209 protein-coding genes, 1 tRNA gene and 2 pseudogenes (2 of these 212 running past the window's edge) are annotated in these 230,686 nt (G+C 66.2%); 111 read left to right on the top strand and 101 right to left on the bottom strand.

Annotation, left to right across the window (positions count from 1 at the left end; all coding sequences use genetic code 11):
• Positions 1-727 carry the 3' portion of a protein translocase subunit SecF gene (gene secF / locus NIBR502770_RS08460; RefSeq protein ID WP_141181658.1) on the top strand. The gene continues 290 nt to the left of window position 1, outside the view, so 727 of the gene's 1,017 nt are visible here — the last part of the coding sequence; its start codon lies off the left edge, out of view; it ends in the stop codon at positions 725-727.
• Positions 728-875: 148 nt separating this feature from the next.
• Positions 876-3,266 (top strand): bifunctional (p)ppGpp synthetase/guanosine-3',5'-bis(diphosphate) 3'-pyrophosphohydrolase, encoded by a 2,391-nt coding sequence (locus NIBR502770_RS08455; RefSeq protein ID WP_141160330.1) that lies wholly within the window; start codon positions 876-878, stop codon positions 3,264-3,266.
• Here the strand turns inward: NIBR502770_RS08455 and NIBR502770_RS08450 are convergent.
• From NIBR502770_RS08450 to NIBR502770_RS08440, 3 genes are all read right to left on the bottom strand, one after another.
• Complete coding sequence (locus NIBR502770_RS08450) at positions 3,147-3,920, bottom strand: type IV toxin-antitoxin system AbiEi family antitoxin (RefSeq protein ID WP_141160331.1); 774 nt, start codon at positions 3,918-3,920, stop codon at positions 3,147-3,149. The two genes, NIBR502770_RS08455 and NIBR502770_RS08450, sit on opposite strands and share 120 nt — an antisense overlap.
• Before the next feature lie 100 nt (positions 3,921-4,020).
• Positions 4,021-5,610, bottom strand: coding sequence for a DUF349 domain-containing protein (locus NIBR502770_RS08445; protein WP_141181657.1), 1,590 nt, complete (start codon positions 5,608-5,610; stop codon positions 4,021-4,023).
• 64 nt (positions 5,611-5,674) lie between these two features.
• Entirely contained in the window at positions 5,675-6,493 is an 819-nt protein-coding gene (locus tag NIBR502770_RS08440) for a peptidylprolyl isomerase (protein ID WP_141160333.1), read from the bottom strand.
• A gap of 228 nt (positions 6,494-6,721) precedes the next feature.
• Here NIBR502770_RS08440 and hisS point away from each other — a divergent pair, with 228 nt between their 5' ends.
• Positions 6,722-8,092 (top strand): histidine--tRNA ligase, encoded by a 1,371-nt coding sequence (gene hisS / locus NIBR502770_RS08435; RefSeq protein ID WP_141181656.1) that lies wholly within the window; start codon positions 6,722-6,724, stop codon positions 8,090-8,092.
• On the opposite strand, the gene NIBR502770_RS08430 is transcribed toward hisS, so the two are convergent.
• Entirely contained in the window at positions 8,089-9,369 is a 1,281-nt protein-coding gene (locus NIBR502770_RS08430; RefSeq protein WP_141181655.1) for an APC family permease, read from the bottom strand. The two genes, hisS and NIBR502770_RS08430, sit on opposite strands and share 4 nt — an antisense overlap.
• A gap of 97 nt (positions 9,370-9,466) precedes the next feature.
• Here NIBR502770_RS08430 and aspS point away from each other — a divergent pair, with 97 nt between their 5' ends.
• Together aspS and NIBR502770_RS08420 are read left to right on the top strand one after the other, a co-directional pair.
• Positions 9,467-11,263: an aspartate--tRNA ligase gene (gene aspS, locus NIBR502770_RS08425; RefSeq protein ID WP_141181654.1), complete on the top strand. Its 1,797-nt coding sequence runs from the start codon at positions 9,467-9,469 to the stop codon at positions 11,261-11,263.
• Between the two features lie 138 nt (positions 11,264-11,401).
• Positions 11,402-12,166 carry an N-acetyltransferase gene (locus NIBR502770_RS08420; RefSeq protein WP_141183368.1) on the top strand — a complete coding sequence of 255 codons (765 nt, stop codon included), beginning with the start codon at positions 11,402-11,404 and terminating at the stop codon, positions 12,164-12,166.
• 17 nt (positions 12,167-12,183) lie between these two features.
• On the opposite strand, the gene NIBR502770_RS08415 is transcribed toward NIBR502770_RS08420, so the two are convergent.
• Positions 12,184-12,852: an acVLRF1 family peptidyl-tRNA hydrolase gene (locus NIBR502770_RS08415; protein ID WP_141181653.1), complete on the bottom strand. Its 669-nt coding sequence runs from the start codon at positions 12,850-12,852 to the stop codon at positions 12,184-12,186.
• A 63-nt stretch (positions 12,853-12,915) separates the two neighbouring features.
• On the opposite strand from NIBR502770_RS08415, the gene NIBR502770_RS08410 reads away from it, so the two are divergent.
• From NIBR502770_RS08410 to nusB, 14 genes are all read left to right on the top strand, one after another.
• Positions 12,916-14,370: a replication-associated recombination protein A gene (locus tag NIBR502770_RS08410; protein WP_141160338.1), complete on the top strand. Its 1,455-nt coding sequence runs from the start codon at positions 12,916-12,918 to the stop codon at positions 14,368-14,370.
• Positions 14,371-14,539: 169 nt separating this feature from the next.
• A complete protein-coding gene (rpsD, locus tag NIBR502770_RS08405; protein WP_009357431.1) occupies positions 14,540-15,166 on the top strand; it encodes a 30S ribosomal protein S4 in 627 nt (208 codons plus the stop codon).
• A gap of 146 nt (positions 15,167-15,312) precedes the next feature.
• On the top strand, positions 15,313-15,687 hold the full coding sequence (locus tag NIBR502770_RS08400) for a DUF948 domain-containing protein (RefSeq protein WP_141160339.1): 375 nt from the start codon (positions 15,313-15,315) through the stop codon (positions 15,685-15,687).
• Between the two features lie 17 nt (positions 15,688-15,704).
• On the top strand, positions 15,705-15,935 hold the full coding sequence (locus NIBR502770_RS08395) for a DUF6167 family protein (protein ID WP_246839678.1): 231 nt from the start codon (positions 15,705-15,707) through the stop codon (positions 15,933-15,935).
• Between the two features lie 125 nt (positions 15,936-16,060).
• Positions 16,061-18,739 (top strand): alanine--tRNA ligase, encoded by a 2,679-nt coding sequence (gene alaS / locus NIBR502770_RS08390; protein WP_141181652.1) that lies wholly within the window; start codon positions 16,061-16,063, stop codon positions 18,737-18,739.
• 7 nt (positions 18,740-18,746) lie between these two features.
• Complete coding sequence (ruvX, locus tag NIBR502770_RS08385) at positions 18,747-19,346, top strand: Holliday junction resolvase RuvX (RefSeq protein WP_141160341.1); 600 nt, start codon at positions 18,747-18,749, stop codon at positions 19,344-19,346.
• Entirely contained in the window at positions 19,343-21,052 is a 1,710-nt protein-coding gene (gene mltG / locus NIBR502770_RS08380) for an endolytic transglycosylase MltG (RefSeq protein WP_141181651.1), read from the top strand. The genes ruvX and mltG overlap by 4 nt, the downstream gene beginning before the upstream one ends.
• Entirely contained in the window at positions 21,049-21,909 is an 861-nt protein-coding gene (locus NIBR502770_RS08375) for a shikimate dehydrogenase (protein WP_141181650.1), read from the top strand. The genes mltG and NIBR502770_RS08375 overlap by 4 nt, the downstream gene beginning before the upstream one ends.
• Before the next feature lie 23 nt (positions 21,910-21,932).
• Positions 21,933-23,132, top strand: a complete 1,200-nt coding sequence (gene aroC / locus NIBR502770_RS08370) for a chorismate synthase (protein WP_141183367.1) — start codon at positions 21,933-21,935, stop codon at positions 23,130-23,132.
• Positions 23,132-23,701, top strand: a complete 570-nt coding sequence (locus NIBR502770_RS08365) for a shikimate kinase (protein ID WP_141160344.1) — start codon at positions 23,132-23,134, stop codon at positions 23,699-23,701. The genes aroC and NIBR502770_RS08365 overlap by 1 nt, the downstream gene beginning before the upstream one ends.
• Entirely contained in the window at positions 23,698-24,789 is a 1,092-nt protein-coding gene (gene aroB, locus NIBR502770_RS08360; RefSeq protein ID WP_141160345.1) for a 3-dehydroquinate synthase, read from the top strand. Before NIBR502770_RS08365 ends, aroB begins: the two co-directional genes overlap by 4 nt.
• Positions 24,789-25,307, top strand: a complete 519-nt coding sequence (locus tag NIBR502770_RS08355) for a tetratricopeptide repeat protein (RefSeq protein ID WP_141160346.1) — start codon at positions 24,789-24,791, stop codon at positions 25,305-25,307. Before aroB ends, NIBR502770_RS08355 begins: the two co-directional genes overlap by 1 nt.
• A 171-nt stretch (positions 25,308-25,478) precedes the next feature.
• Positions 25,479-26,042 (top strand): elongation factor P, encoded by a 564-nt coding sequence (gene efp, locus NIBR502770_RS08350; protein WP_141160347.1) that lies wholly within the window; start codon positions 25,479-25,481, stop codon positions 26,040-26,042.
• The gene (gene nusB / locus NIBR502770_RS08345) at positions 26,042-26,452 is read left to right on the top strand and encodes a transcription antitermination factor NusB (RefSeq protein WP_141160348.1); all 411 of its coding nucleotides are present in this window, start codon (positions 26,042-26,044) and stop codon (positions 26,450-26,452) included. Before efp ends, nusB begins: the two co-directional genes overlap by 1 nt.
• 71 nt (positions 26,453-26,523) lie before the next feature.
• Here the strand turns inward: nusB and NIBR502770_RS08340 are convergent, their stop codons facing one another.
• A complete protein-coding gene (locus NIBR502770_RS08340) occupies positions 26,524-27,786 on the bottom strand; it encodes a PrsW family intramembrane metalloprotease (RefSeq protein ID WP_141181649.1) in 1,263 nt (420 codons plus the stop codon).
• A gap of 178 nt (positions 27,787-27,964) precedes the next feature.
• On the opposite strand from NIBR502770_RS08340, the gene pyrR reads away from it, so the two are divergent.
• From pyrR to NIBR502770_RS08275, 13 genes are all read left to right on the top strand, one after another.
• On the top strand, positions 27,965-28,552 hold the full coding sequence (pyrR, locus tag NIBR502770_RS08335) for a bifunctional pyr operon transcriptional regulator/uracil phosphoribosyltransferase PyrR (RefSeq protein ID WP_141160350.1): 588 nt from the start codon (positions 27,965-27,967) through the stop codon (positions 28,550-28,552).
• Positions 28,549-29,574 (top strand): aspartate carbamoyltransferase catalytic subunit, encoded by a 1,026-nt coding sequence (locus tag NIBR502770_RS08330; RefSeq protein ID WP_141181648.1) that lies wholly within the window; start codon positions 28,549-28,551, stop codon positions 29,572-29,574. Before pyrR ends, NIBR502770_RS08330 begins: the two co-directional genes overlap by 4 nt.
• Positions 29,574-30,914: a dihydroorotase gene (locus NIBR502770_RS08325; protein ID WP_141181647.1), complete on the top strand. Its 1,341-nt coding sequence runs from the start codon at positions 29,574-29,576 to the stop codon at positions 30,912-30,914. Before NIBR502770_RS08330 ends, NIBR502770_RS08325 begins: the two co-directional genes overlap by 1 nt.
• A complete protein-coding gene (locus NIBR502770_RS08320; protein WP_141181646.1) occupies positions 30,914-31,432 on the top strand; it encodes a hypothetical protein in 519 nt (172 codons plus the stop codon). The genes NIBR502770_RS08325 and NIBR502770_RS08320 overlap by 1 nt, the downstream gene beginning before the upstream one ends.
• Positions 31,413-32,639, top strand: coding sequence for a glutamine-hydrolyzing carbamoyl-phosphate synthase small subunit (gene carA / locus NIBR502770_RS08315; protein WP_371416502.1), 1,227 nt, complete (start codon positions 31,413-31,415; stop codon positions 32,637-32,639). Before NIBR502770_RS08320 ends, carA begins: the two co-directional genes overlap by 20 nt.
• Positions 32,639-35,953: a carbamoyl-phosphate synthase large subunit gene (gene carB, locus NIBR502770_RS08310; protein ID WP_141181645.1), complete on the top strand. Its 3,315-nt coding sequence runs from the start codon at positions 32,639-32,641 to the stop codon at positions 35,951-35,953. The genes carA and carB overlap by 1 nt, the downstream gene beginning before the upstream one ends.
• Entirely contained in the window at positions 35,946-36,824 is an 879-nt protein-coding gene (gene pyrF, locus NIBR502770_RS08305) for an orotidine-5'-phosphate decarboxylase (RefSeq protein ID WP_141181644.1), read from the top strand. The genes carB and pyrF overlap by 8 nt, the downstream gene beginning before the upstream one ends.
• 111 nt (positions 36,825-36,935) lie before the next feature.
• Positions 36,936-37,253: an integration host factor, actinobacterial type gene (gene mihF, locus NIBR502770_RS08300; protein ID WP_210411227.1), complete on the top strand. Its 318-nt coding sequence runs from the start codon at positions 36,936-36,938 to the stop codon at positions 37,251-37,253.
• 47 nt (positions 37,254-37,300) lie between these two features.
• Positions 37,301-37,894, top strand: a complete 594-nt coding sequence (gene gmk / locus NIBR502770_RS08295) for a guanylate kinase (RefSeq protein WP_141160358.1) — start codon at positions 37,301-37,303, stop codon at positions 37,892-37,894.
• A gap of 16 nt (positions 37,895-37,910) precedes the next feature.
• The gene (gene rpoZ, locus NIBR502770_RS08290; protein ID WP_026264487.1) at positions 37,911-38,171 is read left to right on the top strand and encodes a DNA-directed RNA polymerase subunit omega; all 261 of its coding nucleotides are present in this window, start codon (positions 37,911-37,913) and stop codon (positions 38,169-38,171) included.
• A gap of 33 nt (positions 38,172-38,204) precedes the next feature.
• A complete protein-coding gene (gene coaBC, locus NIBR502770_RS08285; protein ID WP_141181643.1) occupies positions 38,205-39,443 on the top strand; it encodes a bifunctional phosphopantothenoylcysteine decarboxylase/phosphopantothenate--cysteine ligase CoaBC in 1,239 nt (412 codons plus the stop codon).
• A gap of 76 nt (positions 39,444-39,519) precedes the next feature.
• Complete coding sequence (gene metK / locus NIBR502770_RS08280) at positions 39,520-40,755, top strand: methionine adenosyltransferase (protein ID WP_141160360.1); 1,236 nt, start codon at positions 39,520-39,522, stop codon at positions 40,753-40,755.
• Positions 40,756-40,866: 111 nt separating this feature from the next.
• Entirely contained in the window at positions 40,867-43,002 is a 2,136-nt protein-coding gene (locus tag NIBR502770_RS08275) for a primosomal protein N' (protein WP_141181642.1), read from the top strand.
• A 24-nt stretch (positions 43,003-43,026) separates the two neighbouring features.
• Here NIBR502770_RS08275 and NIBR502770_RS08270 read toward each other — a convergent pair whose 3' ends face one another.
• Genes NIBR502770_RS08270 through NIBR502770_RS08255 form a run of 4 tightly spaced genes read right to left on the bottom strand, consistent with a single transcriptional unit; the run spans position 43,027 to position 46,895 of the window.
• The gene (locus tag NIBR502770_RS08270) at positions 43,027-44,106 is read right to left on the bottom strand and encodes a glycosyltransferase family 1 protein (protein ID WP_141181641.1); all 1,080 of its coding nucleotides are present in this window, start codon (positions 44,104-44,106) and stop codon (positions 43,027-43,029) included.
• Entirely contained in the window at positions 44,103-45,032 is a 930-nt protein-coding gene (locus NIBR502770_RS08265) for an alpha/beta fold hydrolase (protein ID WP_141181640.1), read from the bottom strand. Before NIBR502770_RS08265 ends, NIBR502770_RS08270 begins: the two co-directional genes overlap by 4 nt.
• A gap of 8 nt (positions 45,033-45,040) precedes the next feature.
• Positions 45,041-45,910 (bottom strand): aldo/keto reductase, encoded by an 870-nt coding sequence (locus NIBR502770_RS08260; protein ID WP_141181639.1) that lies wholly within the window; start codon positions 45,908-45,910, stop codon positions 45,041-45,043.
• 19 nt (positions 45,911-45,929) lie between these two features.
• The gene (locus tag NIBR502770_RS08255) at positions 45,930-46,895 is read right to left on the bottom strand and encodes a sugar-binding transcriptional regulator (RefSeq protein WP_141181638.1); all 966 of its coding nucleotides are present in this window, start codon (positions 46,893-46,895) and stop codon (positions 45,930-45,932) included.
• 125 nt (positions 46,896-47,020) lie between these two features.
• Between NIBR502770_RS08255 and NIBR502770_RS08250 the strand changes: the two genes are divergently transcribed.
• From NIBR502770_RS08250 to glpK, 3 genes are all read left to right on the top strand, one after another.
• A complete protein-coding gene (locus NIBR502770_RS08250; RefSeq protein ID WP_141181637.1) occupies positions 47,021-48,835 on the top strand; it encodes a glycerol-3-phosphate dehydrogenase/oxidase in 1,815 nt (604 codons plus the stop codon).
• A 91-nt stretch (positions 48,836-48,926) separates the two neighbouring features.
• Positions 48,927-49,676, top strand: coding sequence for an MIP/aquaporin family protein (locus NIBR502770_RS08245; protein ID WP_141160368.1), 750 nt, complete (start codon positions 48,927-48,929; stop codon positions 49,674-49,676).
• 42 nt (positions 49,677-49,718) lie between these two features.
• Entirely contained in the window at positions 49,719-51,233 is a 1,515-nt protein-coding gene (gene glpK / locus NIBR502770_RS08240) for a glycerol kinase GlpK (RefSeq protein ID WP_141181636.1), read from the top strand.
• A gap of 86 nt (positions 51,234-51,319) precedes the next feature.
• Here the strand turns inward: glpK and NIBR502770_RS08235 are convergent, their stop codons facing one another.
• Positions 51,320-52,831, bottom strand: a complete 1,512-nt coding sequence (locus tag NIBR502770_RS08235; RefSeq protein ID WP_141181635.1) for an FAD-dependent oxidoreductase — start codon at positions 52,829-52,831, stop codon at positions 51,320-51,322.
• 288 nt (positions 52,832-53,119) lie between these two features.
• Between NIBR502770_RS08235 and leuS the strand changes: the two genes are divergently transcribed.
• The 5 genes from leuS to holA all read left to right on the top strand — a co-directional run bounded on the left by leuS (position 53,120) and on the right by holA (position 60,899).
• Complete coding sequence (gene leuS / locus NIBR502770_RS08230) at positions 53,120-55,645, top strand: leucine--tRNA ligase (protein WP_141181634.1); 2,526 nt, start codon at positions 53,120-53,122, stop codon at positions 55,643-55,645.
• Positions 55,646-55,732: 87 nt separating this feature from the next.
• A complete protein-coding gene (locus NIBR502770_RS08225; RefSeq protein WP_141181633.1) occupies positions 55,733-56,728 on the top strand; it encodes a DegV family protein in 996 nt (331 codons plus the stop codon).
• A 288-nt stretch (positions 56,729-57,016) separates the two neighbouring features.
• Positions 57,017-57,826: a helix-hairpin-helix domain-containing protein gene (locus NIBR502770_RS08220; protein WP_246857448.1), complete on the top strand. Its 810-nt coding sequence runs from the start codon at positions 57,017-57,019 to the stop codon at positions 57,824-57,826.
• Between the two features lie 311 nt (positions 57,827-58,137).
• Entirely contained in the window at positions 58,138-59,949 is a 1,812-nt protein-coding gene (locus tag NIBR502770_RS08215; RefSeq protein WP_246857447.1) for a ComEC/Rec2 family competence protein, read from the top strand.
• On the top strand, positions 59,883-60,899 hold the full coding sequence (gene holA / locus NIBR502770_RS08210) for a DNA polymerase III subunit delta (RefSeq protein ID WP_141181630.1): 1,017 nt from the start codon (positions 59,883-59,885) through the stop codon (positions 60,897-60,899). Before NIBR502770_RS08215 ends, holA begins: the two co-directional genes overlap by 67 nt.
• 154 nt (positions 60,900-61,053) lie before the next feature.
• Here holA and rpsT read toward each other — a convergent pair whose 3' ends face one another.
• Together rpsT and NIBR502770_RS08200 are read right to left on the bottom strand one after the other, a co-directional pair.
• A complete protein-coding gene (gene rpsT, locus NIBR502770_RS08205; protein ID WP_018761400.1) occupies positions 61,054-61,314 on the bottom strand; it encodes a 30S ribosomal protein S20 in 261 nt (86 codons plus the stop codon).
• A gap of 170 nt (positions 61,315-61,484) precedes the next feature.
• Positions 61,485-62,036, bottom strand: coding sequence for a type II toxin-antitoxin system PemK/MazF family toxin (locus NIBR502770_RS08200; RefSeq protein ID WP_141181629.1), 552 nt, complete (start codon positions 62,034-62,036; stop codon positions 61,485-61,487).
• A gap of 174 nt (positions 62,037-62,210) precedes the next feature.
• Between NIBR502770_RS08200 and lepA the strand changes: the two genes are divergently transcribed.
• Both lepA and hemW read left to right on the top strand, forming a co-directional pair.
• A complete protein-coding gene (gene lepA, locus NIBR502770_RS08195) occupies positions 62,211-64,067 on the top strand; it encodes a translation elongation factor 4 (protein WP_141181628.1) in 1,857 nt (618 codons plus the stop codon).
• Between the two features lie 25 nt (positions 64,068-64,092).
• A complete protein-coding gene (gene hemW, locus NIBR502770_RS08190) occupies positions 64,093-65,322 on the top strand; it encodes a radical SAM family heme chaperone HemW (protein WP_141181627.1) in 1,230 nt (409 codons plus the stop codon).
• 36 nt (positions 65,323-65,358) lie between these two features.
• Here hemW and NIBR502770_RS08185 read toward each other — a convergent pair whose 3' ends face one another.
• Positions 65,359-65,769: a DUF4870 domain-containing protein gene (locus tag NIBR502770_RS08185; RefSeq protein WP_141160379.1), complete on the bottom strand. Its 411-nt coding sequence runs from the start codon at positions 65,767-65,769 to the stop codon at positions 65,359-65,361.
• 121 nt (positions 65,770-65,890) lie between these two features.
• The gene (locus tag NIBR502770_RS08180) at positions 65,891-66,742 is read right to left on the bottom strand and encodes a DUF3097 domain-containing protein (RefSeq protein WP_141181626.1); all 852 of its coding nucleotides are present in this window, start codon (positions 66,740-66,742) and stop codon (positions 65,891-65,893) included.
• A 170-nt stretch (positions 66,743-66,912) separates the two neighbouring features.
• Between NIBR502770_RS08180 and hrcA the strand changes: the two genes are divergently transcribed.
• The 3 genes from hrcA to NIBR502770_RS08165 all read left to right on the top strand — a co-directional run bounded on the left by hrcA (position 66,913) and on the right by NIBR502770_RS08165 (position 69,916).
• Positions 66,913-67,926 carry a heat-inducible transcriptional repressor HrcA gene (gene hrcA, locus NIBR502770_RS08175; RefSeq protein ID WP_141181625.1) on the top strand — a complete coding sequence of 338 codons (1,014 nt, stop codon included), beginning with the start codon at positions 66,913-66,915 and terminating at the stop codon, positions 67,924-67,926.
• Between the two features lie 86 nt (positions 67,927-68,012).
• Positions 68,013-69,140 (top strand): molecular chaperone DnaJ, encoded by a 1,128-nt coding sequence (gene dnaJ, locus NIBR502770_RS08170; RefSeq protein WP_141160382.1) that lies wholly within the window; start codon positions 68,013-68,015, stop codon positions 69,138-69,140.
• Positions 69,141-69,142: 2 nt separating this feature from the next.
• Positions 69,143-69,916: a 16S rRNA (uracil(1498)-N(3))-methyltransferase gene (locus NIBR502770_RS08165; protein ID WP_141181624.1), complete on the top strand. Its 774-nt coding sequence runs from the start codon at positions 69,143-69,145 to the stop codon at positions 69,914-69,916.
• Here NIBR502770_RS08165 and NIBR502770_RS08160 read toward each other — a convergent pair.
• Complete coding sequence (locus tag NIBR502770_RS08160) at positions 69,909-70,826, bottom strand: GerMN domain-containing protein (RefSeq protein ID WP_141160384.1); 918 nt, start codon at positions 70,824-70,826, stop codon at positions 69,909-69,911. The two genes, NIBR502770_RS08165 and NIBR502770_RS08160, sit on opposite strands and share 8 nt — an antisense overlap.
• Before the next feature lie 411 nt (positions 70,827-71,237).
• Between NIBR502770_RS08160 and NIBR502770_RS08155 the strand changes: the two genes are divergently transcribed.
• The 5 genes from NIBR502770_RS08155 to NIBR502770_RS08135 all read left to right on the top strand — a co-directional run bounded on the left by NIBR502770_RS08155 (position 71,238) and on the right by NIBR502770_RS08135 (position 76,754).
• Positions 71,238-72,326, top strand: coding sequence for a PhoH family protein (locus NIBR502770_RS08155; protein ID WP_141181623.1), 1,089 nt, complete (start codon positions 71,238-71,240; stop codon positions 72,324-72,326).
• Positions 72,323-72,796 (top strand): rRNA maturation RNase YbeY, encoded by a 474-nt coding sequence (gene ybeY / locus NIBR502770_RS08150; RefSeq protein WP_141160386.1) that lies wholly within the window; start codon positions 72,323-72,325, stop codon positions 72,794-72,796. Before NIBR502770_RS08155 ends, ybeY begins: the two co-directional genes overlap by 4 nt.
• Positions 72,793-74,124, top strand: coding sequence for a hemolysin family protein (locus NIBR502770_RS08145; RefSeq protein WP_141181622.1), 1,332 nt, complete (start codon positions 72,793-72,795; stop codon positions 74,122-74,124). Before ybeY ends, NIBR502770_RS08145 begins: the two co-directional genes overlap by 4 nt.
• Entirely contained in the window at positions 74,108-75,067 is a 960-nt protein-coding gene (gene era, locus NIBR502770_RS08140; protein WP_141160388.1) for a GTPase Era, read from the top strand. The genes NIBR502770_RS08145 and era overlap by 17 nt, the downstream gene beginning before the upstream one ends.
• A 97-nt stretch (positions 75,068-75,164) precedes the next feature.
• On the top strand, positions 75,165-76,754 hold the full coding sequence (locus NIBR502770_RS08135; protein WP_141160389.1) for an LCP family protein: 1,590 nt from the start codon (positions 75,165-75,167) through the stop codon (positions 76,752-76,754).
• 87 nt (positions 76,755-76,841) lie between these two features.
• On the opposite strand, the gene NIBR502770_RS08130 is transcribed toward NIBR502770_RS08135, so the two are convergent.
• Positions 76,842-78,794 carry a M13 family metallopeptidase gene (locus NIBR502770_RS08130; protein WP_141160390.1) on the bottom strand — a complete coding sequence of 651 codons (1,953 nt, stop codon included), beginning with the start codon at positions 78,792-78,794 and terminating at the stop codon, positions 76,842-76,844.
• A 253-nt stretch (positions 78,795-79,047) separates the two neighbouring features.
• Between NIBR502770_RS08130 and leuA the strand changes: the two genes are divergently transcribed.
• The 3 genes from leuA to NIBR502770_RS08115 all read left to right on the top strand — a co-directional run bounded on the left by leuA (position 79,048) and on the right by NIBR502770_RS08115 (position 82,467).
• The gene (gene leuA, locus NIBR502770_RS08125) at positions 79,048-80,787 is read left to right on the top strand and encodes a 2-isopropylmalate synthase (RefSeq protein ID WP_141160391.1); all 1,740 of its coding nucleotides are present in this window, start codon (positions 79,048-79,050) and stop codon (positions 80,785-80,787) included.
• A gap of 85 nt (positions 80,788-80,872) precedes the next feature.
• A complete protein-coding gene (recO, locus tag NIBR502770_RS08120) occupies positions 80,873-81,625 on the top strand; it encodes a DNA repair protein RecO (protein ID WP_141160392.1) in 753 nt (250 codons plus the stop codon).
• A gap of 2 nt (positions 81,626-81,627) precedes the next feature.
• Positions 81,628-82,467 (top strand): isoprenyl transferase, encoded by an 840-nt coding sequence (locus NIBR502770_RS08115; RefSeq protein WP_141181621.1) that lies wholly within the window; start codon positions 81,628-81,630, stop codon positions 82,465-82,467.
• On the opposite strand, the gene NIBR502770_RS08110 is transcribed toward NIBR502770_RS08115, so the two are convergent.
• Positions 82,464-83,429, bottom strand: a complete 966-nt coding sequence (locus NIBR502770_RS08110) for an alpha/beta hydrolase (RefSeq protein ID WP_141181620.1) — start codon at positions 83,427-83,429, stop codon at positions 82,464-82,466. The genes NIBR502770_RS08115 and NIBR502770_RS08110 overlap by 4 nt on opposite strands.
• A 94-nt stretch (positions 83,430-83,523) precedes the next feature.
• Here NIBR502770_RS08110 and NIBR502770_RS08105 point away from each other — a divergent pair, with 94 nt between their 5' ends.
• A complete protein-coding gene (locus tag NIBR502770_RS08105; protein WP_141181619.1) occupies positions 83,524-84,594 on the top strand; it encodes a quinone-dependent dihydroorotate dehydrogenase in 1,071 nt (356 codons plus the stop codon).
• A gap of 103 nt (positions 84,595-84,697) precedes the next feature.
• Here NIBR502770_RS08105 and NIBR502770_RS08100 read toward each other — a convergent pair whose 3' ends face one another.
• Positions 84,698-85,300 (bottom strand): DUF3043 domain-containing protein, encoded by a 603-nt coding sequence (locus tag NIBR502770_RS08100; RefSeq protein ID WP_141181618.1) that lies wholly within the window; start codon positions 85,298-85,300, stop codon positions 84,698-84,700.
• Between the two features lie 92 nt (positions 85,301-85,392).
• Here NIBR502770_RS08100 and NIBR502770_RS08095 point away from each other — a divergent pair, with 92 nt between their 5' ends.
• The 5 genes from NIBR502770_RS08095 to NIBR502770_RS08075 all read left to right on the top strand — a co-directional run bounded on the left by NIBR502770_RS08095 (position 85,393) and on the right by NIBR502770_RS08075 (position 90,612).
• Positions 85,393-86,847, top strand: coding sequence for a dipeptidase (locus NIBR502770_RS08095; RefSeq protein WP_141181617.1), 1,455 nt, complete (start codon positions 85,393-85,395; stop codon positions 86,845-86,847).
• Between the two features lie 183 nt (positions 86,848-87,030).
• Complete coding sequence (locus NIBR502770_RS08090) at positions 87,031-87,417, top strand: iron-sulfur cluster assembly accessory protein (protein ID WP_109044573.1); 387 nt, start codon at positions 87,031-87,033, stop codon at positions 87,415-87,417.
• A 186-nt stretch (positions 87,418-87,603) separates the two neighbouring features.
• Positions 87,604-88,476, top strand: a complete 873-nt coding sequence (gene coxB, locus NIBR502770_RS08085) for a cytochrome c oxidase subunit II (RefSeq protein WP_141181616.1) — start codon at positions 87,604-87,606, stop codon at positions 88,474-88,476.
• Positions 88,477-88,486: 10 nt separating this feature from the next.
• Positions 88,487-90,214, top strand: coding sequence for a cytochrome c oxidase subunit I (gene ctaD / locus NIBR502770_RS08080; RefSeq protein ID WP_141181615.1), 1,728 nt, complete (start codon positions 88,487-88,489; stop codon positions 90,212-90,214).
• Complete coding sequence (locus tag NIBR502770_RS08075) at positions 90,211-90,612, top strand: cytochrome c oxidase subunit 4 (protein ID WP_141181614.1); 402 nt, start codon at positions 90,211-90,213, stop codon at positions 90,610-90,612. Before ctaD ends, NIBR502770_RS08075 begins: the two co-directional genes overlap by 4 nt.
• A gap of 76 nt (positions 90,613-90,688) precedes the next feature.
• On the opposite strand, the gene NIBR502770_RS08070 is transcribed toward NIBR502770_RS08075, so the two are convergent.
• The gene (locus tag NIBR502770_RS08070) at positions 90,689-90,982 is read right to left on the bottom strand and encodes an HPr family phosphocarrier protein (RefSeq protein WP_210418931.1); all 294 of its coding nucleotides are present in this window, start codon (positions 90,980-90,982) and stop codon (positions 90,689-90,691) included.
• 157 nt (positions 90,983-91,139) lie between these two features.
• On the opposite strand from NIBR502770_RS08070, the gene NIBR502770_RS08065 reads away from it, so the two are divergent.
• Positions 91,140-91,910: a GntR family transcriptional regulator gene (locus NIBR502770_RS08065; protein ID WP_141181612.1), complete on the top strand. Its 771-nt coding sequence runs from the start codon at positions 91,140-91,142 to the stop codon at positions 91,908-91,910.
• Between the two features lie 132 nt (positions 91,911-92,042).
• On the opposite strand, the gene NIBR502770_RS08060 is transcribed toward NIBR502770_RS08065, so the two are convergent.
• The 4 genes from NIBR502770_RS08060 to NIBR502770_RS08045 all read right to left on the bottom strand — a co-directional run bounded on the left by NIBR502770_RS08060 (position 92,043) and on the right by NIBR502770_RS08045 (position 96,409).
• The gene (locus tag NIBR502770_RS08060) at positions 92,043-93,713 is read right to left on the bottom strand and encodes a ubiquinol-cytochrome c reductase cytochrome b subunit (RefSeq protein ID WP_141181611.1); all 1,671 of its coding nucleotides are present in this window, start codon (positions 93,711-93,713) and stop codon (positions 92,043-92,045) included.
• Entirely contained in the window at positions 93,691-94,761 is a 1,071-nt protein-coding gene (locus NIBR502770_RS08055; protein WP_141181610.1) for a ubiquinol-cytochrome c reductase iron-sulfur subunit, read from the bottom strand. The genes NIBR502770_RS08060 and NIBR502770_RS08055 overlap by 23 nt, the downstream gene beginning before the upstream one ends.
• A 98-nt stretch (positions 94,762-94,859) precedes the next feature.
• Positions 94,860-95,648: a cytochrome c gene (locus NIBR502770_RS08050; protein ID WP_141181609.1), complete on the bottom strand. Its 789-nt coding sequence runs from the start codon at positions 95,646-95,648 to the stop codon at positions 94,860-94,862.
• Positions 95,649-95,734: 86 nt separating this feature from the next.
• Positions 95,735-96,409, bottom strand: coding sequence for a heme-copper oxidase subunit III (locus NIBR502770_RS08045; RefSeq protein ID WP_217509392.1), 675 nt, complete (start codon positions 96,407-96,409; stop codon positions 95,735-95,737).
• Positions 96,410-96,521: 112 nt separating this feature from the next.
• Here NIBR502770_RS08045 and trpD point away from each other — a divergent pair, with 112 nt between their 5' ends.
• Positions 96,522-97,577: an anthranilate phosphoribosyltransferase gene (trpD, locus tag NIBR502770_RS08040; protein ID WP_141160401.1), complete on the top strand. Its 1,056-nt coding sequence runs from the start codon at positions 96,522-96,524 to the stop codon at positions 97,575-97,577.
• A gap of 7 nt (positions 97,578-97,584) precedes the next feature.
• Here the strand turns inward: trpD and NIBR502770_RS08035 are convergent, their stop codons facing one another.
• Together NIBR502770_RS08035 and NIBR502770_RS08030 are read right to left on the bottom strand one after the other, a co-directional pair.
• On the bottom strand, positions 97,585-97,866 hold the full coding sequence (locus NIBR502770_RS08035) for an Lrp/AsnC family transcriptional regulator (RefSeq protein WP_141160402.1): 282 nt from the start codon (positions 97,864-97,866) through the stop codon (positions 97,585-97,587).
• A gap of 110 nt (positions 97,867-97,976) precedes the next feature.
• Positions 97,977-98,387, bottom strand: a complete 411-nt coding sequence (locus tag NIBR502770_RS08030; RefSeq protein ID WP_141181608.1) for a DUF3054 domain-containing protein — start codon at positions 98,385-98,387, stop codon at positions 97,977-97,979.
• A 543-nt stretch (positions 98,388-98,930) separates the two neighbouring features.
• Between NIBR502770_RS08030 and NIBR502770_RS08025 the strand changes: the two genes are divergently transcribed.
• From NIBR502770_RS08025 to NIBR502770_RS08015, 3 genes are read left to right on the top strand one after another with little or no spacing between them, the layout of a single operon-like run.
• Entirely contained in the window at positions 98,931-100,163 is a 1,233-nt protein-coding gene (locus tag NIBR502770_RS08025) for a type III polyketide synthase (protein ID WP_246857446.1), read from the top strand.
• A gap of 55 nt (positions 100,164-100,218) precedes the next feature.
• Positions 100,219-100,869: a methyltransferase domain-containing protein gene (locus NIBR502770_RS08020; protein WP_246857481.1), complete on the top strand. Its 651-nt coding sequence runs from the start codon at positions 100,219-100,221 to the stop codon at positions 100,867-100,869.
• Position 100,870: 1 nt separating this feature from the next.
• A complete protein-coding gene (locus tag NIBR502770_RS08015) occupies positions 100,871-102,022 on the top strand; it encodes an NAD(P)/FAD-dependent oxidoreductase (RefSeq protein ID WP_141181607.1) in 1,152 nt (383 codons plus the stop codon).
• 23 nt (positions 102,023-102,045) lie between these two features.
• Here the strand turns inward: NIBR502770_RS08015 and NIBR502770_RS08010 are convergent, their stop codons facing one another.
• Entirely contained in the window at positions 102,046-102,459 is a 414-nt protein-coding gene (locus tag NIBR502770_RS08010; RefSeq protein ID WP_141181606.1) for a nuclear transport factor 2 family protein, read from the bottom strand.
• Positions 102,460-102,513: 54 nt separating this feature from the next.
• On the opposite strand from NIBR502770_RS08010, the gene NIBR502770_RS08005 reads away from it, so the two are divergent.
• The 6 genes from NIBR502770_RS08005 (at position 102,514) to NIBR502770_RS07980 (ending at position 107,342) form a co-directional block, all read left to right on the top strand.
• Positions 102,514-103,194, top strand: coding sequence for a peptide deformylase (locus NIBR502770_RS08005; protein ID WP_141160409.1), 681 nt, complete (start codon positions 102,514-102,516; stop codon positions 103,192-103,194).
• Positions 103,195-103,262: 68 nt separating this feature from the next.
• Positions 103,263-104,144 (top strand): methyltransferase domain-containing protein, encoded by an 882-nt coding sequence (locus NIBR502770_RS08000; protein WP_141181605.1) that lies wholly within the window; start codon positions 103,263-103,265, stop codon positions 104,142-104,144.
• 129 nt (positions 104,145-104,273) lie between these two features.
• Positions 104,274-104,747: an NfeD family protein gene (locus tag NIBR502770_RS07995; protein WP_141160411.1), complete on the top strand. Its 474-nt coding sequence runs from the start codon at positions 104,274-104,276 to the stop codon at positions 104,745-104,747.
• Positions 104,748-104,769: 22 nt separating this feature from the next.
• Entirely contained in the window at positions 104,770-105,708 is a 939-nt protein-coding gene (locus NIBR502770_RS07990) for an SPFH domain-containing protein (RefSeq protein ID WP_141160412.1), read from the top strand.
• A 239-nt stretch (positions 105,709-105,947) separates the two neighbouring features.
• Entirely contained in the window at positions 105,948-106,295 is a 348-nt protein-coding gene (locus NIBR502770_RS07985; protein WP_026266052.1) for an RNA polymerase-binding protein RbpA, read from the top strand.
• Positions 106,296-106,444: 149 nt separating this feature from the next.
• Positions 106,445-107,342 (top strand): IS5 family transposase gene (locus NIBR502770_RS07980; RefSeq protein WP_141181604.1). Its coding sequence is split into 2 segments (ribosomal slippage): positions 106,445-106,795 and positions 106,797-107,342, totalling 897 coding nucleotides; the frame shifts between segments, so codons are not numbered across the junction.
• Here the strand turns inward: NIBR502770_RS07980 and NIBR502770_RS07975 are convergent.
• The 18 genes from NIBR502770_RS07975 to NIBR502770_RS07890 all read right to left on the bottom strand — a co-directional run bounded on the left by NIBR502770_RS07975 (position 107,339) and on the right by NIBR502770_RS07890 (position 127,787).
• Positions 107,339-108,082 carry a polyprenol monophosphomannose synthase gene (locus NIBR502770_RS07975; protein WP_141160413.1) on the bottom strand — a complete coding sequence of 248 codons (744 nt, stop codon included), beginning with the start codon at positions 108,080-108,082 and terminating at the stop codon, positions 107,339-107,341. The two genes, NIBR502770_RS07980 and NIBR502770_RS07975, sit on opposite strands and share 4 nt — an antisense overlap.
• Before the next feature lie 95 nt (positions 108,083-108,177).
• A complete protein-coding gene (locus NIBR502770_RS07970; RefSeq protein ID WP_141181603.1) occupies positions 108,178-109,839 on the bottom strand; it encodes an amidohydrolase in 1,662 nt (553 codons plus the stop codon).
• Positions 109,840-109,899: 60 nt separating this feature from the next.
• Positions 109,900-112,815 (bottom strand): RNA helicase, encoded by a 2,916-nt coding sequence (locus tag NIBR502770_RS07965; RefSeq protein WP_141181602.1) that lies wholly within the window; start codon positions 112,813-112,815, stop codon positions 109,900-109,902.
• Positions 112,816-112,835: 20 nt separating this feature from the next.
• Positions 112,836-113,630, bottom strand: a complete 795-nt coding sequence (tatC, locus tag NIBR502770_RS07960) for a twin-arginine translocase subunit TatC (protein ID WP_141181601.1) — start codon at positions 113,628-113,630, stop codon at positions 112,836-112,838.
• 48 nt (positions 113,631-113,678) lie between these two features.
• Positions 113,679-113,954 carry a Sec-independent protein translocase subunit TatA gene (gene tatA, locus NIBR502770_RS07955; RefSeq protein ID WP_141160417.1) on the bottom strand — a complete coding sequence of 92 codons (276 nt, stop codon included), beginning with the start codon at positions 113,952-113,954 and terminating at the stop codon, positions 113,679-113,681.
• Positions 113,955-113,986: 32 nt separating this feature from the next.
• Entirely contained in the window at positions 113,987-114,331 is a 345-nt protein-coding gene (locus tag NIBR502770_RS07950; protein ID WP_141181600.1) for a hypothetical protein, read from the bottom strand.
• 10 nt (positions 114,332-114,341) lie between these two features.
• Complete coding sequence (locus NIBR502770_RS07945) at positions 114,342-116,327, bottom strand: YafY family protein (RefSeq protein ID WP_141181599.1); 1,986 nt, start codon at positions 116,325-116,327, stop codon at positions 114,342-114,344.
• A 113-nt stretch (positions 116,328-116,440) separates the two neighbouring features.
• Positions 116,441-116,836, bottom strand: a complete 396-nt coding sequence (locus tag NIBR502770_RS07940) for an FKBP-type peptidyl-prolyl cis-trans isomerase (protein ID WP_141160420.1) — start codon at positions 116,834-116,836, stop codon at positions 116,441-116,443.
• Positions 116,837-116,900: 64 nt separating this feature from the next.
• Positions 116,901-117,869 (bottom strand): FKBP-type peptidyl-prolyl cis-trans isomerase, encoded by a 969-nt coding sequence (locus tag NIBR502770_RS07935; RefSeq protein WP_141160421.1) that lies wholly within the window; start codon positions 117,867-117,869, stop codon positions 116,901-116,903.
• A gap of 114 nt (positions 117,870-117,983) precedes the next feature.
• Positions 117,984-119,348 carry a Pup--protein ligase gene (gene pafA, locus NIBR502770_RS07930; RefSeq protein ID WP_141160422.1) on the bottom strand — a complete coding sequence of 455 codons (1,365 nt, stop codon included), beginning with the start codon at positions 119,346-119,348 and terminating at the stop codon, positions 117,984-117,986.
• Positions 119,349-119,357: 9 nt separating this feature from the next.
• Positions 119,358-120,068, bottom strand: coding sequence for a proteasome subunit alpha (prcA, locus tag NIBR502770_RS07925; protein WP_141181598.1), 711 nt, complete (start codon positions 120,066-120,068; stop codon positions 119,358-119,360).
• A 1-nt stretch (position 120,069) separates the two neighbouring features.
• Entirely contained in the window at positions 120,070-120,891 is an 822-nt protein-coding gene (gene prcB, locus NIBR502770_RS07920) for a proteasome subunit beta (protein ID WP_141181597.1), read from the bottom strand.
• An 80-nt stretch (positions 120,892-120,971) separates the two neighbouring features.
• Complete coding sequence (locus NIBR502770_RS07915; protein ID WP_141160425.1) at positions 120,972-121,175, bottom strand: ubiquitin-like protein Pup; 204 nt, start codon at positions 121,173-121,175, stop codon at positions 120,972-120,974.
• Positions 121,176-121,259: 84 nt separating this feature from the next.
• Complete coding sequence (gene dop, locus NIBR502770_RS07910) at positions 121,260-122,879, bottom strand: depupylase/deamidase Dop (RefSeq protein WP_168223221.1); 1,620 nt, start codon at positions 122,877-122,879, stop codon at positions 121,260-121,262.
• A 50-nt stretch (positions 122,880-122,929) separates the two neighbouring features.
• Positions 122,930-124,681 (bottom strand): proteasome ATPase, encoded by a 1,752-nt coding sequence (gene arc, locus NIBR502770_RS07905; protein ID WP_141160427.1) that lies wholly within the window; start codon positions 124,679-124,681, stop codon positions 122,930-122,932.
• Between the two features lie 82 nt (positions 124,682-124,763).
• Positions 124,764-125,828, bottom strand: coding sequence for a tRNA (adenine-N1)-methyltransferase (locus tag NIBR502770_RS07900; protein WP_141181595.1), 1,065 nt, complete (start codon positions 125,826-125,828; stop codon positions 124,764-124,766).
• Between the two features lie 95 nt (positions 125,829-125,923).
• Positions 125,924-127,114, bottom strand: coding sequence for a site-2 protease family protein (locus NIBR502770_RS07895; RefSeq protein WP_141181594.1), 1,191 nt, complete (start codon positions 127,112-127,114; stop codon positions 125,924-125,926).
• Positions 127,107-127,787 (bottom strand): HAD family hydrolase, encoded by a 681-nt coding sequence (locus NIBR502770_RS07890; protein WP_371416517.1) that lies wholly within the window; start codon positions 127,785-127,787, stop codon positions 127,107-127,109. Before NIBR502770_RS07890 ends, NIBR502770_RS07895 begins: the two co-directional genes overlap by 8 nt.
• Before the next feature lie 199 nt (positions 127,788-127,986).
• On the opposite strand from NIBR502770_RS07890, the gene NIBR502770_RS07885 reads away from it, so the two are divergent.
• Entirely contained in the window at positions 127,987-128,892 is a 906-nt protein-coding gene (locus NIBR502770_RS07885; RefSeq protein WP_141160431.1) for a PAC2 family protein, read from the top strand.
• A gap of 87 nt (positions 128,893-128,979) precedes the next feature.
• Here NIBR502770_RS07885 and mshC read toward each other — a convergent pair whose 3' ends face one another.
• Together mshC and NIBR502770_RS07875 are read right to left on the bottom strand one after the other, a co-directional pair.
• Entirely contained in the window at positions 128,980-130,257 is a 1,278-nt protein-coding gene (mshC, locus tag NIBR502770_RS07880) for a cysteine--1-D-myo-inosityl 2-amino-2-deoxy-alpha-D-glucopyranoside ligase (RefSeq protein WP_141181592.1), read from the bottom strand.
• Positions 130,258-130,272: 15 nt separating this feature from the next.
• Positions 130,273-131,106 (bottom strand): undecaprenyl-diphosphate phosphatase, encoded by an 834-nt coding sequence (locus tag NIBR502770_RS07875; protein WP_141181591.1) that lies wholly within the window; start codon positions 131,104-131,106, stop codon positions 130,273-130,275.
• A 51-nt stretch (positions 131,107-131,157) separates the two neighbouring features.
• On the opposite strand from NIBR502770_RS07875, the pseudogene NIBR502770_RS07870 reads away from it, so the two are divergent.
• A pseudogene (locus NIBR502770_RS07870) lies at positions 131,158-132,014 on the top strand (aldo/keto reductase); the annotation flags it as partial.
• A gap of 114 nt (positions 132,015-132,128) precedes the next feature.
• On the opposite strand, the gene NIBR502770_RS07865 reads toward NIBR502770_RS07870, so the two are convergent.
• Positions 132,129-132,395 carry a hypothetical protein gene (locus NIBR502770_RS07865; protein ID WP_141181590.1) on the bottom strand — a complete coding sequence of 89 codons (267 nt, stop codon included), beginning with the start codon at positions 132,393-132,395 and terminating at the stop codon, positions 132,129-132,131.
• Positions 132,396-132,435: 40 nt separating this feature from the next.
• On the opposite strand from NIBR502770_RS07865, the gene NIBR502770_RS07860 reads away from it, so the two are divergent.
• The gene (locus NIBR502770_RS07860) at positions 132,436-132,669 is read left to right on the top strand and encodes a DUF5703 family protein (protein WP_141181589.1); all 234 of its coding nucleotides are present in this window, start codon (positions 132,436-132,438) and stop codon (positions 132,667-132,669) included.
• A gap of 23 nt (positions 132,670-132,692) precedes the next feature.
• Here NIBR502770_RS07860 and NIBR502770_RS07855 read toward each other — a convergent pair whose 3' ends face one another.
• Positions 132,693-133,853: an acyl-CoA dehydrogenase family protein gene (locus tag NIBR502770_RS07855; RefSeq protein WP_141181588.1), complete on the bottom strand. Its 1,161-nt coding sequence runs from the start codon at positions 133,851-133,853 to the stop codon at positions 132,693-132,695.
• Positions 133,854-133,865: 12 nt separating this feature from the next.
• Entirely contained in the window at positions 133,866-135,170 is a 1,305-nt protein-coding gene (locus NIBR502770_RS07850) for a M20/M25/M40 family metallo-hydrolase (protein WP_141181587.1), read from the bottom strand.
• A gap of 170 nt (positions 135,171-135,340) precedes the next feature.
• On the opposite strand from NIBR502770_RS07850, the gene NIBR502770_RS07845 reads away from it, so the two are divergent.
• Positions 135,341-135,423: transfer RNA gene (locus tag NIBR502770_RS07845), tRNA-Leu, on the top strand.
• Between the two features lie 694 nt (positions 135,424-136,117).
• Here NIBR502770_RS07845 and NIBR502770_RS07835 read toward each other — a convergent pair.
• Complete coding sequence (locus tag NIBR502770_RS07835) at positions 136,118-136,579, bottom strand: GatB/YqeY domain-containing protein (protein ID WP_141181586.1); 462 nt, start codon at positions 136,577-136,579, stop codon at positions 136,118-136,120.
• 178 nt (positions 136,580-136,757) lie between these two features.
• Here NIBR502770_RS07835 and NIBR502770_RS07830 point away from each other — a divergent pair, with 178 nt between their 5' ends.
• From NIBR502770_RS07830 to NIBR502770_RS07820, 3 genes and pseudogenes are all read left to right on the top strand, one after another.
• Entirely contained in the window at positions 136,758-138,365 is a 1,608-nt protein-coding gene (locus NIBR502770_RS07830; RefSeq protein ID WP_141181585.1) for a phospholipase D-like domain-containing protein, read from the top strand.
• 100 nt (positions 138,366-138,465) lie between these two features.
• The gene (locus NIBR502770_RS07825; protein ID WP_141160443.1) at positions 138,466-138,639 is read left to right on the top strand and encodes a CsbD family protein; all 174 of its coding nucleotides are present in this window, start codon (positions 138,466-138,468) and stop codon (positions 138,637-138,639) included.
• Positions 138,640-138,754: 115 nt separating this feature from the next.
• Positions 138,755-139,781: pseudogene (locus tag NIBR502770_RS07820) on the top strand (NADPH:quinone reductase).
• 4 nt (positions 139,782-139,785) lie between these two features.
• Here NIBR502770_RS07820 and NIBR502770_RS07815 read toward each other — a convergent pair.
• The 4 genes from NIBR502770_RS07815 to NIBR502770_RS07800 all read right to left on the bottom strand — a co-directional run bounded on the left by NIBR502770_RS07815 (position 139,786) and on the right by NIBR502770_RS07800 (position 142,569).
• A complete protein-coding gene (locus tag NIBR502770_RS07815) occupies positions 139,786-139,977 on the bottom strand; it encodes a three-helix bundle dimerization domain-containing protein (protein WP_141160444.1) in 192 nt (63 codons plus the stop codon).
• Positions 139,978-140,153: 176 nt separating this feature from the next.
• On the bottom strand, positions 140,154-140,384 hold the full coding sequence (locus tag NIBR502770_RS07810) for a hypothetical protein (RefSeq protein WP_141160445.1): 231 nt from the start codon (positions 140,382-140,384) through the stop codon (positions 140,154-140,156).
• Between the two features lie 77 nt (positions 140,385-140,461).
• Positions 140,462-141,424 carry a glycosyltransferase family 9 protein gene (locus NIBR502770_RS07805; RefSeq protein ID WP_141181584.1) on the bottom strand — a complete coding sequence of 321 codons (963 nt, stop codon included), beginning with the start codon at positions 141,422-141,424 and terminating at the stop codon, positions 140,462-140,464.
• A gap of 5 nt (positions 141,425-141,429) precedes the next feature.
• On the bottom strand, positions 141,430-142,569 hold the full coding sequence (locus NIBR502770_RS07800) for a glycosyltransferase family 9 protein (protein WP_141181583.1): 1,140 nt from the start codon (positions 142,567-142,569) through the stop codon (positions 141,430-141,432).
• Between the two features lie 205 nt (positions 142,570-142,774).
• On the opposite strand from NIBR502770_RS07800, the gene NIBR502770_RS07795 reads away from it, so the two are divergent.
• From NIBR502770_RS07795 to NIBR502770_RS07775, 5 genes are all read left to right on the top strand, one after another.
• Positions 142,775-143,077, top strand: a complete 303-nt coding sequence (locus NIBR502770_RS07795; RefSeq protein ID WP_018761323.1) for a DUF4193 domain-containing protein — start codon at positions 142,775-142,777, stop codon at positions 143,075-143,077.
• Positions 143,078-143,244: 167 nt separating this feature from the next.
• A complete protein-coding gene (locus tag NIBR502770_RS07790; protein WP_141181582.1) occupies positions 143,245-143,985 on the top strand; it encodes a M50 family metallopeptidase in 741 nt (246 codons plus the stop codon).
• A gap of 29 nt (positions 143,986-144,014) precedes the next feature.
• On the top strand, positions 144,015-145,097 hold the full coding sequence (locus NIBR502770_RS07785; RefSeq protein WP_141181581.1) for a glutathione S-transferase family protein: 1,083 nt from the start codon (positions 144,015-144,017) through the stop codon (positions 145,095-145,097).
• 43 nt (positions 145,098-145,140) lie between these two features.
• On the top strand, positions 145,141-146,250 hold the full coding sequence (locus NIBR502770_RS07780; RefSeq protein WP_141181580.1) for a serine hydrolase domain-containing protein: 1,110 nt from the start codon (positions 145,141-145,143) through the stop codon (positions 146,248-146,250).
• Between the two features lie 93 nt (positions 146,251-146,343).
• Positions 146,344-147,417 (top strand): aromatic acid exporter family protein, encoded by a 1,074-nt coding sequence (locus tag NIBR502770_RS07775; RefSeq protein WP_141181579.1) that lies wholly within the window; start codon positions 146,344-146,346, stop codon positions 147,415-147,417.
• A gap of 12 nt (positions 147,418-147,429) precedes the next feature.
• Here NIBR502770_RS07775 and NIBR502770_RS07770 read toward each other — a convergent pair whose 3' ends face one another.
• From NIBR502770_RS07770 to NIBR502770_RS07760, 3 genes are read right to left on the bottom strand one after another with little or no spacing between them, the layout of a single operon-like run.
• On the bottom strand, positions 147,430-148,341 hold the full coding sequence (locus NIBR502770_RS07770) for a MaoC/PaaZ C-terminal domain-containing protein (RefSeq protein ID WP_141160453.1): 912 nt from the start codon (positions 148,339-148,341) through the stop codon (positions 147,430-147,432).
• A complete protein-coding gene (locus tag NIBR502770_RS07765; protein ID WP_141181578.1) occupies positions 148,338-149,678 on the bottom strand; it encodes a 3-oxoacyl-ACP reductase in 1,341 nt (446 codons plus the stop codon). Before NIBR502770_RS07765 ends, NIBR502770_RS07770 begins: the two co-directional genes overlap by 4 nt.
• A 9-nt stretch (positions 149,679-149,687) precedes the next feature.
• A complete protein-coding gene (locus NIBR502770_RS07760) occupies positions 149,688-151,040 on the bottom strand; it encodes an acetyl-CoA C-acetyltransferase (protein WP_141181577.1) in 1,353 nt (450 codons plus the stop codon).
• A 61-nt stretch (positions 151,041-151,101) separates the two neighbouring features.
• Between NIBR502770_RS07760 and NIBR502770_RS07755 the strand changes: the two genes are divergently transcribed.
• On the top strand, positions 151,102-151,830 hold the full coding sequence (locus NIBR502770_RS07755) for a TetR/AcrR family transcriptional regulator (protein WP_246857445.1): 729 nt from the start codon (positions 151,102-151,104) through the stop codon (positions 151,828-151,830).
• Position 151,831: 1 nt separating this feature from the next.
• On the top strand, positions 151,832-153,943 hold the full coding sequence (locus NIBR502770_RS07750; protein ID WP_141181575.1) for an acyl-CoA dehydrogenase: 2,112 nt from the start codon (positions 151,832-151,834) through the stop codon (positions 153,941-153,943).
• Positions 153,944-154,036: 93 nt separating this feature from the next.
• On the opposite strand, the gene glgA is transcribed toward NIBR502770_RS07750, so the two are convergent.
• Positions 154,037-155,242 (bottom strand): glycogen synthase, encoded by a 1,206-nt coding sequence (gene glgA, locus NIBR502770_RS07745; protein WP_141181574.1) that lies wholly within the window; start codon positions 155,240-155,242, stop codon positions 154,037-154,039.
• A 102-nt stretch (positions 155,243-155,344) separates the two neighbouring features.
• Between glgA and glgC the strand changes: the two genes are divergently transcribed.
• The 3 genes from glgC to NIBR502770_RS07730 all read left to right on the top strand — a co-directional run bounded on the left by glgC (position 155,345) and on the right by NIBR502770_RS07730 (position 158,786).
• Positions 155,345-156,754, top strand: a complete 1,410-nt coding sequence (gene glgC / locus NIBR502770_RS07740; protein WP_141160458.1) for a glucose-1-phosphate adenylyltransferase — start codon at positions 155,345-155,347, stop codon at positions 156,752-156,754.
• Positions 156,755-156,844: 90 nt separating this feature from the next.
• Positions 156,845-158,296: an SDR family NAD(P)-dependent oxidoreductase gene (locus tag NIBR502770_RS07735; protein ID WP_141181573.1), complete on the top strand. Its 1,452-nt coding sequence runs from the start codon at positions 156,845-156,847 to the stop codon at positions 158,294-158,296.
• A 19-nt stretch (positions 158,297-158,315) separates the two neighbouring features.
• Positions 158,316-158,786 carry a pyridoxamine 5'-phosphate oxidase family protein gene (locus NIBR502770_RS07730; protein WP_168223141.1) on the top strand — a complete coding sequence of 157 codons (471 nt, stop codon included), beginning with the start codon at positions 158,316-158,318 and terminating at the stop codon, positions 158,784-158,786.
• A 45-nt stretch (positions 158,787-158,831) separates the two neighbouring features.
• On the opposite strand, the gene NIBR502770_RS07725 is transcribed toward NIBR502770_RS07730, so the two are convergent.
• The 3 genes from NIBR502770_RS07725 to NIBR502770_RS07715 all read right to left on the bottom strand — a co-directional run bounded on the left by NIBR502770_RS07725 (position 158,832) and on the right by NIBR502770_RS07715 (position 162,238).
• The gene (locus NIBR502770_RS07725) at positions 158,832-159,683 is read right to left on the bottom strand and encodes a transglutaminase family protein (RefSeq protein ID WP_141160460.1); all 852 of its coding nucleotides are present in this window, start codon (positions 159,681-159,683) and stop codon (positions 158,832-158,834) included.
• On the bottom strand, positions 159,680-160,606 hold the full coding sequence (locus NIBR502770_RS07720; RefSeq protein WP_141160461.1) for an alpha-E domain-containing protein: 927 nt from the start codon (positions 160,604-160,606) through the stop codon (positions 159,680-159,682). Before NIBR502770_RS07720 ends, NIBR502770_RS07725 begins: the two co-directional genes overlap by 4 nt.
• A 75-nt stretch (positions 160,607-160,681) precedes the next feature.
• A complete protein-coding gene (locus tag NIBR502770_RS07715) occupies positions 160,682-162,238 on the bottom strand; it encodes a circularly permuted type 2 ATP-grasp protein (RefSeq protein ID WP_141181572.1) in 1,557 nt (518 codons plus the stop codon).
• Positions 162,239-162,351: 113 nt separating this feature from the next.
• Here NIBR502770_RS07715 and NIBR502770_RS07710 point away from each other — a divergent pair, with 113 nt between their 5' ends.
• A complete protein-coding gene (locus tag NIBR502770_RS07710; RefSeq protein ID WP_141181571.1) occupies positions 162,352-163,410 on the top strand; it encodes a YeiH family protein in 1,059 nt (352 codons plus the stop codon).
• Positions 163,411-163,443: 33 nt separating this feature from the next.
• Entirely contained in the window at positions 163,444-166,098 is a 2,655-nt protein-coding gene (pepN, locus tag NIBR502770_RS07705) for an aminopeptidase N (protein WP_141181570.1), read from the top strand.
• An 82-nt stretch (positions 166,099-166,180) separates the two neighbouring features.
• On the opposite strand, the gene NIBR502770_RS07700 is transcribed toward pepN, so the two are convergent.
• The 5 genes from NIBR502770_RS07700 to NIBR502770_RS07680 all read right to left on the bottom strand — a co-directional run bounded on the left by NIBR502770_RS07700 (position 166,181) and on the right by NIBR502770_RS07680 (position 170,219).
• Positions 166,181-167,278: a biotin/lipoate A/B protein ligase family protein gene (locus NIBR502770_RS07700; RefSeq protein ID WP_210418930.1), complete on the bottom strand. Its 1,098-nt coding sequence runs from the start codon at positions 167,276-167,278 to the stop codon at positions 166,181-166,183.
• A 99-nt stretch (positions 167,279-167,377) separates the two neighbouring features.
• Positions 167,378-167,635: a type B 50S ribosomal protein L31 gene (locus NIBR502770_RS07695; protein WP_018771158.1), complete on the bottom strand. Its 258-nt coding sequence runs from the start codon at positions 167,633-167,635 to the stop codon at positions 167,378-167,380.
• 175 nt (positions 167,636-167,810) lie between these two features.
• A complete protein-coding gene (locus tag NIBR502770_RS07690; RefSeq protein WP_141181568.1) occupies positions 167,811-168,620 on the bottom strand; it encodes an RNA methyltransferase in 810 nt (269 codons plus the stop codon).
• Positions 168,621-168,627: 7 nt separating this feature from the next.
• Complete coding sequence (locus tag NIBR502770_RS07685) at positions 168,628-169,413, bottom strand: sulfite exporter TauE/SafE family protein (protein WP_141160467.1); 786 nt, start codon at positions 169,411-169,413, stop codon at positions 168,628-168,630.
• A 20-nt stretch (positions 169,414-169,433) separates the two neighbouring features.
• A complete protein-coding gene (locus NIBR502770_RS07680; protein ID WP_141181567.1) occupies positions 169,434-170,219 on the bottom strand; it encodes an ABC transporter ATP-binding protein in 786 nt (261 codons plus the stop codon).
• A gap of 126 nt (positions 170,220-170,345) precedes the next feature.
• Here NIBR502770_RS07680 and serB point away from each other — a divergent pair, with 126 nt between their 5' ends.
• Positions 170,346-171,239, top strand: a complete 894-nt coding sequence (gene serB / locus NIBR502770_RS07675; protein ID WP_141181566.1) for a phosphoserine phosphatase SerB — start codon at positions 170,346-170,348, stop codon at positions 171,237-171,239.
• An 84-nt stretch (positions 171,240-171,323) separates the two neighbouring features.
• Here serB and NIBR502770_RS07670 read toward each other — a convergent pair whose 3' ends face one another.
• Entirely contained in the window at positions 171,324-172,085 is a 762-nt protein-coding gene (locus NIBR502770_RS07670) for an SDR family oxidoreductase (RefSeq protein ID WP_141181565.1), read from the bottom strand.
• Positions 172,086-172,225: 140 nt separating this feature from the next.
• Positions 172,226-172,951, bottom strand: a complete 726-nt coding sequence (locus NIBR502770_RS07665) for a beta-ketoacyl-ACP reductase (protein WP_141160471.1) — start codon at positions 172,949-172,951, stop codon at positions 172,226-172,228.
• Positions 172,952-173,102: 151 nt separating this feature from the next.
• Between NIBR502770_RS07665 and NIBR502770_RS07660 the strand changes: the two genes are divergently transcribed.
• From NIBR502770_RS07660 to NIBR502770_RS07645, 4 genes are read left to right on the top strand one after another with little or no spacing between them, the layout of a single operon-like run.
• Positions 173,103-173,534 (top strand): DUF3099 domain-containing protein, encoded by a 432-nt coding sequence (locus NIBR502770_RS07660; protein ID WP_141160472.1) that lies wholly within the window; start codon positions 173,103-173,105, stop codon positions 173,532-173,534.
• Entirely contained in the window at positions 173,531-173,794 is a 264-nt protein-coding gene (locus NIBR502770_RS07655) for a hypothetical protein (RefSeq protein WP_141160473.1), read from the top strand. The genes NIBR502770_RS07660 and NIBR502770_RS07655 overlap by 4 nt, the downstream gene beginning before the upstream one ends.
• Entirely contained in the window at positions 173,795-174,673 is an 879-nt protein-coding gene (locus tag NIBR502770_RS07650) for an SURF1 family protein (protein WP_141181564.1), read from the top strand. It begins immediately after the preceding gene.
• A gap of 3 nt (positions 174,674-174,676) precedes the next feature.
• Positions 174,677-175,153: a YbaK/EbsC family protein gene (locus NIBR502770_RS07645; protein WP_141181563.1), complete on the top strand. Its 477-nt coding sequence runs from the start codon at positions 174,677-174,679 to the stop codon at positions 175,151-175,153.
• Here the strand turns inward: NIBR502770_RS07645 and NIBR502770_RS07640 are convergent.
• A complete protein-coding gene (locus NIBR502770_RS07640; RefSeq protein ID WP_141181562.1) occupies positions 175,150-176,748 on the bottom strand; it encodes an ABC-F family ATP-binding cassette domain-containing protein in 1,599 nt (532 codons plus the stop codon). The two genes, NIBR502770_RS07645 and NIBR502770_RS07640, sit on opposite strands and share 4 nt — an antisense overlap.
• Before the next feature lie 210 nt (positions 176,749-176,958).
• Here NIBR502770_RS07640 and NIBR502770_RS07635 point away from each other — a divergent pair, with 210 nt between their 5' ends.
• Positions 176,959-178,023: a spore photoproduct lyase family protein gene (locus NIBR502770_RS07635; protein ID WP_141181561.1), complete on the top strand. Its 1,065-nt coding sequence runs from the start codon at positions 176,959-176,961 to the stop codon at positions 178,021-178,023.
• A gap of 24 nt (positions 178,024-178,047) precedes the next feature.
• On the opposite strand, the gene NIBR502770_RS07630 is transcribed toward NIBR502770_RS07635, so the two are convergent.
• The 3 genes from NIBR502770_RS07630 to NIBR502770_RS07620 form a co-directional block, all read right to left on the bottom strand.
• Positions 178,048-179,055, bottom strand: coding sequence for a DUF808 domain-containing protein (locus NIBR502770_RS07630; RefSeq protein ID WP_141160478.1), 1,008 nt, complete (start codon positions 179,053-179,055; stop codon positions 178,048-178,050).
• 96 nt (positions 179,056-179,151) lie between these two features.
• On the bottom strand, positions 179,152-179,589 hold the full coding sequence (locus NIBR502770_RS07625) for a VOC family protein (protein ID WP_141181560.1): 438 nt from the start codon (positions 179,587-179,589) through the stop codon (positions 179,152-179,154).
• Between the two features lie 48 nt (positions 179,590-179,637).
• Positions 179,638-180,201 (bottom strand): dihydrofolate reductase family protein, encoded by a 564-nt coding sequence (locus tag NIBR502770_RS07620; protein ID WP_141181559.1) that lies wholly within the window; start codon positions 180,199-180,201, stop codon positions 179,638-179,640.
• A 188-nt stretch (positions 180,202-180,389) separates the two neighbouring features.
• Between NIBR502770_RS07620 and NIBR502770_RS07615 the strand changes: the two genes are divergently transcribed.
• From NIBR502770_RS07615 to NIBR502770_RS07605, 3 genes are read left to right on the top strand one after another with little or no spacing between them, the layout of a single operon-like run.
• Positions 180,390-181,034 carry a biotin transporter BioY gene (locus tag NIBR502770_RS07615; protein ID WP_141181558.1) on the top strand — a complete coding sequence of 215 codons (645 nt, stop codon included), beginning with the start codon at positions 180,390-180,392 and terminating at the stop codon, positions 181,032-181,034.
• A 9-nt stretch (positions 181,035-181,043) separates the two neighbouring features.
• Positions 181,044-181,775, top strand: coding sequence for an energy-coupling factor ABC transporter ATP-binding protein (locus tag NIBR502770_RS07610; RefSeq protein WP_141181557.1), 732 nt, complete (start codon positions 181,044-181,046; stop codon positions 181,773-181,775).
• Positions 181,772-182,395 (top strand): energy-coupling factor transporter transmembrane protein EcfT, encoded by a 624-nt coding sequence (locus tag NIBR502770_RS07605; protein WP_141181556.1) that lies wholly within the window; start codon positions 181,772-181,774, stop codon positions 182,393-182,395. Before NIBR502770_RS07610 ends, NIBR502770_RS07605 begins: the two co-directional genes overlap by 4 nt.
• A gap of 22 nt (positions 182,396-182,417) precedes the next feature.
• Here the strand turns inward: NIBR502770_RS07605 and NIBR502770_RS07600 are convergent, their stop codons facing one another.
• On the bottom strand, positions 182,418-183,635 hold the full coding sequence (locus NIBR502770_RS07600) for a thiolase family protein (protein ID WP_141181555.1): 1,218 nt from the start codon (positions 183,633-183,635) through the stop codon (positions 182,418-182,420).
• Positions 183,598-185,004 carry a class I adenylate-forming enzyme family protein gene (locus NIBR502770_RS07595; protein WP_141181554.1) on the bottom strand — a complete coding sequence of 469 codons (1,407 nt, stop codon included), beginning with the start codon at positions 185,002-185,004 and terminating at the stop codon, positions 183,598-183,600. Before NIBR502770_RS07595 ends, NIBR502770_RS07600 begins: the two co-directional genes overlap by 38 nt.
• 57 nt (positions 185,005-185,061) lie before the next feature.
• Here NIBR502770_RS07595 and NIBR502770_RS07590 point away from each other — a divergent pair, with 57 nt between their 5' ends.
• Complete coding sequence (locus NIBR502770_RS07590; RefSeq protein WP_141160486.1) at positions 185,062-185,943, top strand: neutral zinc metallopeptidase; 882 nt, start codon at positions 185,062-185,064, stop codon at positions 185,941-185,943.
• A gap of 92 nt (positions 185,944-186,035) precedes the next feature.
• On the opposite strand, the gene NIBR502770_RS07585 is transcribed toward NIBR502770_RS07590, so the two are convergent.
• From NIBR502770_RS07585 to NIBR502770_RS07560, 6 genes are read right to left on the bottom strand one after another with little or no spacing between them, the layout of a single operon-like run.
• Positions 186,036-186,368 carry a metal-sulfur cluster assembly factor gene (locus NIBR502770_RS07585; RefSeq protein ID WP_018761278.1) on the bottom strand — a complete coding sequence of 111 codons (333 nt, stop codon included), beginning with the start codon at positions 186,366-186,368 and terminating at the stop codon, positions 186,036-186,038.
• Between the two features lie 12 nt (positions 186,369-186,380).
• Entirely contained in the window at positions 186,381-187,175 is a 795-nt protein-coding gene (gene sufC, locus NIBR502770_RS07580) for a Fe-S cluster assembly ATPase SufC (RefSeq protein ID WP_141160487.1), read from the bottom strand.
• A 42-nt stretch (positions 187,176-187,217) separates the two neighbouring features.
• Positions 187,218-187,574 carry a non-heme iron oxygenase ferredoxin subunit gene (locus NIBR502770_RS07575; RefSeq protein WP_141160488.1) on the bottom strand — a complete coding sequence of 119 codons (357 nt, stop codon included), beginning with the start codon at positions 187,572-187,574 and terminating at the stop codon, positions 187,218-187,220.
• 20 nt (positions 187,575-187,594) lie between these two features.
• Positions 187,595-188,836 (bottom strand): Fe-S cluster assembly protein SufD, encoded by a 1,242-nt coding sequence (sufD, locus tag NIBR502770_RS07570; RefSeq protein WP_141181553.1) that lies wholly within the window; start codon positions 188,834-188,836, stop codon positions 187,595-187,597.
• Positions 188,836-190,299 carry a Fe-S cluster assembly protein SufB gene (gene sufB / locus NIBR502770_RS07565; RefSeq protein WP_141181552.1) on the bottom strand — a complete coding sequence of 488 codons (1,464 nt, stop codon included), beginning with the start codon at positions 190,297-190,299 and terminating at the stop codon, positions 188,836-188,838. The genes sufD and sufB overlap by 1 nt, the downstream gene beginning before the upstream one ends.
• Positions 190,299-191,105, bottom strand: coding sequence for a metalloregulator ArsR/SmtB family transcription factor (locus NIBR502770_RS07560; protein ID WP_246857444.1), 807 nt, complete (start codon positions 191,103-191,105; stop codon positions 190,299-190,301). The genes sufB and NIBR502770_RS07560 overlap by 1 nt, the downstream gene beginning before the upstream one ends.
• Positions 191,106-191,261: 156 nt before the next feature.
• On the opposite strand from NIBR502770_RS07560, the gene NIBR502770_RS07555 reads away from it, so the two are divergent.
• From NIBR502770_RS07555 to NIBR502770_RS07545, 3 genes are read left to right on the top strand one after another with little or no spacing between them, the layout of a single operon-like run.
• Positions 191,262-192,230 (top strand): ABC transporter ATP-binding protein, encoded by a 969-nt coding sequence (locus NIBR502770_RS07555; protein ID WP_141181550.1) that lies wholly within the window; start codon positions 191,262-191,264, stop codon positions 192,228-192,230.
• A complete protein-coding gene (locus NIBR502770_RS07550) occupies positions 192,227-192,994 on the top strand; it encodes an ABC transporter permease (RefSeq protein ID WP_141181549.1) in 768 nt (255 codons plus the stop codon). Before NIBR502770_RS07555 ends, NIBR502770_RS07550 begins: the two co-directional genes overlap by 4 nt.
• A 7-nt stretch (positions 192,995-193,001) precedes the next feature.
• Positions 193,002-193,946: a heme A synthase gene (locus NIBR502770_RS07545; protein WP_141181548.1), complete on the top strand. Its 945-nt coding sequence runs from the start codon at positions 193,002-193,004 to the stop codon at positions 193,944-193,946.
• 94 nt (positions 193,947-194,040) lie between these two features.
• Here NIBR502770_RS07545 and NIBR502770_RS07540 read toward each other — a convergent pair whose 3' ends face one another.
• Complete coding sequence (locus NIBR502770_RS07540) at positions 194,041-196,308, bottom strand: bifunctional SulP family inorganic anion transporter/carbonic anhydrase (protein ID WP_141181547.1); 2,268 nt, start codon at positions 196,306-196,308, stop codon at positions 194,041-194,043.
• Between the two features lie 211 nt (positions 196,309-196,519).
• Entirely contained in the window at positions 196,520-197,479 is a 960-nt protein-coding gene (locus NIBR502770_RS07535) for a heme o synthase (RefSeq protein ID WP_141160496.1), read from the bottom strand.
• 519 nt (positions 197,480-197,998) lie between these two features.
• Between NIBR502770_RS07535 and tkt the strand changes: the two genes are divergently transcribed.
• The 6 genes from tkt to pgl are packed head-to-tail and all read left to right on the top strand — an operon-like array spanning position 197,999 to position 206,216.
• Positions 197,999-200,116, top strand: a complete 2,118-nt coding sequence (gene tkt, locus NIBR502770_RS07530) for a transketolase (protein ID WP_141183365.1) — start codon at positions 197,999-198,001, stop codon at positions 200,114-200,116.
• Between the two features lie 26 nt (positions 200,117-200,142).
• Complete coding sequence (gene tal / locus NIBR502770_RS07525; RefSeq protein ID WP_141181546.1) at positions 200,143-201,258, top strand: transaldolase; 1,116 nt, start codon at positions 200,143-200,145, stop codon at positions 201,256-201,258.
• A 5-nt stretch (positions 201,259-201,263) separates the two neighbouring features.
• A complete protein-coding gene (locus tag NIBR502770_RS07520; protein WP_141181545.1) occupies positions 201,264-202,895 on the top strand; it encodes a glucose-6-phosphate isomerase in 1,632 nt (543 codons plus the stop codon).
• 15 nt (positions 202,896-202,910) lie between these two features.
• A complete protein-coding gene (gene zwf, locus NIBR502770_RS07515; protein WP_141160500.1) occupies positions 202,911-204,470 on the top strand; it encodes a glucose-6-phosphate dehydrogenase in 1,560 nt (519 codons plus the stop codon).
• Positions 204,467-205,408, top strand: coding sequence for a glucose-6-phosphate dehydrogenase assembly protein OpcA (locus NIBR502770_RS07510; RefSeq protein WP_141160501.1), 942 nt, complete (start codon positions 204,467-204,469; stop codon positions 205,406-205,408). The genes zwf and NIBR502770_RS07510 overlap by 4 nt, the downstream gene beginning before the upstream one ends.
• Entirely contained in the window at positions 205,398-206,216 is an 819-nt protein-coding gene (pgl, locus tag NIBR502770_RS07505; RefSeq protein WP_141160502.1) for a 6-phosphogluconolactonase, read from the top strand. Before NIBR502770_RS07510 ends, pgl begins: the two co-directional genes overlap by 11 nt.
• On the opposite strand, the gene NIBR502770_RS07500 is transcribed toward pgl, so the two are convergent.
• The 17 genes from NIBR502770_RS07500 to NIBR502770_RS07420 all read right to left on the bottom strand — a co-directional run bounded on the left by NIBR502770_RS07500 (position 206,169) and on the right by NIBR502770_RS07420 (position 225,515).
• Entirely contained in the window at positions 206,169-206,561 is a 393-nt protein-coding gene (locus tag NIBR502770_RS07500) for an RNA polymerase-binding protein RbpA (protein WP_141181544.1), read from the bottom strand. The genes pgl and NIBR502770_RS07500 overlap by 48 nt on opposite strands.
• Before the next feature lie 140 nt (positions 206,562-206,701).
• The gene (gene secG / locus NIBR502770_RS07495; RefSeq protein ID WP_141160504.1) at positions 206,702-206,959 is read right to left on the bottom strand and encodes a preprotein translocase subunit SecG; all 258 of its coding nucleotides are present in this window, start codon (positions 206,957-206,959) and stop codon (positions 206,702-206,704) included.
• 48 nt (positions 206,960-207,007) lie between these two features.
• Positions 207,008-207,823 (bottom strand): triose-phosphate isomerase, encoded by an 816-nt coding sequence (gene tpiA, locus NIBR502770_RS07490; protein WP_141181543.1) that lies wholly within the window; start codon positions 207,821-207,823, stop codon positions 207,008-207,010.
• Positions 207,824-207,929: 106 nt separating this feature from the next.
• The gene (gene pgk / locus NIBR502770_RS07485) at positions 207,930-209,156 is read right to left on the bottom strand and encodes a phosphoglycerate kinase (protein WP_141160506.1); all 1,227 of its coding nucleotides are present in this window, start codon (positions 209,154-209,156) and stop codon (positions 207,930-207,932) included.
• Between the two features lie 10 nt (positions 209,157-209,166).
• Positions 209,167-210,177: a type I glyceraldehyde-3-phosphate dehydrogenase gene (gene gap / locus NIBR502770_RS07480; protein WP_141160507.1), complete on the bottom strand. Its 1,011-nt coding sequence runs from the start codon at positions 210,175-210,177 to the stop codon at positions 209,167-209,169.
• 259 nt (positions 210,178-210,436) lie between these two features.
• Positions 210,437-211,063 carry a superoxide dismutase gene (locus NIBR502770_RS07475; protein ID WP_141181542.1) on the bottom strand — a complete coding sequence of 209 codons (627 nt, stop codon included), beginning with the start codon at positions 211,061-211,063 and terminating at the stop codon, positions 210,437-210,439.
• Positions 211,064-211,165: 102 nt separating this feature from the next.
• The gene (whiA, locus tag NIBR502770_RS07470; protein WP_043454785.1) at positions 211,166-212,146 is read right to left on the bottom strand and encodes a DNA-binding protein WhiA; all 981 of its coding nucleotides are present in this window, start codon (positions 212,144-212,146) and stop codon (positions 211,166-211,168) included.
• A gap of 9 nt (positions 212,147-212,155) precedes the next feature.
• Complete coding sequence (yvcK, locus tag NIBR502770_RS07465) at positions 212,156-213,175, bottom strand: uridine diphosphate-N-acetylglucosamine-binding protein YvcK (protein ID WP_141160509.1); 1,020 nt, start codon at positions 213,173-213,175, stop codon at positions 212,156-212,158.
• On the bottom strand, positions 213,175-214,095 hold the full coding sequence (gene rapZ / locus NIBR502770_RS07460; protein WP_141181541.1) for an RNase adapter RapZ: 921 nt from the start codon (positions 214,093-214,095) through the stop codon (positions 213,175-213,177). The genes yvcK and rapZ overlap by 1 nt, the downstream gene beginning before the upstream one ends.
• 67 nt (positions 214,096-214,162) lie before the next feature.
• Positions 214,163-216,163, bottom strand: coding sequence for an excinuclease ABC subunit UvrC (gene uvrC / locus NIBR502770_RS07455; RefSeq protein WP_141181540.1), 2,001 nt, complete (start codon positions 216,161-216,163; stop codon positions 214,163-214,165).
• A gap of 79 nt (positions 216,164-216,242) precedes the next feature.
• Positions 216,243-216,911: a 1-acyl-sn-glycerol-3-phosphate acyltransferase gene (locus NIBR502770_RS07450; RefSeq protein WP_141160512.1), complete on the bottom strand. Its 669-nt coding sequence runs from the start codon at positions 216,909-216,911 to the stop codon at positions 216,243-216,245.
• Complete coding sequence (locus tag NIBR502770_RS07445; protein ID WP_141181539.1) at positions 216,898-217,614, bottom strand: HAD hydrolase-like protein; 717 nt, start codon at positions 217,612-217,614, stop codon at positions 216,898-216,900. Before NIBR502770_RS07445 ends, NIBR502770_RS07450 begins: the two co-directional genes overlap by 14 nt.
• A gap of 79 nt (positions 217,615-217,693) precedes the next feature.
• Positions 217,694-220,615: an excinuclease ABC subunit UvrA gene (gene uvrA / locus NIBR502770_RS07440; RefSeq protein WP_141160514.1), complete on the bottom strand. Its 2,922-nt coding sequence runs from the start codon at positions 220,613-220,615 to the stop codon at positions 217,694-217,696.
• A 47-nt stretch (positions 220,616-220,662) separates the two neighbouring features.
• A complete protein-coding gene (locus NIBR502770_RS07435) occupies positions 220,663-221,043 on the bottom strand; it encodes a GntR family transcriptional regulator (protein ID WP_141181538.1) in 381 nt (126 codons plus the stop codon).
• Positions 221,040-222,854, bottom strand: coding sequence for an ABC transporter ATP-binding protein (locus NIBR502770_RS07430; protein WP_141181537.1), 1,815 nt, complete (start codon positions 222,852-222,854; stop codon positions 221,040-221,042). The genes NIBR502770_RS07435 and NIBR502770_RS07430 overlap by 4 nt, the downstream gene beginning before the upstream one ends.
• The gene (locus tag NIBR502770_RS07425; protein WP_210418929.1) at positions 222,851-224,581 is read right to left on the bottom strand and encodes an ABC transporter ATP-binding protein; all 1,731 of its coding nucleotides are present in this window, start codon (positions 224,579-224,581) and stop codon (positions 222,851-222,853) included. Before NIBR502770_RS07425 ends, NIBR502770_RS07430 begins: the two co-directional genes overlap by 4 nt.
• Before the next feature lie 154 nt (positions 224,582-224,735).
• The gene (locus NIBR502770_RS07420; RefSeq protein ID WP_141181535.1) at positions 224,736-225,515 is read right to left on the bottom strand and encodes a trans-aconitate 2-methyltransferase; all 780 of its coding nucleotides are present in this window, start codon (positions 225,513-225,515) and stop codon (positions 224,736-224,738) included.
• A gap of 96 nt (positions 225,516-225,611) precedes the next feature.
• On the opposite strand from NIBR502770_RS07420, the gene NIBR502770_RS07415 reads away from it, so the two are divergent.
• From NIBR502770_RS07415 to NIBR502770_RS07405, 3 genes are all read left to right on the top strand, one after another.
• On the top strand, positions 225,612-228,149 hold the full coding sequence (locus NIBR502770_RS07415; protein WP_141181534.1) for an RNA helicase: 2,538 nt from the start codon (positions 225,612-225,614) through the stop codon (positions 228,147-228,149).
• Positions 228,150-228,213: 64 nt separating this feature from the next.
• Complete coding sequence (locus tag NIBR502770_RS07410; protein ID WP_141181533.1) at positions 228,214-228,720, top strand: GNAT family N-acetyltransferase; 507 nt, start codon at positions 228,214-228,216, stop codon at positions 228,718-228,720.
• Positions 228,713-230,062, top strand: coding sequence for an alpha/beta fold hydrolase (locus NIBR502770_RS07405; RefSeq protein ID WP_141181532.1), 1,350 nt, complete (start codon positions 228,713-228,715; stop codon positions 230,060-230,062). The genes NIBR502770_RS07410 and NIBR502770_RS07405 overlap by 8 nt, the downstream gene beginning before the upstream one ends.
• Here the strand turns inward: NIBR502770_RS07405 and NIBR502770_RS07400 are convergent.
• Positions 230,036-230,686: the final stretch of an MFS transporter gene (locus tag NIBR502770_RS07400; RefSeq protein WP_141181531.1), read on the bottom strand. It continues 693 nt past the right edge of the window; the window shows 651 of its 1,344 coding nt (coding positions 694-1,344); the start codon falls outside the window, past its right edge; its stop codon occupies positions 230,036-230,038. The two genes, NIBR502770_RS07405 and NIBR502770_RS07400, sit on opposite strands and share 27 nt — an antisense overlap.

The following is a 230,686-nucleotide window of genomic DNA, read 5'->3' as shown; positions in this document are numbered from 1 at the left end:
CATCCAGACGGACAAGCTGACCGACGACGAAACCCTCCGGATCAAGCAGGGCCTCACCGGCGCCTACGGGGTGACTGACAACGAGGTAACCTCAACGTTCGTTGGCCCCACCTGGGGCGCCGACGTGACCAAGCAGGCGCTCATTGGCCTGGTGGTTTTTGTCCTCCTCGCGGCGCTGCTCATGGCCCTGTACTTCCGCACCTGGAAGATGTCCCTCTCGGCGCTTGCCGGCATGGCCGTGACCATGTTCATCACGGCTGGCGTTTATGCCCTCAGCGATTTTGAGGTCACGCCGTCAGCCATCATCGGGTTCCTCACGGTTCTCAGCTACTCTCTGTACGACACTGTGGTGGTCTTCGACAAGATCCGGGAAAACACCTCCGGCATTGATGCCTCCACCCGCCGGACATTCGGTGAGGAGGTCAACCTCGCCGTCAACCAGACCCTGGTGCGCTCCATCAACACCATGATGGTGGCAATCCTCCCCGTGGGTGCCATCCTGTTCATCGGCGCCGGGCTCCTCGGCGCCGGAACCCTCCGCGACCTGTCCCTGGCCCTGTTCGTCGGGATCCTGATCGGCACCGCTGCGACAATCTTCGTCGCAGCCCCGCTGTACGCCTGGCTCCGCCAGGGCGAACCGGACCTGGTCAAGCAGGCACGGCGCGTCGAACAACGGCGCGCAGGCGCGGCGGAACGCGCAGTTCCCGCCTCGCCTGCCAAGGCCTGACCCGCCCCCGACGGCGCCGGCTGCTCCCTCCAGGACCGGGCAACGCAGACTCTGCGTTGCCCGGTCCCCGCGTATGCGGGACCGGTTATAAAAGTCGCTGCCTTGGGGAATAGACTGGGGTAATTAAATGGTGGTGAGGGGTGCTTCATTGGAAGAACGATCGGCGTCGGTGCCTACGGCGGAGGATGAAAAGAATCCTGCCGGTGTACAGGCCGGTATGGCATCCCCGGCGCGCCCTGGATCGTTGGTTCCCGTGGACAACTCTGGTTCACGCGCCACGTTTCCCGGCCGCAGGGAGCGCACCCGGTCCCGGCTTGCCCGCCTGACCGGCCGCGGAACGGCCACGTATTCGCCCATCCTTGAGCCATTGCTGCGGACGGTCCGGGCCAACAATCCCAAAGAGGACTTCGACCTCATCCAGCGCGCCTTCGACGTTGCCGAGCGCAGCCACCGCGGGCAGAAGCGCAAGAGCGGCGACCCGTACATCACCCACCCGGTGGCGGTGGCCACCATCCTGGCCGAGCTCGGCCTCAGCGGCACCACCCTGGCTGCGGCACTGCTGCACGACACTGTCGAGGACACCCCCTATACCCTTGCTGACCTGAAGCGGGACTTTGGCCCGGAAGTGGCAATGCTGGTGGACGGCGTGACCAAACTGGACAAGGTCAGCTTCGGCGAGGCTGCCCAGTCGGAGACTGTCCGCAAAATGGTCGTGGCCATGGCCAAGGACATCCGCGTCCTGATGATCAAGCTCGCGGACCGGTTGCACAACGCCCGCACCTGGCGCTTCGTGTCCGCAGAATCGTCCGCCCGCAAAGCCCGCGAAACCCTGGAAATCTTCGCTCCGCTGGCGCACCGCCTCGGCATGAACACCATCAAGTGGGAGCTGGAGGACCTGTCCTTCGCTGCGCTCTATCCCAAGGTGTACGAGGAAATCGTCAGGATGGTGGGGGACCGGACCCCCGAGCGGGAAAAGAGCCTGGGCGTCATCCGTGACCAGATCACCGAGGATCTGCGCGGCGCCAAAATCAAAGCCACCATTACCGGCCGGCCCAAGCACTACTACTCCATCTACCAAAAGATGATTGTCCGGGACAAGGACTTCGACGACATCAACGACCTCATGGGCGTCCGTGTGCTGGTCGATTCCGTCCGGGACTGTTACGCCGCCCTGGGCATCATGCATTCGCGCTGGAACCCCCTGCCCGGCAGGTTCAAGGACTACATCGCGATGCCCAAATTCAACATGTACCAGTCCCTGCACACCACCGTGATCGGCCCTGGCGGCAAACCGGTGGAGATCCAGATCCGCACCCATGAGATGCACCGCCGGGCCGAGTACGGCGTGGCGGCCCACTGGAAGTACAAGGACCAGCCCAACCGCACCGCGGTGGGCCCCGGAAGCCCCCGCGACGGCGACATGGGATGGCTGCGCTCCCTGGTGGACTGGCAGCAGGAAACGTCCGATCCAGGGGAGTTCCTGGATTCGCTGCGGTTTGAGATCAACGCCCGCGAAGTGTTCGTCTTCACCCCCAAGGGCGAGGTCATGGCGCTGCCCGCCGGTTCAACCCCGGTGGACTTCGCCTACGCCGTGCACACCGAGGTGGGCCACCGCACCATTGGTGCACGGGTCAACGGCAAGCTGGTCCCGCTCAACAGCGAACTGAACCACGGCGACTGGGTGGAAATTTTCACCTCCAAGGCAGAAGGGGCAGGACCAAGCCAGGACTGGCAGCACTTCGTCAAGAGCGCCCGTGCCCGCAACAAGATCCGCCAGTGGTTCAGCAAGGAACGCCGCGAAGAAGCGATTGACCGCGGCAAGGAACTGTTGACCCGCGCCATGCGGAAACAGAACCTGCCGCTGCAGCGGTTGATGACCCATGAGGCCCTGGCCGTAGTGGCCGAGGAATTCAAATATGCGGACATCTCCGGCCTGTACGCCGGCGTCGGCGACGGGCATACATCTGCCCAGTCCGTCATGGAAAAGCTCATCGAAAGCCTGGGAGGCAACGAGAGTGCCGATGATGACGTCGAAGAGGTCAGCATCCCCACCCAGGTCACCAAGGCCCGCTTCTCCGACTCCGGTGTGGTGGTCCGCGGCGTTGGTGACGTGTGGGTGAAGCTGGCACGCTGCTGCACGCCCGTTCCCCCCGACCCGATTCTTGGCTTCGTGACCAGGGGTTCAGGTGTCTCCGTGCACCGCACCGACTGCACCAACATCTCGGACCTGAAGGACCAGCCGGACCGGATCGTGGATGTGGACTGGGCGCCCACCCAGTCCAGCGTCTTCCTGGTGGAAATCCAGGTGGAGGCGCTGGACCGCAAGTCATTGCTCTCGGATGTCACACGCGTCCTCTCGGACAACCACGTCAATATCCTTGCTGCCAGCGTCCACACCTCGACGGACCGGGTGGCCATCTCAAAGTTCGCTTTCGAGATGGGCGACCCCAAGTACCTCAGCCACGTCCTCAGCGCCGTCCGCAGGATCGACGGGGTGTTCGACGTCTACCGTACTACCGGAAACAAGCGCCGGAGCTAGCAAAGCCAGCTTCTCCAAGGCAGCCCGCTTGTGCGGAACCCGCGGTGTTGCCTCGATCGCGAGCACCAGGAGCCGCAGCCGCACGTCCTGCTGCGGCCTGGCCAGCAAACCGGTGAGGGCGGGCACGGCACGCTCCGTTTCCACGTGGAGGGCGATGTCGAGGGCAGTCCGCAGGGGGCTGGAAACCATCAGTCCGCCCAGGCTGACCACATCGAACGGTCCGAGCTTCACTTCGTGCAGCGTGCAGCCGCGGGTATTCCGCAGGCTGGAGACGCGCCGCTTGGCATCCACCAGCAGCGCCAGCCTGTCCGGCTCCGCCGCGCAGCCGTAGATCCAGGCGGCCGTCATCCGGCCCGCCACCACACGCTGGCGTATTGCCGCCGGAACAGCCCCTGCCGCAGCCCGTGCCCTCAGCTGCGGGGACGGGGGAAGCCCGGGCAGGGTGTAGCCGTTGTGGTGGAAGCGCGCCAGCAGTCCGTCGGCCGCCAATGATTGGAGTTCGGGGCCGGCGAAGGGCTTCCCTGGTGCATAGAGTTCGGGAAACCGTGGCGGGGCAGCCCCTTCCGTCCCGCCGGTCGGGCATCCCTGCCGCGGGGGCGCAGCGGACACTTCCCGGCCCGGGCCGGCGGAGGATGAACCTGGAGGTGTGGCCATGGCTCCATCCTGCCCGGACCACGATTAACGGGAACAGGCCCGGTCCGGGTTATGTGGATAACGGGGACCGGGCCTGTGGCCTCACCTCAGGGCTGGAAGGTCAGGACAGCTCGCTTGCTGAACGCTGGATCTGGTCAAGCCAGGCCTGGCGGGCTTCGAGCGCCTCCTGTGCGGCCTTGATCTTGCGCTGGTCGCCGGTCTTCTCGGCATTGGCGAGGTCTTCCTGGAGCCCGGCAATGGCCGATTCCAGCTGCGAGAGCGCGCTGTTGGTGCGTGCCTTCCGCTCCGGGTTGGACCGCTGCCACTGTTCTTCCTCGGCGTGGCGGACGGCATCCTCCACCTTGCGGAGTCCGGCCTCGATCCGGCCCATGTCAGCACGGGGCACCTTGCCGGCGTCTTCCCAGCGGTCGCGGACGGACTGGAGTGCCTTCTTGGCTGCCGCCAGGTCCTTCACCGGCAGGATGCTGTTGGCCTCCGCCAGCAGCTCCTCCTTTACCGTAAGGTTTGCCGCGTACTCCTGGTCGATCTCGTCGTTGGCAGCCTGCCGGGAGGTGAAGAACACGTCCTGTGCGGCGCGGAACCGGGCCCAGAGCGCGTCATCGTCCTTCCGGCTGGCGCGCGGCGATGCCTTCCACTGGTCCATCAGCCGGCGGTATTCGCCGGCGGCGAAGCCCCAGTCCGTTGAGGTGGACAGCGCCTCAGCCTCGGCGATCAGCTTCTCCTTGGCGGCCTTGGCCGCCGAGTTGTTGCTGTCCAGCTGGGAGAAGTAGGCCCGGCGGTGCCTGTCAAAGACGGTACGTGCAGCCCTGAACCGCTTCCACAGCGCATCCTCGTTGCTCCGGCCCAGCCGCACACCGCTCTTCTGGGCAGTTTTCCAGTTCTCAAACAACTCGTTCATCCGGGCGCTGGAGGTCTTCCACTGGGTCTGCGCGGGGTCCTGGCCGGAAATCTGTTCTGCTTCGGCAACAATGGCTTCGCGGGCTGCGAGCTCGGAGGCGCGGACGGCATCGTGTTCGGCCTTCTCCGCTTTCTCCAGCTCGGTGATCTGCCCGGACAGCTGGTCCAGGCGGGCCTCGGCGGCCCGCAGGTCGCCCACCATGTTGCGTTCGGCGAGCTGTTCACGCAGGTGCGCCACCGTCTTCTGCATGTCGGTGCTGGAAGCCTTGGAACTGACTCGCTGTTCCAGGAGCACAATCTGCGCCACGACGTCGTCGTATTTCCGGGCGAAGTAGATCAGCGCCTCATCGCCGCTCACGCCGGGGTACTGGCCCACGGGGTGTTCGCCGCCGTCGATGGTCAGGTAAACGTGGCCGTCGCCTTCCACGCGGCCCCACTTGGAGGCCTCGGCGACGGACGTGCTGGGTGCGGCGGGGGCCGGTGCGGCAGCGGGGGCAGCGGCGGCCGGCTTGGGGCGCGAAGCAAAGGCAGCGGGTGACGGTGCGGACGGCCGGGGCCCGGGAGCCGGCGCGGCCGCGCCAGCGACGGTGCCCGTGCCGGCCTGGTCTTCGGGCTTTGCAGGACCGTCCGCGGCGGCCTCAACTTCAGCGGTGCCTTCCTCCGAAGCTGTGGCTTCAGGTGTCACGAGTGCCTGCTCGGCATCTGCAGCAGGAAGGGTAGCGTCGTCGGCGGCCGGTGCCGTGGTGTCGCTTGCGCCTGTTGCTGTTTCGTCGGATTTCTGACTGTCTGTCACCGCTAAAAGTCTTTCGCTTGGAGGGAAATACTCACGTACTGCACCGTAGCCCTGCGGGCCCGGCCTACTTCAGAGAAAACGAGTCTATCGTGACTGGTTGTTTTGGCGCTCCGTCCGTGTCGCTGGCACCCGGCGTGATGCCGGCGGCAGCGATGCCGGACACCACATCCAGGCCCGACGTCACCTTGCCCACCACGGTGTAGCCGCCCGCGGCATCTGCCGGAATGGCGGTGTCCTTGTAGACGATGAAGAACTGCGTCCCGTTGCCGTAGGCGTTGTTGCCGGTACGGGCAACGGCAATGGTCCCGGCGGGATACATGTTGTCCGCGGGGGTGTTTTCCAGTGGGCCCCACGTGTAGTTGGGATCGCCCTGGCCGTCGCCGTTGGGCGAACCGCACTGCAGCACGCCGAACTGGTCTGCGGTGGTGAGCCGGTGGCACGTCTTGCCGTTGAAGTAGCCTTCGTCGCTGAGGGACTTGAAGACGGCGGCGGCCTGCGGAGCTTTGGTTCCGTCAACCTCCACGCCCAGGGGACTGCCGTTCAGCATCAATTGCCCGGTGAACGTCTTTCCGGCCGCCGTGTCTGCCGCCGGAATGTTCGGACCGTTGGTTGCCGGAGCCGACGGAGTGGCGGACGCGCTGGCGGAAGCGGACGGCTCTGTCAGCCCCGCCTTGGCTGCCGCATATTCGTCCTCGGTGGGGTTCCCGGCGAACGCGGTGAGTTGAAGGACGACGGCGAGCACCACAGCGGCGGTTCCGGCACCGGCGGCCACGAGGTTGTCCCGTTTCCGCCGCTTCTCCTGGTCGCGCCGGAGCTCACGCTTGGCTTCCATTTGCTGGATGCGCCGTTTCGTTTCGCGGGCACTGCGTGAACTGGCCGCCAAGGGTCCTCCTCATCGTCGGGCTCCTGCATTCCGCGGGCAGCCGCGGGGCGCAGGAAGTAAAGGGGCCAGGCTGTACGCGTCCGCTGCATTAGAGATGCACACGGATGACGCATAAACTGGCTGCCGCACATAGTTTATGCATGGCTGGCTGTGCTGCCGCCGTACGCCGCCTGGGCGGTGTGGCCGCCGGTGCCGCCGCGCCTTCCATCCCTAAGGAGAACCTTCCCCATGGCACGCACCGCCTCCCTGTCCGGATTCCCCGAGTGGCTTCCAGAGGAGCGGCTGGTGGAGCTGCATGTGCTCGATACCCTGCGCAGGGTCTTTGAGCTCCATGGTTTTGCCTCAATTGAAACCCGCGCCGTGGAGACGGTGGGCCAGCTCCTGCGCAAGGGGGAGATCGACAAGGAAGTCTATGGACTGAGCCGGCTCCAGGAGGACGAGGGCGACAATCCGGTCAAGGGCGGCAAGGCCGACCCCAACGCGCTTGCCCTGCACTTTGACCTGACGGTGCCGTTTGCCCGCTACGTCGTCGAAAACGCCGGTTACCTTGCCTTCCCGTTCCGCCGCTACCAGATCCAGAAGGTGTGGCGCGGTGAGCGGCCCCAGGAGGGCCGGGCCCGTGAATTCACGCAGGCGGATATCGACGTGGTGGGCGACGGCGAGCTTCCGTTCCGTTACGACGTCGAAATTGCGCTGGTCATCGCCGAGGCACTGAGCGCGCTGCCCATCCCGGACTTCCGCCTCCGTATCAACAACCGCAAGCTGGCCGAAGGCTTCTACCGCGGCATCGGCCTTGATGACACCGCTGGGGTGCTGCGCAGCATCGACAAGCTTGAAAAGATCGGTCCCGCCAAGGTGACGGAACTGCTGAAGGCCGAACTGGGCGCAACCGAAGACCAGGCCACCAAGGCACTCCAGCTCGCCGCCATCCGCACGGAAGACACGTCCTTCGTGGCGCAGGTCCGTGCCCTCGGTGTCAGCAACGAGCTCCTGGATGAAGGCCTGGACGAACTGGAGCAGGTCATCGATGCCGCCGTGCAGCGGGCTCCCGGCAAGGTACTGGCAGACCTCAGCATCGCCCGCGGCCTGGACTACTACACCGGCACCGTGGTGGAAACGGTGCTGGTGGGCCACGAGCAGCTGGGTTCCATCTGCTCCGGCGGCCGGTACGACGCCCTGGCGTCCAAGGGCAACCGCAAGTTCCCGGGCGTGGGGTTGTCCATCGGCGTGACCCGCCTGGTGTCGCGCATCCTCAGCCAGGACCTGGCCAAAGCCTCCCGTTCGGTTCCCACCGCCGTGCTGGTGGCCCTGAATCACGACGACAGCTGGGGCGCGGCCCAGGATGTCGCCGCCCTGCTGCGCAGCCGCGGAATTCCCACCGAGGTGGCGGCCAGGGCCGAGAAGTTCGGCAAGCAGATCAAGTTCGCGGACCGCCGGGGGATCCCCTTCGTCTGGTTCACCGACGAGGACGGCACCCACCAGGTCAAGGACATCCGCACCGGTGAACAGGTGCTGGCCGCTCCCGAAACCTGGATGCCGCCCGTCGGGGACCTCACGGTGCAGGTTGAAACCACCTCGCCGGCAGCTGCCTCCGTTTAGTCAGGACCTCGGGGCCCGGGACGCTGGCGCTGGCGCTGAGGCTGCCGGAAACGCAGCACCAGCGCGCGCCCGGCCACACCCGCGGCCAGGACCGCTGCCATAGCCAGGACCGAAGCCCGGGGCAGGGTGAAGGCCAGGACGGCGCAGCCGAGGAAGCCGAGGACATTCAGCCAGCGGGGGGCGTACCCGGGGTGCGTTGCCAGCGTGAAGGCGGAGGCGTTGGCAACGGCGTAATAGACCAGCACGCCGAAGCTTGAAAAGCCCACCACGGTCATCACGTCGGTGGTCACCAGGAGCAGGATCACGACGGCGGCCACGGCGAGTTCGGCCACATACGGAACGGTATGGCTGCCACCCACTTTTGCCAGCGGGCCCGGAAGATCGCGTTCCCGTGCCATGGCCAGGGTGGTCCGGCCCACGCCGGTAATCAGTGCGAGGAGGGCGCCCAGGCACGCGGCGGCAGCGCCGGCCTGCACCAGCGGCGCGGCAGGGGCAAGACGGGAATCGAGGACGGCGTCCAGCAGCGGTGTCGCGGATGTCCCGAGCCGCTCTCCGAGGTGGGCAAGCAGGAGCAATGCCAGCAGCAGGTAGATGGCGAAGGCGGCCGCCAGGGCTGCCAGGATGGCCCGGGGGATGGCCCGGGCGGGGTCCTTGACTTCTTCGCCCAGCGTGGCGATCCGGGCGTAGCCGGCAAAGGCGAAAAACACCAGGCCTGCCGCCGGCAGCACCCCCGCCGGGTTGTCCGACGGCGCCCCGGCGGGTCCGGCCCCGGCGTGCGGGCCCAGCCACGCAGCAACCGCGACGAACACCAGCGTCGCGAGGACCATGCACAGCAGGATGCGCGTCAGCAGGGCGGTCCGGGTTATGCCGAGCAGGTTGACTCCGGTGAGCGCCACGACAGCGGCCACCGCCACCGGGACCGCGTAATCCCGTGCCACGTAGTTGCCGAACGTCAGAGCCATGGCCGCGCAGGAGGCTGTCTTGCCAGTGACGAAACCCCAGCCGGCCAGGAAGCCCGGCCATTCGCCGAGCTGGTTCCTGCCGTACACGTAGGTCCCGCCGCTGGTGGGGTAAATGGCCGCAAGGGCGGCAGACGCGACGGCGTTGCAGTACGCCACCACACCCGCGACGAGCACGGAGAGGACCAGCAGGTTTCCGGCCAGCGCGGCGGCCGGAGCGAAGACCACGAATACCCCGGCGCCCAGCATGGACCCGAGTCCGATCGCGGTGGCGTCAAAGGTCCCGAGCCTGCGCTGCAGCTGCTGCGGTTCGCTCATGCGGTGGCATCGCCCTTCCAGCGGGTAAACTCGGACGGGATCGTTCCCGCAACGATCATATTGAACTTCCCACTGTTTTCCCGCAGAAAGGCGTGCTGTGCTGCGCACACATGACCTCGGATCCCTTCGTTCCGAGCACATTGGACAAACCGTAACCCTGGCCGGCTGGGTGGGCCGCCGTCGTGACCACGGTGGTGTGGCATTCGTCGACCTGCGTGACGCTTCCGGCGTGGCCCAGGTGGTGGTCCGCGAGGAGGAAGTGTTCCACGGACTGCGCAACGAATACGTCCTGCAGGTCACGGGCACCGTGTCCAAGCGCCCCGAAGGTAATGAGAACCCGGCGCTGGCCACTGGTGGGATCGAGGTCATCGCCGAGGACGTCACCATCCTCAACACCTCCGACCCCCTGCCGTTCCAGATTGACGAACACGTGGAAGTCGGCGAGGAAGCCCGCCTCAAGCACCGCTACCTGGACCTGCGCCGCCCCGGCCCCAGCCGCAACCTGCGGCTCCGTTCCGAGGCCAACCGGGTGGCGCGCGACCTGCTCCACCAGGAGGGCTTCGTGGAGATCGAGACGCCCACCCTCACGCGTTCGACGCCGGAGGGCGCCCGTGACTTCCTGGTTCCGGCACGCCTGGCTCCGGGTTCCTGGTACGCGCTTCCGCAGTCCCCGCAGCTGTTCAAGCAGCTGCTGCAGGTGGGCGGGTTCGAAAAGTACTACCAAATCGCCCGCTGCTACCGCGACGAGGACTTCCGCGCGGACCGGCAGCCGGAATTCACCCAGCTGGACATCGAGGCGAGCTTCGTTGACCAGGACGACATCATCCGGCTGGGCGAGAACATCGTCAAGGCTGTGTGGCAACTCATCGGGGTGGAGATTCCCACGCCCATCCAGCGCATCACGTACGCGGACGCGATGGGCCGGTACGGCTCCGACAAGCCGGACCTTCGCTTCGGGCTGGAGCTGACCGAGCTCACCGAATTCTTCAAGGACACCAACTTCGGCGTGTTCAAGGCTCCCTACGTGGGCGCCGTCGTCATGCCCGGCGGTGCTTCGCAGGCGCGCCGCGCCCTGGACGCCTGGCAGGAATGGGCCAAGCAGCGCGGGGCCAAGGGCCTTGCGTACGTCCTGTACAAGGAAGACGGCGAGCTCGCGGGACCGGTGGCGAAGAACCTCACCGAGTTTGAGCGTGCCGGCCTGGCCGACGCCGTGGGCGCGAAGCCCGGCGACTGCATCTTCTTCGCCGCTGGTGAAAAGACCCCCTCGCGCGCCCTGCTGGGTGCCGCCCGCGTGGAAATCGGCCACCGCACCGGCCTGATCGATCCCACAGACTGGGCCTTCTGCTGGGTGGTGGATGCACCCATGTTCGAACCCGCCGCCGCTGCCGTCGCCTCCGGCGATGTTGCTGTCGGCGGAGGCCAGTGGACTGCCGTGCACCACGCCTTCACCTCGCCCAAGCCGGAATTCCTTGACACATTCGACAAGGATCCCGAGTCGGCGCTCTCCTACGCCTACGACATTGTCTGCAACGGCAACGAAATCGGTGGCGGCTCCATCCGTATCCACCAGCGCGAAGTGCAGGAACGCGTCTTCGAACTGATGGGCCTGGACAAGGAAGACGCCCAGACCAAGTTCGGGTTCCTGCTGGAAGGCTTCAAGTACGGCGCGCCCCCGCACGGTGGCATTGCCTTCGGCTGGGACCGCGTGGTGTCGCTGCTGGCGGGCGTCGAGTCCATCCGCGACGTCATCGCCTTCCCGAAGTCCGGCGGCGGCCATGACCCCCTCACCGAGGCCCCGGCCCCGATCACGCCGCAGCAGCGCAAGGAAGCGGGCGTGGACTTCAAGCCGGAGGCCAAAAAGCCGGAAGCGAAGAAGCCAGAAGACAAGCAGTAGTGCACGGTTAGTGGCCCCAGGCCGCAATCATTGGAGGTTCCCCGGTCCGCCCGGGGGACCTCCTGCCGTTAAGGAAGGAACAGCCCCGTGACCACACCGAGCCAGGTCCAACCCGCACCCCTGGGCCTTGAAGCCGCCATGGACGCAGCGTGGCCAGCGCCGGACCGCCATGAGGCCGGCGGCTGGATGCTTCGGGCGGCCGCAGGCGTCACCCAGCGGGCCAACTCCATCTGGCCACGCAGTGAACAGTTCGGTGGCGACCAGTGCAGCGACGACCTCCCGGGCCTGCTCAGGGAGGCCAGGGCCTGGTACCGCAGCCGCCGCCTCCCGGTCATCTTCCAGCTCTTCGACACCCCGGCAGCGTCCGCGCTTCACCGGCTGCTGGACGCGGAGTGCTTCACCCGCCAGTCCGAGACCCTGGTCATGACCCGCAGCGCAATGGACGCCCGGATTCCCGCAGGCGCCGCGGCAGCGGTGGAACTCTCCACAGAGCCGTCAGGGGAGTGGCTGCGGGTCTGGTGGGACGTGGACGGCCGGGGAGGGGAGGACCCTCTGGCCGTCGCCGAAACCATCCTCAAGGGCTGTCCCTCCGTGTATGCCCTGGCGCGTGACGGCGACGGGCGGCCAGCCGCCGTCGGGCGCCTTGCCCTCCCGGACGGCAGTGGGCAGGGCGGCCTGTACTGCATGGCCACCCTTCCGGAAGCGCGCCGCAAGGGTTTCGCCGCAGCCATCCTGCAGGGCCTGCTTCACGCCGGCAAAGCGCGCGGCGTGCACGGCTTCTGGCTGCTGGTCACGGCAGCGAACCACGGCGCGCAGGAGCTGTACGCGAAGTCAGGCTTCCGCGAAGCCGGCCGCTACCTGTACCGTCAGGAGCGCCCCCGGCGCGCCCCCACCGGCTGCTGACAATCAAGGACGGCCGGCTAACCCGCCGGATCCGTCACCGTGACCCGCACCGAGCAGGCATCCGCCGCGGCCTTCTTCAACACGGCGGTCCGGGGCTCGGCAACGTCCAGGTAGGCAAGGCGCGGCAAGCGTGCGTACCCGCGCAGCAGCGGCTCGGCAAGGACGAGGTCCGCCAGGGTCCTGTCGCCGCCGGGCACCACATACTCGAAGGCGGCCCCGCGGAACACCTCCACGGCCTGCTGCGCCACGGCACCCACCAGGGCATCGGCCTGGTTGGAACGGCGGCGGGCAAAGCGCTGCTGGGACTGGCCGCCCGCCGCGGTGCGGGACTGGACGTACCGGGTGCCTGCCTTGGATGCGAGCAGGATGCCTTCACTTGCCACCCCGATGCCGTATCCGCCCCGCCTCACCAGCAGCAGTCCCAGCCGGCGCGGCTGGGAAGCAAGTGCCGCGAGCCGCTCCAGCGGTCCGGTGCCGCGGCCCGGACGACCATCGGCCGGCCACGGAGCCTGCAGGAGCGCCTCCGCGCCGTCGGCCGCCACAAGGAGCAGGCCGTCGTCGCCGTCCTGCAACTGGTAACCGCCGTGGGAGGTGCCGAAGCGTTCCGCCCAGCCCGGCAGCCGCGGGCCGGACACGAATGCTGTCCTCACGGAAGACTGGGCGCCGGAGTGGCCGGGGGCGTGCATGGCGGTTCCTTGCGGTCAGGGGGAGGGGAAAAGCAGGTGCCGGACTGGAAGTAGCCTATCTATGTGGATGATCTCTTCGGGAACGGGCCAGAAAACGACGACGACGACCGGCCCGCCGCCAGGGAGAGCGCCGGTTCCCGGGGCAACGGTTCGCCGCGCAGCCCGCTTGCCGTTCGCATGCGGCCCCGCACCCTGGACGAGGTGGTGGGCCAGCAGCACCTGCTCGGCCAAGGCTCGCCGCTGCGCCAGCTGGCGGCCGGTGCAGGCGCGGACGCCGCCGGTCCGGCCGGACCCAGCTCCCTGATCCTGTGGGGCCCTCCGGGCACCGGCAAGACCACGCTGGCGCACGTCATTGCGCGGGGGCCGGGCCGGAAGTTCGTCGAGCTGTCCGCCATCACTGCCGGCGTCAAGGATGTCCGGCGGGTCATGGACGACGCCCTGACCGCCCGCGACCTCTACAAGACCACCACGGTGCTGTTCCTGGACGAGATCCACCGCTTCAACAAGGCCCAGCAGGACGCCCTGCTCCCCGGCGTCGAAAACCGGTGGGTGGTCCTCGTGGCTGCCACCACGGAAAACCCCTCTTTCTCGGTGGTCTCGCCGTTGCTCTCCCGCTCCCTGCTCCTCACGCTCAAGCCCTTGACGGATGCGGACATCGAGGGCCTCCTGGTGCGGGCCGTGGAGGATCCGCGCGGGCTGGGCGGCAAGGTCCGGCTCAGCGAGGAAGCCCTGGAGCACCTGGTCCGGCTGTCCGGCGGCGACGCCCGCAGGGCGCTTACCGCCCTGGAAGCCGCTGCGGGCGTCGCTTTCGGTGACGCGGACGACGTCGAACGTCCAGCGGGGGAGGACGGCGCACCTTCCGAACCTGTCGCCGAAGAGCCGGTCACCGTGGAGCTGCGCCACACCGAGCGCGCCCTGGATGCGGCCGCCGTCCGCTACGACCGTGCCGGGGACCAGCACTACGACGTGGCCAGCGCGTTCATTAAGTCCATCAGGGGATCCGACGTGGACGCGGCCCTGCACTACCTTGCCCGGATGCTCGAGGCGGGGGAGGACCCCCGGTTCGTGGCCCGGCGGATCGTCATCTCCGCGGCCGAGGACGTGGGCATGGCAGATCCCACCGCGCTGCAGACCGCCGTCGCAGCAGCACAGGCCGTGCAGCTTATTGGCATGCCCGAGGGCCGGATCATCCTGGCGGAGGCTGTGGTCCACCTCGCCACCGCCCCCAAGTCGAACGCCGCCTACATGGGCATCAACAAAGCCATCGCAGATGTCCGGGCCGGCCTCGGCGTCGGAATTCCCGCCCACCTGCGCGATGCCCATTACCCGGGCTCCAAGCAGCTGGGCCACGGTGTTGGCTATAAGTACGCCCACGACGCGCCGCACGCAGTGGCCACCCAGCAGTATCCGCCCGATGACCTGGTGGGCCGCGACTACTACCAGCCCACCGGCAACGGTGCTGAACGGGACATCGCCCAACGGCTGGAGCGCCTGCGGAGGATTGTCCGGGGCACGTGATGGCGTGGTAAGCTGAATCTTTGTCTGGCAAGGCGCGGACGCACAATCTCCCCAATTCACTTTGGCAAGGTTATGCCCTGTGCCCAGTAGCAAAAGGCAGCGGTTGGCCGATGCTCTCCATCGTGGAGGCCAGTAACCCTGACACACCGCAGATATTGGAAGGACACAAGTGGCTAACAACACTCGTGCTCGCCGTCAGGCCCGCCTCTCGCGGTCCCTCGGCATTGCCCTGACCCCCAAGGCCGCCAAGTACATGGAGCGCCGTCCGTACGGCCCCGGTGAGCATGGCCGCGCCCGCAAGAAGCAGGACTCCGACTACGCCGTACGTCTGCGCGAAAAGCAGCGCCTGCGTGCACAGTACGGCATCCGCGAAGCACAGATGACCCGTGCCTTCGAAGAAGCCCGCCGCACCAAGGGCCTGACCGGTGAGAACCTCATCGAACTGCTCGAAATGCGCCTTGACGCCCTGGTGCTGCGTGCCGGTTTTGCCCGCACCATCGCCCAGGCCCGCCAGCTGGTTGTGCACCGCCACATCATGGTTGACGGCGTCCGCGTTGACCGTCCGTCGTTCCGTGTCGGCGAGGGCCAGCTGGTCCACGTCCACAGCCGCAGCGAAACCATGGTTCCGCTCCAGGTTGCCGCAGCCGGCGCCCACCGCGACGTCCTGCCTGCCGTTCCGGCCTACCTGGACGTCAAGCTGGAAGCCCTGCAGGCCCGCCTGGTCCGCCGCCCCAAGCGTTCCGAGATCCCGGTGACCTGCGAAGAGCAGCTCGTCGTCGAATTCTACGCACGCTAAATCCCAGCAGCGTACCCAAAGAAGCCCGTGGCAAGCGCCGCGGGCTTCTTTGTATGTAAGGTACTTGGGGGACATCTGCGCGGCGCCCCTTTGCGGTCGCGGGCAGGCTGGAACCCAACCACGGAATTTCGAGGAGATGAACGTCTATGTCTGGTGGCGATATTGCCGGCCTGATCGCTGCCGGGGTGTTCGCGCTCCTGGTCCTGCTGCTTGCGGTCCCCATCCTGAAGCTGGGAAAAGTCTTCGATGAGGTGCGGACCACCATCAGGTCCCTGAGCGACGGCGCCACGCCCCTCATGGACGAGGTCACGGCCACCGTCTCCACGACCAACCAGCAGCTGAAGAAGGTGGACGGCATCTCGTCCAACGTCTCGGATGCCTCGGCCAACATTTCCGCGCTGTCCTCGCTGGTCGCCGCAACGGTCGGCTCCCCGCTGATCAAGGTTGCCGCCTTCAGCTACGGCGTCCGCAGCGCCTTCGCCAACCGACGGAAGCCCGCCGCCGGGCGCCGCAGCCGCTAGATCCGAAAAGAATAAACATGAAGAGAATTGTCTGGATGGGAATCGGCGTGGCCATCGGCGTCATTGCCTTCCGAAAAGTGAGCCAAGCCCAGGCCAGCCTGGGGCCGGAAGGGCTGAACCGCTCCGTGGGCCGGCTGGCCGACGGGGTCTACGACTTCGCCGACGCCGTCCGCGCCGGGATGCGGGAACGGGAAACAGACCTGAGGTCCGCCCTGGGCATCGAGTCCGCTGAAGTGGTCCGCCGCTAGGCCCGGCAGGGCTCAACACCGGCAGCCAGCCAACAACCGGCAGGACCCCCTATCCGGGGCCAGGCCACCTGAACGAAAGACCCGTGCCCCATCGGCGCGGACCAAGAAGGGTAAGAAAACAGCTCATGAAGTCGCAGGAGATCACAAAGCGCTGGGTGGACTTTTTTGTCAGCAAGGGCCACACCGCGGTTCCCTCCGCATCGCTGGTCTCCAGCGACCCCTCGCTGCTGTTCACGGTGGCCGGCATGGTCCCGTTCATTCCCTACCTCACCGCGCGCGAGGAAGCACCATACTCCCGCGCCACCAGTGTCCAGAAGTGCATCCGCACCGGCGACATCGAGGAAGTGGGCAAGACCGCCCGGCACGGCACCTTCTTCCAGATGTGCGGCAACTTCTCCTTTGGCGACTACTTCAAGGAAGACGCCATCAAGTTCGCCTGGGAGCTGCTCACCACGGGCGTTGACGACGGCGGCTACGGCCTTCCGCCCGAGAAGCTGTGGGTGACCGTCTATGAGGAGGACGACGAGGCCGAGGAGCTGTGGCTGAAGAACACCGGCGTCCCCGCCGAACGCATCCAGCGCATGGGCAAGTCGGACAACTACTGGTCAACTGGCCAGCCCGGCCCGGCAGGACCCTGCTCCGAGATCTACTACGACCGCGGACCGGCCTACGGCATCGAAGGCGGACCGCTGGCTGACGAGACCCGCTACATCGAGATCTGGAACCTCGTGTTCATGCAGTACCAGATCGAGAACGTCCGCTCCAAGGTCGACTTTGACATCGTTGGAGAGCTGCCGAAGAAGAACATCGATACCGGCCTGGGCATGGAACGCCTCGCGATGATCCTGCAGGGCGTCGAGAACATGTACGAGACCGACCAGGTCCGCCCCGTGATCGACAAGGCCGCCGAACTCTCCGGCAAGGAGTACACCTCCGCGGAAACCGAGGACGATCCGCACCACACCGACGACGTCCGCATGCGCGTGGTGGCAGACCACGTCCGGTCGGCCCTCATGCTGATCTCCGACGGGGTCACACCGTCCAACGAAGGACGTGGCTACGTTTTGCGCCGCCTCATCCGCCGCGCCGTGCGTTCCATGCGCCTCCTCGGCGTCGAGCAGGCCTGCCTGCCCGACCTGCTGCCGGCTTCACGCGACGCCATGAAGGGCGTCTACCCCGTAGTGGCGACCGATTTCGACCGGATCAGCCGCATCGCCTACGCCGAGGAGAAGGCATTCCTGCGCACCATCGCCTCCGGCACCGCCCGGCTCGAGGACGCGGTCAAGGAGTCGAAGGCGGCCAACAAGCCCCTGTCAGGCGAGGATGCCTTCACCCTGCACGACACCTACGGCTTCCCGATCGACCTCACCCTTGAGATGGCCGAAGAGGCCGGCCTGAAGGTTGATGAGGCGGCGTTCCGCAGCCTCATGCAGGAACAGCGCCAGCGCGCCCAGGCCGACGCCAAGGGCAAGAAGGGCGGCCACGCCGACGTCAGCGTCTTCCAGGAAATCCTGGGCCAGGGCGAGACAGTCTTCACCGGGTACTCCGAACTCGAAGGCGAATCCCGCGTCCGCGGACTGCTCAGCGCGGGCCGGCAGGTCCAGCAGGCGTCCACCGGTGACGAGATCGAACTCGTGCTTGCCGAGACGCCGTTCTACGCCGAAGCCGGCGGCCAGGCCGCAGACACGGGCCTGATCACCGGTGACGGGTTCGTCGTCGAGGTCCTGGACGTCCAGCGCCCTGTGAAGGGACTGAGCGTACACAAGGCGGTTGTCCGCGAAGGTGAAATCGGCGCAGACTCCCTGGTGCGCGCCGCCGTCGACCGTGAACGCCGCCATGCCGCCGAGCAGGCGCACACCGGCACGCACATCGTGCACGCCGCCCTGCACCAGATCCTGGGCCCGGAAGCCACCCAGCGCGGATCCTTCAACAAGGCCGGCTACCTGCGCTTCGATTTTGCCTGGGGCGAGGGGCTGAGCACTGCTACGCGGTCCGAGATCGAAGAGGTCTCCAACCTTGCCATCCGCAACAACTACGCGGTGGAAACGAAGATCATGGGGCTGGCCGAGGCTAAGGCCCTCGGTGCCATGGCGCTCTTCGGCGAGAACTATGGCAGCGAAGTGCGGGTGGTGGAAATCGACGGCGCCTGGTCCCGCGAGCTCTGCGGCGGCACCCACGTCGCCAACACCTCGCTGATCGGCAGCCTGTCCCTGCTGGGCGAACAGTCCGTAGGTTCAGGGAACCGCCGCGTGGAGGCGTTTGTCGGCATGGAGGCCTTCCGCCACCTTGCGGCCGAACGCGCGCTGGTGACTGAGCTGACTGATCTGCTCAAGGTTCCGTCCGGCCAGCTTGCCGACAGGATTTCCGCAACCCTGGCCAAGCTCAAGGCCACGGAGAAGGAATTGGACCGGCTCCGCAAGGAACAGCTTGCTGCGTCGGCCGCCCAGCTGGTCAGCACCGCCCGCGACGCCGGTGGAGTGCAGGTGCTGGCCCATGACGCCGGCACCGTCAGTGGCGCGGACGACCTCCGCGGGCTGGCCCTCGACCTCCGCAACCGCCTGGGTTCCGGTGCGGCGGCCGTTGCCGTCGCCGGCGTCGCCAATGACCGTCCCCTGATCCTGGTGGCCACCAACGAGGCCGCCAGGGAGGCAGGCGTTAAGGCCGGTGCCCTGGTCCGGGTCGCCGCCGGTGTCCTCGGTGGTGGCGGCGGCGGCAAGGACGACGTCGCCCAGGGCGGCGGAACCGACGCCGGAAAGGTCGGCGCTGCCCTGGCAGCCGTCGTCGACGCCATCTCAAGGCGATAACCGGGCCATGACCAGTGCTGTTGCTGACGGCGGCTACCCCCAGGGCGTGAAGCTGGGGGTGGACGTCGGCACCGTCCGCGTAGGGGTGGCCATCTGCGACCGCGATTCGATTCTTGCCACGCCCTATAAGACCCTCGACCGGAACGCTAAAAAGAATTCGGACGTGCGCGTGATCGCCAAGCTCGCGGAAGAGCTTGGAGCCGTTCAGGTCATCGTCGGCCTCCCCAAAACCATGAAGGGCGAGGAACACGCGTCTGCCCGGATGGCGGCCGACTATGCACTGCTTTTGGCAACCGAGCTTGCCGGCCGCGGCCTGGCAGTTCCGGTTAACCTCGTGGACGAACGCCTCAGCAGTGTCTCGGCCCACCGGAACCTGCATGAAGCTGGCATGAGCAGCAGGGACCACCGTAAAGTAGTTGATCAGGTCGCGGCGGCGGGTATTCTTCAGCACGCCATCGACATGCAGAAAGCCAGGGGAGCGGATGTCGGCTCACGCGTGACAGCGCCATCCCCGTCCGTGGACCTGGGGGCCGGTGGGGCGGACCAGCCCGTCCGCGCCATCCCCGCGGACACGAACCAATCTTCAGATAATGGAAGGCAACAGTGAGCCCTGCCAACATTGACGACACCTCCAGTCCGCTGGACCCCGGGGCCGGGAGGCCACTGACCCGCAAGGAACTGCGGGCCCGGGAGAAAAGCCTCAACACCGGAGGCCACGACGCCGTGCCCGAGCAGGCCTACGAAACCGGTGACGTCCCGCCGCCACCGGCGGCACCTCCTGCCGCCGCGGCGGCCGCGCCCACCTTTGCCCCGCATCCCGTTACTGGAGATGTCCCGGCAGCACCGCAAACGCCACCGTCCATCCAGGACGACCATGCCGGGCACGGCACCTCCGATGAAGGTGCCGCCGGCACCCCGCCGCCCCTCGGCCACCCCGACGACGTACCGCACCATGGGGAAGCGGCGCACCATGACGACGCCGCCCACCAGGACGAGGTGCACTACGCCGACGCGCACCATGGGGAAGCGGCGCACCACGACGACGTCCCGCACCACGGGGACGAGGTGCACTACGCCGACGCACACCACCACGACGTCCCGCACCAGGACACCCACCTCCACCATGAGGAGGACGTGCACGGCCACTACGGGTCGACGGATTACCACCACGGCGACACCCACCCGGAGTCGGCGCATGCGGACCCGGTGGCCGGAATCCTCCCGGCAGCGTCCGCTGAAGTGGTGAAGCGGCCGTCCAAGAAGGTCCGGCGCCGCCGCAGGCTGCTGGCCCTGTTCCTGACCCTTGCTGTCTTTGTGACGGCGGTCGCCGTAGGCGCCCAGTTCCTCAAACCTTTGCTGGGCGACGGGAAGCCATCGGACTTTCCCGGTCCCGGAACCGGCGAGGTGCACGTGACCGTTGCCAGCGGCGAGGGGACGCGCTCCGTCGCCACCGAGCTGGAAAACCAGCGTGTCGTAGCCAACGCGGACACTTTCATGCAGGCGTTCCATGCCTCCGGGGCAACCTTGTCGCCCGGCGACTACGTCTTCAAGAACGAAATGAAGAACGCCGATGCCGTCAATGTCCTGGCCGGCAAGGACAAGACCAAAGTCATCTACTTTGCGCTGAGTGCGGGCCTGCGGATCAGCGAGTCCCTGCAGGCGATCTCCGATGGCTCGGGAGCGTCCATGCAGCAACTGCAGGCGCTCAGCAACCAACCGGCCCAGTTCGGCCTGCCGGCCAACGCCAAGAACCTCGAAGGCTACCTCGCTCCCGGCGAGTACCGCTTTCCGTTGGGCACCCCTGTCAAGGACATCCTGCAGGCCTTGGTGAAGTCCACCACCGACGAACTGGTATCCCAGGGCATCACCGATCCGGCCAAGCAGTACGAGGCCGTCATTGTGGCAAGCATCGTCCAGGCCGAAGGCGGGCAGGCCGACTACGGCGACGTGGCCGGTGCCATCTACAACCGGCTCAAGCCCAACGACCAGACCGGCGGGTTCCTGCAGGTTGACTCGGCCGTCACCTACGGCCTCGGCACCCGGAGCTTCAACTTCACTGATGAGCAGCGGAAGGACAAGTCCAACCCGTACAACACCTACGCCAATCCGGGACTGCCGCCCGGGCCCATCGGCTCACCGGGCAAGACCGCCATCGACGCTGCCGCCCGGCCCAAGGCCAACGACTACCTCTACTGGGTGACCGTGAACCTGGACACCAAGGAGACCAAGTTCGCCAAGACGCTGGCCGAACACAACACCTACGTTGAGCAGTACAACGCGTGGTGCCAGGCCAACGCGGGCCGCTGCACATGAGCCTGCGGGCTGCCGTCCTTGGCCACCCGATCAGCCACTCGAAGTCCCCGGCGCTGCACCTCTCTGCCTACGGGCAGCTCGGGGCCGGCATCAGTTACACGGCCATCGACGTCACGGAGGCGCTGCTCCCCGCGTTCATGCGTCAGATCCGGGACCAGCCGGGCTGGCGGGGCCTCTCGGTGACCATGCCCCTGAAGACGGCCATGCTGGATGAGGTGGACGAGGTACGTGGGGTGGCGGGGACCCTCGGCGTGGTCAACACCGTCACGTTCGAGGAATCGGCGGGCAGCCTGAAGGCTGTGGGCTCGAATACGGACGTCACAGGCATCGTCAATGCCCTGCGGCACGCCGGCACCAAGGCGGCCCCGTCGGCCGTCATCCTCGGCGGCGGCGGAACAGCGGCATCGGCCATCGCTGCCCTGCAGGAGCTGGGCACCGGCACCGTGCAGGTCTTTGTCCGTGATGCGTCCCGGACGTCGGAGGTCCGCTCCGCCGCCGACAGCCTGGGCGTGGCCCTCGAAATCCGTCCGCTGGCTGCGGCCGCCCGTCCCACTGCGGAGGCCGACGTCGTCATTTCCACCCTGCCGCCCCGCGCGGCAGATGGACTCGCCGCGGAAATTGCGGCGTTGAAGACCAGGACCCCCGGCGTCCTGCTGGACGTTGCCTACGATCCGTGGCCCAGCCTGGTTGCTTCCGTGTGGCAGGCCGGCGGGGGTGCCGTAGTGCCCGGCCTGGAAATGCTGCTGTACCAGGCCGTGGAACAGGTGCGGCTCTTCACCCGGCGCGGGGAAGACGTTAATGCAGCTGTCATAGATGTGATGTGTGACGCAGTCGGCCTTGCCCGGCGGGCGTTCTGACCGCCCTACGTGGCAGGATGGAAATTATGCGTTGGTTGACTGCCGGTGAATCCCATGGCCCGGCTCTGATGGGAATTATTGAAGGCGTCCCCGCCGGGGTGGAAATCACCGGTGGCCACATCGCAGACTCCCTGGCCCGCCGCCGGCTTGGCTACGGGCGGGGGGCCCGGATGAAGTTCGAGCAGGACGTGGTCACTATCCTCGGCGGTGTCCGGCACGGCCTGACCCAGGGCGGTCCCGTCGCCATCCAGGTGGCGAACACCGAATGGCCCAAGTGGGAGCAGATCATGTCCGCCGACCCGGTGGAACCCGGACTCCTCGCCGACCAGGCGCGCAATGCGCCCCTGACGCGGCCGCGCCCGGGGCACGCAGACTTCACGGGCATGCAGAAGTACGGCTTCGACGAAGCCCGCCCGGTGCTGGAGCGCGCCAGCGCACGGGAGACCGCCACCCGCGTGGCACTGGGGACCGTGGCGGCCCAGTTCCTCAAGCACCTCGGCATTGAACTTGTCAGCCATACCGTGTCCATCGCCAGCGTGACGGTACCCGAAGGCCGCCCGCTGCCCGTGCCCGGTGACGTCATCGCCCTGGACGCGGACCCCCTGCGCTGCTTCGACCGCGAAACTTCGGACGCCATGGTGGCCGAAGTGGATGCTGCGCACAAGGAAGGCGAAACCCTGGGCGGCGTGGTGGAAGTCCTGGCGTACGGGCTACCGCCCGGACTGGGCAGCTACGTGCACTGGGACCGCCGCCTGGACGCCAGGCTGGCGGCCGCCCTCATGGGCATCCAGGCCATCAAGGGGGTTGAGGTCGGCGACGGCTTCCTGACCGCTGCACGCCGTGGCTCCGCTGCCCACGACGAAATCGTCCGGGACGGCGACGGCCGCATTGTCCGCGCCAGCAACCGCGCCGGCGGCATCGAAGGCGGCATGAGCATCGGCGATGTCCTCCGGGTCCGCGCAGCCATGAAGCCCATCGCAACCGTTCCGCGCGCCCTGCGGACCATCGACGTCAGCACCGGGGAGCCGGCCAAGGCACACCACCAGCGCTCGGATGTCTGCGCAGTTCCGGCTGCCGGCGTGGTGGCCGAGGCCATGGTGGCCCTGGTCCTCGCTGAAGCCGTCATTGAAAAGTTCGGCGGTGACTCCGTGGCGGAAACCGCGCGCAACATCAAGGGTTACCTGGACAGCATCCCGGCATCCCTGGACTCGATCGGCCAGTAGTGCTCCACCGCAGCAGTCCCGGACCTCTCGGCGACCGGCCGATAGTGCTCATCGGCCCGATGGCCGTAGGAAAATCGGCCATCGGACAGCAGCTCGCCCAGCAGGTGGGCGCCAGGTTCATCGACACGGACGCGGTGATCGTGGCCGGCCACGGGTCCATCGCGGACATCTTCGCAGGACGCGGCGAGCACGCGTTCCGGGAGATCGAGGCCCGGACCGTCGCCGACGCCGTCGAGGAAGCCGAAGGCACACCCACGATAATTTCGCTGGGCGGCGGGGCTGTACTCGACTCGGGAACGCAGCAACTGATCAGCCGCTGCACCGTTGTGTACCTGGAGTGCGACGCCGATACCGTGGCGGACCGGATAGCCCGGAACTCCGGCCGTCCCCTCCTCGCCGGCGATGCCATGGGCCGCTGGACGGCAATGTTCGCCACCCGCAGGCCGGTCTACGAGAGGCTGGCCGACATCACCCTGGACGTCCGCCACGGCTCAATACCTGAGCTCGGCGGCCGGCTGGAAGCAGCACTGCGGAACCACGCAGCTGCCAAACAGGAAGTTGAAAAGTGAACACGCAATCAACAGTCATCAACGTCACCGGCGAAGGTGCCGGCAACAACTACGGCGTCGTCGTCGGGCGCGGCCTGCTTGGTGACCTTCCCGGGCTGCTCGGGGAGCGCGTCCGGCGGGTCCTGGTGATCCACCCCCGTGCCCTGCGCCTCACCGGAGACACTGTCCGGGACGAACTCGCCGCTGCCGGCTTCACCTCCCTCACCGCCGAAATCCCGGACGCGGAAGAAGGCAAGCACATCCAGGTGGCCGCTTTCTGCTGGCAGGTCCTCGGCCAGAATGATTTCACCCGCTCCGATGCCATTGTTGCCGTGGGCGGGGGCGCGGTGACCGACCTCGCCGGCTTCGTCGCCGCCACCTGGCTGCGCGGGGTCAAGGTCATCCACATGCCCACCAGCCTGCTGGGCATGGTGGATGCGTCCGTGGGCGGCAAGACCGGCATCAACACCGCTGAGGGAAAGAACCTGGTGGGTGCCTTCCACCCGCCCGCTGCCGTCCTGGCGGACCTGGACACGCTGGACACGCTGCCGAAAAACGAGATGATTTCCGGCCTCGCCGAGGTCATCAAGTGCGGCTTCATCGCCGATCCCGCCATCCTTGACCTGGTCGAAACGGACCCCGCCGCGGTGGTGGACCCCCGCTCCGAAGCGCTCCGCGAACTCGTTGAACGGGCCATTGCGGTCAAGGCGAAGGTGGTCTCCGAGGACCTCAAGGAATCCGGCCTCCGGGAGATCCTGAACTACGGCCACACCCTGGGCCACGCCATCGAACTGGTGGAACGCTACTCCTGGCGGCACGGGGCCGCCGTGTCCGTCGGGATGATGTTCGCCGCGGAACTCGCCCGCAGCGTCGGGCGGCTCAGCGATGCCGACGCCGACCGGCACCGGAGCATCCTTGACGGGCTTGGGCTTCCTGTCACCTACCGGCGGGACCGGTGGCAGGGCCTGCTCGACGGCATGCGCCGTGACAAGAAATCCCGGGGGGACCTGCTGCGCTTCGTCGTCCTGGACGGCATCGCCAAGCCCGGAATCCTCGACGTCCCGGACACGTCGCTGCTGTTTGCCGCCTACCAGGAGATTGCTTCCTGATGCAGGGCGATATGAGTGGGACCGCTGACTGGCCAGAGGCCGGCTTCCCGGGGATCAGGATCAACCCGGATACCCTGCGCGCGCAGATCATCAACGAGGACGCGGTCAGGGAGGCCCTGGCTGCCTCCACCGACCCTGCCGACCCGATCTTCGTGCTGCTCGTGGAGGGCCATGCCTCCGACGCCGCCGAACTGCTTGCCGAAGCCCGGTTCAAGGACCCGGAATCATTCCGGCTGCGCCTTTTCGAGGCCGAGGTGCTGAGTGTCTCGCACCGGATGGACCGCGCCATCGAGTTGTTCCGCCAGCTCGTCGCCGAGGTGCACGGGACACCCCGCGAAGCGCCCGCATTGCAATACCTGGGACGCACGCAATACGCGGCCGGCCAGACCTCGGCCGCCGTTGAGTCCTTCTCCAAGGCCCTGGACCTCCGGGTGGCACAGTCAGCGGATGCGGCCCAGATCTACTCCTCCACCGTGGCCTTGCAGCGGGCCCGGGACGTCCTGGACCTGGCCTGCTGAGCCCCGTCCCGCAGCACCGGAAAGGCTTCCCGGTATTTACCGGTAGAATGGTTGTGGAATTTTTGCATCCACGCGATTTTTGACAAACACGTGCAGGCGGGCCGTTGCGGCGTGCCCGCCCGGCATACAGCATCTGACCACGCGGCCAGACAAAGAAACCAGAGGAAACCAGTGGCAACCACTAACGACATTAAGAACGGAACGGTCCTGAAGCTCGAGGGCCAGCTCTGGAACGTCATCGAATTCCAGCACGTCAAGCCCGGCAAGGGCGGCGCCTTTGTGCGGACCAAGATGCGCAACGTGATGTCCGGCAAGGTTGTTGACAAGACGTTCAACGCCGGGCTCAAGATCGAGACGGCCACAGTGGACCGCCGTGACTACCAGTACCTGTACCAGGACGGTGCGGATTTCGTCTTCATGGACACCTCCGACTACGACCAGATCACCGTCTCCGGCGCCACGGTTGGCGATGCCACCAACTTCATGCTTGAAAACCAGATGGTCAACATCGCCATCCATGACGGCAACCCCCTCTACATCGAACTGCCGCCGAGCGTCGTCCTCGAAATCACCTACACGGAGCCGGGCCTGCAGGGCGACCGCTCCTCCGCAGGCACCAAGCCGGCCACCCTGGAGACCGGCTACGAAATCCAGGTCCCGCTGTTCATCGAGAACAACACCAAGGTCAAGGTGGACACCCGGGACGGCAGCTACCTGGGCCGGGTTTCTGAGTAGTGAGCGCCCGCGGTAAAGCCCGCAGCAGGGCACTGGATGTTCTTTTCGAAGCGGAGCAGCGCTCTGTTTCGGCGTTCGACGTGCTTCGCGCACGCCGCGAAAAGACCGACCAGGTGGTCAATCCCTACACCCTGGAAATCGTCGAAGGCGTAGTCTCCCAGCAGGCGGCCATCGACGAGTTCCTGGAGACTTACTCGCAGGGCTGGACCCTGGAGCGCATGCCCTCCGTGGACCGAATCATCCTGCGCATTGGCACCTGGGAGCTCCTTTACAACGACGACGTCCCTGACGGGGTGGCGGTCAGCGAGGCAGTTGCGCTGGCCAAGACGTTGTCCACCGACGAGTCTCCGCAGTTCATCAACGGCCTGCTGGGCCGGCTGCAGCAGCTGAAGCCGTCACTGCTCGCCTGACCCAAGGACAATGCACCGTGACAGCAGAAGGCCCCGCCACCGGCGGGGCCTTCTGCGTTGACGGCCGGTCGTCAGCCGGCCACCGCCGCGCGCAGGGAGAGGATGTGCTGGAGTTGCTGCCTTTCTTCGGCCTGGTGCAGCGGCACGTCGCGTCCACTGAGGATGCGCTGCCGGGTGTTGGCCAGCTGGGTGGCTGCCTTCAGGAATTGCTTCATCTGTCGTTTCCGTCCCGACCTTGCAGCCCACGCCAGGGCCGTGCGCCGGCCACCCACCGTAGCCAGCAACTGGACTTCGGCCGGGGTGAACCAGCCCGCGGCCGAGTACTCCAGCAGGCGCTGGCGGGTCAGGCGTTTCTCCGCCACCCGCAGGAAGATGATGCCGGCCACCGCGAGCAGGAAGATCGGTACCTGGACCACGATGTAATCCAGCAGGAACCCCTGGCCCATGCTGTTCCACCTGTTATGCAGGAACATGGCCGGCAGCAGTCCCACGAAGAATGCACCTATTGATGCGCCCGTATGCCAGCGCCGGGCGGCGAAACCCATCACCAGGCCCGTGGTGCCGGTGAAGATCGCATGGGCGAACGGGGACATGACGCCGCGGAGGAAGAAGACCTGGGCGAGGCCGCCGGCAGGGGATGCGGACTCTGCAATGGCACGGCCAAAGTAGAGGATGTTCTCGGTGAACGCGAATCCGCCGGCGATGGTGAAGGCGAACACCACGCCGTCCACGGGGCCGTCGAATTGCCGGCGCGCCGCGAGGAGGAGGATCAACAATCCAAGCGATTTGGCGAATTCCTCAACGATGGGCGCCTGCACCGTTGCCATGTAGGTCCGCAGGTCCGGTTCTCCGGTGAACTGGAACGCGAAGACGAAGAACGGCTGGATCAACAGCGTCACGGCAACGGACACCGCCGCACCCCACGTGAAAGCGAAGAACAGCAGGCGCTTGGGCTCCGGCTCCCACCTGTCGATGATGTGGACGGCGGCCAGGACCACGGCCAGGGGGACCAGGGACGCCAGGAAGCCGATCAGGAAGCCTCCGGCCCCGGTGTTGGACAGCAGGAACGGCACCACCAGGAACAGGCTGAGGAAGGCCAGTATGCCGCCGGCGACCGACAGGCCTGCCAGGCCGCCGCGGGTCCGCGGCGCCGTTGCCCGGGCAGGGGCCATCACGGCCAGCGGCTGGCCCTGGTGGCCCGGGGCGGTCCGGTAGTGCTCCGGGTGTACGTGGCCCATCCAGCTGGGATTGGCCTGCTGCGGCAGGGGGCCGGGCGTGCCGCGGTAGGGGTCGTCGGGAAGCCCGGAAGGGGGTTGCTGCGGGTACATCGCCATATCCGAAAGCCTAGGCGCGTACCTCCGCACCACAAAGAACCCCGGCATCGGACCGCTGGAATGTGATCAGCGCCGCGTTCCCACGGCACCGGACCGGGAAAGTCCGTGTGGTAATTTTGAACAGCAAACATTCCTTTTTTAATTCCGTCCTGTGAGGCGGGGAAAGGGGAGACGAGCGTTGACATCTGTCACCAGCGCACCGGTTCCAGCCAGGGTTGTCCTCAGCCAGGCGGACATTGACCGGGCCCTCACTCGTATCGCCCATGAGATCCTCGAAGCCAACAAGGGGTCCCGGGACCTGGTCCTGTTGGGCATTCCCCGCCGCGGCTACCCGCTGGCCGTGCGGCTCGCCGAAAAGATTGCTGCCGCAGACAACACCGTTGATGCCGCCGCCATCGTGGGCCAGCTCGACGTCACCATGTTCCGGGACGACCTCTCCCACCAGGGCACGCGGCCGCCGTACCCCACCAGGCTTCCCCGGACCGGCATCGACAACAAAGTCGTGGTGCTGATCGACGACGTCCTTTATTCGGGCCGCACCATCCGCGCCGCGCTGGACGCCCTCGTTGACCTCGGCCGCCCCCGGATCGTCCGGCTCGCGGTCCTGATCGACCGGGGCCACCGCGAACTCCCCATCCGCGCCGACCATGTAGGCAAGAACCTGCCGACCTCGTCCGCGGAAAAGGTCAGGGTCCGGCTGGAAGAAACGGACACCTCCGACGCCGGAGCGCCGGTCAACGAAGTCGTCATTGAGGGCGGCGCATGAAACACCTCCTGTCTACCGGGGACCTGAGCCTTTCGAACGCCATCCGCATCCTTGACACTGCCGAGGAAATGTCGGCCGTGGGCGAGCGGGAAGTGAAGAAGCTTCCGGCGCTGCGCGGCCGCACCGTGGTCAACCTGTTCTTCGAGGACTCCACCCGCACCCGCATTTCCTTCGAAGCCGCGGCCAAGCGGCTCTCTGCCGACGTCATCAACTTCGCCGCCAAGGGATCCTCCGTCTCCAAGGGCGAGTCCCTCAAGGACACGGCCCAGACCCTGTCCGCCATGGGGGCTGACGCCGTCGTGATCCGTCACTGGGCGTCGGGCGCACCCCACCGCCTGGCCGCCACGGACTGGATCGATGCAGCCGTGATCAACGCCGGTGACGGCACCCACGAGCACCCCACCCAGGCCCTCCTGGACGCCTTCACCATGCGGCGGCACTGGGCCCGCCTGGCCGGAACGGGCTCCGAAGGAACGGACCTCAAGGGCATGCGGGTGGCCATCGCCGGTGACGTCCTGCACTCCCGCGTGGCCCGCTCCAACGTCTGGCTGCTCCGGACCCTGGGAGCGGAAGTCACGCTCGTGGCGCCGCCCACCCTGCTGCCGGTCGGCGTCGACAAGTGGCCCTGCAGCGTCAGCTACGACCTGGACCAAACCCTCGCAAACGGCGTGGACGCCGTCATGATGCTCCGCGTCCAGGGCGAACGCATGAACGCTTCGTTCTTCCCAAGCACCCGCGAATACTCCCGCCGATGGGGCTTCGACGACAACCGGCTCCGGGCCCTGGACGACCTGGGCATGACGGACACCATCATCATGCACCCGGGCCCCATGAACCGCGGCCTGGAGATCAGCGCCGCCGCGGCGGACTCGCCGCGCTCCACCGTCCTGGCCCAGGTCCGGAACGGCGTGTCCGTGCGGATGGCCGCACTGTACCTGCTGCTCTCCGGGGACACCCGGGAACCAGCCGCAACCCGGGCACCGGCGTTCGCCGCTGCCCCGTCCACCAAGGAGAGCAACTGATGGCAGGCAACACCGGAACGTACCGCATCCAGGGCGCCGCCATCCTGGGCGGCGAACCCACCGACCTGCTGGTCCGCGACGGCATCATTGCCGAGATCGGCCACGGGCTGTCCGCTGATGGTGCCACCGTCATCGACGCCGCCGGGCTGGTGGCCCTGCCGGGCATGGTGGACGTCCACACCCACCTCCGCGAACCCGGCCGCGAGGACGCCGAGACGGTCGAGACCGGAACGCGCGCAGCGGCGCTGGGCGGCTACACCGCCGTGCACGCGATGGCCAACAGCACTCCTGTGGCCGACACCGCGGGTGTGGTGGAGCAGGTCTACACCCTCGGCCAGGCAGCAGGGTGGGTGGACGTCCGCCCGGTAGGCGCGGTCACCGTCGGCCTGGCGGGGGAGCAGCTTGCCGAGCTGGGCGCGATGGCCGATTCCCGCGCCCGGGTGCGGATGTTCTCCGACGACGGCATTTGCGTCCACGACCCCGTGCTGATGCGCCGCGCGCTGGAGTACGTCAAGGCGTTCGACGGCGTGGTGGCCCAGCACGCCCAGGAACCGCGCCTGACCGCCGGTGCCCAGATGAACGAAGGCGACGTCTCGGCCGTCCTGGGCCTCACCGGCTGGCCCGCCGTGGCCGAGGAAAGCATCATTGCCCGCGACGTCCTCCTGGCCCAGCACGTCGGCTCTCGCCTGCACGTCTGCCACGTGTCCACGGCAGGATCTGTGGAGATCATCCGCTGGGCCAAGGAACGCGGCATCGACGTCACGGCGGAGGTCACCCCGCACCACCTGCTGCTGACCGACGACCTGGTCCGCAGCTACGACCCCGTCTTCAAGGTCAACCCGCCGCTGCGCACCGACGCGGACGTCCAGGCGTTGCGCGCCGGCCTGGCAGACGGCACGATCGACGTTGTGGGTACCGACCACGCACCGCACCCCAGCGAGCACAAGGAATGCGAGTGGGCGCAGGCTGCCATGGGCATGACCGGACTGGAAACCGCCCTGTCCGTGGTCCAGCACGCCATGATTGAGACCGGACTGATGACGTGGGCCGACTTCGCCCGGGTCACCTCCAGCGCGGCAGCGAAGATCGGGCGGCTGGCCGACCAGGGCAGGCCCATCGAAGCGGGGGAACCAGCCAACCTCATCCTGGTGGATCCGGCCGCGCGCTGGACGGTGGACCCCTTCAAGATGGCCACCATGGGCCGCAACTCGCCCTTCAAGGGCAGGGAACTCCCGGGCAAGGTGGTGGCAACCTTTTTCCGCGGCCACCCCACGGTCCTCGACGGTGGCCTCAACACGCCCCACCCGGACTCCGCCGCAACCCCTGCAGGCGCTGCCTGATGGATAAGATCCTTCCCGGCCTTGCCATGCTGGCGGTGGTCGCCGTCGTGTTTGTCCTCCTCGCAGTGGGCTGGCGCAACCGCCTTAAGCGCCAGTCCGACGTCGAACAACTGCCCCCGGCGCCCTCCGCCCCGGGCGAGCCCACCGCCGCCGCCGAAGGGCAGTACGTGGCCACCACGACGGCCGGTGACTGGCTTGACCGGATCGCCGTGCACGGGCTGGGCATCCGCACCAACTCCACCCTCGAGGTGTACCCGCACGGCGTCCTCTACGGGCGGTCCGGCGCACCTGCGCTGTACATCCCCGCAGCCTCCCTCACCGAAGTCCGCCAGGACAGCGGCATGGCAGGGAAGTTCGTGGAAAAGGACGGCCTCCTGGTGCTCGGATGGACGCACGGCACGCATGAACTGGATACCGGCTTCCGAACCCGCCGCGCCGCGGACAAGGACGTGCTGTACCAGGCCCTTCAGGAATTGATTTCGTCAGCCCCAGCGGCTGGTGCCACCAGTGGAAAGTAAGACAGTGAAAGCGAATACATTGACAGCAACCACCTCCGCTCCGGCAGCCCTGGTCCTCGAAGACGGACGCATTTTCCGCGGCACCAGTTACGGTGCCACCGGCACCGCCCTGGGCGAGGCCGTCTTTGCCACCGGCATGACCGGCTACCAGGAAACCATTACCGATCCCTCTTACGCCCGCCAGCTGGTGGTGCAGACGGCGCCGCACATCGGCAACACCGGCGTGAATGATGACGACGCCGAGTCCCGGCGCATCTGGGTGGCCGGCTACATTGTCCGCGACGCCGCCCGCCGTCCCTCCAACTGGCGTTCCGAGCGGTCGCTGGATGAGGAGCTGGTGGCCCAGGGCATCGTCGGCATCCAGGGTGTGGACACCCGCGCCATCACCCGGCACCTGCGTGAGCATAAGACCATGCGCGCCGGCATCTTCTCCGGCGAGGCGGCGCAGGGCACCGACAAGGAACTGCTCGACGCCGTCCTGGCCAGTGCCCCCATGGAGGGTTCGCGCCTGGCCGAGGAAGTCAGCGTCGACGAAGCCTACGTGGTGGAACCCAAGGACCACGGCTGGGAGGGTGAACCCCGCTTCAGCATCGCGGCGATCGACCTCGGCATTAAGGCCATGACGCCGGTCCGGTTCGCCGAGCGCGGCGTCCGGGTCCACGTGCTCCCGGCCACCGCCACCCTCGAGGACGTCAAGGCCGTCAACCCGGACGGCTTCTTCATGTCCAACGGCCCGGGCGACCCCGCCACCGCCGACGCCCAGGTCAAGCTCCTGCGCTCTGTCCTGGACGAGAAGCTGCCCTACTTTGGCATCTGCTTCGGCAACCAGATCCTGGGCCGCGCACTGGGCTTTGGCACCTACAAGCTCCGCTACGGCCACCGAGGCATCAACCAGCCCGTGATGGACCGCCGCACCGGCAAGGTGGAAATCACCTCCCAGAACCACGGTTTCGCCGTGGACGCCCCGCTCGACGGCGCCACCCAGGCTCCGGAGGCACGCTACGGCCGGGTGGAAGTCAGCCACATCAGCCTGAACGACGACGTCGTGGAAGGCCTCGCCTGCCTGGACATCCCGGCCTTCTCCGTCCAGTACCACCCCGAGGCTGCGGCCGGCCCGCACGACGCCGCCTACCTGTTCGACCGGTTCATCGACCTGATGGCGGACACCAAGACCGCCAACCACAACAAGACTGAGGACAAGAAGTAATGCCGAAACGTACAGATCTCAAAAGCGTCCTCGTCATTGGTTCCGGCCCGATCGTCATCGGCCAGGCCGCCGAATTCGACTACTCCGGCACGCAGGCCCTGCGGGTCCTCAAGGAGGAGGGCCTGCGCGTCATCCTCGTGAACTCCAACCCGGCCACCATCATGACCGACCCCGAGTTCGCCGACGCCACCTACGTTGAACCCATCACTCCCGAGGTGGTGGAGAAGATCATCGCCAAGGAGCGCCCCGACGCCGTGCTTCCCACCCTGGGTGGCCAGACCGCGCTGAACACCGCCATCGCCCTGGACAAGAACGGTGTGCTGGAGAAGTACAACGTGGAGCTGATCGGCGCGAACATCGCCGCCATCGAACTCGGCGAGGACCGCGAGAAGTTCAAGGGCGTCGTGGAGCGCTGCGGCGCCGAATCGGCCCGCAGCCACATCATCCACACCATGGATGAGGCCCTCAACGCTGCCGGTGACCTCGGCTACCCGATGGTCGTCCGCCCCTCCTTCACGATGGGAGGCCTGGGCTCCGGCCTGGCCTACAACGAGGATGACCTGCGCCGCATCGTCGGCCAGGGCCTGCAGTACAGCCCCACCAGCGAGGTGCTGCTCGAAGAGAGCATCCTGGGCTGGAAGGAATACGAGCTCGAGATGATGCGGGACAAGAACGACAACGTGGTTGTCGTCTGCTCCATCGAAAACTTCGACCCCGTAGGCGTTCACACCGGCGACTCCATCACCGTGGCGCCGGCCCTGACCCTCACCGACCGGGAGTACCAGAAACTCCGCGACGTAGCCATCGCCGTGATCCGTGAAGTGGGCGTTGACACCGGCGGCTGCAACATCCAGTTCGCCATCGACCCCGCCACCGGCCGCGTGGTGGTCATCGAAATGAACCCCCGTGTCTCCCGCTCCTCGGCGCTGGCATCCAAGGCAACCGGCTTCGCCATCGCCAAGATCGCCACCAAGCTCTCGCTCGGCTACACCCTGGATGAGATCCCCAACGACATCACCCAGAAGACCCCGGCGTCCTTCGAACCCACCCTGGACTACGTGGTGGTCAAGGTCCCGCGGTTCGCCTTCGAGAAGTTCCCGGCCGCGGACGACACCTTGACCACCACCATGAAGTCCGTGGGCGAAGCCATGGCCATGGGCCGCAACTTCACCGAAGCCCTGCAGAAGGCGCTCCGCTCCCTCGAACAGAAGGGTTCGCAGCTGGACTTCAGCAGCGTCCCGGAATACGAAGTGGCAGAGCTTATCGAGAAGGCCAAGCGTCCCACCACCGAACGCCTGCACCAGGTCCAGCGCGCCCTCCTGGGCGGCGCCACCGTGGAGCAGCTCTTCGAGGCGACCAAGATCGACCCCTGGTTCCTGGACCAGCTCCAGCTGCTCAACGAGATCTCCCACGAAATCCGGCAGGCCGGAGCCCTCACCAAGGAGATGCTGCAGCGTGCCAAGCGCCACGGCTTCTCCGACGAGCAGATCGGCGCCCTGACCCACAACTCCGAGGCCGTCGTCCGCGGTGTCCGGCAGGCCCTGGGCATCCGCCCCGTCTACAAGACCGTTGACACCTGCGCCGCCGAGTTCGCCGCGTACACCCCGTACCACTACTCGGCCTACGACGAGGAGGACGAGGTTGCGCTGCACTCCAAGCCGTCCATCCTGATCCTCGGTTCCGGCCCCAACCGCATCGGCCAGGGCATCGAATTCGACTACTCCTGCGTCCACGCCTCCATGGCGCTGCGCAAGGCCGGCTACGAGACCGTCATGGTCAACTGCAACCCGGAAACCGTCTCCACCGACTACGACGTCTCCACCCGCCTGTACTTCGAGCCGCTCACGCTCGAGGACGTGCTGGAGGTCATCGCGGCAGAGGAACGTACCGGCGGCGTCATGGGCGTCTTCGTCCAGCTCGGCGGCCAGACCCCGCTGAAGTTGGCGCAGCAGCTGGCTGACGCCGGCGTGCCGATCCTGGGCACCTCCCCGGAGGCCATCGACCTCGCGGAGCACCGCGGCGCCTTCACCCGCGTGCTGGACAAGGCCGGCCTGGTGTCGCCCAAGAACGGCACCGCCGTCTCCTTCGAGGACGCCAAGAAGATCGCGGACGAGATCGGCTACCCCGTCCTGGTCCGCCCGTCCTACGTGCTGGGCGGCCGCGGCATGGAAATCGTCTACGACGAGCCCAACCTCTCCCGCTACATCGCCAACGCCACCGAGATCACCCCGGACCACCCCGTGCTGATCGACCGGTTCCTTGAGGACGCCGTCGAAATCGACGTCGACGCCCTCTACGACGGCACCGACATGTACCTGGGCGGCATCATGGAACACATCGAGGAAGCCGGCATCCACTCCGGCGACTCCGCCTGTGTCCTGCCTCCGATCACCCTGGGCGGCAACGTCATCGAGCGTGTCCGCGTAGCCACCCGCGCCATCGCCGAAGGCGTGGGCGTCCGGGGCCTGATCAACATCCAGTTCGCGCTGGCCTCGGACGTGCTGTACGTCCTGGAAGCCAACCCCCGCGCCTCGCGGACCGTGCCGTTCGTGTCCAAGGCCACGGGCGTCCAGATGGCCAAGGCCGCGGCCCTGATCGGCACCGGCGTGACCATCAACCAGCTCCGCAGCGCCTACAAGATGCTGCCGGAGTCCGGCGACGGTTCAACCCTGCCCCTTGACGCCCCCGTGGCCGTCAAGGAAGCGGTGCTCCCGTTCAGCCGGTTCCGCACCCTCGAAGGCAAGGTGGTGGACTCCCTGCTCGGACCCGAGATGCGCTCCACCGGCGAAGTCATGGGCATCGACAAGCACTTCGACACCGCCTTCGCCAAGAGCCAGGCCGGTGCCAACAACGCCCTGCCCACCGAGGGCAAGGTCTTTGTCTCCGTGGCCAACCGGGACAAGCGCTCGGTGATCATGGCGGTCAAGCGCCTCTCGGACCTTGGCTTCGAGATCGTCTCCACCGGCGGCACGGCGGACGTGCTGCGCCGCAACGGCATCCAGGCCACCCCGGTCCGCAAGGTGGCCGAGGGCAGCAGCGCTGAAGGCGAGGGCACCATCGCCGACCTGATCGTGGCGGGGGAAATCGATATGGTCTTCAACACGCCCTCCGGAGGGGAGGCGCGCAGCGACGGCTACGAGATCCGCGCCGCGGCAACCTCCATCGGCATCCCGTGCATCACCACCGTGGCCGAATTCAACGCCGCGGTCCAGGCTATCGAAGCCATGCGCACCTACCAGTGGTCCGTTACCAGCCTGCAGGAACACGCGGCAGCCCTCGCGGAATCGCAGAAGGCGGCCCTGCAGCATGCCTGAGCAGGTATCCGGCACCACCCCGGGGCCAGGCGCCGGCCGGGAGTCCTTCGGCTCCCGGCTCGGGGCGGCCATGGCCGCCCGCGGCCCGCTCTGCGTCGGCATCGACCCACACCCCTCCCTGCTGAAGGCATGGGGGCTGGACGACGACGCCGCCGGACTGCGCCGGTTTTCGCTGACGGCTTTGGAGGCAGTGGCTTCCCTCGCTGCCGCGGTGAAGCCGCAGGTGGCACTTTACGAGCGCCACGGATCGGCCGGCCTGGCCGTCCTGGAAGAGGTCCTGGCTGAAGCCCGCAACCAGTCGGTACTCACTGTCGCCGACGCCAAGCGCGGCGACATCGGCTCCACCATGGCCGCCTACGCCGACGCCTGGCTCCGGGACGGCTCACCACTCGCCGCCGATTCCGTCACGCTCAGCCCCTACCTCGGCTTCGAGTCACTGCGCCCCGCGCTGGACCTCGCGGCGGAGACCGGGCGCGGCGTATTCGTGCTGGCACTGACTTCCAACCCCGAAGGCGCCTCGGTCCAGCACGTCGGCGGAAAGGATTCCGTGGCCCGCCGGATCACGGAGGCCGCGGCCGCGGAGAACTCACGGTACGCCGGAAGCCTCGGCTCCGTCGGCCTGGTGGTCGGCGCCACCGTGGGGAGCGCCCTGGCAGACCTGGAACTGGACCTCGCCGCCGTCCGTGGACCCATCCTGGCACCCGGGCTCGGTGCCCAGGGGGCTACCCCGGCCGGGCTGAGGACCACGTTCGGCGACGCCTACCCGCTCGTCCTGGGAACATCGAGCCGCGACATCCTCGCGGCGGGACCGGAAATCCGCGGACTGCGTGAGGCCGCCCTGCGGACGCTGGCGGGACTGCGGGGCGAATAGGCCGCCAATTGTCCGGATGCATTGATTCGGGCTGCACCAAAGGGTAGTTTCAGGACAGGTCCAAGGGCGGCCGCCCTTGGATGAAATCCGCCGACTCCGGGGGTGTCCGTGATGGTCCTGCGACCTTTATCCGCTTCTGAACGGGCCGAGGCCCTGGGCAAGGCGGCCGCGGCCAGGGCTACCCGGGCTGCTGCCAAGGAGAGCCTCCGGAACGGTGACAGGTCGGCCGCGGATATCATCAGTTCCGCACTGGAGGATGATGCGCTGGCCCGCATGCGGGTTTCGGAGCTGCTCGAGGCCCTGCCCGGCATCGGAAAGGTCCGGGCCGCCGCCATCATGCAGCAGCTGGGCATTGCGGCGTCCCGCAGGGTCCGTGGGCTGGGCGTCCACCAGCGCCGGGCGCTGGTAGATTTTATAGACGAGCACTGAGGCACAGGCCGCGCCTGTCCTTCCCCCAACCGTGGCAAAAGGAATACGTGAGCAAGAAACCGGGACTGACAGTCCTCGCAGGTCCGACGGCTGTTGGCAAAGGCACCGTGTCCACCTACATCCGGGACAACTACCCCGAGGTCTGGCTTTCCGTTTCAGCCACCACCCGGGCGCCCCGGCCCGGCGAAGTGGACGGCGTCCACTACTTCTTCAAAACCAAGGAGGAGTTCGAGCAGCTCATCGCCGATGGTGAACTCCTGGAGTGGGCAGTGGTCCACGGACAGAACACCTACGGCACCCTGAAGAGCACCGTGAACGGGGCCATCGCGGAAGGCCGTTCGGTGCTGCTGGAGATTGACCTCCAGGGCGCCCGCCAGGTCAAGGCGGCAGTCCCGGACGCGCAGTTCGTCTTCCTGGCCCCGCCCACGTGGGACGAGATGGTCCGCCGGCTGGTGGGCCGGGGGACCGAAACCCCGGAGGAACAGCAGCGCCGGCTGGAAACCGCTAAACTGGAACTTGCTGCTGAACCGGAGTTCGACCACACCGTCATCAACGATGACGTCCGCCGGGCAGCGGACGAGCTTGTTTCACTCATGGGGCTGACACCGCATCCACACCTGCCGGAACCGTCAGCCCGCTAGGAATTTGGAGAAATTCGTGTCTACGAACCTTGAAGGCATCATCAACCCGCCGATCGACGATCTGCTGAAGGTAGCGGATTCCAAGTACGGCCTGGTGATCTTCGGTGCCAAGCGTGCTCGTCAGATCAACGCCTACTACGCCCAGCTGCACGAGGGCCTCTTCGAGTACGTCGGGCCCCTGGTTGACACCAAGCTGAACGAGAAGTCGCTTTCGATCGCCCTGCGCGAGATCAACGAAGGCAAGCTGGTCTCCACGCCGATCGAAGCCGCTGAGTAACCTGCCGCCAACTGACTTGCTGACGGAGATCACGTGCGCATAGTCCTCGGAGTCGGGGGAGGGATTGCCGCCTACAAGGTGGCATCGCTCCTCCGGCTTTTTACTGAAGCCGGACATGACGTCACGGTGATCCCCACGGAGGCGTCCACCCGCTTCATCGGCACCGCGACCTGGGAGGCGCTGTCCGGAAACCCCGTCAGCAACAGCGTCTTTGACGACGTCCACCTGGTGAACCACGTCCGGCTTGGCCACGAGGCTGACCTGGTGGTTGTTGCACCCGCAACCGCTGACCTCCTGGCCAAAGCCGCCACCGGCCAGGCCGGTGACCTGCTGACCAACACGCTGCTGATGGCGCACGGCCCAGTGCTGTTCGCGCCCGCGATGCACACGGAAATGTGGCAGCACGCCGCCACCCGCGCCAACGTTGAAACGCTCCGCGGCCGGGGCGCCGCAGTCCTCGAACCCGCCTCCGGCAGGCTGACCGGCGCTGACTCCGGACCGGGAAGGCTTCCGGAACCGCAGGCGATCTTTGACGCCGCCATGGCACTGGTCCAGGGACAGTCCGATTTCCAGTTGCCCCTTGCCGGCCGCACCGTAACCATCAGTGCAGGGGGCACCCGTGAGCCGCTGGACCCCGTCCGTTTCCTCGGCAACCGGTCCTCCGGCAAGCAGGGCGTCGCGCTGGCCGTCGCCGCCCGGAACGCCGGTGCCACCGTCCGGCTGCTGGCGGCACACATGGAGGTGCAGCCGCCCGCCGGGGTGGAGGTGGTCCGCGTGGAGACTGCACTGCAGCTCCGGGCGGCTGCGCTGGATGCCGCTGCCGGGTCCGACGTCATCATCATGTCCGCCGCCGTGGCAGACTTCCGCCCCGCCGATGTCTCCGACACCAAGATCAAGAAACGCGACGACACCGCAGACCCCGTCATTACCCTGGTCCGCAACCCGGACATCCTGCAGGAACTCGTGGAGCAACGCAAAGCCGGACCTTCCGGGACCGGCCAGCTCATCGTCGGCTTCGCGGCGGAAACCGGTGACAGCCAGGGCGACGTCCTCGCATACGCCGAAGCGAAACTGCAGCGAAAAGGCTGCGACCTGCTGGTGGTCAACCATGTGGGCGCGGACAAAGTCTTCGGGCAGGACTCCAACTCGGTGGTCATCCTTTCGCGCGCCGGCGACGAACCACAGGAAGCGGCCGGAACCAAGACTGAGGTTTCGGAAGCCATCATTGCCCGCATCGGCTTTGAACTGACCAGGGTTTCACCCCGTACCTGAGTGTTCCGCACCACGTTTGCTTCTCGGGAGGACATCTCCCGCGGGGCCGGCGCCTTCCAACCAGTAAGGTAGTTGAGTGACTTTACCGCTGCACCTTCCCCAGACCCATGGGGCCACGCCCTCCGCGCTCCGGCTCTTCACGTCCGAGTCGGTCACCGAAGGCCATCCGGACAAGATCTGCGACCAGATCAGCGACGCCATCCTGGACGCCCTGCTGGCCGCGGACCCCGAGTCACGCGTGGCCGTGGAGACAATGGCGACCACCGGGCTGGTGCACGTTGCGGGCGAAGTTACCACCGACGCGTACGTCGAGATCCCGCAGATCGTCCGCGAAACCATTCTTGGCATCGGCTACGACTCCTCAGCGAACGGTTTTGACGGTGCCCGCTGCGGCGTGTCTGTTTCCATTGGCCAGCAGTCCAACGATATCGCCGGCGGTGTGTTCAACTCGCTGGAAGCCCGCGAGGGCCGCCAGGAAGACGACTACGACCTCCAGGGCGCAGGCGACCAAGGCCTGATGTTCGGCTACGCCAGCGACGAGACCCCTTCCTACATGCCCACGCCCATCTGGCTGGCCCACCGGCTCTCCGAGCGCCTCACCGATGTCCGCAAGACAGGCCAGCTGGCCTACCTTCGGCCGGACGGCAAGACCCAGGTCACGGTGGGGTACGACAAAGATGTTCCCGTTTCGATCGAAACCGTGGTGATTTCGAGCCAGCACGCCGAGGGTGCAAGCCTGCAGCAGTTGCGCGCGGACCTTGCCGCCATCGTCATTGAACCCGTCCTGGCCGCGGCCAACCTGGACATTTCCCGTGCCGCGAACATCCTCAATCCGGCCGGCGAATTCGTCATCGGCGGCCCGGTGGGCGATGCAGGCCTCACCGGCCGCAAGATCATCGTCGATACCTACGGCGGCATGGCGCGCCATGGCGGCGGTGCCTTTTCCGGCAAGGATCCATCCAAGGTGGACCGCTCTGCCGCCTACGCCATGCGGTGGGTTGCCAAGAACGTGGTGGCCGCGGGGCTGGCCAAGCGCGCAGAGATCCAGATCGCATATGCCATCGGCCAGGCCCGCCCCGTAGGAACCTATGTTGAGACCTTTGGTACCGAGACTGTGGATCCCGCCCGGATCAGCGACGCCATTGCGGAAATCTTCGACCTCCGTCCCCGCGCCATCATCGACGCCCTCGACCTGAAGCGCCCGATCTACGCCAAGACTGCCGCCCACGGGCACTTCGGCCGCGATGAGCCCGAGTTCACGTGGGAACGACTTGACCGGGTAGATGATTTGAAGGCGTTCTTCAACGCGTAGGTGAATTCCTGCCCGGACCCGGAAGCAGTGGGCCCGGACAGGAAGTGCACTGTCAGTGGCCTATGCTTGGCTGTTCATGTCCAACCCGGCAGCTGAACGGAGGGAGCCACGGTGGTTGCTGACAGTTCCGTCCAGCCATCCCTGTTGCAGGGGTTTCCGGCCCGCGCACTGCCTGTCGGCGTCGACCTGGCCAAGCAGTTTCCCGTGGCGCGGATCCTCGTGGAATCGTCGCTGCCGCACCTGGACCGCCCCTTCGACTACGCGGTCCCGGTTGCGCTGGACCAGGACGCCCAGCCGGGAGTCAGGGTCAAGGTCAAGTTCAATGGCCAGGATCTGAACGGTTTCCTTTTGGAGCGCCTGGCGGAATCCGATGCCGGACACACCCTGGTGCCCTTGTCGAAGGTCGTGTCCCCGGTTCCGGTCCTCACGCCCGCAGCCCGGGACCTTGCCGGGGCCGTGGCGGCGCGGTACGCCGGCACGGTCAGCGACGTCCTCCGCCTGGCCATACCGCCCCGCGTCGCCCGGCTCGAAAAGGACTACCCCGCATCACTGGACCCTGCAGATCGGGGTGGGACTGCCGGCCTGGATGGCACGGCAGGACCGCAGGCTCCAGAAGCCGAAGGCGCCCTGGGCATTCCGGCTGTCCCCGGCGTTCCAGCGTGGACCGCGTACCGCACCGGAGCTGCTTTCCTGAGGCACCTGGCTGCCGGGGGATCCCCGCGTGCGGTCATCAATCCCCTCCAGGGCTATGGGGCCGCCGGGTGGCCGGCCCTCCTGGCCCAGGCTGCCGCCGCTGCTTACGCCTCAGGCAGGGGCGCGCTGCTGGTAGTGCCCGACTACCGCGACCTGGACCGGCTGGAGCAGGCGCTGATGGAACTGCTGCCGGAGGAGGCCGTGGCCAGGCTCACGGCGGACGACGGCCCCACGCCGCGGTACCGGAACTTCCTGCGACTCCTTGCGGGCCGGGCAAGGATCGCCATTGGCACCAGGTCCGCCGCTTTTGCGCCGGTGCAGGACTTGGGCCTGGTTGCCTGCTGGGACGACGGCGACGACCTCCACATCGAGCAGCGCGCACCCTACGCGCACGCCCGGGAGGTCCTCCTCCTGCGGGCAGAACAGGAAGGCACAGCCTGCCTCCTGGCGGGGCACGCCCGCAGCACCGAAGTCCAGCGGCTGGTGGAGGCCGGCTGGGCCGTGCCCGTTGAAGCCGAGCGTTCCACGGTCCGCAGGACCGTTCCGCGCGTGGTCAACACGGCTGACAGCTTCGAGCAGGAACGTGATCCCCTGGCCACTATCGCGCGGCTGCCCCATGCCGCCTGGCAGGCGGCAAAGAAGGGGCTGGATCGTGGCCCCGTCCTGGTCCAGGTGGCCAGGGCCGGCTACGCGCCCTCCCTCGTGTGCGAAACCTGCCGTGAACCCGCCCGGTGTGGGCACTGCCAGGGGCCCCTGGCCCTGGCAGGAACAGCCGCCTTGCCCCAGTGCCGCTGGTGTTCCTCACCGGCTCCGGAATGGAATTGCTCCCACTGCGGCGGGCGGCGGCTCCGTAAAGGGGCCACCGGAGTCCTGCGCACCGCTGAAGAGCTGGGCCGCGCTTTTCCCGGCACCACGGTCGTCACGTCATCGGGCGACCAAGTGAAGGCCACAGTGGGCGCGGGCAAGGCGCTGGTGGTGGCAACAGTTGGGGCCGAACCCGTCGCAGACGGCGGTTATGCGGCCGCCCTGCTGCTGGATGGAGATTCGCTGCTGCGCCGGGAAAGCCTCCGCGCAGGCGAAGACACCCTGCGCCGCTGGTTCAACGCAGCCGCCCTGGTCCGGCCCGGGGCAGCGGAAGGCCTGGTGGTGGTCACTGCCACGGACACCGCTGCCACCGGGGCGCTGCTGCGGTGGGACCCGGCCGGCTATGCCCGGCGCGAGCTGTCGCTGCGAATGGAACTCCAGCTTCCACCGGCGGTACGCGTCGCCTCCGTGACGGGGCCGCGCGCCGCCGTCGAACACTACACGGGTGCCGTGGAAGCGGACCTGGCCGCCGCGGGCATCGCCGTGCGAACGGCGGGCCCGGCGCCGCTGCTGCTGACCGCGCCGCCCACCGGCAGGCGCTCGGCCGAGGACGTCCGGACCCTGCTGTTCTTCCCGTACGGCCACGCCGCCGCCGTCGTCCGCGTCCTCCGGGTCACCCGCGCCGCCGTGGCCGCTAAACGGACCATGGACCCCGTGCAGCTGCGGCTGGACGGCGTCGACGTGCTCTAGGTCCGTCCTGCGGGAGGACGTACGTCAGGCCCGTCGCCTCTTCGCAACTACCTCGTGGGCCGCGTCCACCAGCTGGCGCGCCGATTCGTCCCAACTGAACCCGGCCGCGCGGGCCAGGGAGCGGCGGGACAGGTCCTGCCAGTGCCCGTCGTCCCGCAGCTGGCCCACCGCGTCAGCGAACTGTGCGGGTGACTCTGGATCCACGTAAATCGCGGCATCCGACCCCACCTCCCTGAAGATGGGAATGTCGCTGGCGATCACGGGCGTACCAACCGCCATCGCCTCCACGAGCGGAAGACCATACCCCTCGGCCCGGGACAGGCTCACCAGTGCCGTGGCCCGGCGCAGGAGCCGGTCATACTCAGCATCCGTCACGCCGTTGTGGAACACCACGGAGGCGCCTTGGGGGACAATACGCTGCAGCTCTGCCCGCCGCTGCGGGGTGATCCGGCTGAGCAGGTGCAGCGTGTAGCCCGGGAGTCCGGCCATACCGGCCACCATGGTTTCCACGTTCTTGTACGGCATGAACGAACCCATGTAGATGATTGTCTTGTCCGCCCCGGCGGCGGGCTCGCGCGGTTCCTGGGCCGGCTGCGGGGCATTGGCAATGATGCGCACGGGCCGGCGTGTCAGCCGGTACTTGGCCATCAGCGCCTCGGTGGTCCGGCTGATGGTGGCAACAATATCGGCCCGGTCCAGGAGCAGGCGCTGTGGCCAGAACGCCTTGTGGTACAGCCGCCACAGGAGGCGGACGGGGGCCGGCAGGAAACCAGGGGGAGTGGGGTGTTCGTAGTAGATCAAGTCATGCAGGGTCAGGATCAGTCCGTACTTCCGTCCCCAGGTGCCCATGGTCTGCATGGGGCAGACAACCACATCCGCGCCAAGGGCGTTGACCTTCCGGGCAACGAACAGTTCCAGGGGCGAAAGCGGGCTGCTGATGAGCGTGTAGGGCACGTCAGGGAGCAGCGCCAGCTGCCGCTCGTCGGACACCAGCATCGAGACGTCCGCGATCTTTGCCGTTGCGGCGATCAGGCTTGCCCCGTAGCGGCTGATGCCATCGTGGTGGTCGGTACGGGTGAAACGTGCATCGATGACGATCTTCACGCGGGATGGTCCTTAAGGAAGCTGCGGATGTAGCGGGCGGCCGGTTCAGGTGTTTCGTAGTGGATCAGGTGCCCGACGCCGGGAATCACCTTCAGCTCACCGTCCGGGAGCATGCCCAGCAGTCGGTGCTGGCTGGGGAGGGTGGCGATTTCATCCTTCTCGCCGGCGACCAGCAGCACGGGCAGCTCCAGCAGGCCGGCTACCTCGGCCACGTGGTGGCTGACGGAGGCGGTAAAGGATTCCAGGAGGCTGTCCCTGTCGGCGAAGGAACTGAAGTAGGCATGGTGCTGGCCGTGGATGTAGGCCCTCAGGCCGGGATCGCGGGTCTTGGCCATGGTCTCGCTCATAACCCTGACAATCACGGGATTGCGCAGCAAGGCCAGTCCGGGCCTGCGCGGAAGGCGCGCAGCAAGCTTGTAGTACAGCACCGCAAGCCGGGTCATTACCCCCTTGGGCCCCTCCAGCGCCGGCGCTGCAATGGGGTTGATGAGGATGAGGGGACGAACGGCGTCCGGGTTGCTGGCCACGAAGTGGGCCGCCACGATGGATCCGAACGAGTGCCCCAGCAGTACCGTGTCCCTCCCCAGGCCCAGCGCCGCCATGAAGTCGAAGATGAACCGCCCGTAGCGTTCCACGGAGTGCGGGCCGTGGGTAAAAGCGTCCGAGCTGCCGAAGCCGGGCAAATCCGGCATGATGATGCGCATGTCCGGAAGCTGGTCCGCCACCCGCAGGAGCCCGTGGTGGTCGCCGCGGAATCCATGGACCACCAGGATGGTGCGGGTATCCGGGGTGACCTCCAACGGCTCATAGGTCCAGAAAGCAACGGTGCCGCCGTCGAGGGTGACGGCGGAGGCCAGGGTACGGCCGGAAAGGCCGGCACTGACGTAGGCGGGCGCAGGGGAGGGCCCCGGGTTCACGGTATCCATGGCCTGCCCTAGTTCACGTTGTCCGGGTGGGACCCGGTCCGCTGCCCGCGGTCCAGAGCGTTGATCGCCGCCATGTCGCGCGCTGAGAGTTCGAAGTTGAAGACATCGAGGTTCTCCCGGATGCGCGCCTCCGAACTCGCCTTGGGAATGGCGATGTTGCCCAGTTGCATGTGCCAGCGGAGGATCACTTGCGCGGGCGTCCGGCCGTGCTCGGCGGCACAAGCCTGGATGACCGGGTCTGCCAGCACCTGGCCGCGGCCCAGCGGGCTCCAGGCTTCGGTGCGGATGCCCAGGTCCGCGTGCTTGCTGCGCAGTTCCTCCTGTTGCAGCCAGGGATGGAGTTCGATCTGGTTGACAGCGGGAACCACCTCGGCGCCTGCGAGCAGGCGGTCAAGATGGGCCGGTTGGAAGTTGCTGACGCCGATGGCACGGACCCTTCCCTCCCGGTACAAGGTTTCCAGGGCGCGGTAGGTCTCGGTGAAGAGCCCGCGGCGGGGGCATGGCCAGTGGATGAGGTACATGTCCACATAGTCCAGGCCCAGGTTGACCATGGAATCGTCAAAGGCGCGCAGGGTGGCGTCGAAGCCATGGTGGTCGTTCCACACCTTCGTGGTGACGAACACATCTTCACGGGACAAGGGCGGGAACAGTTCGCCTGAGCCGCCACTGCCGGACCCCGCGTCCAGCTGGGAACTGATACCGCGCGCCACGCCGGTCTCGTTCCCGTACATGGCGGCGGTGTCGAAGTGGCGATAGCCGGCGGCGAGCGCAGTGGCGACCAGCCCTTCGGCTTCGGCTGCCGGCACCTTGTACAGCCCAAAGCCGAGCTGGTCGATCAGCACGCCGTTGTTCAGGCTGAGCCGGGGTGAGGTTCTCATGGCAACGACTCTACCTACTTCAGCTGGTCAGGCCCTCGTAATCGACGAGGCGGCGTGCGGTGGCTTCGTCCAGGATCAGGTCGGTCGCAAGCCTGGCCGCCAGTGCTCCGCGGAGGCCGTTGATCTTGGAGACCCCGGATACCACGCAGATCCTGCGGCGTACCTGCCGGAGCTGGGCCAGTGACGGGCCGGTGGAGCGTTCGTTGAGGACGATCCCGTCAGAAGACCCGTCATCCCGGAAGAACACGGTGGCAACGTCTCCGACGACGTCGGAGTTGGCAAGGGCGTTGAGGTCTTCTTCGTCGAGATAGCCGCCGGCGTAGACGTGGCTTGGGTAGTCGGCGTGGACGGAACCGACGCCGAAGATGGCGATGCTCATCTTCTTCTGCAGTTCCAGGACGCGCTGCACGCTGCGCTCGTTCCACATGGCCGTCTTGGTGGCAGCGTGGTCGAAGAAGGCCGGGACGGGGAACTGTTCCACCCGTGCTCCGTAGGCGCTGCCAAACCGGCGCATGATGTCGCTTGCGTAGGTGATGCCGGTGGTGTGCATGTTTCCGGCGCCGTTGAGCTGGACGATCACGCTGTCGTGGGTGATCTTCCTGGTGAGGTGCCTGCTCACCGCGCTGAGCGTGGATCCCCAGGCCACGCCGATGATCGCGTTCGAGTCCACCAGGGGTCCGATGGTGCGGGCGGCCTGCATGGCCACCCGGTCCAGGGTTTCGGCTTCATTGAGCGTCCCGAGGATGGGGACCACATGGACGTCCAGGTTGTACCGGCGCCGGATCATGCCCTCCAGTTCCGGTCCGGTATCCAGGGGGTTGCGGATCTGGATCTGCACCAGGCCGGACTCCCGCGCCGATGACAACAGCCGGGAAACCGTGGACCGGGACGTGCGCAGTTCGCGTGCGATCGCGTCCATGGTGAGGTCCTGCAGGTAATACATTTGTGCAGCTCGGAGGGCATCCTGGTCGCGGGAAAGTGCCATCTCACTTCCGTTCTGCACGTTTGTGCATAGTGCTTGACTCCATTTTCCATTTCTCCAAACAATAGAGCAGAACGGCGGTGCCGCACAGTGGTGACCGCAACACACAAAGCCCCAAGGGAGTTGTTTTGGGACCCAAGGATTCAACTGTCCAACCGACTGTTAACACGCCCCGTCCGGGAGGCGAACGCGCGTCGGTCCACAGCCTGCGGCGCCGGCCGCACGCAAAGGTGCTGGTGGTTGGCGGCGGCATCAACGGAGTGGGAACGTTCCGTGACCTGGCCCTGCAGGGCGTCGATGTGGCGCTGGTGGAACGCGGTGACTACTGCCAGGGCGCAAGCGGTGCATCGTCGCACATGATCCACGGCGGCATCCGGTACCTGGAAAACGGTGAGTTCCGCCTGGTCCGCGAATCAGTGGTGGAGCGGAACCGCCTGCTGAAAATCGCCCCGCACTATGTCAAGCCGTTGCAGACCACCATCCCCATCTTCAGCACCTTCTCCGGGATCCTCTCCGCGCCCCTGCGCTTCCTTACCCACAAGCAGCAGGGCAAGCCCAAGGAGCGCGGCGCATTCCTCATCAAGGTGGGCCTTAGCCTTTACGACTCATTCTCCCGCGATGGCGGCACGGTGCCCCGGCACCAGTTCCGGACCCACAAGGCAGCCCTGCAGGAACTCCCCGCGCTCCGGTCCGACGTCAAATACACTGCCACCTACTTCGACGCCTCGGTGCACAACCCGGAGCGGCTGACCCTTGACGTCCTGCAGGACGGCGAAAAGGCCGGCCATTCCCAGGGCGCCGCCGCGCAGGGTGACACCGCCCGGGCCAGCAACTACCTCTCGTTGACAGCCATGTCCCCGGAGCCCAACCCAGGGACCGGCCGGGGCAGCACCGTCCGCCTGCGCGACGAACTCAGCGGAGAGGAATTCGACTTCACCGCGGACATCATCGTGAACACCACAGGCGCGTGGGTGGACCTGACCAATGAGGCCATGGGTGCAGCCTCTGCCTTCATGGGCGGCACCAAGGGTTCGCACATCGTGCTGGACCACCCGGGCCTGCTCGCCGCCTGCCGCGGCCGGGAAATCTTCTTTGAACACACCGACGGCCGGATTGTCCTCATCTACCCCATGGGCGACCGGGTGCTGGTGGGCACCACGGACGTCGACGCGGACATGGCGGAAGACGCCGTCTGCACCGATGAGGAGATCCAGTACTTCTTCGACCTGATCGGCCACGTCTTCCCGTCCGTCGACGTGACCCCCGACGACATCGTCTACACGTTCTCGGGGGTGCGCCCCCTGCCGAGCCACGACGCAACCCAGCCCGGCTTCGTCTCCCGCGACTACCGCATTGAACGGCGCGCCACGGGCACAAACGGAACCGGCGCCGTCGTACTGAGCCTGGTGGGCGGCAAGTGGACCACGTTCCGGGCCCTCGCCGAGCACTTGACCAATGACGTCCTCTCCGAGCTCGGGGTTCAGCGCAAGGTGTCGACGGCGCAGCTCCCCATCGGCGGCGGCGCAGGCTTCCCGGCCGACGAGGCAGGCGTGCAGAAATGGATCAAGGCGCACATGGGTGCCGGCCGCGACGCGGACCGCACAGCAGGGCTGCTGACCCGGTACGGTACCCGGGCGGACGACGTGATCGCATACCTCGACGCTGCCCCTGACCAGCCGCTGCGGTCCACCCGCGAGCTCAGCGTACGGGAGCTGGAGTTCATGGCGGCCAACGAACAGGTGGGGCACCTGGTGGATGTCCTCATCCGCCGTACCTCCCTGGCCTTCCGGGGGCTGGTCACCGGGGAACTCCTCAACGAAGTGGCGGAGGTGTTGTCAGTGCCGCTGAAGTGGGACGCGGCAGCCCGCGCCGCTGAGATCAAGCACGCACAGGACGTGCTGCAGAGATTCCACCGCGTGGAAACGCACAGCCTGGTCTCCTGAGGCCGGGCGGCCGGCCGGGGCGCGCCAGCGTCCCGGCCCAACGGTCCTTCACCAGCGAAGGACCGACAACTAAACAAAGAAGGAGTCAAAGATGTCTCTAGGAATAGTCTTCCTCTCCGAAGTCTTTGGCACGGGCATGCTGACCCTGTTGGGTTGCGGCGTCGTTGCCAACGTGGCTTTGCGGGGCACAAAAGGCAACAACGGCGGATTCCTGATGGTCACATGGGGGTGGGGTATCGCTGTCTTCTGTGGTGTCTTCGTCGCCGCCAAGTCCGGTGCCCACTTGAATCCGGCCGTGACCTTGGGCCTGCTGCTCAACGGCAAGGCCGAGTACGCCCCGGGAGTCGCTGTTGATTTCGGCACCACGCTGACCTACTTTGGTGGCGAGATGGTGGGGGCCTTCCTCGGTGCCGTGGTTTGCTGGCTGGCTTACAAGCAGCATTTTGATGACGAGCCAGAGCCCGCAGGCAAGCTGGGTACGTTTTCCACCGGCCCTGCCATCCGTTCCACCCCATGGAACCTGATCACCGAGATCATCGGCACGTTCGTCCTGGTCTTCGTGATCCTGACTCTCGGCGGTACCCCCTCGGGGCTTGGCCCCCTGGCTGTGGCGCTGCTCGTTGTCGGCATCGGTGTTTCCCTCGGCGGCCCCACCGGCTACGCCATCAACCCGGCCCGTGACCTCGGACCCCGCATTGCCCACGCACTGCTCCCCATCAAGGGCAAGGGCTCCAGTGACTGGAGCTATGCCTGGATTCCGGTGGTTGGCCCGCTCGTCGGCGGCGCCCTCGCCGGCATTGTGGCAAGGATCGTTCCGATCATCATCACCGCCGCCTCCTAAGCCCCCGGCAAACAGCTCGATCAACAAGACAAGGACGTCATTATGAACCAGTACGTAATCGCCATCGACCAGGGCACCACCAGCACCCGCGCCATCATCTTTGACCACAGCGGCGCCATTGTCTCCTCCGGCCAGATGGAGCACGAGCAGATCTTCCCGCAGGCAGGCTGGGTGGAGCATGACGCCTCGGAGATTTGGAACAACACCCGCGAGGTGATCGGTTCCGCCCTCTCGAAGGCAAACCTGACGCGGCACGATATTGCCGCCGTCGGCATCACCAACCAGCGCGAAACCGCGGTGGTGTGGGACAAGACCACGGGAAAGCCGGTCTACAATGCGATCGTGTGGCAGGACACGCGCACGCAGGACATCGTGGACCAGCTGGCCAAGGATGGCGGAGCGGACCGCTTCAAACAGAAGGTGGGCCTTCCGCTGGCCACCTACTTCTCCGGCACGAAGATCAAGTGGATCCTGGACAACGTTGACGGCGCCCGGGAAAAGGCAGAGGCCGGCGACCTGGTGTTCGGCAACACCGACGCCTGGGTCCTCTGGAACCTCACGGGCGGCGTGGACGGCGGTGTCCACGTCACCGATGTCACCAACGCCTCCCGGACCCTGTTCATGGACCTCGAAACCCTGCAGTGGGACGACGAAATCCTCGGGATCTTTGGCGTGCCGCGAAGCATGATGCCGGAGATCAAGTCCTCGTCCGAGGTTTACGGCAGCGTCCACAGTTCGCAGCTGCTCCGCGAAACACCGGTTGCCGGGATCCTGGGCGACCAGCAGGCAGCGACCTTCGGCCAGGCAGCCTTTGATGCGGGCGAGGCTAAGAACACCTACGGCACAGGATGCTTCCTGATCTTCAACACCGGCGAGGAGATCGTCCACTCCAAGAACGGCTTGCTGACCACGGTGGGCTACAAGCTGGGCGACGCCAAACCGCACTACGCGCTGGAAGGATCCATCGCGGTGACCGGTTCGCTGGTCCAGTGGCTGCGGGACAACCTGGGCATGATCGGCAGCGCCCCTGAGGTGGAAACCCTCGCTGCATCAGTCAAGGACAACGGCGGTGTTTACATCGTTCCGGCGTTCTCCGGCCTGTTCGCCCCATACTGGCGTTCGGATGCCCGCGGCGCGATTGTGGGCCTGACCCGGTTCGTCAACAAGAACCACATCGCCCGGGCAGCGCTGGAAGCCACCGCATTCCAGACCCGCGAGGTGCTGGATGCGGTCAACGCGGACTCCGGCGTGCCGCTGAGCGAGCTGAAGGTCGACGGCGGCATGGTGGCCAACGATGCCCTGATGCAGTTCCAGGCGGACATCCTGGGCGTGCCGGTCATCCGTCCGAAGGTCATCGAGACCACGGCACTGGGTGCTGCCTACGCGGCAGGCCTGGCCGTCGGTTTCTGGAAGGACCTGGGCGAGTGCTCGGCCAACTGGTCCGAGGACAAGCGCTGGGAACCGCAGATGGACAAGGCCGAGCAGGAACGCCAGATGCGGCTCTGGAAGAAGGCGGTCACCAAGTCCATGGATTGGGTGGACGAGGACGTCAAGTAGGTTCTTCAACCCAGGGGCCGTCCTGCCTTTCCGGCGGGGCGGCCCCTTGCCGTGTCCGGGATTAAATCCGCCTAAGCGTGGGGATGTCAGGGAACGGGCCGCGGTGGCAGATCTTCGGTGGCCGGACCCTGGATGACTTTGCCGTCCACATCGAACCGGGAGCCATGGCAGGGGCAGTCCCACGTCCGGTCTGCCCGGTTGAAGCCCACCGTGCAGCCCAGGTGGGTGCAGACAGCCGACACTGCGTGGACGTGTCCGGCCTCGTCCCGGTAGCAGGCCGTGCTGGTTCCGTCCGCGTCAAGCACCGTTCCATCGCCCGGCGCGAGGTCAGCTGCCCGCGCTGCGGAGTCCGTGTGGGAAACGCTGTCCCCGGCCCGTGGGGCTGCCTGCGCTGTGGGCCGCCGCGGCGCTCGGTTGCTGTCAAACAGGGCGGCCCACGCATTGGGAGTGCCATTGAGGAGGTCAGCCAGTGCCAATGCTGCGGCCGTACCGTTGGTCAGGCCCCACTTGCGCAGGCCGGTGATCACGAACGCGTGCCGGCTGTCAGGGTTCAGCGGTCCGGCGTAGGGCAGCCCGTCCTGGGGCAGGGCATCCTGGGTGGACCAGCGGTAGGACACGCTGCCGGCCCTGAAGTGGCTGCGCGCGTAGCGGGCGAGCGCGGCTTGGCGCGGTGCCGGATCAACCTGCTCGTCGGCGGGGTGGCCTCCGCCGCCAACCAGCAGGTATGTAGTCCCGTCCAGCCGCACGGTCAGAAGCGAGTGCATGGGTTCATCGGCACTGATGAAGGTGGCGTCCAGGGGAGGCGTATCAACCGGCGCAGCGACGATGTATGAGCGGTGCGGCCGGCAAAGTGACTCAAATCGGCCATGGTCTCCGAAGGGGACGTTCGTGGCCACGATTGCGTCCCCGGCCAGCACTGTTCCTGTTGCGGCCGCAACGGTGACGGGCGTGCCCTCGCGAAGATCCACCGCGCGTGTCCGTTCGAAGACAAAGCTGCCGCCGCCGTCCACCTTTCCGGCCAGCCCCTGAAGATACTGGACCGCGTGGATCTGGGCCTGGCCGTCAAACCGGACGGCGCCGGCCACCGGAAACGGCAGGGGCACGTCGGTAGTGAAGGTCGACGGAAGGCCGAGGGCGGCCGCAAGTCCGGCTTCCGCGCGCACCTTCGGCAGCGCCTCGGGACCTGCCGCAAAGGTGTAGTTGGCAACGCGGCTGAATCCGCAGGAAAGGTCTTCCGCCGCCACGACGCGGCCGATATGTTCCAGGGCGGCCTGGTTCGCTGCTCCGTAAACGCGGGCAGCTGACGTGCCGTGGCTGCGCTGCAGATCCGTGTAGGCGAGGCGGTGCAGGGAGGTCACCTTGCCGGTGGTGTGGCCAGTGACGCCCGTGCCGATCCGGCCGGCTTCGAGGACGGCCACCGAGCGCCCCGAGCGTTTCAGGGCCAGGGCTGCGGTCAGCCCGGCGATGCCTCCACCGATGACTGCCACGTCCACTTCTACGGTGCCGTGCAGGACCGGAAAGTCGGTGGCTCCGGTTGTTGCCAGCCAGAGGGAGAGTGGCTGTCCTTCAGCAGGGCCGGCGGTGGTTGCCTCTGACATGGTGTGCCGCCTCCCAACGTTGTGGGATGATCATGCGCGCTTGCCCCGGCCATTGCAACGGGCCGTTAGGCCCGGCTGAGGCGGGGGCCGGACCGGTGCGCTAAAGTAGTTCCATGCGTGCGATCCTTCTGCTTAGTTAGCCGCCGGCTCCGATTATCGGACAGCTGAGCGGCAGCCCCTCCATGGAGAGGGGCTTTTGTGTGTCCGGGGCATGGCGCCGGGCCGGCAGCAGGAGGATCAGGCCGTTATGGCAGCACAGATGCCGTAACAGAACAGAAGAGGGCAGCAGTGGGCGTTCAGCCGGAGACAGAGACCGGAACAGCAACAACAGTATCGGCGGAGCCTGAAGAGGGCACCTACAGTTTCGCCGCCATGGAGGCCAAGTGGCCCCAGGTGTGGGAAGACCTCAAGGTCTTCACCCCGGTGGACGACGGGTCGCGGGAGCGCCGCTACGTGCTTGACATGTTCCCGTACCCGTCCGGCGACCTGCACATGGGCCACGCCGAGGCGTTCGCCATGGGTGACGTTGTGGCCCGCTACCTGCGGCAGAAGGGCTACGACGTACTGCACCCCATCGGCTGGGACTCCTTTGGCCTGCCCGCGGAGAACGCCGCGATCAAGCGCAACGCCCACCCCAGCGAGTGGACCTACGCCAACATCGACACCCAGGCAGCGTCCTTCAAGCGGTACGCCATCTCCGCCGACTGGTCGCGCCGCCTGCACACCTCAGACCCCGAGTACTACCGCTGGACCCAGTGGCTGTTCAAGCGCTTCTACGAGCGCGGGCTGGCCTACCGGAAAGATTCCCCGGTCAACTGGTGCCCCAAGGACCAGACCGTCCTGGCCAATGAGCAGGTAGTCAACGGCGCCTGCGAGCGCTGCGGCACCACCGTCACCAAGAAGTCCCTGAACCAGTGGTACTTCAAGATCACCGACTACGCCGACCGCCTGCTGGATGACATGGACGAGCTCCGCGGCCACTGGCCCGAGCGTGTCCTGGCCATGCAGAAGAACTGGATCGGCCGGTCCGAGGGTGCGCACGTGAACTTCGTGATCGAGGCCGACGGCGGCAAGCCCGCCAGGGACGTCACGGTCTTCACCACCCGCCCGGACACCCTGTACGGGGCAACTTTCTTCGTGGTCGCTGCGGACGCGCCCCTCGCCGTCGAACTTGTCACTGACGAACACGCCGCGGCCCTGGACGAATACCGCGAACGGGTCAAGGCACTCTCGGAGATCGAACGCCAGTCCACCGAACGCGAGAAGACCGGCGTCTTCACCGGCCGCTACGCCATCAACCCGCTGAACGGGGAGAAGCTGCCCGTGTGGGCTGCCGACTATGTCCTGGCGGATTACGGAACCGGCGCCATCATGGCCGTGCCGGCCCACGACCAGCGCGACCTCGACTTTGCCAGGGCCTTCGGCCTGCCGGTCCGGGCGGTCCTGGACACCGGCGAGGAGGACCCGGCCGTGTCCGGCACCGCAACGGCGGGGGAGGGGACCCTGATCAACTCGGGCGAGCTGGACGGCATGCCCAAGGGTGAGGCGATCCCCGCCGCCATCGCCATGCTGGAGAAGCAGGGGACCGGCGAGAAGTTCGTGAACTTCCGGCTCCGGGACTGGCTGCTGAGCCGCCAGCGATTCTGGGGCACGCCCATCCCCATCATCCACTGCCCGTCCTGCGGCGAAGTTCCCGTCCCGGACGAGCAGCTGCCGGTCACGCTGCCCGCGGACCTCCGCGGTGAGGACCTGGCACCCATGGGCACCTCGCCCCTTGCGGCAGCCGAGTCCTGGGTCAACGTGGAATGCCCCACCTGCAACGGGCCGGCCAAACGGGACACCGACACCATGGACACGTTCGTTGACTCGTCCTGGTACTTCCTGCGCTTCGTTTCACCGCACTACACCGACGGCCCCTTCGATCCGCAGAAGATCAATGACTGGATGCCGGTGGGCCAGTACGTGGGCGGCGTGGAGCACGCCATCCTCCACCTGCTGTACGCCCGCTTCTTCACCAAGGTCATCCACGACCTGGGCATGATCGATGCCGACGAACCTTTCAGTGCATTGCTGAACCAGGGCCAGGTCCTCAACGGCGGCAAGGCCATGAGCAAATCCCTGGGCAACGGCGTTGACCTCGGCGAACAGCTGGACAAGTTCGGCGTGGACGCCGTCCGCCTGACCATGGTGTTCGCCTCCCCGCCCGAGGACGACGTGGACTGGGCCGACGTGTCGCCGTCCGGCTCAGCCAAGTTCCTGGCCCGGGCCTGGCGCCTGGCACAGGATGTGGCGAGTGCCCCGGGTGCGGACGCCGCCGCCGGCGACCGTGGGCTGCGGTCCGTCACCCACCGCACCATCGCCGATGCGGCCGAACTGCTGGACGCCAACAAGTTCAATGTGGTGGTTGCCAAGCTTATGGAGCTGGTCAACGCCACCCGCAAGGCAATCGACTCCGGGGCGGGTGCCGGGGACCCCGCGGTCCGCGAAGCCGCGGAAGCAGTGGCCGTGATCCTCAGCCTGTTCGCGCCGTACACTGCCGAGGACATGTGGAACCTGCTGGGGCACCCTGCATCGGTTGCCAACGCGGGCTGGCCGGCCCACGATCCCGCCCTCCTGGTCCAGGACACGGTGACCGCCGTCGTCCAGGTGCAGGGCAAGGTCCGCGACCGGCTGGAAGTGTCCCCGGACGTCTCGGAGGACCAGCTGCGCGAGCTGGCCCTGGCGTCGGAGAACGTCCAACGGGCCATGGACGGCCGGGGCATCCGGACAGTGATCGTCCGTGCCCCTAAGCTGGTGAACATCGTTCCGGCCTAGTTGCTGTACCCGCAGTGATTAACCGGCCGTCGGAAGCTTTCCGGCGGCCGGTGCCGGTTGAGCCGGACGCCGATTCCAGGAGGCACCTTGCCCGACAGTAATGCCGCAGCCTGGCCGTGGGTCCGTGCTCGGCTGTCGGGCCTGCGTCCGGCCGTCCGGCCGGGGTCCAGGCGTCCGGGCCCAGGCGCTCTGGTGCGGACCGCCGTCGTCACCGACTCAGCCGCTGCCCTGCCGGCGGCCTATGTCAGCGGACTTCCCCGGGATGGGATCCTCACCGTGACTCCGATGCCCGTCATGGTGGGCGCCGAAATCTACGGCGAGGGCGAAGACGACATCCTCGAGACCATTGCTGTTGCCCTGGCTGCCGGGACTCCGGTCAAAACATCACGGCCTTCGCCGGGACAGTTCGAGCAGGCCTACCGGGCCGCGGAACTTCGGGGCTTCGATGGAATTGTCTCGGTGCATATCTCGGGCGAACTTTCCGGCACGGCTGACGCGGCGCGGCTGGCCGCCGGCAGGGTGGGTATTCCCGTGGACGTGGTGGACACCCGCACCGTGGGCATGGCGCAGGGACTGGCGGTGCAGGCTGCCGTTGAAGCCGCCTCAGCCGGTGCAGGCCGGTCTGAGGTGGCCGCGGCTGCAGCGGCCCAGGCGGAAAACACCCAGGTCTTCTTCTACGTGCCCAGCCTTGAGCAGTTGCGGCGCGGCGGACGCATCGGGGCAGCGGCGTCGCTGCTGGGCACCATGCTCGCCATCAAACCGATCCTGGCAGTCGACGGCGGGAGGATCGTCCCGCTGGAAAAGGTGCGCTCAGCGGCCAGGGCCGTGGCACGCCTCGAGGAAATCGTCGTGGCCGCGGCTGCACCGCAGCCGGATGATTCCGTCGTCCTCGCCGTGCACCATTTCGGCAACCAGGAGGAGGCTGCAGGCCTGGCTGCCAGGCTTGAAGCGGCGCTTCCCGGTTGTCTGCCCGCGCAGATCAGCTCCCTACCCGCGGTCCTGGCAGCGCACGCCGGCCTTGGGGTCCTTGCGGTGATTGTCGGCAGGTCGGCCCAGATTCATGGCGGTGGAGGGCCCAGCTAAGCGGGTGACAGTGGGTGGCGCGCTGCCACACCAACTGCAGGGCCCCTGGCCTCTTCTGGCGGCCATTCGCCGGAATCCGCAGCGTCGCCCCCATCAGCGATGTTCCAGTTCGGGACGGCAGCCGGAGGCTGGAGGAGATCATGCGTGCTCCCGGAGCCCAAGGTGCGCACCTTTCCACATAGCATCATTGGCCCGGTGCGGCGCGCCACCGGAGGTTCCTAGGGTGGGACCATGTCACGCCGGGATGCTGGAGCAGCACGTCAGCAGCCAAGGCATGCGAGGGACCGGTTGCAAGCGGCACTGGGAGAGGCCCCCGCCGGGCTTCTGGAGGATGGAGGCGTCGCCGGTGGCTTCGAGTACCGCGGCGCCGGCGGGGCAGCCGGAACCGAAACCGGCAGCAATACCCAGGCCGGTTCAGCCGAAGCGCCGTCTCTCCGGTGGCGGATAGGACTGCGGGTTGCCCTGCTGCTGGGTGCCTTGGCGGTGGCGGCTGGAGCCTGGTTCTGGTGGCAGGCAGGTTCGGCATCCCCGGAAGTCCTGCCGCTCAGCGGCGCCAGTTCTGACGGCAGACGTGCAGGAGAGGCTGGAGCTGATCCCGACCATACGCCACCTGCGGATCCTGCCGGCGGCCTTGTGGTGGTGCATGTTGCAGGGTCCGTGGCAACGCCCGGCGTCATTAGGCTCCAGCAGGGCAGCCGGGTTGATGACGCCATTGCTGCCGCCGGCGGCGCCGCCCAGGACGCCGACGTGAACCGGCTCAACCTTGCCCTCGTAGTGGAGGACGGACAGAAGATCTACGTGCCGCAACGAGGGGAGCCACTGCCGGCAGGACCGGATGGTGCGGGTGCGGAGGATCCTGGTCCAGGCAGCGCCGGTCCTGCCGGCGGGCAATCCGGGGCACACGGCGGGAAGGTCAACCTCAACACAGCGGATGCTGCGGAGCTGGACACCCTGCCAAAAGTCGGGCCGGTGCTCGCCCAGCGGATTGTGGACTGGCGGAAGGACCACGGACCTTTCAAGAGCATCGAAGAACTGGATGCGGTGGATGGCGTCGGGCCGAAGATGCTTGAAGCCCTGTTGCCCCTGGTAACGGTCTAGGGCGCTCCATGTCTGCGACCACGGGCAGGACGGAAGGGGCCGGGCAGACGGGGCGGGGCGCGGCCACCGGCGGAGAAGGGCCCGGGAGTCCTTGGCGCCGGTTCGTTGAATCCGCCGTTCAGGGCGCCGGGCCCGGACAGCAGGGCGGGATCCCCGCAGGCACAGTGCATGCTGCCACACCACAGTCCCGTTCCGGGGGAGTGCGGCCGCCACCAATCCGGGGACGCCTGAAGTCACATGGCCTGCCCGGACGGCACCACAAGGTACTGCAAGGGCTCCTGGCGCAGGGCACGGCCCACGTACGCAAGCAGATGGGCGATCGCAGCGGGACCGAGGCGGAAAAGGAAGCAGGTTCCGGGCAACCTCGCCGCCGCATGGACCTCCGGCTCGCCCTCCCGGCGGCCCTGGTGTGGGCGGCATCGCTGACAGGGCTGTGGCTCCCGCCCACCGAGCTTGCCGCATTGTGCTGCACCCTGGCTGCAATCGGCGGCCTCGTGCTCGCCCGGGCGGCCAGGGGCGGCGGGGCGCGGCCGACCTCCAACGCCGTCGGTGGGGGCCGTAATCCCGTGTCCCGCCCGCGGGTTCGAAGCTTCCCGGCCGCTGCCGGCGTGGCCCTGCTGCTGGCCAGCGCGGCCGCGGCCCACTCTGCCACAGCCTCCAGCCAACGGTTCACCGGGCCGCTTGCCGAGGCGGTCACAGCCGGAAAGTCAGCTGTCGCCGTCGTCGAGGTAGCAGGAACTCCCCGGGCTGTGGCCGGTCCTGGCGGGTCGGACGGACGTTGGTCCGTGCCGGTGTGGACACAGGAAGTGACGACGGGAGGAATCCAGGTGCGGACCCGCGCCCGGTTGGTGGTGATGGGCGGGCAGGGATGGGGCGGCGTTGTGCCGGGGCAGACGCTGCGTGCAGCGGGCAAGCTGCGGGCGGCGGACCCCGGAGGCCAGGAAGCCGGAAACCTGGCAGCGTCCACCCCGCCCGGCCCCGCGGTGGGCGGATCACTGCTGGAAGGGTCCGCCAGGAAACTTCGGGAGCGTTTCGTCGCCGCCGCAGCCTTCCTGCCGCCCGATGCCAGCGGACTCCTTCCGGGAATGGTTACCGGGGACACCAGTGCGCTGGACGAGGGATTGAACAACGCCATGAAGGCCGTGGGCATGACCCACCTGACCGCTGTCAGCGGGGCGAACTGCAGCCTGGTGCTCGGGGCGCTGCTGCTCCTCTGCCGCCGGCTCCGGCTGCCGCGCGCACCGGCTGCGGCCGCTGCCCTTGGGGGCCTGGCCCTTTTCGTCGTCCTGGTCGGGCCCGATGCCAGTGTCCTGCGGGCAGCCCTGATGGGGGCCATCGGGGTGGCCTCCCTGGCCGGTGGACGCTCGGGACGTGGCCTCAGTTTTCTTTGCCTCGCCGTTATGGGGCTCCTGCTGGCCGACCCGGCGCTGGGCTCGAGTTTCGGGTTCCTGCTCTCGGTGCTGGCCACGCTCGGCATCATCATCCTGGGCCGGCGGATCATCGGCTGGATTCCCCCGGCAGTTCCACGGTGGGCAGCCGCGGCACTAGCGGTCCCCTTATCCGCCCAGCTGCTGTGCGGACCCGTCATCGTGCTCCTGCAGCCCCAGTTTTCAACCTATTCGCTGGCGGCAAATGTCGTCGCGTCGCCCTTGGTGGCTCCGGTCACCCTGTTGGGAACTGCCGCGGTGCCCCTGGTGGTGGTGCTGCCCTGGGCCGCCACGGCGTTGGTAGCCGTGGCCGGAACCTTCAGTGCCGGCGTTGCCGCCACGGCCAGGCTCGCTGCCCAGTTGCCGGGCTCGGCGCTGCCATGGCCGGAAGGGGTGCCCGGCATGCTGTCCATGGTGCTGCTGTCGGTCCTGTCGCTGGCTGCGCTCTGGGCGGTGGCCCGGCCCCGCAGGGTTGTGCGGCTGATCCGGAAGGCTCACGCCGCAACCGTAGGGTTGCTGGACGGTGCCGGGCGGCGGCTGACCGGTCTCCGGGACCCGGGCAGCTTGGACCGCGGGCACAGACGTGGCAGGCTTGGTTATTGCAATAAAACCTCCGGAAGGAACATTCGATGGCCGCTGCGCAAAAGCGAGCATCCCGCTCCCCGGCATCGAACACAGCTTCCTGGCGGGACGTAGCTCCGGCCCGGATCGTCCTGGTGAGCGGGCCCGAAGAGTACCTGGGCATCAGGGCCATGGACACGATCCGCGCCCAGGTCAGGGCGGCAGCACCGGACGTGGAAGTCAGCCGCATCAATGCGGCTGGGTATGAGCCCGGGACCCTCAGCATGCAGGTGAGCCCGTCGCTGTTCGGCGAAAGCAAGCTGATCGAGGTGGAAGCCGTGGAGGGCATGAATGACGCCTTCCTGGCCGACGCGCTCCAGTATCTTCAGCATCCGGAGGAGGACGCCGTCGTCGTTCTTCGCCATGCCGGCGGTGTCCGCGGGAAAAAGCTCCTTGACGCCGTCAGGAAGGCGGGCTGGCCGGTGGTTGACTGCCAGCCGCTGAAGAAGGACACGGACAAGGTCCAGTTCGTTGCCGCGGAGTTCAAGGCAGCCGGACGCCGCATCAACCAGGACGCTGTGCAGGCGCTGGTGAATGCCGTGGGGGCGGACCTGTCAGAACTTGCTGCCGCGTGCGCCCAGTTGATCGCCGATGCCGGCAGCACGGTCACCACCGACACCGTGGACAAGTATTACGGCGGCCGGGTCGAGGCGACTGCCTTCAAGGTAGCGGACGCCGCCATGGCGGGAAACGCCCCTGTTGCCCTCTCTACCCTGCGCCACGCCCTGGCGACCGGCGCCGACCCGGTTCCGCTGGTGGCCGCACTCGCATCGAAGTTGCGGACAGTGGCGCGGGTGGCTGGTGCGTCCGGCTCGTCTGCGCAGATAGCCGCGGAATTGGGCATGCAGCCCTGGCTGGTGGAGCAGGCGCAGCGGGACGTCCGGCGCTGGACCCCCGAGGGCCTGGTGCGGTCCATCCAGGCCACGGCTGAGGCGGACGCGCAGGTCAAGGGTTTGTCCCGGGACCCCGTCTATGCCGTCGAGCATGCCGTCACGGTAATTGCCATGTCGGTCCAGGGAAGATAGCGCCTGACGCGCCTAATCCTTTTTAGGCGTCCCGCCCCGCGATGTCCCGGCGACGTCCGACGCGTGCTGCCGCGGTCAGGCGGGACAGCTTAAAAGCGTGTGGCCGGTACCCTTGGGTACCGGCCACACCATCAGTTCGTGGGAACTGGAAACCTTAGAGTGCGTTGACCTTCTTGGAGATCGCCGACTTGCGGTTCGCTGCGTTGTTCTTGTGCAGAACACCCTTGCTGACAGCCTTGTCCAGCTTACGGCTGGCAGAAACGAGCGCAGTAGTAGCAGCTTCCTTGTCAGCGGACTCAACAGCAGTGTTGACGGCGCGGATGGCCGTCTTCAGCTCAGACTTGACTGCGTTGTTGCGCAGGCGGGCCTTCTCGTTGGTCAGGATGCGCTTCTTCTGGGACTTGATATTCGCCACGTGTGAACTCTCTTTGTAATGCGGAAATGGTCTAGAGGGCTTTCAGGCTGGCCTTGACTGAGCGGCGTGGGGATACCTATGGCGGCCAACCATCAGTGACCGTCGACCTGCACGGACACACAGCAATAAAGACTAGCAGGTCAGCGGCCGCTCTGGCCATTTCCGGGCGGTCACTCCCAGCCGTGTCGCCGCCGGAGGCCGGACGCCACCTTTTCAAAGCGGGCCCTGTCCAGCACCGCACCCTCGCGCCGGATGGATTCCGCGCGGATCTGCAGGATACGGTCCAGCCGTACTTCGCTGGGCCTGCCTTGCTTGTCCCAGCCGCCGGCGCCCAAATCCACATAATCCATGGACGACGAACCGGCGGGAACCCTGTCCTTGCTGGTCAGCATCAGCCCCAAAAGATACGGGCCATTGTGGCCCACCAGCAGCACCGGCCGGTCCTTCCCCTTACCGTGATCCTCTTCGTACGGGACCCAGGCCCACACCACCTCGCCCGGATCCGGGTCTCCGTCCGGTTGGGGAGCGTAGCGGACGGAGACGCGGCCGCGGTAATCACCGGGATAGGCGGCAGCCTCGGCGGGCACGCCGAGGCTGCCGGACGCGGGGCCGCGGCCGCCTGAATGCTGTTCCGGGGCGGTCGGCTGGGTCGGGGGCCGGTTTTGCAGCATGCGCAGGCCGCGGCGGACGGCGTTGCCCAGAGAACGCAGATTCATTGCCATCCGGACAGCCTATCGGCGGAGTGGCGGCACCGGGTGCTGTGGACGAGCCGCCAGGATGCGGAGGCGGGGTCCGGGACGTGGGACACTGGAAGTTCAAGATGTGCGGCTGGACCGCGGGCGCCTTTCGGTGTGCCTGGCGGAGGGCTGCAGAAAAGCCAACAGTAAGGACCCTGCGTGTCTCCCATGGCCCGCACCGCACCGGTGCCCGCCGCGACAGATCCGGCAATTATTCGGAACTTTTGCATCATCGCGCATATCGACCACGGCAAGTCCACCCTTGCTGACCGCATGCTGCAGTCCACCGGGGTGGTCCAGGCGCGCGACATGAAGGCCCAGTACCTGGACCGGATGGACATTGAGCGCGAACGCGGCATCACCATCAAGTCCCAGGCAGTCCGCATGCCGTGGGAGGTGGACGGTGTCAGCTACGCGCTGAACATGATCGACACACCTGGCCACGTGGACTTCACCTATGAGGTGTCCAGGTCGCTGGCCGCGTGCGAAGGCGCGATCCTGTTGGTCGACGCGGCCCAGGGCATTGAGGCCCAGACGCTCGCGAACCTGTACCTGGCCATGGAAAACAATCTCGCCATCATCCCGGTCCTTAACAAGATCGACCTCCCGGCGGCCCAGCCTGAAAAGTACGCAGCCGAACTGGCCAGCCTGATCGGCGGCGACCCCGAGGATGTCCTGCGGGTGTCCGGTAAAACCGGCGTCGGCGTGGAGGCCCTCCTGGACAAGATCGTCCAGGACCTGCCGGCGCCGAAAGGCGACCCGGACGCGCCGGCCCGCGCCATGATTTTCGACTCGGTCTACGACACCTACCGGGGCGTCGTGACCTACGTGCGCGTGGTGGACGGCATGCTCCACCCCCGCGAACGCATCCAGATGATGTCCACCAGGGCCTCTCACGAACTCCTGGAAATAGGCGTCAGCTCCCCGGAACCCACACCCTCCAAGGGCCTCGGCGTAGGTGAAGTGGGCTACCTGATCACCGGCGTCAAGGACGTCCGGCAGTCCAAGGTGGGCGACACCGTCACCAACCTTGCCAAGCCGGCGGCCGAGTCCCTGCCCGGCTACGCCGACGCCAAACCCATGGTGTTCTCGGGCCTGTATCCGCTGGATGGCGCGGACTACCCGGTACTCCGCGACGCCCTCGAAAAGCTCATGCTCAATGACGCCGCACTGGTCTATGAGCCGGAGACCTCGGCCGCGCTGGGCTTTGGGTTCCGCGTGGGCTTCCTGGGCCTGCTGCACCTTGAGATCACCCGCGAACGGCTGGAGCGCGAGTACAACCTCGACCTGATCTCCACCGCACCGAACGTGGAATACGAGGTGACTTTGGAGGACAATAAGGTGGTCCGCGTGACCAACCCCAGTGAGTACCCCACGGGCAAAATCGCTGAGGTCCGCGAACCCATGGTGTCGGCCACCATCCTGGCCCCCAACGAATTCGTCGGCGCCATCATGGAACTGTGCCAGTCCCGCCGCGGCGTCATGGGCGGCATGGACTACCTCTCCGAGGACCGGGTGGAAATCCGGTACCGCCTGCCGCTGGCGGAAATCGTGTTCGACTTCTTCGACATCCTGAAGTCCAAGACCCGTGGCTACGGTTCCCTTGACTGGAAGGCCGACGGCGAACAGGTTGCCGACCTTGTGAAGGTCGACATCATGCTCCAGGGCGAACAAGTGGACGCCTTCAGCGCCATCACCCACCGGGACAAGGCCTATGCCTACGGTGTGATGATGACCGGGAAGCTCCGCGAACTCATCCCGCGGCAGCAGTTCGAGGTGCCCATCCAGGCGGCCATCGGCTCCAGGATCATCGCCCGCGAAAGCATCCGGGCCATCCGCAAGGACGTGCTGGCCAAATGCTACGGCGGTGACATCTCCCGGAAGCGCAAGCTGCTGGAGAAGCAAAAAGAAGGCAAGAAGCGCATGAAGATGGTGGGCACGGTGGAGGTGCCGCAGGAAGCGTTCATCGCCGCCCTGACCACCGACGAATCGAAGGACAAGGCCAAGAAGAAGTGACCACCGCGCAGCAGGGGACCCGCTGATGCCCAGCACGCTTCCCCTCGGCGACCCGGCGCCGTCGGACGGTCTGCTGCCTGCCCAGGCAGCAGACGGTGCGGCGGCCCGGGCCTTCGGCCTGTATGTCCACATCCCGTTCTGCGCGGTGCGCTGTGGGTACTGCGACTTCAACACCTACACCGCCACGGAACTGGGCGGCGGCGCGTCACAGGACGCCTACGCCCAAACCGCTGTGTCGGAAGTGTCCCTGGCCGGCACCGTGATGGCACGGTCCGGGCTGCCGGAGCGCAAGCTCAGCACTGTCTTTTTCGGGGGCGGCACGCCCACCCTGCTTCCGGCTGATGACCTTGCCCTGATCCTTCGCGCTGCCGTCGGCCAGTGGGGCATCGAGGACGGCGCCGAGGTCACCACGGAAGCCAACCCGGATTCGGTCACGCCGGAGTCCCTTGCCGTCCTCAAGGAGGCGGGCTTCACCAGGGTCTCCTTTGGGATGCAGTCCGCCGTCCCGCACGTGCTCAAGGTCCTGGACCGCACCCACACGCCCAGCAGGGTTCCGCAGGTGGTGCAGTGGGCGCGGGAGGCAGGGCTGGATGTCAGCCTGGACCTGATTTACGGGACGCCGGGGGAGTCGCTGGCCGACTGGCGCCACTCCCTGGAGACTGCCCTGTCCTACCAGCCGGACCACATCAGCGCCTACGCCCTGATTGTCGAGGACGGGACCAAGCTGGCGGCGCAGATGCGCCGCGGCGAGGTGCCGGGAATTGACGACGACGACCACGCCGACAAGTACGAACTCGCCGACCAGCTCATCACCGACGCCGGGCTCGGCTGGTATGAGGTCAGCAACTGGGCGCGGAGCCCGGAGCACGCGTGCCGCCACAACCTGGCCTACTGGCGTGGCGACGACTGGTGGGGCATCGGCCCCGGCGCGCATTCGCACGTGGGCGGGGTGCGCTGGTGGAACGTGAAGCACCCGTCCGCTTATGCCAACCGACTGTCCCAGGGGCATTCGCCCGCGGCGGGCCGGGAAACCCTTGACGCCGGAACCAGGAACATGGAGCGGGTGATGCTGGAGGCGCGCCTGCAGTCAGGGCTTGAGGTTTCGGCCCTCGGCGCCGGGGGCAGGCACCAGGTTGCCGGGCTCATCGCTGACGGCCTGGTGGAGCCGGCCGCCGCTTTCAAGGGCCGCCTTGTTCTTACGCTGAAGGGCAGGCTCCTGGCGGACGCTGTGGTCCGCCGCGTCCTTCCGGACTGACGGCCACCGGCGCGTCCAGGGGGAGGGCCTGCGCCGCTACTTGAGCCAGCGCAGGTTGTACTGGTAGCGGTGCGGCTGGCCCTTGTTGACGTGGATTCCTGCGGCCACCGAGAAGCAGGTCAGCGCCACCCAGATCAGGGTCGCGATCACGGCGAAGATGTTGCCAACATAGGGGATGAACACCAGGATGTTGGCCAGCACGGCGGCGATGGTGGGCGGCAGGCTGAAGTTCAGCGCCTCTTTGGATTCCTGCGCGGTGAACGGCCCGCGGTCGCGGAAGATCAGGTAGATCAGCAGCGAGGGGACACAGCCAAGGATCCCGCCGAAATGTGCCAGCGTGGCCCATTGGCGGTCTTCGCTGGCCGTGAGCGGCAGGGCATTGGCGGGGACGCCATGGTACTCGGAGCGGCCCTGGCCATCCCTGTGATCACGTGCGTTTTCTGCCACAGTCTGTTCCTTCGGAGATGCAAGTGGTGCTGACGTCAAATACGGGCGCGTAGTGCAATGCCCCTGAAAAAGGCGGCATTGCACTACCAAGAATACTGGCTTCCGGCGCGGTGTCCGCCCCTCAGGGCACGGTGAGGAAGTCGATGACTTCCTCAACCCGCCCCAGCAGCGATGCTTCCAGGTCGGCGTAGGTGCGTACGGCGCCCAGCAGCTTCTGCCATCCGAGGCCGATGTCCTCCTTGTTGGCGTGCGGCCAGCCGAAGGCTTTGAGGATCCCGGTCTTCCAATCCTGTCCGCGGGGCACGGCCGGCCACTTGTCGATGCCCAGGACCGCCGGCCGGATGGCCTGCCAGACGTCAACATAGGGGTGTCCCACGATCAGGACATTCCCGGCCGCGCCGGGGGATGCCATGACCGCGTCGGCAATGCGGGACTCCTTGGAATCCGGAACGAGGTGGTCCACAAGGACGCCGAGCCGCCGGCCGGGACCGGGGTTGAAGCCGGCAACCGCCGCCGCCAGATCATCGATGCCGTGCAGGGGTTCGACGACGATGCCTTCCACCCGAAGGTCGTCGCCCCAGACCTTTTCCACGAGTTCGGCGTCGTGCTTGCCCTCCACCCAGATGCGGCTTGCCTTGGCCACCTGGGCCCGCTGGCCGGCGACCCGGACAGAACCGGAGGCCGTCCTGCCGGCAACCGGAGCGCCGGCAGCCGGCCGCGGCGCCGGGGGTATGAGCCTGATGGGGCGGCCCTCCAGGAGGAAACCGAAGCCCAGCTTGAAGGACCGGGACTTCCCGCGGCGGTCCTCCAGGGCAACCACGTGCATCCCTCCGGACTTTTCCACCCGCGTCACGGCGCCTACCCAGCCTGACTGCACATCCTCCAGCACCATGCCCCGCTCCACCGGCACCTCGGGCAATTCCGACTTGGCCGGGGCGGAAATGCCGCGGGGCCCCCAGTTTTGGTAATCCATGGATTCGATCCGCCTAGCGCTAGGTCCTCCGCACCGGAATTTCGCCCGGAGCGGTACCAATGCTAACAACGGGCCAAGGCATAATAGACTGTTAGCACTTAGGCATGTCGAGTGCTAACAAGGTGGCATCTGGCGGGGCATGGGCCCTGCACCATGGATGGAGGTGGAGAGTGAGCGAGCCACGCAAACTGGAAGTGCTGCGGGCCATCGTGGAGGACTACGTCCACTCCCGCGAGCCGGTTGGGTCGAAAGCCCTGGTTGAGCGGCACCACCTTGGGGTTTCCAGCGCAACCATCCGGAATGACATGGCGGCCCTTGAGGACGAGGGATTAATCACGGCCCCCCACACCAGTGCAGGGCGGATTCCCACGGACAAGGGCTACCGGCTTTTCGTTGACCAGATCTCGGCGGTCAAGCCGCTGTCGGCGGCCGAACGCCGGGCTATCCAGTCCCTCCTTGAAGGCGCAGACGATCTCGACGACGTCCTGGACCGCACCGTCCGGCTGCTGTCGCAGCTGACCAACCAGGTGGCTGTGGTCCAGTACCCGCACCTCAGCAAGGCGTTGGTGCGCCACATCGAATTCGTGCTGCTTGCCCCCCGCAAGGTGCTGGTGGTCCTCATTGCCAACAGCGGCAAGGTGGAGCAGCGGGTCATCGACGTCGGCCAGGACCTGGGCGACGACGCAGTGGCAGCACTCCGCACGCGTTTCCTCGCCGCACTGTCCGGGACGCCGCTGAGCCGGCTTGCCACGGCGCTTCCCTCCGTCGTGGCCGGCACGGCACAGGCACAGCGGCAGGCTGCGCACGCCCTGGCACTTGGCCTCGAGGGGCTGGCGCAAAACACCAGGGAGGACCGGATGGTCATGGCCGGGACAGCCAACCTGGCCCGGTCAAACGTTGACTTCCCCCTCAGCATCGGTCCCGTGCTCGAGGCCCTCGAGGAGCAGGTGGTGATGCTGCGGTTGCTGAGCGAGATGGCCCAGGACCACCGCGGCGTTGCCGTCAGCATCGGAAGGGAAAACCCCTACGACGGCCTGGCCGAAGCGTCGGTGGTGGCCACCGGCTACGGCCCCGACAGCGTCGCCAAGGTAGGAATCCTCGGGCCCACCAGGATGGACTACCCCACCACCATGGCCGCCGTCCGGGCAGTGGCCCGGTACCTTTCCAGGATTTTGGGGCCCTGACCCGCGCGGCCGGAGCATGTTCCGGCCGGGAACAACGGGCCGGGCCGCCCGACTGAACGCAGTACAACAAGGAAGAGATACGAACTTTGAGCAGCCACTATGACGTCCTTGGAGTCTCACCCGAAGCTACGGGCGAAGAGATCAAAAAGGCCTACCGCAAACTGGCCCGCACCCTCCACCCGGACGTAAACCCCGGTGAGGATGCCTCGGAACGCTTCAAGGCAGTAACTCACGCCTACGAGGTCCTCTCCGACCCCCAGAAGCGGCGGATCTACGACACCACGGGCAACGAGAACGGCACGGACAACGGCTTCGGCGGAGCCGGCTACGCGGGCCAGGGCTTCGCATTCCAGGACATCTTCGACACCTTCTTCGGCGCCGGGGGCAGCTCCGGCCCGGCTTCCCGTGTCCGCCGCGGCCAGGACGCCCTCATCAGCGTCCGGATCGACCTTCGCGACGCCGTGTTCGGCGTGAACAAGAAGCTCGAAGTGGACACCGCCGTGGTCTGCCCCACCTGTGAGGGATCCTGCTGCCGGCCCGGCACCCACCCCGAGCGCTGCGACATCTGCGGCGGCAGCGGCCAGGTCCAGCGGGCCGTCCGCTCCATCCTGGGCCAGGTCATGACTGCGGCCCCCTGCGGCACCTGCGAAGGCTTCGGCACCGTCATCAAGGACCCCTGCAACGAATGCAGCGGCCAGGGCCGGATCCGCAGCCGGCGTTCGCTGACCATCAAGGTCCCCGCCGGCGTAGCCACCGGAACCAGGATCCAGCTCTCCGGGCAGGGTGAGGCCGGCCCGGCGGGCGGCCCCGCCGGCGACCTGTACGTGGAAATCCGCGTCAACAATGACGCCACCTATGTGCGGGAAGGCGACGACCTGCACGCCACCCTGCACATCCCCATGACTGCCGCTGCCCTGGGCACCGACGTCAACCTGGAAACCTTCGACGGCACCCAGGACATCGACGTCAAGCCGGGAACACAGTCCGGCGAGGTCATCACCCTGCGCGGCCTTGGTGTCACCCACCTGCGCGGCTACGGCCGCGGGGACCTGAAGGTCCACCTCCAGGTGGACACCCCGGCGAAGCTCGACCCGGCGCAGGAAGACCTCCTCCGGCAGCTCGCCAAGCTTCGCGGGGAACAGATCACCGAGGGAAAGCTCGCTGCCAGCGGCGGCATGTTCGCCAAGCTCCGGGACCGGTTCGGTAACCTGTAGCGGTGAGCAATCCCGTCTTCTTCACACCCGCCGGGTCGCTGGCCGGAATGGCCCCCGGCGGCCACTTTGTCCTGGACGGTTCCGAGGCACGCCACGCAGTCACGGTTAAACGGCTGTCGCCGGGGGAGTCGGTGGACATCGTCGACGGGGCCGGCACCCGCATGACCGGAAAGGTCGTCTCCGCTGCACCCTCCGGCCTTGAAGTGGAGTGCGGTGCCGTGGCCACGGATGAAATGCCGGACGTACGGCTGGTGCTGGTCCAGGCGCTGGCCAAGGGAGATCGTGACGAGCTGGCGATCGAGACGGCCACCGAACTGGGGATCGACGCCGTCATACCGTGGCAGTCGGAACGGTCGATCGTCCGGTGGAAGGGCGACAGGGCCGCCCGCGCCCACGCCAAGTGGGAATCCGCCGTGGCGGCAGCCGCCAAACAGGCCCGGCGGGCCTGGATTCCCGAAGTCCGGGCAGCGGTTGAAACAGCAGGGCTGTCCGCTGCAGTGGAGGCCGCTGACCTGGCAGTCATCCTGCACGAAGACGCAGTGCGCCCGCTGCGTGCTGTCCTTGAAGAGTGGCAGGGGAATGCCCGGGCGGGAATCCTGGAAGTCCTTCTGATTGTCGGTCCGGAGGGTGGAATCAGCCCGCGGGAAGTAACGAAACTCTGCGACAAAGGTGCCGTGACTGCCCTGTTGGGGCACCACGTCCTGCGGTCCTCCACAGCCGGTCCCGCCGCCGTCGTGCTTGCAAGCGACATCCTTGGCCGGTGGACCGCTACCTGACTTTGAAGGACCTCGTGTCCTCATTGCGGTCCGGCTCCCCGCCGGAACCTGCCTGGGCCACCCGGAGCTCATAGTCGCCCGGCGGAAGGTTGAGCGCCAGCGTGAAAACTCCGGCCTGCCCCTGCCCGGCGGCCGCCGTGGTTTCTCCGGTCAGGAAGGGCGATTTGCTGCCACCGTCCCCGGACTGCAGGATTTGCCAGTGCAGCTTTGCCCCCGGCGACGTGCTGCGGCCGGTGATTTTCACGCTGCCGCTGGGCACCTCGGTGTTTTCCTGGGGATCGATGATCCAGACCGGTGCCACTAGGCCGGCGGCCCGGGTCATCAGCGCGCCCAGCTGGACTTTTCCGAACGCCACGTAGTCCGTGTGGCCGTCCACCAGGATCCGGACCCGGACCTGCTGCCCGGTGTCGATCAGGCCCGAGCTGGCAGCGGCGGCGGTGGCCGTATAGATCAGCTGCTGGATGGCACGGGCTGCCATATCAGCGTCGAGGTTGCTGTTGAAGGCATCTGCGGAGACGTCAACGGTGATGATGTCCTTGCCTGAAATGGACGTGGCAAGTTTGTCCGGGTTCTGCCACGGCGTGAAGAAGTCAGGGTCAAGCGGTTTCTCTGACATCATGGCGCGCAGGGCGCGGGTCACCGGGTTTTCCTGTTCCGGGACGTCCCGGAACTCGCGGTAGAGGAAGACGTTCCCGCCCGTGCGGCCGATCCAGTACACGGGCGCCTTGTTGGAGGACTGGGTGGTTTCCAGGGGGGCGCTGGTGGAGGGAGCGTCCGGCATGGTGCCGCCTGTGGCGGGGACCGAGGCGACGGTCCCCGTGGGGGCTGGTCCGCCTTCGGCAGTGCAGGCAGTGAGGACCGGAACGAGCACCAGGATTCCTGCCAGGACGGCCGGGCGCAGGCGCCCCATGGGTCGTCCTGCCCTTTCGGGCACAGAGGTTTCCGGCACTGTCCTGCCCTTGTCCTTTCATGGCGTGGCGGGCCGATCCCCCTGGCGGCCTGGCGTTCCAGCAGATGCTGGATTTCCAGCATTACACAGGGGAGGGCCGCCCCAACCGCACATTCGCCTCCCCGGCCCCAACTGCAACGGGAACGATATGAGGCCGATATGAAGTTGATACCAAACGCTGCTTTTCGCTGCCCGCAAACGGCACTTCAGGGTGGCGGAGGTGCAGGTCACTGGCCCGGCAGGTATCCGGCCGGGGCGTGTGCTGGCGTAAGATAAAGGGACCGCCGGCAGGTGCCCCGTTCATCGGGTATCGGCTGCAGCGAACAACTGATGTCGATCTTTGAGGGGACCACGGGCCTGCGGGCCAGCACCATGACTGAATCAGCAAATGGTAAGCGCCGGCTCAACACGGGCGATGGCAGTCCGGGGGAATTCCCGCACTCCCTTCCCGGCATCCGGACCGAAGTAGTCCTCTTCGAGAACTCCGACCAGATGGTTCAGTCGCTCGGCAGTCATGACGAGGCACTGCGGTTCATCGAGGAGCAGTTCCCGGACGTCAACTTCCATGCCCGCGGCAACGAACTGTCCATCAGCGGACCGGTCAGCGACGTTCCCCGCATCATGCGGCTCCTCCAGGAGGTCCGTGGCCTTGTGGCCCGGGGCACCGTCATCACCCCAGCGGTGCTGCAACAGCTGGTGGCCCTCCTCCGCACGCAGTCGCTGCAGAATCCCGTGGACGTGCTCACGCACGACATCCTCTCCAGCCGCGGCAGGACCATCCGGCCCAAGACGCTCAACCAGAAGACCTACGTTGACGCCATCGACGCCAACACGGTGATCTTCGGTATCGGCCCGGCCGGTACCGGCAAGACCTACCTGGCCATGGCGAAAGCCGTGCAGGCACTGCAGCAGAAGGAAGTCAGCCGGATTATCCTGACGCGCCCTGCGGTAGAGGCGGGGGAGCGTCTCGGGTTCCTGCCGGGCACGCTCAGCGACAAGATCGATCCCTACCTGCGGCCGCTTTACGACGCCCTGCACGACATGATGGACCCCGAATCCATTCCCCGGCTCATGGCCGCCGGCACCATCGAAGTGGCACCCCTCGCCTACATGCGCGGACGCACCCTCAACGACGCCTTCATCATCCTCGACGAAGCCCAGAACACCACGCCGGAACAGATGAAGATGTTCCTCACCCGGCTCGGGTTCGGGTCCAAGATGGTGGTCACCGGAGACGTGACCCAAGTGGACCTTCCCTTTGGGACGCGATCCGGGCTGCGGATCGTCGAAGAAATCCTGCAGGGGATCAAGGGCGTGAACTTCTCCGTCCTGGACGCCGCCGACGTCGTCAGGCACAGGCTGGTCGGCGACATCGTCAACGCGTACAGCATCTGGGACGAAGCCCAGCGGAGCCGCGTCAAGCATTCAGCAAGCCGCGAAAAACGGGGGGAACACGCGTGAGTATCGAGGTCAACAACGAGTCCGGCATCCAGGTGGATGAGTCCGCGCTTGTGGCCCTGTCACGGTACATCTTCGAACACCTTTACATCCATCCGCAGGCCGAACTGTCCATTCTCCTCGTGGATGAGCCGGCCATGGAGAAGCTGCACATTGAACTGATGGACGAACCGGGCGCCACGGATGTGCTCTCGGTGCCCATGGACGAATTGACCCCCGGGACACCCGGACGGCCCACGCCCCAGGGCATGCTGGGCGACATCGCCATCTGCCCGCAGGTCGCCAAGGTCCAGGCCAGGAACGCCGGGCATTCGCTGCAGGACGAAATGCTGCTGCTTACCACGCACGGCATCCTTCACCTGCTGGGCTACGACCATGCCGAACCGGAAGAGAAGGCGGAGATGTTCGGGCTCCAGCGGGAACTCCTGTCCGGCTTCACCGGCAAAGAAGCACCTGCCGAGACCACCCAGTGACGCAACTGCTGCTGGTTGCGGTGGCTCTGGTCTTCCTTGCCGTCGCAGCCCTGCTGACGGCGGCCGAGGCTGCCTTCAGCTTCCTTCCGCGGCACGACGCCGAAGAGGCACTCCACAGGAGCCGCGACAATGCGATGCGCCGCATCCTGGCTGAACCCGTGGCCCACACCCGGGCGCTTCGCTTCTGGCGCGTCTGGTTCGAAATGGCCTCCGCGGTGGCCGTCGCCGTCCTGATCGCAAGCCTGCTCGACAACGTTTGGCTCGCAGGACTTGTCGCCACCGGCATCATGGCCGTCCTGGGGTTCGTGATCGTTGGGGTCTCACCCCGCCAGCTCGGCAGGCTGCACTCCTCCGCGGTCGTCCGCTTCACCGCCCCGATGGTCCGGTTCCTCACCAGCGTGCTGGGTCCCATCCCGGGCTGGCTGGTGGCTTTGGGAAGTTCGGCAGCTCCAGGCGCACCCGGCGGCGACGACGCGTTCTTCAGCGAGCAGGAGTTCCGGGAACTCGTTGACCGCGCCAGCGAGTCGGACATGATCGAGGACACCGAAGCCGAAATGATCCAGTCGGTCTTCGACTTCGGCGATACCCTGGTGCGGGCCGTCATGGTCCCCAGGACGGACATCGTCAGCATCGACGCTGGCTCCAGCCTCCACCAGGCGATGTCGCTGTTCCTGCGCTCGGGATATTCGCGGATCCCGGTCATCAACGAGAACACGGACCACATCCTCGGCATCGTTTACCTCAAGGACGTGGCCGCCGTTATCCACCAGATGGGACCCGGGCAGGAGCCGCCGCTGGTCGAATCACTGGCCCGCGAGGTGCGCTATGTGCCCGAATCGAAGCCCGTCAGCGACCTCCTGCGCGAGCTGCAGAAGGAGTCCACGCACGTGGCCATCGTCATCGACGAGTACGGCGGCACCGCCGGGCTGGTAACCCTCGAGGACCTGATCGAGGAGATCGTGGGCGAGATCGTGGACGAATACGATACCGAGAGCGCCGAAGCCGTGGCGCTGGGGGACGGCTCCTACCGGGTCAGCGCCCGCATGGGCATCGACGACCTCGGCGAGCTTTTCGACCTCGAAATTGACGACGACGAGGTTGACACAGTGGGCGGCCTCCTCGCGAAGGCGCTCGGCCGTGTCCCCATCGTGGGAAGCAGCGTTGACGTGCAGGGCGTCTCGCTGCGGGCCGAACGGCTCGAGGGCCGGCGGAACCGCGTCAGCCACATCATTGCGGCGCCCGTACCAAGAGTAGAGACTGACCTTGAAGGCCTCCTCGAAGAGGCCGAAACAACCCAGCAGGGAGTTCCACGTGAGCAAGAAAAGTAAGGCTGCCGAACCGGACGACTTCGGCGGTTTCCGCGCGGGGTTTTCTGTCCTGGTTGGCAGGCCCAACGCGGGCAAGTCCACCCTGACCAATGCATTGGTAGGGAAGAAGGTGGCCATCACGTCCGCCAAGCCGCAGACTACCCGGCACACCATCCGGGGCATCGTGCACCGCGACGACGCCCAGCTGATCCTGGTGGACACACCGGGGCTGCACCGTCCCCGCACCCTCCTCGGCAAGCGCCTCAATGACCTGGTGGCCGACACCCTCGCCGAAGTGGACGCCATCGGCTTCTGCCTGCCTGCCAACGAAAAGATCGGGCCCGGCGACAAGTTCATCGCCGCCCAACTTGCAGCCGTGGGCCGCAAGCCTGTGATCGCCATCGTCACCAAAGCCGACCTCGTGGACAAGCAGGCACTGACGGAACAGCTCCTGGCCGTTGCCGCCCTGGGCCGCGAGGTGATGGGCGAGGACGGCTGGAAGGACATCGTCCCCGTTTCCGCTGCCGACGGTTTCCAGGTGGAAACGGTGGCCGATGTGCTCATCAGCCACATGCCGCCGTCGCCCCCGCTGTACCCGGACGGGGAATTGACGGACGAACCCGAGGCTGTCATGGTGGCAGAACTGATCCGCGAAGCAGCCCTGGAGGGTGTCCGGGATGAGCTTCCGCACTCCCTCGCCGTCGTGGTGGAGGAAATTGTTCCCCGTGATGACCGGCCGGAAGACAGCCCCCTGTTGGACGTGCGTGTCAACCTCTACGTCGAGCGCCCCTCACAGAAGGCCATCATCATCGGCAAGGGCGGTGCCCGCCTGCGTGAAGTCGGTACCAACGCGCGCAAAGGCATCGAAGCCCTCCTTGGCACGCGCATCTACCTTGATCTCCATGTCAAGGTGGCCAAAGACTGGCAGCGGGACCCGAAACAACTGGTCAAACTCGGTTTCTGACCAGCATTGGGACTGTTCGCGGGCGCGTGCAAGGTAAGTTGACCAGACTGGACCACTAAAATGGACCGGATTTCGTTTTTAGAGGAAGGTTCACCACGTGGGTCGAGGCCGCGACAATCGCGACAACGGGGCTGACCTGTCAGCCGGACCGGGACCGGTATCCCGTCACGCGGACAGCCATACCGTGGGTGCCGCACGGCACCTCGGGCCCCTGCGGAGCATGCCCTTGTGGTTGAAGGCCGTCACCGGGGTGGTGGCGCTGGTCCTCGTCGCGGCTGCTGCGTTCGCCGGATTTTGGTTCTTCCGGCTCCAGAACAACATCTCCAAGGCGCCGTTGAACGCGGGCGGGGAGAGCACCGAGTCGCCGGGGAACGATGCCACGGGCCGGCTGCAGATCCTGATCCTCGGCTCGGACACGCGCGACGGGAAGAACTCGGAGTATGGGACTGCCGATGATTCCACCGGGTACGGCAAGTCCGATGTGATGATGCTGATGGACATCTCCGAGGACAACAAGCGCGTCAACGTCATCAGCTTTCCCCGCGACCTGCTGGTGGACATCCCCGACTGCAAGGACACCAAGACCAAAAAGGATTACCCGGCACGCACCGGAGTCATGATCAATGAGGCCATGAGCGAGGCCGGCATCGGCTGCGCCGTGGACACGGTCAACAAACTCACTGGCATGCAGGTGGACCACTTCATGATGGCGGACTTCAATGCCGTGAAGGAACTTTCCAACGCCGTCGGCGGCGTGGACGTCTGCATCAGCGACGCAGTCTACGACCCTGATTCAAGGCTGCGGCTTCCGGCCGGCACGTCGTCCGTACAGGGCGAGATGGCGCTTTCCTTCCTCCGCACCCGCCACGCCTTCGCCGACGGCAGCGACCTGGGCCGCATCAAGGCCCAGCAGGGCTTCCTCTCGTCGCTGACGCGGAAGATCAAGGACGAAGGCACCCTGTCGGACCCCGCGAAAATGCTGAAGATCGCCGACGTCGTAACCCAGAACCTGACGGTGGATGACGGCCTCGCTTCCGTTCCCACGCTGCTGACCATCGGCAACCGGCTCAAGAACATCGACATCAGCAAGGTGGCGTTCGTTGCGGTGCCCACGACGCCCGCACCCGTCGACCCCAACAGGCTCGTCATCGCAGAACCCGCAGGGGCCCAGCTGTTTTCGGCGCTGCGGAAGAACGTGGACCTGACCGATCCCACTGCGCCCACCACGCCGTCGCCCACGGAGTCGGCACCGCCTTCGGCGGCCCCCACGGAGACCGCTCCGCCGGTTCCGCCGTACAACAAGGCCATCCAGCCGGTCACGGTCGCTAACGGAAGCGGCGTCAACGGCCGTGCCCAGGAGCTGGTCCAGGCGCTGGTAGCCGGCGGCTTCACCCAGACCGGGCAATTCCTCGCCCAGCCGGTCGCCAAGTCAGCGGTCTACTACGGGAATGGCTTCGCGGATGTGGCTGCCGATGTGGCCGCGCTGCTGGGAATCCCTGCCACGCTCATGATTCCCGCCCCGGGCGTGTCCGGCGTTCAGGTGTATGTCGGCAGCGACTTCACCACCGGCACGGCCTACGGAGCGGCAGGTGGCGGAACTGCCGCTGCCTTGCCCCAGGACATTGTCAACCAGACCGCAGGTGACAAGGTCTGCCAGCAGGCCAATCCCGAGCTGATCGTCCGGTAGCAGCAGCGGTTCCTGCGGCGCTCAAGTGCCACCAGCAAGAACATGGGCCCCGCCGAAAACGGCGGGGCCCATGTTGGTGCGCTCCGGTTACCAGATGCTGACCCGCTCGGCGGCCGGCATCCACATTCCATCGTCCTCGGTGACATCGAAGGCCTCATGGAACGGATCGAGGTTCTTCGCTATGGCGTTGGTCCGGAACTCGTTCGGTGAGTGGGGATCGGTCGCAAGCCGGCGGATGGCCTCCTCCTGCCGGATGACCTGGCGCCAGCCCGCGGCCCAGGAAGCGAAGAACCGCTGCTGGCCGGTCAGGCCGTCAAGGACCTCCGGTTCCCTGCCGTCGAGGCTGATCAGGTACGCCTTGTAAGCGATGGTGAGCCCTGCCAGGTCGCCGATGTTCTCGCCCAGCGTAAGCCGGCCGTTGACGTGGTGCCCGGGCGCGGCGGTGGGGGAGAGCGCGTCGTACTGCGCCACGAGCCGGGCCGTCAGCGCCTCGAAAGCCTGCCGGTCCTGGTCGGTCCACCAGTTCCGAAGGGCCCCGCCGCCGTCGAACTGTGAGCCCTGGTCATCAAAGCCGTGGCCTATCTCATGGCCGATCACAGCGCCGATGCCGCCGTAGTTGACGGCGTCGTCGGCATCGGCGGTGAAGAACGGCGGCTGCAGGATAGCCGCGGGGAAGACGATCTCGTTCATCATCGGGTGGTAGTACGCATTGACCGTTTGTGGCGTCATCAGCCACTTGTTCCGGTCCACGGGCTTGCCCACCTCATCGAGGTGCCTGTCGACATCGGCGTTGTGGGCGCGTTCCACGTTGCCCAGCAGGTCCTCGGGGTCGATCTCCACGGCCGAATAGTCGATCCACTCGTCCGGGTAGCCAATCTTCGCCCGGAACGCCTCCAGCTTGCGCAGGGCTTCGGCTTTAGTGTCCTCGCCCATCCAGCCGACGTCATTGATGCTGCGGCGGTAGGCCTCGATCAGGTTCGCCACCAAAGTCTGCATCCGCGCCTTGTGGGACTCGGGGAAATGGCGTGCCACGTAGATCTGGCCGACAGCTTCACCGAGGCCTGCTTCGACGACCGCGACGCCGCGCTTCCACCGGTCCTTATTTCTGGGCGTGCCGCTGATGGTGGTGCCGTAGAAGGCAAAGTTGGCGTCCACGAACTCGGAGGACAGATAGGGTGCGGCCGCACTGACGACGCGCATGGCCAGCCACTCCTGCCACGTGCTGACCGGGACTTCGTCCAGGAGCCCGGCAGCGCCGGTGAAGAAGTCAGGAGTGCTGACCACGATTTCAGTGCGCTTGTCCGCATCGATTCCGGCGGCGTCAAACCAGGTGGCAAGCAGGGGGAAGAGCCCGGCGGCCTCCTCCGCCGTCTTGAGGTTGTAGGTCTTCTGCGGGTCCCGGAGGGTGACGTTGTCCCAATGGTGGGACGCGAGCTTTGTCTCCAGCCCGACCACGCGCGCTGCTGCACCCTTCGGATCCGCAACACCGGCCAGTTCGAACATCTTCTCCACGTGTGCCGTGTACGCGGCAACGATCGGGGCGAACTTCCCGTCACGGTAGTAGGACTCATCGGGAAGGCCCAGGCCGCCCTGGCCGGTGTAGAGAAGGACCCGGTCGGGGTTGCCCGCATCCGGCGCGGGGTAGATGTAAAATAAGCCGCCCACGTCCTTGCGGAACAGCCGTCCCGCCAGGGCAATGAGGTCCCGCGCCGAGGCGGTGGCGAAAACTTCCGCGAGTCGCCCGCGGATGGGCTCCATGCCCTTGCCCTCGACGGTGGCTTCGTCCATGAAGCTGCTGTAAAGCCCGCCGATCTTCCGCTCGATCCCGGTGGCGTCGCCGCCCTTGGCCGCGGCCTCCTCGATGATGTCCCGGACGGCAATTTCGGACCCGTCCCGCAGGGCGGTGAAGGTCCCCTCCAGGGGACGGTCATCCGGAATTTCGGTGGCCTTCAGCCAGGCGCCGTTGATGTGCTGGTAGAGGTCGTCCTGCGGCCGGACTGTGTGATCAATGGTGGACAGATCGATCCCCGAAATGGGCACTGCAACTCCTTTGCTGGGACGCCGCTGCCGGGCGGAACACCGCAGAGCGTCTGCATGCTGGACTTTACGGACGGTAGTGCCCTTTCATCTTACGCACCCGTGTTACCCTCAAAGTGTGCGTGCAGAGCTCCTTCTCCTTAGCTGCCGCGGCGAGGCCACAGACGCTATCTAGCGCACGGCCCACCCTCGCTGCGGAGTTTGTGTTGCCCGGCCACCCTTTCACTGAAGATCGATAGAAAAGGCCACGAACATCATGCGTAACGCACAAAAGCCCTCCGGAATGCCCGCCCACCGGTACACGCCGTTCCAGGACCAGATCAAAGTTGAACTGCCGGACCGCACCTGGCCGGACAAGGTCATCACCAAGGCCCCGCGCTGGTGCGCAGTTGACCTGCGCGACGGCAACCAGGCGCTGATCGATCCCATGAGCCCCGCCCGCAAGATGAAGATGTTCGACCTGCTGGTGCGCATGGGCTACAAGGAAATCGAGGTTGGTTTCCCGTCCGCGTCCCAGACGGACTTCGACTTTGTCCGCCAGCTCATCGAAGGTAACCACATCCCGGATGACGTCACCATCCAGGTCCTGACGCAGGCCCGGGAACACCTGATCGAACGGACCTACGAGTCCCTGGTGGGGGCGAAGCAGGCCATCGTCCACCTCTACAACTCCACGTCCGTGCTGCAGCGGCGCGTGGTCTTCAACCAGGACGAGGACGGCATCCTGGACATAGCGCTGCAGGGGGCCCGCCTGTGCAGGAAGTACGAGGAAACCCTCGCTGACACGCACGTGACGTACGAGTACTCACCGGAGTCCTTCACCGGCACGGAACTCGAGTACGCCGTGCGGGTGTGCAACGCCGTCGCCGATGTTTTCGAAGCCTCCGCCGACCGCCAGGTGATCATCAACCTGCCCGCCACTGTGGAAATGGCCACCCCCAACATCTATGCCGATTCCATCGAGTGGATGAGCCGCCACCTGCACCCCCGCGAAGGCATCATCCTCTCGTTGCACCCGCACAACGACCGCGGAACCGGGGTGGCTGCCGCCGAACTGGGCTACATGGCCGGCGCCGACCGCATCGAAGGCTGCCTGTTCGGAAACGGTGAACGGACCGGCAACGTGGACCTGGTGACCCTGGGCCTGAACATGTTCGTCCAGGGCATCGACCCCATGATCGACTTCTCCAACATCGACGACGTCCGCCGGACCGTGGAGTACTGCAACCAGCTGCCGGTTCCCGAGCGTTCGCCGTACGGTGGCGACCTGGTGTTCACCGCTTTCTCCGGATCCCACCAGGACGCGATCAAGAAGGGCTTTGAAGCACTGGAGCGCGACGCCGCAGCGGCCGGCAAGGCCGTGGATGACTTCACCTGGCAGGTTCCTTACCTGCCGGTGGACCCCAAGGACCTGGGCCGCAGCTACGAAGCCGTCATCCGCGTGAACTCCCAGTCCGGCAAGGGCGGCGTGGCCTACCTGCTGAAGAATGAGCACAGCCTGGACCTGCCGCGCCGCGCGCAAATTGAGTTCTCCGGCGTCATCCAGCGCCGCACTGACACGGTGGGCGGCGAGGTCAGCGGAGCACAGCTGTGGCAGATCTTCCAGGACGAGTACCTGCCGTCCGGCAACGCCGAGGGGCAGTGGGGCCGCTACTCCCTGGGCGGGGTCAAGACGGAAACGGATGCCGACGGCGGCATGACGCTTCACGCCTCGCTCACCATCGATGGTGCCCAGGTCAGCCGCACCGGGACGGGAAACGGCCCTATCGCAGCCCTGCTGAACATCCTCCACGAGGACGGCGTGGACGTCCGGGTGCTGGACTACAGCGAGCACGCCCTGTCCGAGGGCGGCAACGCCGCCGCGGCCGCGTATGTCGAATGCGCCGTGGGGGAGCGGGTCCTGTGGGGTGTCGGCATCGATGCGAACACCAGCATGTCCTCCCTCAAGGCCGTCATTTCGGCGGTCAACCGGGCCATCCGGGACGCCCGGGCCTGACACCTGGCGGTGGTGCCGCCGGTTCCAACCGGCCGCACCACCGTGGCCTGTCGGCAGGCTGCCGGGCAGGATGGGAAGATAGAGCGTGGTTCAACAGTCTTTTGCCTCCCGGGCGTACCGGGACGACGCCGTGGTACTCCGTACCCACAAGCTGGGTGAGGCGGACCGCATCATCACGCTCCTGACCAAGCACCATGGCCAGGTCCGCGCCGTCGCCAAAGGCGTGCGCCGCACCAGCAGCCGGTTCGGTGCCCGGCTTGAACCCTTCATGGTGGCAGACCTGCAACTGGTGTCCGGCCGCACGCTGGACATCGTCACGCAGGCAGTTGCCAAAGGTGCATACGGCGGCAGTATTGCCGCGGATTACGGCAGGTACACGGTTGCCGCCGCCATGACGGAGACCGCGGAGAAACTGACCGATGTGGACGGTGAAGCCGGAACCGCCCAATACAACCTGTTGGTGGGCGCCCTCGCCGCACTGAGCCGCGACGACCACGCCGCAGGCCTCATCCTGGACTCCTACCTTCTTCGTGCCCTGGCCACCGGCGGTTGGGCCCCCAGCTTTACCGATTGCTCGCGCTGCGGAATGCCCGGCCCGCATACAGCGTTTTCCGCACCCCTTGGCGGCATGGTCTGCGCACAGTGCAGGCCGCCCGGGTCACCTGCACCCGCTTCCGAAACCGTTGTCCTGCTGGCAGCCCTGCTGACCGGTGACTGGGCCACTGCGGATGCGTCGTTGCCGCAGCACCGCAAGGAGGCCGCCGGCCTGGTGGCGGCATACCTGCAATGGCATCTTGAACGAGTACTGAAATCCCTCAAACATGTGGAGCGCAGCTGACAGTGGCCTTGGGAAAAAAGAACAATGCACCCCGGAAGCGCACCCATCCCGTGGTGGCCCCGTACCCGCACCCTTCGGGCGCGGTGGCACCCTTCATCCCCGCTGAATTCATTCCCCGGCACGTGGCCATCGTCATGGACGGCAACGGCCGGTGGGCCAACCAGCGCGGCCTGCCCCGGATCGAGGGCCACAAGGCGGGGGAGCCGGCCCTGCTTGATGTGATGGCCGGTGCCATCGAGCTCGGGATTGAGTATGTCAGCGTCTACGCGTTTTCCACCGAGAATTGGCGCCGTTCGCCGGAGGAAGTCCGCTTCCTGATGGGATTTAACAAGGACGTGCTTCGAAGGCAACGGAACCAGTTGGACGACTGGGGGGTGCGCGTGCGCTGGGCAGGCCGCCGGCCGCGCCTTTGGGGTTCCGTGATTCGGGAACTGGAGGAGGCTGAGGAGTTCACCGCCGCCAACACCACCTGCAATTTGACCATGTGTGTTAATTACGGCGGCCGGGCCGAGATAACCGACGCCGTCTCCGCGATCGCTGCGGACGTCGCAGCTGGCAGGCTCAAGCCGGGCGCCATCACCGAGCGGACCATCCAGAAGTACCTGGATGAGCCCGACCTCCCCGACGTGGACCTCTTCCTGCGCAGCTCGGGGGAGCAGCGGCTCTCCAACTTCCTGCTCTGGCAGTCCGCGTATGCGGAGTTCGTCTTCATGGACACGCTGTGGCCCGATGTCGACAGGCGGACCCTTTGGACCGCCGTCGAGGAATATGCCAGGCGGGACCGCCGCTACGGCGGTGCCATAGATGCTGCCGCTGCACCGGCGGATCCCCAGGCGGACTAGCGTTCGCCGTACGCCCGCAGCCAGCGGGCCAGCCGGAAATAGGCGTCGGACCGGACCGGCCCGGGGGAGAGGAAGACGTCATGCAGCGCACCGTCAATCCGCTCGATGGTCACGGTACGGCCCAGGGCAAGTGCCCGGGTGCTGATGATGTTCACATCCAGGACAGCGTCTGTGCGCCGCATTTCTTCGGACCAGAGCAGGCCGTTGGCACTTCCTTTGGACAGCAAGACCAGGATCGGCGCCTCGATGTCCAGGCCGCGCGCCACGCGGGCATGCCCCGCGAGGACTGCCCGCAGCCACCCTGCCCGAACGGGAAAAGCCAGGCGGGGGCGGTAGCGCTCATCAACCGGCCATTCGCCGTCGGCGGCGTCGCTGATGGTACGCCAGTAGTGCCCACGCTCCGGAAGGCGGAGGACCGCCTGCGGGCGCAAGCGGGCCACCGGACGCACCATGCTGGAGGCTGCCCGCCGGACCAGCGAACTTCCGTGCATCTCCAGCCAAGGACTGTTCAGGATCAGCAGGGAGACGGCCTCCGGATGCTGGCTGGTCCACAGGGCCGCCACCAACCCGCCGGTCGAATGTCCCATCAAAACCAGCGGCCCGGGGATTCCCTCCTGGCGGATCAAGCGGGCGGCTTCTTCGATCTCGGCGTCGTAAGCGGCCAGGTCCGCCACGTACCCCCCTGGTGACTCCGGGCGCAGGCTCCGTCCGTGATTATGCATGTCCAGGGCGTAGAAGTCATAGCCGGCGGCAGCCCAGAACCGGGCCAGGTCAACATTGAAGAAATAGTCGCTCCAGCCGTGCAGGAAGAGCACAGCCCGGCGCGGGCCGCTGTCGGACGCGTTGCCCTGGCCTGGCCTGAGCCGCACCAGGGTTGCTGTCCGGCCCACCCCGTCAGGTCCGGCGGCCGTAAAGGTCAGGGACTCGAAATCCTCCCCCAGGATGTCCTGCTGCCACTGCATGTCCCTCATGCTAGACCGGGACGCCGCGCTGCGCCGGTCCGTTCGGCCGCGTCTCCGTTTTGGTGCGGGGCCCCGGAGACGCGAAACTAAAGGCATGCGCGTTTACCCCACTTTCTTCAGGCTGGCCTTTTCATGGATGGACGCCGAGCGCGCCCACAAGATCGGATTTAAGGGCATCCGGCTCGCGCATGCGTCGCGAGCCGGGAGGGTCCTGCAGAAGCTGACTGCTCCGGCGCCATCGCTGCAAACCACGGCCTTCGGCGTGACTTTTCCGTCGCCGTTCGGACTCGCCGCCGGTTTTGACAAGGAAGGCCACGGGATCGAGGCCCTGGCGGACCTTGGATTCGGGCACATCGAAGTAGGCACCATCACCGGACAGGCGCAACCCGGCAATGACAAGCCGAGGCTCTTCCGCCTGGTCCAGGACCGGGCCGTCATCAACCGGATGGGATTCAACAACGACGGCGCGTCTGCCGTTGCGCCCCGGCTGAAGGCAGCGCGTGCCGCACTCCAGCGCCGCTACCCGTCCGTGCGTCCGGTCATCGGGGTCAACATCGGCAAGACCAAAGTGGTGGAACTTGCCGACGCAGTTGATGACTACCTGGTCAGCGCACGCAGCCTGGCGCCGGCTGCCGACTACCTCGTGGTGAATGTCAGTTCCCCGAACACCCCCGGACTGCGGCTGCTCCAGGACGTGGAAACACTTCGTCCCCTGCTTACCGCCGTAGGACAGGAAGCCGATCGCGCCGCCGGACGGCACGTACCCCTGCTGGTGAAGATCGCACCGGACCTCAGCGACGAGGACATCGACGACGTTGCGCGCCTTGCCTTGGACCTGAAGCTGGACGGCATCATTTCCACCAACACCACCATCGCCCGCGAAGGGCTGGCATCGCCGGCGGAAACGGTGGAGAAATGCGGCGCCGGCGGATTGTCCGGAGCTCCCCTGAAGCAGCGTTCCCTTGAGGTGCTGAAACGGCTCAAGCACGCCACCGGCAACGCACTGAGCCTCGTCTCGGTAGGCGGCGTTGAGTCGGCGCAGGACGTCCAGGAGAGGCTCGACGCCGGCGCCACCCTGGTGCAGGGCTACACGGCTTTCCTCTACGAGGGACCGTTCTGGGCTGCCCGGATCAACAAGCAGCTGGCAAGGAACCGCCGCTCCTGACCCTCGAGCCCCCTGGCGCCCGCGACGGGCGCGGCCCATATCAAAAGCAGGCACCCCGGCGGATTTCCGCCGGGGTGCCTGTGGTTGAGAGGTTGATGGATGGTCAGGCGGGGTACTGGCCGCGCTGCACCTGGGGCTTGGGCAGCCGCAGTTTCCGGAACTGGAGGGACCGCATGGAGCCGTACCAGACCGTGCCGCGCTCCACCTCGCCGAACTTTTCCGCCAGGCGCTTGCGGAGCTTGCGGGACAGGATGAACACATCCACGAAAACCGCCAGGAACATCACCCAAAAAGCTCCCAGGACGTAGATCATCATGTCACTGGAGGCCGGAACCACCAACGACACCAGCACGAAAACCAGGGCACCAAACATCAGGTACTCGCCGAGGTTGAACCGGGCATCCACAAAGTCGCGGGCAAACCGTTTCTGCGGACCCTTGTCGCGAAGCGGCAGGAACTTCTCATCGCCCGTATCCAAGGCCCGGCGCATCTTGAGGCGCTGGTCCTGGACGGCCTGGCGTTCGGCGGCCTTGGATGCCTTGCGGTCCTCGGGTACCAGCGGCCGTTTGCGGGCGGCTTCCTGGGCCTTCCGCGTTGGGGTGGGTGCGCCCTTGCCCGCCACGCTTCCTTGCCGAGCCGCCGCCTCCGCTGCCTGCTGGTCTATGGTCTCCTGCGCCGAGGGCGCTTCTTTTCTACGTCCGAACACCTGACCAGAATACCTTGCAGCGGACCGCCTCCTGCCTGCGGTGGCAGGTCCGCTGGCCGGCGGCCAAAAGTGACGGGGGTAATGTTTTGGCCATGACTTCATCACCTGCGGCAACCCCGCGCAGCACGACCACTACGACAGGACCGGGCCGGGAGGCCAGCGGCGGGACGGAAGACCTTCGGTCCGCTGTAGACCGGTCCTTCGACCAGACCCTGGCACGGCTCAAGGAGTTGGTTGCCATCCCGGGGATTGCGTGGCCCAGCTTCGAGCGCGCCCCCCTGGAGCGAAGCGCCGACGCCGTCGCGGAGCTCCTCCGCGCCGCTGGGATCGACGACGTCCAGGTGCTTTCCGTCAATAAGGACGACGGCACGCCCGGCGGGCCGGCCGTCGTCGCCCGCCGCCCTGCTGCCGCTGGAAAGCCGACTGTCCTCCTCTATGCCCACCACGACGTCCAGCCCGTGGGCGATGAGTCGCTGTGGGAAACCCAGCCCTTTACCGCCGTCGAGAAGGACGGACGGCTGTACGGACGCGGCGCCGCCGACGATAAGGCCGGCATCATGGTGCACATTGCCGCTTATGCAGCTGCAGCCGAGGTCCTTGGCGGTTCCCTGGGCCTCGGCGTGACATTCTTCATCGAGGGCGAGGAAGAAGCGGGGTCGCCCACGTTCCGGACCTTCCTGGAAGCGAACCGGGAGCTGCTCCGGGCCGATGTCATTGTGGTTGCCGACTCGAGCAACTGGAAGGTCGGCACGCCTGCCCTCACCACCAGCCTCCGCGGCCTGGTCGACGGCACTGTCGAGGTGCAGGTACTCGACCACGCGGTGCACTCCGGCATGTTCGGTGGGCCGGTCCTGGACGCCCCCACCCTGCTGTCCCGGCTCATTGCCACGCTTCACGACGCCGACGGAAACGTCGCCATCGAAGGGCTGGTGGCCACCGATACGGCTGCCGTGGAGATGCCGGAGGCGGACTACCGCGCCGACGCGTCCGTGCTCGACGGCGTCCGCCTGGCCGGGACGGGAAGCATCGCCTCGAGGCTGTGGACCAAGCCGGCCCTGTCCATCATCGGTTTCGACGCTCCCGCCGTCGAGGTGGCGTCCAACACGCTGCTTCCGCGGGCCAGGGCAAAATTCAGCCTGCGGCTGGCGCCCGGCCAGGTCCCGGCCGAGGCCATGGATGCAGTGCGCAGGCATGTGGAAGCCAACGCGCCCTTCGGGGCGAAGGTTGTCTTCACCCCGGGCGAGGCAGGCAACCCCTTCCAGACCGACACATCGTCCCCCGCCGCAACTGTGGCCATGTGGGCACTGGGGGAGGCCTGGGGCGTTCAGGCGGTCGAAACGGGCATCGGCGGGTCCATCCCCTTCATTGCCGACCTCACTGAGTTGTATCCCGAGTCCCAGATCCTGGTGACCGGGGTGGAAGACCCCGATTCGCGTGCGCACAGTGCCAACGAGTCACTGCACATCGGCGACTTCCGCAATGCCATCCTGGCTGAAGCCCTCATGCTCAGCCGGTTGAACAATGAAGGCCTCACCACAGGGAATTGATGGCCGTTCGGAACACCGGCACCTGCCCTGCTGCCAGGGAACAAGCTGGGTTCTTTGACGGTTACGCCAGGAGTTAGAGCTACAGGACTGCCGCGCGTAGCATGTAGCTATAGCCCATACCGTATTTGTAGGGGCAGGCGCCGTTACGGCGACGCCGCCAGACCGTCCTAAGAAGGTAGGCCAATGAGCACCTCAACCAACGAAAACAGCACCGCCACCACCGTGGCCAGCGACGAACTGCCCGTTCACGAGGTCAACCTGACCGATGTCGCCGCCGGCAAGGTGCGCAGCCTCCTCGAGCAGGAAGGCCGCACGGACCTGCGCCTGCGCGTTGCCGTGCAGCCCGGTGGCTGCTCAGGGTTGATTTACCAGCTCTACTTCGACGAACGGCTCCTCGATGGTGACGCTGTCCGCGACTACGACGGAGTGGAAGTCGTCGTGGACAAGATGAGCGTGCCGTACCTGAGCGGTGCAAGCATCGACTTCGAGGACACCATCTCGAAGCAGGGTTTCACCATCGACAATCCGAACGCCGGCGGCTCCTGCGCCTGCGGCGATTCATTCCACTAAGCCGGTTATTTCGCCTGATGTCGGCGCCGGGCTTCCAGCCGTTTAAAACGGCACGGGGGCTCGGCGCCGACATGTGGGCGAAACGCCCGGCGGAGCGGTAAGCTCTACATCGAGTAGTAAAACTTTTTTGTGCCCGGAGCGCCGATGGGCTGCCCGGACAACAGCAACAAGTAGGAAGGGCCGTCTGTGAGTTCGCAGAACCGAACCGGCAGCCGACGCAAAACGATCACCACGATCTCAAGCTTGGCTATAGCCGGCGCGTTGGTTTTGACCGGATGTTCGCCAGAGGTAGAGAAAGGCTGGATGCCCACTGAACGGGGCACAACCAGCAACACCGACCGCATCATGGACCTCTGGGTCAACTCATGGATTGCTGCGCTCGTGGTTGGCGCCATCACGTGGGGCCTGATCATTTGGTGTATTGTCGCCTACCGCCGCCGCAAGGGAACCGTCGGCTTCCCGCGGCAGACCAGCTTCAACCTTCCGCTGGAAGTCTTCTACCTCACCATCCCCATCTTCATGGTCCTGGTGTTCTTCTACTTCACGGACCGTGACCAGCAGGCGATCGATGACCGCTCACAGCCTGCCGACGTCGTTGTGGACGTCCGCGGCAAACAGTGGGCCTGGGACTTCAACTACAAGTCCGGCCAGGTAATCCAGGAAGACCTCCACGAGGCAGGCGTCCAGGCGCATCTCACTGGCAACACCATCGATATGGAACAGCTCCCCACCCTGTACCTGCCGGTCAACAAGTCCGTTGACCTCGAGCTCAATTCCCGCGATGTCATCCACTCCTTCTGGGTTCCCGCCTTCCTGCAGAAGCGCGACATGATTCCCGGCAAGACCAACTACATCCGGTTCACCCCCACTAAAGAGGGCACCTACGACGGTAAGTGTGCCGAACTCTGCGGCGAGTACCACTCCGAAATGCTGTTCCGCGTGAAGGTGGTGTCGGAATCCGAATTCCAGGCCCACATGGACCAGCTCAAGGCTGCAGGCAACACCGGCCTGCTCGGTGTTGAGTACGACCGCAACCCGAACCTGAACGAAACCAAGTAAGGGGAGCGACGTGGCTACGTACACCCAATCCGCACCCACGGGAGTCCTGTCTGCTCCCGTGGTACCCAAGTCCAAGGGGCGCATCGTCGTCAACTGGATCACCTCCACGGACCACAAGACCATCGGGTACATGTACCTGATCGCGTCCTTCGTGTTCTTCTGCGCAGGCGGGGTGATGGCGCTGCTGATCCGCGCCGAACTCTTCGAGCCCGGCATGCAGATCCTGCAGACCAAGGAACAGTACAACCAGCTGTTCACCATGCACGGCACCGTCATGCTGCTGATGTTCGCCACCCCGCTGTTCGCGGGGTTCGCGAACGTGATCATGCCGCTGCAGATCGGCGCCCCGGATGTGGCGTTCCCGCGCCTGAACGCGCTGGCCTTCTGGTTCTTCCTGTTCGGCTCCACCATCGCCGTGTCCGGCTTCATTACCCCGCAGGGCGCGGCATCCTTTGGCTGGTTCGCTTACGCGCCGCTGTCCAACACCACATTTACGCCGGGTATCGGTGGCGACCTGTGGGTCTTTGGCCTGGCGCTGTCCGGCTTCGGCACCATCCTCGGTGCCGTCAACTTCATCACCACCATCATCTGCATGCGCGCCCCGGGCATGACCATGTGGCGGATGCCGATCTTCACCTGGAACACCCTGATCACCGCCATCCTGGTGCTCATGGCGTTCCCGCCGCTGGCTGCGGCACTGTTCGCCCTCGGCGCGGACCGGAAGTTCGGTGCGCACATCTTCGATCCCGCCAACGGCGGCGCCGTCCTGTGGCAGCACCTGTTCTGGTTCTTCGGCCACCCGGAGGTGTACATCATCGCGCTGCCGTTCTTCGGCATCGTCTCGGAGATCTTCCCGGTGTTCAGCCGCAAGCCGATCTTCGGCTACAAGGGCCTGGTCTACGCCACCATTGCCATCGCAGCCCTGTCGGTCACCGTGTGGGCCCACCACATGTACGTCACCGGCGCGGTCCTGCTGCCGTTCTTCTCCTTCATGACCATGCTCATCGCGGTGCCCACCGGCGTGAAGTTCTTCAACTGGATCGGCACCATGTGGCGGGGGTCCCTGACCTTCGAAACCCCCATGCTGTGGAGCCTCGGCTTCCTCATCACCTTCCTGTTCGGCGGCCTTACCGGCATCATCCTGGCCTCCCCGCCGCTGGACTTCCATGTCTCCGACTCCTACTTCGTGGTGGCGCACTTCCACTACGTGGTCTTCGGCACGGTCGTGTTTGCGATGTTCGCAGGCTTCTACTTCTGGTGGCCGAAGTGGACCGGCAAGATGCTCAACGAACGGCTCGGCAAGATCCACTTCTGGCTGCTGTTCCTGGGCTTCCACGGCACCTTCCTGATCCAGCACTGGCTCGGCGTCATGGGCATGCCCCGCCGCTACGCGGACTACCTGCCGGAGGACAACTTCACCTGGATGAACCAGTTCTCCACCGTCGCTTCCTTCGTGCTCGGCGCGTCCCTGATCCCGTTCTTCTGGAACGTCTACATCACCTGGCGCAAGGCTGAGAAAGTCCAGGTTGACGATCCCTGGGGCTTCGGAGCTTCGCTGGAATGGGCCACCTCCTGCCCGCCGCCGCGGCACAACTTCACGTCCCTGCCCCGGATCCGTTCGGAGCGTCCCGCCCTGGACCTGCACCACCCGGAACTCCGCCAGGTCCACACCGCCGATTCGCCGGCTCCCGCGGCCGCAGTTCTCGGTAACGCCGACCAGAAGGACACTGCACAGTGAAAATCGAATCCTGGATCTTTGGCTCCGGAGTTTTCTTCTTCGTACCCGTCTCGCTGGTCTACGGCTTCCTGACCAACTGGAGTGAGTGGGTCGGTATCCTGGGCATCCTGCTGCTGGGCGGCCTGGCTGGCATGATCGGTGCCTACCTCGGCTTCACCGCCCGTCGCGTAGGGCTTCGTCCCGAGGACCGCAGCGATGCTGAGATCCACGAGGGCGCCGGCGAGCAGGGCCACTTCAGTCCCTGGAGCTGGTGGCCTCTGGTCCTCGGTATCGCCTGCGCTACCGGCTTCCTGGGCCTGGCCGTTGGTCCCTGGATCATCTTCATCGCCGGCGGCATCGCCGTCGTAGCCCTCGTGGGCTGGGTGTACGAGTACAGCCGCGGAGACCACGCACACTAAGCAACAAAGAGAATAACGACGTCGGGCCCCACCAGATTGGTGGGGCCCGCCGTCGTTTATTGCCTTCCAACGGCCCTTATCCAGCCCCCTGCGACTCCAAAAGGTCGCGAAGCTCCCGCAGGGCCGCCTTCGCGCTTGCAAGCCACTGAGCGTCCGCCAGCGGAACTTCACTCACCGAGAGCTCCACCTCACAGCCTTGCGCGAAGTCAGCTCCCATCACCTGGAGCAGCGACCGCGCGTCCACCTCCGCGGCGCCGGCCTTGCTGATGGTGACGGGAAGCCCGGTGTCCGTGGCGGCCCGGACAAATACCGCTGCGGAACGTGCATGCAGGCCTGCGGGCGCTGCCACCACAGCCTTTTCTATTGGCAAAGGGACTCCTTTTTGAGAGACGGCCCCCTCCGTCATTTAGTGAATTTCCAGACCAAATATAGCGTTCACCACGTTGTGGTTAGCAAAGACGGAGACTGTGCCGGCGCTGGTCTAGACCGTCCTAAAATTGAATGAACCCAACGGCAGGAGAAAGAACATGGCAGCTGGCGCCGCGGCAATCACGGGCGACATTGACCGCACCAGCGGCACGGCAATTTACGTCCAGCTTCGTGAGATTCTTCGGACGTACATCGCCCAGTCCTGCCCGCCGGGATCTGCGCTGCCGTCAGAACGGGACCTGGCGGAGCGGTTCGGGCTGGCACGCATGACAGTGCGCCAGGCTATTGATGCCTTGGTGGGGGAGGAGGTCATCGAGCGGGTTGTGGGCCTCGGGACCTTCGTGCGGCGGCCGAAACTGGATCTCCAGGTTAAGCTCACCTCCTACAGTGAAGAGATGCAGCGGCGCGGCATGGTGCCCGCGGCCAAGGTGCTGAGCTTCGAGCAAATAGGTGCCAGCGCGTTCCTGGCCCGCGAGCTCCAGCTCGATGAGGGTACACCGCTGGTCCGCTTCCGCAGGCTGCTGCTGGCCGATGGGGAGCCCATGAGTGTGGATGAGAACTTCATCCCGGCCCACCGCGTCCCCGGCCTGCTCGATGGTGAGCCGCCCACGTCCCTGTACAACGTCCTGAGCGAGCAGTTCGGGCTGGTGATGGAGTGGGGTGAGGACATGATCGAGGCCACGGCCGCTTCACCGTCCACCGCCCGGCTCCTGAACGTAGAGGTGGGGGCGCCGTTGCTGAAGATCCAGCGGCATGCCTTCGTGGCCCGGGCGATGGTTGACTACTCCGTGTCCTATTACCGGGCGGACCGGTACAAGCTGTGGGTGCCCCTCCAACGGCCCGGAGCCCGCCGCGCCCGCAACCACTGACAGGTTCACGAGTACCTTTTTGCTGCAGCAGGCAGGGACAGCCCCGGCGAGCGGCCTTGCCGCAGTCGGAACAATTAAACAAGTGAAGGCCCGATCCTTGCGGATCGGGCCTTCACTGTTGGAACACAGAGCCTAGTGCGTCAGGCTCTTGGATCCTTCAGCTGCTTCGACTGCCTCGTGGCCATGGCCATGGGCTGCCTCGAGCTCTGCGGGCGTTGCTGGCGCAACACGGTCCTCGAAGAACCAGCGGGAGAGGAACGCGCGGCGCTTTTCCTTGCGGGTCACGACGCCGTGCTCGTTCGGCACAGCAGGCAGAACCTGGGGTGACTCGAAACCAACCAGCTTGTATCGCTTGTACTCGTCCAGCGGCGCGTGGACCTCGATGAATTCACCGTGCGGGAGCCTGACAATTCGTCCGGTCTCGCGGCCGTGGAGGGCGATCTCCCGGTCCTTGCGCTGCAGCGCCAGGGCGACGCGCTTGGCGACGATGAAGCCGATTACCGGTCCGACGAAGAACAGGGCGCGGAGCCAGTAGGTGACGTCATTGAGGGACACGTGGAAGTGCGTGGCAATGAGGTCTGAACCTGCAGCTGCCCACATCACGCAGTACCAGATGAAGCCAGCCACACCGATGCCCGTACGGGTCGGGGCGTTGCGCGGACGGTCCAGCACGTGGTGCTCGCGGTCATCCTTGGTGATCCAGCGTTCGATCCACGGGTAGGTGAACATCACGGTGAACAGGATTCCGGCGGGGACCAGTGCCGGGAGCAGCACGTTGAACGTGAACACGTGTCCGAAGAAGATCTGTTCCACGTGCCAGTTGCCGAGCGTGCCGGGCATGAGCCGGAGCGCACCATCGACGAAGCCGATGTACCAGTCAGGCTGCGTACCGGCCGACACGGGGGAGGGGTCATACGGACCGTAGTTCCAGATGGGGTTGATGGTGAAGAATGCTGCCATCAGTGCGATGACACCGAAGACGATGAAGAAGAACCCACCGGCCTTCGCTGCGTAGACAGGACCCAGGGGGTAGCCGACAACGTTGTTGTCGTTCCGGCCGGGACCGGGGTACTGGGTGTGCTTGTGGACGACCACCATGAACAGGTGCAGGACGATCATCAGGAGGATCAAGGCCGGAACCAGCAGGATGTGGAGCATGTAGAGGCGGCTGATGATGGCCGTGCCAGGGAACTCGCCGCCGAACAGGAAGAACGAGATGTACGTTCCGATGACCGGGATCGACTTGATGACGCCGTCGATGATGCGCAGGCCGTTGCCTGACAGCAGGTCGTCGGGGAGTGAGTAGCCGGTGAAACCGGCAGCCATGGCCAGGATCAGCAGGACGCTGCCCACGACCCAGTTCATTTCACGCGGACGGCGGAACGCGCCGGTGAAGAAGACCCTCAGCATGTGGACTGCGATGGAGGCCACGAACAGCAGGGCGGCCCAGTGGTGCACCTGGCGCATGAAGAGTCCGCCACGGATGTCAAAGGAGATATTCAGCGAGGAGCTGTACGCCACCGACATTTCCACTCCCTTGAGGGGAATGTAGCCGCCGTCGTAATGGGTCTCCGCCATTGACGGATCAAAGAAGAACGTCAGGAAGGTTCCGGACAGCAGAAGGATGACGAAGGAGTACAGCGCCACTTCACCGAACATGAAGGACCAGTGGTCGGGGAAGACTTTACGGCCGAACTCGCGGAGGATTCCGGAGCCGCCGACACGTGAGTCGACGAAGTCGGTGATCCGGCCTGTCTTGGTTTTGGCGACGAAAGCCGGCTCAGCTGTTGATGCTGCGCTCATGCGAATCACGCTCCCAGTAACTTGGTCCTACGGGTTCATGGAAGTCGCTGGTAGCGACGAGGTAGCCCTCGTCATCAACTGCGATGGGCAGCTGGGGCAGAGGACGGCTGGCGGGGCCGAAGATCACCTTGCACTCTTGCGTGAGGTCGAAGGTGGACTGGTGGCACGGGCACAGCAGGTGGTGCGTCTGCTGCTCGTACAGAGCAACGGGGCAGCCAACGTGGGTGCAGATCTTGGAGTAGGCAACGATGCCGTTGTAACCCCATTCTTCGCGGCCCTTTGAGGGGTTCAGCGATGCGGGATCAAGGCGCATAAGCAGCACAACGGACTTTGCCTTCTCGTTGAGCTTGCCTTCCTGCAGTTCATTCAGGCCCTCGGGGATGACGTGGAAGGCTGAACCGATGGTGACGTCCGAGGCCTTGATGGGAGTTCCATCGGGGTCGCGGGTGAGGCGCTTTCGCTTTCCGTCCTGCGGAGCCCACATGGTGTGCGCGAGCTTGTCGTCAGGGCGGGGACCGAGGTCACCGAAGATGGCGACGGCGGGAAGCGGGGCCAGTGCGACCGCACCCAGGAGGGTGTTGCGGATCAGCGGGCGGCGCTTGATGCCGGTCTCTTCCACAATGTCGTCGACGATGCGGACCGCGGCCTGGCGGTCTTCTTCATACCGGATGGCGTGGCGTTCCTCGGAGACTTCGTGGTCGGGCATCAGGGCCTTGGCCCAGTGCACGATACCGGTACCGATACCCAGCATGGCGAAGGCTGTACCAATGCCGAGCAGGGCATTCTGGAGCCGGATGGTGGCAATGCTGGAGTCATCACCCAGATCAATGGCGAAGTACGCCACCAGGAAGATCAGGGTTCCAACAACAGAAATGCCAAATAGTAAGGCGACCTGCCGTTCTGCCCGCTTTGCGGCCTTCGGGTCCGTGTCAGCCAGGCGCAAACGATGCGGGGGAATTCCAGGATCCTGGAACTTCTCCACCTCATTCTGACCAGCCGTAGCTACGGTGCCCGAGTGGTTCGGACTGCCGTCACTATGGTTGCCCATAATTCGCCTCATCCTTCTCTCGTCCCGGCAGTTGCCGGGTTAGTTTCTAATTTCAAGCTGCTGACTGGGCAGCAGAAGTTGTGGGTTCCTGCGGAAAGTCAGGACGTCCTGGACGTAAGCCAGATGGTGAAGGCAATGATGACGCCAAGGCCAGCTACCCAAACGAACAGGCCTTCGGCAACCGGACCCAGCGAGCCAAGGTCGGCCCCACCCGGCGAGCCGGTGGTTTCAATCTGCTTCAGGAAGGTGATGATGTCCTTCTTGCCTTCAGGAGTGATGTTGGCATCGTTGAACACCGGCATGTTCTGCGGGCCCGTGACCATGGCCTCGTAGATGTGCTTGCCGGAGACGTCGGCCAGGGCAGGCGCGAACTTGCCGCGGGTCAGTGCACCACCGGCAGCGGCGGCGTTGTGGCACATGGCGCAGTTGGTGCGGAAGAGCTCACCGCCGGCAGCTGCATCGCCGCCACCGTTTGTCAGGTCTTCTGCAGGGATTGCCGGGCCGGCTCCCAGGGAGGCAACGTAGGCTGCAAGCTGGTGGGTCTGCTCGTCGTTGAACTGGACGGGCTTCTTCATGGCCTGCGGGCCGTTCATCTGCATCGGCATGCGGCCGGTGCCTACCTGGAAATCAACAGCGGCTGCACCGACACCCACCAGTGACGGGCCATCCTTGGAACCACTGGCACCCATGCCGTGGCAGGTGGCGCAGTTGGCGGCGAAGAGCTTGCCGCCTTCTTCCGTGTCGCTTGCACTGAACGTGGTGGTGGAAGCCTTGGCCTGGTTGACGGTGGTTGCCACGGCGTACAGCCCACCCGTGATGAGGAGCCCCATCAGAAGCAGCGCTATTGCTGCAAGTGGGTGACGCCGCTTTTGTGAGAGTGCCTTCACGTGGTGGTTCCTTTATTCGATCCTGCGCCGGCTCCGGGAGCCGCTACCTGAAATTCTGCCTCTTGTAGAAAAAGAATCAAAGCTGGCTACTTGAGTACGTAGATGACCAGGAAGAGGCCGATCCAGACGACGTCAACGAAGTGCCAGTAGTAAGAGGTGACGATCGCGGACGTTGCTTCGAAATGTCCGAACTTCTTCGCGGCGAACGACCGGCCCATGATGAGCAGGAAGGCGATAAGGCCGCCAATCACGTGGAGGCCGTGGAAGCCCGTGGTCATGTAGAAGGCCGAGCCATATGCATTGGAGGAGAGCGATACGTGCTCTGAAACCAGCATGGCGTATTCGGTGGTCTGGCCGGCAACGAAGAACGCACCCATGAGGAACGTCAGGGTGAACCATTCGTTCATTCCCCAGCGGGCAAACTGCAGGGCGCCGCCGGTGCGCCGTGGCTGAAGCCGCTCTGCGGCGAAGACGCCCATCTGGCAAGTGAAGGAACTGGCCACGAGGACGATCGTGTTGACGAGCGCAAAGGGGAAGTTGAGCTTGGCTGTCTCTTCCGCCCACATCTGTCCGCTCGTGGAGCGCAGAGTGAAGTACATGGCAAAGAGACCGGCGAAGAACATCAACTCGCTGGACAGCCACACAACGGTTCCGACAGAAACCATATTGGGGCGGTTCAGCGTGGGGTGCGCCGGGGTACTGGGGGCATGGGTCGCAGATGTCACATAGACATTATGTCTGTAAAAGTCCGTGCTGCCCAACGCAAACCGCCTTTTCGGAGGACTTTTTCTACAAAGACGCGAAATTGCCCGGAAAAGTTCCCGCGACGGTTCACATTGGTCACTGGCCGCCATCGGTCGATAGCATCAGCACGTGACTTCTCAGGCAACTAAAGCGTCCGCCAACACCTGGCCCCGGTTGATCTCAACGCTCATCAAGGGCACTGACCTCACTGCGGAGAACACCTCCTGGGCCATGGACACCATCATGTCCGGGGAAGCAACACCGGCCCAGATCGCCGGATTCCTTGTGGCCCTCAGCGCCAAAGGCGAGACGGTGGATGAGCTCTCCGGCCTCGTGGAGGCAATGCTTGCCCACGCCAACCCCGTGACCATCAGCGGGGAAAAACTCGACATTGTCGGTACCGGCGGTGACCAACTTAACACCATCAACATCTCCACCATGGCCGCCCTGGTCTCTGCCGGGGCCGGCGCCAAGGTGGTCAAGCACGGGAACCGCGCGTCGTCGTCGTCGTCCGGTTCCGCTGACGTACTTGAGGCGCTCGGCGTCCGCCTGGACCTGCCCATTGCCCAGGTGGCCCGGAACGCGGAGGAGGCAGGAATCACGTTCTGCTTTGCCCAGGTGTTCCACCCGTCGTTCCGGCACACGGCCGTCCCGCGGCGGGAACTGGCGGTACCCACAGCCTTCAACTTCCTGGGACCGCTCACCAACCCTGCCAATGTGCAGGCGTCAGCCGTGGGCGTCGCCAATGCGCGGATGGCACCACTCGTGGCCGGGGTCCTGGCCCGCCGGGGGAGCAGGGGACTGGTCTTCCGCGGCAATGACGGGCTGGACGAACTGACCACAACGGGCCCGTCCACTGTCTGGGAGATCCGCGACGGGGCCGTCAGTGAACTGCGTTTCTCCCCGGAGGACCTCGGCATCAGGCTGGCTACTGTTGAACAACTCCGTGGCGGTAATGCGGCGGCGAACGCGGGGGTTGTCCGGGATGTGCTGGCCGGCAGTGAGGGCCCGGCAAGGGACGCCGTGCTGGTGAACGCCGCGGCAGGCCTGGTTGCGTTCGACCGGGACGCCGAGGGCCCGTTCCTTGACCGCATGAAGGAGGCATTCGCGCGGGCGGCGGACTCGATCGATTCCGGTGCCGCCGCGGCCGTGCTGGACCGTTGGGTGTCCCTCTCGCGCGCCTAAACCGCGGTTATTGTTCGAAGCCCAGGGAAAAAGCGGCGTCAAGGTCGTGCTGCGAGTAGGCCCTGAACGCGATGTGCGTGGTGGTGTGGACCACTGCGGGGACTTTTGAAAGCCGGTCCGCGATGACGTCGGCGAGGTCTTCGTGCCTGCGGACCCGCGCTACTGCAATGAGGTCCCATTCACCGGTGACCGAATACACCTCGCTGATGCCTTCGATGGCTGAAATCTCTTCAGCCGTCTCCGGGATGCGGGCGGCGTCAGTCTTGATCAGAACAAATGCGGTAACCACGCTTGAACCCCTTCAATCAGTGCCGCCGCGATGACCCACGGCAGGCTTTTCTCTCCGGCCAGCCTATTACACGGGCGCCGGACCCGGCTGACACCCTGAATCCGCCTTCTCTACCTGCCCTGCCGTCGGCGGAAGCGCACCACGCCTGCCACCAGGAGCCGGTACCCCACCAGCAACACGGCGAGGGCCAGCGTTGCAACGATAATGAAGGGAAGGACCACCGTTTGCCCGGTCAGGGCCCGGAGGAGCATTCCGCCAACCAGGGTAGCGAGCCAGACTGGAACGCCGGCCCGGGCGATGGCCAATGGACTGCGCCACACCCTGGCAGCCGCCCATCCTGCCGCTGCGCCGGCAAGGAATGGCCAGGCGGTCAGCAGCACGCCGAGGACGGGCTCCTCGCGGTGGTGCGCATCCCGGCCTATAGCGGCGAAAACAAGGATCAGCACGACGTCGGCCACTGCTGCAGCCAGTGCTGCCCGTGCGGGTGTGGTCGGTGCAGGCTTGGTTTTCAGGGAACTCATGTTTCGAGCTTAGCTGCCGCCAGGAGGCGCGCTGACGGGCTCTCTAAAGAAGGGGAGTGGACTCTAGTGCCGGTTACTGAAGCGGGCTGTCACCGTGGCACCCCTTGTTGGGGATGCAGTAATCTCGCTGCAGTAGGTGAGGCCCCCTAGCCATGACGGAGACACCGTGAATAAAGCCCTATGGATCTGCAGCCTGGTGGGTGCTGCTTTGGGGATCAGCCTGGGCCTGGCGATCTTCCACACGCCGTTTTGGGGTTTCGCAGTGGGGCTCGGCCTGGGTGCCGTTGTGGGGGCCTCAATTCGGCGGAGCCACTAGAGGCTGCATGTCTGGTTCTGCCGCAGGACGGCATCGCGCTGGCCGAATGAGGGAGTGCCAGCTTGCCATTACTTGACATAATGTAGATTATCGGCGCTTTGGGCAGGTCCGGAAGCGGAGCATCGACTTCGGCCGTCCGGGCCTGGATGCGCCATCAAAGACCCAGCACCGCCGTTCCAGTCACCGGGCCCATTGTCTTTCTCCAACCGCACGTCAAGAATGACGTGATGACGGTTTACGTGCGTTCACTTGAAACTGCAGTTCCGGCGACAAAACTGATCCAGTCCGAAGCCCGTGATGTCTTTGCCGCCCAACCGGGACTTTCCCGGCTTGGGTCCCGCCTGGTCAACACCTGTTTCGACGGCGCAGCCATCGAGACGAGATTCACCGCCGTCCAGGAACTCACCAACGCGTCACGCTCGGAGAACCCCCAGTTTTACGACCCGGACACCGGGCTCCTGCTGAACCCCAGCACCAAAGTCCGCAACGATATCTTTGCCCGGGAAGCCACCAAACTCTTCGTAGAAGCGGCCCGGGCTGCCCTGCAGGCTGCGCCGGAGTTGGATTTACTTGACATAACTCATCTCGTGACGGTGTCATGTACGGGCTTTTTCAATCCTGGCCCGGACTACAAGGTGGTCCGCGAGCTAGGACTTAGTCCTTCCGTGCAGCGGTACCACCTGGGCTTCATGGGCTGCTACGCGGCCTTTCCCGCCCTCCGCGCGGCCAAGCTGTTCTGTGAATCCGACCCGAATGCGGTTGTCCTGGTGGTCTGCGCCGAACTCTGCTCACTGCACGTACGCACGTCCAATGATCCGGACACAATCATGGGTTCGGCCCTGTTCGCAGATGGCGCCGCTGCCGCCGTCGTGACTGCACGCCCCGGCGTAGAGGAAGCCGCACTGTTGAAGCTGGACCATTTCGAAACAGTCCTGACCCCTGTTGGTGAGGACTCCATGGCGTGGAACATCGGCGATCATGGGTTCGAGATGGTCCTGGGCAACTACGTGCCCCACATCATTGATGACCACATCGTCGGTGCCCTGCAGCCGCTGCTGGCAAAAGACCCGGAATTGGCGGCACTCCCCTACACCGCAATCCCCCACTGGGCGATCCACCCCGGCGGGCGCAGCATCCTCGACAAGGTCCAGTCCCGGCTTGGCCTCAGCGATGAGCAGCTGGTTCCCGCCAGGGACATTCTGCGCAACTACGGCAACATGAGCAGCGCCACAGTCCTGTTCGTCCTCAAGCACATCCTGGAACAACCGCTGCACCCGGATGGTCGCCACGACGGCGAGGCCATCTGTTCCATGGCCTTTGGCCCGGGACTCACGGTGGAGACCGGCCTGTTCACCAAGCTCCGGCAAGCCGCGGCATGCACCTGGGACCCCGGACTGCGGGAATCCGCTGCGGTGGCCACCCTCATGCCGGGCCAGGACCGGATGACTGAGATGGCCTGACGGGATTCGCGTGGGAATCCTGCTGCGAACGCGCGCTGCCGGAGCGGTGGAGCAGATGGACCGCGCCGACTGCGATGCCCGGCTCCTGGACAATACGTACCGGCAGTTCTGGGTCATCAATAGGGTGCTGTCCGGTTGGCGGCGGCTGTACCGGACGGAGCTGCGCACCGCCGCTGCGTCGCAGCAGCGCCCATTGACCGTGCTGGACATCGGCTCCGGTGGCGGCGACCTTGCCGTCATGCTCGCGCGCTGGGCAGAGCGGGACGGCCGGCCAATCCACGTCACCGGCATCGATCCGGACCCGCGCGCCGCCGCATTCGCCCGCCGGCGTCCGGCAATCCCTAGCGTCGACTTCCGGCAGGCGCACAGCGGCGACCTGGTCCGGGAAGGCGCCCGGTTCGACGTCGTGATTTCCAACCACGTACTGCACCACCTTGATCGCGCGGAACTCCGGCAGCTGCTGTCGGACTCGGAAATCCTGGCCACCAGGAAAGCGCTGCACAACGACCTCATCCGCAGCCCCGCCGCCTTTGCCCTGTTCAGTGTGGCCGCGCTGCCTTTCAGGAAGTCCTACATCCGCGGGGACGGCCTCACCTCCATCCGGCGCAGCTATACGCCCGCGGAGCTGGCCGCTTCCGCTCCCCCGGGCTGGTCCGTGGAGCGCCCGTCGGCCTTCCACCAGGTCCTGGCTTGCCGGAAGGACTGACATGGACGCCGATGTCCTGATCGCGGGCGGCGGTCCCGTGGGCCTGTACCTGGCAGCCGCGCTGCTGCAGGAAGGCGTAACGGTGAGGGTTTTCGAGCAGCGGCAAGCCCCGAACCGGCATACCAGGGCGATCGGCATCCACCCGCCGGCCCTGGAGGCCCTTGCCGGGGTGCAGGTGGCATCCAGCATGGTTCACGAAGGCGTCCGCATCCGTGCCGGAATGGCGGTCAGCGGCGGCAGGACGACGGGAACCATGGTGTTCGACCATGTGTCCAGGGACTTTCCATTCGTGCTGGCACTCCCGCAGTTTAGGACCGAACAGCTCTTGGAAGAGCGTGTCCTCGCCCTCGATCCGGGCGCGATTGTCAGGGGCGCCCGCGTCACGGGGGTTACGGACGACGGCGGCAGGGTCACCGCTGCGGTGGAGGCCGGCCCGGGTGCCACGCGTCCGTGCGGCAGTGCGACTGGAGCGTTGCTCGTTGCGGCCGACGGCGCCCGGTCAGCGCTGCGGGAGCGGCTCGGCGTCCCCGTTGTCCGCAGGACCTATCCGGACCATTACCTCATGGGCGATTTTGAGGACGGCACGGAGTACGGGGACAATGCCGTCCTGTTCCTCGAGCCCGACGGAATCGTTGAGTCGTTTCCGCTGCCGGGAGGCGTCCGGCGCTGGGTGGTGCGGCTGGACTCCCCCGCCGGAGCGGCTGCAGGGCCCCACGATCTTGCGGAGCTGGTGCGCCGCCGGACCGGGAATCAGCCGGATCCAGCGTCCAACTCCATGCTGAGCGCCTTCAGCGTGCGTTCCGGAATTGCGCAGAGGACAGTCGCCGGACGCGCAGTGCTGCTGGGTGACGCCGCCCATGAAATCAGCCCCATCGGCGGGCAAGGCATGAACCTTGGGTGGTTGGGAGCCCGGGACCTTGCGCCGTTGGTCTGCGCCGCCCTGTCGGGCAAACCCATGGGCCTTCAACTTCGGAAATTCGAGCGGAACCGCCGCCGGGCAGCCCATGTGGCCCGTCGGCAGGCGGAAATCAACATGATGCTGGGCAGGCCGCTGCCGCAGCCGCTCCTGCAGTTCCGTGTTGCCGGCATTGGTGCGGCCGCGGCAATACCCGCGGTGAACCGCTGGGCCGCGAAGCGCTTCACCATGCAGTAGCAGGTTTCCGGCGCGGAGGGCGGTTACCGGAAGTAGCAGTCGTAGCTGTCCTGGCTCACGATCACACCGTCGCTGACCTGGAAGACGGACGACGTCCTGGCACGGATCGTCTCGCCCCGGTCCCAGTACTTCAGGTCCATGAGCACCGTGGCGGACCAGTCAGCCTCCACCACCACCCGGCCGCCCTCGCACGTGGTGCGCCGGACAGTGAACTGCTGGTCCTTGACCACCTCGCGGCTTTGGTCGGCGCCGGCCAGTACCGCCGCCAGTGTCCGCGTGGAACCTTCCGGTGCCAACAGGTGCGGGGCCTCGATCAGCACGAACTGCTCCGCGAGGAACGGCCGGATGTCCGCGGCACCGCCACCCGCTTCAAGGACCCGGATGAATGCCAGGACGTGTTCCAGCGGGGACTGTGCAGGAAGGGAATCTTCAGCCATGCAGTAGACCCTAGCCGACCGTTCCTGCGTGCCGTCCGCCAGTAGGCTGTCCCCATGACCCAGACTGTTCCCCCGACCACCGCCAGCGCCGGCCAGATCCGCGAGCTTGTTGAGCAGGTCCTCTCTGCCGGATCCCTCCCGCCCATTGTCCAGGCCGGGCACCCGGCACTCCGGCAGCGTGCCGCTGACTTCGATGGCCAGCTGTCAGACGACCAGCTGGGCCGCCTGGTCGAAGTCATGCGCCAGGTCATGCATGAAGCACCCGGAGTAGGCCTTGCCGCGCCGCAGCTGGGCATCCCCCTGCGGCTGGCCGTCCTGGAGGACCAGTACGACATCGACCCGGCTGCTGCCGCCCTCAGGAACCGGAGCCCCCTGGACTTCCTTGCCATCCTCAACCCCCGCTATACACCGGTTGGCCCGGGACATGCGTCATTCTTTGAAGGATGCCTTTCCCTCAACGGGCTGCAGGCGGTGGTGGCGCGTCCCGAGACCGTCCTGCTGGAGTATGCAACGCCCGACGGCGCGGCGGAGCGGCGTGAGTTTTCCGGCTGGCAGGCGCGCATCGTGCAGCACGAGACAGACCACCTCGACGGCATCCTGTACATAGACCGTGCCCAGCTTCGTTCGTTGAGCAGCAACGCCGAGTACGCGGCCCACTGGGCGGAAGCGGGCATCACCAAGGCACGGGAAGGGCTGGGTTTCGACGACGGACCCGCCGGGATCTCCCTCGGCTGACAGTTACCGCTTCCTCCGCATGCAGGGCTGGCGGGGCTGAACGCCCAGCCAGCCCTAAACTGGTTCCCATGCCTTCCGCGGACCTTCCCCTCCTGTGCCCCGTCTGCTCACGTCCACTGGAGTACCTGCCTGCGGAGGCCACGCACCAGCCACGCCTGTCGTGCCCGGAGGGGCACAACTTCGATGCCGCCCGGCAGGGCTACTTCAACCTGCTGGTGGGTAAGGGCACACCCTTTGAACCTGACAGCGCCGCGATGGTGGCGTCACGGTTCGCCTTCCTGGGGAACGGCCACTACGCGCCGCTGGCACACGCCCTGGCCTCCGCCGTCGTACCTTTACTGCGGGAGGAAGGCGCTGTGGTTCTGGACTCCGGAACCGGGACCGGCCATTACCTGCGGGAGATCCTCGACGCTGCAGCCACCGCGGGCCGCCCGGCCTCTGCAATCGGACTGGACATCTCGAAGTTCGCCCTCCGCCGGGCTGCCCGCCTCAACCCGGAGGCCGTCCACCTGGTCTGGGACATCTGGCGGCCGCTTCCGGTGGCGGAGAATTCGGTGGATGCGGTCACCGTGGTCTTCGCTCCGCGGAACCCCGAAGAGTTCGCCCGGGTCCTGCGCCCAGGGGGTGTGCTGGCAGTGGTGACGCCGCGGCCCGGACATTTGGCAGGCATCGCGGCCGTAACCGGAATGCTCGGCATTGAAGAGGGCAAGGACGAGCGCCTGGCGGACGCAATGGCCGGGCACTTCGAGCCCGAAAAATCCCTTGACGTGGACATACCTCTCACGCTGGGCCGCGCGGCCGCGGCGGACCTGGCGTTCATGGGACCGGCCGGCCACCACCTCGACCGGGACCAGATCGCGGCCCGGCTGGAAAGCTCCCCGGAACCGGTTCGGGACGACGCAAGGTTCCGGATTTCCGTGTTCCGGCCCCGCGCCCAGGGCGCCCCGTAACGACTTGGCCACTATCCCCCGGCGCCCGCTGTGAACCCGCCCACAAGCCAGGTCCGCGGACTACGATGAAAAGACAGTTACTGGCGGGTCCGCGGACGCGGCTCCCCCGTGACAAAGGGGGAAGCAGGAATGTTCGAATGGCTTGGGGAAAACTGGTGGGCGTTGTGGCTTACGGCTTTCCTGGCGTTTGCAGTGATCGAGATGATCACCCTTGACCTGTTTTTCATCATGCTGGGCGGCGGATCACTTGCCGCACTGGTCGCCGATTTCGCCGGCGCCGAGCCCTGGCTCCAGGTCGTCATCTTCTGCATCGTGTCGCTGCTCATGGTCGCCTTCGTCCGGCCCGTGGCCCTGTCCCACCTGAAGAAGGGACCCTCGGAACAGCGGACCAACGTGGACCGGCTGATCGGTGAGCCGGCCGTGGTCATGGAGGCCGTGACGTCCGACGGCGGCCTGGTGAAAATCGGTGGAGATATCTGGAGTGCGCGCTCCGCTGCGGGAGTGCTTCCCGCAGGCCAGACGGTGGTTGTAGCGGCCATCGACGGCGCAACAGCAGTGGTTTCGGTGCCGCCCACGGCGGCCACCGGGCCCGATACAGCCTGACAATTGGGGAACAAGGAGTTGTATGGAAAACGCAGGCGGAACCGCACTGGCCATTGTGCTGGTGGTTCTGATCGTCTTTGTCATCATAGTTTTGGTCCGGTCCGTCCGGATTATTCCGCAGGCGCGCGCCGGCGTCGTTGAACGGCTGGGTAAGTACCAGCGAACCCTGAATCCGGGCCTGACCATCCTGATTCCCTTTGTGGACCGGCTCCTGCCGCTCCTGGACCTGCGTGAACAAGTCGTGTCCTTTCCGCCGCAGCCCGTCATCACCGAGGACAACCTGGTGGTCTCCATCGATACGGTGGTCTACTTCCAGGTAACAGACCCCCGAGCCGCGACGTATGAGATCGCCAATTACATCCAGGCGGTCGAACAGCTCACCACCACCACCCTGCGCAACGTGGTGGGCGGCCTGAACCTGGAGGAAGCCCTCACATCCCGGGACCAAATCAACGGGCAGCTCCGCGGCGTCCTGGACGAGGCCACCGGCCGCTGGGGCATCCGCGTTTCGCGGGTTGAACTGAAGGCCATTGATCCGCCGCACTCCATCCAGGACTCCATGGAGAAGCAAATGCGCGCCGAACGTGACCGCCGGGCCGCGATCCTGACCGCCGAAGGAACCAAGCAGTCGGCCATCCTCACCGCGGAGGGGCAGCGCCAGGCGTCCATCCTGGCTGCGGAGGGTGAAGCCAAGGCCGCCATTTTGCGGGCGGACGGCGAATCGCAGGCCATCCAGAAGGTCTTCGACGCCATCCACAAAGGAAACCCGGACCAGAAACTGCTGGCCTACCAGTACCTGCAGACGCTGCCCAAGCTCGCCGAAGGCTCGGCCAACAAGCTGTGGATCATCCCCAGCGAAGTCGGGGAAGCCCTGAAGGGAATTGGGAACGCCCTGGGCGGCACCAACGGGGAGGCCGGGACACTGTTCCAGGACGCTCCCGCAGAGCGCACGCAACCATAAGCACCCCGAACACCAGGAGGGTTTGGCGGCGGACGCCGAACCCTCCTGTTTTGTCTGCGGTGGGATAAGAGTCGTATAATTGGGTATTTGTCCGGCAGGAGAATACCAGCTGGAACAACCAAGCTTCGCAATGCGTTGAATCCTATGATGCAACACACTGCACAAAGTAGTCCGGCGGTGCCACGGCGCCACCGGCTAGCGCGGAGATTTCATCCGCGAACCGACCAGAGGGAGAAATCATGAGCGATCGCAGCCTGCGGGGCATGCGCCTTGGTGCGCAGAGCATGGAGACCGAGTCCGGAGTTGAGCCGGCTCCGCGCCAGCGGGTCGAGTACCGTTGCGCGGATGGCGAGCAGGTCTTCGTCACGTTCTCCTCCGAGGCGGAAATTCCTCCGGTGTGGGTCTCCAAAACCGGTAAGGAAGCGCTCCTGGTCGACGGCGAAAAGCCTGACACCAGCAACGACAAAGCAGTCCGCACCCACTGGGACATGCTGCTCGAACGCCGCTCCCTGCCTGAACTCGAACAGATCCTCGAGGACCGCCTTACCATCCTGCGCGAACGCCGCGGAGAGCGGCGCTCGGCATAGAGCCAGTCCGCAAATAGGGGGCGGCCCCGCACAATGGTGCGGGGCCGCCCCCTATTTTTGTGCCGGCGTGACGCCGGCGGTGCCCCCGCGGGCAGAGGCCTAGGGCGTGTCTCCTAAACCTGGGTTGGTTTAGGCGGGATGCTTGATGGGTGTCGCGTACTTCTGTTTTGACTGATGGGCAGTGGGCCCGCATCCAGCCGTTGTTGCCGTCCTCTGATGGTCGTCGGGGTCGTCCTTTTCGGGACGACCGGCGCGTGGTCGAGGGCATCATTTACCGGTATCGGTGCGGGATCGCGTGGCGGGATGTGCCTGCCGAGTTCGGTCCGTGGCAGACCATTTGGAAGCGTCACCGCCGCTATAGCGGTGACGGAACGTGGGACAGCATCCTGGCTGCACTGCTGACGGTCGCGGACTCTCAGGGTGAAGTGGATTGGTCGGTCTCGGTCGATTCGACGGTGAACCGTGCCCACCAGCACGGCACCAACCTTCCGCGCGCCACAGGGGGCCGGCTCGAATTACATGAATCTGTTTGCTGAGCCGGACGATCATGCGGTTGGGCGGTCCCGGGGCGGACTGAGCACCAAGATTCACGCCTTGGTTGATGGCAAAGGCAGGCCCTTGGTTCTGCTGGTCGCCCCGGGCCAGGGCGGGGACGCGCCGATGTTCGCCCACCTCATGAACCAGCTGAAGATCAACCGGGCCGGTCAGGGCAGACCCAGAACCCGCCCGGACCGTGTCCGCGGTGACAAGGCCTACTCGTCTCGAGCGATCCGAACCCACCTCCGCGACCGCGGCATTATTGCTGTCATCCCGCAGCCTTCCGACCAGATCGGCCACCGGAAGCGACGCGGCTCCTCCGGTGGCCGGCCCCCGGCCTTCGACAAAGAGGATTACAAAGGCCGGAACGTCGTCGAACGGAACTTCAACGTCTTCAAGCAATGGCGTGCCTTGGCAACACGCTACGACAAACTCGCCCTCACCTACCGCGGAGGAGCGGTTCTTTGGGCAATCAGCATCTGGCTAACAGTTTTAGGAGACACGCCCTAGGCCCGCTTGTTCTTCAGCTTGCCGGCAAGGGTGTTCCAGCGCGCTGCCAGACCCCATTTGGTGACGTTGACCATGGCTTCGACCACGATGTTGCCGCTCATCTTGGATGCGCCGAGCTCGCGTTCAACGAAGGTGATGGGGCGTTCCTCGATGCGCAGGCCCAATTTGGCGACGCGCCATGCCAGGTCCACTTGGAAGCCGTAGCCCACGGAGTCCACCTGGTCCAGGTTGAGCTTTTCCAGGGTGGTCCTGCGGAAGGCGCGGTATCCGCCGGTCACGTCCCTGATGGGCAGGGCCAGCATCAACCGGGCGTAGGTGCTGCCGACGCGGGAGATTGCCTGGCGGTACAGCGGCCAGTTGACCACGCTGCCGCCGGGAACCCAGCGGGACCCCATGGCCAGGTCTGCGCCCTGCTCAACGGCCTCCAGCAGTTGGGGAAGCTGTTCCGGCTGGTGGGAGCCGTCTGCATCCATTTCCACCAGGACGTCGTAGCCGGCATCCAGGCCCCACTTGAAACCGGCAATGTAGGCGGCGCCCAGCCCTTCCTTGCCCTTGCGGTGCAGGACGTGAACCTGGGAGTCTTCTGCTGCAAAGCCGTCGGCGAGCTGGCCGGTGCCGTCAGGGCTGTTGTCATCGACCACCAGCACGTCCGACGCCGGAACGGCCGTCCGCAGGCGCTGGAGCGTCTTGGGCAGCGATTCCAGTTCGTTGTAAGTGGGAATGATCGTAAGGACGCGCACAGAGGGCCTTTCCTGGTGGAAGTGGTCGGTGCACCTGATACCGGGTGGGCCGGCGGCGGGCGCAACTCCCCATTATAGGGTGGAGCGTTCCCGGGTCAGGAACGCAGGGCCGGGCTCACGAACAGTTCGGCACCGTCTTTCACGGTTTGCAGGCACACCGGGTCCGAGCCCGTGTCGAGCGCCGGAAGAAGGGGGGTCCTGGCGCGCGGATCGGTGCTCCATGACTGCACCCTCCCGTCAGCCACCTGGACCATCAGCTCCTCAACCTCCCAGACGGCGAAGCTGGCAGGGGCGCCCGGGACCAGTTGGCCGGCCATGGGGTTGGCGTGCCGTGCCGCCCTCCAGCCCGCACGGGTGTGCCCCAGGAACGCTGCGCGCGCGGAAATGCGCTGGTCCTCGTTGTGGTGTTCCACGCAGGCGCGCACGCTGGACCAGGGACGCAGAGGCGTGACGGGGCTGTCGCTGCCGAAGCAGACGGGAACTCCGGCGGAGTAGAAGGCAGCGAACGGGTTCATCGACCGGCTCCGCTCCCCCAGCCGCTGCTCGTACAGGCCTCCGGGGCCACCCCAGGCTGCGTCGAAGGAGGGCTGCGCGCTGACGGTCACCGAGTAGTGCGCCAGCCTTGCCACGGCCGCGGCATCAGCCATCTCCACGTGCTCAAACCGGTGGCCCACCGCGCGCACCCGCTGCTCGCCCACTTCCTTGGCCGCCAGGTCCAGGGCCTCGAGCGCAGCGTCCAGCCCGGCGTCGCCGATCACGTGGAACCCGCCCTGGATCCCGGCAAGGGAGCAGGCGGCAAGGTGGGCTGCCGCCTGGTCTACGCCCAGGTAAAGGGTGCCCCGTTCCTGGCCCGCATCACTGTAACCGGCGCGCAGGGCGGCGGTGCGCGAGCCCAGGGAACCGTCGATGTTCAGGTCCCCTGCCAGGCCGCGGACTCCCGCCCCCAGTTCGGCCACCAGTGCGCGTGCCTGCTCCTCGGACGAGACCAGCTCGCCCCAGTACGGCATCACGTCGGGATAGCGGGGCTGCCCGGCTTCAGGGGCGTTCCATCCTGCAGCCAGCCTCAGGTCCTCAGCCCCGCCGATGTGGGGTGCGCCCATTTCGGCCAGGGCGACGTACCCGTTCGCCGCAGCCTCCGCCAGGGCACGGGCCTGGTGCCGCTTCAGCACGCCCTGGGGCAGCCGTCGGGTCACCTGCCGCGCTGCCTCGTGGGCCGCCCGTGCCACCCGGGCGCCGCCGTCGTAGCCGTCCTTGTCCTGAAGATCCGCAGACCTGGCCAGGGACGTGGACACCAGCGCCGAGTGCACGTCCACACGGGAAAGGTAAACCGGCCGGCCCCCGGCTGCCCGGTCAAGTTCTTCCGCCGTGGGCAGGGTGGGATCCGCCCAGGTACTCTCGTCCCAGCCGTGGCCCAGCACCGGTCCGTCCCCGCGGTCCCCGGCGACTGCATCAAGCAGTGCCCGGGCCGACGTTACCGGCCCCAGCTGGAGCGACTCGAGCGCGATTCCGGTTTCGGTCAGGTGCATGTGGGAGTCAACGAAGCCCGGTGCAACCAGGGCGCCGCGGAGGTCGATGATGTCCATGGTGCTGTCGGCAATGGACGTCGCCGCCTGTTCCGATCCCACCCAGGCAACTGTGTCCCCATCCACCAGCATGGCGGTGGCGAACGGATCGGCCGCCGTATACACGGATCCATTGCGGTAAAGCACCGGGGCTGGTCGGGAGGCGTCGGCGGGGGTCGAATCAGGGCGGGGCATAAAGTCAGGACTCCTGGAAGGTGGGCAGGCCGTGTCGGCCCGGCCGGGGGGTTATCGGGTTTACAGAACGGACGAGTAAGCCACGACGCCGCGGCGGATGAGGTTGATCGCCTCGGCGCAAAGCCGCGCCAGGCGCGGATCAAGGCCCGGGATCTTGGCGAGCTGGTCCAGCAGGTCCACCACCTGCTTGACCCAGCGGACAAAGTCCCCGGCGGCAAGGTCGGTGCCGCTCAGGACATCCTGCAGGTGGCGCCCGCGGGCCCATTTGTACAGCGGCCACACGAGGCCGAGTTCAGGTTCGCCTGTCAGCGGAAGCTTGTTCTCCTCTTCCACGTCTTCGAGAACGGACCATTCCTTAACCACGATGTCCACCGAGGTCTCCAGGGAGACACTGGGCATGCGCGGCCGCAGGCCCCTGTCTTCGCGTTTAGCCTGGTAGACCAGGACGCTGGCCAGGGCAGCCACTTCCGCCGCGTCCAGGTCATCGAACGCGCCCAGCCGCAAGGACTGGGAGATCAGCAGGTCCTTTTCACCGTAGATCCGGCGCAGCCGCTGGCCGTCAGGGCTGATGTTCAGCCGGCCCTCTCCGGCGTCTTCCAGGTAGCCGTACGCGGAAAGGACGTCGCAGACCCGGTCGAAGGTCTTGGCGATGGTGTTGGTGCGGCCCTGGATCTGGCGGACCAGGCCATCCGTTTCGCGCCGCAGCTTCCACCAGCGTTCCGACCACCGGGCATGGTCTTCGCGTTCGCTGCACCCGTGGCAGGGATGGGCTTTGAGGGCCCGGCGCAGATCGGCGATCCGCCGCTCCTGGTTGGGGAGGGCGGCGCCACGGCCGAAGTCATGGTTGCGGTTCTGCCCGGGAGCCGGAGGACGGTTTTCGCGCAGGGCGTTGCGGACGGAGGATGCCAGGTCCCGGCGCGATTTTGGCACCTTTGCATTAAAGGACTTGGGAATCCGGACCCGGGTAACCGGCGCGATAGGTCCCTCCAGGTCATCGGTTCCAATCCGGCGCAGCTGGTTGTCCAGGGTGAGTACGGCCGGCCGGGGTTCACGGCTTCCGTGGTCGGAACTAAGGACGACGGCGGGCCCGGGGGCACGTCCGCCGGGAACGTTTACCACGTCCCCGGGCAGGAGGCGGGCCAGGGAGTCGCCGCTGAGCGATTTCTGGACGCGGGACTTGGTCCGGGAGGTGGCGCTCTCGGCATCGGAAAGTTCCCGGCGCAGCCGGGCATACTCAGTGAAGTCACCCAAATGGCAGGTCATCGATTTGGCGTAGCCGGCAAGCGACTCCTCCCGGCTGCGCACCTGCCGGGCCAGCCCAACCACCGAGCGGTCAGCTTGGAACTGGGCAAACGAGGACTCAAGTATCTCGCGGGCCCGGGCACGCCCGAACTGTGCCAAAAGGTTGATGCTCATGTTGTAGGTGGGCCGGAAACTCGAGTTCAGCGGATAGGTTCGCCGGGACGCCAGGCCGGCCACCGCCGTCGGGTCCGTCCCGGGCTGCCACAGCACCACGGCATGGCCTTCGACGTCGATCCCCCGCCGGCCGGCCCTTCCGGTCAGTTGGGTGTATTCGCCCGCCGTTATATCCACGTGGGCTTCGCCGTTGAACTTGTCCAGTTTTTCCAGCACTACCGAGCGGGCAGGCATGTTGACGCCCAAGGCCAGGGTCTCAGTGGCGAAAACGGCTTTCACCAGGCCATCGGCGAACAGCTTTTCGACAACTTCCTTGAAGGTGGGCAGCATGCCGGCGTGGTGGGCAGCAAAGCCCCGGAGGAGGCCATCACGCCAAGTCCAGAATCCCAGGACGTCGAGATCGTCCGGCGGGATGTCCTGCCCGGCCTCGTCCACACGCTGGGCGATAATCCGCTGTTCCTTCTCGGTGGTGAGCCACAGGCCGGACCCTACGCATTGCGCCACCGCGGCTTCGCACCCCGCGCGGGAGAAGATAAAGGTGATAGCCGGCAGCAGGTCCATCCGGTCCAGGCTTGCAATGACCTGGGGCCGGCTGGCAGGGCGCACTCCGGTCGACTCTCCCCGGCCCGGCCGCTCGTACCCCCGGCGGCCACGCTGCCCCCGGCCGCCGGGGCGGCTCCGGAAGCTTTGCTGGCTTTCGCTGCGCGCAACGGAGAGCAGGTCAGGATTGACGTCGAAGCCGCGCCCCTTGGCGGTCCCGGCCGGGTTCACGGACGTAGCAGGTGGCTGTCCCTCATCGTCCACTGGCGGGGCGATCTCGTCAAAAGTGGTTTCCCCCGCGAACAGGTCCATAATCTGCCGCCCCACCATGACGTGCTGCCACAGTGGCACCGGCCGGTGTTCGGAGACGATGATGTCGGTGTCCCCCCGGACAGTATCCAGCCATGCACCAAATTCCTCGGCGTTCGAAACGGTGGCACTCAGCGAAGCGACCTGGACCTCACTGGGCAGGTGGATGATGACTTCTTCCCAGACTGCTCCGCGGAACCGGTCGGCAAGGTAGTGGACCTCGTCCATGACCACGTAGCCCAGGTCGCCCAACGTGGCTGAGTCCGCGTACAGCATGTTCCGGAGGACCTCGGTGGTCATGACCACCACCTGCGCGTCCCCGTTGATGCTGGTGTCCCCAGTCAGGAGGCCCACGTTGTCCGCGCCGTATTTCTGGCTCAGTTCACTGAACTTCTGGTTGCTGAGCGCCTTGATGGGGGTGGTGTAGAAGGCCTTCAGGCCCCGCTGGAGAGCGAGGTAGATGGCAAACTCCCCCACGATGGTCTTGCCGGCTCCGGTAGGGGCAGCCACCAGGACTCCCCTGCCCTCCTGCAAAGAACGGCAGGCTTCGCGCTGGAAGTCATCAAGCTCGAACTCAAGGGTCCGGGAAAACTGTCCGAGGTAGGTGGCCGCCTCTGCCCGGCGCTCGGCGCTGGCACGGTACCTCTCGGCTGGCGAAAGTTCATCGGGATCGACGGGGCCGGCGGAGAAGGGTCCGGTGGTGGAGGACATAACCCAAGCCTAGCGGCAGGCTAGAGCTTCTTAAGTTCACTGCTGGGGGTGGCGATGTCGGCAGTGGCTTCGGTCTCCTCGACGTGCCTGGCCTCGCGGCGTTCCCGGCGCTTGTCGTTCATGATGCAAATGCCGATCGCTGCAAAGAAAAGCGCCAGCAATGGGCCGGCCAGCATGAACATGGAGATGGCATCCGCACCCGGTGCTGCGATGGCTGCCAGGACGAACACCAGGAAAACGGTGATGCGCCAGGCCTTCAGGATGGTGCGGCCGGACACGATGCCGGCCATGTTGACGCCAACCAGCACCACGGGGACAAGGAAGGCCAGGCCCAGCATCAGCACCATGCGGGTGACGAATTCGATGTAGGTCCTGGCATCTATGACGCTGGAGGAACCTGCCGGAGTGAATTGGGTCAGCGCGTGAACCACCTGCGGAACCACAAGCCAGCCCACCCAGATTCCGGCGAGGAAGAGCGGAATGGCAGCTGCCATATAGCCCAGCGTGTAGCGCCGTTCCTTGGAGGTAAGCCCCGGAGTAATGAAGGCCCAGAGCTGGTAGATCCAGATGGGGCTGGAGATGACGGCCCCAATGAGGAGCGACATCTGCAGCTTGAAGTCGAAGGGCGACGCTATGGTGCCGAAGTTGATGGCCGCCAGGCCCCCGGTTTCATTCGAAATCCGGTTTACCGGTTCGGCGAGGGCCTTCAACAGCGGATCGTAAAGTATCCAGCCCCCAATGCCGCCGATAACGACGCCGATAGCCGACTTGATCAGCCGGTTCTTCAGCTCTTTGAGGTGTTCCCACAGGGACATGCGCCCCTCGGGATTGGCTTTACGGGCCCGCGACAGTGCCACGGGAGGTCAGGCGCGGGTGGACGGCGGAACGTCAGTGCCGTCAGTCGGCTCACCGGGCTTCGCCTTGGGGTGGTTCACGATGGTGCCTTCCACCGGGCCGGAAGCCTCTGTGGTGGTGTCGGCTTTGCCGTCGTTCTTCATTTCCTTGACCTCGGACTTGATAATCCGCATGGACTGGCCCAGGCTGCGGGCCATGGCCGGAAGCTTGGGGGCGGCGAAGAGAAGCAAAGCAACAACGATGATAATGACGATCGGCCAAGGGCCATCAAAGAGTCTTCCCACGGGAAATCCTTTCCTCTAACTACATCCTACTTCTATGTGAAGTCGAGATCTCCGAGCGCCTGCGGCTGGCCCCGGTCCTTCTTGCGCTGCACTCGCCGGCGGCGGCGATCTTCGCGCCGGGCCGATTTGGATGCCTCGTAATCATGTCGCATCGCGGCGGGTGAGGCAAAAACGGCAGAACCGGGCGGGGCCGGCCGCGTCTCCGTAGATTCCTCGAGGTCAACGGGGGCCAGGTGTCCCAGCTTTTCACCCGCAGCGCTGAGATCCTTGACCGTCGCCATGAACTGGCGGAAGAGACGGATGCCCAGAAGGACGTAAAACAGTACGGACACTGCGACGAGCGCCACCCATATAAGAATCCAGGACCACCAAGGCATGCTGTGAAGTCTATCCGGCGTACCTGTCCAACGAGGCAGACAGCCACTCCCGCGCGGCGTCAGCCAGCCCAGCAGGTGCCAGGATGCGGACCATACCTCCGTGCTGGGCCACGAACATCGGCAGCCACGCCGTGTTGCCGAATCTGATTTCGGCCACCAATCCGCCGTCGGGCAACTCCGCCGTGCGCTCCGCGTAGTAGTCCTCCGCCAACCCCCTGCCCTGCCGGGTGAGCTGGACGGTGACTGTTGTGTCGTCGTCGTTCGCCGTGAAGAGCTTGGCGGGGACCCCTCCCGCCGGCGGCCCGTGCGTGGCGGCGGGCCGGCCGTTGGGGCGCACCTCCTGGACCCGGTCCAGCCGGAAGTTCCGCCGCCCGTCCACCAAATGGCACCACGCTTCGAAATACCAGGTGTTGTCCAGGGAGTAGAGCCGCAGGGGGTCTACGTCACGCTCAGTCACCGCGTCCCGCTGCGGCGCGAGGTAGGACAGGTGGAGCTGGGAACCGGACTCGATTGCCTCGCGGACCGTGGCATGGGTGGCAGCGTCCGCGGGAGCCACCTGCGGCCCTGCGATGGAGGCGGCGCCGAGTCCTTCCTCGCCGGCGGCGGCCAGCAGCTTCAGCGTGACCGATTCCAGGGCGCCTCCGCCGGGCAGGCCGGGCAGGGTGTTCAGGGTTTCAAGTCCGGTCAGCAGGGCACATGCCTCCGCCACGGTGAAGCGGACGGGCTTGTTCAGGTCGAGGTCCTGGGTGATGTACACGTGGTCGTCGTCCCACTGGATGTCGAGGAGATCGTCAGGGTAGCCCTCGGGCAAACCTGAGCAAATGAGGATCCGCAGGTCGGCCTCGAGCTCTTCCCTGGTGACGCCAAAATGCTCTGCGACGTCCCGGATGTGCAGGCCCTGGTTATGGACCAGGAACGGGACCAACTGCAGCATGCGCTTGAGCTGGTCCTCCGAGGTCCCCTTCCGGGCTGCCCGGGGCCGGGTATCGGAGAACGCGTAGGCGGGGACGGGCGCGGCGGTGAAGTCGGCGGCAGCCTGCAGCCGGCGCCGCACTGCCGCTGCCAGCTCCGCGGGCTCCACTGCCAGGGCATCGGGGCCATAGCTGGCCAGCTCTTCGGCGAGGACTTCCGGGTCGCGGTACTCGAGGACCAGCCGGTCCCAGCCGTCGTCGGGCGTTCCGGCACCCTGGTCTGCGCGGCCGTCCATGGCCCGTCGGCGCAGCGCCAGCAGGCGCCCCTGCCTGACGTCAACGACGGCGGTGCGCAGCGGCAGTTCCGGCAGCCGGGCCAGTTCGGCGCGGATGTTGAAGCCTGCTGGCGGCCGGTAGTGCTCTTTGTTGAGGACGGCCACGGCACTGGTGAAGCGCGACAGGCGGAAATGCCGGGGCGCCTCGCGTGCCCGGTCGTAGCCCATGAGGTACCACTGGCCGAAACGGCTGCCCAGGCCCCAGGGCTCAACGGTACGTTCCTCCTCTTTGCCGGTGCTTCCGGCGAGGTACGTGAAGCTGACTGGATGGCGGGCGTGCATGGCGGCAACGATGTCATCGAAGGCCTGTCCGGCGGGTTTGATGCGCGGCTGGACGCCGGCCGGCAGTTCCACCTCGGCCAGCCTTCCCGAAGCCTGGAGCTTGCGGAGGGCGCTTTGGGCGGCTGTCCCAAGCGCCGCTCGCTCCCAGAGTTGGGAGGCCAGCAGGAGGACTGTCCATTCCTCCGGTCCCAGCTGGACGTCCGGGAGCCGGCTGGATTCCTTGCCGATCCGGTACCTCGTGGTGGCGGGGTCATCCTCGCTCCAGCCGAGGTCCGTCAGGGTCTCAACCTCGAACCCCATGGCCCTAAGGTCGTTCTTGTCCCGCTCGAACATGCGCCCGAACGCGACGTCGTTGCCGGAGGTGTCGTGGTAGACCTTTTCTCGCAATTCACTGCGGCGCAGTCCGTAGCGGGTATTGAGCAGCGCAATCAGCAGGTTGAGGAGTCGTTCAGTACGGGATACGGACACCTTGGTTACGTTACTAAACTCCCCGGGTGAAAGCAGAAAGCGCGGCAGCACGGGAGGGTGTCCCCCTGCTGCCGCGCTTTGCGGTGCGATCAGTTTCCGCTTGTGCTGCCGCTTCAGCGGACGGCGACGAGGTCCACGACGAAAATCAGTGCCTCGTTGGGCTTGATCGCTCCACCGGCTCCACGGGAGCCGTATGCCAGTTCTGAGGGGATCTCCAGGCGGCGGCGGCCGCCGACCTTCATGCCCAGCAGGCCCTGGTCCCAGCCCTGGATGACCTGGCCGACACCGACCCGGAAGTCCAGCGGTGCGCCGCGGCCCCAGGAGGCGTCGAATTCTTCGCCCGTGGACCAGGCGACGCCGACGTAGTGGGTGGAGACGGTGTCCCCTGCTTTGGCTTCCTTGCCGTCACCCTCGATGAGGTCCGTGATGACGAGTTCCGTGGGGACGTCGCCTTCCGGGAAGTCGATCTCGGGCTTCTGGCGGTCGAATTCCCGCTGTCCAAACGACATGCTTGCTCCTAATGAGTGCGTGGTGATGGGTGCCGCGAAGGACGCGGCGTCCCTGTAAGTCTTGCTACTTGACCCCGAGGATGTCCACTACGAAGACAAGGTCGCCCTTTGCCTGGCCCTGGCCGGCATCTCCGTAAGCCAGGTCCTTGGGGATGACAAGCAGGACGCGGGAGCCCACAGTCTTACCCGCGAGGCCCTGGGTCCAGCCTTTGATGACGCCCGAGAGCGGGAAAGTGGCCGGCTGGCCGCGGTCGAAGCTGGAGTCGAATTTGGTGCCGTCGGAGAGATTGACGCCAACGTAGTTCACGGTGAGCGTGTCGGTTTCCTTGACGGCGGCGCCCGTGCCCTTGATCAGGTCCTGCGAGACCAGGGCAGTGGGAGCGGGTGCCCCTGCGACGTTGATCTCCGGGACGCCGTCTTTTTCCGTCACAGTCGGCAGCCCGGCCGGCGGCGTCACCGCGTCACCCTGAGGCTTGTCGAGGACGGGGGTGGGGTCCGAGGCGGAAAGGACCTTGATGATCAGCAGCTGGGATGGCCCGGCTGCTGCGCTGGGGCTGGGGCTCGCGCCATCTGACGGGCTCGGGCTGGCCGAGGGTGCACTCTGCTGGGCAGGGACGGCCAGGGCAAGGCTGGAGCCAACCTTTGCACCGACGAACGCGTTGTAGATCACGGCACTGCTGGTTTTCAGCTCGTCGTTCAGCTCCAGGCTTTCCGGCTCATTGGGGAACGTGTCCTCCAGTTGGGAGCCATCCGAACCGTTGACGGCCAGGATGGAGATCTTGGCTACCTGGTTTGCCTTGACGGTGTCGCCGCTGCCTTCGGAAACCACCTTGATGGTGGGCTGGGTGACGGCCAGGGGCTTGTCGAAGTCCACACCCGGGGCCTTCTTGTCCCCGTTGTCAGTCAGCTTGAGGGAGTCGAACTTTGCAGTCTCCCCGGCGGACTGGCTGCTTGGCTCAGGCTGCGGGGCTGTGCCTCCGCAGGCGGTCAGGAGCAGCAGGCCGGGAAGGAGGATTGCTAGTAGTCGGCGCACGTAGTAAAACTTTCGTCGGGGCAGGGTGGACACGGCTTTCCGCATGGCTGCGGACAATGCCGTAGAAGGTCCCTTTAAAAGGACCTTATCCAGAATAGACCCTGAAGCTGGACGTCAGCCCATAGAGTCCAACAGGGCATCCACTCGCTCATCAACGCTGCGGAAGGGATCTTTGCAAAGGATTGTCTGATGCGCGCGGTCGTTGAGCTTCAGGTGCACCCAGTCCACGGTGTAGTCGCGTCCCAGTTCCTGCGCACGGCGGACGAAGTCGCCGCGCAGCTTGGCGCGCGTTGTTTGCGGCGGTGCGTCCACGGCTCCCTTGATCACGGTGTCGTCGACAATACGACGCACCGCACCCCGGGACTGCAGCAGGTAGTACAGCCCGCGGCTGCGGGAGATGTCGTGGTACGTCAGGTCGAGCTGGGCAATCCGGGGGGCCTCCAGGCCAAGGTTGTGCCGTTCGCGGTAGTTGTCCATCAGCTTTTTCTTGATGGCCCAGTCGATTTCGGTATCGATCCCACTGGCATCTCCGGACTCGATCGCACGGAGCGTTCGCTCCCACAGGTCCAGGATCAGGGGAACATGCGGGTTGTGGGCGCCGTGCTCCTGGACGAAGGCTGTGACCTTGGTCAGGTACTCCTGCTGGATTTCAAGTGCGGTGAGCTGCCGTCCGTTGGCCAGGCGGACCAGCGCGCGGCCACTGAGGTCGTGGGAAATTTCCCGGATGCTTCGGATGGGGTTCTCCATCCGCATGTCGCGCATGATCACCCCGGCCTCGATCATTCGAAGGACCAGGTCCACGGTGCCGACTTTCATCAGCGCGGTGGCCTCGGACATGTTGGAGTCGCCCACGATCACGTGCAGCCGCCGGTAGAACTCGGCATCGGCATGCGGTTCATCCCTGGTGTTGATGATGGGCCGGGACCGGGTGGTGGCGGACGAGACGCCCTCCCAGATGTGGTCGGCACGCTGTGAGAACGCATACGTCGCACCGTGGGGCGTCTTCAGGATCTTTCCCGCGCCGGCTATGAGCTGGCGGGTGACCAGGAACGGAATCAGGATTTCGGCCAGGCGGGAGAACTCGCCGCGCCGGGGAATCAGGTAATTCTCGTGGCTGCCGTAGGAGTTCCCGGCCGAGTCGGTGTTGTTCTTGAACAGGTACACGGTCCCGTTAAAGCCTTCAGCAGCGAGGCGTGCCTGGGCCTCATCCACGAGGTCGTCGAGAATGAGTTCGCCGGCCCGGTCGTGCGCGATCAGCTGGGCAAGGTCGTCGCACTCGGCCGTGGCGTATTCCGGATGCGACCCGACATCGAGGTACAGCCGTGAACCATTGGTGAGGAACACATTTGACGAGCGCCCCCAGCTGACCACCTTGCGGAACAGGTACCGGGCCACCTCCTCCGGCGCAAGAGGTCTCGAGTCGGGGCTCGAGTAGGAGATCCCAAACTCGGTTTCGATACCGAAGATTCTCTTGTCCATGTGGTCCTCCTAGGCCAGCAGTGCGGTGATGTCCGCGTCGTTGAGCCGGCGGAAGGCACGCCGGGTGCCGCGGGAGTTTTCGGAGACCCGGTCCAGGACAGCGACTTCCAGTGCACCCGGCGGCAACGGTGCCGCCGGCTGGTCCCCCTCCTGGGCGGGGGTAAGTCCCTTCAGTGCCAGCCTCACGGCATCGGCGAAGCCCAGCGAGGACTGCCACCCTTCGCCGATGGCGGATGACACTTTCTCAGCCTGTCCACCCATGACGACAAAGCTATGTTCGTCGGCGATCGAACCGTCGAAGGTAAGCCGGTAGAGATGGTCCTCGGCCTGCGTGGGTCCAACTTCGGCGACTGCGAGTTCCACCTCGAAGGGCTTTTGCTCGGCGGTGAAGACGGCTCCCAGGCTTTGGGCGTACACGCTGGCCAACCCCCGCGCGGTCACATCCTCACGGTCGTAGGAGTAGCCCCTCACATCGGCGTAGCGCACTCCGGCCTGGCGGAGGCTTTCGAATTCGTTGTACTTGCCGACGGCGGCGAACGCGATTTTGTCGTAGATTTCCCCGATTTTGTGCAGGGACGGCGACGGATTCTCGGCTACGAGGGCGATGCCGTCGGCGCAGCTGATGACCACTACGGAGCGGCCCCGCGCGATGCCTTTCCGCGCGAAGTCCGCGCGGTCCTTCATTAGCTGTTCAGGTGAGACATAGAACTGCTGGGTCATCTCAGGCCTCCCGTCCGGCGATGGTGCGCGCTTCGATTACGCTGCGCGAGGCCGCCGCGAGTTCGGCTTCAGGGACGCGCCGGGCTCCGGTCCTGTCAACCGTGTACACCACCGGCCACAACTGGCGGACTGTATCCGGACCGCCCGTTGCCGAATCGTCGTCGGCGGCGTCATACAGAGACTCCACGGCAACGGAGAGGGCCTGCTCCGGGGTCAGGTTGGGCCGCCAAAGCTTCTTCAGGGCACCGCGTGCGAACACGGAGCCGGAGCCGACGGTGTGGTGTTCGTGTTCCTCGTACCTGCCGCCGGTGACGTCGTAGGAAAACAGGCGGCCAACGCCGGCGCTGATGTCGAATCCGGCGAACAGGGGCACCACCGCAAGTCCCTGCAGGGCCAGGGGGAGGTTGCCCCTGATCATGGCACCCAAACGGTTCGCCTTGCCTTCAAGGCTGAGCTGGGTGCCTTCAATCTTTTCGTAATGCTCAAGTTCAACTTGGAACAGCCGGGTCAGGTCAATGGCTATGCCGGCAGTTCCGGCGATGCCCAGGACGGAGAAATGGTCAGCCGGGAAGACTTTCTCGATGTGCCTGCTGGCAATGACGTTTCCCATGGTGGCCCGCCTGTCGCCCGCCATCAGGACGCCGCCGCCGTAGCTCATGGCAATGATGGTGGTGGCATGGGGAACCTGGACCGGCGCAGCGGTTGACGCACCTCCCGGGAGGGGCCGGCTGAAGGGCAACAGCTCAGGCCGGTCCCGCTGCAGGTGTTCGGTAAAGGACGAGGTGGCGTTGGCGGCTACCTGGTTGGCGGTTGATTCCTGCACTCATCACTCCTTGAATGTGGTACTCACAACGTCGGTACAGATCCCGGCCTTCCGCGGCTTCAGCCACCCAGCGGTCCGGGTTACTGGCCGCCCTTTTGGACGAATGCCCGGACGAACTCTTCGGCGTTGGATTCGAGGACGCCGTCGATCTCGTCGAGCAGGTCATCCACGCCTTCGGTGGATGCCGAGGCCTGCGCCTCCGGTGCTGCCGGGGGTGCTTCGGGGATGTCTTCGTCGACCTGGGTGTCACGTGACTGCGGCTGCTGCTGCTCCTGGCCTGCCATTGGTTTCCCTCTTTCTTCCGTCGGTGGATCCGGCGGATCCTCCGATATGCCCATCCTGCCACGGGACGGGCGTTCCGGCGCTGTTTACTCCGCAGGCGGAGTGCTGTTGTGTCCCAGCAGTTCACCCAGGAACGGTCCCGCTTCCCGGTAGCGCTCAAACAACGCTCCAGTCAGGGCTTTGGTTCCCCTCAGGGGCTCACGGGTGGGCACCCGCTGAAGCCTCCCGTAGCCGGGCACGTCGAAGATGACCGAATCCCAGCTTGCCCCCACCACATCCTTGCCAAAGCTGCTGATGCACTTGCCCCGGAAGAACGCCCGGGTATCCGCCGGTGGCTCCGCCACGGCAGCTGCGATGGCGGAATCATCCACCACCCGCTGCATCCGGTTCCTGGACAGCAGGCGGTAGTAGAGGCCCTTCTCGGGCCTGATGTCGGCCCACTGCAGGTCGACAAGGCCCAGCCGGGCGTCGCTCCAGTCCAGGCCGTCGCGCTGGCGGTAACCGTCCAGGAGGGAGAGCTTGGCCAGCCATTCCACCGCGGTGGCCGCCGCGGACCTGTCGCTGTCGAGCTGGGTGAGGACGGACGCCCACCGTTCCAGGACCTCATGGGTGTGTCCGTCGCCGTCCACGGCATCGCCCACACCGGTGTCCTGCGCAAGTTTGGCGGCGGCTTCGTGGTACATCCACTGGAGATCCAGTGCTGTGACGCGCCTGCCGTCCAGCAACCGGATTTTGGCAGTCAGGGACGTATCGTGGCTCACCGTTTTGAGGGCGGTGACGGGCTCGTATACCTCGATTTTCGGAGCCAGCCCGGCTTCGACCAGGCTGAGGACCAGGGCGGTGGTGCCGAACTTGAGGTAGTTGGACACCTGGCTGAGGTTGGCGTCCCCGATGATGACGTGCAGGCGCCGGTACTTGTCAGCGGTGGAATGGGGCTCATCCCGGGTGTTGATAATGGGGCGGCGGATGGTCGTTTCCAGGCCCACCTCTGCTTCGAAGAAGTCGGCGCGCTGGCTGATCTGGAAGCCCGGGATGGAGCTGTCCTGTCCGATACCCAGCCGGCCTGCCCCGCACACCACCTGCCGGCTGACGAAAAACGGTGTCAGCCCGCGCACAATGTCTCCGAACGGTACGGACCGGGGCATGAGGTAGTTTTCGTGCGAGCCGTAGGAAACCGATTTGTTGTCCGTGTTGTTTTTGTAGAGATTGACCGGCGGCAGGGTCGGGTCCGCTGCCAGTCGGCGCACGGCCGCCAGGCCCACAAGGTCACCGGCGGCGTCCCAGGCCACAGCGTCCCGGGGGTTCGTTACCTCGGGGCTGGAGTACTCGGGGTGGGCGTGGTCGACATAGAGCCGCGCGCCGTTGCCGAGGACCATGTTCATCAGGAGCGTCCCCGACTCGTCCTGGCCGTCGAGCTCCAGTTCCTCGCGGCCGTAGGCCAAAGCCACCGCCTCCGCATCGAGCACCGGCGGCTGGTCCGTCAGCTGGGAGGGATGGGCGGAACCGCGGTCAACTGTCCAGCCGCGGGCATCGTGCAAAGGCTCCTCATCCGTGTAGTCCCAGCGCGTCTCTGCCCCGCCGGCCGCCCGCTGCCGGGTGACCTGCGCGTAGGCCTGGACCACGCGGGCGCTCATCATGGTGGCGTTGGCGGAAGGGGCTGACGGAGCGTGGATTCCGTATTCCGTTTCTGCCCCCATAACCCGCATGGCCCCGCCGGCGGGGAGGGCCTCCCCGCCGGCGGATCCCTGTGAACCCGTCACAGATACTGTCCAGTAGTGGGCATTGTCTCGATGGACTTGCCGGGCTCCTGGCCGGCTTTGCCCTGCACGATGGTGCGGATATAGGTAATCCGTTCACCCTTCTTTCCGGAGATGCGTGCCCAGTCATCTGGGTTCGTGGTGTTGGGCATGTCTTCGTGCTCACGGAATTCGTCCACCACGGCGCGCAGCAGGTGCTCGATCCGAAGACCTTTCTGGTGTGATGTCAGCAGGTCCTTGATGGCATACTTCTTGGCCCTGTCCACCACGTTCTGCACCACGGCACCGGAGTTGAAGTCCTTGAAGTACAGCATTTCCGTGTCACCGTTGGCGTAGGTGACCTCGAGGAATTCGTTGGATTTGTCGGTGGAGTACATCGCCTCCACGGTGCGCTGGACCATGGCGTCGACGGTTGCCTGGACATCACCGTTGTGTTCGGCCAGGTCTGATTCGTGGAATGGCAGGTCCGGCGTGATGTATTTGTTGAAGATGTCGGCCGCTGCCTCCGCATCGGGCCGCTGGATCTTGACCTTCACGTCAAGCCGGCCGGGCCGGAGGATGGCGGGATCGATCATGTCCTCGCGGTTGGATGCGCCGATCACGATCACGTTGTCCAGGCGCTCGACGCCGTCGATCTCGCTGAGGAGCTGGGGCACGATGGTGGTTTCGACGTCGGACGAAATGCCGGTGCCGCGGGTGCGGAACAGCGAGTCCATTTCGTCGAAGAACACCACGACGGGGCTGCCGTCCGAGGCCTTCTCCCGGGCGCGGGCGAAGATCAGGCGGATGTGCCGCTCGGTCTCGCCAACGTACTTGTCAAGGAGTTCCGGGCCCTTGATATTCAGGAAGTAGCTCTTCAGGTCGACATTCCCGGACCGCTCCGCGGCGCGGGCAGCGAGCGAGTTGGCAACGGCCTTGGCAATCAGGGTCTTGCCGCAGCCGGGAGGGCCATACAGCAGGATGCCCTTGGGAGCCTTGAGGCCGTGCTCACGGTAGAGGTCCGGGTGCAGGAACGGCAGTTCCACGGCGTCCCGGATCTGCTCGATCTGGGGGCCAAGGCCGCCGATGTCCTCATACGTGATGTCCGGAACTTCCTCGAGGACAAGGTTTTCCACCTCTGAGCGGGGAACCTTCTCCAGCGCGTATCCGGTCCGGGAATCGACGGAGAGGGCATCGCCGACCCGCAGTTTTTCGGAAAGGAGCGCACCGGAGAGCCGGACAACGCGTTCTTCGTCCGCGCGGCCAACCACAAGGGCGCGGTCCCGTCCGAGCATTTCCTTCAGGGTGGCCAGCTCACCTGCCCGCTCGTAGCCCAGCCCCGCGACGATCAGGAGTGCCTCGTTCAGCAGCACTTCCTGGCCGACCGCAAGCTGGTTGATGTTGACCAGCGGGCTGATGCCCACGCGCATCTTCCGGCCCGCGTTGAAGATGTCCACCGATTCCTCGGTGGCAGCCTGGCCGCTGTTGCCGGGGGCGGGCTGCCGTTTCGGGTTGATTTGGAGGATGGTGCCGAAGCTGTAGGGCGGTTGCCCTTCCTGGTCCAGGGCGTTCTTCAGGCGGAGAATCTCTGCCTTCGCCGTCTCAAGCATGCTGACCAGCTTCGAGTTGTTCTGCGTTGCCGCTGCCAACTGGCGGTCGATGTGCCTGAGCTTGTCCCGAAGTATGTTGACCTGGCGGTCAGCAACCGAGAGGTCGTTGGCGGCAGACTGCTCTGCCGGTGTACGTCCGGAGTCCTGGTTTGGTGTCTCCATGATGTATCAGCCCCTTCCTGCGCTTCTCTTAAGACATTAGTCCCAAGAGGCCGGGTAGGGATGGAGGCTCCCGAAATATGGACTAGTTCGTAACTTCGGGGTTGTCCACGACGTTGGTCCCCGCGATGGCGTCACGGGCGGCACGCCGGAGCTTCTTGTCGGACACTGCCCGCTCCCCCACCGCTCCTGGCGTCCAGGCGTTGACGTCCTCTTCGTTGAACTCGGTCTTGGACGGGCGGCGCTTGACCGAAATCCCGGTGACGCCGTCTGCCAACCGCCGGGTGACCAGCAGGAACCCTGTGTGGGCCACCATCCGGTGGTCGGGGCGCACGGCCAGTCCTTCAAGGTGCCACCCGCGGACCATCGACTCCCAGGCATCGGGTTCGGTGAAGCGTCCGTCCGCGCGGATGGCTTCGGCCGTGCGGGAGAGTTGGGTCACCGTGGCGACGTAGTTGATCCAGACGCCGCCGGGCGCGAGCACGGTGGCCACGGCGTCGAGGCATTCCCACGGCGCCAGCATGTCCAGGACCACGCGGTCCACGGAGCCGGGCGCCTCGGCCTTGACCACTTCCTCCTGGAAGTCACCAAGGGAGATCTGCCACGCGGGGTGGGGGCCACCGAAGATGGTTTCCACGTTGCCGCGGGCGATGTCCGCGAACTCCTCACGCCTTTCGAAGGAGTGCAGGTAGCCGTTGTCCCCCACCGCGCGGAGCAGGGAAATGGAGAGTGCCCCCGAGCCCACGCCGGCCTCCACGACGCGTGCGCCGGGGAAGATGTCCGCCATGGTGACGATCTGGCCGGCGTCCTTGGGATATACGACGGCGGCGCCGCGCGGCATGGACAGCACAAAGTCCGAGAGCAGGGGCCGGAGGGTCTGGTACTGCTGGCCCACGTTGTTCACCACCACCGAGCCGTCCACCTGGCCAATGATTTCGTCGTGGTTCAGGAATCCGCGGTGGGTGTGGAAAGCGCCGCCGCGTTCCAGGGTGATGGTGTTCATCCGGCCACGCTCGTCGGTCAGTTGGACGCGTTCGCCCTCCCGGAATGGGCCCCGGCGACGGGCAGCGCCCACCGGCTGCGAGCCGCTGGCGGCAGCACCGGCTTGCGCTGCTCCCTTGGCGTCGTTGACGGCAGTTTCGCTGCTCATGTTTCTTCCTCGCTCCTGTAAACCTGTTGTGCCGCTGCCTGATGCTCCCAGGGACGCGGCTACGTGCGGTGGCAATGCACGACCGGCAGGTAACTCTACCGGTTCTGGCCCTGGGGGTGCCTATCGTTGCGCAGGCGCTTCCCGGTGATGGCGGCCAGGACGGCTTCCTGCGTCAGCAAACCCGTGACGGTTCCGTTGTGGTCAACCACGGCGTAGTGGCGGCCCTCAAGCTGGGAGAGGAACTGGATCAGTTCCTGCCCCTTGGACCACTCCGGAATATAGGCGCCGGCGGCCAGGGGAAACGAGACGGCGGTGACGGGGGTCGTATCTGCCGCTGAACCGGGCACGGCTGCAAGGGCGCCCGTGTCCACCACGCCTTCCGGCCGTCCGTCGGGGCCGTAAACCACCACGGATTTTGTTCCTGCTTCGCCGAGGCGGAGGGCGTCCCGGACCGTACCGCTGGAGGGAACGCCGGCAGCCGGCGTCGACAATGCTGCGGCGCTGACCAGTGGGAGCCGCCCGCGCAGGGTGCCCTGCTGGATGGATGCGGATGCGCCCATCCACAGGAACCCGCCCACCAGGATGGTGATCATCAGGAGGCTGAATTCGGGCTGGTCGCCGGCGAGGAACGGACGAAGGAGGAACCAGTAGCCGATGGCGAGGACGATGATCCGGCCGCCCCAGCCGGCCGCCACGGTGCCTTTCGCCTGGCTGCCGGTGGCTTTCCAGACGATGGATTCGACCAGCCGGCCGCCGTCGAGTGGAAGGCCCGGCAGGACGTTGAAGACACCGATGAGGAAGTTGGCCCACATGAAGATGTTCGTCAGGATTTCGGCCACGCTGCCCAGGCTGTTGGTGCTGAGCACCAGCCACGCTCCGCCGGCCAGGACGAAGTTTGCGGCCGGCCCGGCCAAAGCAACAAGCAACGACCGGCCCGGAGAAGAGGTGAAGCTTTCAAACTGGGTGTGGCCGCCCCAGAGGTTGAGGACGATCTTTTGGGTGGGCCAGCCGTAGATTTTTGCCGTCAGGGCGTGGGCGAGTTCGTGGACAAGGACGGAAATGAGCAGCAACACGGCATAGGCGAACGCCACCACATAGGCGCTGGCGCCCAGCATGGGGTTGTTCCGCGCAAGTACCGGCCCGTAGACGATCACCGTGAAGGCCGCGATCACAAACCACGAGTATGCCAGCACCACCGGAACGCCGGCGATGCGCCCCAGGGGAATGCCCGCGCGGCGCGCTGGCGTGCCCGCTGCGGGACCCTGTCCGGTATCCGGTTCAGCCACGGTGACCACCGCGCGAGGCGGCCGCCCCAGTGGAACCGGCCGGCAGGAGCAGGGCTTCCAGCTCCTCCAGGCCCCGGCCGAACAGGGAATCCCACAGCGCATAGCTGCCGTTGTCCGGGAGGGGAACAATGTGCGGGACAGCCACAGTGGCCACACCGGAGGCCACGGCCGCGGCCACGCCCGGAACGGAATCCTCAAGGGCTACGCAGTGGTGGATTCCAAGGTGGGGATCGTCCTCCTGCAGGAGTTCGACGGCGGTCAGGTACGCCTCGGGGTGCGGCTTGCCCTGGCTCACCGTGTCCCCGGTAACCAGTACGTCAAAGTACGGCCGGGGAAGGCTGGCCACCACTTCGCGGGCCAACGGGCCCTCTGACATGGTCACCAAAGCGCAGCGCACGCCGGCAAGGTGCAGTTCCTCAAGGAGTTCACGGGCGCCGGGCCGCCACGGCACCTGCTGCTGGACGCTGCTGACCACCTGGGCGGTCAGGGTGTCGATAATTTCCCGGATTTCGAGTTCGACGCCGGCCTGCTGGAGCAGGCCGGCGGAAAACGTCAGCGACTGGCCAACCAGCTGCATTGCCTGGTCATGGCTCCACGTTCCCCCGTGGGCCTCCACCAGCGCATGCTCCGCGGCGATCCAGTATGGCTCGGTGTCCACAATGGTCCCGTCCATGTCCCAGAGGACGGCTTTAAGCGGGGAACTGGCGGCAGGAATTGGCATACCGCCAGTCTACGGGGCGTGGCTGGGCGGCGGCTGTGGGCTACGCCCTCGGCGAATATGCCGCGGCCGGACGGCCCAGCAGGAGGGTTTCGCGGGATTTGTGGCGCTTCATTCCCTGCACGGGCCAGCCGCTTGGACGTAGGGTGAAGAAATGAATAGCTTCGAGGGAGACACCGCCGAACAGGGTGCCGGACCCGAGCGGGAACGGTTCCTGCAGCCAGTCGCTGACGGACAGCGCATAACTGTGATGCTTGCCGCCTTTGAGGGGTGGAACGACGCCGGAGAAGCCGCCAGCGATTCGCTGCGCTACCTGAACAAATTGTGGGGCGGCAAGAAAGTCGCTTCCATCGATGCCGACGAGTACTACGACTTCCAGTTCACCCGCCCCACGGTGCGCCGGAACGCGGCCGGTGAACGGAAGATCAAGTGGCCTTCCACCCGGATCTACAAGGCCAGTGCCCCCAACTCCAATGTGGACGTCATCTTTGTCCAGGGCACGGAGCCGTCCTATAAGTGGCGTGCCTACACGGCCGAGCTGCTGGTCCATGCCGAGGCCCTGAACGTGGATTACGTGGTGCTGGTGGGGGCGCTCCTGGCCGACGTTCCGCACAGCCGCCCAATCCCGGTGAGCACATCCTCGGACGACGCTCCGCTCCGTGAGCGCATGAACCTGGAAGCCTCACAGTATGAGGGCCCCGTTGGGATCGTGGGCGTCCTGTCAGAGGTGGCCCTCCTGGCCGGCATCCCCACCGTGTCATTGTGGGCCGCAGTGCCGCACTATGTGGCCCAGGCGCCCTCCCCCAAAGCCCAGCTGGCCCTCCTGCACCGGATCGAGGAGCTCCTCCAGGTGCCGCTGGACACGCACGAGCTGGCGGAGGAAGCTGATGCGTGGGAGCGCGGCGTGGACGAACTCGCCACGGAGGATCCTGAAATTGCCGCGTACGTCCGGCAATTGGAGGAAGCCAAGGACACCGCAGACCTGCCCGAAGCCAGCGGCGAGTCCATCGCCCGTGAATTCGAGCGCTACCTGAAGCGCCGGGGCCAGGACCGGCCCTGATGCGGCCGTACTGACTGCCTCAACGGGAAGGGCCTGGCCGGGAGCGATCCCGCCAGGCCCTTCCCGTCTGCTGCTGTGGATCGACTCCTAGAGCCGGACCCCCAGGAGCGCGTCAACCGCGTCCTTGACCAGCGCTGCGTCAGGGGCACTGGCGGCAGCACCGCCGTCGTTGGCTGCCCGGGCCCAGCGCGACACCGCGGCGACCGCTGCAGGCGCATCCAGGTCGGCTGCCAGCGCTTCGCGCATCCCGGCCAGCAGCGCCGGGCCCGAGCCCTCCGGGGCGTGGTCGAGCGCCGTCCGCCAGGCCGCCAGGTCTGCCTTCGCGGCAGCGAAGCCTTCGTCAGTCCAGGACCAATCAGAACGGTAGTGGTGGGCAAGGATGGCCAGCCGGATGGCCGCCGGGTCTTCCCCGGCAGCGCGGAGCTTCGAAACCAGCACCAGGTTGCCTTTGGATTTGCTCATCTTTTCGCCGTCCAGGCCTACCATCCCTGCATGGGCGTAGTGCTTGGCCAGCGGGACGCCGGCCAGTGAGTAGGCGTGGCCCGCGCCCATTTCGTGGTGCGGGAAAATCAGGTCCGATCCGCCGCCCTGCACGGTGAAGGGCGCGGGGAGGTACTTCTGTGCGATCACGGTGCACTCAATGTGCCAGCCCGGCCGTCCCGGTCCAAGGCTGCCACCAGGCCAGCTCGGCTCCCCTTCCCGTTCCACCCGCCAGAGCAGCGGGTCCAGGGCCTGCCGCTTACCGGCGCGGCCCGGATCCCCGCCGCGCTCGGCGAAGAGCTCCAGCATGGCGCTTTCACCCAGGTGGGAAATGGACCCCAGGGCCCACGCATCAGGTGCCATTGACTGCTTGCCGGCGGCTTCGACGTCGTAATAGACGTCCCCGTCAGGTTCGCCGTTGGTGCCTGCCACCCGGTACGCCAGCCCCATGCTGACCAGCCGTTCCACTTCGGGGACGATCAGGCCGATGGATTCGACGGCGCCGACGTAGTTGTCCGGCGCGAGGACGTTCAGCGCCTCCATGTCGGTCTGGAAGAGTTCCACCTGTTCCGCGGCGAGGTCGCGCCAGTCGACGCCGGTGGCGGTGGCGCGTTCCAGCAGGGGATCGTCCACGTCCGTGACGTTCTGAACGTAGGAGACTTCGCTGCCTGCATCGCGCCAGGCGCGGTTCAGCAGGTCAAAAGCCACGTAGCTGGCCGCATGCCCCATGTGCGTTGCGTCGTAGGGAGTGATGCCGCAGACGTACATGGACGGCCGGGCCTCCGGTTCCAGTGCCACGTCGCGGCCCGCCGCGGTGTCGAACAGGCGGATGGCGGGCATGTTTCCGGGCAGGGCAGGCACAGGGCGGGAAGTCCAGGATTTCACATGCCAAGCCTAGTCCTAGGCGCTGATGACGCCGAAACCGAGGAGGAGGTAGAGGGCGAGCCCCAGGAAGATCCGGTACCAGACAAAGAGCCGGTAGCTGCGGGTGGAGACGAACTTCAGGAACCAACCGATGATGACGTAGCCCACCACCAGGGCGATGACGGTGGCAAGCGCAGTTTCGGGAAGGCCGAAGGGTCCGGAGATCCCTTCCTTGGTGACCACCTTGTACAGCTGGTACAGCCCGCTGCCGAAAACGGCGGGGATTGCCAGCAGGAACGAGTACCGTGCCGCGGCCTCACGGGTGTAGCCCATCAGCAGGCCCGCGGTGATGGTTCCGCCGGAGCGGGAGACGCCCGGAATAAGGGCCAGGGCCTGCGCCAGTCCGTACAACATGCCGTGCTTGTAGGTCAGGTGGGCCAGGTCCCGCTTCTGGGCGCCGGTTGCGTCCGCCACGGCGAGGATGAGGCCGAAGACGATCAGCATGGTGGCCACGATCCACATGCTGCGGAGCACGGATTCGATCTGGTCCTGGAAGAGCAGCCCCAGCACGATGATGGGCAGGCTGCCCAGAATCACCAGCCAGCCCATGCGTGCGTCAGGGTCCTGCCGTGGCACCTTGCCGGTAAGGGAGCCGGCCCAGGCTTTGACGATGCGGACAATATCCCGCCAGAAGAAGATCAGGACGGCGGTCTCCGTGCCGAGCTGGGTGATGGCCGTAAAGGCTGCCCCCGGGTCCTGCGCGTTGGGGAGGAACTCCCCCACGATCCGCAGGTGCGCGCTTGATGAAATCGGTAGAAATTCGGTCAGTCCCTGCACTAGGCCCAGCAGGGCCGCTTCAAACCAGTTCACGCTAAGACCCTACGGCATGGCGGCGGTGCTCCTGCCCGTAAGCTTGCTGCTATGCAGCAGCGTTACGTCGGCAACAGTGGATTGCGAGTCTCAGCCCTCTCCCTTGGCACCCGGTCCTGGGGTGGCGACACGGATGAGCAGGACGCCTCGGAGTTGCTGCGCACCTTCCTCGAGGCGGGCGGCCGGCACGTGGATACGGCGGCGTCATATGCGGGCGGCGGATCGGAGGCGATCCTTGGATCGCTGCTGGGCGATGTGGTGTCCCGCACGGAGGTTTCCATCTCCACGAAAGCGGGGATGACGACGCCGGATGGCCGTCGCGCGGTGGACACGTCACGCAATGCGATGCTCACCGGCCTGGACGCCAGCCTGGCAAGGCTGGGTACGGACTATGTGGACCTCTGGTTCGCCGAAGCCTGGGACGGCAACGTTCCCCTCGACGAAACCCTGGCGGCGTTGGAATTCGCAGTCCGCACCGGGCGGGCCAGGTACGCGGGAATCTCGAACTACAGGGGCTGGCAGGCCGCGAAGGCCGCGGCAACCAGCGTTGTGCCGCTGGTGGCTGTCCAGGCGGAGTACTCGTTCCTTGACCGGACGGCGGAAGCGGAACTGATGCCGGCCGCCGACGATGCCGGGCTCGGCCTGATGGCCTGGGCCCCCTGGGCCGTGGGGTACTCACGGGAAAGTACCGTGGCAGCATTCCCGCCGGTTCACGCGGCGCCTCCGTCAGCGAAGCCGCATACGTGGAGCCGTATCTGGAGGACAAGCCGTCGCGGATCGTGGATGCCGTGTGCATGGCTGCCAACGGGCTGGGCCGGACTCCGCAGGATGTCTCGCTGTCCTGGCTGCTCGCGCAGCAGGGAGTTGCCACGGCGATCGTTGGCGCCCGTACTCCGGTGCAGCTGAAGGAAATCCTCGATGCCCAGCTGGCGCCCCTGCCGCCGCAGATTGCGCGCGCGCTGGAGGATGTTTCCGCGGTGTCCTAGGGTTTGTTCCCGGATTTCCCTGATCCGGGGGCGCTGCTATTCCTCGACGATTTCGAGGTCCTCATCCTCGTCCACGTCGGCTTCATCGTCCTCGTCATCCTCGTCGTCGAAGACCTGCAGGGGCGTTACTTCGTTGTAGGCCTCGTAAAGGGCGTCCTCGTAAACTTCGAAAGCATCGGCAACTGCGAAAAACGCTGCCTCAACGGAGGGATCACCGTCCCCGCGGCGGTTCGATGCTGCTATAAGGTGTTCTTCCAAAGCGGTGGTCAGGGACGAAAGCGCGACACGCGGATCGATGCTCATGACTTCACGTTAGCCGGAAAAGGACGAAAATGGAGAGCAAATGAAGGAACAATTTCTCACCAGCTCGGTCCAGCGGGAGCGGGATTATTTGCGGCAGTACGAGTACCTCGTGCTGACCGTGGGCCCTGATGATTCCTTGCCGGAGGCGCGGCGCCGGCTCGTTGAACACTCCGAATACGGCAAGTGGGAACTGGAACGCAGCAAGCTCTACGTGGGCGGCGGCCGGCGGTTCTGGCTGCGGCGCCGGGTGATGCAGGTCCAAAGGACCGTTTAGCGACTCGCGGTCCAGGGGACCGTTCAGTCTTCGACCGGCCCCAGCCACGCGTTGGCCACGGTGTTATGGGCAGACTCGTCGTCCGAGGGGTGGAACATCCCGGCCAGCACGTCCCGGTAAAGCCGCTCCAGTTCGGAGCCCCTGAAGTAGCTCGATCCCCCGCTGATGCGGATGGCGAGGTCAACTACGCGCCGCGCCGTCTCGGTGGCGTTCACCTTCAGCCCCACCAGCTTGGGGAACCACTGGGCGCCATGGTCAGCCAGGGCGTCGACGTCGGCGGTGACGGTCTTGAGCTGGGGGTACAGGCTGTCCAGGGCCATGGCAGCCTCTGCCACCTTCCAGCGGATGTCAGGGTCCTGCGCGTAGCTGCGGCCGCCGTTCTTCAAGGAGGCGCGCCGTTTCACGGTTTCCACGCCGACTGCCAGGGCGCGTTCACCCAGGCCTGTATAGACGGCGGCAAGGAGGCTTTCGAAGCAGGCGAAGATGGCAAAGATCAGCGGGTCGGCGTTGGGGCCGACGGGCAGCTTGCGGAAGATGCGGCCGGCTGGAGCTTTTACGCCTTCCAGGACCGTGGTGGCGGACTGGCTGGCCCGCATGCCCAGGGTGTCCCAGTCGTCCAGGATCCGGTAGCCGGGAGTTTCCCTGGTGATGAACCCGTGGACCAGTTCACCGGCACCGTCCCGCGCGTCCGGGTCCTTGCCGAAGATGCCCAGGCGGGTCCAGGCCGGCGAGAGGCTGGTGAAGATCTTGGTTCCCGTGAAGGTGTAGCCCCCGTCTTCGTCCGGCACCGCCGTGGTCCGGGAGTCGAACAGGACCGAGTCGTTGCCGGCCTCTGAGTTGCCGAAGGCGAATACCTCTCCCTGCGCGGCTTCCTCGAGGACGAAGGCAAGTGAGTGGTCGCCCCGGGCCGCCAGGACGTGGGCGACGCCGGTCCAGACCAGGTGCATGTTGACGGCCAGCGCGGTGGCCGGTGCAGCCGTTGCCAGCCTGCGCTGGCACTGCGCCGCCGCTTCGAGCCCCAGCCCCTTGCCGCCGTCGGACGCTGGTACGAACAGCTTCAAGTACCCGGCCTTTGCCAACTCCTGCAGGTCCTCATGGAAGAAGGCGTTGTCGCGGTCATAGCCGGCGGCACGGCTGCGGATGCGCTCCAGGAGGTCATCCGGCAGCAGGTCCTCTGGAGTCATGGCCGGTTCCTCTCAGTAGTTGGTGAGCAGCGTGTCCAGCACCCGGGCACCGAACTTGAGGGAATCCGCGGGAACCCGCTCGTCCACCCCGTGGAACATGCCGGTGAAGTCCAGCTCGTCAGGCAGCATGAGGGGCGCGAAGCCGTAACCGGTGATGCCCAGGCGGCTGAGTGATTTGTTGTCGGTGCCACCGGAAAGCGTGTAGGGCAGCACCTTGGCGCCGGGATCCTCCTTGTGGAGCGCGTCGATCATGGAGTCCACCAGGTTGCCGGCGAAGGGGACCTCAAGCGAAACGTCGTTGTGGACGTAGCTGACGTCCACGCCGTTGCCGGCGAGTTCGCGCACGATCTCCAGGACCTGCTGTTCCTGGCCCGGGAGGGTGCGGCAGTCCACCAGGGCTTCGGCGGACTCGGGGATGACGTTGTGCTTGTAGCCACCCTTGAGGAGGGTGGGGTTCGTCGTGTTCTGCAGGGTGGCCCCGACGAATCTTGCCACCGTGCCGAGCTGGTCGAGCAGGAGGTCCGGATTGTCGGCGTCGAATTCCACGCCGGTGAGTTCCGTCACGCCGTCAAGGAACTGCCTGGTGGTGGGGGTGAGCTCGATGGGCCACTTGTACTCGCCGATCCTGGTCACAGCGGCGGCAAGCCGGGTAACCGCGTTGTCCTTGTTGATCTGCGAGCCGTGGCCGGCCCTGCCATGTGCCACCAGCCGAAGCCAGGAGATCCCCTTCTCGGCGGTTTGCAGCAGGTAGGTGCGCTGGCCCCCGATGGTGGCGGAGAAGCCGCCCACCTCCGAGATGGCCTCCGTGGCGCCCTCGAACAATTCGGGCCGGTTGTCCACAGCGTAGCGGGCGCCGTAAACCCCGCCGGCTTCCTCATCCGCGAAGAACGCGAAGATGATGTCACGCTTGGGCTTCCTGCCCTCCCTGGCAAATCCCCGCAGGACCGACAGGATCATGGCGTCCATGTCCTTCATGTCGACGGCGCCGCGTCCCCAGATGAGGCCGTCCTTCAGTTCCGCACCGAACGGGTCAACGGACCACTGGTCCCGGAGTGCGGGAACGACGTCCAGGTGTCCGTGTACCACCAGCGCACTGGCCGAGGGGTCCTCCCCTGCCATCCTGGTGACAACGTTCGCCCGGCCAGGGGCAGACTCGAAGATCTCCGCATCCAGGCCCACTTCCTCGATAAGCCCCGCCGCGTACTCGGCCGCCGCCCGCTCCCCAGGCCCCGACCCGTCGCCGTAGTTGGAGGTGTCGATCCGGATGAGTTCCTGGCAGATCCGGACAACTTCATCCTCGGGCAGGACGTCAGGCATTGGTGGCTCCTTGGTAGGGAATGACTGGGTGGCACGAGCTGAATCGCTGCCTTCAGCCTACCTACTTGGCCCGATTCGTTGTTCCCGGAAAGTTCGTGTTAGAGTTTTTCTCGCTGCTTCGGAGAGGCGCGAAACGCTGAAAGGCGGAATCGCTTTCCGAAATACCACCTGCGCGGGTGGCGGAATGGCAGACGCGCTAGCTTGAGGTGCTAGTCCTCGAAAGGGGGTGGGGGTTCAAGTCCCCCTCCGCGCACAAAAAGGGAAAACCCCGGAACATCATCGATGTGCCGGGGTTTTTTCGCGTATCCGATCAATGCCTCCGTTATGGAGCCTGGCATTCGGTTAGGGCTCAGGATGCGATTGTCAATGGTTTCGCGGGAGCCGCGCACGAGGTCCTGCTAAAACCTTGAGCATGCGGCACCCGGTTATTCGTTCCGGTGTCATCACACCAATCCACGCCGAACGGGTAGGCCTCCACAGTGGCAACGCCCGGCGCCGCGTGCGGAGGGACTTCAAACTGGAAAACGAATCCGCCGGCGTCATTCATCGGCGACGTCGTACTCAGGACGTTTTGCCCGGCGGCGTCCGTGACGGTGATGTGAATCCGGGCGTTGTTTCCGTACCGGGGATTGCAGCCGGCGTCGGCTGCGCGGACGGTGACTGGGTCTCCGGGGCCCGCAACGCCGGGGCTCACCTCATAGGCGGGAGGAAAACAGGGCGGCTCTCCTTGCCATGTCCCGGCACAGGCGGACAAACAGCTTGCGAACAAGACGCAGCCTGTGGCCGCCGTGACAACTCTCTTCCCCGGCGGCCTTGCCCAAAAAGCCTGGAACCCCATGGGCCAAGTATGTTCAGCGTCGCAGGTCCTGAGCCCAGGTTATGGACTTTTGCCGCCAAATCGTTGCTCAGCTGCCCAGTGGCAGCCGATGCGGCATTCCCGGGAGCACTCAGGCCAGGCGTGCCTTCACCATCTCGCTGACGGCCTTGCCGTCGAACCGGCCGCCGATTTTGGGCGTCACGGATTTCATGACGGCACCCATGGAGCGCATGGTCAGCACAATACCGTCCGCCCCCAGTTCCTCAATGACCCCATCCACGATCGCTTCGGCTTCCGCCCGGGTCAAGGCTTTCGGAAGGTACGTCTCGATGACCTCTGCTTCGGCGATCTCCGCCTGGGCGCGGTCGTCATGACCCGCCGCCGAGTAGGTGGCGGCCGTGTCCCGGCGCTTGGCAGCCTCCTTCTGCAGCAGCGCGGTGACCTGGAGATCGTCGAGTTCCACCGGGGTCTTGCCCGACTTCTCCCGCGTTTCGATCTCTCCGAGGACATTGCGCACGGTAGTAAGGGCAACCCGGTTGCCCGCCTTCATGTGGACGACGACGTCGCCTTTCAACTGTTCCTTCAACGACATGGCGTGCCTCGTTCTTCTCTGGTGGAAAGCGTTCCGGGACAAGCCTATTCCCGCGTGCGGCACGAGTAATGCGGTGTCCCCGGCTGGTTCCACCCGCGGGAAAGACACCCCGGAGCGGCCGTAGGCTAGTTTGGAAGCCGCAGCGGCCTGGGTCTCCGGGCCCCGAAAGGAGCACCGAGTGGACAGCACCGTTGGCAAGTGGTTCCTGAGCGGCGCTGAGCGGGGAAACCCTGCCTCGGGGATCCACGCGGGCGGCTCAGGCTCGGCGTCCTGGTCGGAAGGCAACCTGGTGGAGCCCCTGGTGCACGGGGAGGCCTACTTTGCCAGGCTGTATGCGGAGCTCTCGGACTTGAAGGCTGGAGACCGGGTTTGGTTCACCGACTGGCGCGGCGACAGCGATGAGCAGTTGGAGCCGGGCGGCACCACGATCGGCGGGCTGCTCGCGGGACTGGCCCGGTCCGGCGTGGAAGTCAGGGGCCTCGTCTGGAGATCCCACGGCGAGCGGATATCGGCCCCCATCAGCGGCCGGTCCAACGAACTCCTCAGCCGCCAGATCAATAACGCCGGCGGCGAGGCGCTGCTGGACCAGCGGGTCCGCGTCTTCGGGTCGCACCACCAGAAACTGGTGGTCATCCGTCGTCGTGACGATCCTTCCCGCGACGTCGCCTTCGTGGGCGGGATTGACCTGTCACACAGCCGCCGGGACAACGCCGCCCACCTGGGAGACCCACAGGCGGTGAAGATGGACTCCCGCTACGGGCCGACGCCCCCGTGGCACGACGCCGCTCTCGAGCTTCGGGGGCCGGTGGTTGCCGATGTGCTGGCTATTTTTGCGGAACGCTGGAACGATCCCCACCCGTTGGACCGCCGCACCCCTTACCGGATGCTGCTGCAGCGCCTGGCCCGCATGCCAAGGCACCCCAGACCATTGCCGGAAGCGGCTCCGCCCCCGCCGGATGCCGGACCGCACGCCGTGCAGCTGCTCCGCACCTACGGCGTGAAGCGCCCACCTTTCCCGTTCGCGCCTCACGGAGAGCGGAGCATCGCGCGGGCCTACGCAAAGGCTTTCGCCCAGGCGCGTTCGCTCATTTACATCGAAGACCAGTACCTGTGGTCAACAGAGGTCGCCGCGGGCATCGCAGAGGCGCTGGAGCGCAACCAGGCGCTGCAGGTCATCATCGTGGTGCCGCGCTACCCCGACTCGGACGGGTTCCTTGGCGGCCCGCCCCGGCGTTTGGGGCAACAGCGTGCCATCAGCATGCTTCGCCGGGCGGCACCCGACCGGGTGGGGGTGTTCGACCTGGAGAATAATGACGGGACACCGATCTACGTCCACGCGAAGATCTGCATCATCGACGACACGTGGTTCACCTGCGGATCTGACAACTTCAACCGCCGGTCCTGGACCACCGACAGCGAGCTCACCTGCGCAGTGATCGACACCGCCGCTGCGGCTGACGCCGATGGCAGCGCCGGTGGCCGAACGCCCCAGCCACTCCCGCGGAAGTTGCGGCTCCAGCTCTGGGCGGAACATCTGGGCATGGACCAGGACGACCCCCTGCTGACCACCGGCGGCGGGGAAATTGATCTTTGGAACAGGATGGCCGGCGCCCTGGAAAAGTGGCACGGGACCGGCCGATCTGGGCCGCGGCCGCCAGGCCAGGTACGGCACCACTCCCCCGAACCGGTCCGGGCCATCCACCGTATCTGGGCTGATCCGATTTACCGGCTGATCGTTGATCCGGACGGCCGGCCCCGGCCGCTTCGTGGCACGTCCAGGTTCTAGGCGGACAGTGAGTAGGCGGGGACTTGAAAAAAGGTTCCTAAGCATGCTTATGATATTCACAGCCGAATGCGAACGGCTGCCAACCAGAGGAGGAAACACCATGGGACTGGGCGACAAGATTGAGAACGCCGCTGAAAAGGCCGGCGGTAAGGGCAAGGAAGCAGCCGGAGCTGCCACGGGCGATGAAAGCCTGCGGGCCGAAGGCCAGGCAGATCAGGCAAAAGGTGATCTGAAGCAGGCCGGCGAAAAGGTCAAGGACGCCTTCAAGCACTGACAGGCAGTCATGGAAAAAGCGCACTCAGCGAACGGGGTGCGCTTTTTTCATGCGCCCCCAGCACGTTCGGTAGGTTGGGGCATTAAGGGCAACGGCAACCGGGTTGGGAGTAGATGTGAAGGCAATCAGTTACGAAGAAACAGGGCCCTCATCCGTGCTGAAGCTACGGGACAGGCCACTGCCGGTCCCGGGGCCCGGAGAAGTCCGCGTCCGGGTGGTGGTGTCCGGCGTCAACCCCACCGACTGGAAGTCGCGGTCCGGGAACGGAAGCAAGAAGCTGGATGCCCCCAAAGTTCCAAACCAGGACGGAGCCGGAGTCATCGATGCGCTGGGTCCCGGGGTGACCGGCCTTTCCGTGGGCGGCCGAGTCTGGCTGTGGGACGTCGCCTGGGGCAGCAATGAAGGCACAGCCCAGGAATACGTTGTGGTGCCCGGCAATAAAGCAGTGCCCCTTCCCGATACCGAATCCTTCGATACCGGCGCTTCGTTGGGAATCCCGGCGTTGACGGCGCACCGGGCCCTGACATCGAACGAGGACGGCCCGGCGAGGCTCTCAGCCGGTGCCCTCGCAGGACGAACCGTCCTGGTCACGGGAGGGGCCGGAGCCGTAGGCCACGCGGCCATCCAACTCGCGCGCTGGGCCGGGGCCACCGTGATCACTACCGTCAGCGGGGAGCAAAAGGCTGAACTTGCCCGCCGTGCCGGTGCCGGCACCATCATCAACTACCGGACCGGGGACGTCGTTGGCGCCGTCCACCAGGTGGCCGCAAACGGCGTCGACATGATTGTGGACGTCAATGCACCCGCGAACGTCACAACGGACCTGGACGTCATCAAACCCGGGCGGAACGATCTCCATTTACGCGGCGAACCCCGGAGAATCACTCACTGTTCCAATCCGCGAAAGCATGGCAAGGAACGTCCGCTACCAGTTCATCCTCACCTACACCGTCACCGACGAGCAGAAACGTCAAGCCGTTGCCGCCGTCGGCGAGGCCCTGGCGGCAGGCGCGCTGCGGGTGGGGGAAGAGTACGGACTGCCCCTGACACGGTTCCCGCTCGACCAGACCCCGGCAGCCCATGACGCCGTGGAACAGGAGACAGTCGGAAAAGTGCTGATCGACGTCGCACCGGCCCCCTGACGCCCTACCGTGCCAGCCTGTCCCTGGCTGCATGCTCAACCAGGACCGGCACGAAGGCGCGGACCCTGCCCGTATCCAGGAGGCTGTGCTCCTGCTGCACCACATCTTCGATGTATTCCCTGGACAGGGCTGGAAACTTCGCGGCAAGCCTGTCCACCACGTCGCCAAGCGCCCGCAACTCTTCGCTTACTCCCATCGGGAAAGTGTCGGGGATCCGGCCAGACCCGTCAAGACCTCGCGAAGAGAGCGCCGGGGCGTGCAGCGTGGTTCACTGCCCTGCCCGTCACTGCCATGAGCGCACGACGGCGAGCGCCGGGAGCCGCGTTCGGCCCGGGTGCTCCCCGCCTTTCCACCTCCGGAGCGCCGCCGATGTCAGTGTGGATGAAGCCGCCGGGTCCGTGGGTGCCGGTTACGTCCGGGGCTATGGGCCGCCGCTGCCGCCGGACGGTACTCAATCCGGTGCTTATCGGCCCTGACGTTGCGGCGTTCCTGCCGCCGCGCCTTTCTTTCCGGCCGGTCGATGGCGGACAGGATGGTAAGCGTTAGGGCAATCCAGAGGAGCGCCGCTCCCAACACCAAAGCGATTTCCAGCTCAGTGCTCATACACAGAATTTTAGGCTCATTGGGCTCGTTCCACCCCCTTGCGGACCCACATGGCGGACGCTGAAACCCACAGTGTTTCAGACCAAGCCCAGTGCTTTGACAGCCGCCATGACATCGGAGGCCTGGACAGCCAGGAGGGCTGGATCCGGCCGCGCCGCGAAAGTGTCCCCGCGCCGCAGTTCGGCCCGGGTGAGGACGATATGGGGTCCCGGTGGCGGCCCCCAAATCTCCGGTGGGGCCGGGCCAAAGAGCACCACGGACGGTGTGCCGTACGCTGATGCCAGGTGCGCGGCGCCGGTGTCGGCAGAAACCACCAGGCGGGCAGCAGCAATGGTCGCAGCGAACTCCCCCAGGCCCAACACCCCGGCCAGCACAGCGGTACCAGGGATTCCTGCGAGGCGGCACACTTCGTCGGCCCGGTCTCTCTCGGAACTGCCGCCGGTGAAGACTACCTGGTGTCCGGCTTCCGTCAGTGCGGTCGCCACCGCCGCAAACCGCTCCGCAGGCCAAAGCCTGCTGCCGTACGCTGCCCCAACGTGCAGGACAGTGGCACCGGGGACCGGACTGGGGACCTGGGGCGTGTCCAACTGCACGTCCAACGGATCGGCGTCTATCCCATGCCATTCAAGGAGGCGCACCCAGCGTTCGCGTTCGTGCAGTTCCGGCCGCCAGTGCGGCCCGTTCCGGTGCGCACTTCGATGTCCCAGGGTCCGCCGGGCCTTCAGCGCCTCTATCCGCCCCTGGCTCTCCGGGCCGCTGCCGTGAAGGTTGACGGCGACGTCCACCACGCCCGGTGGCAGCGCCAGGGGCTCGTCCAGCCCGTGCGTGGGCAGCAGTTCATAGCCGCCCACCAGGCCCAGGGCCTCGGACAACCACCCCTGCGCGGCGTACCGGAGTCGGTGCCCGGGAAAGGCCTGCCGCAGGCCTTTTAACGCCGGCACGGCCACCAGCAGGTCGCCGAGCTTCAAAGCGCGCAGGACCAGGAGCTCCGGCCTTCCGTCTGCCGGCTCGTGAACAACGGCTTCGTGTGGCGCATCCATGCCCGTCACGCATCCTGCTTTGCGAACTTGCCGGCCGCGAGGCTCCAGACGTCCCCGTAGACGTCACTGACGGCAACTCCGGCCACCAGTGAGTCGTCGTGGACACACCGCGCTGCGGTCCAGCCGACCTGGGTGACATCGACACCACACGCTGGACAAGCCGTCACCCATGAGGCGTGGACACGGTGGAGGCTCCGCCCCAGCGCTCCGGCATTGATCACGTTGCCCACCCAGAAAATGCCGACTGTGGGCACGCCCAGCGCCTGTGCAAGGTGCCTGGGCCCGCTGTCGTTTGCCACCACGACGTCGGCGCCCGCCAGCAACGCCACAAGCCCTGCCATATCCAGGGCGCCGGCCAGGGAACTGACCGCTGTTGAAGCGGCACTGTCCGCAATCTCCGCCGCCAGGCCCTGTTCGCTGCCGTCCCCGATAAGGACGACCCGCGAACCATCGGCTGCGCAGGCGGCAGCAAGCTCAGCAAACTTTGCGGCAGGCCAACGACGGCGGGGATCGGTGGCGCCCGGATGGATCACCACGAGTGGCTGGGCGCCGTCGCCGGGGCGCGGCGGGAAGGATGCCTGCCCGGCGGGGGCCAGGCGGGCTTCAAGGTCGACGGGGAACGCGCCCGCGAAACCGGCCACTTCCAGGGCCCGGACGGGTTCGTGCTGGTAGTAGAGGTAGGGGACGCTGCGCTCAAGCAGGGCGGCGTCGGCCGTCCGCGTTCCTACAGTATGGCTGGCTCCCAGCCGCAGCAGGAAGGGATTCGAGAACCGTCCGCCCCCATGGAGCTGGACAGCCAGATCGAAGGCGCGCCCGCGCATGCCGGCAAAGAACCGGTCCAGCTCGCCGGCATCTTCCTCCCCGGGCCGGACTCCTTCGGCAAAGGGCAGGACAACCACCTCATCGACGGGGCTTTCCACCGCCCCGAGAACCGCCTCATGGATTGGGGTGCCCAGCAGTGTCAGGTGTGCTGCAGGGTAGGCCGCCTTTAACGCAGCCATCGCGGGAATCGCGAACATCAGATCCCCCAGGCCGCCTCCGCGCAGGACCGCAATCCGGGACACGGCGTCGAACTTCTCCAGCACCGGGCCTACCCCCACACCGATTTGTCCGGCACCGCCAAGCCCTGCAGTGAGTTGCTCCAAGAACTGCCCCTTCCGTCCCGGGGAGGGAAACGCATGGCCGTCCCTCCCCTGCCCACGCAGCCGGATGCCGGTTTGAGTACCCGCGGCCGCTCCTATGAACCTGTACCCAACCGGCAACGGATCTACGCTTCCTGTTGGGGAATACCGGGTTCATGCTGTACGTTTCATACCCGACAGCCCAACTAAGAAAAGAGAAGCACCCAAAGTGGCAACCGATTACGATGAACTGCGTTCCGACGTCAAGGAATCGCAGGACAACTCACTCGAGCAGCTCCAGTCAGCGAATGCTCCGGACGCCCGCAGCGTTGTGCAGGAGTTGGACGAGGCTGACGGGCTGGACGGCGCCGGAGTTCCTGGCGGCGAATTCGTCGCTGAGGAACTCGTGGTCCAGGTCATCCCCCAGGCTGAGGACGAATTCACCTGCTACTCCTGCTTCCTGGTCCGCCACCGGTCCCAGATCGCCCGGCAAAAAGACGGACACAGCTACTGCACGGAGTGCGAAGGTTAGTCAGAAGGTTTTACCGGGGCAGCAACGCCCGGCCCCGCAAGAAGGGCACGCCGCACCAGGCGTGCCTTTCGGCTTTAAGCAATGGCAGGTTCCTGCCCGCGTCCAGCTTGGGTGCGTAGCGTGGGGCGCAGGACTTACGACGGCGACACGGCAGCCAGGAGGCACTATTGGACAGCCCTGCCAGTTTCTGGAACACCTTCAGCGCGGCATTCACCCACACGAACGTACCCAACATCACATGGGCTGAGCTGCTGCTGTCGCTGGCAGCCGCCGTCGTGCTGTCCATCCCCAGGCGCAGCTGGCGATATTTCGGCCTCCTGGCCACCGCCACCCACGAACTGGGCCACGCATTCGCTGCCCTTACGTCAGGCCAGCGGCTCTCCGGCATCCGTCTTCGCCTTGACCACTCCGGAACCACCACTGCGTACAGCAGGAGCAGGCTGGCCGCTGCCTGGTCCTGCTTTTGGGGATATCCGGTACCAGCGCTGGCGGGAGCCGCATTTGTTTGGTCCGGGCTCAACGGATGGGGACCGGCCGCCGTGGCAGCCAGCGCATTGGTGTTGACTGCCTCGCTCCTCTTCCTTCGCAACCTTGCAGGTTTCGCGATCACGGGGGCCGCGATCGCCGCGACCGGTGCCCTCACCTTCCTCGCGCCGCCCACCGCCGTCGGCCATGCCGCCGTCATCTTCGGCCTGGCACTCCTCGTGGCCGCCGTCCGGGACCTGGTCAAGCTCACCCAGGTGCACCTCCGCCATCGCGACCGTCTCAACACCTCGGACGCGTACCTCCTGTACCGGGCCACCTCCGTTCCGTCCGGCATCTGGATTGCCCTGTTCACGCTCCTCGTGGCCGGTTCCTGGCTGGTGGCGTGGCAGCCCATCGTGGAAATCCTCCGGCAGGGCGCGTAGGGCGTGAAGCCGGCGCATAGGCTGGTGTCATGAGCCAGGAAACGGAAAGCACACCAGCAGACACCGCCGACGCGCACAGCACCCGCGGAGCCTACGTGACAGGCGGGGCGGAATTCACCCGGGACACCAACTACATTGAGGACCGCATCACCAGGAATGCCACGCCCGGCAGCAACGGTGAACCGGGCTGGCCGGTGGAAGCCGGGCGCTACCGCCTCATTGCCGCAAGGGCCTGTCCATGGGCCAACCGCACCGTCATCGTCCGCAGGCTGTTGGGGCTGGAGGAGGCCATTTCCCTTGGCCAGCCTGGACCCACCCACGATGCACGTTCCTGGACCTTCGACCTGGACCCGGGTGGAGTGGATCCGGTCCTGGGAATCGAGCGCCTGCAGGACGCCTACTTCAAGCGGTTCCCCGGCTATCCCCGCGGAATCACCGTTCCCGCCATCGTCGACGTGCGCAGCGGTGAAGTGGTGACCAACAATTTCCCCCAGATCACCCTTGATTTCTCGACCGAGTGGACAGAGTTCCACCGCCCGGGCGCCCCACAGCTCTACCCCGCGCATCTCCGCGAAGAGATCGACCAGGTAAACAGGCGCGTCTTCACCGAGGTCAACAACGGCGTCTACCGCTGCGGCTTCGCCGGATCACAGGAGGCCTACGACTCGGCGTACCAGCGTTTGTGGACCGCGCTGGACTGGCTCGAGGACCGCCTCTCGCGGCAGCGCTACATGGTGGGTGAAACCATTACCGAGGCAGATGTCAGGCTGTTCACCACGTTGGCCAGGTTCGATCCCGTCTACCACGGACATTTCAAATGCAACCGGCAAAAGCTGAGCGAAATGCCCAACCTGTGGGGGTATGCGCGGGACCTGTTCCAGACGCCGGGGTTCGGGGACACCATCGACTTCGTGCAGATCAAGCGGCATTACTACATCGTCCATGAGGACATCAATCCCACTGGGATTGTTCCTGCCGGCCCGGATCTTGCCGGTTGGTTGACGGAACACGGCCGGGAGGCGCTGGGTGGACGCCCGTTTGGCGATGGCACCCCACCAGGGCCTGTGCGCCCCGGGGAGGAAGTCGCCACCGGACACGGCGCCTCCCGCTGACCTATCCGCGGACGGAAATCGCTTTCCTCCTACACTGGAAGGCATGCAGACTTCTCTGGGTTTCGTGGCGCCGGGGTACGAGGGTGTCCTGGCGCTGTTTGAGTCCTTCCTCGCGGAGGACTCCCGCTACAGCGCGCAGTTGGCCGCCTACCGGAACGGGGTGCAGGTGGTGCGCCTGACCGGCGGCCCGGATATGGCCCCTGATACGTTGACCGGCGCCTACTCCTGCTCTAAAGGCGTCGCCGCACTGGTCATCGCCCTGCTGGTCCAGGACGGTGTCCTGGACCTTGACCGGACCATGGCCCATTACTGGCCGGAGTTTGCGGTCCACGGAAAGGACCGGTTGCTCGTCCGGGAGGCGTTGTCGCACCAGGCGGGGCTGTTGGGGGTCGAGGGCGGTTTTGCCCTGGACGAGTTCACCACCTCCGGGGCCGCCGCCCGGCTGGCCGCTGCGGCTCCCGCCTGGGAACCTGGCCGCCAGTTCGGCTACCATGCCCTCACCATTGGCATCCTGATGGAAGAGCTGTGCCGGCGGACCACGGGCGAGGCCCTGCAGGACATCTACGAACGGAGAATCCGGAAGCCGCAGGCGGTGGATTTCTTTCTGGGCCTGCCGGACTGCCAGGAGGACAGGTACCGGGACGTGCTGTATGAAGCAGACCCGGCCGAAGCGTGGCTGGATCCGCTTAGCCTCGACGGCCTGAACAGCAACGCCCCGGTGAGTACCATCATGGAACTGCCCAATATCCGTTCCGTGCGTGCCGCGGGCATGTCCGCCGCGGCTGGAGTGGGCTCCGCCGAGGGGCTGGCGCGCCTGTACGCAGCGGCCACCACCGGTGTCGGAGGCGCAGGGCCGTTCCTCTCCCGCGGGACCATCACGGCCATGACGAGGGAACAGGTCTGGGGCCTGGACCGGTCCTCCGGCCTGGACAATGCCTTCGCCGTCGTGTTCATGAAACCCCACCCCTCGCGGAACTTCGGGAGCCACCGGGCCTTCGGCCACGAGGGAGCGAACGCTGCCCTGGGCTTCGCCGATCCCTCGTACGGGCTGGGCTTCGGCTACATCCCCCGGCGCGCGGAAGAGGGCCGCACCCCGGGCCGCGCCCACAGGCTGGCCGCTGAGGTAAGGCGCTCAGCAGCAGGTTTGTCCTGAGGCACCCCCGGCCCTACTGTTGTCCGGATGGGCAATACTCAGGCACGGCCGGACGCACGGTGGGCTCGGGGGACCCGACTTCTTAGACAATCAGTGGCGGGGCTTTCTGCTGCCTTCGCCGCACAGCGGCTGCAACTGGCAGGGAAGGCTGCCATAGCCGCGGGGCTGGCATTCGCCATCGCGCCCCTCATGCCTGGCGCCGCCTCGCACTACGCGTACTACGCACCGCTGGGCGCCCTGGTGGCCATGTACCGCAATGTCGCCGGGTCCATGAAGCAGGGGGCGCAGGCCCTGGCGGGCCTGGCGATGGGAATCGGTCTTGCCTTCGTCCTGGTAAGCATCGGCGAACCCTCGCCGCTGACGGTCGCCGTGTTCATGGGGGTCGGCGTCCTGCTGGGCGGCTTGCCGGGCATCGGCTCAGGCAGTGACTGGATTCCCACGGCGGCGCTCCTGGTCCTGCTGGTGGGCGGCAGCAATGCCGAAGATTTCTCCTACGGCTACCTTGTGCAAATGGCGGCGGGCGTGGTGGTCGGGATCGCGGTGAATTTCCTGATCTTTCCTCCGCTGCACCTCAACGCCGCCGCATCCAGCCTTGCCGACCTGCGGCTCGCCCTTGGCCGGCAGCTGACGGACATGGGCGCAGCCCTGAAGGAAAAATGGCCCCCTGAGCACGAGGACTGGTCGCGCAGGTCGGACGAACTGGCGGAAGCGGCACGTTCAGTGCGTCATTTGGTCAAGGAAGCGGACGCCAGCCGGCGCGCCAATCCCCGGCGGAAGCTGCACCCGCGGGACATGGACCGCGACTACCGGGACCTGCGGAACCTCGAACGGGTCACCTTCCACATCCAGGACATGACGGATGTGCTGTCCGATGTGATCTGGGAGGACGATGTGCCCTACGAGATTCCGCTGCATGACAATGAACCGCTGGCAGACGCCATCACCGCCACCGGGGAACTGGTGTCCACAGACTCCGATGGTGACGTCCAGGAGTGGAAGGACCGCTACGACGCTGCCAGCGCGGCGGTGGAAGCCTGCATGGCTGCCACCGCCCACAGGCCGACAGAACAGGGAGCGGTCCCTGCCTCAGAATCTGTCCTCCTCAGCCTCCACCGGATCCTGCGGGCCATCCGGCGGGAGGACCAGGCAGGACCTGGCCGGAAATAGCGGGCCTGGTCCCTACAGTGCCGAAACCGTCCCGCTGAAATGGCGCCGCCCGGAGCGTGGACTCCAGGCGACGAAGCTGGACTGTTTCCATGCCCCGGAACCTGTCTGTTCGGTGCCGATCTCCAGGGCCACCCGGGATGGCAGGAAGACCGGGGCTTCGAATTCCACGTCCCACGTGAATGAGTCACCCCGGGCGGGCCCCACATCTGCGAGCGCGCGGGACGCGAGGTACATGCCGTGCGCTATCGATCGCCGCATACCGAGGGCCTTGGCCGAGAGCACGCTGAGGTGGATGGGGTTGAAGTCCCCCGAGACAGCCGCATAGGCACGGCCCGTATCCACGCCCAGCAGCCACAGCGCCGTGGGGTCCGGTGCCGTGAAGTCAGGCCTGGGAGGGATGGCTGTGGGTTTGTCGATCCCCGGCAGGAAGACGCCCTTGGCCAGGTATGTCGAAACTCCGCGCCAATGGACCTCGCCGGAGCCGGCGCGCCGCACTTCCGCCACGACGTCCACCTGTGTCCCTGCACGGTGGCCGCGGAGGTTTTCCACCCGGGCGGCCATGTCAAGGATGTCGGTGAACAACAGCGGTGATCTTTGCTCAACGCTGTTGCGCAGGTGGATCATCCCCAGCAGTGGCAACGGGAAGTCGTCCCGGTTCATGACGCTCATGGCCAAAGGGAAGGCGATGGCGTGGATGAAGCCGGCGGGCAGGACGTCACTGGCCGTCTCGCCGATCAGGTGCTGGTAGGCCGTAAGGTTTTCCACCCCGACCGTGACGCCCTTGACTTCGTGGCTCTCCGCCGGGAGGACTACGGAGTCATGCGTTCCCAGGAGCCTGCGCCTTGCGGCCTGCGCGGCGGCGTTGACATAAAGCTTGGACAGCGAGGGCATTTCGGCCAGGACCACCGGTTGCTGGACGGTCATGCCCCCACCAGGTTTTGCCCGCATACCCGCAGCACCTCCCCGTTGATCCCGCCCGCGGCATCGCTGGCCAGGAAGGCGATGGTCTCGGCGACGTCGGACGGCAGTCCGCCCTGCTGCAGCGAGTTCAGCCGGCGCGCCACCTCCCGGACGGCGAAGGGAATGCGGGCCGTCATTTCCGTTTCGATGAAGCCGGGAGCCACGGCATTGATGGTGCCGCCGCGGGACGCGAGCAGCGGGGCTGTGGCCCGCACCATCCCCATGACCCCTCCCTTGGACGCGGCGTAGTTGGTTTGTCCCCGGTTTCCGGCGATGCCGCTGGTGGAGGCCACTGAAACAATGCGCGGTGACTGCCGGAAGTGTTCGGAGGCCAGCAGGGCTTCGTTGATACGGAGCTGCGCGGCGATGTTGATGTTGATCACCGGGTTCCACCGGGCCTGGTCCATGTTGACCAACAGCTTGTCCCGCGTAACGCCTGCGTTGTGCACCACGATGTCCAGCCGCCCGTGCCGTTGAACGGCGTGGTCGATGATCCGCTGGCCGGCGTCGGCACCGGTGATGTCCAGCTGGAGCGCCGTGGCCCGCACCTCGTTGGCCACCGCGGCCAGTTGGTCCCCTGCGGCAGGAATATCAACCAGGACCAGGGTGGCGCCATCGCGGTGCAGCGTCCTGGCAATCTGGGCTCCGATGCCCCGGGCGGCTCCGGTGACGACGGCGACCTTGCCTGCCAAAGGCCGTTCCGGATCAGCGGGCAGGCTGCCGTCCTCCGATGAGACGGTCAGGAACTGTCCGTCCACGAATGACGACCGGCCGGAGAGGAAGAACCGCAGGGCGCCCAGGGCACTGGAACTGGTGGCGGTGGTGCCATCGGCCAGAACCACGCCGTTGCCGGTTGCGCCGGCCCGCAGTTCCTTGGCCAGGGACCGCAGGAAGCCATCCACCCCCTGCCGGGCTGCCGCAGCTTCGGGTGTGGACGCTTCCGACGCCGGGCGCGAAAGCGTGATGACCCGCCCGCCGGCGCGCAGGTCACGGAGGGAGCCTGCCGCCGCCAGCACGGGCTTTTCAAGGTCCGCCGGGTGCTCCAGCTCGTCCAGGACCAGGATGATGGCGCCCAGCTTTTCGGCGGGAACAGCATGCCGCCGGATGTCGAGGTCCCAGGACAGCAGTTCCCCGGCGAGCTTGTCCGCCCCCGGAGTGTTTCCCAGGACCACGACCGGTCCGGTGACCAATGGCTGGCCGGGCTGGTACCGGCGCAGGACCGCAGGTTGCGGAAGGCCAAGTTTCTTTGCCAGGCTGCGGCCCATGCCGCTGTTGACCAGTTGGGTGTATGTATCTGCCATGGCCGGCCCCTACAGAGATTCCAGGATGGCGACGACGCCCTGGCCGCCGGCAGCGCATACGGAGACCAGGCCCCGGGCCGGCTTCCCGGTGGCAGCTGACTTGGCATGGAGCATCTTGGCCAGCGTGCCGACGATGCGGCCACCGGTGGCGGCAAATGGGTGGCCTGCTGCGAGCGAGGACCCGTTGACGTTGAGGCGGGAACGGTCGACGCGGCCGAACGCACCGTCGAGGCCCAGGCGCGTGCGTCCGAACTCGTCGTCCTCCCATGCTGCCAGCGTGCTGAGCACTGTTGCGGCAAACGCTTCATGGATCTCGAAGAAATCGAAGTCGGCCAGCGTCAGCCCCTGCCGGGCCAGGAGCCTGGGCACTGCGAATACGGGCGCCATCAGCAGCCCGTCCTTGCCGTGGACGAAATCGACGGCGGCAGCCTCGGCGTCGACCACGGCTGCCAGCTTGGGCAGGTCGCGGGCATCTGCCCATTCATCCGACGCCAGCAGCACCGTGGACGCACCGTCCGTCAGCGGGGTGGAATTGCCCGCCGTCATGGTGGCATCGGCGCCAAGGCTGCGGCCGAAGACCGGCTTGAGGGATGCCAGTTTCTCCAGCGACGTGTCCGCCCGCAGGTTCCCGTCACGCGTCAGTCCCCGGTACGGGGTCATCAGGTCGTCAAAGAACCCGGAGTCGTAGGCGGCGGCCAGGTTGTGGTGGCTGTTCAGTGCCAGCTCGTCCTGCGCTTCCCGGGAGATCTTCCACTGCGCGGTGGTCAGGGCCTGGTGCTCGCCCATGGACAGGCCGGTACGCGGCTCCGCTGTGCCCGGGGCCAAAGGCGCCAGGTCCTTGGGACGGAGCCGGCTGAGGATCTGGAGCCGCTGGGGAAGGGTTTTGGCCCGGTGGAGGTCCAGTACAACCTCGCGGAGCCCTTCACTGACCACCACGGGTGCGTCGGAGGCCGAATCCACGCCGCCGGCGATGGCCGAATCGATTTGCCCGAGCTTGATCTTGTTCGCCAGGCCCGCCACGGTCTCCAGGCCCGTGGCACACGCCTGCTGGAGGTCGTACACGGGCGTTTCCGCCGAGAGTGCCGATCCCAGCACTGCCTCCCGGGTGAGGTTGAAGTCACGGGAGTGCTTCAGGACCGCACCCGCCGCCACCTGCCCGATCCGTTCGTCCTGGAGCCCGAACCGCGCGATCAGGCCGTCGAGGGCCGCCGTCAGCATGTCCTGGTTGGATGACTTCGCGTAGGCTCCGCCTGCGCGGGCAAACGGGATCCTGTTGCCGCCAACGATCACCGCCCTGCGCGTTGCCGGAACGGCAGGCAGCGCGGATCCGCGTGCGGGGATGGACTGTCCTTCTGTGGACATGGAGGGCTCCTCTGGTCACAAGTGGTTACCGATACCCAGCGTACCTGATACGCTGGGTATCGTGAACCTCCAGGACACGCACTCCCCCTTGACCATCGAACTGCCGTCGCCGGCCAGCCCCGACGGGCGTTCGTCGCGCTGGCAGAGCCACCGGGAGGAGCGGCGCAGGGAACTCATCAAGCAGGCACGGCGCGCGGTGCATGCCCTCGGCAGTGATGCCTCAATGGAGGACATCGCCACGGCAGCCGGGACATCGAAGTCCGTCTTCTACAGGTACTTCGGAGACAAGGCCGGGCTGCAGCAGGCCGTGGGCGAGGTAGTCCTCAGCCAGATGCAGCACCGCATCCAGGAGGCCGCGCAAAGTGCACTCACGCCCCGGGAGGGCCTGCTCGCGATGGTCTCGGCTTATCTCCAGATGGCCGCCACCAGCCCCAACGTCTATACCTTCGTCACCAGCTATGCCCCGGCTGATGCCGCCAACCCTCCGCACCCCGCCGCAGCCGGTGGACCGCTGGGGCCCTTCTTCGACGCCATCGCGGACATGATCGCCACTCCCATGCGGTCACACCTGGCGGACGTCAAGGAAACCGTCATCGGTTACTGGCCCAAGGCGGCGATCGGCCTGGTCCGGAACGCCGGCGAACAATGGCTCAGCACCCCGGACTCCCCCACCAAACCAGACCAGGAGACCATGGCCCGCCAGATCACCGCATGGCTGTGCGTGGGCATCGTCCCCGAACTCACCCCCGCTTCACCGACCACCAAGTTATCCGCCAAAGAAGGACTGTGACATGACTGACGTAGTGGACCGCCCCGCGCGCAAGGGCCTCCGCCCCGCCGCAACCCCTGCCGCCAAGCCCTCGGACGAAAGCCCCGCGCCCGCCGTCGACATCGAGGCGCTGGGCAGGCAACTCCTGGGCAAATGGGCCGATGTCAGGCTCCAGGCACGGGACCTGGCCGGCCGGCCCGAACTGCACAAGATCGAGGGCCTGACGCACACCGAACACCGCGCCCGCGTCTTCGGACAACTCAAGTACCTCGTGGACAATGAAGCCGTGCACCGCGCCTTCCCCTCGGAGCTGGGGGGATCCGACGACCATGGCGGCAACATCGCCGGCTTCGAGGAACTGGTGGTGGCGGACCCGTCCCTGCAGATCAAGGCCGGGGTCCAGTGGGGACTCTTCGGATCCGCCGTGATGCACCTGGGGACCGCAGAACACCACACCAAGTGGCTGCCCGGAATCATGAGCCTGGAAATCCCCGGTTGCTTCGCCATGACGGAGACCGGCCACGGCTCGGATGTGGCCAGTATCGCCACCACCGCAACCTACGATCCCGGCACCGAAGAGTTCATCATCAACACCCCGTTCCGCGCCGCCTGGAAGGACTACATCGGCAACGCGGCCAACGACGGCCTCGGCGCCGTCGTGTTCGCCCAGCTGGTCACTCGCGGCGTGAACCATGGCGTCCACGCCTTCTACGTGGACCTCCGGGATCCGGACACCAAGGAATTCCTGCCCGGAATCGGCGGGGAGGACGACGGCGTCAAGGGCGGACTGAACGGCATCGACAACGGCCGGCTGCACTTCGACAACGTCCGCGTCCCCCGGACCAACCTCCTGAACCGGTACGGCAACGTCGACGCGGACGGAACCTACACCTCCCCCATCGCCAGCCCCGGCCGGCGCTTCTTCACCATGCTGGGCACCCTGGTCCAGGGCCGCGTATCCCTGGACGGCGCCGCCGTGGCCGCCTCCAAGGTCGCGCTGAAAGCCGCCATCCAGTACGCCACCGAACGCCGCCAGTTCAACGCTTCCTCGCACACGGAGGAAGAAGTGCTGCTCGACTACCAGCGGCACCAGCGGCGCCTGTTCACCCGCCTGGCCACCACCTACGCGGCCGGCTTTGCGCACGAGCAGCTATTGCAGAAGTTCGACGACGTCTTCTCCGGCGCCCACGACACCGACGCAGACCGCCAGGACCTGGAAACCCTGGCCGCAGCGCTGAAGCCCCTCAGCACCTGGCACGCCCTGGACACCCTCCAGGAATGCCGCGAAGCCTGCGGCGGTGCCGGCTTCCTTATCGAAAACAGGTTCGCCTCGCTGCGCGCCGACCTGGACGTATATGTCACCTTCGAGGGAGACAACACCGTACTGCTCCAGTTGGTGGCCAAGCGCCTGCTGGCCGACTACGCCAAGGAGTTCAGGAATGTGGACTTCGGCGTGCTGGCCCGGTACGTAGTGAACCAGGCCGCCGGCGCCGCTGTGCACCGCACTGGCCTGCGCCAGGTGGCCCAGTTCATGGCGGACACGGGGTCGGTCCAGAAGGCCGCGATCGCGCTCCGCGACGAGGAAGGCCAGCGCGCCCTGCTCACGGATCGGGTACAGACCATGGTGGCTGAGGCCGGCGCTGCCTTGAAGGGCAGCAAGCGCCTGCCGCAGGACCAAGGCGCTGCATTGTTCAACCGGCACCAGAATGAACTCATCGACGCCGCCCAGGCGCACGCTGAACTGCTGCAGTGGGAGGCGTTCACGGAGGCTCTCCGGGAGGTGGAAGATCCGGGAACCAGGACGGTGCTCACCTGGCTGCGTGACCTCTTTGGCTTGTCCCTGATTGAGAAGAACCTGTCCTGGTACCTCATGAACGGCAGGCTCTCCATGCAGCGTGCCCGCACGGTGGGCGGTTACATCAACAGGCTGGTGGAAAAGATCCGCCCACATGCCCTCGATCTGGTGGAGGCCTTCGGGTACGGCGGGGAGCACGTCCGGGCGGCCATCGCCACGGGCGCCGAAATGAGCCGCCAGGACGAGGCGCGTGCGCACTTCCGCAGCGAGCGGGCCAGCGGGCAGGCTCCGGTGGACGAGAAAGTCCTGATCGCCAGGACCACCGGCCGGAAGGCCTGATCCCGGCGGACACCACGAACAAGGCAAACAACGACGGCGCCGCTCCCCTGGCAAAGGGGAGCGGCGCCGTCGTTGTGCCTACTGCCGGGACGCTCAGGCTCCGGCAGGCAGCACCGAGCGGTACACCTCAAGGGTGGTTTCCGTGATCGATTCCCACGAGAAGTGCTTCTCGGCGCGCTCGCGGCCTGCCTGCCCCATGGCCCGGGCGCGTGCGGGATCGGATACCACTTCGGTCAGGGCGGCCGCGAACTCCGCAACGAACTTCTCCGGGTCCAGGGGCGTCCCGGTGCCATCGGTGACCTGTTCCAGGTCCACCAGCAGCCCGGTCTCACCGTGCTGGACCACCTCGGGGATGCCGCCGGTGGCGCTGGCCACCACTGCGGCGCCGCAAGCCATCGCTTCAAGGTTCACGATGCCGAGCGGCTCGTAGATGGAGGGGCAGGCAAAGGCCGTTGCATGGCTGAGGACCTGGATCAGTTCGTGGCGCGGCAGCATCCGTTCAATCAGCACCACGCCGGTGCGCTGCTTCTGCAGCTCCTCGATGAGTGCCGCTGTTTCCGCAGCCAGTTCCGGAGTGTCCGCCGCGCCGAGGCACAGCACCAGCTGGACATCGGCGGGCAGTTTCGCTGCCGCCCGCAGGAGGTAGGGAACGCCCTTCTGCCGTGTGTTTCTTCCCACAAAGACGACGCTTGGCTTGGCCGGGTCGATGCCCAGGGCACGGACGGCGTCGTCGTTTTCATCACGCTGCCAGAGGGCCACGTCGATCCCGTTGTGGACCACGCGGACCTTTTCCGGGTCAACGTCAGGGTAGCTGCGCAGGATGTCCTGGCGCATGCCCTCGGACACGGCGATGATCGCCGCCGCCGCTTCGTACGCCGTCTTCTCCACCCAGGAGGAGAGGGCGTAGCCGCCGCCAAGCTGCTCGGCTTTCCATGGCCGGAGCGGCTCAAGGCTGTGGGCGCTCAGAACGTGCGGAATTCCGTGCAGCAGCGAGGCCAGGTGCCCGGCCATGTTGGCGTACCAGGTATGCGAATGGACCAGGTCCGCGCCCTGCACGTCCGGCACAATGCGCAGGTCCACGCCCAGGGTCTGCACCGCCGCGTTGGCCGCGCCGAGGTCCTCCGGGACCTGGTAGGACGTCACGGTGGCGCCGTGGTAGTCGGCGTCCCGGGGGGCCCCGAATGCACGAACCTGCAGGTCAACGTGCTTACTAAGCACCCTGCTCAACTCGGCTACGTGCACCCCGGCGCCACCGTAGATCTCCGGCGGGAACTCTTTAGTCACAATGTCTATTCGCACAAGACCCAAGGTAGTCGTTCACGCATAACTGTTCTAGTGTGAAGGAGTCCGGGCCTACCGGACTGTCTTGGGGAGTTACGAAGGCGTACAGGAGCGACCATTATGCCGTTGACCAAAAAAGTCCTGGCCATTGTCCTCGCAGGTGGCGAGGGAAACAGACTGATGCCACTGACGGCAGACCGCGCAAAGCCCGCGGTGCCTTTCGCGGGCAGCTACCGCCTTATCGATTTTGCGATTTCCAACCTGGTGAATTCGCGTTACCTGCAGATTGTGGTCCTTACCCAATACAAATCCCACAGCCTCGACCGGCATATTTCCGAAGCTTGGCGGATGTCCACGCAGCTTGGCAACTACGTCGCCTCCGTCCCCGCACAGCAGCGCGTCGGCAAGAGCTGGTTCCTGGGCAGCGCCAACGCCATCTACCAATCCCTGAACCTGATCCATGATGCCAACCCCGACATCGTCGTCGTGGTGGGCGCGGACCACGTGTACCGCATGGACTTCGCCCAAATGGTGGACCAGCACGTCCGCAGCGGCGCCAAGGCCACGGTCGCGGCCGTCCGGCAGCCGCTTCACATGGCTGACCAGTTCGGCGTGATCGAAGTGGATCAAAACGACGCCCAAAAGATCGCCGCCTTCGTGGAGAAGCCCTCGAGCACCCCCGGGCTTGCCGCCGACCCTTCACAGTTCCTGGCTTCCATGGGCAACTACGTGTTCGACGCCGACGCCCTGGTGGCCGCGCTGCACGTTGACGCCGAGCGCCTTGACACCAAGCACGACATGGGCGGGGACATCATCCCCTACTTCGTCAACAGGGGCGAGGCCGGCGTCTACGACTTCACCCTCAACGACATCCCCGGTTCCACGGAGCGCGACCGCACCTACTGGCGTGATGTGGGCACCATCGACTCCTTCTACGACGCCCACATGGACCTGATTTCACCGTTGCCGGTGTTCAACCTCTACAACTCCGAGTGGCCCATCTACACCCGGCAGAGCATTTCCCCGCCCGCCAAGTTCGTCCGGGGCAAGAACAACACCGTGGGCACGGCGCTGGACTCCATCGTGGCCAACGGGGTGGTGATTTCCGGCGGCGTCGTGGAGGGCTCCGTGCTGTCCAACGACGTCTATGTAGCAACCAGCGGCCGGGTCATCGATTCCGTGCTGATGGACAAGGTGCAGGTGGGTGAAGGGGCAGTGATCAACCGCGCCATCCTGGACAAGAACGTCAAGGTCCCCGCCGGAGCCGCCATCGGCCTGGACCCCGAGCTGGACCGGTCGCGCGGATTCAAGGTGACAGAGTCCGGCATCACGGTCCTCGCCAAGGGCCAGGAAGTTCCGGAGCCCGGTGAGCAGGAACGGCAGCTCGCCGCGAGCCACCTGAGCGTCCTGCCCAACGCCATCAAAGCGGCGGCAGAGCAGTACCCGGATGTCCGTGAGGCAGCCGACAAGGTGGCCGGCACGCACGCCGCCGCAGCGGCGGAGGCCGCTCCAGCCGCGCGGCTTCGCTGACCCGCCACGCACGACCTCCCACGGCATCCCGCAGGCCGGGGCACCAGAGATGGTGCCCCGGCCTGCGGCGCACGCTGTAAAATCTTCCCAATGAGCTCCCCCGATCTGACCCCTGAGGACATTCAGGCCTGCCTCAAGGTCCTGAACACCATCCACGCGTATGACGAGGAGCACCCGGACTACATCTCGGTGCGCCGCGCCACGGGGAAGATGTTCAAGGCCGTCAAGCGCCACCGCAGGGTAACCAAGCGCGATTCCATCGCCGAGGCTGACCGCGCCGTGATTGCCCAGACCGCCACCGCGGCCCCGGACCGGATCGATGACGAAACCCGCGGCAACAAGCTGGCTACATCAGCCACCGGGAACATCGCGGGACACCTTATCCGCTCGCGCCCCTGCTACATCTGCAAGCAGCATTACACCCAGGTGGACGCCTTCTACCACCAGCTTTGCCCGGAATGCGCTGCGTTCAGCCACAGCAAGCGCGATGCCCGGACCGACCTCACCGGTCGGCGGGCCCTGCTCACCGGAGGACGGGCCAAGATCGGCATGTACATCGCCCTCCGGCTGCTGCGCGACGGTGCGCACACCACCATCACCACCCGGTTCCCCAAGGATGCGGCACGTCGCTTCGCCGCCATGGAAGACAGCGGCGAGTGGCTGCACCGGCTCCGGATCGTGGGCATCGACCTGCGCGATCCTGCCCAGGTCATGGCCCTGACCGATTCCCTCGACCAGGCCGGTCCGCTGGACATCATCATCAATAATGCGGCCCAGACCGTGCGCCGATCCGGCAACGCCTACAAGCCACTGGTGGACGCCGAGGAGGAACCGCTTCCGGCGGCACTGGACCAGGCCAATGGCGGCCCTGAACTGTTGACCTTCGGCCATGCCCATGACAAGCACCCGCTGGCACTGGCGGGCAGCGTCACCGACCACCCGGTCCTTGCCGGCGATGCCGTCACGTCCCTGGCGCTGTCCACCGGATCTGCCTCCCTGGAGCGCATCGCCGCGGGCACCGCGATCGACGCCGGGGGCCTGGTCCCGGACCTTGCCACCATCAACAGTTGGACGCAGGTGGTGGACGAAGTGGATCCCCTCGAGATGCTCGAGGTGCAGCTCTGCAACGTCACCGCACCGTTCCTGCTGGTCAGCAGGCTCCGCGGTGCCATGCAGCGGTCCACGGCGCGGCGCAAATACATTGTGAACGTCTCGGCCATGGAGGGGCAGTTCTCCCGCGCGTACAAGGGCCCCGGGCACCCGCACACCAACATGGCCAAGGCGGCGCTGAACATGATGACCCGCACCAGCGCCCAGGAGATGCTGGACACCGACGGCATCCTGATGACTGCCGTGGACACCGGCTGGATCACTGACGAGCGCCCGCACTTCACCAAGGTCCGGCTCATGGAGGAAGGCTTCCACGCCCCCCTGGACCTGGTGGACGGCGCGGCCCGCGTCTATGATCCGATCGTCATGGGTGAAAACGGTGAGGACCAGTACGGGGTCTTCCTGAAGGATTACAAGCCCAGCCCCTGGTGATGCGGGGTATGCTCACGGCATGAGCAACGAGTCATCCTCCTCCCAAGTGCAGAAACTTGAACACCACGAATGCTGGGCGCTGCTGCGGACTGTGTCCGTAGGAAGGCTGGCGGTCCTCGTCGAGGGCAGGCCAGACATCTTTCCGGTCAACTTCACGGTGGACGGCGGCACCCTGGTCTTCAGGACGGCCCAGGGAACCAAACTGTCGGCTGCCTCCGGCGATGCCCCCGTGGCGGTGGAGGCGGACGGCGTGGACCCTGACACGGGCCTGGCGTGGAGCGTGGTGATCAAGGGCACCGCTGCCCTGGTCAAGGCCACCGAGGAAGTGCTGGAGACCTCCCGCCTGTACCTCTTCCCCTGGCAGGCCGGGCGCAAGGACGCGTTCGTCCGCATCACCCCGGACAGCGTCACGGGCCGCCGCTTCAAGGTAACGGACCCGATGACGTGGTGGACCCAGATCAGCGGTTCCGCCAAAGCATCCCAGGAATAGGCCGACCGCGGGTTCCCCGGCCAGGAGGCCGGGGAACCCCATGCGTCAGGCGAGCTGGGTGATCTCCACGCTGACCTTCAAGGCCGAGCCGCCGCCCCCGGACAGGATCCCCTTCAGCGGGGGGACGTCGCGGTAGTCGCGGCCCCTGGCCACGGTGACATGGAAGTCGCCGGCAGGTTTGTGGTTGGTGGGGTCCCAGCTGCGCCAGTCCCCGTCCCACCATTCCAGCCAGGCATGCGATTGCCCGGCAACGGTCTCACCGATCCCGGCGCTGGAGCGGGGGTGCAGGTAGCCGGAGACGTAGCGGGCCGGAATTCCGCAGCTGCGCAGCGCGCCGATGGCCAGGTGTGCCAAGTCCTGGCACACCCCCTGGCGCTGGCCCCAGGCTTCCTCCGCGTTGGTGGTGACGGCGGTGGAGCCGGACATGTAGGTCATCTCCCCGCGCATCCAGGCAAACACGGCCATGGCGGCCTCGTGCGGGTTCTTTCCTGCCACGACGCCCGGGATGATGCCCAGGACTTCTTCACCGGGCCCGCTCAGCCGGGACTGGGGCAGCCAGTCGCTGAATGCGTCGAGGGTTTCCGGGGACGCCAGCTGGTCCCAGCCCACAATGTCCGCCTCGGCAGGAATCTTCTCCGCCCTGTGCACTTCGACGGTGATGTTGGAAACCACCTCGAGGTTTTCGTGCGGCATCTGCATGTCGAAGGCCGTGACCCGGGTGCCCCAGTAGTCGCGGTAGGTGCTTACTGCTGCCTGCGACGGAGAGACCTTCACCACGGACTCCAGCACCACCTGCTGCGAATCCGTCAGCGGCGTCATCCTGGCCTCGTTGTAGGACAGCGTCACCCGCTTGTTGTACTTGTAGGCCGTCCTGTGGACGATGCTCAACCGGGTCATGACACTTCTCCCACCCAGGCAAGTTCGTCCGCCTGATTGAAGTACTTACGGGAAATGGCGTCCGAGGCCTGGGACACGGCCTTCTGCACGCGTTCCATGTGTTCGGGCAGTTCGGACATGAGGTCGTCAGTGCGGTGGAACTCGAGGAAGGTGCGGGCCTGCCCCACGATGCGGCGAGCATCGTTGATGAAGCCCACGCGCTGGGCGGAGGGGTCCAGCTTGGCGAGGCACTCGTCCGCATCCCGCAGCGCGTAAACGATGGACCGGGGGAACAGCCGGTCCAGGAGCAGGAACTCGGCGGCGTGCTGGTCGCCAAACGCTGCCCGCCGGGTCCGCAAAAACGATTCATAGGCGCCGGCGCAGCGGAGCATGTTCACCCACGACATGCCGGCAGAGAGCACATCCCGGGTGGAAAGCATCCGTGCCGTCATGTCCGCGCGCTCCAGCGAACGCCCCAGCACCAGGAAGAGCCAGCTCTCGTCGTGGCTCACGGTGGTGTCGGCAAGGCCGCTGACCATCGCGGTACGCTCCAGGGTCCAGTTGCAGAACCGGTAGGTGCCCACCACGTCCTTCCGGTGCTGGCTCAGCCCGTAGTACGTGGTGTTCAGGCTTTCCCACAGCCCGGAGGACACGGTCTCGCGTGCACGGCGGGCGTTCTCGCGGGCAGCCCCCAGGGAACCGGCGATCGAGGTGGCGCTGGTCTTGTCATACGCCAGGGCGTGAAGGAGTTCCGGGAGGCCGAAATCCTCGCTCTGCGGCTTGGCTCCCATGACGGCCAGGAGTTCCTGCGCCACGCTCTTGCGTTCCTCCATGGGGAGGTGGTTGAGGCGTTCCAGGTGGACATCCAGGATGCGGGCGGTACCGTCGGCCCGCTCCACATAGCGGCCAATCCAAAACAGGGACTCGGCAATACGGCTAAGCATTCGCGGCTACCTCCTGCGCGCCCGGAACGATGTCTAAGAAATGTGCGACGCCGGCCACGCCTTCACGTGCCGGCCTCACTGCTGCTGCTCCGACTGGCGGTCGCGCCAGTTGCTCTCCACCGGCCATACCGAGACCCGTTCGCGGACCGTGATGGACTGGCGGGGCACCGTTTCCACCGGCATCTGCGGCGAGTCGGCCAGGACCCACGTGTCCTTGGATCCGCCGCCCTGGCTGGAGTTCACGATCAGCGACCCTTCCTTCAGCGCAACGCGGGTCAGGCCGCCCGGGAGCACCCAGACATCGTCGCCGTCGTTCACCGCAAAGGGCCGCAGGTCCACGTGGCGGGGGCCGAACTTGTCACCGCCAAGGGTGGGAACGGTGGAGAGCTGCAGCACCGGCTGGGCGATCCAGCCGCGGGGATCGGAGATGATCCGCTGGCGGAGGGCGTCCAGTTCGTCCCGGGAGGCATCCGGGCCGATGACCAGGCCCTTCCCGCCGGAGCCGTCCACCGGCTTGACCACCAGTTCCGCGAGGTTGTCCAGGGTGTACTCCCGGGCTTCCTTCTCCTCGAGGCGGTAGGTGTCCACGTTGGCGATGATGGGCTCCTCGCTGAGGTAGTAGCGGATCAGGTCAGGCACGTAACTGTAAACCAGTTTGTCGTCGGCCACGCCATTGCCTACCGCGTTGGCGATCGTCACGCCGCCGGCACGGGCAGCGTTGACCAGGCCGGGGCAGCCGAGCATCGAGTCGGAACGGAACTGCAGCGGGTCCAGGAAGTCATCGTCGATGCGCTTGTAGATCACATCCACCCGCTGCTCGCCGGCCGTCGTCCGCATGTACACGCGGTTTCCACGGCAGATCAGGTCCCGGCCCTCCACCAGCTCAACACCCATGAGGCCGGCCAGGAGGGTGTGCTCGAAATAGGCGCTGTTGAAGACGCCGGGGGTCAGGACGACGACGGTGGGATCGTCCACGCCGGCGGGCGCGGTTTTGCGCAGGGCCGAGAGCAGGCGGCGGGGGTATTCCTCCACGGGCCGGATGAGCTGCTGGCCGAACGCTTCGGGCAGGCCCTTGGCCATGGCGCGCCGGTTCTCCAGCACGTAGCTGACGCCGGACGGAACGCGGACGTTGTCTTCCAGGACCCGGAAGGTGCCGGCTGCGTCGCGGACCACGTCGATGCCGGAGATATGCACCCGGACCCCGCCGGCCGGTTCGAACCCGTGGACCTGCCGGTGGAAGTGGGCGCTGGTGGTCACGAGCTGGCGGGGAATCACGCCGTCGGACACCACGGTCATCTTGTCGTAGACGTCGTTCAGGAATGCTTCCAGGGCACGGACGCGCTGGGCCACCCCGCGTTCCAGGACATCCCACTCCGCCGCAGGGATGACCCTGGGCACGATGTCGAGCGGGAAAGGCCGCTCCTCGCCCGCGTAGTCGAACGTGACACCGCGGTCCAGGAAGGTGCGGGCCATGGAGTCCGCGCGTGCGCTGACGTCCGCCAGGGAGAGCTTCCGGAGGGCCTCGGCCACCTGCCCGTACGAGTCCCTGGCCTGTTGCCCCGGGGCGAACATCTCGTCGTACGCTCCGGTGCGGCCCGCGGCCTCGGAGTAATCCTGGAATAGGTCTGACATGTCCAATAGCCAACCATCTTTTTGTTTCGAGTTCATTACTGCCATCCATTCTGGCGTGTTGTCGCCGGCAGTCCGGTTCGTACTTTACTGGCCTCGTCGGGCACAGTAGGTGAGTGCCAGTCAGCAGAAGCCTCCCCGAGCCGGGCCACGGCCGTTTCCGGCCCGCGGCGGCGCGGCTGGCTCCGGGCCTGCTGACGGCGGCGGCTGCCGTTACGGTGGCGTTCCTGGTGCACGGGCTCGTGCCGGCGTTGCCTGCGATGACCCTGGCTGTGGTCCTTGGCGTCCTTGCCGCCAACCTGCCCGGCCCGGCGGGCTGGACCGGGGGCCGCGCCCGCGCAGGGCTCGACTTCGCCGGCAAGCACCTGATGCGCGGCGGGATCGTGCTGCTGGGGCTGAAAGTCAGCATCATGGACGTCCTTGACCTGGGGTGGCTGGCCCTTGTCCTGATCGTGGCCGTCGTGGCGGCCAGTTTCGGCGGCACGTATGCCATCTCCCGCCTGTTCCGCCTCCCGCCCGTGACGTCGCTGCTGGTGGCCACCGGGTTCTCCATCTGCGGCGCATCAGCTATCGGTGCCGTGGCCGCCGTCCGCCGGATCCGGCATGCGGAAACAGTCCTGCCAGTGGCCCTGGTGACGCTTTGCGGCACACTTGCCATCGGTGTCCTGCCCCTCATCGCCCACCCCCTGGGGCTGACGGCCACGGTCTTCGGGGCCTGGACCGGGGCGTCGGTCCACGACGTGGGCCAGGTGGTGGCCACAGCACAAACCGCAGGGGCTGGCGCACTGGCGATCGCCGTCGTCGTCAAGCTCACCCGCGTGCTGCTGCTGGCACCTGTCGCCGCAATCGCCGGCGTTCACCACAGGAGTGGTGAACGGGCCCTGGGTGCAGCCAACGGCACCACCTCCAAGATGCCGCCGGTGGTGCCGGTGTTCGTGCTGGGCTTTGTGGCGATGGTGGCCCTGCGCTCCTCCGGCTGGCTGGCTCCTGCCTGGCTGGAGATCGGGGCCATGCTGCAGGACGTCCTCCTGGGGGCGGCCCTGTTCGGACTGGGATCGGCGGTGCGGATCCGCACGCTGCTGCATACGGGAGGCCAGGCGCTCCTGGCTGCGCTGGCGTCCTGGCTCCTGATTGCCGTACTGGGCCTGGCGGCCGCCTTCCTGATCGCGGGCTGAGTGGACGCACCGGCAGCGTGATTAGATAGCCGGGTGTCACATGAGAATCTGAAGCGCAGCGAAGCCGCCGAACGTTCAGCCCGGATCAGCACCACCAGCTACGACGTCTCGCTCGATGTGCGGCACGCAGCAGATCCGGCCGTTCCCGGCTACCCCAGCCGCAGTGTCATCACCTTTACCGCCGAACCCGGCAGCAGCACCTTCCTGGACTTCATCGGCAGCACCGTCCACAGCGTCCTCCTCAACGGCAAGAGCCTGCAGGTCGGGGACGTGGTGGAGGGCGCACGGATCAGGCTGGACAACCTCGGGGCCCAGAACCAGGTGACCGTCACCGGCACCGCCCTCTACAGCCGCTCCGGTGAAGGCATGCACCGGTTCGTTGACCCCGCCGACGGCCAGACCTACCTGTACACCCAGTACGAGCCGGCTGACGCGCGACGGGTCTTCGCCAACTTCGAACAGCCCGACCTGAAGGCAACCTACACCTTCCACGTGATGGCTCCGGCGGAGTGGAAAGTGGCCTCCAACGGCGCCGAGGTGGTCCGGACCCCGCTGACCAGCGATCCAGCGACGGCCTGCTGGGACTTCGCCACCACCCTGCCGATGTCCACCTACATCACCAGTATCCTGGCCGGGCCCTACTTCAGGGCGGAGGACCGCTGGCAGGCAACGCTCGACGACGGCACTAACCTGGACGTCCCGCTGGCGCTCTACTGCCGGGCTTCCATGGCGGAATCCTTCGACACGGAAGAGCTTTTTGCCCTCACGAAGAAGGGCCTGGACTTCTTCAACCGCCTGTTCGATTTCCCGTACCCGTGGGGAAAGTATGACCAGGCGTTCGTCCCCGAATACAACCTGGGTGCCATGGAGAATCCCGGGTTGGTGACGTTCACCGAGAGCTACGTGTTCACCTCCAGGGCCACCGATGCCCAGTACCAGGCACGCGCGAATACCCTGATGCACGAGATGGCGCATATGTGGTTCGGCGACCTGGTGACCATGCAATGGTGGGATGATCTCTGGCTGAAGGAATCCTTCGCTGACTACATGGGAACGCTGGCCGTGGACCGGGCAACCGACTGGGACACGGCCTGGGTCAACTTCGCCAACAAGCGCAAGGCATGGGCCTACGTCCAGGACCAGCTGCCCACCACCCACCCCATCGTTGCGGACATTCCCGATCTTGAAGCGGCGAAGCAGAACTTCGACGGCATCACCTACGGCAAAGGCGCATCCGTGCTGAAGCAGCTGGTGGCCTATGTGGGGTTCGACGCGTTCATCGCAGGCTCCCGGGAGTACTTCCGCAAGCACGCCTACGGAAACACGACGCTCCAGGACTTGCTGGCGGCCCTGGGCGCGGCCTCAGGCCGCGACCTGTCCGGTTGGGCCCGGCAGTGGCTGCAGACCTCGGGGATTTCCACGCTGTCCGTTGACATTGCTCCGCAGGGCACGGCAGCGGACGACGACGGCGTCCTGGGGCAAGTGGAGATCGTCCAGGAGGCGGTGGACCCTGTTACGGGACGGGATGAGCTGCGTCCGCACCGCCTCCGCGTCGGTTCCTACGACTTTGACGGTTCCGGCGCGCTGTTGAAGACCGCGAGCCTGGACACCGATGTTATTGGCGGGCGGACCGGACTCCCCCAGCTTGCAGGGCAGCCACGGCCGGCGCTCCTGCTGGTCAATGACGATGACCTGGCGTACGCCAAGGTGAGGCTCGACCCGGTCTCCGAGGCCACCGTCCGGGGGTCGCTGGACCGGATTTCCGACCCGATGGCGCGCGCCCTGTGCTGGACGGCCCTGTGGAACTCCGCCCGCGACGGCGAAAGCCCCGCGGCCCAGTATGTCGACGCCGTGGCTGCCTTCGCACCGGCCGAGACCGGCATCGGCGTCCTGCTGAACATCCTGGACAACGCCGCCACCGCCATTGAGCGTTACACCCCCGCCGCCGCCAGGTCCTCGGTGCGGTCAACCTTCGTGTCCGCGGCCGCCGCGGAACTGCACCGGGCCGCCCCGGGATCGGACGCACAGCTGGCCTGGGCCCGCACCCTTGCCGCCCTGGGCAGGCATGACAGCGCCGTGCTTCCCCGGCTCCGCGGCCTGCTCGACGGCTCGGCGCCGGTGGCGGGCCTGGCCGTGGACGCCGACCTGCGCTGGCAGCTGTGGCACGCGCTGGCCGCCCACGGGGAGGCCACTGCTGCCGAGCTCGACGCCGAGCTGGCGCGGGACACCACCGCATCGGGCCGGGCAGGCCATGCAACGGCGATGGCGGCCCGTCCGGAGGCTGCCGTCAAGGATGCGGCGTGGAACGCGGCGGTGCATGGAAATGAGCTGTCCAACCAGCTCCTCACGGCCACCATCAGCGGCTTCACCACCGCGCCGCCCGAATTGCTGGCGCGCTATGTGGAGCCTTACTTTGAGTGCCTGCGGACTGTGTGGGACTCGCGGAGCATCGAGATCGCCAGCCGGATTGTCCGGGGCCTGTACCCTGCAGCCCAGGACCTTGGGGTCACCATGCAGCCCGCAGAACATTCGGTGGTCCGGCGCACGGACGCCTGGCTGGACGCCAACCCGGACGCCCCACGCGCGCTGCGCCGGATCGTCGTCGAGCAGCGCAGCCACCTGCTGCGGGCACTCACGGCCCAGGCCGCCGTCGTTCCCCACCGGCCCCAGGCCGCGCCGGCGCACTGACGCTGCGGCTCACTGCGCAGGGACTGTCCCTGCGCAGTGAGCCCGGCTGTCACTCCACCACTGGGTCAAGGCACCCCGTGGTTTAGGGAACGCGGTGGAGCCACTCCTCCGTGCCGAACTTGGCGGCCACACGGTCCTTGGCCGCTGCCAGCTCGTGTCCCGCCAGCGTTGACGGCGTGGCCCCATAACGCTCGCTGAAGACCTCAATCATGGCCTCAATGATGGCTGTGCGGGCCAGGCCGGTCTGGCGGCGGAGCGGATCCACCCGCTTCTTGGCGCTTCGGGTGCCCTTATCCGAGAGCTTCTCCTTGCCGATCCGGAGGACCTCCACCATCTTGTCGGCGTCGATGTCGTAGCTCATGGTGACGTGGTGCAGCATGCCGCCGTTGGCCAGCCGCTTCTGCGCGGCGCCGCCGATCTTTCCCTGGTCCGTGGCGATGTCATTCAGCGGGATGTAGAACGCGTTGATGCCCAGCCGTTCCAGCGCCGCCATGACCCAGGCGTCAAGGAACGGGTAGGAATCAGCGAAGCTCAGTCCATCCACCAGCGTCTGGGGCAGGTAGAGCGAGTAGGTGATGCAGTTGCCGGCCTCCATGAACATCGCTCCACCGCCGCTGATCCGCCGCACCACGTTGATACCGTGCCTGGCCACGCCCTCGGGATCCACCTCGTTCTGCACAGACTGGAAGCTTCCGATGACTACCGACGGTTCCTGCCAGTCCCAGAACCGCAGGGTGGGTGTGCGCTCCCCCGCTCCGACGGCCTCGGTGAGCACCTCGTCCAGGGCAACGTTAATTTCCGTGGGGAGCACCGTGGGCGCGATGACGTTCCACTCGTGGTCTTGCCAGGAGGTGGCCTTGGCCAGTGCACGGCGGACGGTCACGGCCACGGCGTCCGCGGAGAAGCCGAAAAGCACGGCTGCGGCCGGCAGGGCCGCTGTGACGGCCGCAGCGAGGTCTTTGGCTGGGGTGGTGTCCGGGAGCCCGGTCAGCGCCCGGTTGATATCCGCCAGGGCCTCGTCAGGTTCCAGGAAGAAGTCCCCGCTGACGGAGACGTCCGCCAGGGCCCCGTCCACAACTGCCAGGTCCACCACCACCAGTTTGCCGCCGGGAACCTTGTACTCCCCGTGCAGGCGCTGGTTGTTGTGGGCATTATCGGCAGGAAATCCGGGCTCGCTCATGCTTCCCATCCTGCCCCAGAAAGCGGGTGCGCGGTTAACGCAGGAGGCCCGCACCGTTTCCGGTGCGGGCCTCCTGCCAACAAGCTTGGGCGAAGGGAATTACTTCTTGCCGCCGAAGCCCTTGAAGCGAGCGTTGAAGCGCTCGACGCGGCCTGCAGAGTCCATGATGCGCTGCTTGCCCGTGTAGAACGGGTGGGACTCGGAAGAGATTTCGACGTCGATGACCGGGTAGGTGTTGCCGTCTTCCCACTCGATGGTCTTGTTGGAAGACACGGTGGAGCGGGTCAGGAACTTGGTGCCGGAGGCCAGGTCGTTGAAGACAACAGCTTCGTACTTCGGGTGGGTATCAGACTTCATAATGGGACCTTTGTTCGCGCAACTGGATTTTGCCAGCTGCCAGGTATGAATGGGATGGCTGCGATCTGTCGCATCAGCCGAAGCCGAAAAAGCAGGACAACCAGCTATCAATCATAGCCGATGCCGGTGGGGCTGACGAACCAGTCCCATCCGCGGCATCCCGCGCCCCCGCAGGTCAGCCCCGGGCGCGCAACTCCCAGAAGGCGACGGCCGAGGCAGCCGCAACGTTCAGTGAATCCACACCGTTCCGCATCGGGATTTTGACAGCGAGGTCGACGGCGGCGAGGGTCTCCGGGCTCATGCCGGCACCTTCGGTGCCAAGCACCAGGGCGAGCTTGTCCACGTTGCGGGAGGCGACGGCGTCGACATCTTCTGCGTCCGGCGTCAGTTCCAGCGCCGCGACGGTGAAGCCGTGGTCCTTGAGCACCTGGAGGTCACCGGGCCAGTCCTGCAGGCGGGCCCAACGAACCTGGAACACGGTCCCCATGCTGACCCGGACGCTGCGGCGATACAGCGGATCGCCACAGCGCGGCGAGACCAGCACAGCGTCGATGTCCAACGCCGCCGCGGAGCGGAAGATGGCACCCACATTGGTGTGGTCCACGATGTCCTCCAGCACAGCCACGCGGCGCGCCCCGGCGAGAAGGTCCGGCAGCGGCACCGGGGCCGGACGATGCATGGCCGCCATGGCGCCGCGGTGCAGGTGAAACCCGGTGATTTCCTCCAGGAGGGCGGCCGGGCCGATGAGCACCGGGACGTCCGGGTACGCCTGGAAGACATCCTCAAGATCCGCCATCCACTTCTCCGCGAGGAAGAAGGACCGGGGCTGGTGGCCGGCCGCAAGGGCCCGGCGCAGGACCCGCGAGGATTCGGCAATGTACATGCCCTCGGCCGGTTCCCGGAGCTTGCGCAGGTGCACGTCCGTCAGGGTGGTGTAATCGCTGACCCGGGGGTCCGCGGCGGATTCGAGGTAGTGGAAGGTCACCGGGAGATTATTTCAGCAGGTTGGCGATCATGACGGCGAGGGCCACGATGCCCAGGCTGAAGATCACGGCGCGCAGGACCCGCGGCGAAAGCTTCCGGCCTACCTTTGAACCAGCCAGGCCGCCGATGGTGGAGCTGATGGCGATCAGCAGCACCACGAGCCAGTTGACGCGGTCGAAGGCGAACAACAGGTAGGAGATGGCGGCCACCATGTTCACGCCGAGGACCAGGATGTTCTTCATGGCGTTGGCGTTCTGGATGGTGCCGGTGAGGAACACGCCCAGGATCCCGACCAGGAGGATTCCCTGCGCCGCGACGAAGTAGCCTCCGTAGACACCGGCCAGGTAGACCAGGACCACCAGGAGGAATCCGTGGCGTTTGTCCCGGACTGCGTGTTCGGGGTTGGCCTCGCGGTTGCGCACCCAGTCCTGGAGCCGCGGCTGGAACACCACCATCAGCAGGGCCAGGACCAGGAGGACCGGGGCGACGTAGTGGAAAACCTTCTCCGGCAGGTGCAGCAGGAGCCAGGCGCCGGTGACGCCGCCCAGGACCGAGGCGGGCAGGAGCCGCAGCACCTGCCGTCCCCGGCCGGCCAGCTCGCGGCGGTAGCCGAAGGCCCCGGCGCCCGTTCCGAAGACCAGGCCCATGGCATTGCTCATGGAGGCGGTCACCGGAGCCACGCCCAGGGCGATGAGTACCGGGAAGGTGACCAGGGTGCCGGATCCCACCACCGCGTTGATGGTGCCGGCCCACAGGCCGGCGATGAACACAATGATGCTGCTGAAGAGTTCCAAGATAGTAGCGCAGGCCTCGTCTAGCGGCGTGCTGTGGCCGTGTAGCGTCCCGCGTTCTCGGAGACATCCAAGGGAAGCCCGAAGGTGGTGCTCAGGTGCTCTTCCGTCAGGACCTCGGTGATGGGTCCAGCAGCCACCACGCCGCCGTCGCGCAGCAGCATGGCATGGGTGAAGCCGGGCGGGACCTCTTCAAGGTGGTGCGTGACCAGGACCATTGCCGGAGCCGACTCGTCCCGGGCCAGCTCGCCCAGCTTGTGGACCAGTTCCTCGCGGCCGCCCAGGTCCAGCCCGGCGCCGGGCTCATCCAGCAGCAGTAGTTCGGGGTCGGTCATGAGGGCCCGGGCGATCTGGACGCGCTTGCGCTCGCCTTCGGACAGGGTGGCGAACGTCCTGTTGAGCAGCGGGCCCATGCCCCAGTCGTTCAGGAGCCGGAAGGCGCGCCGTTCGTCGTCGCGCTCGTAGCCTTCCCGCCAGCGGCCGGTGACGCCGTAGGCGGCCGTGACCACGACGTTGAGGACGTTCTCGTGTTCCGGGATCTGGGTGGCAAGTGCAGCCGAGGAAAGCCCGATGCGGGGGCGAAGTTCGAAGACGTCGGTACGGCCCAGCGTCTCGTCGAGAATTCCGGCTTTGCCGCTGCTGGGGTGCAGGCGGGCCGCGGCGATCTGGAGGAGGGTGGTCTTTCCGGCGCCGTTGGGTCCCAGGATGACCCAGCGTTCGCCTTCGTTGACCTGCCAGTCGACCTTGTCCAGCAGGGTCTTTTTACCTCGGACAACGCTGACGGAGTCCAGTTCCAGAACATCACTCATAGGAGTAGACACTAGGACAAAAAAGAAGATGACTGATAACCGGTGTCAAGGTCCCCTAAGGGCCCGGCGCGGGCAGCCCCGCAACGAATTCCAGTCGCCCAGTCGGCGCTGGCTAAGATTGCAGGCATGACTTCGAACGTGACTGCGGTCAGCTATGGCCTCAATGTGACCCCCGCCGGGCTGGAGCAGCTGCGTTCCGTCCTTGCCGCACACGGCGCGGACGTGCTGTCCGAATCCTCCGCCGGTGACAGCCGTTACGGGGTCCAGGTCCTTGACCTGGCCCTTCCGGATGCCACCGCCGCCGGCCTGGCCGCCCTCCGGCGGGCCGTGGCGGATGCCGCAACCGATGATTTCGACACTGCGCTTGTCCCGGCCGGGCTCCGCTCCGCGGCCCGAAAGCTGCTGATCATGGATGTGGACTCCACCCTGATCCAGCAGGAGGTCATCGAACTCCTTGCCGCGTACGCCGGCAAGCGCGAGGAGGTGGCGGCCGTCACGGAAGCCGCCATGCGCGGCGAACTCGACTTTGCCCAAAGCCTCCACGCCCGGGTTGCCGTGCTCGCGGGACTGCCCGCCGACGTCGTCCAATCCGTCCGCAGGGAAGTGAAGCTCAGCGAAGGTGCCGATCGGCTTGTGGCCGCCTTCAAAGCCGCCGGCCATACAGTGGCTGTGGTGTCAGGCGGCTTCAACCAGATCCTTGAGCCGATCGCCGGGGACCTGGGCATTGACTACTGGCAGGCCAATGAGTTGGAGATCGTCGACGGCGCGCTGACCGGCAAGGTGCTGGGCGCGGTGGTGGACAGGGCAGCCAAGGAAAAATACCTGCGGGAATGGGCTGCGGCCGAGGGTATTGCGCTTGAACACACCATCGCCGTGGGCGACGGCGCGAACGACCTGGATATGCTCGGCGCAGCCGGAATAGGCGTGGCCTTCAACGCCAAGCCCGCTGTCCGCGCCGTAGCGGACGCAGCCCTGAACATGCCATACCTGGACGCCGTCCGCCACATCGCCGGGGTCTGACGCTCCTATAACCGCGAGATGGCAGTTCGGGCGGTGTTCGACGTGAACATTGCCGCGAACTGCCATCTCGCGTGGGGGCAGAGCCTAGCTGGAAGCTTCTGCGCTCTTGCCGAAGTAGTCCGCTCCGCCGGCGTACTCGGTGTGTCCGGATTCCACGTCGGCCGTAGCCATCCCGGCCACAACCTGCGCGAACTCCTCCACCGAGTACAGCTTGCCGGCCTCCGCGCGGCGGGCTTCGATGGCACCCGGGGTGGAACGGTCCAGGAGCGTGGCGGTGACGGTGCCTTCGATCATGTCGCCGGAAACCACCACGAGGGAGATGCCTTTGTCGGCCAGGTTGGGGATCAGGTCCCGCAGGGCGTCCTCGCCGGCGCGCTTGCTGCGGGCCACCGGCTCGTAGGCCGGCATAGTGGGGACGGTGTTGATGAAGTGGGCCTGGTGGCTGGTCACGAAGACCACGCGCGAGCCTTCCTTCATCAGGGGCACGGCGGCGTTGAGCATGTTCACCTGCGCGTCGCGGTTAAGCTTGAGCGCGTAGTCCTCCCCCATCCCGGTTTCCATGCCGCCGGACGCGTTCAGGACCAGGAGGTCAAGGGAGCCGAAGTTCTCCATGGCGGCGCTGGCCAGGGCCTGCACCCCTTCCTGGGTGGTGAGGTCCGCCCCGACGTCGACGGCGCGGCCACCGGCGGCTTCGATGCCCTGCACCACTTTGTTGGCACGCGGGGCCTTCTGGCGGTAGTTGACCACGACGGCGGCGCCCTCCGAAGCGAGGATCCTCGCTACGTCGGCGCCAATGCCCCGCGATGATCCGGTGACGATCGCCGTCTTGTTGTCGAGCAGTCCCATACGAGCTTCCTTTGTTCGAAACATCTAAATAGTTGTGGTCTGCAGTCCATCATGCCAGCGGTCCTTGCCAACATCCTTTGTCTGACTTCGACAAATAAGGACGTCGGGGCTAGTTTCCTGCAGCGGCGTGGGCCAAAGGGTCAGTGGCCCATGCCCAGGCCGCCGTCCACCGGGATGACCGCACCGGAGATGTACGCGGCTTCGTCGCTGGCGATCCAGCGGACCACGTTGGCCACCTCAGCCGCTTCGGCGAAACGGCCGGCAGGGATGCTGGCCAGGTAATCCTTCTGGGTGGCCTCGGGCAACTCGGCCGTCATGTCCGTGTTGATGAACCCGGGTGCCACCACGTTCGCGGTGATGCCGCGCGACCCGAGTTCCCGGGTGAGGGAACGGGCGATGCCCACCAGACCGGCCTTGGAGGCGGAGTAGTTGATCTGCCCCGGGGCCCCGTACAGGCCTGAAACCGAAGAGATGAGGACCACGCGGCCCTTGCGCAGCCGGATCATGCCCTTGGACGCACGCTTGATGACACGGAAGGCGCCGGTCAGGTTGGTGTCAATCACGGAGGTGAAGTCGTCCTCACTCATGCGCAGCAACAGCGTGTCCTTGGTAATGCCGGCGTTGGCCACCAGGACTTCCACCGGACCGTGGGCAGCTTCCACTTCCTTGAAGGCAGCGTCCACCGAAGCCTCATCGGTAACGTCCGCCTTGACGCCAAGAATGCCTTCCGGCAGCTGGGTTTCGCTGCGGTAGGTCACCGCCACCTTGTCACCGTTGGCGAGGAACGCCTGGGCAATGGCCAGGCCAATACCGCGGTTGCCGCCGGTCACCAGGACGCTGCGGGGTGCGGAAGCTGTTTCAGTCATAAAGGGCTCCGGGATTCTGCGGCAGGCTGCGCCGCGGTAGCGGGTGTGGTTTGGGCTGCCTCCGATCTTAGCGGCAGGCTCCCGGCGGGTTTGGGCAGCACTGCCGATGGTGCGAGAATTAAGGGAAGCCTTTGGAGCGTGATCATTCACCGTGACCCTTGAAAACCATGCGGGACACTCCGCGCCCGAAGAACCGGGCCGGTTCTCCGGCGACAGCGAAGTCCACAGCATTACTGACGCCGCCGGCGCGCATTCGGAGGATATGCGCCAGCGGATGATCAAGTATGCCCTGGCCATGGGCATCCGCATGGTGTGCCTGATCCTGATATTCGTGGTGGACGGATGGTTGAAGATCATTGCCGTTGCCGGAGCTGTGTTCCTGCCCTGGATCGCCGTGATCATCGCCAACGGCAGCGACAAAGCCGAGACGCCCAGTGACCTGCTGCTGGACTCCGCACCGCTGGCCGAGCTGGAAAGCCCTCCAGCGCCGGTGGAGGACGACGAGCCGGGAAGCGCCGTACTGCAGGGCGAGCTGGTGAAGGACGAGGACCCGGAGCCCGGGGAGGAGCGGCAGGCATTATGAGCATTTTCGATTTCGCAGCTGGATCGGACATGGCATCAGAGGCCGGCGCCGTCTGCTCACGGAAGGCGTGCAGGGCCCAGGCATCCTGGCAGATTCTCTGGAACAACCCAAAAATCCATGCCCCCGAGCGCCGCAAGACCTGGCTGGCCTGCACCGACCACCGGGACTGGCTGGAGGACTACCTGCAGACGCGTGGCCTCTGGAAAGAAACGCTCCCGCTCGAAGCCCCCGGGGAAGCCTCCCTGGAGCAGGACATCTGAATGTACCGTTTCCTCTTTTCCAGCAAGTGGCTGGGCTACCTCCTGCTGGCGGCTGTCTTTGCCACCGCGTGCGTGTTCCTTGGCCGCTGGCAGATGGACCGCCGCGCCGAGACCCTGGCCGAGATCAACCGCGTCGTCAGCAACTATTCGGCCACTCCCATTCCCTTTGAACAGGCGCGGGACCAGTTCATCCAGCTTGACCCGGCCAAAGAGTGGACCCAGGTGGAGCTGAAGGGCTCCTACGACGCCGCCGGCCAGCGGATTGTCCGCAACCGGCCGCTCAACGGGCAGCCCGGGTACGAGGTGGTGGTCCCGTTCCGTCTCGCCAATGGCGAAACGGTGGTCATCGACCGCGGCTGGCTCCCCATCGGCAACAGGAATCCAGGCAGTCCTGACTCCGTTCCCGCCCCGCCCACGGGTGACGTCACCGCCGTCGTCCGTTTGAAGCACGGCGAGCCGGAACTGCAGCGCGGGGCACCTGAGGGGCAGCTGGCATCCATCGACCTTCCCACGTACTCCGCGCAGCTGGGTTATCCCGTGCTCACGGGCGCTTACGGCCAGCTCGCCTCGGAAACGCCGGCGCCGGCGGATGCGCCGGTATCCTTCCCCAAACCGTCCACTGACGAAGGGACGCACTTGTCCTACTCGCTGCAGTGGTTCGCGTTCGGAGTCCTGATGTTCGTAGGCTTCGGCTACGCGGCGCGGCAGCAGGCACGCAACGCCGCGATCGATGCCGAGGACCAGGACGAGTCGGAACTGGACGGAACGGTCCACTCAGCCGTCCCGGCCGCCCGGCGCCGGCCCGCACCGCCGCGCAAGCGTAAGAAGGCGACGGCAGAGGAAGAAGAAGACGCCCTCCTGGACGCACAGGGGTACTAAGCGATGGCAACGTTCGACGACGGGCCGGTCGCCGTGGTGCGTTCGGCGCTGGTGAAGGCCGGAGTCGGCGACACCGTGCGAACCTTTCCTGCCGGTGTGCCCACGGCAGCCGCCGCGGCGCAGGCACTGGAATGCGATCTTGCCGCCATCACCAACAGCCTCATCTTCGACCTCGACGGCGAGCCCCTGCTGATACTGGCCAGCGGTGCGGCCCGCGTTGATACGGCGCTGGTTGCCTCGCGGCTCGGCACGGGCAGGATCCGCCGGGCCTCCCCCACCTTCGTCCTGGAACATACCGGGCAGGAGGTGGGCGGGGTCGCCCCGCTAGGCCACCCGAAGAGGATCAGGACACTCCTGGACGAAACCCTGCAGGCCCACCGGCTGCTGTGGGCTGGAGCAGGTGACCACCACTCGATGTTCAGCATCACCTACCAGGACCTGCTCCGCGTGACCGGGGCCTTGGAACTGCCGGTGCGCTAGGCGAGCGTGATCAGGTCCAGGTAGTCCTCGTTCCAGAGGTCTTCCACGCCGTCCGGAAGCATGACAACCCGTTCGGGGTTCAAGGCTTCGACAGCGCCTTCGTCGTGGCTGACCAGGACGACGGCTCCGGTGTAGTTCCGGAGCGCGCCGAGGATTTCCGCGCGGCTGGCGGGGTCCAGGTTGTTGGTGGGCTCGTCGAGGAGGAGGACGTTGGCGCTCGAGGCCACGATGGTGGCCAGGGCCAGGCGCGTCTTCTCGCCGCCGGAGAGCACGCCTGCGGGCTTGTCCACGTCGTCGCCGGAGAACAGGAATGAGCCCAGGATGCCGCGGACCTCGGCGTCCTTCATGTCCGGCGCGGACGAGCGCATGTTCTCCAGCACGGTGCGGTCGTGGTCCAGGGTTTCGTGTTCCTGGGCGTAGTAGCCCACCTTGAGCCCGTGGCCCGGGATGACCTCGCCGGTGTCCGGCGCGTCCACGCCGGCGAGCATGCGCAGCAGGGTGGTCTTGCCGGCGCCGTTAAGCCCCAGGATGACCACCTTGGAGCCGCGGTCGATCGCCAGGTCAACGTCGGTGAAGATTTCCAGGGAACCGTAGGATTTGCTGAGCCCGTCCGCGGTGAGGGGGGTCTTGCCGCAGGGCGACGGATCGGGGAAACGCAAAGCTGCCACGCGGTCCTGCTCGCGAACCGCTTCCAAGCCGCTGAGCAGCCGTTCGGCACGCTTTGCCATGTTCTGCGCGGCGACGGCCTTGGTGGCCTTGGCCCGCATCTTGTTGGCCTGGTCCATGAGGACCTGGGCCTTCTTTTCGGCGTTGGCGCGTTCACGCTTGCGGGCGCGCTCATCCGTTTCGCGCTGCAGGAGGTAGCGCTTCCAGTCCATGTTGTAGAAATCAATCTGGGCGCGGTTGGCGTCCAGCAGGAACACCTTGTTCACGGTGGCTTCCAGGAGGTCGGTGTCGTGGCTGATCACGATTAGGCCGCCCTGGTGGTTCTTCAGGAAGTCACGCAGCCAGGCGATGGAATCGGCGTCGAGGTGGTTGGTCGGTTCGTCCAGGAGCATGGTTTCGGCATCTGAGTACAGGATGCGGGCCAGCTCCACGCGGCGCCGCTGTCCGCCGGAGAGCGTCTTGAGCGGCTGGTTCAGCAACCGGTCCGGCAGGGCAAGGTTGGAACAGATCGACGCCGCCTCGGCCTCCGCCGCGTAACCGCCCGCGGCGAGGAACTCGGACTCCAGCCGGTCATACCGGTTCATGGCCTTGCGCTGGACGTCGGCGTCATCGCTCGCCATTTCGTCATGCGCCTTGCGCAGTTTGCCGACGACGACGTCCAGGCCGCGGGCGGAAAGGATGCGGTCCCGCGCTAGCTGTTCCATGTCCGGGGTGCGCGGATCCTGGGGCAGGTAGCCGATTTCGCCGCTGCGGGTCACCTTGCCGGCGGCTGGCAGGCCTTCACCCGCGAGGACACGGGTCAGGGTGGTCTTGCCCGCGCCGTTTCGGCCCACCAGGCCGATCTTGTCCCCTTTATCGATGCGGAAGCTCACCTGGTCCATGAGGAGCCGGGCACCGGCGCGCAGTTCAAGATCCTGGACAGTAATCACAGCAGGTAAGGCCTTTCACAACAGGGAACGCCACGGTCCGCGCAGTGTGTGCGACGGGACGCTGGGGCAGAGTGGCCGGAAAACGGCACACTTCAGTCTACCGTCCGGCGGACCGGGCCGGTTTCAGCAGCAGAAACTCCCGGCTGTACGGCGATGGTGCCGAGGGCTTAACCGGGGACGCCGCCGCCAGGGTTCAAGCAGAATGGGGTCATGGAATTCGATCGGCTGCTGCAGATCCGGCGTATCTACGCACAGCCGGCCGCCCTGGAGCTGCCACGTGGCCAGCAGATTCTCGCGCGCTGGCCCGGAGCCGACGTCGTATTGGTGGACAGCCACTGGAACATCCCGGACCTGCATGGTGACGAAACCAACGTGCCGCGCTGGTCACGGATCAAAACGGAAGCGCTGGTCCTGGGGATCAAAAAGTCGCTGACCGTCAAACCGAATGGCCGTTCGGCGGATTTCATTGCGCCTTCCACAGCGAACGGCTGCGCGATGGCGTGCGCCTACTGCTACGTTCCGCGGCACAAGGGTTACAGCAATCCAATTACGGTGTTCGCCAATATCGACCAGATCGCGGCGACCCTTGAGCGGCACGCCACCCGCCAGGGGCTCAAGCTGGAGCCCAACCAGTGCGACCCGGAACTGTGGGTATACGACATCGGCGAGAACAGCGATTGCTCGGTGGATGCACTGATCAGCCCCAACGTCCAGGAGCTTGTGGGGCTCTTCCGCGAACTGCCCAACGCCAGGCTGTCCTTCGCCACCAAGTTCGTCAACCCGGAGATGCTGGCATGGGACCATGGCGGCCACACCCGGATCCGCTTCTCCCTGATGCCGGCGGACCTGGCCAGGTCCATTGACGTCCGGACGTCGCCGGTGGCGGAACGGATCGCAGCGATTAACGACTTCGTCGACGCGGGCTACGAAGTGCACGTGAACTTCTCCCCCGTCATCATCACCGACACCTGGCTGGCCGACTGGGAAGAACTTCTCCGCCAGCTCGACGCGACCTTGACCGGGGCAGCCAAGGCCCAACTCGCGGCGGAGGTCATTTTCCTGACCCACAACGAGCAGTTGCATGAGGTCAACCTGGGCTGGCATCCGCAGGCTGAAAAGGTTCTGTGGCGTCCCGGCCTCCAGGAGTCAAAGACGTCCTCCAACGGATTCAACAACGTTCGCTACCGGTCACGGGCAAAGGCTGGCTATGTGGCGCAGTTGACCGCGCTCATTGAGGAAATCACGCCGTACTGCCGCATCCGTTACGCGTTCTGAAACGCGCACCGGCTGCGGCAGCTGTCAGGCATGGTGTTCGTCGGGCGCACCGTTCGGGGCGGGCGCGGCAGACTCGCTGTGCCCGCCTTTTGCCTTGCCGAACGGCAGCACCTTCAGGATCGGGCCGACCACTGCCAGCACTATGAGGCCCCAGGCGAGGCCGACGACGGTTGAGCAAAGGGTGTTGACGAGCCAAGCTAAAAGACCGCCGACGACGGCAACGCCCGCCACCGGGTGCTCAATCCCATGGACCAGGTCATAGGGTGCGTGCCAGCCGAGGTCGTGCGCGCCCTGCAGCATGATGTGGCCGCCGACCCAGAGCATGGCGATGGTTCCCACGAACGTGATGGTGGCCAGCACGGCGGGCATTCCGGTGACCAGCAACCTTCCGAGGCGCTTGGAGCGGGGAGAATCCTTGCCCACCAGGTGCACGCCGATGTCGTCCATTTTGACGATGAGCGCGACGGCGCCGTACACGAGCACCGTGATGGCGAACGCCACCAGGACCAGGATGAACGCGCGGACCCAGATGGATTCGGTGGCCACCTCGTTCATGGAGATGACCATGATCTCGCAGGACAGGATGAAGTCGGTGGTGATCGCGCCCTTGACCACCTTGGCCTCGGCATCGTGCCCGCGTTCCACCGCCGGGGCTTCGTCTTCCTCGTGGTGGCCGCCGCGGAGCTTATGCCAGACCTTCTCGGCGCCCTCGTAGCAGAGGTAGGTGCCGCCGAGCATGAGAATGAACGGAATGATCCAGGGGATGAAGGCGCTGATAAGCAGCAGCGCGGGCAGGATGATCAGGAGCTTGTTGCGGATGGAACCCCAGAAGATCTTCTTGATCATCGGCAGTTCACGGGACGGGTCCGCCCCTGAGACGTACTGCGGGGTGACCGCGGCGTCGTCGATGACGACGCCGGCCGCCTTGGCACCAGCCTTCGCGGCGCCGGCTGCCACGTCATCCACCGATGCTGCCGCTATGCGGGCCAAGGCTGCCACGTCATCCAGAAGGGCTACGAGGCCGCCGCTCAAGGCCGGCCCCCGAGGGTCTTGTGGTCAGGGCGTTGAGCATTGAGGGTTGGGTGCGTGATGGGCATGTTCGGAGTATATTGCAGCCGGCCGGCGGGCTCAGCCCTTTGTCAGGTCCTCGGCAAGCATCACAATGATGCCGCTGGGACCCCGGACGTAACTGAGCTTGTAGGCGTCTTCATAGGTGGCCACGCCGCGCAGCGGGTGGCAGCCGTGCCTTGCGGCAGTCTCGAGGGCCTGCCCGATGTCGTCGACGGAGAAGGCGACGCGGTGCATTCCGATTTCGTTGGGCCGGGTGGGCCCAGTTTCGATCGCGTCGGGGTGGATGTATTCGAACAGTTCGAGGCGGCCGGCGCCGTCCGGGGTCTGGAGCATGGCGATCCTGGCGTGGTTGCCGTCGAGTCCGACGGCGGTGTCGGCCCATTCCCCGCTCACGGTCTGCCGGCCCACCACAGTGAGACCGAGGTCGGTGAAGAAAGCGATGGCCGCTTCCAGGTCGCGGACGGCGATGCCTACGTTTTCGAGTTTGATGGGCATGCGCCACAGGGTACCAAGGCGGGGATCGTGCAGGACAGCAACGGAGGGTCAGCGCCTGGTCCGGTACTCCGTCATGACTACGCCGTTGGGAAATGCCCTCGTGTCCACCAACGTCAGGTTCACCCAGGTGTCCAGGGCTGTAAAGAAGGGTTTGCCGCCGCCCACCAGGACCGGATGGGTGACGGTCACGTACTCGTCGATCAACCCGGCCCGCATGGCCGCTGCGGCGAGCGTGGCTCCGCCAATGTCCATCGGGCCGCCGTCTTCGCCCTTGAGCCGGGTGATCTCGGTGACCGCGTCACCGGTGACCAGGCGGGCATTCCAGTCTACGGCGCTGAGGGTCGAGGAGAACACCACCTTCGGCATGTCCCGCCAGCGCCGGGCAAATTCGATCTCAGCCGGTGTGGTCCCAGGCTGTTGGTCGGCGGTGGGCCAGTGCGGGCTCATGGTCTCCCACAGCCTGCGCCCGTACAGCGCCAGGCCCGTGGCCCCCACCCGGTCGGACCACCACTGGAACAACTCGTCGCCCGGTACGCTCCAGCCAATGTCGCCGCCGGGTGCGGCTATGTAGCCGTCGACGCTCAGGTTCATGGCGAAGGTCAGCTTGCGCATGGCGCCCAGTCTCCCCCGACTCTCCGGCCGTTGCATAGACCCGCGCAGTTCATGTCCGGTCCCCTTTGTGCCCACCCAAAAGCGCCCACGCCCTCCCTTAGTAGGACCCCTACAAAATGGTCCCCGTTTCGCGCCGGTAGCGTCGGCTGTACATTAGATTCCGCTTGTACAACCCCGACAGGACCGCCATGAGCAACACCGAGACCACCACAGAAACCAGCAAGCGGACGGAGCGCCGGCGCTGGAACGGCACCGACCTTGGCCTAGTCGCCGTCTTCGCCGCCCTCGTGGCCGGCGCCGCACTGGTGCCGGGACTGGCCCTGAACGGCTTCGGCGTCCCCATCACCTTCCAGACCCTGGCCGTGATGCTCACCGGCCTGGTGCTGGGGCCCGCCCGCGGATCCGCCGCCGTCGGACTTTACACCCTCCTGGGGCTGGCCGGCCTGCCCATCTTCAGCCAGGGCCGCAGCGGCCTGGCCATCCTCGCGGGGCCTTCGGCCGGCTACATCATCGCCTTCCCCATCGCCGCCGCGGCAGTGGGTTGGCTGGCGACTGTGGTCATCCGCCGGACCACGAAAGCCCGCGCCCTGTGGTTCTTCCTGGCCGCCACGGCCACCAGCATCGTCTTCGTGCATACGCTGGGCGTCCTGGGAATTGCCCTCAACTCCAAGGCCACGCTGGAGCAGGCCTTCCTTAGCGACCTGGTCTTCTACCCGGGAGACATCATCAAGAACCTCCTGGCCGCCGCCGTCGCCGTCGCCCTCCACCGGGCGTTCCCCGATGTCCTGGTCCGCCGCGTCCGCCGCCGCACCCAACCCACCCGAAGCGCCTAGGGACTACGCATGCCGGCAGTAACGTTCGACCAGGTGCGTGTCGCCGTCGAAAGCGAGGACTCCCCGCAGCCCAAGGTCCTCCTGGACGCAGTAAGCCTCAGGCTGGACGAAGCCCGGGTGGGCGTCATTGGCGCCAACGGATCGGGCAAATCCACGCTGCTGCGCCTCGTCAACGGACTCATCCAGCCCTCCAGCGGCACCGTCACGGTCGACGGCGACGACACTGTGGGTGCCGTCCGGAAGGTCAGGCGCAACGTGGGCTTCGTCTTCACCGATCCCCTGTCCCAGCTGGTGATGCCCACCGGCCGGGAAGACGTCGAACTGTCCCTCCGCCGTTCAACCAAGAACGGTACGGAACGGCGGCACCTGGCGGAACAAGCCCTCGAACGCCTGGGCCTGCTGAACCTGGCGGACCAAAGCATCTACGAGCTGTCCGGCGGCGAGCGGCAACTGATGGCGCTCGCCGCCGTGCTGGCGGTAAACCCCCGGGTGCTGGTGCTGGACGAGCCCTCCACCCTCCTGGACCTGCGCAACCGCGAGCTGCTCCGCAGGACTCTGGCGCACCTGGACCAGCAAATCATCATGTCCACCCACGACCTTGACCTGGCCCTGGACATGGACCGGGTCCTGGTCATCGAGCAGGGCCGCGTGGCTTTCGACGGCGCCCCGGCGGAGGCCGTGGCGGCCTACCGCTCATGGTGCCTTCAGGGATTGGACGCCACAGGGCGGGATTCCACGTGAGGGGCCACGGCTTCCTCCTGGCCAACTACGTGCCCGGTACCTCACTGGTCCACCGGGCACCGCTGGCGCTGAAGTTCCTCCTGGTCATCGGCTGTGGACTGCTTTCCTTCCTCATCGTCGACTGGCGCATCTCCGCAGGTGTCCTGGCCCTGCTCTGCGGCCTGTTCCTCGCCACGGGCGCCGGGGCGCGCCGGCTGTGGCACGCCGTCCGCCCACTGGCCCCCGTGCTCCTGGTCATTGGCCTCTTCCAGTGGTGGCAGCTGGGCGGACCCACAGCGGGCCGGATCGTGCTGAACATCCTGGTCTGCGTCGTGGCAGCATCCCTGCTGACCGCGACCACGCCGATCCAGCGGCTCCTGGACGGCGTGGTCCACCTGGCGCGGCCCTTCAAAAGGTTCGGCGCCGATCCCGAACGCTTCGCGCTGACCATCGGCATCATGCTCCGCAGCATTCCCTTCATCGCAGGCACCTTCGCTGACGTGCGCGACTCCGCCAGGGCCCGGGGACTGGAGCGCAACCCCCGCGCACTGGTCCTGCCGGTCTTCATCACATCCGTGGCGTACGCCCGCCAAACAGGTGAGGCGCTGGCGGCCCGCGGCTTGGGCGAACCGGAAGACTGACCGGGCGGGACGCCAGGCGGCGTTACAGCCGCCGGTACTCCAGCAGTGCCGCCGTGCCCATTCCACCGGCCATGCTGATCATGGCCAGCCCCAGGGCGCCCTCGGTGCCCGCCCGCCGCGCCTGGGCGAGCAGCCGGGTCACCAGCACGGCACCCGACGCACCGTAGGCGTGCCCCAGCGCCAGCGCCCCGCCGTCGAGGTTTGCCCGGCCGGGATCGATGCCCAGCTCATCGAGGCACGCGAGGGCCTGTGAGGCGAACGCCTCGTTGAATTCCACCAGGTCCAGCTCGCCGGCCTTCACACCGGCCGCAGCCAGGACGCCCCTGGCAGCCGGAACAGCGCCCATCCCCAGCACCTGCGGAGCCACCCCGGCGGTACCGGTGCCGCGCACCAGCAGGCCATCACGCACCCCGAGCAGGCGGGCCCGCGCAAGGGAGGTTACGACGACGGCGGAGGCGGCGTCCGCGTCAAAGCAGGAATTTCCGGCAGTGACAGTCCCTCCTGGCACAAAGGCGGCCCGGAAGCGTGCCATGACAGTCGGCGTCAGGCCCGCCCGCGGCCCGCCGTCCACGGAGACGGTCCCCGCGGGAGTCTCCAGCGGCACGAGTTCGTCCGTGAAGCGTCCGTCCCGGATGGCGGCGAGGGCTTTCCGGTGGCTGGCCAGCGCGAAAGCATCCTGGCGTTCCCGGGCAACGCCGTACGCGCCGGCCACCGTTTCCGCCGCCACGCCCATGTCCGGGTCCCCGAAGCTGTCCGGCACAAACTGGGCGCGCCGGTAGAACTCCGGGCCGCCGTCGTCCTTCCTGTGGGCACGCAGGGGCGCGGTGCTGGTGCTTTCCACTCCCCCTGCCAGGTAGAGCGGTCCGCCGCCGGCCGCAACGAGTCGTGCGGCAAGGACGATTGCATCCAAGCCCGAACCGCACTGCCTGTCAACGGTGATTCCCGGCACGGCGGCCGGCAGTCCCGCCTCCAGCAGGGCAAGCCGTGCAACGTTCCCGCCCCCTCCGACGGCGTTGCCGATAACAACGTCGGTGACGGACGCGGGGTCCAGCGCCACTGCGGCCAGTTCCCGGAGGACCGGAGCAAGGAGTTCGTGGGCGCGCAGGCTCCGCAGCGCTCCGTTGACGGGGCACACCGGGGTCCGGCGCGCGGCGATGATGACCGGCTGCCGTTCGGGCGGCAGGAGGCCGGGCGGCTGGACGTCAGGCGCCAAGGGCACGCACCCTGGGGTCGCGGGCATTGATCCACTCCAGCAGGAGGTTGCGGCTGACCTTGCCGCGGTCCGTGGTGGGCAATTCCGCGAGCAGGTAGTACTGCGACGGCCGCTTGTGCCGGGACAGGATGTCCTCCAGGCCGGCCCGCAGCTGGGTGGCGCTGATTCCGCCGTGGGACGGCAACACGCCGGCGACAACGCGCTGGCCACGCAAGTCATCAGTCATCCCGGCAGCAACAGCTGCTGAGACCCCGGGGACGGCCGCCAATGCCAGTTCCACCTCATGCGGGTAGACGTTCCGTCCCGCCGTCAGAATCATGTCGGCGCGGCGGCCGAGGATGTGCAGTTCGCCGTCCGCCAGGTAGCCCTGGTCCCCCACCGTGTACCAGTCGCCGAAGCACCGCAGCGCTTCACCGTCGTCGCCCCACAGGTAACCGTTGCCCACCATGCCGCTGCGGACGCAGATGTTGCCGTAGCTGCCGTCGGGGACCGGTGCGCCCTCGTCATCCAGGATCCGGACGTCGACCCCCGGAAACGGCCGGCCGATTCCGGTCCCGCCGGCGGTGGCCTCCTGGCCGGGGGACAGGCCAAGACCGGACACGAAACTCAGTTCGGAGGCGCCGTAGTACTCGTAGATGGTGGCGTTGGGAGCCCAGCGTCTGGCCGCTTCGAGGGTGCGCGCATCAAGCTTGGAACCGGCGCAGATGATAGTCCGGATACCGGACGCATCGACGCATCCGGTCATGCCGCGCTCGCTGAGCATCCGCAGCATGGTGGGTACCAGGACCAGCCGGGTGACACGGTCGTGGGTGATCGCCGCATGGACGTCGCCGACGTCGAACGTCTGCAGCGTCTGGAACTCGGAACCGGCATACAGGCACTCAGCCAGGGCATAAAGGTTCAGGCTGGCGGCCAGCGGACCAGGCGCAAGGGTCACGTCATCCTGCCGGAGACCGAAAAACTCGATCGAGGCATCGAAGGATTGCTGCCAGGACCGCCGGGAGCGGGTGAAGGCCTTGGGTACAGCCGTGGTTCCGGAGGTGAGGCCAATCAGGAAGGTGGATACCGCCGGCCCGTCGGCCAACCCGTCATCCGGAGACACCGATGCGGAATCGGCGCATGCCTCGACCCGCCGGACGATGTCCTCCTGCAGGGACTTGGGCCAGGCCGGATCCAGGACGGCGCATTGCCGGCGGCCCGCCACGGCGGCTGCGAATTTCACGGCAAAGTCCACGGAATTGGCTTCGCAGAGTGCCGTGACGGATTTCGTGCCGGCCACCTCGTCTTTCGCGGCGTCCCGCAGTTGCTCCCAGTCGAGGCGGCGCCCGGCTATCACGACGGCGGTGTCGTGCGGCCGCTGCCCGGCCCAGCGCTGGAGCTTGTCGAGGAAGGGCACGGACCAACTTTACCGGCAGGGCAGATTGAGCGCCCGGCCCGCGGGTAATGTGACGTTATGAGTTTCAACGACAACGTCCAGCTTGATCCCTCCCAGGTCCAGGACCGCCGGGGCATGGGCACCGGGGTGAAAGTCGGCGGCGGCATCGGCGGCGGCCTGGTCCTGCTCGTTGCCCTCCTCCTGGGCATCAACCCCAACATGCTCGGCGGACTGGTGGACGGGGGCTCGTCTGGACAGTCGCAGGGCACGGCACCTGCCTGCAGCACCGGCGCGGACGCGGACGCCCGCTTGGACTGCCGGATCACGGGCACCGTCAACAGCCTCAATGCGTTCTGGCCCGGCTACCTGAAGCAATACAAGGTGCAGTACCCGCGGCCGGAAGCGGTGATCTTCAGCGGCGGCACCAACACCGCGTGCGGGGCTGCGACCTCCGAGGTGGGCCCGTTCTACTGCCCCACGGACACCACGGCGTATTTCGATCCCGGGTTCTTCCAGGAGCTGGTGGACCGTTTTGGTTCCTCCGGCGGCCCGCTGGCGCAGGAATATGTGGTGGCGCACGAGTTCGGCCACCATGTCCAGAATCTGCTCGGCGACCTGCAGCGGGCGCAGCAGGATCCGCAGGGACCGGAGTCAGGGTCCGTACGCACCGAACTGCAGGCGGATTGCTATGCCGGTCTTTGGGCCAAGTACGCCTCCACCACCCCGGACCCGGCTACGGGCCAGCCGTACCTGGAACCCCTCACCCAGCAGGATGTGAACGACGCATTGTCCGCCGCCGCTTCGGTTGGCGACGACCGGATCCAGAAAGCCGCCACGGGCCGCGTCTCCCCCGAAGGTTGGACGCACGGCTCCAGCGAGGAACGGCAGCGCTGGTTCTCCCGGGGCTACCAGTCCGGCGACATCAACCAGTGCGATACGTTCAGCGCCGCCACCCTCTAACCCCGGTTCACCCCGGATGGACCGACGACGACGGCGGGCCGCCTTTCCTGCGAAAGGCGACCCGCCGTCGTCGTCTATAAGGCAGTGGGGACTTAGATGTTGAAGCCGAGGGCCCGCATCTGGTCCTTGCCGTCGTCGGTGATCCGCTCGGGACCCCATGGCGGCATCCATACCCAGTTCAGGCGCCAATCGTCCACAACACCGTCCAGGGCCTGTCCCACCTGCTCCTCGAGCACATCGGTGAGCGGGCAGGCCGCTGTGGTGAGGGTCATGTCGATCAGGAGCGCACCGTCGTCGTCGGAGTACTTCAGGCCGTACAGCAGTCCCAGGTCGACAACGTTGACGCCAAGCTCGGGGTCGATGACGTCCTTGAGCGCCTCTTCGACATCCTCCAGGGCCGTGCGGCCCGGCTTGATTTCGGTCATGGCAAGTCCTTACTAGGCCTGGACTGCGGCCGGAGCCGCGACGGCGGCTGCGCCGGCGCCCTTGGCGTAACGGTCGTAGCCTTCTTCTTCGAGGCGGTCGGCCAGCTCGGGGCCGCCCTCCTCCACAACCTGGCCGTCCACGAACACGTGCACGAAGTCAGGCTTGATGTAGCGCAGGATGCGGGTGTAGTGGGTGATGAGCAGGGTGCCCATGTTTCCCTCAGAGTGCGCACGGTTGACGCCCTCGGACACGATCTTCAGAGCGTCAACGTCCAGACCGGAGTCGGTCTCGTCCAGGACGGCGAACTTGGGCTTGAAGAGTTCCAGCTGCAGGATCTCCACGCGCTTCTTTTCGCCGCCGGAGAAGCCTTCGTTGACGTTGCGCTGCGCGAAGTCGGCGTCGATGCGCAGCTTCTCCATGGCGTCCTTGACGTCCTTGGTCCAGGTACGCAGCTTGGGCGCTTCGCCGTCGATGGCGGTCTTCGCGGTGCGCAGGAAGTTGGTCATGGTGACGCCCGGAACCTCTACCGGGTACTGCATGGCCAGGAAGACGCCGGCCCGTGCGCGCTCGTCAACACTCATGGCCAGCACGTCTTCGCCGTCCAGCGTGATGGTGCCGCTGGTGACGGTGTAGCGCGGGTGGCCGGCGATGGTGGAGGCGAGGGTGGACTTGCCGGAGCCGTTGGGTCCCATGATGGCGTGCGTCTCGCCGGTCCTGATGGTCAGGCTGACGCCCTTCAGGATCTCCTTGGTGCCCTGCTCCGTCTCAATGCTGACGTGCAGGTCCTTGATCTCAAGAGTTGACATGCTCTTCTTTCTTTTCGCTCGTAAGTCTGGTGCTGCGGGCGCTCAGTAGTTGTTTACTGCTGCGCCGTTCAAAACGTTGGTGACATCCACATAGACGTCGTCTCCGTCGAGTTCGACGGCGAATACCGGAACAGGATCGTAAGCCGGAAGCTGGAGCGGCTGGCCGCTGCGCAGGTCGAACTGGGAGCCATGCCCCCAGCACTCGATGGCGCAGCCTTCCACGTCGCCTTCGGACAGTGAAATGTCCGCATGCGAGCACGTGTCGCCGATGGCGTGGATGTCCCCCATCGAATCCCGGACAACGGCCACGGGGTAGCCGTCGACCAGGATGCGCAGCGCCTGCTTGACCTTGATGTCATTGGCGCTGCACACCAGCTCACCCTTGGGTTTGCCGCTCATACGTTCCTGCCCGCCTGTCTCTAGTAGTCGATTGCCGCGAGTTCGCGCTCAACAGCCTCGGTCAGGCGCTCTTCGAGGGCCGGAACCTTGATCTGCTGGATGATCTCGTTGAGGAAGCCTCGGACCACCAGGCGGCGGGCAACATCCTCGGGGATACCGCGGGCCATCAGGTAGAACAGGTGCTCGTCGTCGAACCGGCCGGTGGCGCTGGCGTGGCCGGCACCCTCGATCAGGCCGGTCTCGATTTCGAGGTTGGGCACGGAGTCCGCGCGGCAGCCGTCGGTGAGCACCAGGTTCTGGTTCTTCTCGTACGAATCGGTGCCTTCGGCCTGCTTCTGGATCAGCACGTCGCCAACCCACACGGTGTGCGCGCCCTTGCCCTGCAGAGCGCCCTTGTACAGGACGTTGGACTTGCAGTTGGCCACGTTGTGGTCCACGAAGGAACGGTGCTCCAGGTGCTGGCCGGCATCGGCGTAGTAAAGGCCCAGGAGCTGTGTCTCGGCGCCTTCCCCGGCGAAGCGGACGTTGGAGTTCAGGCGCACGATCTTGCCGCCAAGAGTTACGGCAATGTGCTTGTACACGGCGTCCTTGGCAACCTCGGCGTCATGCTGTGCCAGGTGCTTGGCGTCGTCCCCCCAAAGCTGCAGGGAAACCACCGTGAGGTGGGCGCCTTCGCGGACCAGGACCTCAACATTGCCGTTGTGGTCTGAGGTGCCGTCGTGCTCGATGATCACGACGGAGCGGCTGTTGACTCCGGCTTCGATCACCACGTGGGAGTTGGTCCGGCGGCCTGCGCCGTTGCCGGTCAGGACCAGGCGCACCGGCTCGTCCAACTCGGCGTTCGCCGGGATGGAGATGAGCTGGGCGTCGCCGGCGTTCGCGGAAGCCACGACGGCGGCACGGTCGGCGGGGACGAGGGTGGCGCCACGGGGGGCCTCACCTGCGCGGAGGGTCCGCTGGACCACGGCTGCAGGTGCCTCGACCGTAACGCCAAGGGCGCCCGCCTCCGACGGGGTATCGGACAGCAGGTTGGCCAGTTCACGCACCGGGGTGAAGCGCCATTCCTCTTCCCGGCCGTTGGGCAGGGCGAAGTCGGCCACGACATGGCTGGTGAGCCTCTCGGCGCGGGAGGCCATGACCTGTGTGCCGTGGCTGTGGTGGCGGTCCACCTTGGAGGCGACGAGGTGCTCGCCCTCCTCGGTGAAACCGGCGATCGACGGTGCGCCGACGCGCGCCTTTTCGGTAGTTGCTTCGGCAGTCATTAACCGACGGATCCTTCCATCTGGAGTTCGATGAGGCGGTTCAGCTCGAGGGCGTATTCCATGGGCAGTTCGCGGGCGATCGGCTCAATGAAGCCGCGCACGATCATGGCCATGGCCTCGTCCTCGGGCATGCCGCGGGACATGAGGTAGAACAGCTGTTCCTCGCTGACGCGGGAAACGGTGGCCTCGTGTCCCAGCTGGACATCGTCCTCGCGGATGTCGATGTACGGGTAGGTGTCAGACCGGGAAATGGTGTCCACCAGGAGGGCGTCGCAGCGCACGGTGTTGGCCGAGTGCTTGGCTCCTTCCCGGATCTGGACCAGGCCGCGGTAGGCGGCGCGGCCGCCGCCACGGGCAACGGACTTGGAGATGATCGAGCTCTTGGTGTTCGGCGCAACGTGCACCATCTTGGAACCGGTGTCCTGGTGCTGGCCCTCGCCGGCGAAGGCAATGGACAGGGTCTCGCCCTTGGCCCCTTCGCCTACAAGGTACACGGCCGGGTACTTCATGGTGACCTTGGAGCCGATGTTTCCATCGATCCACTCCATGGTGGCGCCTGCTTCACAGACGGCACGTTTGGTCACCAGGTTGTAGACGTTGTTCGACCAGTTCTGGATGGTGGTGTACCGGACGCGGGCGCCCTTCTTGACGATGATCTCCACCACGGCGGAGTGCAGCGAGTCCGAGGTGTAGATCGGCGCTGTGCAGCCTTCGATGTAGTGGACGTAGGAGTCCTCGTCGGCGATGATCAGCGTGCGTTCGAACTGACCCATGTTTTCCGTGTTGATGCGGAAGTAGGCCTGCAGGGGGATCTCCACGTGGACGCCCTTGGGGACGTACACGAACGAGCCGCCGGACCAGACGGAGGTGTTCAGCGAGGCGAACTTGTTGTCGCCCACCGGGATGACGGTGCCGAAGTACTCCTCGAAGATCTCCGGGTGTTCCTTCAGCGCTGTGTCGGTGTCCAGGAAGATGACACCCTGCCGCTCAAGGTCCTCCCGCAGCTGGTGGTAAACAACCTCAGACTCGTACTGGGCGGCAACACCCGAAACAAGGCGCTGCTTTTCGGCTTCGGGGATGCCCAGCTTGTCATACGTGTTCTTGATGTCCTCGGGCAGGTCTTCCCAGGTGGCAGCCTGCTTCTCGGTGGAGCGCACGAAGTACTTGATGTTGTCGAAGTCGATGCCGGAGAGGTCCGCGCCCCAGGTGGGCATGGGCTTGCGGTCGAAATACTTCAGGCCCTTCAGGCGCAGGTCGAGCATCCATTCCGGCTCGCTCTTCTTCGCCGAAATGTCCCGGACTACCTCTTCGTTGAGCCCACGGCGGGCGTTGGCGCCGACATCGTTCTTGTCGGCCCAGCCGTACTCGTAGTTGCCGATGCCGTGGAGCTCGGGATTCTTTTCCAGAATCTCCGAGATCACAGTGTTTTCGGCGACTGCTTTCTCTGATAGTTGGTCCGTCATCACGGCCTTTCTTGCTGATGGTTGATTACTTCGTCCAGGCTGGCGGGGGCTGCCGCCGGCACCGTGGCCGGTTTGGCAGGCAGCCTGCCTGTAGGAATATGTGTGGTGCAGACGTGGCCGCCGCGGGCCAGCGTGGAGAGGCGGCGGACGTCAACGCCCACCAGCCTTGAAAAGACTTCGGTCTCGACGTCGCAGAACACCGGGAAGCGGGCGGCGAGCTGCTGGATGGGGCAGTGGCCCTGGCAGAGCTGCACGCTGGAAAGCGCCGCGGGCAGCGGTGCCTTTGCCTCGATGGACGCAGCGGAAGCCACGAAGTTGTCGCGGGTCAGCGCCGCTGCGAGTGCGGTGGCGCGGTCCCGGATGTCCGGGCCGGCCTGCTCGATTTCGGGTGCGTAGCGCCGCTCCATATCCGCGAACCGTTCTTCGGCGAAGGCGCGCACCGCGTCGGGGCCGGCTACCTTTTGCAGCTGCTGGAGCGCAAGGGCGGCGATGTCCAGGTAGTCGTTGCCCAGGCTGGACTGGCCCTGGGAGCTGAGGACGTAACGGCGTGCGGGGCGGCCGGCACCCGTTCCCGGCTTGGCGAGGCGCTTGACCTCGATGACTCCGGCCCGGGAAAGGTGGTCCAAATGGCGCCGGACAGCGGCCGGGGTAAACCCCAGCATGTCCCCCAGCTCGGCCGCGCTGACGGGACCGTGTTCCAGGACGGCAGCGAGGACCCGGTCCCGGGTGCGCTCGTCAGCGTCTGCCACAGGACCGGCTGCAGCGGGTCCCGGCCCGGCAACAGGCACAGCGGTAGCGTTGGTCATGGAATACACAACACAATCATGTCGTAATTTAGTCCCGCACTCCAGTAAGGGCAGGCTGACCTTGGCTCCGCACGGAATATGACTTCCTGCAGTTTCCCGGCGCTCCTCCCAACCCCGCCGGACGGCGCGGAGTACTACATCCCGTAGAATACTGTGGTGCGATCCCCCCAGTCCCCCGTCCTGTCCATCCATGGGCTGATCAAGGACGTAGGCCCCCTGTCCAGCCTGGACGGAAAGATGCTCAGGGTTGTCAGCGGCGTCTCCCTCACCGCGGAACGCGGGCAGGTGACCGCGTTGCTGGGCGCAAACGGAGCCGGCAAGACGACCACCCTGGAATGCGCGCAGGGCCTGCAGAAACGTACCGGCGGCAGCATTTCCCTGCTGGGCCAGGACCCCGCCACGGCCGGTGCTGACCTGCGCTCCCGCGTCGGGGTGATGCTGCAGGACGGCGGGCTCCCGCCGTCGGCACGGCCCATCCCGTTGTTGCGGCATATCGCCGGCCTGTACGCCCGCCCCTGGCCGTTGGAAGACCTGGTGGGCAGGCTGGGCATCGATGCCTTCAGCCGGACCAGCGTCCGCCGGCTTTCCGGCGGCCAGAAGCAGCGCCTGGCACTCGCCGCAGCCTTGATCGGCAGGCCGGAAGTCCTCTTCCTGGATGAACCCAGCGCCGGACTGGACCCGCAGTCCCGGCAGCTGGTGTTCGACCTGATTGCCGAGCTGCGCGACGGCGGCATGGGAATCATCCTGACCACCCATCTGATGGACGACGCCCAGCGCCTTGCGGACTACGTGTACATCATTGACGGCGGCCGCAACGTCGCCGAGGGCACTGTCCATGAGCTGCTGCAGCGCAACCCCGTGGCGGACCAGGCCGGCGAGCACGTCCGGACCCTGGTGTTCGAGGCACCCGCCGGGCTGGACCTGGCTGCGGTGCTGCCGGACGACGTCGACGTCTCCGAGGCCCGTGCCGGCAGCTACGCCGTCACCGGCGCCCTCACACCCCGCCATTTGTCCGCCCTGGCCCAGTGGTGGGAAGCAAAGGGCATCATGCCGGCATCGATGAGCCTCCAGGCGCGTAGCCTTGAAGACGTCTTTCTGGACATCTCAGGAAAGGACATCCGATGAGTACCGCAGCGATCCGGGAGACGCAGAAGCCCGCGTCCCTGCCGCGCCGCGTCCTCCTGCAAGGCAAATACGAGGCAATGACAATGCTGCGGAACGGCGAGCAGCTGATCCTGGCCGTGGTGTTGCCGCTGCTGGCACTGGTCGGCCTGACGGTGACGCCTTTCCTCGACGGTATGGGCTCCAGCCGCATCAATGTGGCTGTTCCGGGGATCCTCGCTCTGTGTGCCATGTCAACGGCTTTCACCGGGCAGGGCATCGCCACCGGCTTCGACCGCCGCTATGGGGTGCTGCGTTTCCTGTCCACGACGCCCCTGGGCCGCGGCGGCCTGATTGCCGGGAAGGTTCTCTCGGTCCTGGCCGTCCTGTGCCTCCAGGTGGTAGTGGTGGGCCTGGTCGCCCTGGTGCTGGGCTGGCAGCCGACGGCGTCGGGCTGGCTCCCCGGGCTTGCCCTGCTTGCGCTGGGTGCAGCGGCATTCACCGCACTGGGGCTGCTGGTGGCCGGTACCGTCCGGCCGGAAGCGACGCTGGCGATTACCAACCTGCTGTGGATCCTCCTGGGAGCCATGGGCGGCATCGTCATCCCGGCCGAAAGGTTGCCCGCCGCGGCGCAGGCCGTGGTCCATTTCCTGCCTTCCGGCGCCCTCGGGGAATCGATGCGCGCCGCTTTCCTGGGCGGGGCCGTGAACGGCGGCGCCGCCCTGATCCTGCTGCTCTGGACCGTCATTGCCGGAGCCGCAGCCATCCGTTGGTTCAAGTGGAATTGAGATAATCGTGACCACGGCTTCACGCCTTCCCCAGATTGCCGGCCGCCTGGCGTCGCGGCTTCCCCGTACGGTGGACGTCCGCATCCGCCGCCTCGCCGTTGCCTCCCTGATCGGCCAGACGCTTTTGGTGGTCACGGGCGGGGCTGTCCGCCTGACGGCGTCAGGCCTTGGCTGCCCCACCTGGCCCCGCTGCACCTCGGACTCGATCGTAAACACCCCCGAGATGGGCATCCATGGCTTCATCGAGTTCGGCAACCGGCTCCTGACCTTCGCGCTGGCCGCCGTGGCCGCGCTCATGCTGGTCTACTTGTGGAACCTGCGCAAGGAACGCAAGGACCTCTTCCTGCTTGCCCTCGGGCTGCTCGCCAGCATCCCGGCGCAGGCGGTCATCGGCGGCGTCACCGTGCTCACCAACCTCAATCCGTGGGTGGTGGGCCTCCACTTCCTGGTGTCGATGGCCCTGGTGGTGTTCTCAACCCTGCTGGTGAACCGAGCCTTCGGCCGGACCGGCCGTTTCCCGGCGGCCCGGCCGGCCGTCCTGCCCGCGGCCCTGCGCCCGGTGACTGCCGCCGTCGCCCTCTTCTCTGCCGTGGCCGTCATGCTCGGCGTGGTGGTGACTGGAGCCGGTCCGCACGCGGGTGACGCAGATGCTCCCCGGAACGACCTCGACTGGGACTTGTTCTCCCACATCCACGCAGTGCCTGCCTACCTGGTTACCGCGGGAACGGTGGTGGCGCTGGTGCTGGTCATCCGGCGGCGCATTACCGGCCCCTTCCGGACGGCGGTCCTGATGCTCCTGGGAGTCACCATCCTCCAGGCCATCATCGGGTTTACGCAGTATTACAACGGCATTCCCGCGTTGCTGGTGGCGGCCCACATGCTCGGTGCCGCGCTGCTCATGGCAGCATCGACGAACGCCTGGGACATCGCCCGTTCAAGCACGGCCAAGTAAGTTCAGGCACCGCCACGCAGGAGGCGCCCCGGTCCGTCTGTGGACCGGGGCGCCTTTCCTTTATTGGCGGCGGGCCTTGGCGCAGGTACCCGGACTAGCCGGACGCCAGGGCGTCGTCCTGCAACCTGGCCCCGAGCGCCGGGTCGAGGTCCGCTATGCCGTCCGGCCTCACTTCGAGGACCCGTGCGGTGGCAATGTCGTAGAACAGGCCGGTTGCCTGGACCTGCCCGCCGGCCAGGGCGGGCCCCGCGTGCGGATGGTTGTGGAGCTTGCCCAGCTGCACGGCCACATTGACCATCGCCAGCTGGTCCACCGTGCTGTACCCGGCGGCGGCGGCCTGCCTCCCTACCGGGTGGCCAGCCAGCAGTTCGGCATGGCTTTGCCGGGAGTGCCCCAGCCAGCGCCCGAACGCCGGGCCCAGGGAGGCGTGGTCCGCGCCGTCCGCCTCGGCGATCAGCGCCTTCATGGCGCCACAGTTTGAATGCCCGCAGATCACCAGCGACTTCACGCCCAGGCCATTGACGGCGAAGGACAGGGCCGAGTCGATCGAGGCATCCTGGCCCTGGTTGCACACCACGTTGCCGATGTTCCGCAGGGTGAGCAGATCGCCCGGACCGCTGCTGGTGATCAGATTAGGGTTAACGCGGGAGTCGACGCAGGCCACAAACAGGCTGTCCGGATTCTGTGCCTCGGCCAGGTCGTGCACCAGCGGGCGCACCTGGTCCGCGAAGCGGCGGTGATACTTGTTGATCCCCTGCAGCAGGGATTCCTTCCGGGGCGGAAGCGGAAGCTCGCTGGCTTCTCCGCGCCGGGGCGATTGGTGCGCCGCGTCCCGGAACAGGGTGTTCCCGTGCTCTTCGAGGTTCACGGTGCCGCCCGTGGCCTGGTGCTGGACCCGCCAGGCCAGCAGGGCTTCGCGGAACGAATGGTCCACGTAGTCCGCATTCAGCTCCACCACGACGTCCACGGCGGCGGGGATGGACTGCAGCGTACCGTTCAACCGCGGCAGCGCGAAGAAGCTGCAGGATCCTGCAACGGTCACCCGCCAGGGCGACGACGTAGTGGCGGGAGGATGGGCCTGGATCGGGGCGCGCAGGACCCGCCACAGCACGCACGCGGCGGCCAGCGCGAGCCCGATCATGACGCCCTCCAGTAGGTTCAGGAAGACAACGCATGCAAGGGTCACGGCGTAGATCAGGAGGTCTCCGGTCCGCAGGCTGGTGCGGATATCCGCCACCTTGATCAGGCGCGCGCCGATGACCACCAGCAGGCCGGCGAGGACGGCCAGCGGGATGAGCTGGATCAGCCCGGCGAAGAGCGCCGAGAAGGCAAGGACCCACACGCCGTGCAGCACGGCGGAGGTCCGGGTGGCTGCGCCGGCTTCCACGTTGGTGGCGCTGCGGACGATGACCCCCGTGACGGGAAGGCCGCCCAGTGATCCGGAGACGATGTTTGCGGCGCCCTGGCCGACGAGTTCCTTGTTGAGGTTGGTGCGCGGGCCGGTGTGCATTTTGTCCACTGCAACCGCGGAAAGGAGGGATTCGATGCTCGCGATCAGGGCCATGGTCAGGACTGCGAAGGCGAAGGCCCGCCAGTTTCCGTCGGGAAGCTGCGGCAGCGCGATCGCATCGAAGATCGAGCCGTCGAGGGAGATCCGTTCCACCCCCGGGGCAAAGGCGACCGCCAACGCGGTACCGGCGGCAACTGCCGCCAGCGGGCCCGGCACCCGGCGGACAATGGGGGGAAGGAACCGCCAGCACAGCAGGATCACGATGACCGCCAGGCCCAGCAGGGCCGCATGCAGTTCCAGGTTGGTGATGGCGGCAGGCAGTCCTGCGAGGTTCTCAAGCGCAGAGCCCGCAGGCTCCGATCCCAGTAGTACGTGGAGCTGCTGCAGGATGATGGTGACGCCGATGCCGGCGAGCATGGCCTTGACCACCACGGGGGAAACGGCCAGGGCTGCCCGGCCGACGCGGCTTATACCCAGCAGCAGCTGCACGGCGCCGGCGGCCACGGTGATGGCGCACGTCACCTGCCAGCCGAACTCCTGCACCAGGCCGGCCACGACGACGGTCAGCCCGGCGGCGGGTCCACTCACCTGGAGCGGTGAGCCGCCAAGGCTGCCGGCCACAATGCCGCCGATGGCGGCGGCGATCAATCCTGCCATGATCGGGGCGCCGGAGGCAGCCGCGATGCCAAGCGAGAGCGGGAGCGCCACGAGGAACACCACCAGGGAAGCGGGGACGTCGGCGCCGAGGTGGGAGGCAAATCCGGGGAGACCGGGTTTTTTCCGGACCGGGTTCCCGTTTCCGCCCGGTGGACTGTGGCTGGGCGTGGGGACGGCTGAGGGACGGGCTTCCATGGGCTGTTTCCTTTGCTTGCGGGAAGGGTCCGTTCCACCGTAAGCAGGTTGTCATGTTTAATGACAGTTAACGTGACAGATATGACAAGCATGTCATATCTGTCACCGAGGCAACGAAACCGGTGGTTTGCGGCCCACGCGCAGCATGCCAACAAAGAAGGCGGCCCCACCTTGAGGTGGCGGCCGCCTGCGGCTTAATGGGGCGGTTTGGCTAGCCGCCCGCCACTGCACTTCCGACGAACGGGTCCACAGCGAGGGCGATGAAGAGCAGCGTCAGGTAGCTGATGGAACCGTGGAACACCTTCATGGCGCGCTTGTCGGGAATATCCTCCCGGTGGGCGCGGGAGTACAGCGCATGGGACTCGTAAAGGAACCAGGCGCCCGCGATGACAGCAGTTGCCGTGTACACCCAGCCCGCCCCGCCGGCCGGGATCATCAGCAGGGATGAGGCCACCATGGCCCAGGCGTAAAGGACCACCTGGACGGACACCACCTTTGCCCCGGCAATGGCCCCGAGCATGGGGACGTTGGCGTTCCGGTAGTCCTCGCCGTACCGCATCGACAGGGGCCAGTAGTGCGGGGGCGTCCAGAGGAAGATCACCAGGAACAGAATGACGGCGGGCCATTCGACGGAGTTCGTTACGGCGGCCCAGGCAATCAGTACCGGGAAGCAGCCTGCGGCGCCGCCCCATACGATGTTCTGCGCCGTGCGGCGCTTGAGGATCATGGTGTAGATGACGACATAGAAGAAGATAGCGCCCAGTCCCAGCCATGCCGAGAGCGGATTGGCGCCGAACCAGAGGATCACGATCGCCGCCGCACCCAGCAGCCAGGAGAAGACCAATGCTTCCCGCGGGGTGACTTCACCCGTGACGAGCGGCCGGTTTTCCGTCCGGTGCATCAGCTTGTCGATATCCCGGTCGATGTAGCAGTTGAACGCTCCCGCGCTGCCGGCGGCGAAAGCCCCGCCCACCAGGGTGGCAAGGATCAGCCCGATGGAAGGGAAGCCCCGCTCCGCGTAAATCATCGTGGGAAGCGTGCTGACCAGGAGAAGTTCGATCACGCGCGGCTTGGTGAGGGCGAGATACGCCTTGGCCTTACGGGCAAACCCGATGCCGGAGGCCCGGGATGCGTTCAGCGGCGTATCTGTTGTGCTCACGGTGGCAGTCACCCGTTCTGTGTGGCAGTTGAGGCTGCAGGGCAGCTCCGGTCGTGCGGCCCGGACCCGGGCACGGCACTCAGGGATGGAAAAGCGCCAGGTGCGTGCAACAGCCGGGACACTCCGGGTGGCGTTAGTGATGCGCACCCGGCGTTGGCCTCCAAATATCATACCGCGCCGCAAGCACTTCCCCTGCCCCGCAATATGCGCAATTGATTGCTCGCAGGCCCATTCGAGCAGATTAAGTCACCGCGCCGGAATAGTGATTCACAAAAGGGGAAATTGCGTCCAAAACGTGAGATTTGCGGCGCCCGAAGGATGGATAAGAGCTAAGCTGTCACCAGATCAGCACGCAGCAAGAAAGCGGTGGAAAACGCATTCCCGTTGCTGTCCGTGACTGAATGCAAGGATCAACGTTTCGATGGTGAACGGCTGGTACACACCGCAGCGGGCGCCAAGCAGAGCACCCTTGACCGGATCCGGTGTACCACCCACGCCAGCACAGAGAGGGGCCCGGTTTTCGTGCCACATTTGGAAGAGCAAGAACTGTCATGGACCAGCTTGGACCAGCGAGCCGTGGACACCATCCGTGTCCTGGCCGCGGACGCCGTCGAGAAGGTGGGCAACGGCCACCCCGGAACTGCCATGAGCCTGGCACCCGCCGCTTACCTTCTCTTCCAGAAGCTGATGCGCCACGACCCGCGGGATCCGCAGTGGCTTGGCCGTGACCGGTTCATCCTGTCCCCCGGCCACACCTCCCTGACGCTTTACATCCAGCTCTTCCTCTCAGGCTACGGGCTGGAACTGAAGGACCTCGAGGCGCTGCGCACCTGGGGTTCACTCACCCCGGGACACCCGGAGTACAAGCACACCGCCGGCGTGGAGATCACCACCGGCCCGCTCGGCCAGGGCCTCGCGTCCTCGGTCGGATTCGCCTACTCCCAGCGCCGCCAGCGTGGCCTGTTCGACGCCGATGCGCCGGCCGGCGAGTCGCCGTTCGATCACACCATTTGGGTCATCGCGTCCGACGGCGACCTCCAGGAAGGCGTCACGGCGGAGGCTTCGTCGCTGGCCGGCCACCAGGAACTGGGCAACCTCGTGGTGATCTATGACGAGAACCACATCTCCATCGAGGACGATACCGACATCGCATTCACCGAGGATGTCCTGAAGCGCTACGAGGCCTACGGCTGGCACACCCAGCGCGTGGACTGGACCCGGACCGGCGAATACAAGGAAGACGTCCAGGAGCTCTACAGTGCCCTGCTCGCCGCCAAGGCCGAGACCTCCAGGCCGTCCATCATTTCGCTGCGCACCATCATCGGCTACCCGGCCCCCAAGAAGCAGAACACCGGCAAGATCCACGGCTCCGCCCTCGGCGCCGACGAGGTTGCCGCGCTGAAGGAGGTGCTGGGCTTCGACCCCGCGAAGTCCTTCGAGGTGGACCAGGAAGTCCTGGACCATGCACGCGCAGTGGTGGAACGTGGCGCGGCCGAACACAAGGAATGGGAAGAATCCTTCAACGCCTGGCAGGCAGCCAACCCCGAGGGCGCCGCCCTCCTCCAGCGCATCGAAGCGCAGGAACTTCCTGCCGACGTCGACGCCGCGCTGCCGGTCTTCCCGGCCGGCAAGGATGTCTCCACCCGCGCAGCCTCCGGCAAGGTCCTGAACGCCCTCGGCCCGGTCCTGCCCGAGCTGTGGGGCGGCTCAGCCGACCTCGCAGAGTCCAACAACACCACCATCGAAGGTTCCCCGTCCTTCGTGCCGGCCTCCAAGCAGACCGGTGCCTGGTCCGGGAACCCGTACGGCCGGGTGCTGCACTTTGGTATCCGTGAGCACGCCGCGGCATCAATCGTGAACGGCATCAGCCTGGCCGGCAACACCCGCGCGTTCTCCGGTACGTTCCTGATCTTCAGCGACTACCAGCGCCCCGCCATCCGCCTGGGCGCCCTGATGGGTGTCCCGTCCCTGTACGTATGGACGCACGACTCCATCGGCCTGGGCGAGGACGGCCCCACCCACCAGCCAGTGGAACAGCTCGCTTCACTGCGCGCCATCGTGGGCCTGGACGTCGTCCGCCCCGGCGACGCCAACGAAGTGGCAGCCGCCTGGAAGACCATGCTGGAAAACCACGCCAACCCCGCAGGCATCGTCCTCACCCGCCAGAACATCCCAACGTGGGAACGCGGCGAGGGCGACGCCGACGGCGACACTTTCGCGTCGACGGCAGGCGTGGCGAAGGGCGGCTACGTGCTGGCCGAAGCATCGAAGGACGGCGCCACGGTGCCGGCCGACGTGATCCTGATCGCCACCGGCTCGGAAGTCCAGCTGGCCGTCCAGGCCCGCGAAGCGCTGCAGGCCGACGGCATCGCGGCCCGCGTGGTATCCATGCCCTGCGTTGAATGGTTCAAGAAGCAGGACGCCGCCTACCGCGAATCGGTCCTGCCCGCGGCAGTCAAGGCACGCGTGTCCGTCGAAGCCGGGCTGGCCCTCAGCTGGCGCGAATTCGTTGGCGACGCAGGCCGCTCCATCAGCCTTGAGCACTACGGCGCTTCCGCGGACTACAAGCGCCTCTTCCAGGAGTTCGGCATCACGGCGGAAGCAGTGGCCGCCGCCGCCAAGGACTCCCTCGCCGGCCTGCAGGCCTGAAACCTAAACTTTTAGGAGATAGAACAATGACAACTCCCACCCAGCAGCTCTCCGACGCCGGTGTTTCCATCTGGCTCGACGATCTTTCCCGCGGACGCCTGGAAACCGGCACCCTCCGCAAGCTCATCGAAGAAAAGAACGTGGTTGGCGTGACCACCAACCCCTCCATCTTCCACGCGGCCATCACGTCGGGCACCGACTACGACCACATCATCGCCGCCAAGGCGGCAGAGGGCGCCAGCGTGGAGGACACGATCTTCGAGATCACCACCACCGACGTCGCCGATGCCTGCGACCTGTTCGCGCCCGTCGCCGCCGCCACCCGGGGAATCGATGGCCGGGTCTCCATCGAGGTCGACCCTCGGCTTGCCTGGGACACCGCCGGGACCATCGCCGAGGCCAAGCACCTCTACCAGCGCGTCAACAAGGCCAACGTCCACATCAAGATCCCTGCAACCGTCGAGGGCCTCGAAGCCATCACGGCCACGCTGGCAGAGGGCATCAGCGTCAACGTCACGCTGATTTTCTCCCTGGAGCGCTACCGGGCAGTCATCAACGCCTTCCAGGCCGGCCTGGAGCAGGCCAAGGAAAACGGGCACGATCTTTCAAAGATCCACTCGGTTGCATCCTTCTTCGTTTCGCGCGTTGACACCGAGATCGACAAGCGCCTCGACAAGATCGGCACCGAAGAAGCCAAGGCCCTCAAAGGCAAGGCCGGCGTTGCCAACGCGCGCCTGGCCTACCAGGTCTACGAGGAGCTCTTTGCCACCGAACGCTGGGGCCTGCTGGCCGACGCCGGCGCACTCCCCCAGCGCCCCCTGTGGGCCTCCACCGGTGTGAAGGACCCGGCCTACCCGGACACCCTGTACGTGACCGAACTCGTGGCCCCCGGAGTCGTGAACACCATGCCGGAGAAGACGCTCGATGCCACCTTCGACCACGGCGTGGTCACCGGCGACACCGTCTCCGGCACCTACGAGGAGGCAAACGCAACCCTGGACGCCCTGGAGAAGCTCGGCGTCTCCTACAATGACGTCGTCGCACTCCTTGAAACCGAAGGCCTGGACAAGTTCGTGGCCAGCTGGAAGGAACTCCTGGCCGACGTCGAAGGCGCCCTCGCTTCTGCACGAAAGGCTTCCTAACACCTATGAGCACTCTCAGCTACGACGCCACCGGCGCTGCACAGCAGGCGCTTGAACAGCACCTTCCCGGCCTGGTCCAGGACCGGGTCGCCACCCGGATCTTCGCGAAGGACCACACGTTGTGGGGTCCGGACGCCGAATCCGAGTCAGCGGTCCGCCTGGGCTGGGTGGAGGCCGCCACCGTTTCACAGCCCCTGGTCAAGGACATCCTGGAACTCCGGGACGCGCTGCGCTCCGAGGGCGTGACACGGATCGTGCTTTGCGGCATGGGCGGGTCCTCGCTGGCCCCCGAGGTCATCGCAGGCACGGCAGGCGTCGAGCTGACTGTGCTGGACAGCACGGACCCGGACCAGGTCCGTGCCGCCCTCGCCGACCGGCTGGCCCACACGGCCATTGTGGTGTCGTCCAAGTCCGGCTCCACCCTGGAAACGGACTCCCAGCGCCGGATCTTCGAGCAGGCCTTCACCGAGGCCGGCGTGGACGCCAAGAGCCGGATCATCATCGTGACCGATCCCGGCTCACCGTTGGACAAGGCTTCCCGGGAGGCCGGCTACCGGGCGGTCTTCAACGCCGATCCCAATGTCGGCGGCCGCTACTCCGCCCTGACGGCGTTTGGCCTGGTCCCCTCCGGCCTGGCCGGCGTGGACATCCAGGCTTTCCTGGACGAGGCGGAGGAAGCTGCCGAAATCCTCAACGACGATGCCGCGGACAACATCGGGCTGGCTTTGGGTGCCACCCTGGGCGGAACCAGCCCGCTGCGGAACAAGATCGTCATCGCAGAGGACGGCTCCGGCATCGTTGGATTCGCCGACTGGGCTGAACAGCTCATCGCTGAATCCACCGGCAAGCTCGGCACGGGCATCCTTCCGGTGGTCGCAGGTCCGCAGGCTCCGGAGGTAACGTCCGGCGCTTCCGACGTGCTGGTGGTGCGGCTCGTGGCAGCCGATGCCGACATCGAACTCGGCGAGAACCAGGCAGCCATTGCCGGCGGCCTCGCCACCCAGATGATGGTGTGGGAATTCGCCACCGCCGTGGCGGGCCGCCTGCTGGGGATCAACCCCTTCGACCAGCCCGACGTCGAAGCCGCCAAGGTAGCGGCACGCGGGTTGCTGGACGCCCAGCCGGAACCCACTCCGGCAGCGTTCGTCGACGGCGCCATCGAGGTGCGCGGCGGCGACTGGCTCGGCGACGCAGCAACGGCGGAAGGTGCCGTCAAGGCACTCCTCGGCACCTTGGCGTCCGACAGCTACCTGAGTGTGCAGGCTTACTTTGACCGGTTGGCTTTCGCAGGACTCGAAGGCATCCGCGACGACCTGGCAGCTGCCACCGGCCGCCCGGTGACCTTCGGCTGGGGCCCGCGGTTCCTGCACTCCACCGGTCAGTTCCACAAGGGTGGCCCCGCCATCGGAGTGTTCCTCCAGGTCACTGCCACCCCGGCGGAGGACCTGGGCATCCCGGACCGGCCGTTCACCTTTGGTGAGCTCATCGCTGCCCAGGCTGCAGGCGACGCCCAGGTCCTGGATGGGCACGGCCGTCCCGTGCTGCGCCTCCACCTCACCGACCGTGCCGCCGGCGTGGCACAGCTGCAGGATATCGTCGCTGCACTGTCCACCCGCGCATCCGCAACCGAAAGCTAAGGCACAAAAGCAACCATGCCAGAAACTGAATACGGCCGGAAAGGCACGGGCCGCGGGCGTAATCCGCTGCGCGATCCGCGCGACCGCCGTTTGAACCGGATCGCCGGTCCGTCCTCGTTGGTTCTTTTCGGGGTCACGGGCGATCTTGCCCGCAAGAAGCTCATGCCTGCGGTCTACGACCTCGCCAACCGTGGCCTGTTGCCGCCCAGTTTCGCCTTGGTGGGTTTCGCCCGCCGGGAGTGGGACAAGGAGGATTTCGCCGCGGAGGTGAAGGCCTCGGTGCAGGCACACGCCCGGACCCCGTTTGACGAGGCAGTGTGGAATCAGCTCTCCGAGGGCATCAGGTTTGTCCAGGGCGAGTTCGACGACGACGCGGCCTTTGAGCGGCTCGGCGAAACGATCAAGGAACTCGACGATGTCCGGGGCACCCGGGGGAACCACGCGTTTTACCTGTCGATCCCGCCGAAGGCGTTCGAGCAGGTCTGCCGTCAGCTGTCCAAGCACGGCCTCGCGCAGGCCGACGGGGACAAATGGCGCCGGGTGGTGATTGAGAAGCCGTTCGGCCACGACCTGGAATCGGCCCGGCAGCTCAATGACATTGTTGAATCGGTGTTCCCGCCGGATGCGGTGTTCCGGATTGACCATTACCTGGGCAAGGAAACGGTGCAGAACATCCTGGCGTTGCGGTTCGCAAACCAGTTGTTCGAGCCGTTGTGGAACGCGAACTACGTGGACCATGTCCAGATCACCATGGCCGAGGACATCGGCACCGGTGGCCGGGCGGGCTACTACGACGGTGTCGGTGCGGCACGGGACGTGATCCAGAACCACCTGCTGCAGCTGCTTGCGCTGACCGCGATGGAGGAACCGATCTCGTTCAACGCAGATGACCTGCGGGCGGAGAAGGAAAAAGTCCTTGCAGCGGTAAAGCTTCCGGAGGATTTGTCGACACATTCGGCGCGGGGCCAGTTCACGGGCGGCTGGCAGGGCGGCGAGCAGGTCCTGGGCTACCTGGAAGAAGAAGGCATTCCCGCCGATTCGACCACGGAAACCTATGCCGCGGTGCGGGTGGACATCCACACCCGCCGCTGGTCCGGGGTACCGTTCTACCTGCGGGCCGGCAAGCGCCTGGGCCGGCGGGTCACCGAGATCGCGGTGGTGTTCAAGCGCGCACCAAACCTGCTGTTCACAGATCACGGTGAGGACGATTTCGGGCAGAACGCTGTAGTCATCCGGGTCCAGCCCGATGAGGGCGTGACGATCCGGTTTGGGTCCAAGGTCCCCGGCACGCAGATGGAAGTCCGGGATGTGACCATGGACTTCGGGTACGGGCACTCGTTCACCGAATCCTCCCCTGAGGCGTACGAGCGGCTGATCCTGGACGTGCTGCTGGGTGAGCCGCCGCTGTTCCCCCGGCACGAGGAAGTGGAGCTGTCCTGGAAGATCCTCGACCCGTTCGAGGAATACTGGGCATCACTGTCCGAACAGCCCGAACCCTACGCCCCCGGCTCCTGGGGCCCGGCCAGCGCGGATGAGTTGCTGGCCCGTGACGGACGAACCTGGAGAAGGCCATGATCGTAAACCTGCCAGATACCACCACCTCGAAGGTTTCCAAGAAGCTCATGTCCCTGCGCGAGCAGGGCGGGGTGATCGCCTTGGGCAGGGTCCTGACCCTCGTTGTGGTGACCAAGTCCGGGCTGGAGGAAGAAGCGATCGAGGCCGCCAACGACGCGTCCCGGGAACACCCCTGCCGGATCATCGTGCTCGCCGACGCCGGGAAGGACGCCCAGGACCGGCTCGACGCACAGATCAGGGTCGGCGGGGACGCCGGCGCGTCCGAGGTCATCGTGCTGCGCGGGTACGGACAGCTCGCCCACGAAAGTGAGTCGCTGGTCGCAGCGCTGCTGCTCCCGGACGCTCCGATTGTGGCCTGGTGGCCGCACGGCGCCCCCGAGAACGCCTGCGAAACATCCATCGGCGCGATCGCGCACCGCCGCATCACCGATTCGGCGAACGAACCCGACCCGCAGGCTGCCCTGGAGCGGATCCACCAAACCTACAAGGCCGGGGACACCGACCTCGCCTGGACCCGCCTGACCAACTGGCGCATCCAGCTCGCAGCTGCCCTCGACGAAGTGGACTCTTCGCCGGTGACCGCGGTAGCAGTCGAAGGCGCTTCGGACTCACCCTCCACCATCCTGCTGGCGGCCTGGCTCACCCTGACCCTGGACGCCCCGGTGACCATCGTCGCGGACCCGGCCGGGACGGGCATCCGCCGTGTCCGCCTCAGCCGTCCCGGCGGTGACGTCCAGCTGTTCCGCCCGGGACTTTCCATCGCCGAACTCACCCAGCCGGGCCAACCCGCCCAACGGATCTCGCTCCCGCGCCGCAGCCTCCGCGACTGCCTCGCCGAAGAACTCCGCCGCCTGGACCCCGACGAAGTATTTGGCGAAGTGATTACTATTGGACTGCCACGTACCAATCTAAGGAGCGTCCGACCCAGTGAGCGTTGACCCACGAGTAAGTATCCATCCTGATTCGTCCGTCCTCATGGCCGCCATAGCGGCACGCCTGATCACCAAGCTCGTTGATGTCCAGGACAAGTACGGCGAAGCCACGGTGGTGCTCACCGGGGGAACCGTGGGAATCGGCACGTTGAAAGCTGTCGCGGACTCCCCGGCAGCGCCCGCCGTCGACTGGTCCAAGGTCAACTTCTGGTGGGGTGACGAACGCTTCGTCGGTTCCGCGGATCCGGAGCGGAATACCAAGCAGGCCTTCGACGCATTGCTCTCGCACATTCCAGTGGACCCGGAACGGGTCCACTCGCCGGGTTCGTCCGATGAGTTCGGCACGCCGGAGGAAGCGGCTGAGGACTATGCGCGCCAGCTTCGCGATGCCGCAGCAGCGGAGCACGCAGCCGACATGTCCGACGACAGGCCCGAGGAGCCATCCGCACTCCCCCGCCTGGACGTCGTCCTGCTGGGTGTGGGCCCTGACGCCCACATTGCTTCGCTGTTCCCGGAGCAGGCCGGAGTCCGCGAGAAGGAGCGCACAGTGGTGGGTGTGCGGAATTCGCCCAAGCCGCCCCCGCTGCGCATCTCCCTGACCCTGCCTGCCATCAACACGGCAGCGGAGGTCTGGATGGTTGTGGCCGGCGAGGACAAGGCAGGAGCCGTGGGACTCGCCCTGGCCGGGGCAAATCCGGTGCAGGTGCCCGCGTCCGGGCCCCGCGGAACGTCCCGCACATTGTGGCTTATCGACGAAAACGCGGCGTCACGTGTCCCCGAGCAATTGGTCCGGAAGGACGCCGCGGGCGCGTAGCTTCTCCAGCGCTCCGGCCAGGACGTCCTCGGCGTCCTGGCCGGAGCGCCGTTCTTTAACGTACTCAAGATGGCTCTTATAGCCGTCCTCAAACGGATCGTCCGCTACCGCCTGGCCGTCCCTGGACGCGGGCGCGCCGCAGCGCCGGCAGTCCCAGATGCGCGGAATCTGCTCCTCCGGCATCTTCAGGAACACCGGCTGGGTCTCATGGCCCTTGGCACACCAGTAGGACACCCGGATCCGCGGGAGGGACCCCGGGGACGAGTCGTTGGACTGCAGGCTCGAACCGGAGCCTGCAACCACCCCGGCCCGGGTGCCCCGAAAGCCTGATGACGGATGGACCATGGAAACGCCTCCCTCGAACCCGTGACTGGAGCCCGGCAGCTTAAACCAAAAAACTGTGGCTGCCGGGTGAACCGACAGCCACAGTTTAGGGGCAGGGGCCGCGTGGCGGGAGTGCCACTGGACCCTATTCAGCGAATTCGTTACGAGTCAGCAGTACCGCTGAACCGCATGATCAGGCCGAGTGCGATGATTACTATGCCCCAGGTGACGCCCAGGACGATGGTGAAGCGGTTCAGGTTGCGTTCTGCCACGCCCGAAGAGCTGAGCCCTGAACTCATGCCGCCACCGAACATGTCGGACAGCCCGCCGCCGCGTCCCTTGTGCAGGAGGATCAGCAGCGTCAGCAGGAGGCTGGTGATCCCCAGGAGGATCTGCAGAATGACATGAAGAACGTCCACGACGGCCTTTCGGAAGTTGGAATTGCGGGAGGGTGTACCGGTGGCAGGCTAGTCCGTCACCAAGTGGCTCTCGAACCTGACAATATTAGCAAACTCGGCGGGGTCAAGGCTGGCACCGCCCACCAGGACGCCGTCCACGTCACGCTCCTGCAGGATGGCGGCAGCATTGTTGGCCTTGACCGAACCACCGTAGAGCAGGCGCGTCTTGGCCGCCACGTCAGCGCCGAACAGCTTTTCCAGCTCGGCGCGGATGGCGTCGCACATTTCCTGGGCGTCCTCCGGTCCTGCCACTTCGCCGGTGCCGATGGCCCAAACGGGTTCGTAGGCTACCACCAGTTCAGCGGCCTGCTCGTTGGTGAGCCCGGCCACGCCGGCGCGGAGTTGCTGCAGCGTGTGCTCAACGTGGGTCCCGGCCTGGCGGATTTCCAGTCCCTCGCCGACGCAGAGGACAGGGGTAACGCCGTGCTTGAAGGCCGCCTTGACCTTGGCGTTGAGGACGTCGTCTGACTCGTTGTGGATGGTGCGGCGTTCGCTGTGGCCCACCAGGACGTACTGGCATCCCAGCTTGTTCAGGAACTGCCCGGAAATGTCGCCGGTGTACGCCCCCGAATCGAATTGCGACAGGTCCTGCCCACCGTAGGCGATCTCCAGGTCGTCGCCCTGGACCAGGGTCTGGACGCCGCGGAGGTCGGTGAACGGCGGGAAGACCGCAACCTCAACGCGGCTGTAGTCGTGCTTGGCGTCGGACAGCGTCCAGGCCAGCTTCTGCAGCAGGGTGATGCCCTGCACGTGGTCCATGTTCATTTTCCAGTTGCCCGCAATGAAGGGCTTGCGGTCGAAGGCGCCGTTCGTTGACGTAGTCACGTGATCTCCAAAAGTTCTTGATATGTGTTCGGCCGGCAGGCTGCCGCGGGCAACCTGCCGGCCGGAGGACTGCGAAGTCCGGTACTGCGGGACAGCAGCGGTGGTTCTACCGGTCCAGGACGCTGAGGCCGGGGAGTTCCTTGCCTTCGAGGTATTCCAGGCTGGCGCCGCCACCGGTGGAAATGTGTCCGAACTGGTCATCGCTGAATCCCAGGGTGCGGACTGCGGCAGCCGAATCGCCGCCGCCCACCACTGTGAATCCGTCGGTTTCCGTCAGGGCCTGCGCGATGGCACGGGTGCCTGCAGAGAACGCCTCGAATTCAAAGACACCCATCGGGCCGTTCCAGAAGACCGTACGGGCTCCCTTGATCCGCTCGGCGAAGGCCGCAGCGGTATCCGGTCCAATGTCCAGGCCGATGCCCTGGGCACCAAAGGTGCTGCCCTCGATGGCGTCGGCAGGCACTGTCTCATGCGCGGCGTCGGCAGCGAACTTCTCCGCTACCACCACGTCCGTGGGAACCACGAATTCGGTTCCGGCGTCAGCCGCGCGCTTCAGGTAGTCCTTGACGACAGGGATCTGGTCTTCCTCAAGGAGGCTTGAGCCAACCTTGTGACCGGCTGCCGCCAGGAATGTGAAGAGCATGCCGCCGCCCACCAGGATGGTGTCAGCCTTGCCGATCAGGTTGTCGATCACTGCAAGCTTGTCCGAGACCTTGGAACCGCCCAGAACCACCACGTAGGGACGCTGGGTGTCGGCGGTCAGCTTCCGCAGGACCTCCACCTCGGTGTGCACCAGGTCGCCCTGGTACGACGGGAGCCGCGTGGCGACGTCGTAGACGCTCGCGTGCTTGCGGTGGACGGCGCCGAAGGCGTCGTCCACGTAGGCGCCGTTGCTGCCGGTGAGGGCCACCAGCTCGTCAGCGAAGGCACCGCGTTCAGCGTCATCCTTGCTGGTCTCGCGGGCGTCGAAGCGGACGTTCTCGAGGACAAGGGCTTCACCGTCCTGCAAGGACGCCGCAGCTGCCTTGGCGGCGTCACCGACGGTGTCGGCGGCCAGGGTGGCCTTGAAGCCGGCAAGTTCGGCGAGGCGGTCCACTGCAGGGCGCAGGGAGTATTTGTCCTCCGGGGCGCCCTTGGGGCGTCCGAGGTGGGCTGTTACCAGCACGCGGGCACCGGCGTCCGTGAGCTTTGCCAGCACTGGGAGCGAGGCCTTGATGCGGCCATCGTCAGTGACTGTAGAGCCGTCGAGCGGCACATTCAGGTCACTTCGAACCAGAATGTACCGCCCGCGGACACCTTCAGCGATCAGTTCGTTGAGGGTGTGTGATGTCATGTGTCTAACCCTAGCCCAGCTTGGCTGCCACAAGCTCCGTGAGGTCGACGAGGCGGTTGGAGTAGCCCCATTCGTTGTCATACCAGGAAACAACCTTGACCTGGTTGCCAATAACCTTGGTGAGGCCGGCATCGAAGATCGAGGAAGCAGGGTCACCAACGATGTCGGAGGACACGATGGGCTCCTCCGTGTAGGTCAGGAAACCCTGCAGCGCGTCGGACTCGGAGGCACGCTTGAGCGCTGCGTTGACTTCCTCCACGGTGGTTTCGCGGGAGACGGTAACGGTGAGGTCGGTGGCAGAGCCCGTGGGGACGGGGACGCGGATGGCGTAGCCGTCCAGCTTGCCCTTCAGTTCGGGGAGCACCAGGCCAATGGCCTTGGCGGCACCCGTGGAGGTGGGAACCATGTTGATGGCGGCGGCACGGGCACGGCGCAGGTCCTTGTGGGGGCCGTCCTGGAGGTTCTGGTCCGCAGTGTAGGCGTGCACGGTGGTCATGAGGCCACGCTCGATGCCGAACTCGTCGTTGACCACCTTGGCCAGCGGGCCGAGGCAGTTGGTGGTGCAGGACGCGTTGGAAATGATGTTGTGCTTGGCGTTGTCGTAGAGGTCGTGGTTGACGCCCATCACGATGGTGATGTCCTCGTCCGAGGCGGGGGCGGAGATCAGGACCTTCTTGGCGCCGGCATCGATGTGCTTCCTGGCGTCGGCTGCCTTGGTGAAGAAACCGGTGGATTCGATGACGATGTCAACGCCCAGTTCACCCCAGGGGAGGTTGGCCGGATCGCGTTCCGCCAGGACCTTGACCACATTGCCGTTGACGACGATGTTGCCGTCCTTGACCTCGATGGTTTCCTTCAGCCGGCCGCCGACGGAGTCGTACTTGAAAAGGTGGGCCAGCGCTTCGGGGCTGGTGAGGTCGTTGACGGCAACGATTTCCAGGTCCGCACCCTGGGCCAGTGCTGCGCGGAAGTAGTTGCGGCCAATGCGGCCGAAGCCGTTGATACCAATACGGGTCGTCACTTTTACAGTCTCCTTGGTGCTCTGAAAAGCACTACTAGTTGAGCGGGCGTTCAAGCCAACTAACAGATCCCGCACGCCATTGGGCAGAGATGATTTACACGGAGGGCGACCAGCCTCATTGCTGAAGGCTAACCGCCTTCCGTGACCTATCTTACGTTTAACTGGGTCCGCCCCCGCAAGTGCGGGGGCGGACGGTCCACATCCCGGCCGGTTTAAGTCAGAATGTGAAGTTTGTTACAGCTGTGTATAACGCCGGTCACTACGGGAGGGTGATCAGGCCCGTGGCGTTGGCGCGCGCTGCCTCGAAGCGCTGGGCGACGTCCGCCCAGTTGACGATGTTCCAGAACGCCTTGACGTAGTCGGCCTTGACGTTGACGTAGTCCAGGTAGAAAGCGTGCTCCCACATGTCGAGCATCAGCAGCGGGGTGGTGCCGAGCGCCACGTTGCCCTGCTGGTCGTAGAGCTGCTCGATGACCAGGTTCCCGCCGATGGGTTCGTAGGCCAGGAAGCCCCAGCCCGAGCCCTGCAGGCCGAGGGCGGCCGCGGAGAACTGCGCGCGGAAGGCATCGAAGGAGCCGAAGGCGTCGTCGATTGCGGCGGCCAGTTCGCCCTCGGGCTTGTCGCCGCCGTCCGGGGAGAGGTTCTTCCAGAACACCGAGTGGTTGATGTGGCCGCCGGTGTGGAACGCGAGGTCCTTGGAGAGCCGGTTGATGTTGGCGAAGTCGCCCTTTTCACGTGCCTCGGCCAGCTGGGCCAGTGCGTTGTTGGCGCCTGCCACGTAGGTGGCGTGGTGCTTGCTGTGGTGCAGCTCCATGATCCGCGCAGAGATGTGCGGTTCGAGGGCGGCGTAATCGTAGCTGAGTTCCGGCAATACGTACTCGGTCACAAAATCCTCCAATATCGTGGACCAGGAAGGCCCGGTTGGTAACTCTCGGATTGTGCATCCGGGCAGCTGGTGCCCGGAATTATTTCTGATTCTATGGGGCGCCTACTCGTCCAGCATTTCAGGCGTCACATTGGCGTCCGTTCCGGGAATGCCCAGGTCAAGTGCACGCTTGTCCGCCATGGCCAGCAGGCGGCGGATCCGGCCCGCGATCGCATCCTTGGTCATCACGGGGTCGGCCAGCCGGCCCAGCTCGTCAAGGCTTGCCTGCTTGTGCGCCACCCGCAGCTCACCGGCGTACTTGAGGTGGTCGGGGACGTCGTCGCCGAGGATTTCCAGGGCGCGTTCGACCCTTGCGCCGGCGGCGACGGCTGCCTGCGCGGAGCGGCGGAGGTTGGCGTCGTCAAAGTTGGCGAGCCGGTTGGCGGTGGCCCGGACCTCCTTGCGCATGCGGCGCTCCTCCCACACCATCAGGGCGTCGTGGGCGCCCATCCGGGTCAGGAGGGCGGCGATGGTGTCGCCGTCGCGGATCACAACGCGGTCCACTCCCCTGACTTCACGGGCCTTGGCCTGGATATCGAGCCGGCGGGCGGCCCCCACCAGGGCCAGTGCCGATTCCGGTCCCGGGCAGGTGACCTCCAGCGACGACGACCGGCCCGGTTCGGTAAGTGACCCATGCGCCAGGAACGCCCCGCGCCACACGGCCTCGGCGTCCGCGGCGGAACCGTTGACGACGGCGGATGGCAGCCCGCGCACGGGGCGGCCCCGTCCGTCCAAAAGGCCGGTCTGCCGAGCCAGCGCCTCGCCGTCGCGGACCACGCGGACTACGTAGCGGCTGGCGCGCCGGAGTCCGCCGGCGGACACTACGATGATCTCGCTCTGGTGTCCGTAGACTTCCGCGATGGCGGCGCGGAGCCGGCGCGCGGTGGACGCCAGGTCCACTTCCGCCTCGATCACGATCCTGCCGGAGATGATGTGCAGCCCCCCGGCGAACCGGAGCATTGCGGAAACCTCAGCCTTGCGCACTGAGGACTTCTTGATGTCCAAACGGGACAGTTCTTCTTTGACCGATGCTGTCAGTGCCATGGCACCTTCCTAACTGTTCCCAAAAATGTCCTGGTACGCCGTGGCCAGCCTGAGCGGCTCGTGGACGGGGCGGCGTCCCGACGCCCCTACTTTACCCAAGACAACCTCCGCGCCGATCATGCCGGCGGCCTTCTCGAACTCCTGCCGGTCGGGCACGGACGCCGGATCGGCCAGGACCACGTCCACGCTGAACTCAGGGGCGTAGCGCCGGAGGACGTGGAGGTGGTCGGCCGCGGTCATTCCGGTGGTTTCCTTGGTGTCCGTGGCGAGGTTCATGGTGAGGCAGCGTTTGGCGGGGGTGCTGCACAGTGCCTGCCGCATCTCCGGCAGGAGCAGGTGCGGCAGGACGGAGGTGTACCAGGAACCCGGCCCCAGGACCACCCAGTCCGCCAGTTCGATTGCCGTCAAGGCTTCAGGGCAGGCCGGCGCGGCGGGGGGCAGGAGCCGGACCTCCTCCAGCGATCCGGCCACTGCGCAGCGGGCCTGGCCGCGGAGGGTCTGCAGGGCTGTCCCGCCGTCCGGGGCGGTAACCCTGACGTCGCCTTCGATGGTCAGCGGGACGGTGGACATGGGCAGGACCTGGCCACGGGCGCCCAGCAGCGCACCGGCCCATTTGAGCCCCGCGACGGCGTCACCGAGCAGCTCCCACAGCGTAACGATCAGCAGGTTGCCCATGGCGTGCTCATCCAGGGAGCCGCCGGGGCCCTTCCCGGCGCGGAACCGGTGCTGCATGACGTCGCGCCAGGTGCGTCCCCAGTCGGTGTCGTCGCAGAGCGCGGACAAAGCCATGCGCAGGTCTCCCGGCGGGAGGACGCCGTACTCTTCGCGCAGGCGCCCGGACGAGCCGCCGTCGTCCGCTACCGTGACGATAGCCGTGAGCTCGGAGGTGAGCAGGCGCAGTGCCGACAGTGAGGCCGCCAGGCCGTGCCCGCCACCCAGGGCCACGACGTTGGGACCCTTGTCCTGCTGGCCCGAGCCCTTACCAGCGGCCGGCGGCACCAGGGGCAGGGCTCCGGTGAACAGTGCCATTACTCTCGGCCCAGATCCCGGTGCGCGGTAGTCACCGTGACCCGCGGGTACTGTGCGAGCTTCTTTGAAAGTTCCACTGCCACAGCAACGGAGCGGTGCTTGCCGCCGGTGCAGCCGACGGCGATGGTGGCGTAGTGCTTGTTCTCCCGGCGGTACCCCTCCAGGACTGGTTCCAGGGCGAGGACGTAGCGGTCCACGAAGTTCTTGACTCCCTCGGCCTCCAGGACGTAGTCGCTGACATCCTTGTCCAGGCCCGTCTGCGGACGGAGCTGCGGTACCCAGTGCGGGTTGGGGATGAACCTGACGTCGGCGACATAGTTCGCATCCACCGGGAGCCCGTACTTGAAGCCAAAGCTCATGACGTTGAGCCGCAGCGCCACCGGGCCGGTTTCACTGAACAGTTCCGTGATGGCGGTGGCCAGCCCGTGGACGTTGTAGTTGGAGGTATCGAGGACGACGTCGGAGCTGTCGCGCAGTTCCTGCAGCAGCTCGCGTTCGGCTGCGATGCCGTCCAGGATCCGGCCGCCGCCCTGGAGGGGGTGCGGCCGGCGGCCCTGTTCGAACCGCCGGACCAGGACGTTGTCGCTGGCGTCGAGGAACAGGACGCGGAAAGTGACGCCGCTGGCTGCGAGGGCGCCCAGCGCCGCCCGGATGTCCGCAAACAGGCCTTTGCTGCGGACATCGATGACCACTGCCAGCCGGGGAATCGACTGCGGGGCGTGGGAGACGAGCTCGGCGAGCGTGCCAAGCATCTGCGGCGGCAGGTTCTCCACGACGTACCAGCCGTGGTCCTCCAGCGCGTCCGCGGCGGTGCTTCGTCCGGCGCCGGACATCCCGGTGACCACCAGCAGTTCCGCTTCGAGCGGCTTGACGGGCTCCAGCCCGTCGTTGCCTCCGGATTCCGCCGTCGTGTCTGCCATGGAGCCTGCCCCGTTTCCTCGTTGTCCTGCCGGTCCCCGCGATGGCAGGGCCCGCCCTTTACCCTAGCTAAGTTTCAATGATTTCGCCGGTCGCCATGTTGATCGCGGGCACCGTCACGGCCTCGGGACCCTCTGTGGCAAAATGGCTGACGATGGCCCCGGCCAGGGCAGGGCCAATGCCCTTCGCCTCGGCGAGCTCCTCCGCAGTGGCTGCCTTCACACCCTTGACCGATCCGAAGTGTGCCAGCAGGGCCTTGCGCTTGGAGGCGCCAAGGCCTGGGACGGCGTCCAGCGCGGACACCGTCATGGCCTTGCCGCGCTTCTGCCGGTGGAACGTGATGGCGAAGCGGTGCGCCTCGTCACGGATCCGCTGGAGCAGGTACAGGCCCTGGGATGTACGGGGCAGGATCACCGGGAAGTCGCTGTCCGGAAGCCATACTTCCTCGAGCCGCTTGGCCAGGCCCACCACGTACACATCATCGATGCCCAGGTCCTTCAGGGCGCGGGCCGCTGCGTTAACCTGCGGCTGGCCGCCATCCACCACCACCAGGTTGGGCGGGTAGGCGAACTTGGCCTTGGGCGCCGGAGTGGTGGTGTCCAGGGCAGCAGTGCCCGGTGCCGGGTCCTGGCCGTCGGCTTCCAACACCGCTTCGTCCACCTGCGCCGACTTGTCCTGGAGGTAGTGGCGGAACCTGCGGGTCAGGACGTCATGCATGGCGGCAGTGTCGTCGGCGGCCGCGGCCCCGGTGATGGAGAACTTGCGGTAGTCGGACTTCTTCGGCAGTCCGTCCTCGACCACCACCATGGAAGCCACCACATTGGTGCCCTGGACGTGGGAGACGTCGAAACATTCGATCCGGAGCAGGGGGACGGGGAGGTCCAGGGCTTCCTGCAACTCCTGCAGGGCCTGCGACCTGACGGTGATGTCCCCGGCGCGGCGTGTCTTGTGGAGCTTGAGTGCATGTTCGGCGTTTTCGCGGACCGTGGACATCAGCGCCGCCTTGTCCCCGCGCTGGGGCACCCGGATGTCCACTTTGGCCCCGCGGATCCCCGCCAGCCAGGTGGCCAGGTCTTCCAGGTTGCTCGGCGCTACCGGAACCAAAACCTCGCGCGGCAGCCGGCCGTGCGTGTCGCCGTCCTCCCCGTAGACCTGCTGCAGCAGGTGCTCCACCAGGTCCGGAGTGGTGAAGTCTTCCACCTTTTCCACCACCCAGCCCCGCTGGCCGCGAATCCTGCCGCCGCGGACGTGGAACACCTGGACAGCAGCCTCCAGCTCATCCTCGTGCAGGGCGAAGACGTCGGCGTCGGTGTCCTCGGACAGCACCACGGCATTGCGTTCGAATACCTTCCGCAGCGCGGTGATGTCGTCGCGCAGCCGGGCGGCGTGCTCGTAGTCGAGCTTCGCCACGGCGTCGGACATCTGCTTTTCCAGCTTGTTGATGAACCTCTTGGCTTCGCCGCCCATGAAGGCACAGAAATCGTCGGCCAGGGCCCGGTGGTCCTCTGGCGAAATCCGTCCAACGCAGGGCGCGGAACACTTGTCGATGTAGCCCAGCAGGCATGGCCGCCCGCTGGCCTGGGCGCGTTTGAAGACGCCGGCGCTGCAGCTCCTGACGGGAAAGACCCGGAGCAGGGTGTCCATGGTTTCCCGGATGGCGCCGGCGGTGTAGGGGCCGAAGTAGCGGGTTCCCTTCCGTTTGTCCCCCCGCATGACCTGCACCCGGGGGTACTTCTCACTCATGGTCACGGCAAGGTAGGGATAGGTCTTGTCGTCCCGGAACACCACGTTGAAGCGCGGCTTGAATTCCTTGATCCAGGTGTATTCGAGCTGCAGCGACTCAAGCTCGCTGCCCACCACGGTCCACTCCACGCTGCTGGCTGCATGGACCATCGCATAGGTTTTCGGCAGCAGCCCGGCCGGATTGGCGAAGTAGGAGTTCAGGCGGGACCGGAGGCTCTTGGCCTTGCCCACGTAGATAATCCGGCCGTGCGGATCACGGAACCGGTAGACGCCCGGGTTGGTGGGGATTTCACCAGTCTTGGGCCGGTAACTTGCTGGATTTGCCACCTATCAAGTCTACTGAGTCCAGCCGGGTGTCCTTGCCGGCCGGCGCATCCGCACCGGCCGGGCAGCCCGGAGCACCGGACTACTCTGCTGACTTGCTCTGGTTGTAGCTGGCGGACCGCTCCTGTCCGCTGAGGGCGGCGATCGCATCCATGATCCGGTCCGTAACCTCACGGCGGGCCGGCAGCGAGTGGTCCGGTCCCGTCTTGTCGAAGTACAGCGGCTCCCCCACCTTCATGGTGAAGTGCTGGGGCCGGACGCCCTTTTCCCCGGCGCGCTGGAGCTTCTCGGTCCCAATCAGGCCAACGGGAATCACGGGGGCCCCGGTGGTGAGCGCGAGCCAGCCGACGCCGGTGCGGCCACGGTACAGGATGCCGTCCCGGGAGCGGGTCCCTTCGGGGTAGATGCCGATTCCGCGTCCGGCCTCGAGGATGTCGAGCAGGGTCTTCAGCGCCTGGACGCTGGCGGCTTGTTCGCCGCGCTCGACGGGAATGGAGCCCACGGACTCGAAGAAGGCTTTCATGACCCTGCCCTTGACGCCGCCCGTGGTGAAGTACTCGGCCTTGGCGAAGAAAGCCACCGGACGGGGCATCAGCGCCTGGACGATGACGCTGTCAAAAAAGGAGAGGTGGTTGGGCGCCACGATAAAGGGGCCGTCGGACGGAACGTTTTCAAGTCCGACGACGGTGGGCCGGCAAGTGCCGCCGATCAGGTTGCGCGTGGTCCAGCGGACGGCATCAAACATTTCCATCGTTGCCCACCCCGCTCATGGCCGAGGTGTGGACAGCCTGCAGCCTCTCAATGACCGCCACCAGCTCATCCCCCGTACTGACAACGGCCACGGATCCGGCTTCCTCCAATTCCCCGTCCGGGGCGAATCCCCAGACAACGCCGATGCAGTCAAGCCCGTTGGCGATGGCTCCGGACACGTCCTGGGCGCGGTCGCCCACCATAATGGCGTGCTGGGTATCGAGGTTTCGCAGGGCAGCGGCGATGATCTGGGTCTTTCCCAGCGGAACGCCTTCCACGGCTGTCTCGTCATCAGCCGAGCCATGGATGCCGTGGAAAAAGCCGTCGATGCCGTGGTGCGCCAGCACTTTGCGTGCCAGCCGCTGGGGCTTCTGGGTTGCCACCGCCACGGGCCGGCCTGCCTCAGCAAAGGACTCGAGGATACCGCGGATGCCCGGGTACAGCCGGCTCTGCGCAATACCTTTGGCGACGTAGTACTCGCGGTAGAGCCGGACAACCTCGTCAAGGTGTTCCGCCGGGACGTTGGCCACGTTAAGCAGGGAGTCGCTCAACTTGGGGCCGATCATCGCATGGAGCAGGTCCTGGCCGGGAACCGGGAGCCCCAGCCCGCGGAGGGCTGAGGCAATCCCCTCGGTTATTCCACCGGCGGGATCGACAAGAGTGCCGTCCAGGTCAAAGATCACGGGCACTGTTGTTGAAGTCACCGGGTTAGTTTCTCATGACAGCAGGAGTGCCTGAAACTCGCATTCCCGTTGCGGAATACTTCGCTGTGGTTTCGTCCGGTCAGCCGAGTATTTCTGCCAGGAATTTGCCGGTGTGGCTGGTGGTGGACTTGGCCACCTGCTCCGGCGTTCCTGCCGCAACGATCTGGCCGCCGCCGGAACCGCCGTCCGGTCCGAGGTCAACCAGCCAGTCGGCGCTCTTGATGACATCGAGGTTGTGTTCGATGGTAATCACCGTGTTGCCCTTGTCGACCAGTCCCTGCAAAACCATGAGCAGCTTCCGGATGTCTTCGAAGTGCAGGCCCGTGGTGGGCTCGTCCAGGACATAGATGCTGCGGCCGTTGGACCGCTTCTGAAGTTCTGCTGCGAGCTTGACGCGCTGCGCCTCACCGCCGGAGAGGGTGGTGGCCGGCTGGCCCAGGCGGACGTAGCCCAGTCCCACATCCACCAGGGTGTTCAGGTGGCGTGCGATGGGTGAGAAGGCGGCGAAGAATTCGGCACCTTCCTCGATGGGCATGTTGAGGACATCGGCGATGGTCTTGCCCTTGTAGTGAACCTCCAGGGTTTCCCGGTTGTAGCGGGCTCCGTGGCACACTTCGCACGGGACATACACGTCCGGCAGGAAGTTCATCTCGATCTTCAGGGTGCCGTCACCCGAGCATGCCTCGCAGCGGCCGCCCTTGACGTTGAAAGAGAACCGGCCAGGAAGGTAGCCGCGTACCTTTGCCTCGGTGGTCTCGGCGAAAAGCTTGCGGATGTTGTCAAAAACGCCCGTGTACGTGGCCGGGTTGGAGCGCGGGGTGCGGCCGATGGGGCTCTGGTCCACGTGGACCACCTTGTCCAGGTGCTCCAGGCCATGGATTGTCTTGTGCCGCCCGGCCACCTGCTTGGCACCGTTCAGCTTGTTCGCCAGCACCTTGTAGAGGATCTCGTTGACCAGTGTTGACTTGCCCGAACCGCTGACGCCGGTCACCGCAGTGAACAGTCCCAGCGGGAAGGCGGCGTCAACGTTGACAAGGTTGTTCTCCCGCGCGCCTACCACCTTGATCTCGCGCTTCTTGTCGTACTTCCGGCGTTTCTTCGGTACCTCGATGGCCTTGCGGCCGGAAAGGTAGTCGCCGGTCAGCGAGTCCCGGTTGTCCAGCAGTTCCTTGTAGGTGCCGGAATGGACTACCTGGCCGCCGTGTTCCCCGGCGCCGGGCCCAATGTCCACGATCCAGTCGGCCACGTGGATGGTGTCTTCGTCGTGCTCGACGACGATGAGGGTGTTTCCCATGTCGCGGAGCCGTGTCAGGGTTTCGATGAGGCGGCGGTTGTCCCGCTGGTGCAGGCCGATGGAGGGCTCATCGAGAACGTAGAGGACGCCCACCAGTCCCGAGCCGATCTGGGTGGCGAGCCGGATGCGCTGTGCCTCGCCGCCGGAGAGGGTCGCGGACGGACGCTCGAGGTTGAGGTACTCCAGGCCGACGTCCAGGAGGAAAGTCAGGCGGGCCTGGATCTCCTTGAGGACCTGGTGGGCGATCTGGGCTTCGCGTCCGGTCAGCACCAGGTTGTTCAGGAACTCCGCACAGTCCCGCATGGGAAGGGCGGCGACCTCGGCGATGGACTTGCCGTTGATCAATACCGACAGGGATGCCGGGTTGAGGCGTGCGCCGTTGCAGGCAGGGCAGGGAACCTGCCGCATGTATTCCTCGTACCGGTCGCGGGCCCAGTCGGAATCAGTCTCGCCGTGCTTGCGGTGGACGTATTGGATGGCACCTTCGAAGCCGGTGCTGTACTTGCGTTCGCGGCCAAAGCGGTTGCGGTACTGCACAACCACCTTGTGGTCCTTGCCGTGCAGGACGGTCTGCCGCACGTCCTTGCCCAGCTTCTCCCACGGCGTGGTCATGGAGAAGCCGACTTCCTTGGCCAGGCCTTCCAGGAGCCGGTTCCAGTATTCGGTGGTGGCAGTGCCCAGCGACCACGGGGCGATGGCACCCTCCGAGAGGGACAGTTCAGGGTTGGGAACGATGAGTTCCTCATCCACTTCCAGCCGGGTGCCGATTCCGCTGCAGGCAGCACAGGCGCCGAACGGGTTGTTGAACGAGAAGGAGCGGGGCTCGATCTCGTCGATGGCGAGGGGGTGCTCATTGGGGCAGGCAAGATTTTCCGAGAATGCCCGGATGCGTTCCGGCGCGTCTGCTTCAACGTCCACGAATTCGGCGAGGACGCGGCCTTCGGCCAGGCCCAGGGCGGTCTCGATGGAATCGGTGAGCCGCTGGCTGATCCCGTCCTTGACCACGAGTCGGTCCACCACCACCTCAATGGTGTGCTTGAACTGCTTGCCCAGCTTGGGCGGATCGCTCAGCTGGACGAGGTTGCCGTCGACGCGCGCCCGGGAGTAGCCCTTGGCGCTGAGTTCCTTGAAGAGGTCCACGAACTCGCCCTTGCGTCCGCGGACCACCGGCGCCAGGACCTGGAAACGGGTGCCCTGGTCGAGTTCCAGGAGCTGGTCCACGATCTGCTGCGGGGTCTGCTTGGATACCGGCTCACCGCAAACGGGGCAATGCGGCCTGCCGACGCGGGCCCACAGCAGGCGCATGTAGTCGTAGATCTCGGTGATGGTGCCCACCGTGGACCGCGGGTTCTTGCTGGTGGATTTCTGGTCGATCGACACCGCCGGGGACAGGCCCTCGATGAAATCGACGTCAGGCTTGTCCACCTGGCCAAGGAACTGGCGTGCGTAGGCGGACAACGATTCGACGTAGCGCCGCTGGCCCTCCGCGAAGATGGTGTCGAACGCCAGCGAGGACTTGCCGGAACCGGAGAGGCCGGTGAAGACGATCATGGCGTCGCGCGGCAGGTCGAGGTCCACGTTGCGCAGGTTGTGCTCCCGCGCGCCCTTCACCACGAGGCGGGAGAGGTCCGGCCGCTGCGGGGCAGCAGAAGGGACGGCAAGGGAAGTGGAGGGGGCAGGGGTTTCTTCAGCTAAGGCTTTAGGCACCCCATAATGCTAATCGAAAACTTTTTCGAACACTGACGGTTCCGCCCTCAGGGAACATCGTAAGCGGCAGCCAGCAGCTTCACGGCTTCGGCGAAGCTGGCACCCCGGGATTTGGCGACGGCGGCGTACGCGGCGGCCGCTTGCGAGAGGTCCCCGAGCCGCTCGTCCCGGGCCGAAACCACTGTCCCGTGCCGGCCCCGGGTGGCCACGACGCCGGCAGCCTCCAGTTCCTTGTATGCCCTGGCGACGGTGTGCGGGGCGACGTCGAGTTTCTCTGCGAGGGCGCGGACGGCGGGGAGCCTGGTGCCGGGCGCCAGCGCACCGTTGTCCGCCAGGTGGATCACCTGGAGACGTAGTTGTTCGAACAGCGCCACGCTGCTGGCAGGGTTGGGACGCCAGGATCCTGGAAACCCGTCCGGGGCGGTCACAGGCCGCCCTCCAGGACCTCGTTGCGGCCGTCCCGTTCGGCGAACTGGGCGTCGTAAAGCTTCGCGTAGTAATTGTCGGCGCCGAGCAGGCTTTCGTGCGTGCCCTGTTCGACGATGCGTCCGTGGTCCATGACGAGAATTAGATCAGCGTTCCGGATGGTGGACAAACGGTGGGCGATCATGAAGCTGGTCCGTCCGTCGCGCAGACGCTGCATCGCCTGGCGGATGAGCAGTTCCGTCCTGGAGTCAACGGAACTGGTTGCCTCGTCCAGCACCAGGACGGCGCGCCCGGCCAGCTGTGCCCTGGCGATGGTAAGGAGTTGCCGCTGGCCCTGGCTGAGTGGCTCCCCTCCGTTTTCCAGCACCGTGGCATAGCCGTGCGGCAGGGACCTGATGAAGCGGTCGGCGTGGGTGGCTTCCGCGGCTGCGACAATCGCCGCGTCCGGCGCGCCGGGCAGTCCGTAGGCGATGTTTTCCCGGATACTGCCGTCGAAGAGCCAGGAATCCTGGAGGACCACACCGAAGTGGGCCCGCAGCTGGTCGCGCGGTATTGCCGCGATGTCCCGGCCCCCCATGGTGATGGTGCCGGATGCGGGTTCCAGGAAGCGCATCAGGAGGTTCACCACGGTGCTCTTGCCTGCACCGGTGTGTCCCACGATCGCCACCGCCTGGCCGGGCTCCACGGCGAAGGTGAGGTTGCGCACGGCGGGCACAGCCCCTGGGTAGCCGAACGTGACGTCGTCGAAGACTATGCGGCCGCCGGCCGGGGCGCGGGTGCTCTGGCCGGCGTGCTCCGGGGCGTCCTCGCCCGCGTCCAGGAGCACGAAAACCCTTGCCGCCGATGCAGCGCAGGACTGCATCACGTTCAGCAGGCCGCCGATCTGTCCGACGGGCTGGCTGAACAACCGGCTGAACTGGATGAACGCCTGGACTCCGCCGATGGTCATGGCTCCAGCGATGATCTGGAGGGCCCCCACCACCGCGACCAGGATGTAGTTGAGGTTGGACATGAGCACCATCAGCGGCTGGACCACCCCGGCCGCATACTGCGCCTTGGTGGCAGCCAGCGCCAGGCGTCGGCTGCTGCGGCTGAAGACGTCCGCCGCGTGTTCCTGGCGGCCGAAGGCTTTGATGACTTCATGGCCGCTGATGAATTCCTCGACGTGGCTGTTTAGTTCGCCGGTCTCGGTCCACTGCCGGGCGAAGTGCTCCTGGGACCGCCGGGCCACCAGGACGGTGATCAGCGTGGAGACGGGGACAGTGGCAATGGCGATGGCCGCGAGCAGCGGCGAGATCCACAGCATCATGGCCAGCGAGCCGCACAGCATCAGGACGGAGACGATGAGCTGTGTCAGGACCTGGTTCAGTGCTTGGGCGATGTTGTCGATGTCGTTGGTGGCACGGCTCAGCACGTCCCCGCGGGACCTTCCCCGGAAGTAAGTGGACGGGAGTCGGTGCAGCTTTTCCTCCACGGACGCGCGCAGCCCGTACATGAGCCCCTGCACGGCCCGCGCGGTCAACGCCCCCTGCATCCAGTTGAACAGGGATGCGAACACGTACATCAGGGCCACCGCTGCCAGCAGGACTCCGAGCCGCTGGTCGAGGCTGCCCTGCAGGACGCCGGCCACCACTTCGTCGGTGGCGTCACCCAGGTACTTTGGGGCTGCCACGTTGAGGACAGCGAAGGCGCAAGTGGCTCCAACGGCCCCGAGCATCTGCAGCCGGAAGGGCACCAGGAGGCCAAGGAGCCTGCGCGCAGTCGGCCAGAACCTGTACTCCTTTTCCTTGGCTTCCGGCTCCCCTGCCGTCACAGGGTGCCGTCCAGCGCGAGCTGTGATTCGGCAATTTCCCGGTAGGTGGCCGACGTTTCCAGCAGCTCGCGGTGGGTGCCCTGGGCAACGAGGCGGCCGTCGTCCAGCACCAGGATGAGGTCTGCGCCTGCCACGGCCGAGATGCGTTCGGACACGATGATGACGGTTGCATCGGCAAGCGCCCCATCCAGGGCGCGCCGCAACCTGGTATCCGTGTCGTAGTCCAGGGCCGAGAAGCTGTCGTCGAAAAGGTAGACGGGCGCCTTCCGCACCAAGGCGCGGGCGATGCACAGCCGTTGCCGCTGGCCGCCGGAAAGGCTGGCCCCACCCTGTCCGACAGGGGTGGCAAGCCCCAGTGGAAGGTCTCCCATGAACCGCATGGCCTGCGCCGACTCCAGTGCCGCCCAGAGCTCGTGGTCGGGGGCTGCGGGTGCTGCCATCCTCAGGTTGTCGGCGATCGTCCCGGTAAACAGGTGGGAATGCTGGGGCACCATGGCCATGGCTGCGCGGAGCTGGTCCAGGGACAGGTTCCGGACGTCGTGGCCGGCCAGGGTGACGCTGCCCTCGGTGGGGTCGAGGAAACGGGGGATCAGGTTCAGCAGCGTTGTCTTGCCACTTCCGGTGGAGCCGACAATTGCGGTGGTGGTGCCGGCAGCGGCGGTAAAACTGATCTCCGCAAGCACGGGGGCCTCAGCTCCCGGATAGGCGAAGCCGACGCCCTGGAAAGACACAGCAGCCGGCTGAATTGTGTCCACCCGGGGCTGCGCGCCGGCCGCGGCCGAGCTGCTGACGGACGGCTCCGTATCCAGCACTGCCTGGATGCGTTCGGCGCAAGCGGAGGCCCGCGGCGCCGTCATCAGCACATACATTGACATCATGATGGCCAGCAGGATCTGCATGATGTAGGCGATGAAAGCCGTGAGGGCGCCGAGGTTCATCAACCCCGCCTGGATGCGGTGGCCGCCGAACCACACCACGGCCACCGAGCTGATGTTGACCACCAGCATGATCATGGGCAGCATTCCGGCTACCAGAAGCGCCGACCGCAGATTGTTGGCGGTCAGCCGGGCGTTGGTGTCCGCAAACCGCCGCATTTCATGGCCCTGGCGGACAAAGGACCGGATCACATCCGTCCCGATGATCTGTTCGCGCAGGATGCCGCCTGACCGGTCCAGCAGGTCCTGCCCCTCCCGGTAGAGCGGGATGAGGCGCCGGACGATCGAGTACATGATCAGCAGGAGGAGCGGAACAATGACGATTACCACCGCGGACAGGGCCACATCCTGCTGGACGGCCAGGACGATCCCGCCGATGCCCATGGCCGGCCCGGCGAAGAGCATGGTAAAGACCAGCAGGGCGAACGCCTGGATCTGTTGGACGTCGTTCGTGGCGCGGGTGGTCAGGCTGTGGGTTCCGAACAGGGCCACATCCTGCGAGGAGAAGGACTGGATCCGGTTGAAGATGTCCGCCCGCAATCGGTGCCCGATCTTCATCGCAACAAGCGCGCCGACATAGCAGGCAGCAATGGCGGCTGCCGCCTGCACCACCGCGATGGCAGCCATGAGCGCACCCAGCCGGGAGATCACCTGGGGTTGGCCGGCCACGATCCCGTCATCGATGATGGCCGCGTTCACGGTGGGCAGCAGCAGGTTGGCCGCTGCCTGGACCAGTTGGAGGACGATGATCGCCCATACGTGCCCGCGTTGGCCGGCAAGCTGCCGCCTCATGAGTCCGACCAGCAAAATACCCCCTGTACATGCCTACGGCCGACCAGGGGCCAGCGGCTTGACCCCTGAACTACAGTCGCCATTGTAAGCCAGATCACTTTCAGCTGCTGTCACACGCTGTGACTGGTCCGAAAACACGTTGGGAGGGCCGGTGCTAACCCCTCTTCCGGCCCACGGCGAAGATCCGCCTGAAGGGGAAGACCGTGCCGTGGGGTCCGCTCGGATAAGCTTCCCGCAGGGCCGCCGCGTACTCGGATTCAAAGCGCCCGGCATCCTCGCTTCCGAGGACGCCCATGACCGGGCGCAGTGCGGTGCCGCGGACCCACTCGAGTACGGGGTCGGGCCCCTGCAGGACCTGCTGGTAACTGGTTTCCCAGGCATCCGCGGCGTAGCCGGCGTCGAGCAGGATGTTCAGGTAGTCCCCCGACTCCCCCACGGTTTCCCCGCCCCGCAGCACGCCGCCCAGCTTGCCTGACCAGCGGTCAGACGCTGCGAGCTCCCGCATCAGGGAATGTGACGGGGCGTTGAAGTTTCCGGGCACCTGCAGGGCAAACCAGGCTCCCGGCCGGAGGGCGTCCAGCCACCGGCGCATCAGATCCCGGTGGCCGGGCACCCACTGCAGGGCTGCGTTGCTGACCACGACGTCCGTCTCCCCGGTGGGCATCCAGGTTGCGATGTCCGCCTGTTCAAAGGACAGGCCCGGAACGACCTCTGCCAGCCTGGCCGCGCGTGCCAGCATCTCGGCAGACGAGTCCAGTCCAACCACCTGGGCTTCGGGCCACCGTTCGGCCAGGGACGCGGTCAGGTTCCCCGGACCGCAGCCGAGGTCAACGACCCGTGCGGGACGGTCGGCATGGATCCGGCCGGTCAGGTCGAAGAACGGCCGGTTCCGGTGGTCATCGAACTGGACGTACTTTGCGGGGTCCCATTTCATGAATTCTCCAGGTTCTAGCACGCACACGGGCAAGGCGAAGCCTAACCCTCCCGGAGCGCCCTATGCGGCCTCAACGTGGCACTAAGGTTGAAGTCAATGAAACTCGTTGACCAGCTGAGCGATCTGTCCGTCCCCAACGCCGCCGTCGACCCCGACGCCCTGTACAGCCGCTTTGTGGACTGGACCGAGTCCCGGAGCCTGTCCCTGTACCCGGCACAGGACGAGGCGATCATGGAGCTGGCAACCGGGGCCAACGTCATCCTGGCCACTCCGACGGGATCCGGTAAGTCGCTGGTGGCTATCGCCGCGCACTTCCAGGCCATGGCCCAGGGCCGGCGAAGCTACTACACCGCGCCCATCAAGGCGTTGGTGTCCGAAAAGTTCTTTGCGCTCTGCGACATCTTCGGCGCGGAGAACGTCGGCATGATCACCGGTGATTCCGGGGTCAACCAGGATGCGCCCATCATCTGCTGCACGGCCGAGATCCTGGCCAACATCGCGCTGCGGGAGGGCTCCGCGGCGGAGCTGGGCGCGGTGGTCATGGATGAGTTCCATTTCTACTCCGACCCGCAGCGCGGCTGGGCCTGGCAGGTCCCGCTCCTGGAGCTTCCGCAGGCACAGTTCCTCCTGATGTCCGCAACCTTGGGTGACGTCAGCCGGTTCGAGGAGGGGCTCACGGCGCTCACGGGCCGCGCCACCACCACGGTGAGTTCTGCGGAGCGGCCCATTCCGCTGCACTACTACTACCACCAGACCCCGGTCCACGAGACGCTGGAGGAATTGCTGTCCACCAGGCAGGTGCCGGTCTATGTGGTGCACTTCAGCCAGCTTGAGGCGATCGACCGCGCCCAGAACCTGATGAGCATCAACGTTTGCACCCGGGAGGAAAAGGACAAGATCGCGGACCTCATTGCCAATTTCCGGTTCGCCGCCGGATTTGGCAAGACGCTGAACCGGCTGGTGCGGCACGGAATCGGTGTACACCACGCCGGCATGCTGCCCAAGTACCGCCGGCTGGTGGAACAGCTGGCCCAGGCGGGACTCCTGAAGGTTATTTGCGGGACGGACACGCTGGGCGTGGGCATCAACGTCCCCATCCGCACCGTGCTGCTCACCGCCCTGAGCAAGTACGACGGCGTCCGCACCCGGCTGCTCAACTCACGCGAGTTCCACCAGATTGCGGGCCGTGCCGGCAGGGCGGGTTACGACACCGCCGGGACGGTGGTGGTCCAGGCGCCCGAGCACGTGATTGAAAACGTCAAGGCCATGGCGAAGGCCACGGCAAAGTTCGGTGACGACCAGAAAAAGCTCCGCCAGGTGGTCAGGAAAAAGCCGCCCGAAGGTTTTGTGTCCTGGGGGGAGCCGACATTCAAACGGCTGGTGGAATCCGTCCCCGACCCACTGACGTCCAGCTTCACGGTGACGCACGCCATGCTGATGAACCTGATGGAACGGCCCGGCGACCCCTTCGCCGCCGCCCGGCGGCTGCTCACCGAAAACCATGAGCCGCGCTCCTCCCAGCTGCGGCTCATGAAGAAGGCGCTGGGAATCTACCGCGAACTCCTCGCCGCCGAAGTCATCGAGCGGATCCCGCCGGAGGAACAGGGCCCGGATGGCCGCACAGTCCGCCTGACGGTACACCTGCAGCCCAACTTCGCCCTGAACCAGCCGCTCTCCCCCTTCGCCCTTGCCGCACTGGACCTCCTTGACCCGGAGTCGCCGTCGTACGCCCTGGACGTGGTGTCCGTCATCGAGGCGACCCTGGAGAAACCCCGGCAGATCCTCTCGGCGCAGCAGAAGAAGGCCCGCGGCGAAGCTGTGGCGGCCATGAAGGCCGACGGCATCGACTATGACCAGCGGATGGCCATGCTGGACGAGGTCACCTACCCCCGGCCGCTCGCGGAAATCCTTGGCGAGGCGTTCGAGGTATACCGGAAGGCCGCGCCATGGGTGGGCGACTTCGAGCTCGCCCCCAAGTCCGTGGTCCGGGATATGTACGAGCGGGCGATGAACTTCGGCGAATTCGTCCAGTTCTACGGACTGGCCAGGTCGGAGGGCATCGTGCTGCGGTACCTCGCGGACGCCTTCAAGGCACTCCGGCAGACGGTGCCGCAGGACATGCTTCGTGAGGACCTGGCGGACCTGACCGCCTGGCTCGGGGAATTGGTCCGGCAGGTGGACTCCAGCCTCCTCGACGAGTGGGAAGAGCTGGCGTCCGGTGTGATGCCCACGCCGCACGACGCTCCACCACCCCCGCCGCCGTCGCTGACCTCCAACATCCGCGCCTTCCGGGTCATGGTACGGAACGAGATGTTCCGCCGCGTGGAGCTGTTCGCCGATGAGGACGCCACTGCGTTGGGAGAGCTCGACGGCGCCTCGGGCTGGGGTGCCGAGCGCTGGGAGGATGCGCTGGATGACTACTTTGATGAACACGACGACATCGGGACGGGGCCGGACGCGCGTGGCCCCGGTCTGCTGATCATCACCGAAGAACGCGGGACCTGGAAGGTGCGCCAGATCTTCGACGACCCTGCCGGCAACCACGACTGGGGCATCTCGGCAGAGGTGGACCTGGCGGACTCCGACGCGACCGGAACGGCCGTGGTGAGGGTGACGGTCGTGAACCGGCTCTAGCCCCCGGACTGGGCCGGTGCATGCGCTGCGGCGGGCGCGGCGGACCCGGCGGTAAGCTCGGACAATGAGTTCAATCCGCCCCGCAACCCTGCAAGACGTACCCGCCATCCTCCGGATGATCCACGAGCTGGCGCGTTACGAAAAGGAACCCGACGCCGTCCGGAACACCCCGGAAATGCTGGAGCAGGCCCTGTTCGGCGTGAACCCGCGCGTCTTTGCCACCATGGCCGAGGACAGTGCCGGCGCGGTGCAGGGCTTTGCGTTGTGGTTCCTGAACTATTCCACGTGGGAGGGCGTGCACGGGATCTACCTGGAAGACCTGTACGTCAGCCCCGCTGCCCGCGGCGAAGGGCACGGCAAGGCCCTCCTCCAGCACCTGGCGGCGATTGCCGTGGAGAAGGGCTACGCGCGGGTGGAATGGAGCGTGCTGGACTGGAATGAGCCCTCCATCAACTTCTACCGCAGCCTCGGCGCGCGGCCCATGGACGGTTGGACCACGTTCCGCCTGACGGGCGTGGCACTGGACCGTTTCGGCCAGGCAACCTCCGCTCCCGCTGCCGCCCATGGCTGACGTGCGCAGGGCATCAGCCCCCGCTGCGGGACATGAGGTCAGGGCGACGCACGAATTCCGCGGGATGCGCACGGTGGAGCACTATTTCACTGTCCCCCTGGACCATGCCGAGCCCGCCGGCGAGGCCATCACGGTTTTCGCCCGTGAGTACGTATCCGCCGCCCACACCCCGGAGGCCGCCGCGCAACTTCCCTGGCTCCTCTTCCTGCAGGGCGGCCCGGGCGGGCGCGGCAACCGGTTTGGCTCCCTGGGCGGCTGGAGCAAGGCCGCAGCGCAGGACTTCCGTATCCTGATGCTGGACCAGCGCGGCACCGGGCTCTCCACCCCCCTTGACCGCAACACCCTGCCCGGCCGTGGGACCGCCGCTGAACAAGCAGCATTCCTGGAGCACTTCCGCGCTGACTCGATCGTGGCGGACGCCGAGTTGATCCGCCACGCGCTGGGCTCGCCCGCCTGGACCGTTTACGGCCAGAGCTACGGCGGCTTCTGCGCCCTGACCTACCTGTCGTTTGCGCCGGAGGGACTGCAGGAGGTGCTGATCACCGGCGGGCTGGCGCCGCTCTCAGGCAGCGCGGATGACGTGTACCGGGCCACCTACCAGCGCGTCGCGGCCCGTAACGATGAGTACTTCACCTGGTATCCGGAGGACAGGGCTACGGTTGAGAGAATCGCCCGCCACCTCCGAAGCACCTCCGAATTCATGCCTGACGGGAGCCCGCTCACGGTGGGGCGGTTCCAGATGGCAGGCGCATTCCTGGGCGGCAACACCCGCGTGGACAGCCTCCATTACCTGCTGGAGGACGCGTTCGTGGAGACGTCCGGCGTCCCCCGGCTGTCGGACACTTTCCTGGAGCAGCTGCAGGGGGTGGTCTCACGACGGTCCAACCCGCTGTATGCGCTGATGCACGAGTCCATCTACGGCCAGGACCAGGCCACCAACTGGTCAGCCTGGCGGATCCTCGGCGAGAACCCCTGGTTCAGGCCTGACGCCGAACCACTGCTCCTGACCGGCGAAATGGTGTACCCGTGGTACTTCGAACAGGACCCCGCACTGGAGCCGCTGCGGGAGGTGGCTGACCTGCTGGCAGCCAAGCAGGATTGGAAGCCGCTCTACGACCCCCGGGTGCTGGCGGCCAACACCATTCCGGCCGCGGCGGCGGTATACACGGATGACATCTACGTGGACCGGGATCTGTCCCTCCAGACGGCAGCCGCCGTGAACGGGCTGCAGGTCTGGGAGACCGCCGACTTCCATCATGACGGGATCGCCGACGACGGTGAGCGGATTTTTGCCCGCCTGCTGGGCATGGCACGCTCAGGCGGCCGCCGACCGCCGGCGTGATGTCCGGGTGACGACGGCGGCACCCAGGACGGCTGCTCCGGCCAGTCCGCCGAGCAGGTTCAGGCCGAGGTAGCCGGCGTAGCCCAGGACCAGCCCGGACGCCGCCCCGCCTACGGCACCTGCTGCGCCCATCAGCATGTCGGACACGCCCTGCACGGCCACACGGACTTCCCTGCCGACGCTTTCGGCCAGCAGCGTGGAGCCGGAGATCGTCGCAGCAGACCAACCCATGCCCAGCAGGACCAGTCCCACCGCCACCGCGCCGGTTGAGGACTCCCCCAGGCCGGCCACCGCGACGGCGGCGATCAGCAGCATGAAGCCAATAATGATGGTCTCCAGCCTCCCCGCCCTGTCGGTCAGCCACCCCATCAACGGAGACAGCGCGAACATCCCGGCGATGTGCAGGGAGATGGTGAAACCGATGATGACCAGTACGTCGCCAGCGGCAATGTGGCCCGCGTGCTGGCCCGGCCCTTCCACCAGGTGCTGCAGGTGGAGTGGCGTCATGGACATGACCCCGACCATGACGGCGTGGGCTGCGACGACGGCCGAAACCGCGAGCAGCGCAGTCCGGGAACCGCGAATGGCCTTTAGGCCGCGGTGAAGCGACCCCCGGCTGCGTGG

This window comes from Pseudarthrobacter sp. NIBRBAC000502770 (assembly GCF_006517815.1).
Lineage (GTDB): Bacteria > Actinomycetota > Actinomycetes > Actinomycetales > Micrococcaceae > Arthrobacter > Arthrobacter niigatensis.
This window is presented reverse-complemented; position numbering and strand designations above follow the sequence as displayed.

Excerpts from the sequence above, each read along its gene's own strand:
- NIBR502770_RS08450 (WP_141160331.1), bottom strand. The coding sequence starts at position 3,920 with ATGGCCACACCTCCAGGTTCATCCTCCGCCGGCCCGGGCCGGGAAGTG.
- hisS (WP_141181656.1), top strand. The coding sequence starts at position 6,722 with ATGGCACGCACCGCCTCCCTGTCCGGATTCCCCGAGTGGCTTCCAGAG.
- NIBR502770_RS08430 (WP_141181655.1), bottom strand. The coding sequence starts at position 9,369 with ATGAGCGAACCGCAGCAGCTGCAGCGCAGGCTCGGGACCTTTGACGCC.
- NIBR502770_RS08420 (WP_141183368.1), top strand. The coding sequence starts at position 11,402 with ATGGACGCAGCGTGGCCAGCGCCGGACCGCCATGAGGCCGGCGGCTGG.
- NIBR502770_RS08415 (WP_141181653.1), bottom strand. The coding sequence starts at position 12,852 with ATGCACGCCCCCGGCCACTCCGGCGCCCAGTCTTCCGTGAGGACAGCA.
- NIBR502770_RS08400 (WP_141160339.1), top strand. The coding sequence starts at position 15,313 with ATGTCTGGTGGCGATATTGCCGGCCTGATCGCTGCCGGGGTGTTCGCG.
- NIBR502770_RS08395 (WP_246839678.1), top strand. The coding sequence starts at position 15,705 with ATGAAGAGAATTGTCTGGATGGGAATCGGCGTGGCCATCGGCGTCATT.
- alaS (WP_141181652.1), top strand. The coding sequence starts at position 16,061 with ATGAAGTCGCAGGAGATCACAAAGCGCTGGGTGGACTTTTTTGTCAGC.
- ruvX (WP_141160341.1), top strand. The coding sequence starts at position 18,747 with ATGACCAGTGCTGTTGCTGACGGCGGCTACCCCCAGGGCGTGAAGCTG.
- NIBR502770_RS08375 (WP_141181650.1), top strand. The coding sequence starts at position 21,049 with ATGAGCCTGCGGGCTGCCGTCCTTGGCCACCCGATCAGCCACTCGAAG.
- NIBR502770_RS08355 (WP_141160346.1), top strand. The coding sequence starts at position 24,789 with ATGCAGGGCGATATGAGTGGGACCGCTGACTGGCCAGAGGCCGGCTTC.
- NIBR502770_RS08340 (WP_141181649.1), bottom strand. The coding sequence starts at position 27,786 with ATGGCGATGTACCCGCAGCAACCCCCTTCCGGGCTTCCCGACGACCCC.
- NIBR502770_RS08330 (WP_141181648.1), top strand. The coding sequence starts at position 28,549 with ATGAAACACCTCCTGTCTACCGGGGACCTGAGCCTTTCGAACGCCATC.
- NIBR502770_RS08325 (WP_141181647.1), top strand. The coding sequence starts at position 29,574 with ATGGCAGGCAACACCGGAACGTACCGCATCCAGGGCGCCGCCATCCTG.
- NIBR502770_RS08320 (WP_141181646.1), top strand. The coding sequence starts at position 30,914 with ATGGATAAGATCCTTCCCGGCCTTGCCATGCTGGCGGTGGTCGCCGTC.
- carB (WP_141181645.1), top strand. The coding sequence starts at position 32,639 with ATGCCGAAACGTACAGATCTCAAAAGCGTCCTCGTCATTGGTTCCGGC.
- pyrF (WP_141181644.1), top strand. The coding sequence starts at position 35,946 with ATGCCTGAGCAGGTATCCGGCACCACCCCGGGGCCAGGCGCCGGCCGG.
- mihF (WP_210411227.1), top strand. The coding sequence starts at position 36,936 with ATGGTCCTGCGACCTTTATCCGCTTCTGAACGGGCCGAGGCCCTGGGC.
- NIBR502770_RS08265 (WP_141181640.1), bottom strand. The coding sequence starts at position 45,032 with ATGGATACCGTGAACCCGGGGCCCTCCCCTGCGCCCGCCTACGTCAGT.
- NIBR502770_RS08260 (WP_141181639.1), bottom strand. The coding sequence starts at position 45,910 with ATGAGAACCTCACCCCGGCTCAGCCTGAACAACGGCGTGCTGATCGAC.
- NIBR502770_RS08255 (WP_141181638.1), bottom strand. The coding sequence starts at position 46,895 with ATGGCACTTTCCCGCGACCAGGATGCCCTCCGAGCTGCACAAATGTAT.
- NIBR502770_RS08245 (WP_141160368.1), top strand. The coding sequence starts at position 48,927 with ATGTCTCTAGGAATAGTCTTCCTCTCCGAAGTCTTTGGCACGGGCATG.
- glpK (WP_141181636.1), top strand. The coding sequence starts at position 49,719 with ATGAACCAGTACGTAATCGCCATCGACCAGGGCACCACCAGCACCCGC.
- NIBR502770_RS08235 (WP_141181635.1), bottom strand. The coding sequence starts at position 52,831 with ATGTCAGAGGCAACCACCGCCGGCCCTGCTGAAGGACAGCCACTCTCC.
- NIBR502770_RS08215 (WP_246857447.1), top strand. The coding sequence starts at position 58,138 with ATGGGCGATCGCAGCGGGACCGAGGCGGAAAAGGAAGCAGGTTCCGGG.
- holA (WP_141181630.1), top strand. The coding sequence starts at position 59,883 with ATGGCCGCTGCGCAAAAGCGAGCATCCCGCTCCCCGGCATCGAACACA.
- NIBR502770_RS08200 (WP_141181629.1), bottom strand. The coding sequence starts at position 62,036 with ATGGCAATGAATCTGCGTTCTCTGGGCAACGCCGTCCGCCGCGGCCTG.
- hemW (WP_141181627.1), top strand. The coding sequence starts at position 64,093 with ATGCCCAGCACGCTTCCCCTCGGCGACCCGGCGCCGTCGGACGGTCTG.
- NIBR502770_RS08180 (WP_141181626.1), bottom strand. The coding sequence starts at position 66,742 with ATGGATTACCAAAACTGGGGGCCCCGCGGCATTTCCGCCCCGGCCAAG.
- NIBR502770_RS08160 (WP_141160384.1), bottom strand. The coding sequence starts at position 70,826 with ATGGGGCGCCTGCGCCCGGCCGTCCTGGCAGGAATCCTGGTGCTCGTT.
- NIBR502770_RS08155 (WP_141181623.1), top strand. The coding sequence starts at position 71,238 with ATGACTGAATCAGCAAATGGTAAGCGCCGGCTCAACACGGGCGATGGC.
- leuA (WP_141160391.1), top strand. The coding sequence starts at position 79,048 with ATGCGTAACGCACAAAAGCCCTCCGGAATGCCCGCCCACCGGTACACG.
- NIBR502770_RS08110 (WP_141181620.1), bottom strand. The coding sequence starts at position 83,429 with ATGCAGTGGCAGCAGGACATCCTGGGGGAGGATTTCGAGTCCCTGACC.
- NIBR502770_RS08105 (WP_141181619.1), top strand. The coding sequence starts at position 83,524 with ATGCGCGTTTACCCCACTTTCTTCAGGCTGGCCTTTTCATGGATGGAC.
- NIBR502770_RS08095 (WP_141181617.1), top strand. The coding sequence starts at position 85,393 with ATGACTTCATCACCTGCGGCAACCCCGCGCAGCACGACCACTACGACA.
- NIBR502770_RS08090 (WP_109044573.1), top strand. The coding sequence starts at position 87,031 with ATGAGCACCTCAACCAACGAAAACAGCACCGCCACCACCGTGGCCAGC.
- NIBR502770_RS08065 (WP_141181612.1), top strand. The coding sequence starts at position 91,140 with ATGGCAGCTGGCGCCGCGGCAATCACGGGCGACATTGACCGCACCAGC.
- NIBR502770_RS08060 (WP_141181611.1), bottom strand. The coding sequence starts at position 93,713 with ATGAGCGCAGCATCAACAGCTGAGCCGGCTTTCGTCGCCAAAACCAAG.
- NIBR502770_RS08055 (WP_141181610.1), bottom strand. The coding sequence starts at position 94,761 with ATGGGCAACCATAGTGACGGCAGTCCGAACCACTCGGGCACCGTAGCT.
- NIBR502770_RS08030 (WP_141181608.1), bottom strand. The coding sequence starts at position 98,387 with ATGAGTTCCCTGAAAACCAAGCCTGCACCGACCACACCCGCACGGGCA.
- NIBR502770_RS08025 (WP_246857446.1), top strand. The coding sequence starts at position 98,931 with ATGACGGTTTACGTGCGTTCACTTGAAACTGCAGTTCCGGCGACAAAA.
- NIBR502770_RS08020 (WP_246857481.1), top strand. The coding sequence starts at position 100,219 with ATGGACCGCGCCGACTGCGATGCCCGGCTCCTGGACAATACGTACCGG.
- NIBR502770_RS08015 (WP_141181607.1), top strand. The coding sequence starts at position 100,871 with ATGGACGCCGATGTCCTGATCGCGGGCGGCGGTCCCGTGGGCCTGTAC.
- NIBR502770_RS08010 (WP_141181606.1), bottom strand. The coding sequence starts at position 102,459 with ATGGCTGAAGATTCCCTTCCTGCACAGTCCCCGCTGGAACACGTCCTG.
- NIBR502770_RS08005 (WP_141160409.1), top strand. The coding sequence starts at position 102,514 with ATGACCCAGACTGTTCCCCCGACCACCGCCAGCGCCGGCCAGATCCGC.
- NIBR502770_RS08000 (WP_141181605.1), top strand. The coding sequence starts at position 103,263 with ATGCCTTCCGCGGACCTTCCCCTCCTGTGCCCCGTCTGCTCACGTCCA.
- NIBR502770_RS07995 (WP_141160411.1), top strand. The coding sequence starts at position 104,274 with ATGTTCGAATGGCTTGGGGAAAACTGGTGGGCGTTGTGGCTTACGGCT.
- NIBR502770_RS07990 (WP_141160412.1), top strand. The coding sequence starts at position 104,770 with ATGGAAAACGCAGGCGGAACCGCACTGGCCATTGTGCTGGTGGTTCTG.
- NIBR502770_RS07985 (WP_026266052.1), top strand. The coding sequence starts at position 105,948 with ATGAGCGATCGCAGCCTGCGGGGCATGCGCCTTGGTGCGCAGAGCATG.
- NIBR502770_RS07970 (WP_141181603.1), bottom strand. The coding sequence starts at position 109,839 with ATGCCCCGCCCTGATTCGACCCCCGCCGACGCCTCCCGACCAGCCCCG.
- NIBR502770_RS07965 (WP_141181602.1), bottom strand. The coding sequence starts at position 112,815 with ATGTCCTCCACCACCGGACCCTTCTCCGCCGGCCCCGTCGATCCCGAT.
- tatC (WP_141181601.1), bottom strand. The coding sequence starts at position 113,630 with ATGTCCCTGTGGGAACACCTCAAAGAGCTGAAGAACCGGCTGATCAAG.
- NIBR502770_RS07950 (WP_141181600.1), bottom strand. The coding sequence starts at position 114,331 with ATGCCTTGGTGGTCCTGGATTCTTATATGGGTGGCGCTCGTCGCAGTG.
- NIBR502770_RS07940 (WP_141160420.1), bottom strand. The coding sequence starts at position 116,836 with ATGTCGTTTGGACAGCGGGAATTCGACCGCCAGAAGCCCGAGATCGAC.
- pafA (WP_141160422.1), bottom strand. The coding sequence starts at position 119,348 with ATGGACAAGAGAATCTTCGGTATCGAAACCGAGTTTGGGATCTCCTAC.
- prcA (WP_141181598.1), bottom strand. The coding sequence starts at position 120,068 with ATGACCCAGCAGTTCTATGTCTCACCTGAACAGCTAATGAAGGACCGC.
- NIBR502770_RS07915 (WP_141160425.1), bottom strand. The coding sequence starts at position 121,175 with ATGGCAGGCCAGGAGCAGCAGCAGCCGCAGTCACGTGACACCCAGGTC.
- dop (WP_168223221.1), bottom strand. The coding sequence starts at position 122,879 with ATGCGGGTTATGGGGGCAGAAACGGAATACGGAATCCACGCTCCGTCA.
- arc (WP_141160427.1), bottom strand. The coding sequence starts at position 124,681 with ATGGAGACACCAAACCAGGACTCCGGACGTACACCGGCAGAGCAGTCT.
- NIBR502770_RS07900 (WP_141181595.1), bottom strand. The coding sequence starts at position 125,828 with ATGAGCAGCGAAACTGCCGTCAACGACGCCAAGGGAGCAGCGCAAGCC.
- NIBR502770_RS07890 (WP_371416517.1), bottom strand. The coding sequence starts at position 127,787 with ATGGACGGGACCATTGTGGACACCGAGCCATACTGGATCGCCGCGGAG.
- NIBR502770_RS07885 (WP_141160431.1), top strand. The coding sequence starts at position 127,987 with ATGAATAGCTTCGAGGGAGACACCGCCGAACAGGGTGCCGGACCCGAG.
- NIBR502770_RS07865 (WP_141181590.1), bottom strand. The coding sequence starts at position 132,395 with ATGAGCATCGATCCGCGTGTCGCGCTTTCGTCCCTGACCACCGCTTTG.
- NIBR502770_RS07860 (WP_141181589.1), top strand. The coding sequence starts at position 132,436 with ATGAAGGAACAATTTCTCACCAGCTCGGTCCAGCGGGAGCGGGATTAT.
- NIBR502770_RS07855 (WP_141181588.1), bottom strand. The coding sequence starts at position 133,853 with ATGACTCCAGAGGACCTGCTGCCGGATGACCTCCTGGAGCGCATCCGC.
- NIBR502770_RS07850 (WP_141181587.1), bottom strand. The coding sequence starts at position 135,170 with ATGCCTGACGTCCTGCCCGAGGATGAAGTTGTCCGGATCTGCCAGGAA.
- NIBR502770_RS07835 (WP_141181586.1), bottom strand. The coding sequence starts at position 136,579 with ATGTCGTTGAAGGAACAGTTGAAAGGCGACGTCGTCGTCCACATGAAG.
- NIBR502770_RS07825 (WP_141160443.1), top strand. The coding sequence starts at position 138,466 with ATGGGACTGGGCGACAAGATTGAGAACGCCGCTGAAAAGGCCGGCGGT.
- NIBR502770_RS07815 (WP_141160444.1), bottom strand. The coding sequence starts at position 139,977 with ATGGGAGTAAGCGAAGAGTTGCGGGCGCTTGGCGACGTGGTGGACAGG.
- NIBR502770_RS07810 (WP_141160445.1), bottom strand. The coding sequence starts at position 140,384 with ATGAGCACTGAGCTGGAAATCGCTTTGGTGTTGGGAGCGGCGCTCCTC.
- NIBR502770_RS07805 (WP_141181584.1), bottom strand. The coding sequence starts at position 141,424 with ATGGATGCGCCACACGAAGCCGTTGTTCACGAGCCGGCAGACGGAAGG.
- NIBR502770_RS07785 (WP_141181581.1), top strand. The coding sequence starts at position 144,015 with ATGAGCCAGGAAACGGAAAGCACACCAGCAGACACCGCCGACGCGCAC.
- NIBR502770_RS07780 (WP_141181580.1), top strand. The coding sequence starts at position 145,141 with ATGCAGACTTCTCTGGGTTTCGTGGCGCCGGGGTACGAGGGTGTCCTG.
- NIBR502770_RS07770 (WP_141160453.1), bottom strand. The coding sequence starts at position 148,341 with ATGACCGTCCAGCAACCGGTGGTCCTGGCCGAAATGCCCTCGCTGTCC.
- NIBR502770_RS07765 (WP_141181578.1), bottom strand. The coding sequence starts at position 149,678 with ATGGCAGATACATACACCCAACTGGTCAACAGCGGCATGGGCCGCAGC.
- NIBR502770_RS07760 (WP_141181577.1), bottom strand. The coding sequence starts at position 151,040 with ATGTCCACAGAAGGACAGTCCATCCCCGCACGCGGATCCGCGCTGCCT.
- NIBR502770_RS07750 (WP_141181575.1), top strand. The coding sequence starts at position 151,832 with ATGACTGACGTAGTGGACCGCCCCGCGCGCAAGGGCCTCCGCCCCGCC.
- glgC (WP_141160458.1), top strand. The coding sequence starts at position 155,345 with ATGCCGTTGACCAAAAAAGTCCTGGCCATTGTCCTCGCAGGTGGCGAG.
- NIBR502770_RS07735 (WP_141181573.1), top strand. The coding sequence starts at position 156,845 with ATGAGCTCCCCCGATCTGACCCCTGAGGACATTCAGGCCTGCCTCAAG.
- NIBR502770_RS07730 (WP_168223141.1), top strand. The coding sequence starts at position 158,316 with ATGAGCAACGAGTCATCCTCCTCCCAAGTGCAGAAACTTGAACACCAC.
- NIBR502770_RS07725 (WP_141160460.1), bottom strand. The coding sequence starts at position 159,683 with ATGACCCGGTTGAGCATCGTCCACAGGACGGCCTACAAGTACAACAAG.
- NIBR502770_RS07720 (WP_141160461.1), bottom strand. The coding sequence starts at position 160,606 with ATGCTTAGCCGTATTGCCGAGTCCCTGTTTTGGATTGGCCGCTATGTG.
- NIBR502770_RS07715 (WP_141181572.1), bottom strand. The coding sequence starts at position 162,238 with ATGTCAGACCTATTCCAGGATTACTCCGAGGCCGCGGGCCGCACCGGA.
- NIBR502770_RS07700 (WP_210418930.1), bottom strand. The coding sequence starts at position 167,278 with ATGAGCGAGCCCGGATTTCCTGCCGATAATGCCCACAACAACCAGCGC.
- NIBR502770_RS07695 (WP_018771158.1), bottom strand. The coding sequence starts at position 167,635 with ATGAAGTCTGATACCCACCCGAAGTACGAAGCTGTTGTCTTCAACGAC.
- NIBR502770_RS07680 (WP_141181567.1), bottom strand. The coding sequence starts at position 170,219 with ATGAGTGATGTTCTGGAACTGGACTCCGTCAGCGTTGTCCGAGGTAAA.
- serB (WP_141181566.1), top strand. The coding sequence starts at position 170,346 with ATGACTTCGAACGTGACTGCGGTCAGCTATGGCCTCAATGTGACCCCC.
- NIBR502770_RS07670 (WP_141181565.1), bottom strand. The coding sequence starts at position 172,085 with ATGGGACTGCTCGACAACAAGACGGCGATCGTCACCGGATCATCGCGG.
- NIBR502770_RS07665 (WP_141160471.1), bottom strand. The coding sequence starts at position 172,951 with ATGACTGAAACAGCTTCCGCACCCCGCAGCGTCCTGGTGACCGGCGGC.
- NIBR502770_RS07655 (WP_141160473.1), top strand. The coding sequence starts at position 173,531 with ATGAGCATTTTCGATTTCGCAGCTGGATCGGACATGGCATCAGAGGCC.
- NIBR502770_RS07650 (WP_141181564.1), top strand. The coding sequence starts at position 173,795 with ATGTACCGTTTCCTCTTTTCCAGCAAGTGGCTGGGCTACCTCCTGCTG.
- NIBR502770_RS07645 (WP_141181563.1), top strand. The coding sequence starts at position 174,677 with ATGGCAACGTTCGACGACGGGCCGGTCGCCGTGGTGCGTTCGGCGCTG.
- NIBR502770_RS07635 (WP_141181561.1), top strand. The coding sequence starts at position 176,959 with ATGGAATTCGATCGGCTGCTGCAGATCCGGCGTATCTACGCACAGCCG.
- NIBR502770_RS07625 (WP_141181560.1), bottom strand. The coding sequence starts at position 179,589 with ATGCCCATCAAACTCGAAAACGTAGGCATCGCCGTCCGCGACCTGGAA.
- NIBR502770_RS07620 (WP_141181559.1), bottom strand. The coding sequence starts at position 180,201 with ATGCGCAAGCTGACCTTCGCCATGAACCTGAGCGTCGACGGCTACATA.
- NIBR502770_RS07615 (WP_141181558.1), top strand. The coding sequence starts at position 180,390 with ATGAGCAACACCGAGACCACCACAGAAACCAGCAAGCGGACGGAGCGC.
- NIBR502770_RS07610 (WP_141181557.1), top strand. The coding sequence starts at position 181,044 with ATGCCGGCAGTAACGTTCGACCAGGTGCGTGTCGCCGTCGAAAGCGAG.
- NIBR502770_RS07600 (WP_141181555.1), bottom strand. The coding sequence starts at position 183,635 with ATGCCCGCGACCCCAGGGTGCGTGCCCTTGGCGCCTGACGTCCAGCCG.
- NIBR502770_RS07590 (WP_141160486.1), top strand. The coding sequence starts at position 185,062 with ATGAGTTTCAACGACAACGTCCAGCTTGATCCCTCCCAGGTCCAGGAC.
- NIBR502770_RS07585 (WP_018761278.1), bottom strand. The coding sequence starts at position 186,368 with ATGACCGAAATCAAGCCGGGCCGCACGGCCCTGGAGGATGTCGAAGAG.
- sufC (WP_141160487.1), bottom strand. The coding sequence starts at position 187,175 with ATGTCAACTCTTGAGATCAAGGACCTGCACGTCAGCATTGAGACGGAG.
- NIBR502770_RS07575 (WP_141160488.1), bottom strand. The coding sequence starts at position 187,574 with ATGAGCGGCAAACCCAAGGGTGAGCTGGTGTGCAGCGCCAATGACATC.
- sufD (WP_141181553.1), bottom strand. The coding sequence starts at position 188,836 with ATGACTGCCGAAGCAACTACCGAAAAGGCGCGCGTCGGCGCACCGTCG.
- sufB (WP_141181552.1), bottom strand. The coding sequence starts at position 190,299 with ATGACGGACCAACTATCAGAGAAAGCAGTCGCCGAAAACACTGTGATC.
- NIBR502770_RS07560 (WP_246857444.1), bottom strand. The coding sequence starts at position 191,105 with ATGACCAACGCTACCGCTGTGCCTGTTGCCGGGCCGGGACCCGCTGCA.
- NIBR502770_RS07550 (WP_141181549.1), top strand. The coding sequence starts at position 192,227 with ATGAGTACCGCAGCGATCCGGGAGACGCAGAAGCCCGCGTCCCTGCCG.
- NIBR502770_RS07540 (WP_141181547.1), bottom strand. The coding sequence starts at position 196,308 with ATGGAAGCCCGTCCCTCAGCCGTCCCCACGCCCAGCCACAGTCCACCG.
- tal (WP_141181546.1), top strand. The coding sequence starts at position 200,143 with ATGACAACTCCCACCCAGCAGCTCTCCGACGCCGGTGTTTCCATCTGG.
- NIBR502770_RS07520 (WP_141181545.1), top strand. The coding sequence starts at position 201,264 with ATGAGCACTCTCAGCTACGACGCCACCGGCGCTGCACAGCAGGCGCTT.
- zwf (WP_141160500.1), top strand. The coding sequence starts at position 202,911 with ATGCCAGAAACTGAATACGGCCGGAAAGGCACGGGCCGCGGGCGTAAT.
- NIBR502770_RS07510 (WP_141160501.1), top strand. The coding sequence starts at position 204,467 with ATGATCGTAAACCTGCCAGATACCACCACCTCGAAGGTTTCCAAGAAG.
- NIBR502770_RS07500 (WP_141181544.1), bottom strand. The coding sequence starts at position 206,561 with ATGGTCCATCCGTCATCAGGCTTTCGGGGCACCCGGGCCGGGGTGGTT.
- pgk (WP_141160506.1), bottom strand. The coding sequence starts at position 209,156 with ATGACATCACACACCCTCAACGAACTGATCGCTGAAGGTGTCCGCGGG.
- whiA (WP_043454785.1), bottom strand. The coding sequence starts at position 212,146 with ATGGCACTGACAGCATCGGTCAAAGAAGAACTGTCCCGTTTGGACATC.
- yvcK (WP_141160509.1), bottom strand. The coding sequence starts at position 213,175 with ATGGCACTGTTCACCGGAGCCCTGCCCCTGGTGCCGCCGGCCGCTGGT.
- rapZ (WP_141181541.1), bottom strand. The coding sequence starts at position 214,095 with ATGGCAGACACGACGGCGGAATCCGGAGGCAACGACGGGCTGGAGCCC.
- NIBR502770_RS07450 (WP_141160512.1), bottom strand. The coding sequence starts at position 216,911 with ATGGAAATGTTTGATGCCGTCCGCTGGACCACGCGCAACCTGATCGGC.
- NIBR502770_RS07425 (WP_210418929.1), bottom strand. The coding sequence starts at position 224,581 with ATGAGGCGGCAGCTTGCCGGCCAACGCGGGCACGTATGGGCGATCATC.
- NIBR502770_RS07420 (WP_141181535.1), bottom strand. The coding sequence starts at position 225,515 with ATGAAATGGGACCCCGCAAAGTACGTCCAGTTCGATGACCACCGGAAC.
- NIBR502770_RS07415 (WP_141181534.1), top strand. The coding sequence starts at position 225,612 with ATGAAACTCGTTGACCAGCTGAGCGATCTGTCCGTCCCCAACGCCGCC.
- NIBR502770_RS07410 (WP_141181533.1), top strand. The coding sequence starts at position 228,214 with ATGAGTTCAATCCGCCCCGCAACCCTGCAAGACGTACCCGCCATCCTC.
- NIBR502770_RS07405 (WP_141181532.1), top strand. The coding sequence starts at position 228,713 with ATGGCTGACGTGCGCAGGGCATCAGCCCCCGCTGCGGGACATGAGGTC.